The 230,686-nt window shown below is 63.5% G+C and carries 199 protein-coding genes, 1 tRNA gene, 1 other RNA gene and 5 pseudogenes (2 of these 206 only partly in view); 114 read left to right on the top strand and 92 right to left on the bottom strand.

The window, feature by feature from the left end:
• Positions 1-490 carry the final stretch of a glutamate 5-kinase gene (proB, locus tag C2L66_RS13965; RefSeq protein WP_036002504.1) on the top strand. The gene continues 629 nt to the left of window position 1, outside the view, so the window shows 490 of its 1,119 coding nt (coding positions 630-1,119); its start codon lies off the left edge, out of view; it ends in the stop codon at positions 488-490.
• A gap of 117 nt (positions 491-607) precedes the next feature.
• Here the strand turns inward: proB and C2L66_RS13960 are convergent, their stop codons facing one another.
• Entirely contained in the window at positions 608-1,192 is a 585-nt protein-coding gene (locus tag C2L66_RS13960) for a CNP1-like family protein (protein ID WP_054929031.1), read from the bottom strand.
• Between the two features lie 75 nt (positions 1,193-1,267).
• Positions 1,268-1,966, bottom strand: a complete 699-nt coding sequence (locus C2L66_RS13955) for an RNA pyrophosphohydrolase (protein ID WP_036002508.1) — start codon at positions 1,964-1,966, stop codon at positions 1,268-1,270.
• A gap of 289 nt (positions 1,967-2,255) precedes the next feature.
• Here C2L66_RS13955 and C2L66_RS13950 point away from each other — a divergent pair, with 289 nt between their 5' ends.
• On the top strand, positions 2,256-3,992 hold the full coding sequence (locus C2L66_RS13950; protein ID WP_054929030.1) for a proline--tRNA ligase: 1,737 nt from the start codon (positions 2,256-2,258) through the stop codon (positions 3,990-3,992).
• 12 nt (positions 3,993-4,004) lie between these two features.
• Entirely contained in the window at positions 4,005-4,610 is a 606-nt protein-coding gene (locus tag C2L66_RS13945; RefSeq protein ID WP_054929029.1) for a MarC family protein, read from the top strand.
• 63 nt (positions 4,611-4,673) lie between these two features.
• On the opposite strand, the gene C2L66_RS13940 is transcribed toward C2L66_RS13945, so the two are convergent.
• Both C2L66_RS13940 and ffh read right to left on the bottom strand, forming a co-directional pair.
• Positions 4,674-5,225 (bottom strand): hypoxanthine-guanine phosphoribosyltransferase, encoded by a 552-nt coding sequence (locus C2L66_RS13940; protein ID WP_036002518.1) that lies wholly within the window; start codon positions 5,223-5,225, stop codon positions 4,674-4,676.
• A gap of 153 nt (positions 5,226-5,378) precedes the next feature.
• Positions 5,379-6,746 (bottom strand): signal recognition particle protein, encoded by a 1,368-nt coding sequence (gene ffh, locus C2L66_RS13935; protein ID WP_054929028.1) that lies wholly within the window; start codon positions 6,744-6,746, stop codon positions 5,379-5,381.
• Between the two features lie 80 nt (positions 6,747-6,826).
• On the opposite strand from ffh, the gene C2L66_RS13930 reads away from it, so the two are divergent.
• The 7 genes from C2L66_RS13930 (at position 6,827) to C2L66_RS13900 (ending at position 15,056) form a co-directional block, all read left to right on the top strand.
• Positions 6,827-7,771: a cytochrome C assembly family protein gene (locus tag C2L66_RS13930; protein WP_054929027.1), complete on the top strand. Its 945-nt coding sequence runs from the start codon at positions 6,827-6,829 to the stop codon at positions 7,769-7,771.
• A 5-nt stretch (positions 7,772-7,776) separates the two neighbouring features.
• Complete coding sequence (locus C2L66_RS13925; RefSeq protein WP_054929026.1) at positions 7,777-8,112, top strand: PP0621 family protein; 336 nt, start codon at positions 7,777-7,779, stop codon at positions 8,110-8,112.
• On the top strand, positions 8,109-8,729 hold the full coding sequence (ampD, locus tag C2L66_RS13920) for a 1,6-anhydro-N-acetylmuramyl-L-alanine amidase AmpD (protein WP_054929025.1): 621 nt from the start codon (positions 8,109-8,111) through the stop codon (positions 8,727-8,729). Before C2L66_RS13925 ends, ampD begins: the two co-directional genes overlap by 4 nt.
• Positions 8,730-9,225: 496 nt before the next feature.
• Positions 9,226-12,219, top strand: a complete 2,994-nt coding sequence (locus tag C2L66_RS13915; RefSeq protein WP_060599657.1) for a ribonucleoside-diphosphate reductase subunit alpha — start codon at positions 9,226-9,228, stop codon at positions 12,217-12,219.
• Positions 12,220-12,790: 571 nt separating this feature from the next.
• Positions 12,791-14,014: a ribonucleotide-diphosphate reductase subunit beta gene (locus tag C2L66_RS13910; protein WP_054929023.1), complete on the top strand. Its 1,224-nt coding sequence runs from the start codon at positions 12,791-12,793 to the stop codon at positions 14,012-14,014.
• A gap of 79 nt (positions 14,015-14,093) precedes the next feature.
• Complete coding sequence (locus tag C2L66_RS13905; RefSeq protein WP_082433725.1) at positions 14,094-14,420, top strand: hypothetical protein; 327 nt, start codon at positions 14,094-14,096, stop codon at positions 14,418-14,420.
• 30 nt (positions 14,421-14,450) lie between these two features.
• Positions 14,451-15,056 (top strand): histone H1-like DNA-binding protein, encoded by a 606-nt coding sequence (locus C2L66_RS13900; RefSeq protein WP_036003902.1) that lies wholly within the window; start codon positions 14,451-14,453, stop codon positions 15,054-15,056.
• 896 nt (positions 15,057-15,952) lie between these two features.
• Here the strand turns inward: C2L66_RS13900 and C2L66_RS13890 are convergent.
• The 11 genes from C2L66_RS13890 to C2L66_RS13840 form a co-directional block, all read right to left on the bottom strand.
• Positions 15,953-17,092: an IS481 family transposase gene (locus C2L66_RS13890; RefSeq protein WP_060599658.1), complete on the bottom strand. Its 1,140-nt coding sequence runs from the start codon at positions 17,090-17,092 to the stop codon at positions 15,953-15,955.
• A gap of 469 nt (positions 17,093-17,561) precedes the next feature.
• Positions 17,562-18,050: an outer membrane lipoprotein gene (locus tag C2L66_RS13885; RefSeq protein WP_036002534.1), complete on the bottom strand. Its 489-nt coding sequence runs from the start codon at positions 18,048-18,050 to the stop codon at positions 17,562-17,564.
• A gap of 88 nt (positions 18,051-18,138) precedes the next feature.
• Entirely contained in the window at positions 18,139-19,083 is a 945-nt protein-coding gene (locus C2L66_RS13880) for a carbohydrate kinase family protein (RefSeq protein WP_060599659.1), read from the bottom strand.
• 108 nt (positions 19,084-19,191) lie between these two features.
• Positions 19,192-19,692 carry a thiol peroxidase gene (gene tpx / locus C2L66_RS13875; protein WP_007743647.1) on the bottom strand — a complete coding sequence of 167 codons (501 nt, stop codon included), beginning with the start codon at positions 19,690-19,692 and terminating at the stop codon, positions 19,192-19,194.
• 91 nt (positions 19,693-19,783) lie between these two features.
• Positions 19,784-21,625: a zinc-ribbon and DUF3426 domain-containing protein gene (locus tag C2L66_RS13870; protein ID WP_060599660.1), complete on the bottom strand. Its 1,842-nt coding sequence runs from the start codon at positions 21,623-21,625 to the stop codon at positions 19,784-19,786.
• A 59-nt stretch (positions 21,626-21,684) separates the two neighbouring features.
• Positions 21,685-22,587, bottom strand: coding sequence for a 50S ribosomal protein L11 methyltransferase (prmA, locus tag C2L66_RS13865; RefSeq protein WP_060599661.1), 903 nt, complete (start codon positions 22,585-22,587; stop codon positions 21,685-21,687).
• A gap of 3 nt (positions 22,588-22,590) precedes the next feature.
• The gene (gene accC / locus C2L66_RS13860) at positions 22,591-23,958 is read right to left on the bottom strand and encodes an acetyl-CoA carboxylase biotin carboxylase subunit (RefSeq protein ID WP_036002540.1); all 1,368 of its coding nucleotides are present in this window, start codon (positions 23,956-23,958) and stop codon (positions 22,591-22,593) included.
• Between the two features lie 131 nt (positions 23,959-24,089).
• Positions 24,090-24,563: an acetyl-CoA carboxylase biotin carboxyl carrier protein gene (accB, locus tag C2L66_RS13855; RefSeq protein WP_054929017.1), complete on the bottom strand. Its 474-nt coding sequence runs from the start codon at positions 24,561-24,563 to the stop codon at positions 24,090-24,092.
• 68 nt (positions 24,564-24,631) lie between these two features.
• Positions 24,632-25,096, bottom strand: coding sequence for a type II 3-dehydroquinate dehydratase (gene aroQ, locus C2L66_RS13850; protein WP_036002542.1), 465 nt, complete (start codon positions 25,094-25,096; stop codon positions 24,632-24,634).
• A 194-nt stretch (positions 25,097-25,290) separates the two neighbouring features.
• Complete coding sequence (locus C2L66_RS13845; RefSeq protein WP_054929016.1) at positions 25,291-25,836, bottom strand: TlpA family protein disulfide reductase; 546 nt, start codon at positions 25,834-25,836, stop codon at positions 25,291-25,293.
• 24 nt (positions 25,837-25,860) lie between these two features.
• Entirely contained in the window at positions 25,861-26,514 is a 654-nt protein-coding gene (locus tag C2L66_RS13840) for a hypothetical protein (protein WP_054929015.1), read from the bottom strand.
• Positions 26,515-26,739: 225 nt separating this feature from the next.
• Between C2L66_RS13840 and mpl the strand changes: the two genes are divergently transcribed.
• The 16 genes from mpl to pyrF all read left to right on the top strand — a co-directional run bounded on the left by mpl (position 26,740) and on the right by pyrF (position 44,729).
• Positions 26,740-28,149 carry a UDP-N-acetylmuramate:L-alanyl-gamma-D-glutamyl-meso-diaminopimelate ligase gene (gene mpl, locus C2L66_RS13835; protein ID WP_060599662.1) on the top strand — a complete coding sequence of 470 codons (1,410 nt, stop codon included), beginning with the start codon at positions 26,740-26,742 and terminating at the stop codon, positions 28,147-28,149.
• Positions 28,146-28,748: a YqiA/YcfP family alpha/beta fold hydrolase gene (locus C2L66_RS13830; RefSeq protein WP_060599663.1), complete on the top strand. Its 603-nt coding sequence runs from the start codon at positions 28,146-28,148 to the stop codon at positions 28,746-28,748. The genes mpl and C2L66_RS13830 overlap by 4 nt, the downstream gene beginning before the upstream one ends.
• Positions 28,749-28,892: 144 nt before the next feature.
• The gene (locus C2L66_RS13825; protein ID WP_060599664.1) at positions 28,893-30,974 is read left to right on the top strand and encodes a ribonuclease catalytic domain-containing protein; all 2,082 of its coding nucleotides are present in this window, start codon (positions 28,893-28,895) and stop codon (positions 30,972-30,974) included.
• On the top strand, positions 30,971-31,843 hold the full coding sequence (aroE, locus tag C2L66_RS13820; protein ID WP_054929011.1) for a shikimate dehydrogenase: 873 nt from the start codon (positions 30,971-30,973) through the stop codon (positions 31,841-31,843). The genes C2L66_RS13825 and aroE overlap by 4 nt, the downstream gene beginning before the upstream one ends.
• A 47-nt stretch (positions 31,844-31,890) precedes the next feature.
• A complete protein-coding gene (gene mtgA, locus C2L66_RS13815) occupies positions 31,891-32,637 on the top strand; it encodes a monofunctional biosynthetic peptidoglycan transglycosylase (protein WP_054929010.1) in 747 nt (248 codons plus the stop codon).
• A gap of 595 nt (positions 32,638-33,232) precedes the next feature.
• Positions 33,233-34,186, top strand: coding sequence for an IclR family transcriptional regulator (locus tag C2L66_RS13810; RefSeq protein ID WP_054929008.1), 954 nt, complete (start codon positions 33,233-33,235; stop codon positions 34,184-34,186).
• The gene (locus C2L66_RS13805) at positions 34,183-35,241 is read left to right on the top strand and encodes a 2-dehydro-3-deoxygalactonokinase (protein ID WP_060599665.1); all 1,059 of its coding nucleotides are present in this window, start codon (positions 34,183-34,185) and stop codon (positions 35,239-35,241) included. The genes C2L66_RS13810 and C2L66_RS13805 overlap by 4 nt, the downstream gene beginning before the upstream one ends.
• A gap of 65 nt (positions 35,242-35,306) precedes the next feature.
• Positions 35,307-35,987, top strand: coding sequence for a 2-dehydro-3-deoxy-6-phosphogalactonate aldolase (locus tag C2L66_RS13800; RefSeq protein WP_060599666.1), 681 nt, complete (start codon positions 35,307-35,309; stop codon positions 35,985-35,987).
• Complete coding sequence (locus C2L66_RS13795; protein ID WP_060599667.1) at positions 35,984-36,760, top strand: SDR family oxidoreductase; 777 nt, start codon at positions 35,984-35,986, stop codon at positions 36,758-36,760. Before C2L66_RS13800 ends, C2L66_RS13795 begins: the two co-directional genes overlap by 4 nt.
• A 177-nt stretch (positions 36,761-36,937) precedes the next feature.
• The gene (locus tag C2L66_RS13790; protein WP_054929004.1) at positions 36,938-37,936 is read left to right on the top strand and encodes an arabinose ABC transporter substrate-binding protein; all 999 of its coding nucleotides are present in this window, start codon (positions 36,938-36,940) and stop codon (positions 37,934-37,936) included.
• 180 nt (positions 37,937-38,116) lie between these two features.
• Complete coding sequence (gene araG, locus C2L66_RS13785; protein WP_060602460.1) at positions 38,117-39,631, top strand: L-arabinose ABC transporter ATP-binding protein AraG; 1,515 nt, start codon at positions 38,117-38,119, stop codon at positions 39,629-39,631.
• Between the two features lie 105 nt (positions 39,632-39,736).
• Complete coding sequence (gene araH / locus C2L66_RS13780; protein ID WP_036002564.1) at positions 39,737-40,753, top strand: L-arabinose ABC transporter permease AraH; 1,017 nt, start codon at positions 39,737-39,739, stop codon at positions 40,751-40,753.
• Between the two features lie 51 nt (positions 40,754-40,804).
• The gene (locus tag C2L66_RS13775) at positions 40,805-41,605 is read left to right on the top strand and encodes an SDR family NAD(P)-dependent oxidoreductase (protein WP_060599668.1); all 801 of its coding nucleotides are present in this window, start codon (positions 40,805-40,807) and stop codon (positions 41,603-41,605) included.
• Positions 41,602-42,528: an SMP-30/gluconolactonase/LRE family protein gene (locus C2L66_RS13770; RefSeq protein ID WP_060599669.1), complete on the top strand. Its 927-nt coding sequence runs from the start codon at positions 41,602-41,604 to the stop codon at positions 42,526-42,528. The genes C2L66_RS13775 and C2L66_RS13770 overlap by 4 nt, the downstream gene beginning before the upstream one ends.
• Before the next feature lie 183 nt (positions 42,529-42,711).
• Entirely contained in the window at positions 42,712-43,770 is a 1,059-nt protein-coding gene (locus C2L66_RS13765; RefSeq protein WP_060599670.1) for an aldose 1-epimerase, read from the top strand.
• A gap of 143 nt (positions 43,771-43,913) precedes the next feature.
• Entirely contained in the window at positions 43,914-44,729 is an 816-nt protein-coding gene (gene pyrF / locus C2L66_RS13760; protein ID WP_036002577.1) for an orotidine-5'-phosphate decarboxylase, read from the top strand.
• Between the two features lie 34 nt (positions 44,730-44,763).
• Here the strand turns inward: pyrF and C2L66_RS13755 are convergent, their stop codons facing one another.
• From C2L66_RS13755 to thiL, 4 genes are read right to left on the bottom strand one after another with little or no spacing between them, the layout of a single operon-like run.
• A complete protein-coding gene (locus tag C2L66_RS13755; RefSeq protein WP_060599671.1) occupies positions 44,764-45,273 on the bottom strand; it encodes a cupin domain-containing protein in 510 nt (169 codons plus the stop codon).
• A gap of 31 nt (positions 45,274-45,304) precedes the next feature.
• A complete protein-coding gene (locus tag C2L66_RS13750) occupies positions 45,305-45,805 on the bottom strand; it encodes a CinA family protein (protein WP_036002584.1) in 501 nt (166 codons plus the stop codon).
• Positions 45,806-45,848: 43 nt separating this feature from the next.
• On the bottom strand, positions 45,849-46,466 hold the full coding sequence (locus tag C2L66_RS13745) for a phosphatidylglycerophosphatase A family protein (protein WP_176053819.1): 618 nt from the start codon (positions 46,464-46,466) through the stop codon (positions 45,849-45,851).
• Positions 46,456-47,451, bottom strand: a complete 996-nt coding sequence (gene thiL, locus C2L66_RS13740; protein WP_060599672.1) for a thiamine-phosphate kinase — start codon at positions 47,449-47,451, stop codon at positions 46,456-46,458. The genes C2L66_RS13745 and thiL overlap by 11 nt, the downstream gene beginning before the upstream one ends.
• Before the next feature lie 250 nt (positions 47,452-47,701).
• On the opposite strand from thiL, the gene C2L66_RS13735 reads away from it, so the two are divergent.
• From C2L66_RS13735 to C2L66_RS13725, 3 genes are all read left to right on the top strand, one after another.
• On the top strand, positions 47,702-49,996 hold the full coding sequence (locus C2L66_RS13735; protein ID WP_054928997.1) for an NADP-dependent malic enzyme: 2,295 nt from the start codon (positions 47,702-47,704) through the stop codon (positions 49,994-49,996).
• A gap of 384 nt (positions 49,997-50,380) precedes the next feature.
• Positions 50,381-50,791: a ribonuclease gene (locus C2L66_RS13730; RefSeq protein WP_060599673.1), complete on the top strand. Its 411-nt coding sequence runs from the start codon at positions 50,381-50,383 to the stop codon at positions 50,789-50,791.
• A 16-nt stretch (positions 50,792-50,807) separates the two neighbouring features.
• A complete protein-coding gene (locus C2L66_RS13725; protein WP_054928995.1) occupies positions 50,808-51,368 on the top strand; it encodes a barstar family protein in 561 nt (186 codons plus the stop codon).
• 97 nt (positions 51,369-51,465) lie between these two features.
• Here C2L66_RS13725 and C2L66_RS13720 read toward each other — a convergent pair whose 3' ends face one another.
• Both C2L66_RS13720 and C2L66_RS13715 read right to left on the bottom strand, forming a co-directional pair.
• Complete coding sequence (locus C2L66_RS13720) at positions 51,466-52,206, bottom strand: 16S rRNA (uracil(1498)-N(3))-methyltransferase (RefSeq protein WP_054928994.1); 741 nt, start codon at positions 52,204-52,206, stop codon at positions 51,466-51,468.
• Positions 52,207-52,225: 19 nt separating this feature from the next.
• Entirely contained in the window at positions 52,226-52,639 is a 414-nt protein-coding gene (locus C2L66_RS13715) for a VOC family protein (protein ID WP_054928993.1), read from the bottom strand.
• A 589-nt stretch (positions 52,640-53,228) separates the two neighbouring features.
• Here C2L66_RS13715 and tkt point away from each other — a divergent pair.
• Both tkt and gap read left to right on the top strand, forming a co-directional pair.
• Complete coding sequence (gene tkt / locus C2L66_RS13710) at positions 53,229-55,247, top strand: transketolase (RefSeq protein WP_054928992.1); 2,019 nt, start codon at positions 53,229-53,231, stop codon at positions 55,245-55,247.
• A 107-nt stretch (positions 55,248-55,354) separates the two neighbouring features.
• Entirely contained in the window at positions 55,355-56,365 is a 1,011-nt protein-coding gene (gap, locus tag C2L66_RS13705; protein ID WP_036002599.1) for a type I glyceraldehyde-3-phosphate dehydrogenase, read from the top strand.
• A 901-nt stretch (positions 56,366-57,266) separates the two neighbouring features.
• On the opposite strand, the gene C2L66_RS13700 is transcribed toward gap, so the two are convergent.
• Positions 57,267-57,959: a FadR/GntR family transcriptional regulator gene (locus C2L66_RS13700; protein WP_036002602.1), complete on the bottom strand. Its 693-nt coding sequence runs from the start codon at positions 57,957-57,959 to the stop codon at positions 57,267-57,269.
• Between the two features lie 239 nt (positions 57,960-58,198).
• Between C2L66_RS13700 and C2L66_RS13695 the strand changes: the two genes are divergently transcribed.
• From C2L66_RS13695 to C2L66_RS13685, 3 genes are all read left to right on the top strand, one after another.
• Positions 58,199-59,527, top strand: coding sequence for a C4-dicarboxylate transporter DctA (locus C2L66_RS13695; protein ID WP_060599674.1), 1,329 nt, complete (start codon positions 58,199-58,201; stop codon positions 59,525-59,527).
• 91 nt (positions 59,528-59,618) lie between these two features.
• A complete protein-coding gene (gene alc, locus C2L66_RS13690) occupies positions 59,619-60,629 on the top strand; it encodes an allantoicase (protein WP_060599675.1) in 1,011 nt (336 codons plus the stop codon).
• Between the two features lie 38 nt (positions 60,630-60,667).
• Positions 60,668-61,180: an ureidoglycolate lyase gene (locus tag C2L66_RS13685; protein WP_060599676.1), complete on the top strand. Its 513-nt coding sequence runs from the start codon at positions 60,668-60,670 to the stop codon at positions 61,178-61,180.
• Positions 61,181-61,297: 117 nt separating this feature from the next.
• Here the strand turns inward: C2L66_RS13685 and fur are convergent, their stop codons facing one another.
• The gene (gene fur / locus C2L66_RS13680) at positions 61,298-61,726 is read right to left on the bottom strand and encodes a ferric iron uptake transcriptional regulator (protein WP_054928985.1); all 429 of its coding nucleotides are present in this window, start codon (positions 61,724-61,726) and stop codon (positions 61,298-61,300) included.
• Between the two features lie 111 nt (positions 61,727-61,837).
• On the opposite strand from fur, the gene C2L66_RS13675 reads away from it, so the two are divergent.
• The 13 genes and pseudogenes from C2L66_RS13675 to C2L66_RS41630 form a co-directional block, all read left to right on the top strand.
• Entirely contained in the window at positions 61,838-62,746 is a 909-nt protein-coding gene (locus C2L66_RS13675) for an outer membrane protein assembly factor BamE (protein ID WP_054928984.1), read from the top strand.
• Between the two features lie 157 nt (positions 62,747-62,903).
• The gene (gene dapB / locus C2L66_RS13670) at positions 62,904-63,701 is read left to right on the top strand and encodes a 4-hydroxy-tetrahydrodipicolinate reductase (RefSeq protein ID WP_060599677.1); all 798 of its coding nucleotides are present in this window, start codon (positions 62,904-62,906) and stop codon (positions 63,699-63,701) included.
• 62 nt (positions 63,702-63,763) lie between these two features.
• The gene (locus C2L66_RS13665) at positions 63,764-64,510 is read left to right on the top strand and encodes a MotA/TolQ/ExbB proton channel family protein (RefSeq protein WP_060599678.1); all 747 of its coding nucleotides are present in this window, start codon (positions 63,764-63,766) and stop codon (positions 64,508-64,510) included.
• Between the two features lie 69 nt (positions 64,511-64,579).
• Positions 64,580-65,050 (top strand): ExbD/TolR family protein, encoded by a 471-nt coding sequence (locus C2L66_RS13660; RefSeq protein WP_060599679.1) that lies wholly within the window; start codon positions 64,580-64,582, stop codon positions 65,048-65,050.
• A gap of 231 nt (positions 65,051-65,281) precedes the next feature.
• Complete coding sequence (gene leuS, locus C2L66_RS13655; RefSeq protein ID WP_054928990.1) at positions 65,282-67,876, top strand: leucine--tRNA ligase; 2,595 nt, start codon at positions 65,282-65,284, stop codon at positions 67,874-67,876.
• A gap of 42 nt (positions 67,877-67,918) precedes the next feature.
• Positions 67,919-68,470, top strand: a complete 552-nt coding sequence (locus C2L66_RS13650; protein WP_054928980.1) for an LPS-assembly lipoprotein LptE — start codon at positions 67,919-67,921, stop codon at positions 68,468-68,470.
• 42 nt (positions 68,471-68,512) lie between these two features.
• Complete coding sequence (holA, locus tag C2L66_RS13645) at positions 68,513-69,637, top strand: DNA polymerase III subunit delta (protein WP_060599680.1); 1,125 nt, start codon at positions 68,513-68,515, stop codon at positions 69,635-69,637.
• A 241-nt stretch (positions 69,638-69,878) separates the two neighbouring features.
• Complete coding sequence (locus tag C2L66_RS13640; RefSeq protein ID WP_060599681.1) at positions 69,879-71,150, top strand: glutamate-5-semialdehyde dehydrogenase; 1,272 nt, start codon at positions 69,879-69,881, stop codon at positions 71,148-71,150.
• A 30-nt stretch (positions 71,151-71,180) separates the two neighbouring features.
• Complete coding sequence (locus C2L66_RS13635; protein WP_098021509.1) at positions 71,181-71,603, top strand: CopD family protein; 423 nt, start codon at positions 71,181-71,183, stop codon at positions 71,601-71,603.
• A 433-nt stretch (positions 71,604-72,036) separates the two neighbouring features.
• Positions 72,037-72,187 (top strand): annotated as a pseudogene (locus C2L66_RS41640) (gamma-glutamyl-phosphate reductase); the annotation flags it as partial.
• An 8-nt stretch (positions 72,188-72,195) separates the two neighbouring features.
• A pseudogene (locus tag C2L66_RS13625) lies at positions 72,196-72,610 on the top strand (CopD family protein).
• Positions 72,611-73,514: 904 nt separating this feature from the next.
• Positions 73,515-73,826, top strand: a pseudogene (locus C2L66_RS42505) (ESPR domain-containing protein); the annotation flags it as partial.
• Positions 73,827-74,060: 234 nt separating this feature from the next.
• Positions 74,061-74,996: pseudogene (locus C2L66_RS41630) on the top strand (YadA family autotransporter adhesin); the annotation flags it as partial.
• Positions 74,997-75,221: 225 nt separating this feature from the next.
• Here C2L66_RS41630 and C2L66_RS13615 read toward each other — a convergent pair.
• Positions 75,222-76,067, bottom strand: a complete 846-nt coding sequence (locus tag C2L66_RS13615; protein ID WP_054928976.1) for a MurR/RpiR family transcriptional regulator — start codon at positions 76,065-76,067, stop codon at positions 75,222-75,224.
• Positions 76,068-76,369: 302 nt separating this feature from the next.
• On the opposite strand from C2L66_RS13615, the gene edd reads away from it, so the two are divergent.
• The 4 genes from edd (at position 76,370) to C2L66_RS13595 (ending at position 81,051) form a co-directional block, all read left to right on the top strand.
• Positions 76,370-78,268 (top strand): phosphogluconate dehydratase, encoded by a 1,899-nt coding sequence (gene edd, locus C2L66_RS13610; protein WP_054928975.1) that lies wholly within the window; start codon positions 76,370-76,372, stop codon positions 78,266-78,268.
• 19 nt (positions 78,269-78,287) lie between these two features.
• Positions 78,288-78,929, top strand: coding sequence for a bifunctional 4-hydroxy-2-oxoglutarate aldolase/2-dehydro-3-deoxy-phosphogluconate aldolase (eda, locus tag C2L66_RS13605; protein WP_054928974.1), 642 nt, complete (start codon positions 78,288-78,290; stop codon positions 78,927-78,929).
• A 255-nt stretch (positions 78,930-79,184) separates the two neighbouring features.
• Entirely contained in the window at positions 79,185-80,546 is a 1,362-nt protein-coding gene (locus C2L66_RS13600) for a GntP family permease (protein WP_060599683.1), read from the top strand.
• A 10-nt stretch (positions 80,547-80,556) separates the two neighbouring features.
• The gene (locus C2L66_RS13595) at positions 80,557-81,051 is read left to right on the top strand and encodes a gluconokinase (RefSeq protein WP_054928972.1); all 495 of its coding nucleotides are present in this window, start codon (positions 80,557-80,559) and stop codon (positions 81,049-81,051) included.
• 870 nt (positions 81,052-81,921) lie between these two features.
• On the opposite strand, the gene purB is transcribed toward C2L66_RS13595, so the two are convergent.
• Positions 81,922-83,310 (bottom strand): adenylosuccinate lyase, encoded by a 1,389-nt coding sequence (gene purB / locus C2L66_RS13590; RefSeq protein WP_060599684.1) that lies wholly within the window; start codon positions 83,308-83,310, stop codon positions 81,922-81,924.
• Positions 83,311-83,457: 147 nt separating this feature from the next.
• Here purB and C2L66_RS13585 point away from each other — a divergent pair, with 147 nt between their 5' ends.
• The 7 genes from C2L66_RS13585 (at position 83,458) to C2L66_RS13555 (ending at position 90,134) form a co-directional block, all read left to right on the top strand.
• Entirely contained in the window at positions 83,458-84,414 is a 957-nt protein-coding gene (locus C2L66_RS13585) for a LysR family transcriptional regulator (RefSeq protein ID WP_054928966.1), read from the top strand.
• A 174-nt stretch (positions 84,415-84,588) separates the two neighbouring features.
• Positions 84,589-85,881, top strand: coding sequence for a Glu/Leu/Phe/Val family dehydrogenase (locus tag C2L66_RS13580; protein ID WP_098021578.1), 1,293 nt, complete (start codon positions 84,589-84,591; stop codon positions 85,879-85,881).
• 365 nt (positions 85,882-86,246) lie between these two features.
• Positions 86,247-87,140, top strand: a complete 894-nt coding sequence (locus C2L66_RS13575) for a glutamate/aspartate ABC transporter substrate-binding protein (RefSeq protein ID WP_054928964.1) — start codon at positions 86,247-86,249, stop codon at positions 87,138-87,140.
• A 92-nt stretch (positions 87,141-87,232) separates the two neighbouring features.
• Positions 87,233-87,973, top strand: a complete 741-nt coding sequence (locus tag C2L66_RS13570; RefSeq protein ID WP_054928963.1) for an amino acid ABC transporter permease — start codon at positions 87,233-87,235, stop codon at positions 87,971-87,973.
• The gene (gltK, locus tag C2L66_RS13565; protein WP_054928962.1) at positions 87,973-88,650 is read left to right on the top strand and encodes a glutamate/aspartate ABC transporter permease GltK; all 678 of its coding nucleotides are present in this window, start codon (positions 87,973-87,975) and stop codon (positions 88,648-88,650) included. The genes C2L66_RS13570 and gltK overlap by 1 nt, the downstream gene beginning before the upstream one ends.
• Positions 88,647-89,372: an amino acid ABC transporter ATP-binding protein gene (locus tag C2L66_RS13560; RefSeq protein WP_007587434.1), complete on the top strand. Its 726-nt coding sequence runs from the start codon at positions 88,647-88,649 to the stop codon at positions 89,370-89,372. The genes gltK and C2L66_RS13560 overlap by 4 nt, the downstream gene beginning before the upstream one ends.
• Before the next feature lie 255 nt (positions 89,373-89,627).
• Entirely contained in the window at positions 89,628-90,134 is a 507-nt protein-coding gene (locus C2L66_RS13555; RefSeq protein WP_060599686.1) for a hypothetical protein, read from the top strand.
• Positions 90,135-90,184: 50 nt separating this feature from the next.
• On the opposite strand, the gene C2L66_RS13550 is transcribed toward C2L66_RS13555, so the two are convergent.
• Entirely contained in the window at positions 90,185-91,090 is a 906-nt protein-coding gene (locus C2L66_RS13550; RefSeq protein ID WP_082433721.1) for a class II glutamine amidotransferase, read from the bottom strand.
• A gap of 192 nt (positions 91,091-91,282) precedes the next feature.
• Here C2L66_RS13550 and pyrC point away from each other — a divergent pair, with 192 nt between their 5' ends.
• The 3 genes and pseudogenes from pyrC (at position 91,283) to rnpB (ending at position 93,655) form a co-directional block, all read left to right on the top strand.
• Positions 91,283-92,347, top strand: coding sequence for a dihydroorotase (gene pyrC, locus C2L66_RS13545; RefSeq protein ID WP_054928959.1), 1,065 nt, complete (start codon positions 91,283-91,285; stop codon positions 92,345-92,347).
• 15 nt (positions 92,348-92,362) lie between these two features.
• A pseudogene (locus tag C2L66_RS13540) lies at positions 92,363-93,142 on the top strand (DUF3025 domain-containing protein); the annotation flags it as partial.
• Between the two features lie 99 nt (positions 93,143-93,241).
• Positions 93,242-93,655, top strand: an RNA gene (gene rnpB / locus C2L66_RS13535) — RNase P RNA component class A.
• Between the two features lie 70 nt (positions 93,656-93,725).
• Here rnpB and C2L66_RS13530 read toward each other — a convergent pair.
• Positions 93,726-94,148, bottom strand: coding sequence for an OsmC family protein (locus tag C2L66_RS13530; RefSeq protein ID WP_054928957.1), 423 nt, complete (start codon positions 94,146-94,148; stop codon positions 93,726-93,728).
• A gap of 602 nt (positions 94,149-94,750) precedes the next feature.
• Between C2L66_RS13530 and rplM the strand changes: the two genes are divergently transcribed.
• The 3 genes from rplM (at position 94,751) to erpA (ending at position 96,211) form a co-directional block, all read left to right on the top strand.
• On the top strand, positions 94,751-95,179 hold the full coding sequence (gene rplM, locus C2L66_RS13525) for a 50S ribosomal protein L13 (RefSeq protein WP_007587440.1): 429 nt from the start codon (positions 94,751-94,753) through the stop codon (positions 95,177-95,179).
• A gap of 11 nt (positions 95,180-95,190) precedes the next feature.
• Positions 95,191-95,583, top strand: a complete 393-nt coding sequence (rpsI, locus tag C2L66_RS13520; RefSeq protein WP_042308025.1) for a 30S ribosomal protein S9 — start codon at positions 95,191-95,193, stop codon at positions 95,581-95,583.
• Positions 95,584-95,845: 262 nt separating this feature from the next.
• Positions 95,846-96,211, top strand: coding sequence for an iron-sulfur cluster insertion protein ErpA (gene erpA / locus C2L66_RS13515; RefSeq protein WP_036002677.1), 366 nt, complete (start codon positions 95,846-95,848; stop codon positions 96,209-96,211).
• Positions 96,212-96,291: 80 nt separating this feature from the next.
• Here the strand turns inward: erpA and C2L66_RS13510 are convergent, their stop codons facing one another.
• Positions 96,292-97,422: an anhydro-N-acetylmuramic acid kinase gene (locus tag C2L66_RS13510; protein WP_060599687.1), complete on the bottom strand. Its 1,131-nt coding sequence runs from the start codon at positions 97,420-97,422 to the stop codon at positions 96,292-96,294.
• Positions 97,423-97,668: 246 nt separating this feature from the next.
• Between C2L66_RS13510 and tyrS the strand changes: the two genes are divergently transcribed.
• From tyrS to C2L66_RS13495, 3 genes are read left to right on the top strand one after another with little or no spacing between them, the layout of a single operon-like run.
• Positions 97,669-98,916 carry a tyrosine--tRNA ligase gene (gene tyrS / locus C2L66_RS13505; RefSeq protein WP_036002682.1) on the top strand — a complete coding sequence of 416 codons (1,248 nt, stop codon included), beginning with the start codon at positions 97,669-97,671 and terminating at the stop codon, positions 98,914-98,916.
• A gap of 46 nt (positions 98,917-98,962) precedes the next feature.
• Positions 98,963-99,421: a D-aminoacyl-tRNA deacylase gene (gene dtd / locus C2L66_RS13500; RefSeq protein ID WP_054928955.1), complete on the top strand. Its 459-nt coding sequence runs from the start codon at positions 98,963-98,965 to the stop codon at positions 99,419-99,421.
• A gap of 24 nt (positions 99,422-99,445) precedes the next feature.
• Complete coding sequence (locus C2L66_RS13495) at positions 99,446-100,120, top strand: histidine phosphatase family protein (RefSeq protein ID WP_054928954.1); 675 nt, start codon at positions 99,446-99,448, stop codon at positions 100,118-100,120.
• Between the two features lie 42 nt (positions 100,121-100,162).
• Here C2L66_RS13495 and ruvB read toward each other — a convergent pair whose 3' ends face one another.
• Both ruvB and ruvA read right to left on the bottom strand, forming a co-directional pair.
• Entirely contained in the window at positions 100,163-101,227 is a 1,065-nt protein-coding gene (ruvB, locus tag C2L66_RS13490; RefSeq protein ID WP_054928953.1) for a Holliday junction branch migration DNA helicase RuvB, read from the bottom strand.
• A gap of 109 nt (positions 101,228-101,336) precedes the next feature.
• Positions 101,337-101,918 carry a Holliday junction branch migration protein RuvA gene (ruvA, locus tag C2L66_RS13485; RefSeq protein ID WP_012401931.1) on the bottom strand — a complete coding sequence of 194 codons (582 nt, stop codon included), beginning with the start codon at positions 101,916-101,918 and terminating at the stop codon, positions 101,337-101,339.
• A gap of 162 nt (positions 101,919-102,080) precedes the next feature.
• On the opposite strand from ruvA, the gene C2L66_RS13480 reads away from it, so the two are divergent.
• Entirely contained in the window at positions 102,081-102,713 is a 633-nt protein-coding gene (locus C2L66_RS13480; RefSeq protein WP_054928951.1) for a LysE family translocator, read from the top strand.
• Between the two features lie 12 nt (positions 102,714-102,725).
• Here the strand turns inward: C2L66_RS13480 and ruvC are convergent, their stop codons facing one another.
• From ruvC to C2L66_RS13450, 6 genes are all read right to left on the bottom strand, one after another.
• Positions 102,726-103,268: a crossover junction endodeoxyribonuclease RuvC gene (ruvC, locus tag C2L66_RS13475; RefSeq protein ID WP_054928950.1), complete on the bottom strand. Its 543-nt coding sequence runs from the start codon at positions 103,266-103,268 to the stop codon at positions 102,726-102,728.
• 117 nt (positions 103,269-103,385) lie between these two features.
• Complete coding sequence (purH, locus tag C2L66_RS13470; protein WP_060599688.1) at positions 103,386-104,951, bottom strand: bifunctional phosphoribosylaminoimidazolecarboxamide formyltransferase/IMP cyclohydrolase; 1,566 nt, start codon at positions 104,949-104,951, stop codon at positions 103,386-103,388.
• Between the two features lie 43 nt (positions 104,952-104,994).
• A complete protein-coding gene (locus C2L66_RS13465; RefSeq protein WP_007587477.1) occupies positions 104,995-105,228 on the bottom strand; it encodes a Fis family transcriptional regulator in 234 nt (77 codons plus the stop codon).
• Positions 105,225-106,289, bottom strand: coding sequence for a tRNA dihydrouridine synthase DusB (dusB, locus tag C2L66_RS13460; RefSeq protein WP_060602463.1), 1,065 nt, complete (start codon positions 106,287-106,289; stop codon positions 105,225-105,227). Before dusB ends, C2L66_RS13465 begins: the two co-directional genes overlap by 4 nt.
• Before the next feature lie 204 nt (positions 106,290-106,493).
• The gene (locus tag C2L66_RS13455; protein ID WP_060599689.1) at positions 106,494-107,711 is read right to left on the bottom strand and encodes a UbiH/UbiF/VisC/COQ6 family ubiquinone biosynthesis hydroxylase; all 1,218 of its coding nucleotides are present in this window, start codon (positions 107,709-107,711) and stop codon (positions 106,494-106,496) included.
• A gap of 21 nt (positions 107,712-107,732) precedes the next feature.
• The gene (locus C2L66_RS13450; RefSeq protein ID WP_060602466.1) at positions 107,733-109,133 is read right to left on the bottom strand and encodes an aminopeptidase P N-terminal domain-containing protein; all 1,401 of its coding nucleotides are present in this window, start codon (positions 109,131-109,133) and stop codon (positions 107,733-107,735) included.
• 381 nt (positions 109,134-109,514) lie between these two features.
• Here C2L66_RS13450 and C2L66_RS13445 point away from each other — a divergent pair, with 381 nt between their 5' ends.
• Positions 109,515-110,123 carry a glutathione S-transferase N-terminal domain-containing protein gene (locus tag C2L66_RS13445; RefSeq protein WP_060599690.1) on the top strand — a complete coding sequence of 203 codons (609 nt, stop codon included), beginning with the start codon at positions 109,515-109,517 and terminating at the stop codon, positions 110,121-110,123.
• Positions 110,124-110,139: 16 nt separating this feature from the next.
• On the opposite strand, the gene C2L66_RS40640 is transcribed toward C2L66_RS13445, so the two are convergent.
• Positions 110,140-110,388 carry a hypothetical protein gene (locus tag C2L66_RS40640; protein WP_148654554.1) on the bottom strand — a complete coding sequence of 83 codons (249 nt, stop codon included), beginning with the start codon at positions 110,386-110,388 and terminating at the stop codon, positions 110,140-110,142.
• On the opposite strand from C2L66_RS40640, the gene loiP reads away from it, so the two are divergent.
• Positions 110,387-111,142 (top strand): metalloprotease LoiP, encoded by a 756-nt coding sequence (gene loiP / locus C2L66_RS13440; protein ID WP_054928946.1) that lies wholly within the window; start codon positions 110,387-110,389, stop codon positions 111,140-111,142. The two genes, C2L66_RS40640 and loiP, sit on opposite strands and share 2 nt — an antisense overlap.
• A 237-nt stretch (positions 111,143-111,379) precedes the next feature.
• Positions 111,380-112,801, top strand: coding sequence for an IS66 family transposase (gene tnpC, locus C2L66_RS13435; RefSeq protein WP_060599691.1), 1,422 nt, complete (start codon positions 111,380-111,382; stop codon positions 112,799-112,801).
• A 740-nt stretch (positions 112,802-113,541) separates the two neighbouring features.
• Here the strand turns inward: tnpC and C2L66_RS13430 are convergent.
• From C2L66_RS13430 to C2L66_RS13420, 3 genes are all read right to left on the bottom strand, one after another.
• Positions 113,542-115,152 carry an FMN-binding glutamate synthase family protein gene (locus tag C2L66_RS13430; RefSeq protein ID WP_060599692.1) on the bottom strand — a complete coding sequence of 537 codons (1,611 nt, stop codon included), beginning with the start codon at positions 115,150-115,152 and terminating at the stop codon, positions 113,542-113,544.
• Between the two features lie 297 nt (positions 115,153-115,449).
• Entirely contained in the window at positions 115,450-116,601 is a 1,152-nt protein-coding gene (mnmA, locus tag C2L66_RS13425) for a tRNA 2-thiouridine(34) synthase MnmA (RefSeq protein WP_054928944.1), read from the bottom strand.
• 41 nt (positions 116,602-116,642) lie between these two features.
• Entirely contained in the window at positions 116,643-117,140 is a 498-nt protein-coding gene (locus tag C2L66_RS13420; RefSeq protein ID WP_060599693.1) for an NUDIX hydrolase, read from the bottom strand.
• 288 nt (positions 117,141-117,428) lie between these two features.
• Here C2L66_RS13420 and C2L66_RS13415 point away from each other — a divergent pair, with 288 nt between their 5' ends.
• The 3 genes from C2L66_RS13415 to C2L66_RS13405 are packed head-to-tail and all read left to right on the top strand — an operon-like array spanning position 117,429 to position 120,373.
• The gene (locus C2L66_RS13415) at positions 117,429-118,571 is read left to right on the top strand and encodes a Re/Si-specific NAD(P)(+) transhydrogenase subunit alpha (RefSeq protein WP_060599694.1); all 1,143 of its coding nucleotides are present in this window, start codon (positions 117,429-117,431) and stop codon (positions 118,569-118,571) included.
• A gap of 17 nt (positions 118,572-118,588) precedes the next feature.
• Positions 118,589-118,921, top strand: a complete 333-nt coding sequence (locus C2L66_RS13410) for an NAD(P) transhydrogenase subunit alpha part 2 (protein ID WP_054928941.1) — start codon at positions 118,589-118,591, stop codon at positions 118,919-118,921.
• Positions 118,922-120,373: an NAD(P)(+) transhydrogenase (Re/Si-specific) subunit beta gene (locus tag C2L66_RS13405; protein ID WP_054928940.1), complete on the top strand. Its 1,452-nt coding sequence runs from the start codon at positions 118,922-118,924 to the stop codon at positions 120,371-120,373.
• A gap of 846 nt (positions 120,374-121,219) precedes the next feature.
• On the opposite strand, the gene C2L66_RS13400 is transcribed toward C2L66_RS13405, so the two are convergent.
• The 7 genes from C2L66_RS13400 to C2L66_RS13370 form a co-directional block, all read right to left on the bottom strand.
• Positions 121,220-121,906 carry a helix-turn-helix transcriptional regulator gene (locus tag C2L66_RS13400; protein WP_054928939.1) on the bottom strand — a complete coding sequence of 229 codons (687 nt, stop codon included), beginning with the start codon at positions 121,904-121,906 and terminating at the stop codon, positions 121,220-121,222.
• A gap of 83 nt (positions 121,907-121,989) precedes the next feature.
• On the bottom strand, positions 121,990-122,373 hold the full coding sequence (locus C2L66_RS13395; protein WP_060599695.1) for a VOC family protein: 384 nt from the start codon (positions 122,371-122,373) through the stop codon (positions 121,990-121,992).
• A 179-nt stretch (positions 122,374-122,552) separates the two neighbouring features.
• Positions 122,553-123,836 carry a THUMP domain-containing class I SAM-dependent RNA methyltransferase gene (locus C2L66_RS13390; RefSeq protein ID WP_060599696.1) on the bottom strand — a complete coding sequence of 428 codons (1,284 nt, stop codon included), beginning with the start codon at positions 123,834-123,836 and terminating at the stop codon, positions 122,553-122,555.
• A 112-nt stretch (positions 123,837-123,948) separates the two neighbouring features.
• Positions 123,949-124,653 (bottom strand): PqiC family protein, encoded by a 705-nt coding sequence (locus C2L66_RS13385; RefSeq protein WP_060599697.1) that lies wholly within the window; start codon positions 124,651-124,653, stop codon positions 123,949-123,951.
• Positions 124,650-126,287 carry a PqiB family protein gene (locus tag C2L66_RS13380; RefSeq protein ID WP_054928935.1) on the bottom strand — a complete coding sequence of 546 codons (1,638 nt, stop codon included), beginning with the start codon at positions 126,285-126,287 and terminating at the stop codon, positions 124,650-124,652. The genes C2L66_RS13385 and C2L66_RS13380 overlap by 4 nt, the downstream gene beginning before the upstream one ends.
• Positions 126,284-126,958: a paraquat-inducible protein A gene (locus tag C2L66_RS13375; RefSeq protein ID WP_054928934.1), complete on the bottom strand. Its 675-nt coding sequence runs from the start codon at positions 126,956-126,958 to the stop codon at positions 126,284-126,286. The genes C2L66_RS13380 and C2L66_RS13375 overlap by 4 nt, the downstream gene beginning before the upstream one ends.
• A gap of 7 nt (positions 126,959-126,965) precedes the next feature.
• Positions 126,966-127,709 carry a paraquat-inducible protein A gene (locus C2L66_RS13370; RefSeq protein ID WP_054928933.1) on the bottom strand — a complete coding sequence of 248 codons (744 nt, stop codon included), beginning with the start codon at positions 127,707-127,709 and terminating at the stop codon, positions 126,966-126,968.
• 378 nt (positions 127,710-128,087) lie between these two features.
• Between C2L66_RS13370 and C2L66_RS13365 the strand changes: the two genes are divergently transcribed.
• From C2L66_RS13365 to C2L66_RS13345, 5 genes are all read left to right on the top strand, one after another.
• On the top strand, positions 128,088-128,660 hold the full coding sequence (locus tag C2L66_RS13365) for a cytochrome b (protein WP_009770917.1): 573 nt from the start codon (positions 128,088-128,090) through the stop codon (positions 128,658-128,660).
• Positions 128,661-128,668: 8 nt separating this feature from the next.
• Positions 128,669-129,232 (top strand): YceI family protein, encoded by a 564-nt coding sequence (locus C2L66_RS13360; protein ID WP_060599698.1) that lies wholly within the window; start codon positions 128,669-128,671, stop codon positions 129,230-129,232.
• Positions 129,233-129,272: 40 nt separating this feature from the next.
• The gene (locus C2L66_RS13355) at positions 129,273-129,842 is read left to right on the top strand and encodes a YceI family protein (protein WP_054928931.1); all 570 of its coding nucleotides are present in this window, start codon (positions 129,273-129,275) and stop codon (positions 129,840-129,842) included.
• Positions 129,843-130,683: 841 nt separating this feature from the next.
• Positions 130,684-130,896, top strand: coding sequence for a hypothetical protein (locus C2L66_RS13350; RefSeq protein WP_082670309.1), 213 nt, complete (start codon positions 130,684-130,686; stop codon positions 130,894-130,896).
• A gap of 64 nt (positions 130,897-130,960) precedes the next feature.
• A complete protein-coding gene (locus C2L66_RS13345) occupies positions 130,961-132,238 on the top strand; it encodes an MFS transporter (RefSeq protein WP_054928928.1) in 1,278 nt (425 codons plus the stop codon).
• A 103-nt stretch (positions 132,239-132,341) separates the two neighbouring features.
• On the opposite strand, the gene secF is transcribed toward C2L66_RS13345, so the two are convergent.
• The 5 genes from secF to queA all read right to left on the bottom strand — a co-directional run bounded on the left by secF (position 132,342) and on the right by queA (position 138,361).
• The gene (gene secF / locus C2L66_RS13340; protein ID WP_036002752.1) at positions 132,342-133,292 is read right to left on the bottom strand and encodes a protein translocase subunit SecF; all 951 of its coding nucleotides are present in this window, start codon (positions 133,290-133,292) and stop codon (positions 132,342-132,344) included.
• Positions 133,293-133,309: 17 nt separating this feature from the next.
• On the bottom strand, positions 133,310-135,364 hold the full coding sequence (gene secD, locus C2L66_RS13335; protein ID WP_060599699.1) for a protein translocase subunit SecD: 2,055 nt from the start codon (positions 135,362-135,364) through the stop codon (positions 133,310-133,312).
• A 121-nt stretch (positions 135,365-135,485) separates the two neighbouring features.
• Positions 135,486-135,815 carry a preprotein translocase subunit YajC gene (yajC, locus tag C2L66_RS13330; protein ID WP_054928926.1) on the bottom strand — a complete coding sequence of 110 codons (330 nt, stop codon included), beginning with the start codon at positions 135,813-135,815 and terminating at the stop codon, positions 135,486-135,488.
• Between the two features lie 189 nt (positions 135,816-136,004).
• On the bottom strand, positions 136,005-137,216 hold the full coding sequence (tgt, locus tag C2L66_RS13325) for a tRNA guanosine(34) transglycosylase Tgt (RefSeq protein ID WP_060599700.1): 1,212 nt from the start codon (positions 137,214-137,216) through the stop codon (positions 136,005-136,007).
• 83 nt (positions 137,217-137,299) lie between these two features.
• Positions 137,300-138,361, bottom strand: coding sequence for a tRNA preQ1(34) S-adenosylmethionine ribosyltransferase-isomerase QueA (gene queA, locus C2L66_RS13320; protein WP_060599701.1), 1,062 nt, complete (start codon positions 138,359-138,361; stop codon positions 137,300-137,302).
• 194 nt (positions 138,362-138,555) lie between these two features.
• On the opposite strand from queA, the gene recG reads away from it, so the two are divergent.
• From recG to ubiA, 7 genes are all read left to right on the top strand, one after another.
• On the top strand, positions 138,556-140,781 hold the full coding sequence (gene recG / locus C2L66_RS13315; RefSeq protein WP_060599702.1) for an ATP-dependent DNA helicase RecG: 2,226 nt from the start codon (positions 138,556-138,558) through the stop codon (positions 140,779-140,781).
• A gap of 125 nt (positions 140,782-140,906) precedes the next feature.
• Entirely contained in the window at positions 140,907-141,866 is a 960-nt protein-coding gene (locus C2L66_RS13310; protein WP_054928922.1) for a LysR substrate-binding domain-containing protein, read from the top strand.
• 178 nt (positions 141,867-142,044) lie between these two features.
• The gene (locus C2L66_RS42145) at positions 142,045-142,179 is read left to right on the top strand and encodes a hypothetical protein (RefSeq protein ID WP_257722138.1); all 135 of its coding nucleotides are present in this window, start codon (positions 142,045-142,047) and stop codon (positions 142,177-142,179) included.
• Between the two features lie 87 nt (positions 142,180-142,266).
• Positions 142,267-143,721 (top strand): catalase, encoded by a 1,455-nt coding sequence (locus C2L66_RS13305; RefSeq protein WP_060599703.1) that lies wholly within the window; start codon positions 142,267-142,269, stop codon positions 143,719-143,721.
• A 53-nt stretch (positions 143,722-143,774) separates the two neighbouring features.
• Positions 143,775-143,951 carry a hypothetical protein gene (locus tag C2L66_RS40635; protein WP_158512152.1) on the top strand — a complete coding sequence of 59 codons (177 nt, stop codon included), beginning with the start codon at positions 143,775-143,777 and terminating at the stop codon, positions 143,949-143,951.
• A 171-nt stretch (positions 143,952-144,122) separates the two neighbouring features.
• Positions 144,123-144,611, top strand: a complete 489-nt coding sequence (locus tag C2L66_RS13300; protein WP_007578627.1) for a Dps family protein — start codon at positions 144,123-144,125, stop codon at positions 144,609-144,611.
• Between the two features lie 178 nt (positions 144,612-144,789).
• Complete coding sequence (gene ubiA / locus C2L66_RS13295) at positions 144,790-145,653, top strand: 4-hydroxybenzoate octaprenyltransferase (protein WP_060599704.1); 864 nt, start codon at positions 144,790-144,792, stop codon at positions 145,651-145,653.
• Positions 145,654-145,723: 70 nt separating this feature from the next.
• Here the strand turns inward: ubiA and proC are convergent, their stop codons facing one another.
• The 6 genes from proC to C2L66_RS13265 form a co-directional block, all read right to left on the bottom strand.
• The gene (gene proC / locus C2L66_RS13290; RefSeq protein WP_054928919.1) at positions 145,724-146,539 is read right to left on the bottom strand and encodes a pyrroline-5-carboxylate reductase; all 816 of its coding nucleotides are present in this window, start codon (positions 146,537-146,539) and stop codon (positions 145,724-145,726) included.
• 13 nt (positions 146,540-146,552) lie between these two features.
• Positions 146,553-147,251 carry a YggS family pyridoxal phosphate-dependent enzyme gene (locus tag C2L66_RS13285; RefSeq protein ID WP_060599705.1) on the bottom strand — a complete coding sequence of 233 codons (699 nt, stop codon included), beginning with the start codon at positions 147,249-147,251 and terminating at the stop codon, positions 146,553-146,555.
• A gap of 118 nt (positions 147,252-147,369) precedes the next feature.
• Positions 147,370-148,596 carry a glycolate oxidase subunit GlcF gene (gene glcF / locus C2L66_RS13280; protein WP_054928917.1) on the bottom strand — a complete coding sequence of 409 codons (1,227 nt, stop codon included), beginning with the start codon at positions 148,594-148,596 and terminating at the stop codon, positions 147,370-147,372.
• A 7-nt stretch (positions 148,597-148,603) separates the two neighbouring features.
• Complete coding sequence (gene glcE, locus C2L66_RS13275; protein WP_060599706.1) at positions 148,604-149,692, bottom strand: glycolate oxidase subunit GlcE; 1,089 nt, start codon at positions 149,690-149,692, stop codon at positions 148,604-148,606.
• A gap of 145 nt (positions 149,693-149,837) precedes the next feature.
• On the bottom strand, positions 149,838-151,343 hold the full coding sequence (locus tag C2L66_RS13270) for an FAD-linked oxidase C-terminal domain-containing protein (protein WP_036002789.1): 1,506 nt from the start codon (positions 151,341-151,343) through the stop codon (positions 149,838-149,840).
• 72 nt (positions 151,344-151,415) lie between these two features.
• A complete protein-coding gene (locus tag C2L66_RS13265; protein WP_060602468.1) occupies positions 151,416-152,828 on the bottom strand; it encodes an FAD-binding oxidoreductase in 1,413 nt (470 codons plus the stop codon).
• A 193-nt stretch (positions 152,829-153,021) separates the two neighbouring features.
• On the opposite strand from C2L66_RS13265, the gene C2L66_RS13260 reads away from it, so the two are divergent.
• Complete coding sequence (locus C2L66_RS13260) at positions 153,022-153,600, top strand: cob(I)yrinic acid a,c-diamide adenosyltransferase (RefSeq protein WP_060602470.1); 579 nt, start codon at positions 153,022-153,024, stop codon at positions 153,598-153,600.
• A gap of 33 nt (positions 153,601-153,633) precedes the next feature.
• Here the strand turns inward: C2L66_RS13260 and C2L66_RS13255 are convergent, their stop codons facing one another.
• From C2L66_RS13255 to C2L66_RS13230, 6 genes are all read right to left on the bottom strand, one after another.
• The gene (locus C2L66_RS13255) at positions 153,634-153,969 is read right to left on the bottom strand and encodes a helix-turn-helix domain-containing protein (RefSeq protein WP_060599707.1); all 336 of its coding nucleotides are present in this window, start codon (positions 153,967-153,969) and stop codon (positions 153,634-153,636) included.
• Entirely contained in the window at positions 153,966-154,304 is a 339-nt protein-coding gene (locus tag C2L66_RS13250; protein WP_054928915.1) for a type II toxin-antitoxin system RelE/ParE family toxin, read from the bottom strand. The genes C2L66_RS13255 and C2L66_RS13250 overlap by 4 nt, the downstream gene beginning before the upstream one ends.
• Before the next feature lie 177 nt (positions 154,305-154,481).
• Positions 154,482-155,555 carry a 3-deoxy-7-phosphoheptulonate synthase AroG gene (gene aroG, locus C2L66_RS13245; RefSeq protein ID WP_054928914.1) on the bottom strand — a complete coding sequence of 358 codons (1,074 nt, stop codon included), beginning with the start codon at positions 155,553-155,555 and terminating at the stop codon, positions 154,482-154,484.
• Positions 155,556-155,940: 385 nt separating this feature from the next.
• Positions 155,941-157,407 (bottom strand): metalloprotease TldD, encoded by a 1,467-nt coding sequence (gene tldD, locus C2L66_RS13240; RefSeq protein WP_054928913.1) that lies wholly within the window; start codon positions 157,405-157,407, stop codon positions 155,941-155,943.
• A 98-nt stretch (positions 157,408-157,505) separates the two neighbouring features.
• On the bottom strand, positions 157,506-158,354 hold the full coding sequence (locus C2L66_RS13235) for a carbon-nitrogen hydrolase family protein (RefSeq protein ID WP_054928912.1): 849 nt from the start codon (positions 158,352-158,354) through the stop codon (positions 157,506-157,508).
• Positions 158,355-158,466: 112 nt separating this feature from the next.
• A complete protein-coding gene (locus C2L66_RS13230; RefSeq protein WP_060599708.1) occupies positions 158,467-162,696 on the bottom strand; it encodes a YhdP family protein in 4,230 nt (1,409 codons plus the stop codon).
• A 186-nt stretch (positions 162,697-162,882) separates the two neighbouring features.
• On the opposite strand from C2L66_RS13230, the gene glnE reads away from it, so the two are divergent.
• Positions 162,883-165,675 carry a bifunctional [glutamate--ammonia ligase]-adenylyl-L-tyrosine phosphorylase/[glutamate--ammonia-ligase] adenylyltransferase gene (gene glnE, locus C2L66_RS13225; RefSeq protein ID WP_054928910.1) on the top strand — a complete coding sequence of 931 codons (2,793 nt, stop codon included), beginning with the start codon at positions 162,883-162,885 and terminating at the stop codon, positions 165,673-165,675.
• Between the two features lie 56 nt (positions 165,676-165,731).
• On the opposite strand, the gene recN is transcribed toward glnE, so the two are convergent.
• Both recN and C2L66_RS13215 read right to left on the bottom strand, forming a co-directional pair.
• Entirely contained in the window at positions 165,732-167,399 is a 1,668-nt protein-coding gene (recN, locus tag C2L66_RS13220) for a DNA repair protein RecN (RefSeq protein ID WP_060599709.1), read from the bottom strand.
• An 87-nt stretch (positions 167,400-167,486) separates the two neighbouring features.
• Positions 167,487-168,389 carry an NAD kinase gene (locus C2L66_RS13215; RefSeq protein ID WP_054928908.1) on the bottom strand — a complete coding sequence of 301 codons (903 nt, stop codon included), beginning with the start codon at positions 168,387-168,389 and terminating at the stop codon, positions 167,487-167,489.
• A 281-nt stretch (positions 168,390-168,670) separates the two neighbouring features.
• Here C2L66_RS13215 and hrcA point away from each other — a divergent pair, with 281 nt between their 5' ends.
• From hrcA to C2L66_RS13200, 3 genes are all read left to right on the top strand, one after another.
• Positions 168,671-169,690, top strand: coding sequence for a heat-inducible transcriptional repressor HrcA (gene hrcA / locus C2L66_RS13210; RefSeq protein WP_036002823.1), 1,020 nt, complete (start codon positions 168,671-168,673; stop codon positions 169,688-169,690).
• A 149-nt stretch (positions 169,691-169,839) separates the two neighbouring features.
• Positions 169,840-170,910 (top strand): ferrochelatase, encoded by a 1,071-nt coding sequence (gene hemH, locus C2L66_RS13205; protein WP_060599710.1) that lies wholly within the window; start codon positions 169,840-169,842, stop codon positions 170,908-170,910.
• A gap of 75 nt (positions 170,911-170,985) precedes the next feature.
• A complete protein-coding gene (locus C2L66_RS13200; protein ID WP_054928906.1) occupies positions 170,986-171,393 on the top strand; it encodes an RNA-binding S4 domain-containing protein in 408 nt (135 codons plus the stop codon).
• Here the strand turns inward: C2L66_RS13200 and C2L66_RS41240 are convergent.
• Positions 171,365-171,526: a hypothetical protein gene (locus C2L66_RS41240; RefSeq protein WP_165489460.1), complete on the bottom strand. Its 162-nt coding sequence runs from the start codon at positions 171,524-171,526 to the stop codon at positions 171,365-171,367. The genes C2L66_RS13200 and C2L66_RS41240 overlap by 29 nt on opposite strands.
• Positions 171,527-171,873: 347 nt before the next feature.
• On the opposite strand from C2L66_RS41240, the gene grpE reads away from it, so the two are divergent.
• The 5 genes from grpE to pabB all read left to right on the top strand — a co-directional run bounded on the left by grpE (position 171,874) and on the right by pabB (position 178,341).
• Positions 171,874-172,476 (top strand): nucleotide exchange factor GrpE, encoded by a 603-nt coding sequence (gene grpE, locus C2L66_RS13195; RefSeq protein ID WP_060599711.1) that lies wholly within the window; start codon positions 171,874-171,876, stop codon positions 172,474-172,476.
• A 17-nt stretch (positions 172,477-172,493) separates the two neighbouring features.
• Positions 172,494-172,937 (top strand): thioredoxin family protein, encoded by a 444-nt coding sequence (locus tag C2L66_RS13190; RefSeq protein WP_054928904.1) that lies wholly within the window; start codon positions 172,494-172,496, stop codon positions 172,935-172,937.
• Positions 172,938-173,098: 161 nt separating this feature from the next.
• Positions 173,099-175,048 carry a molecular chaperone DnaK gene (dnaK, locus tag C2L66_RS13185; RefSeq protein WP_060599712.1) on the top strand — a complete coding sequence of 650 codons (1,950 nt, stop codon included), beginning with the start codon at positions 173,099-173,101 and terminating at the stop codon, positions 175,046-175,048.
• Between the two features lie 254 nt (positions 175,049-175,302).
• Positions 175,303-176,436, top strand: a complete 1,134-nt coding sequence (gene dnaJ / locus C2L66_RS13180; RefSeq protein WP_060599713.1) for a molecular chaperone DnaJ — start codon at positions 175,303-175,305, stop codon at positions 176,434-176,436.
• A 24-nt stretch (positions 176,437-176,460) separates the two neighbouring features.
• Complete coding sequence (pabB, locus tag C2L66_RS13175; RefSeq protein ID WP_060599714.1) at positions 176,461-178,341, top strand: aminodeoxychorismate synthase component I; 1,881 nt, start codon at positions 176,461-176,463, stop codon at positions 178,339-178,341.
• A gap of 36 nt (positions 178,342-178,377) precedes the next feature.
• On the opposite strand, the gene panB is transcribed toward pabB, so the two are convergent.
• The 7 genes from panB to C2L66_RS13140 are packed head-to-tail and all read right to left on the bottom strand — an operon-like array spanning position 178,378 to position 184,739.
• Positions 178,378-179,193 carry a 3-methyl-2-oxobutanoate hydroxymethyltransferase gene (panB, locus tag C2L66_RS13170; RefSeq protein ID WP_054928902.1) on the bottom strand — a complete coding sequence of 272 codons (816 nt, stop codon included), beginning with the start codon at positions 179,191-179,193 and terminating at the stop codon, positions 178,378-178,380.
• Between the two features lie 41 nt (positions 179,194-179,234).
• Entirely contained in the window at positions 179,235-179,915 is a 681-nt protein-coding gene (locus C2L66_RS13165; protein WP_036003941.1) for a deoxynucleoside kinase, read from the bottom strand.
• 11 nt (positions 179,916-179,926) lie between these two features.
• Positions 179,927-180,490, bottom strand: a complete 564-nt coding sequence (gene folK, locus C2L66_RS13160) for a 2-amino-4-hydroxy-6-hydroxymethyldihydropteridine diphosphokinase (RefSeq protein ID WP_054928901.1) — start codon at positions 180,488-180,490, stop codon at positions 179,927-179,929.
• Positions 180,491-180,538: 48 nt separating this feature from the next.
• Positions 180,539-182,161: a polynucleotide adenylyltransferase PcnB gene (gene pcnB / locus C2L66_RS13155; RefSeq protein WP_060599715.1), complete on the bottom strand. Its 1,623-nt coding sequence runs from the start codon at positions 182,159-182,161 to the stop codon at positions 180,539-180,541.
• Positions 182,158-182,844: a histidinol-phosphatase gene (locus C2L66_RS13150; protein ID WP_054928899.1), complete on the bottom strand. Its 687-nt coding sequence runs from the start codon at positions 182,842-182,844 to the stop codon at positions 182,158-182,160. Before C2L66_RS13150 ends, pcnB begins: the two co-directional genes overlap by 4 nt.
• Complete coding sequence (gene hda, locus C2L66_RS13145; RefSeq protein WP_054928898.1) at positions 182,837-183,619, bottom strand: DnaA regulatory inactivator Hda; 783 nt, start codon at positions 183,617-183,619, stop codon at positions 182,837-182,839. Before hda ends, C2L66_RS13150 begins: the two co-directional genes overlap by 8 nt.
• 43 nt (positions 183,620-183,662) lie before the next feature.
• Positions 183,663-184,739, bottom strand: coding sequence for an AI-2E family transporter (locus tag C2L66_RS13140; protein ID WP_054928897.1), 1,077 nt, complete (start codon positions 184,737-184,739; stop codon positions 183,663-183,665).
• A gap of 97 nt (positions 184,740-184,836) precedes the next feature.
• On the opposite strand from C2L66_RS13140, the gene purM reads away from it, so the two are divergent.
• Positions 184,837-185,904 carry a phosphoribosylformylglycinamidine cyclo-ligase gene (purM, locus tag C2L66_RS13135; RefSeq protein WP_060599716.1) on the top strand — a complete coding sequence of 356 codons (1,068 nt, stop codon included), beginning with the start codon at positions 184,837-184,839 and terminating at the stop codon, positions 185,902-185,904.
• A gap of 873 nt (positions 185,905-186,777) precedes the next feature.
• Here purM and miaA read toward each other — a convergent pair.
• Together miaA and mutL are read right to left on the bottom strand one after the other, a co-directional pair.
• Positions 186,778-187,728 (bottom strand): tRNA (adenosine(37)-N6)-dimethylallyltransferase MiaA, encoded by a 951-nt coding sequence (gene miaA, locus C2L66_RS13130; protein ID WP_060599717.1) that lies wholly within the window; start codon positions 187,726-187,728, stop codon positions 186,778-186,780.
• Positions 187,729-187,786: 58 nt separating this feature from the next.
• A complete protein-coding gene (mutL, locus tag C2L66_RS13125; protein WP_060599718.1) occupies positions 187,787-189,883 on the bottom strand; it encodes a DNA mismatch repair endonuclease MutL in 2,097 nt (698 codons plus the stop codon).
• 224 nt (positions 189,884-190,107) lie between these two features.
• Here mutL and C2L66_RS13120 point away from each other — a divergent pair, with 224 nt between their 5' ends.
• Positions 190,108-190,797: a DedA family protein gene (locus C2L66_RS13120; RefSeq protein WP_054928886.1), complete on the top strand. Its 690-nt coding sequence runs from the start codon at positions 190,108-190,110 to the stop codon at positions 190,795-190,797.
• Between the two features lie 84 nt (positions 190,798-190,881).
• On the opposite strand, the gene C2L66_RS13115 is transcribed toward C2L66_RS13120, so the two are convergent.
• From C2L66_RS13115 to C2L66_RS13100, 4 genes are all read right to left on the bottom strand, one after another.
• Positions 190,882-191,694, bottom strand: a complete 813-nt coding sequence (locus C2L66_RS13115; RefSeq protein ID WP_054928885.1) for a mechanosensitive ion channel family protein — start codon at positions 191,692-191,694, stop codon at positions 190,882-190,884.
• Between the two features lie 272 nt (positions 191,695-191,966).
• Positions 191,967-192,320: a hypothetical protein gene (locus tag C2L66_RS13110; RefSeq protein WP_060599719.1), complete on the bottom strand. Its 354-nt coding sequence runs from the start codon at positions 192,318-192,320 to the stop codon at positions 191,967-191,969.
• A 284-nt stretch (positions 192,321-192,604) separates the two neighbouring features.
• Positions 192,605-194,095 carry an MFS transporter gene (locus C2L66_RS13105; protein WP_060599720.1) on the bottom strand — a complete coding sequence of 497 codons (1,491 nt, stop codon included), beginning with the start codon at positions 194,093-194,095 and terminating at the stop codon, positions 192,605-192,607.
• A 147-nt stretch (positions 194,096-194,242) separates the two neighbouring features.
• A complete protein-coding gene (locus C2L66_RS13100; RefSeq protein ID WP_224100345.1) occupies positions 194,243-195,277 on the bottom strand; it encodes a GlxA family transcriptional regulator in 1,035 nt (344 codons plus the stop codon).
• A 218-nt stretch (positions 195,278-195,495) separates the two neighbouring features.
• Here C2L66_RS13100 and galU point away from each other — a divergent pair, with 218 nt between their 5' ends.
• Positions 195,496-196,428 (top strand): UTP--glucose-1-phosphate uridylyltransferase GalU, encoded by a 933-nt coding sequence (gene galU, locus C2L66_RS13095; protein WP_051454163.1) that lies wholly within the window; start codon positions 195,496-195,498, stop codon positions 196,426-196,428.
• A gap of 92 nt (positions 196,429-196,520) precedes the next feature.
• Here galU and C2L66_RS13090 read toward each other — a convergent pair whose 3' ends face one another.
• The 3 genes from C2L66_RS13090 to C2L66_RS13085 form a co-directional block, all read right to left on the bottom strand.
• The gene (locus C2L66_RS13090) at positions 196,521-196,994 is read right to left on the bottom strand and encodes a GDP-mannose mannosyl hydrolase (RefSeq protein WP_036002891.1); all 474 of its coding nucleotides are present in this window, start codon (positions 196,992-196,994) and stop codon (positions 196,521-196,523) included.
• 120 nt (positions 196,995-197,114) lie between these two features.
• The gene (locus tag C2L66_RS41235) at positions 197,115-197,255 is read right to left on the bottom strand and encodes a hypothetical protein (protein WP_167352341.1); all 141 of its coding nucleotides are present in this window, start codon (positions 197,253-197,255) and stop codon (positions 197,115-197,117) included.
• Between the two features lie 227 nt (positions 197,256-197,482).
• The gene (locus C2L66_RS13085) at positions 197,483-199,660 is read right to left on the bottom strand and encodes a glycoside hydrolase family protein (protein WP_060599721.1); all 2,178 of its coding nucleotides are present in this window, start codon (positions 199,658-199,660) and stop codon (positions 197,483-197,485) included.
• Positions 199,661-200,625: 965 nt separating this feature from the next.
• On the opposite strand from C2L66_RS13085, the gene C2L66_RS13080 reads away from it, so the two are divergent.
• From C2L66_RS13080 to C2L66_RS13040, 9 genes are all read left to right on the top strand, one after another.
• The gene (locus tag C2L66_RS13080; protein ID WP_054928878.1) at positions 200,626-201,630 is read left to right on the top strand and encodes a GlxA family transcriptional regulator; all 1,005 of its coding nucleotides are present in this window, start codon (positions 200,626-200,628) and stop codon (positions 201,628-201,630) included.
• A gap of 75 nt (positions 201,631-201,705) precedes the next feature.
• A complete protein-coding gene (locus tag C2L66_RS13075; protein WP_054928877.1) occupies positions 201,706-203,310 on the top strand; it encodes a mannose-1-phosphate guanylyltransferase/mannose-6-phosphate isomerase in 1,605 nt (534 codons plus the stop codon).
• An 80-nt stretch (positions 203,311-203,390) separates the two neighbouring features.
• Positions 203,391-204,776: an undecaprenyl-phosphate glucose phosphotransferase gene (locus tag C2L66_RS13070; RefSeq protein WP_054928876.1), complete on the top strand. Its 1,386-nt coding sequence runs from the start codon at positions 203,391-203,393 to the stop codon at positions 204,774-204,776.
• Positions 204,777-204,831: 55 nt separating this feature from the next.
• Positions 204,832-205,968: a polysaccharide biosynthesis/export family protein gene (locus C2L66_RS13065; RefSeq protein ID WP_054928875.1), complete on the top strand. Its 1,137-nt coding sequence runs from the start codon at positions 204,832-204,834 to the stop codon at positions 205,966-205,968.
• Between the two features lie 78 nt (positions 205,969-206,046).
• Positions 206,047-208,272 carry a polysaccharide biosynthesis tyrosine autokinase gene (locus tag C2L66_RS13060; protein WP_054928874.1) on the top strand — a complete coding sequence of 742 codons (2,226 nt, stop codon included), beginning with the start codon at positions 206,047-206,049 and terminating at the stop codon, positions 208,270-208,272.
• A gap of 59 nt (positions 208,273-208,331) precedes the next feature.
• A complete protein-coding gene (gmd, locus tag C2L66_RS13055) occupies positions 208,332-209,459 on the top strand; it encodes a GDP-mannose 4,6-dehydratase (protein ID WP_054928873.1) in 1,128 nt (375 codons plus the stop codon).
• Positions 209,460-209,463: 4 nt separating this feature from the next.
• Positions 209,464-210,471 carry a GDP-L-fucose synthase family protein gene (locus C2L66_RS13050; protein WP_060599722.1) on the top strand — a complete coding sequence of 336 codons (1,008 nt, stop codon included), beginning with the start codon at positions 209,464-209,466 and terminating at the stop codon, positions 210,469-210,471.
• Between the two features lie 106 nt (positions 210,472-210,577).
• Positions 210,578-211,720: a glycosyltransferase family 4 protein gene (locus C2L66_RS13045; RefSeq protein WP_060599723.1), complete on the top strand. Its 1,143-nt coding sequence runs from the start codon at positions 210,578-210,580 to the stop codon at positions 211,718-211,720.
• A gap of 117 nt (positions 211,721-211,837) precedes the next feature.
• A complete protein-coding gene (locus C2L66_RS13040) occupies positions 211,838-213,145 on the top strand; it encodes a glycosyltransferase WbuB (RefSeq protein WP_060599724.1) in 1,308 nt (435 codons plus the stop codon).
• Between the two features lie 120 nt (positions 213,146-213,265).
• Here the strand turns inward: C2L66_RS13040 and C2L66_RS13035 are convergent, their stop codons facing one another.
• Positions 213,266-213,886 carry a hypothetical protein gene (locus C2L66_RS13035; RefSeq protein WP_060599725.1) on the bottom strand — a complete coding sequence of 207 codons (621 nt, stop codon included), beginning with the start codon at positions 213,884-213,886 and terminating at the stop codon, positions 213,266-213,268.
• 284 nt (positions 213,887-214,170) lie between these two features.
• On the opposite strand from C2L66_RS13035, the gene C2L66_RS13030 reads away from it, so the two are divergent.
• Both C2L66_RS13030 and C2L66_RS13025 read left to right on the top strand, forming a co-directional pair.
• Positions 214,171-214,782, top strand: a complete 612-nt coding sequence (locus C2L66_RS13030) for a DapH/DapD/GlmU-related protein (RefSeq protein ID WP_054928895.1) — start codon at positions 214,171-214,173, stop codon at positions 214,780-214,782.
• Between the two features lie 255 nt (positions 214,783-215,037).
• Positions 215,038-216,783, top strand: coding sequence for an FAD-dependent oxidoreductase (locus C2L66_RS13025; protein WP_060599726.1), 1,746 nt, complete (start codon positions 215,038-215,040; stop codon positions 216,781-216,783).
• Between the two features lie 117 nt (positions 216,784-216,900).
• On the opposite strand, the gene C2L66_RS13020 is transcribed toward C2L66_RS13025, so the two are convergent.
• Together C2L66_RS13020 and C2L66_RS13015 are read right to left on the bottom strand one after the other, a co-directional pair.
• Positions 216,901-218,148, bottom strand: coding sequence for a glycosyltransferase (locus C2L66_RS13020; RefSeq protein ID WP_082670367.1), 1,248 nt, complete (start codon positions 218,146-218,148; stop codon positions 216,901-216,903).
• 96 nt (positions 218,149-218,244) lie between these two features.
• Entirely contained in the window at positions 218,245-219,753 is a 1,509-nt protein-coding gene (locus tag C2L66_RS13015; protein WP_060599728.1) for an O-antigen ligase family protein, read from the bottom strand.
• 396 nt (positions 219,754-220,149) lie between these two features.
• Between C2L66_RS13015 and C2L66_RS13010 the strand changes: the two genes are divergently transcribed.
• Positions 220,150-221,295, top strand: coding sequence for an acyltransferase family protein (locus tag C2L66_RS13010; RefSeq protein WP_054928865.1), 1,146 nt, complete (start codon positions 220,150-220,152; stop codon positions 221,293-221,295).
• 87 nt (positions 221,296-221,382) lie between these two features.
• Positions 221,383-222,708: an acyltransferase family protein gene (locus C2L66_RS13005; RefSeq protein ID WP_060599729.1), complete on the top strand. Its 1,326-nt coding sequence runs from the start codon at positions 221,383-221,385 to the stop codon at positions 222,706-222,708.
• Positions 222,709-222,765: 57 nt separating this feature from the next.
• Here the strand turns inward: C2L66_RS13005 and C2L66_RS13000 are convergent, their stop codons facing one another.
• Positions 222,766-224,025 carry a glycosyltransferase gene (locus tag C2L66_RS13000; protein ID WP_054928863.1) on the bottom strand — a complete coding sequence of 420 codons (1,260 nt, stop codon included), beginning with the start codon at positions 224,023-224,025 and terminating at the stop codon, positions 222,766-222,768.
• Positions 224,026-224,295: 270 nt separating this feature from the next.
• Between C2L66_RS13000 and C2L66_RS12995 the strand changes: the two genes are divergently transcribed.
• On the top strand, positions 224,296-225,543 hold the full coding sequence (locus C2L66_RS12995; RefSeq protein ID WP_054928862.1) for an oligosaccharide flippase family protein: 1,248 nt from the start codon (positions 224,296-224,298) through the stop codon (positions 225,541-225,543).
• Entirely contained in the window at positions 225,543-226,610 is a 1,068-nt protein-coding gene (locus C2L66_RS12990) for a glycosyltransferase (RefSeq protein WP_054928861.1), read from the top strand. The genes C2L66_RS12995 and C2L66_RS12990 overlap by 1 nt, the downstream gene beginning before the upstream one ends.
• A gap of 57 nt (positions 226,611-226,667) precedes the next feature.
• On the opposite strand, the gene C2L66_RS12985 is transcribed toward C2L66_RS12990, so the two are convergent.
• The 5 genes from C2L66_RS12985 to tolB all read right to left on the bottom strand — a co-directional run.
• On the bottom strand, positions 226,668-227,828 hold the full coding sequence (locus tag C2L66_RS12985; RefSeq protein WP_054928860.1) for a glycosyltransferase: 1,161 nt from the start codon (positions 227,826-227,828) through the stop codon (positions 226,668-226,670).
• A gap of 560 nt (positions 227,829-228,388) precedes the next feature.
• Positions 228,389-228,464: transfer RNA gene (locus tag C2L66_RS12980), tRNA-Lys, on the bottom strand.
• A 218-nt stretch (positions 228,465-228,682) separates the two neighbouring features.
• Complete coding sequence (gene ybgF, locus C2L66_RS12975; protein ID WP_054928859.1) at positions 228,683-229,432, bottom strand: tol-pal system protein YbgF; 750 nt, start codon at positions 229,430-229,432, stop codon at positions 228,683-228,685.
• A gap of 15 nt (positions 229,433-229,447) precedes the next feature.
• Entirely contained in the window at positions 229,448-229,957 is a 510-nt protein-coding gene (gene pal / locus C2L66_RS12970) for a peptidoglycan-associated lipoprotein Pal (RefSeq protein WP_007584951.1), read from the bottom strand.
• 19 nt (positions 229,958-229,976) lie between these two features.
• Positions 229,977-230,686, bottom strand: the 3' portion of a protein-coding gene (gene tolB / locus C2L66_RS12965; RefSeq protein ID WP_060599730.1) for a Tol-Pal system beta propeller repeat protein TolB. 583 nt of this gene lie beyond the right edge of the window; only the last 710 of its 1,293 coding nucleotides appear in the window; its start codon lies beyond the right edge, outside the window — the gene reads right to left on this strand; the stop codon is at positions 229,977-229,979.

The following is a 230,686-nucleotide window of genomic DNA, read 5'->3' as shown; positions in this document are numbered from 1 at the left end:
CTCGAGCATCGGCCGCGGCGGCATGTTGACGAAAATTCTCGCGGCGAAGCGCGCGGCGCATAGCGGCGCGAACACGGTGATCGCAAGCGGCCGTGAGGCGGACGTACTGGCCCGGCTCGCATCGGGCGAGGCGATCGGCACACAACTGATCGCGCGCACGGCTCGTATGGCTGCGCGCAAGCAGTGGATGGCCGATCATCTTCAGGTGCGCGGGCATGTCGTGATCGACGACGGCGCTGTCGAAAAGCTCACAGAAGGCGGCAAGAGTCTGCTGCCAATCGGCGTAGTCGGCGTGCAGGGCGCGTTCGCGCGCGGCGAGGTGATCGCGTGCCTGAGCCCGTCGGGGCGCGAGGTCGCGCGCGGGTTGACGAACTACAGCAGCGCGGAGACGAAGCTGATCCAGCGTCGTCCGAGCGGCGAGATTGAATCTGTGCTGGGTTACATGCTGGAGCCCGAACTCATCCATCGGGACAATCTGGTGCTGATCTAGACGCGCTCCCGTGCGCGAGGCTACAAAAAAGCCGTTCCATCGCAAGGTGGAACGGCTTTTTGTTGCGCCTGCATCGAGCCGGCCAGGCAGACGCGCGCAGATGACAGACCCGTCGTGTCAGCTTCCGCGAATCAACGTGCTGTTCACGCGCTTGTATCGGATATTGTTCAGAATCACATCCGCCTTGCCGACTGGCAACTTGCTCGAACAGAAAAAGTCCTGATACAGCGCTGCGTGATACGCGTTCAGATCGCCGTTTTCGATGCGCGACCAATCGTTTTCGACCGTGCGGTCCCAGCCGTCGTGATCGGCGTTGAGTCCCGCGTACAGCTTCCACGAGTAGTCTTCGCAGCGAATCCCTTCGTAGTTCACGTTGCGCGCGCCGCTCGGGCTCGTAATGACCACCGTGTAGCGGATCACGCCGTCGCTGTCGACCGTCAGCGATTTCCCATCGAGCGCGAACTGCAGCGGTGTGTTCTGCGAAACGTTGAACGGCAGCAGATCGCCGGGTTGCGGCATGGCCGGGAGCGTATCGACTTTCTTTTCGGTCCACGTCGACGGCCGGTCGAACAGATACTGAAAGTCGCTCTTGGGACCTTCAGACTTGGAAGCGTCAGACGGAGTGGGATTCTTGGTGCTCGAACAGCCAGCCAGCAGAACGCCCGCGGCGACGCACGCCACGGCGAAAGCAGATACTTTCAATGTGATTTCCTCGAAACGCCGGCGCAGCGTGTCTCACGCCGCACCGGCAGATGCGGCGTGGACAGCCGCTTAGCGTCAGTCGCGCAGACCCGGTGCCTGAACGGCCGCCGGATCTTCCGTCGACGAACAGTCAGACCCGATTGTCGCACGCAGCGTCGTCTCGACTACAAATGTCGTCGTGACGGTGGTCACGGACGCCGCGGACTCCATCGACGCCCCAGGCGGCGCATTCACCGACGACGCCATCCGTGGATAGCGCTGCCCGTGATGATGTCCACCTGGCCGTTCCGTGCGCGGCGCAGGACGCCGCAGGAAACGGGACAATTCCGTTAACGCCAGCTGATACACATCCCGCTTGAACTCGATCACACAGTCGAGCGGCACCCAGTACTCGTTCCAGCGCCAGGCATCGAACTCGGGGTGATCGGTCGCGCGCAAACAAATGTCGCAATCGCGTCCAACCATCCGGAGCAGGAACCAGATCTGCTTCTGGCCGCGGTAATGGCCGCGGACCTCACGCTTGATGAACTTGTCAGGCACCTCATAACGCAACCAGTCACGCGTGCGACCGATAACCTTGACGTGCTCCGGAAGCAGGCCGGTTTCTTCGTGCAATTCCCTGAACATCGCCTGCACGGGGGTCTCACCATACTTGATGCCCCCTTGCGGAAACTGCCAGGAATGTTCACGCAGACGCTTGCCCCAAAACACCTCGTTGTGAGCGTTCAAGAGGATGATGCCGACGTTCGGGCGAAAGCCTTCACGATCCAGCATACAACCACCTTCGAATCCTTTAAAATTGCTTTGATTATAAACAGATAACGGGTCCGACGCACCGCCTCGCACCAGATTGGCGCGATTGCCCGCAACAAGCCTCGTCCGTCGCCTCGAAAGCCGCTTTCCGGCGCTTTTGGCACGTCGTTGGACAAATGCCCGCGCATGCGACAATCGCTTTTCGGCCTGTTACAGCGTGCGCGGACATGATCTGGCGCTCAGGCGCGCGAACCCATCGTCTTACCCTTTCGGGCGGCCCCTTTGGTCCGCCGCTTTTGGAAAATTCTGAATGAAAGCCTCCCGATTCTTTATTGGCACCCTGAAGGAAGCGCCCGCCGACGCGGAAATCGTCAGTCACAAGCTCATGGTGCGGGCCGGGATGATCCGGCGCGTCGCTGGCGGCATCTACAACTATCTGCCAATTGGCTTGCGTTCGATCCGTAAGGTGGAAGCGATCGTGCGCGAGGAAATGAACCGTGCAGGCGGGATCGAACTGCTGATGCCGGCTGTGCAGCCGGCAGAGCTGTGGCAGGAATCGGGCCGCTGGGAAAAATATGGTCCCGAACTGCTGCGCTTCAAGGACCGCAAGCAGACCGACTTCGTGATCGGACCGACGCACGAAGAAGTCGTGACGGATATCGCGCGTAACCAGATCAAGAGCTACCGTCAGCTGCCCGTGAACTTCTATCAGATCCAGACGAAGTTCCGCGACGAAATCCGTCCGCGTTTCGGCGTGATGCGCGGCCGTGAGTTCATCATGAAGGACGCGTATTCGTTCGATAAGGACGCGGACGGCCTGAAAGAGTCGTATCGCAAGATGTACGACGCCTATGTGCGCATCTTCACGCGCCTCGGCCTCGACTTCCGCGCGGTCGCGGCGGACAACGGCTCGATCGGCGGCAGCGGCTCGCATGAATTCCACGTGATCGCCGATACGGGCGAAGACGATATCGCTTACTGCCCGACGTCGGATTTCGCATCGAACGTCGAAGCGGCTGAAGCGCTGCCGCTGATCGCCGAACGCGCTGCGCCGAAGGAAGCGTTGAAGAAGACGCCGACGCCCGGCAAGGCCAAGTGCGAAGCCGTCGCCGAATATCTGGACATTCCGCTCGAAAAGACCATCAAGTCGATCATCCTCGCCACCGAAAACGAAGGTGCCGAGCCGACCATCTGGCTGCTGATGCTGCGCGGCGACCACGACCTGAACGAGATCAAGGTCAACAAGCTGCCGGGTCTCGCCGAGTTCCGCTTCGCGACGGAAGAAGAGATTGTGGAGTGGTTCGGCACGCCGCCGGGCTACCTCGGGCCGATCAACACGAAGAAGCCGGTCAAGGTGATCGCGGACCGCACGGTCGCGAACATGAGCGACTTCGTGGTCGGCACGAACGAGGTCGATTTCCACACGACGGGCGTCAACTGGGGCCGCGATCTGCCCGAGCCGGTCGTCGCGGATATCCGCAACGTGAAGAAGGGCGACCCGTCGCCGGACGGCAAGGGCGTGATCGACATTTGCCGCGGCATCGAAGTTGGCCACGTGTTCCAGCTCGGCACCAAGTATTCGGAAGCGATGAACGCGACGTGCCTCGACGAGTCCGGCAAGCCGCAGCCGATGCAAATGGGCTGCTACGGCATCGGCGTCACGCGTATTCTCGGCGCGGCGATCGAGCAGAACTTCGACGACAAGGGCATCATCTGGCCGGAATCGATCGCGCCGTTCGAAGTCGTGCTGTGCCCGATGGGCTACGACCGCAGCGACGCCGTGCGCGAGCAGGCGGACAAGCTGCACGACGAGCTGACGGCAGCGGGCATCGACGTGATTCTCGACGATCGCGGCGAGCGTCCGGGCGTGATGTTCGCGGACTGGGAACTGATCGGCGTGCCGCACCGTCTGGTCATCGGCGATCGTGGCCTGAAGGACGGCAAGCTCGAGTACCAGGGCCGCCGCGACGCAGAAGCCACGCTGTTGCCCGTCGAAGGCGCGGCGCAGGTCGTGATCGACAAGATCAACGCAGCGCTTGCGCGCTGACGGGAGCGGACGGTGGAGTACAACTTCCTGTCCGCGACCATCCTGCTGATACTCATCACTGATCCACTCGGCAACATCCCGCTCTTCATCAACTGCCTGCGGGGTGTTGCGCCTCACCGGCGCATCCGCGTGATTCTGCGCGAAGTCGCCATCGCCTTCGTGATCCTGCTGGTCTTCATGCTGGTCGGCGACCGCTTTCTGCGGATGATGAGCCTGACGGATCTGTCATTGCGGATCGGCGGCGGCATTGTGCTGTTCCTGATCGCGCTGCGGATGATCTTTCCGCATCCCGACGGCCCGTTCGGCGCGGACACGCGGGCCGCCGAGCCGATGATCGTGCCGCTCGCGATCCCCGCGCTCGCCGGCCCGTCGGCGCTGGCGACGGTGATGCTGCTGACATCGCAGGCGCCGAGCAAGATGTTCGAGTGGATGGCGGCGCTGACGGTGACGATGATCGTCTGCGCGATCGTGCTGGTGCTCGCGGAGCGCATCCAGCAATGGCTCGGCGAGCGCACGGTGACGGCGTTCGAGCGGCTGATGGGTCTCGTGCTCGTCGCGATTTCGGTGGAGATGATGCTCGGCGGCATCCGCACTTTCGTGCATCAGCTCGACAAATAGCGGTTCAACAAAAAAGCGACCCCGGGAGGTCGCTTTTTTTTATCCACGGCGAACAGGAAAGCGTCAGGCGCCTTCCGTCAGCGCGCGGATAGTCGGCAGATTGCGCCAGTAGCCTTTCGCGTCCATCCCGCAGCCGAACACGTAACGGTCGGGCACTTCGAAACCGCAGAAATCCGGGTGCAGCGGCTTCGCCTTCTGAAGGATCTTCTCGCACAGCACGGCGCTCATGAAGCGCTTCGCGCCCATATCCATGATGCGGTCGCGGATCGCGGCCATCGTCTCGCCTTCATCGAGGATGTCGTCGAGCACGAGCACGACGCGGTCCTTCACGGAACCCGAAGGCGCGACTCGCCATTGCATCTCGGCGCTGCCCTTGATCGCGTTGCGATAGCGGGTGAGGTGGATGTAGTCGAACTCGAGCGGGAAATCGAGGTGCGGCAGCAGCATGCCTGTGAACACCGCCGCGCCGCCCATCACCGACAGCACGAGCGGAAAGTCTTCGGCCATCTCGGCGCGGATCGCGTCGGCCATGTGGCTGATGGAGGCGTTGACGTCGCTGGCCGAAACGATTTCTTCGGAGTGACTGAAAATGTGGAGAGCTTCTTCGCGATTCATGACGTCGGACGGGCGGTAACTGTATACATAGTGTGAAAGACAACGACCCTGCGCGCTACAGCATATACCCGCGTCTGGTTCGGCATACGCGCCGGGCCGTGGTGGCCGCCGCGCGCTCGCATTGGCCGGCGAGCGCACAGCGGCCGGCAAGGATCAGCGCATGCCCGGCAACATGCCCTTCATGCCGCGCATCATTTTCTGCAGATTGCCGCCCTTGAGCTTTTTCATCATCGTGCGCATCTGGTCGTACTGGTTCAGCAGGCGGTTGACTTCCTGCACCTGCACGCCCGCGCCCGCGGCAATGCGGCGCTTGCGCGTCGCCTTGATCAGATCGGGCTTCGCGCGCTCCTGCGCGGTCATCGAGTTGATGATGCCTTCCATGCGGCGCATCTGCTTTTCGGCCTGGCCCATGTCGGCATTCGACGCGGCCTGCTGGAACTGCGCGGGCAGCTTGTCCATCAGCGACGACAGACCGCCCATCTTCTTCATCTGTGAAAGCTGCGCGCGGAAATCGTTCAGATCGAAATCGCCGCCTTTCTTGACCTTGTCGGCGAGCTTTTGCGCGGCTTGAACGTCGACGCCGCGCTGCGCTTCCTCGACGAGCGCGAGAATATCGCCCATGCCGAGAATCCGGTTCGCCATGCGGTCCGGATAGAAGATTTCGAGGCCGTCGAGCTTTTCCGCCACGCCGACGAACTTGATCGGCTTGCCCGTCACGTGACGCACGGACAGCGCCGCGCCGCCGCGCGAATCGCCGTCGAGCTTGGTCAGCACGACGCCCGTGAGCGGCAGGGCGTCGTTGAAGGCTTTGGCGGTGTTCACGGCGTCCTGACCGAGCATCGCGTCGACGACGAACAGTGTTTCGGCCGGATTCAGTTCCTTATGCAGCGCGGTGATTTCGTTCATCATCGCTTCGTCGATACCGAGACGGCCGGCCGTGTCGACGAGCAGAACGTCGTGATAGTGGCGCTTCGCCCAGTCGACGGCGGCGCGCGCGATTTCGACGGGCTTCTGGTCCGGCTGCGACGGGAAGAAGTCGGCGCCGACCTGTTCGGTCACCGTCTTCAACTGCGCGATAGCGGCGGGGCGGTACACGTCGCACGACACCGTCAGTACTTTCTTCTTGTACTTCTCGCGCAACAGCTTTGCGAGCTTGCCGACCGTGGTCGTCTTACCCGCGCCCTGCAGGCCGGCCATCAGGATGACGGCGGGCGGCGTGACGGCGAGATCCAGTTCGACGGCCTTGCCTTCGTAGTCGCCGCCGATCACGGCCGTCAGCTCGCGCTGCACGACGCCGACCAGGGCCTGACCCGGCGACAGGCTGGCGATCACTTCCTCGCCGAGCGCCTTTTCCTTCACCTTCGCGATGAAGTCGCGCACGACGGGCAGCGCCACGTCCGCTTCGAGGAGTGCGAGGCGCACTTCGCGCAGCATCTCCTGGGTATTCGCCTCGGTGAGCCGGGCTTCGCCGCGCAGCGTCTTGACGACGCGCGCCATCCGTTGAGTGAGGTTGTCGAGCATGGGGGGCGATGAGCAGTGCGGCCGGCTCCGTCACCGCGCGAGACCGGCGGACTTTGGAGGGCCTGGTGTAAACTTCGAATATGGATATTGTACTGTATGCCCTCACTGCGCTCCTGTACGGCGGTCTCGCCGTCGCGGGCTGGCGCGCGCACCGGCAGGCGGCGGCCGCGCCGCTGATCGGGAGCGTGTCGCCGCTGTCTCCCGCTGCGCCGCTGCCGGCGGGCGGGCGAGGGCTGGCGGCCGCCTCCGCCGGCATGTCGATTACCACGCGCGTCGTGCTTCTCGTCGCGCTGCTCGCGCATGGCGTGCTGCTGCACACCACCATTTTCCCGCACGACGCGATGGTGTTCGGCTTCGCGTTCGCGCTGTCCGCGATGTTCTGGCTCGGCGCGGGCATCTACTGGATCGAGAGTTTCTTTTTTCCGCTCGACGGCTTGCGTCTGCTCGTGCTGCCGCTCGCGTGCATTGCGTCGCTGCTGCCGCTCGTGTTCAACGGCGTGCACGTGCTGTCGTACGCAGCCGATCCGCTGTTCAAGCTGCACTTCCTGATCGCCAACGTCGCGTATGGTCTGTTCGTGATCGCCGCGCTGCATGCGGTGCTGATGCTGCTGGTCGAGCGGCGTCTGCACGCGATGCGCGGCGGCGGCGGTCTCACGCGGCAGAGCGCCGCGAGCAACGACGGCTGGCTGTCGAGCTGGCTCGACACGCTGCCGCCGCTCCTTACGCTGGAGACGCTGCTGTTCCGCCTGATCGGCGCGGGTTTCGTGCTGCTCACGCTGACGCTGGTCTCGGGCATCCTGTTCAACGAACAATTGCTCGACCGCGCGCTGCAGCTCGATCACAAGACTGTGTTCGCGCTGCTGTCGTGGATCATGTTCGGCGCGCTGCTGACGGCGCGCAAAGTGTCGGGTTGGCGCGGCCGCGCGGCATTGCGCTGGGTGCTTGCGTCGTTCGTCGCGCTGCTGCTTGCGTATGTCGGCAGCCGTTTTGTCTTCGAGGTGCTGTTGCACCGCCCTGTGGTCTGAGTGTCATGCGACAAATTTTTCTGCTGATTCTGTTGTTCATCGTTGGCCAGTGGCTGGTGAAGGCGCTGCGTCGCGCCGACGCAGCGCGCACGTCGGCGCGCACGGGAGCGGGCGGCGACGCCGGCGCGAATGCGCGCACGGGCGCGCGCGCCAATGGTCACGCGAGCGGTACTGCGAACGGCAAGCCCGCAGGCCAGCTCGCCGAGCCGATGATCCGTTGCGCCCAATGTGGCGTGCATGCGCCGAAGAGCGATTCCGTGCTCGTCGCGGGCCAGACGTTCTGCTCGCACGATCACGCGCAGCGTTACGCCACCCGCCCGACGGGTCGCGACGCGCGATGACGGGCCACGCCACCGCGCGTTTCACCGTCGATGCAACCGGCTGGGTCAACGAAGCGCGCAAGCTGCCGTCGCCCAATTTCGAGGTGCGGCCAAATGGCGCGCGTCCAACGCTGATCGTCGTCCACAACATCAGCCTGCCGCCGAACGAATTCGGCGGTACGGGCATCACCGATCTCTTCCTCAACCGGCTCGATTGCGACGCGCATCCGTACTACGACGCGCATCTGCGCGACGTGCGGGTGTCCGCGCATTTCGTGATCCATCGCGACGGCGCGCTGGAACAGTACGTATCGTGCGACGAACGTGCGTGGCACGCGGGCGCGTCCAGCTTCTTCGGACGCGAGCGCTGCAACGACTTTTCGATCGGCATCGAGCTCGAAGGCAGCGACGCATCGCCGTTCGAAGCGGCGCAATACGCGACGCTCGCGCCGCTCGTGCAGGCGCTCGCGGCGCACTACGCGATCGAAGCGCTCGCCGGCCACTCGGACATCGCGCCGGGCCGCAAGACCGATCCCGGTCCGCACTTCGACTGGCCGCGTCTGCAGCGCGACACCGCGCTCGCCGATCAGTACTTCCCCTATCTGCATCCGTCGACGCGCGCGCCGATAACGCCGTAAGCGCGTGAATTTTTCTGCGCGGTATCCAACAGACAGCGCAAGCGCATTGTGAATGCGCGTCTCTTCCCCGACAGCTTTTTCCGACGCGGGCATCGCAAAAGTCAAGATCATCAGACCAAATAAAAGAATTTGCGATGGCGGTTCAGTACACTATACTTCGTGCCGTTAATCAGTTTTTGCACAAGATGTTGTGTTTCAGGCGGCGCCCCGCTCTATGAGCATGGCGCCGTCGGCATTACCGGCACTGAAAAACCTGATGCGGCGCAACCAGTTACGAGAACCGGTGCGTCGGCAAATTCGAAGAAAAGGCGCAGCCAAGTGATCGCGACACACACAACGTTGAAGTACGTCCCGACGGATCTGTCGCATCCGGCCTCTCTGTTGCAAGGTTCCCGCTGTTCCTCTTCTTCATCCTCATCGCATGCGTCCGGGGTGGCGCAGCGTTTGTACTAATCCGCGGTAACTCCGCACTATTCCAAGACCAGGAGCTTTGCACATGCAAACCACCGACAACGTGACGACCCGGTTCGAAGGCGCACCCGCTGGCCGCCCCGAAGCGCTCGCACAGGGCGCAGCAGCGCTCGCGCCGCAGACGAGCTACGCCGACTACAAGGTGATCCGTCGCAATGGCAGCGTGGTGTCGTTCGAGCCTTCGAAAATCGCCATCGCCGTGACGAAGGCGTTTCTGGCCGTCAACGGTGGTCAGGGCGCGGCGTCGGCACGCGTTCGCGAACTGGTCGAGCAACTCACGCAGAACGTCGTGCGCGCGCTGGTGCGCAGCCGCCCGAACGGCGGCACGTTCCATATCGAAGACATTCAGGATCAGGTCGAACTCGCGCTGATGCGCACGGGCGAGCACAACGTCGCGCGTGCTTACGTGCTGTACCGCGAGAAGCGCAGCCAGGAACGCAGCCATGAGCCGGAAGTCACGGCAGGTGCGTCGGGCCTGAACGTGACCGACAACGGCATCACGCGTCCGCTGGATATGGCAGCGCTGCGCGGCATCATCGAATCCGCCTGCGCGAATCTGGGCGACGCAGTGAGCGCCGAGCCGATCGTCACGGAAACGATCAAGAACCTGTACGACGGCGTGCCGATGAGCCAGGTCTACGACTCGGCCATCCTCGCTGCGCGCACGATGATCGAAAAGGACCCGGCCTACAGCCAGGTGACGGCTCGCATCCTGCTGCACACGATCCGCCGCGAGATCCTCGAAGAGGAAGTCACGCAAGCCGAAATGGGCGAGCGCTATGCCGAGTACTTCCCGCTCTTCATCAAGCGTGGCGTGCAGGCCGAACTGCTCGACGACAAGCTGCTGCAGTTCGACCTGAAGCGCCTGGGCGCCGCGCTCGACGCGAACCGCGACCTGCAGTTCGGCTACCTCGGCTTGCAGACGCTGTATGACCGCTACTTCCTGCACGCCGACGGCACGCGCATCGAAATGCCGCAGGCATTCTTTATGCGTGTCGCGATGGGTCTGTCGCTGAACGAGATCGACCGCGAAGCGCGCGCGATCGAGTTCTACAACGTGCTGTCGTCGTTCGACTTCATGTCGTCGACGCCGACGCTGTTCAACTCGGGCACGCGCCGCTCGCAACTGTCGTCGTGCTACCTGACGACGGTCGACGACGACCTCGACGGCATCTACGAAGCGCTGAAGGAAAACGCGCTGCTGTCGAAGTTCGCCGGCGGTCTGGGCAACGACTGGACGCGCGTGCGCGCGCTCGGCTCGCACATCAAGGGCACCAACGGCAAGTCGCAAGGCGTCGTGCCGTTCCTGAAGGTCGTCAACGACACGGCCGTCGCCGTGAACCAGGGCGGCAAGCGCAAGGGCGCGGTGTGCGCGTACCTGGAATCGTGGCACCTCGACATCGAAGAATTCCTCGAGCTGCGCAAGAACACGGGTGACGACCGTCGCCGCACGCACGACATGAACACGGCGAACTGGATTCCCGACCTGTTCATGAAGCGTGTCCACGAAGGCGGCGACTGGACGCTGTTCTCGCCGTCCACCTGCCCGGACCTGCACGACCTGTTCGGCGCCGACTTCGAGAAGGCCTACACGGCTTACGAAGAGAAAGCGGCGCGCGGCGAGATCAAGCTGTTCAAGAAGATCCCGGCGGCGCAACTGTGGCGCAAGATGCTGGGCATGCTGTTCGAAACGGGCCATCCGTGGATCACGTTCAAGGATCCGTGCAATGTGCGCTCGCCGCAGCAGCATGTCGGCGTCGTCCACTCGTCGAACCTCTGCACGGAAATCACGCTGAACACGAGCGACACTGAAATCGCCGTCTGCAACCTCGGCTCGGTGAACCTCGTCGCGCATCTGAAGGAGCAGGCCGACGGCACGGTGGCGCTCGACCACGACAAGCTGAAGCGCACGATCAGCGTCGCGATGCGCATGCTCGACAACGTGATCGACATCAACTACTACGCGGTCGCGAAGGCGCGTAACTCGAACCTGAAGCACCGTCCGGTCGGCATGGGCATCATGGGCTTCCAGGATTGCCTGCACGTGCTGCGCACGCCGTACGCCTCGCAGGAAGCCGTCGAGTTCGCCGACCGTTCGATGGAAGCCGTCTGCTACTACGCATACTGGGCGTCGACGGAACTGGCGGAAGAGCGCGGCCGTTACGCGACCTACCGCGGCTCGCTGTGGGATCGCGGCATCCTCCCGCAGGACACGCTGAAGCTGCTCGAGGAAGCGCGCGGCGGCTACATCGAAGTCGATTCGAGCGAATCGATGGACTGGGCGTCGCTGCGCTCGCGCATCGCGACGTACGGCATGCGCAACTCGAACTGCGTCGCGATCGCCCCGACGGCGACGATCTCGAACATCATCGGCGTGTCTGCATGTATCGAGCCGACGTTCCAGAACCTGTACGTGAAGTCGAACCTGTCGGGCGAATTCACGGTGGTGAACGACTACCTCGTGCGTGATCTGAAGGCGCGCGGCCTGTGGGACGAAGTGATGGTCGCCGACCTGAAGTACTTCGACGGCTCGCTGTCGCGCATCGACCGCGTGCCGGGCGACCTCCGCGCGATCTACGCGACCGCGTTCGAAGTCGATGCAACGTGGCTGGTCGAAGCGGCGTCGCGCCGTCAGAAGTGGATCGACCAGGCGCAGTCGCTCAACATCTACATGGCAGGCGCGTCAGGCAAGAAGCTCGACGAGGTCTACAAGCTCGCGTGGCTGCGCGGCCTGAAGACGACGTACTACCTCCGCACGATGGCGGCGACGCACGTCGAGAAGTCGACGGTCGCGCACGGCGCGCTGAACGCAGTGCCGTCGAGCGACGGCGGCGCGGGTGGTGCCGGCGGCGCAGCGGGCGGCTTCGGCGTCGGCGGCGGTGTGGGTTCGTCGGGTGTGACGGGCGGCTTCCAGGCATCGGCGGCGGCGGCAGTCGAGGCTGCGCCGGAAGCGGATGGTCCCGTGTGCATGATGCGTCCGGGCGATCCTGGCTTCGAAGAGTGCGAAGCCTGCCAGTAAGCGCAACGCTTCATATAGTAGTGAGTCAGCCGCCGGCGCTCGCCGGCGGTAGCAGCAGACAGGCAGCAAATCAGCAGCAAGCGATGAGCGGAGTCGGCCGAACGCACCGCTCATCGCGACACGAAGCCAGCGTGGCGCTCGTGGCAGTCGCAACAGAGAAGCACGCGACGCAACGAGGAACATCGCGTGCTACACCTCAGCGACATGTGCGAGAAAACCCTGAACGGCGCTCGCATGATGAAGGCGTAGCGCGAGCGACGAGATGCCGATGCATCGCGCGCCCAACGCGCTTCGCACGACACGCGCAACGCAAGCGAAGCAGCAACGTTTCGAGTTCGGAACAACGCAGAAGCAACGCATACGCATCACTGAAGCAACGCGCTTTCGATCGTGCATCGCGCTTCATCGACACACGTTTCGATCGAATCGCAACGCGTGACCTTCACACACCAATGAACAAAGTGTTGTATGTAGGTCGCAACGCGATTCGAAAACAGGATTTTTCATGAGCGGACCCTTTTAACGCTCGTGAAAAGATGGTACAAACCGATCTAAATTGATGGTGACATTTATGCTCAACTGGGATGACGAGATCACTGCCGTAACTCCCTCGAGTGCTTCGCAACAAAACGTGTTGCGCAACGCTGCGGGAACGGCCGTCGGTTCGCAAGTCGAAACGCGTTCCGCTCATCAAGCTCCCTCGGCTCAAAACATCTTCGCGAACGACTTCGCAGTCGCTCCGCCGGCACAGACCAACTCGCCGGCAGTCGCTTCCGAAGCGCGCGTGAATGTCGCCGACAAACGCATCATCAACGGCCAGACCGACGTCAATCAGCTGGTGCCGTTCAAGTACAAGTGGGCGTGGGAGAAGTACCTCTCCGGTTGCGCGAACCACTGGATGCCGCAAGAAATCAACATGTCGCGCGACATCGCGCTGTGGAAAGACCCGAACGGTCTGACCGAAGACGAGCGCCGCATCGTCAAGCGCAACCTCGGCTTCTTCGTGACGGCCGACTCGCTCGCCGCGAACAACATCGTCCTCGGTACGTACCGCCACATCACGGCGCCCGAATGCCGCCAGTTCCTGCTGCGCCAGGCGTTCGAAGAGGCGATCCACACGCACGCATACCAGTACATCGTCGAGTCGCTCGGTCTCGACGAGGGCGAAATCTTCAACGCGTACCATGAAGTCGCGTCGATTCGCGCCAAAGACGAATTCCTGATTCCGTTCATCCACACGCTGACCGACCCGGCCTTCAAGACGGGTACGCTCGAGGCAGACCAGAAACTCCTCAAGTCGCTGATCGTGTTCGCGTGCGTGATGGAAGGGCTGTTCTTCTACGTCGGCTTTACGCAAATCCTGGCGCTCGGCCGCCAGAACAAGATGACGGGCGCGGCGGAACAGTACCAATACATCCTGCGTGACGAGTCGATGCACTGCAACTTCGGCATCGACCTGATCAACCAGATCAAACTCGAAAACCCGCATCTTTGGACGGCTGAGTTCCGCGCGGAGATCCGCGAGATCTTCAAGGCTGCGGTCGACCTCGAATATCGCTACGCAGAAGACACGATGCCGCGCGGGGTGCTCGGCCTCAATGCGTCGATGTTCAAGAGCTATTTGCGCTTCATCTGCAACCGCCGTTGCCAGCAGATCGGTCTCGATCCGCTGTTCCCGAACGAGGAAAACCCGTTCCCGTGGATGAGCGAGATGATCGACCTGAAGAAGGAGCGCAACTTCTTCGAGACTCGGGTTATCGAATATCAGACCGGTGGCGCGCTGTCCTGGGAATAACCCAACGCGTCGCATATGTATTTGATGGGGTTGCCGCTGGCTGTGCCGCGGCAAGTTTGGTGAGGAGCATGACCGCCTGATGCAGAGCGTGCCCGGTGCGCCGTGGATTACCACGGCCTATAAAGATCACAGGCACTTTGCGAACCCTTCAGTGGGATGGGCAAACTTCCCCCCGGAAAAAGCCGTTCGCTACAGAGCGAGCGGCTCGATCAAACGATTCGCGGCGTCGAGATCCGGCGCCGACTGGACTTGGCGCGCTGTGCCCGATGGCACGGCGCGCCTTACCGTATTCATTAGCGTAAGCGCGCTGGAGCTGCGTACGCCGATGAATAGCCCGCTTCGCAGTGGCCGCCGTGAGAAGCGTCCGCGGGAAGCGGGTTTTGACGAAGGGTGTAGTTTGAACTGACTCTCATCTGAAAACCTGAAGGAGAAAATGATGGCACTCGCCAAGAAGAAACCGGCAGCCAAGAAGGCTGCAGCGAAGAAGGTCGTTGCGAAGAAGGCTGCTCCGGCGAAGAAGGCAGCGGTGAAGAAGGTTGCCGTGAAGAAGGTCGCTGCGAAGAAAGTCGCCGTGAAGAAGGTTGCAGCGAAGAAGGCTGCACCGGCGAAGAAGGCAGCTGCGAAGAAGGTCGCAACGAAGAAGGTTGCAGCGAAGAAAGTCGCCGTGAAGAAGGTTGCAGCGAAGAAGGCAGCACCGGCGAAGAAGGCTGCAGCGAAGAAGGTTGCGGCGAAGAAAGTCGCCGTGAAGAAGGTTGCTGCGAAGAAGGCAGCGCCGGCGAAGAAGGCTGCAGCGAAGAAGGCCGCTGCGAAGAAGGCGCCTGCGAAAAAGGCTGCCGCCAAAAAGGCTGCGCCTGCGAAGAAGGCTGCCGCGAAGAAGGCCGCTGCGCCTGCGAAGAAGGCTGCCCCTGCGAAGAAGGCTGTTGCGAAGAAGGCAGCACCTGCTCCGGCTGCGCCCGCTGCTTCGACGGCGCCGGCTGCTACGGTGAAGACGGCTCTGAACCCGGCTGCAGCATGGCCGTTCCCGACGGGCAGCCGTCCGTAAGAAGTGACGCACGTGAGTGCGTCGGTTGATTGAGTGGCGGTTGTTGCTCGATCAGCGTTGATCCCGTCGCCGGGTGACTGGTGGCGGGATTTTTTGTTTTTTGGTTTTGGTTTTGGTTTGTCTTCGACGATGGGTTCTGTTGTGGCTGGGGCATTTGCTGGGTTGCTCTTGCTCGCGCTTTTGCTTTCGCTGGCATCCGCGAATTGTTAGCGTGCTTCAGGCGTCGCCGTTTGGTGTTTTGGCCTGTTCGCTGGCATCCGCGCTTCGTTAGCGTGCTTCACGCGTTGCCCCTGTGCGGGGCGGCACCTACTTTTCTTTGCCGCCGCAAAGAAAAGTAGGCAAACGAAAGCGGCTCACACCGCCAGCGCTTGACGTTTGCCCACGGGCCCCCAACGTCCCCACGTTTCACACGGCAGCGCAGTTGTTCACAGTTCGTTGCCAACGCTCTGAATGAGCGCCTCACCCGCTTCATGCCCCCGCGTCATACCAAGCCGTGCCAGATAGTCCACGGCCGCCCAGGTGGCAAACTGTGTGTAGGCCCTCGGTGCTCCACACGCTTCACTCCAGACCAATAGCGCACGCGCCCCACCCGGTAAGAGCGCCAGGCCATACGACGCGACAACCTACACACAGTTTGCCACCTGGGCGGCCCATACCATTCGCTACCGCTGGCTCAAGCACGGGTATTCGAGGCGGGTGAGGCGTTGATTCGAAGCGTTGGCAACGGGCGCCAACCACGGCACTGGCGTGTGAAGGATGGGGACGTTGGGGGCCCGTGGGTAAACGTCAAGAATTGGCGGTGTGAGCCGCTTTCTTTTGCCTACTTTTCTTTGCGGCGGTGTACAGACTGGAGACATGGTTGACACATGTACAGAGACATCGCTGACACATGATAGTCAGGGTTTTGCTGCCTTCAGGTCAAGTTTTGCGACCCGCTGATGGGCGAACCAGATGTCGATCACACCGTCTTCGTCCTCGCTCGGGCGGGCGGCCACCTGCAGTCCCTTGAGTGCGATCGAGAGCTTCAGTTTCTCGCCGCGCACGCGCACCACGCCGCTTGAGTTGACCCGTAAAACCTCGTCGCCGCAGCGGTATTCGGGCTCTGGCAGCCGCCCAGGCATCCTGCGCAGGCTGCACGCGTAGCGGGTGAGCGGCACCGCCATTCCCAGTGCCTCGTGCGGACGCTCGGTGTTGTACACCTGCCGCCAGCGATCCAGTTCCCGCTGCACGTGCTCGTGCGTGGTGAACGCATGCCGCTGCAACACTTCGGCCTTCAGCGAGCGGTGAAACCGTTCATCCTTGCCGTTGGTCTGCGGGTGATACGGCCGGCTATAGCTCACATGGATGCCCAGCCGGATCAGCCAGACCGCGAGCTCGGTGAGCTGGCCCGGCGCGCTGGGCGAGCCCCATGGCGCGCCGTTGTCGGTGTTGATGCACGAAGGCAGCCCGTAGCAGCGGAACGCCCGCTCCAGCGCTTCCTGCACGACCTGCGTGGTGGTGCGCGAGCAGGCGCTCAGCACGACGTTGTAGCGCGAGTGGTCATCGATGACCGTCAATGGCGCGCAGCGTCCGCTCTCCAGGGTCGGGAAGTCACCCTTGAAGTCCATCTGCCACAGCGAGTTCGGATACTCGTGCTCGAAGCGCTGCCAGTGCTGGCGCTGGCGCGACGCCTGTTCATCGATGAGCCCGTGACGGCGCAGGATCTCAGTGATCGTGGCGGGCGCGGGAATCTGTGTTTCGCCCAGATCGCGCAGGCGCTGGGCGATCTTGCGCCCGCCCCAGCCGTGCGCCTGGCGCATTTCGAGCACCCGCGCCTCGATGGTCTGCGCTGAGCGTTTGGGACTGTGATGCGGGCGGCGGGAGCGGTCGGCCAGGCCCTTGATGCCTTCCGCCCTGTGACGGGCCAGCCACTTGTAGCCGGTCTGGCGGGTGATCGTGTATTTGCGGCACAGTTCGCTGAACGCGAGCGCCTGTGTGGCGGCCTCACGGACGAAATCTTCGCGGCGATTCATGATGTCTTTTACATCCCAGGGCATGGTTGAAAATCCGGGCGTTTGATTACCCGAAAGTGTCAACGATGTCCCTGTACACCTGTCAGCGATGTCTCCAGTCTGTACACGGCGGCAAAGAAAAGTAGGTGCCGCCCCGCACAGGGGCGACGCGTGAAGCGAGCTAACGAATCGCGGATGCCAGCGATAAGGCCAAAACACCAAACGGCGACGCGTGAAGCACGCTAACGAAGCGCAGATGCCAGCGAAAAGGCCGAAACACCAAACGGCGACGCGTGAAGCACGCTAACGAATCGCGGATGCCAGCGAAAAGGCCAAAACACCAAACCGCGACGCGTGAAGCACGCTAACGCATCGCGGATGCCAGCGCAAAGCCCAAACAAAACCCGACCGACCGCCCCCAAAAGGCAAAAAAAAACGCATGCACAGGGGAGCACATGCGTGTGAGGTTGCCGTCACAGCGCTTCCACGCCGCCGGCAGGGAAAAAAGAAAAGCTCAATGCGTGACGCGAGTCACACCACCACTCGACAACAGCCGCACCCTCTCGCCAGCGCGAAAAATCTCACCCGTCGCACTTTGCGTAATGGCGCGCATATCGCCGTTATCCAGCCGCACGGTAATCTCGACGCCATCGCGCATCGCCGTGCTGTTCTCGATCGTGTTACCTGCGACAGCGCCCGCAAGCCCGCCAACAATACCCGTCAGTATCGAACCCCGCCCGCCGCCGATCGCGCTGCCAGCCACCGCGCCAAGCGCACCGCCACCAATCGCCCCGATCCCGCTAGGCTGGCCATTGTTCGAGCTGATCTTGACCGCGCGCACGCTGTCGACAACGCCCATGCGCACCGTCTCTTCACGCTGCGCCTGCGATGACGTATAGACATCAGCAGAACTGCTGTTGTACGCACAACCCGTCATGGCGAGCGAACCCGCAATCACCGCGCCCAGTACCAGGCGACTCAACGTACGACTCGTTGTTTTCATTCCCTTGACTCCAAACGGGCTCGCTTCGAGCCCCTCAAACCCGACCGGTCAGGCGCAGCGCATGCGCAGCAGGCACGATCCGCTTGCGTCAGGCGCCGTGCGGCAGTTCGTAACCGAATGCCTGCTTGAACCGTTCGTTGATCTCCGCGCGCGAAGGCGCGTAATTCTGCGGCCCTTGATGCTCGATCTTGAGCGCGCCCATCAGGCTCGCGAGACGGCCGGTGGTCGCCCAGCCCAGATCCTTCTCGATGCCATACAGCAGGCCACCCCGGAACGCATCGCCGCAACCCGTGGGGTCCAGCACCTGCTTCGCCTTGACGGCCGGAACCTCTTCGATGCCGCCTGCATGGTGAATCTGCGCCCCGTGCTCGCCACGCGTCACGATCAGCGCATCGACGTGGCTCGCGATCTCTTCGATCGACCAGCCCGTCTTGTTGCTCACCAGCGCAGCTTCGTAATCATTGACTGCGACGTAGGTGGCAAGTTCAATCATGCGGCGCAGCGACGCGCCGTCGAAAAGCGGCAACCCTTGACCCGGATCGAAGATGAACGGAATGCCCGCCGCCGCGAACTGTTCGGAGTGCTGGATCATCCCGTCGAAGCCGTCCGGCGCGACGATGCCAAGCTTCACGCCGGGCTGGTCCGCGCGATTCAGATGCGACTGCATCATCGCGCCCGGGTGGAATGCCGTGATCTGATTGTTTTCGAGGTCGGTCGTGATCATCGCCTGCGCCGAATACGTGTCGGGCAGCACGCGCACGTGCTGTTTCGACAGGCCGAGCGCGTCGAGACGATCGATGTACAACTGCGCGTCGACGGCGCCGAGCGTCGCCATGATATGTGCGTCGCCGCCCAGCAGATGCAGCGAGTAGGCGATATTGCCCGCGCAGCCGCCAAACTCGCGGCGCATCGTCGGCACAAGGAAGCTGACGTTCAGGATGTGGACCTGTTCCGGCAGGATGTGCTCCCGAAAGCGCCCTTCGAAGGTCATGATGTTGTCGTAGGCGAGCGAGCCGCAAATCAGCGTAGCCAAGGCGAGCGTTCCTATAAGTGTCGATCGGATAAAAAAGGGTGCGACGACGTGACAGCGCCGCGCCCGGAGTGAAACGGGCGCGGCGCTGTGTCGACGCAAATATGAAGCTTACTTCAGCGCGGCGAGCGCTGCGTCGTAGTTCGGCTCGTTCTTGATTTCGCTGACGAGCTCGGCGTGCACGACCTTGTCGTTTTCGTCGACGACGACGACGGCGCGCGCCGTCAGGCCCGTCAAGGGACCGCTCGTCACGTCGACGCCGTACGCCTGCGCGAACTCATGGCCGCGGAAGGTCGATGCCGTCACGACGTTTTCGATGCCTTCCGTCGTGCAGAAGCGCGAAGCCGCGAACGGCAGATCGCCCGACACGACGATCACAGCCGTGTTGCTCAGCTTCGCGGCCGCTTCGTTGAACTTGCGCGTGGAGGTTGCGCAGGTCGGCGTGTCGAGGCTCGGAACGATGTTCAGCACCTTGCGCTTGCCCGCGAAATCGGCGAGCGTCAGCGGCTTCAGATCCTTGCCGACGAGCGAGAAGGCGGGCGCCGCCTGGCCCACGGACGGGAACGTGCCAGCGACTTCGATCGGGTTGCCACCCAGCGTGACTTGACTCATGTTGTGCTCCGAAGATTCGTCAGGGATTGACGGGATGCGCGCCCGGTTCGTGCCGGGCGCGCGGAAAACCTGCGCGCTGCAGATCTATCCGTTACGGATAGAAGATCTGCACGCGGAAATTCGAGGCGACGGCATCGCCCGTGTCGAGGCGCACGATCATCGTCTGCGTCGTGCGGGCGGGCAGGCCCGCCGCGATCGGCGTGCCGGGTTTCACATAGTCTTGCGGCCAAAGCACGCGCCGCACGGCGATGTTGTTGTTCTCGTCGAGCAGCGTCAATTCGACGGCGGGATACGCGAGCGCGAGATCGAAGCGGTTGCGCAGCGGCATCTTCAGTTCGAGCTTGTGCGGACCGTCGACCTGCCGCAGGTCCGACGGCTCGACCAGCAGACCGTCGATATCGCGCGGCGGCTCGACCTTGCAGCCGAGATGCGAGCACGCCTTCACGAACAGCGGTTGTGCATCGGGCCACGCGACCATCACCGTTTCGCGCTGCCACCAGGCGAGTTGCACGAGCAGCATGAAGCCGAGCAGGCCCGCCGCGACGCCGCCCAGAATATGCCAGACGAAGCGGCTCGATTCGGGCGCGCGTGGCTCGCGCGTGACGGCGAATGCATCGGTGTCGCTGTCGGGTGTGGCGGCGAAAGGGGCGCCATATGACTCACGCGCGGCTGCGCCGAAGCGCGGCTCGAGATCGGGTTCGACCGACGGCGCCCCGAAGAAGGGTTCGCGCTCGCGGTTGGGCGCCGCCTGCTCGCTGTGTGCAGCGTGCTCTGCGGACGGGATAACGGTGCGGTCTTCGTCCTCGAATACGGGCTTGGCGGGATCATCCCGACGCGATTCGCGCAGCGCGTCGTCGAACGGGTCGTGCAGCGGCGCTTCCTGTTCACGCTTCACTTCGTTCGCGATCTGATCGTCGCGCGTCGCTGCGGGCTCTCGGAGCGCTTCGGGTTCGCGCCACGCGTGCGGCGGCTTGTGGATTGCCGGCGCGGCTTCGTGTGCGGGCGTTGCGCCGAAGGTGGGCTCCGCTTTCTGGTGAGCTTGCGGCTCATCCCGTTCTTCGAACTTCGGTTCCGCTTGCGCTTCGACAGCGGGCGCTTCCCGTCTCGTTTCGACGGGCGCTTCGCTGTGCGGTTCGCGAGCGACCGCCTTATCGAGGTGTATCGGTTGCGATTCGGTGAGTTCGAGCGTCAGCGGCGGCTGCGCGGAGCGCGGAATCGTGACGGGATTGAACGGAATAGTCGACGCGTTGTGGCGGATGCGCCGGTCAATCGACGCGTCGGGCGCCGGCGCCCACGGGTTCCATGCCTCTGCGCGGAAGTCGGGCTTTTCTGCCGCTGACGCGGGTGGCGTTTCGCGAGCAGCGGAGGACGTCGGTTCGACCGGGGCCGCTTCGGCTTCGGCAGACGGCGCCGCTACGGGCGACGCCTGCGCGGCAGCTTCGTGTCGCGCCTCGACATCGACGTCCGGCTGCGCGGCTTGCGCAGCGGCGTGCTCAGCGTGTTGTTCGGCGTGTCGTTCGACGTGTGGTTCGGCGGACGCCAGGTCCGCGTGGGCATTGTCACTGCCGACGGACGCCTCAGCCGCGTGCGCGTCGAGCGCGTCTGCCGGCTGCGGCGTAATCGTTTCTTCCGCTCGCGTCACAACGGGCATTGCCACCGGGGCGGGCGGTGTCTCGACAGCGGGCTTTGTCTCGGGCGCCGGCGCGAGGCCGCCATTCGCGAGCGCTTCGAGCGTATGCGCCGTCACGTCGTCGATCGTCACGTGCTTCGCCTTGTCGACGCTCACGCCGCCGCTCACGTCGAACAGGCTGCTCGATGCGTCGAACACTTCTTTGCAGTGGCCACAACGCACGAGCCCACGGCGCAGCGTGAGCTGCTCCGGCTGGAGCCTGAAGACGGTTTCGCAGAAGGGACAGCGTGTCGCTAGAAGCATATCGAGCCGAAAGACCGGTTAGCCCTTAAGGGGCCGGAAGCAAACAAATATGCGTTATTCTAATTGCTTTCGCGTCGCGTACCCGCAAGGCATACCCAGCCTTCGTGTTCGCGCCACACTGCAATGTCGATCCACTGCTGATACACACGTGCTACTTCATCCGCCTGCCGCGCGAGAATGCCCGACAGCGCAATGCGTCCACCCGGCTTCACCCTAGACGACAGCATCGACGCCATCAGTTTCAGCGGGTTCGACAGAATATTCGCGACGACGATATCGAACTCGCCCGCGGGGCAATCGTCGGGCAGCCCGTAGCTGACTTCGGCGCGATTGCGCTCGCTATTGTGGCGCGCGGACTCGACCGCTTGCGGATCGATATCGATGCCGATCACGGGATTCGCGCCGCACTTCTTCGCGAGAATCGCAAGGATGCCCGAACCACAACCGTAGTCGAGCACCGATTGATCCTGCTTCACGTTCTGCTCGAGCCATTCCATGCACAGACGCGTGGTTGGATGGCTGCCCGTGCCGAACGCGAGGCCCGGATCGAGTTCCAGCACCAGCGCAGTCGGGTCGGGTGCATCGTGCCATGACGGCACGACCCAGATGCGCTCTCCAACCGGAATCGGGTCGAACTGGGATTGCGTGAGGCGCACCCAGTCCTGTTCCTCGACCTCGCGCACGCTGAACGACGGCGCATCGGCGAGGCCGAGATCATTCGCAGCGGCCGCCAGCAGCACGGCCGGTTCGTGTTCCGGCGCCAGCAACGCAATCACGCGCGAATGCGTCCACGCGGTGCGCTCCGGCGTGAGACCGGGCTCGCCGAACAGCGGCTGCTCGTCGGGTGTGTCGGCATCCGCGTCTTCGACGGACACCGACAGCGCGCCCAGTTCGAGCAGCGCATCCGACAACGCTTCCGCGTGCTCGCGCGCGAGTTCGACGACCAGTTCCCGGTAGCTCATTGCTTACGCTTCTTCCGGTGCGGCTTGCAGCTTCGCGGCCAGCCGGTTTTCGAGGTAATGGATGCTCGTGCCGCCCTCGACGAACTTCGCGTCGAGCATCAGCTCGCGATGCAGCGGAATGTTGGTCTGAATGCCTTCGACCACCATTTCCGACAACGCGATACGCATCCGCTTGATCGCCTGTTCGCGCGTCGCGCCGTAGGCGATCAGCTTGCCGATCATCGAATCATAGTTCGGCGGCACGAAATAACCGTTGTACGCATGCGAATCGACGCGAATACCGGGGCCGCCCGGCATATGCCACGACGTAAGACGACCCGGCGACGGCGTGAACTTGAACGGATCTTCCGCGTTGATACGGCATTCGATCGCATGTCCGCGGAACTGGATGTCGCGCTGGCGGATGGCGAGCTTTTCGCCTGCCGCGATGCGGATCTGTTCCTGAACGATGTCGATGCCCGTGATCAGTTCGGTGACGGGATGCTCGACCTGCACGCGCGTGTTCATTTCGATGAAGTAGAACTCGCCGTTCTCGTACAGGAATTCGAACGTGCCCGCGCCAAGGTAGCCCATCTTCTTGCACGCGTCCGCGCAGCGGTCGCCGATGCGCTCGATCAGGCGGCGCGCGATGCCCGGCGCCGGCGCTTCCTCGATCACTTTCTGGTGACGGCGCTGCATCGAGCAGTCGCGCTCGCCAAGCCACAGTGCGTTCTTGAACGAATCGGCCAGCACCTGGATTTCGATGTGCCGCGGGTTCTCCAGGTATTTCTCCATGTAGACCTGCGGATTGCCGAACGCACGGCCCGCTTCTTCGCGCGTCATGTTGACGGCATTCACGAGCGCCGCTTCCGTGTGCACGACGCGCATGCCGCGGCCACCGCCGCCGCCCGCCGCCTTGATGATCACCGGATAGCCGACCGCGCGTGCAATCTTCACGATCTCCTTCGGATCTTCGGGCAACGCGCCTTCGGAACCGGGCACGCAGGGCACGCCCGTCTTGATCATGGTCTGCTTCGCGGTGACCTTGTCGCCCATCATGCGGATCGTGTCGGGGCGCGGGCCGATGAACACGAAGCCCGATTGCTCGACGCGCTCGGCGAAGTCCGCGTTTTCGGACAGGAAACCATAGCCGGGGTGGATCGCTTCCGCGTCCGTGACTTCAGCCGCGCTGATCAGCGCGGGCATGTTCAGGTACGAGAGGTTCGACGGCGCCGGTCCGATGCAGACCGCCTCGTCGGCGAGCTTCACGTACTTGGCTTCCTTGTCGGCTTCGGAATAGACGACGACCGTCTTGACGCCGAGTTCGCGGCACGCGCGCTGGATACGGAGCGCGATTTCACCACGATTGGCAATGAGGATTTTTTCAAACATAGCGGATATTCGACTCATCAATGGGCGCCGCGGGCCCGGTTGGTTCGAAGGGCGGGCGGCTGCCTCAGAGGATCGGTGGCGCGCCCAAAGAAGGCGGGCGCGCGGATGGCGAATGACTAGAGCGCGCCGCGTCAGCCGATCACGAAGAGCGGCTGGCCGTATTCGACTGCCTGGCCGTTCTCGACGAGGATTTCCTTGATGACGCCGGCCGCATCCGATTCGATCTCGTTGAGCAGCTTCATCGCTTCGATGATGCAGATGGTCTGGCCTTCCTTGACGGTATCGCCGACCTGCACGAACGGATCGGCGCCCGGCGACGGTGCGCGGTAGAACGTGCCGACCATCGGCGACGTCACGACATGGCCTTGCGGCGCTGCGGCTGCCGGCGTCGCCGGCGCGCCGACGGCGGGTGCTTCACCGCCGTGAGCAACGGGCGCCGCGCCGGGCGCGGCGTATTGCGGCGCGAAGTTGCCAGGCTGCTGGACGTAAACCGGCGGCGCGTTCTTGACGATGCGCACCTTGCCTTCGCCCTCGGTCACTTCGAGTTCGGAGATGCCGGACTCGGAGACGAGGTCGATCAGAGTCTTCAGTTTACGTAGATCCATGGGCTTTCCCCTTCAATGCGTGAAGCGCCGGCGGTTTGCCGCCAGCGCCGAATTCGTGTTTTGGGTTGTCAGTTGCGCGACGATCCGGCCGTCCCAACGGCCAGCCGGTCGAGCACATATTCGAGTGCGTACAGATAGCCCTTCCAGCCGAGGCCGCAAATGACGCCCTCTGCCTGGTCGGAGAAATACGAGTGATGCCTGAACGGTTCTCGACGATGCACGTTCGACAGATGAATCTCGACGAACGGGATGCCGACGCCCGCCAGGGCGTCCCGGATCGCCACGCTGGTATGCGTGTACGCAGCGGGATTGATCACGATGAAATCGGTCTTCTCGGTCCGAGCGGCCTGAATGCGATCGACCAGCGCGCCTTCGTGATTGCTCTGGAAGGTGGCCAGTTCGACGCCGGCGTCCGCTGCGCGGTCGGCCAGCGCCTGATCGATCTGCGGGAGCGTCACGCGCCCATAGACCTCGGGTTCCCGGGTGCCGAGAAGGTTGAGGTTGGGGCCGTGCAGAACCAGCAGTCGCGTCATGGTCGGTTCGTTTTCCGTGGAATTGGGCGCACTTTAGCGCCGATTAGAGAAATTTGTCTAGTTTCTCGAGCGCGCCGCACGTCTCGCGCCCTTACCTGGATAACCGCAACTCGCCGAACTTCTGACATCTTATTGTGAATATCGCCCAATCTGAGGCAAAAAGTTCTCAACTAAATGTCAAAAAGTTGTCGAGATCAGAGCGCGTCGAGCGTGCGTTTCAGCTCGTCGGGTTTGATCTGGCCGAGTTTTGTCGACCGTACGACGCCTTTCGCGTCAATTACGACGGTGTAGGGCAAACCGCCTGCGTTGTTGCCGAAAGCGCGCGCTAGGTCCGCGCCGCCGAAGCCGGCGACATAGATGGGATAGTTGACGGGCACTTTTTGCAGGAAGGCCTTGATGTTCTTGTCGGAGTCCACGCCCAGCCCGACGAACTCGATGCCCTTCTTCGAGTATTCCTTGTGCAGCGCCGACAGCGACGGCATTTCCTCGACACACGGACCACACCACGACGCCCAGAAGTTGATCACGACCGGGTGTCCCTTGAAACGGGCGAGCGACTGCGGCGCGCCGTCGGCATTGGTCACTTTGGCCGCCCACAGTTGATTGACGGCATTGTTGTCGGCGGGGGCCGCATTCGCGACGCCCGCGAGGTCGTTGTTGCCGAGCAGCCAGTGGCCCGCCACCGCGCCGCCCGCTGTCGCGACGACAGCCACCGCCGCGATTGCCAGAATCCGCTTCATATAGAGAGTGTGTCTGTTAAGGGTTCAGTTCGTGGAACGCGCGGCGTCGCCTTCGTTGATCAGCGCCTGAACCGCGCGGACGTCGGCGCGGGCGGATCGTCCACGCGCGTCGGCGCGGACGGCGCCGCGCAGATCGTCGGTGCTGTAGAGCGCGAGGTGAATGCCCACGGGCTCAGCGTCGCGCCCTTCATTCGCCGGACGCCAGAGAAAGCTCAATGTTTCGACGTATCCGCGACCCGCAAAGTGGCGCGTTTCGGAAACGTCGTACTGCACGTTCGCGTTCAACAGGTAAATGGCAACTTCCTTCGGGTCGTCGCAGAAGGCTTGCAGATGAACATCGGAATGCTCACCGGCCGTCCCACCCAAAACCGCGCCTGTCAGATACGGGTTGAACGGCGCGAGCCGTTGCATCCAGTCCAGCGCGACTTCGCGCAACCGGCGCAGCACGGCTGGCTGGCTGTCGCCCTGGAACAGCGACTGATATTCGCGGATTTCTTCCTCGATCTGGTCGTTATCCGGCAGCCATTCGCCGGCGACGCGCGTTTCCCCGACGACCTGCCGCGCAGCCTTGCGCTTCGCGGTCGAGTAGTCGAGCCCGTCTTCGGCGATCATCCGCGCAGCCGCGATGGCGATTTCCTCGCGCACGCGCTGCGGATCGAAATGTGATTTGCGAACCATTCGCCAATCATACTAGAGAAAGCCTGACGGTCTTTTTACGCCGCCGCCGCATCGGCGGGCCTTGAGCGGCGCTCCGGTGGCCGCGCGGCGTGGCCCGGAAAAGCACGTCCGATCAAGAACGGGCGGGCCTGTCGGTTACAATAGGCGTCCTTCGCGCGAGGGCTTTCCGGTCCCCGGCGCATGTCATCTTTCCACGCAAAACACGCCTTGCGGCGCGACAGCTTTATGCACATTCACATCCTCGGCATCTGCGGCACGTTCATGGGTGGTCTCGCGGTTCTCGCGCGCAATGCCGGTCACACGGTGACGGGCTGCGACGCCGGTGTATATCCGCCGATGAGCACGCAGCTCGAGGCGCAAGGCATCAAGCTGATCGAAGGCTGGGGCGTCGAGCAGCTCGACCTGAAGCCTGACCTGTTCGTGGTCGGCAACGTCGTGACGCGCGGCAATCCGCTGATGGAAGAAATCCTCAATCGCGGCTTGCCGTACACGTCCGGCCCGCAGTGGCTGGGCGAGCATGTGCTGAACGGCAAATGGGTGCTGGCCGTAGCCGGAACGCACGGCAAGACCACGACCAGCTCGATGCTGACGTGGCTGCTCGAAGACGCGGGCATGAACCCGGGCTTTCTGATCGGCGGCGTGCCGCTGAATTTCGGCGTGTCGGCGCGGCTGACGGATTCGAGCTTCTTTGTGATCGAAGCCGACGAATACGACACGGCCTTTTTCGACAAGCGCTCGAAGTTCGTCCACTATCGGCCGCGCACTGCCGTCCTGAACAACCTCGAATTCGATCACGCGGACATCTTCGCGGATCTCGCCGCGATCGAAACGCAATTTCACCACCTCGTACGCACGGTGCCGGGCATTGGCCGGGTCGTGTCGAACGGCCGCGAGGCCGCGCTGGACCGTGTGCTCGCGCGCGGCTGCTGGAGCGAAGTGGAGCGCTTCGGCGTCGACGGCGGCTGGCAGGCGCTGCCCGCGGAAGATGGCGTGCCGATCGACGAGCGCTTTGCCGTCTATCACAACGGTGAGCGAGTCGGCGTGGTCGACTGGCAGGTGCAAGGGGAGCACAACCGCATGAACGCGATCGCCGCGATCGCCGCGGCGCGCCATATCGGCGTGCCGCCCGCGCAGGCCGCGAAATCGCTGTCGACATTCCGCAACGTGAAGCGGCGCATGGAAGTGCGCGGCAGCGTCGACGGCGTGACTGTGTACGACGATTTCGCGCATCACCCGACGGCCATCCAGACCACGGTTGCAGGCCTGCGCACGCGCATCGGCCGCGACAATACCCGCATCCTGGCCGTGCTCGAACCGCGCTCGAACACGATGAAGCTCGGCGTGATGAAGGCGCAATTGCCCGCTAGCCTCGTCGACGCCGATCTCGTGTTCGGCTACGGCGCGCCCACTGGCAAGGACGCACTCGGCTGGAACCTGGCCGAAGCGCTCGCGCCGATGGGCGACAAGGCGCAAGCCTTCAACGACATCGGCGCGCTCGTCAAAGCCGTCGTCGAAGCCGCGCGGCCGGGCGATCAGGTGCTGGTGATGAGCAACGGCGGCTTTGGCGGCGTGCACCAGAAGCTGCTCGACGCGCTATCGGCGCGTCCGACGGCGCAGGCGCGGGGCGTCGCGTGATTCTCTATCTGCACGGCTTCCGCTCGTCGCCCAATTCGTTCAAGGCGCGCGTGATGGCCGAGCGTCTTGCGGCGCTTGGCCGCAGCGCCGAATGGTGCTGTCCGATGCTGCCCGTGTCGCCGCTGGAGGCCGTGGCGCTCGCCGAAGAACGGGTCGCGGAGGCGAATCCGGCGCAGGTGACGGTGATCGGCAGTTCGCTGGGCGGCTACTTCGCCACGCATCTCGCCGAGAAGCATGGCTGGCGCGCCGTGCTGCTGAACCCCGCCGTCGTGCCGCAGCGCGATCTCAGTCACTATCTCGGCGAGCAGCCGCTATGGCACGGCGGCGGCAGCATCGTCGTCGAGCCGCGTCATCTTGATGAGTTGCGTGCGCTAGGCGTCTCGCGGATCACCCGCCCCGAACGCTATTATCTGTTTGCCGCCACCGGCGACGAGGTGCTCGATTACCGCGAAATGCTCGCGCACTATCCCGGCGTGCAGACCAGACTGATCGAAGGCAGCGACCACGCGATCAGCGAGTTTCCCGACTATGTCGACGACGTGCTCGCGTTTTGCGACGCCGCCGACACCGAGCCGCCCGCACCACGCGAGGCGGCATGATCCGATGATCCGCACACGCCGCGCATGCCGCCCTTGATGAAGCACGAGGCACGCGCGTTGCGGACCACCACACCGAACACGACGCCGACGCGCGAAGCAACCGCACTGCGCGCCGGCCGACGCAAGCCAGAACGAGAGTATTGAGTGAACGTTTTCTTCGAGGAATCGGGTAGTTTCAAGGCCGGCAGCGTGATGTCGCGTCAAGGCGACGCGTTTCAGGTCGAGCTGCCGGGCGGACGCCGCGCGAAAGTTCGCGCGAAAGACGTGCTGATGGAGTTCGAGAAGCCGTCGGCGGGCGAACTGATGGAACAGGCCGATGCCGCCGCGCAGGACATCGATCTGGACTTCCTGTGGGAATGCGCGCCCGAAGACGAATTTCCGTTTGCCACGCTCGGCGCCGAATACTTTGGCGAGTCGTTCGGGCCCGTGGAGCGCGCCGCGCTGATTTTGCGCATGCACGGCTCGCCCATCTATTTCCGCCGCAAGGGGCGCGGCCAGTATCAGCGCGCGCCGGAAGAGCAGCTGAAGATGGCGCTCGCGTCGCTGGAGCGCAAGCGTCAGCAGGCGCTCGTGCAGCAGGGCTACGAAGAGGAACTGAAGGCGGGCCGTCTGCCGGACGGATTCCAGAGCAAGGCGCTCGGCCTGCTGACGAAGCCCGACAAGAACTCGATCGAATACAAGGCGCTCGAAGCGGCAGCGGCGGCGCGCGGTATTTCGATGGCGCGTCTGATGCTCGAATGCGGCGGCATTCCGTCCGCGCGCGCGCTGCACGAAGCGCGCTTCCTGTCGGAATTCTTCCCGCACGGCACGGGCTTTCCGTCCGTGACGGTCGGCGCGTTGCCGGAAGATCTGCCGCAAGCGGAAGTCGAAGCGTTCTCGATCGACGACGTGACCACGACGGAAATCGACGATGCGTTCTCCGTGGAGCATCTCTCCGACGGACGCGTGCGGATCGGCATTCACATCGCGGCGCCGGCGCTGGGCATCGAACGCGGCGATGCCGTCGATGCGATCGCGCGCGGCCGTCTGTCGACCGTCTACATGCCGGGCGACAAGATCACGATGCTGCCCGATTCCGTCGTCGATAAATTCACGCTGGCCGAAGGCGGCTTGCGCCCGGCGCTGTCGCTGTACAGCATCGTGAACCGCGAGACGCAGGAAATCGTCGTGAGCGAAACGCGCGCCGAACTCGTCTACGTGAAGAGCAATCTGCGTCACAACACGCTAGACGAACTCGTCACGGAGGAAGCGCTCGCCAATGGCACGGGCGACTATCCGCACAAGGAAGACATCGCGGTGCTGTGGCCGTTTGCGCAGGCGCTGTTCGAGAAGCGCCAGCTCGCGCGCGCCGGTTTTGGCCTCAAGCGGGAAGTGCAGCGCAATACGGACTTCAACTTCTATGTCGACGGCGAGCATGTGAGCATCACGCCGCGCCGCCGCGGTTCGCCGCTCGATACGATCGTCGCCGAACTGGCGATTCTCGCGAACTCGACGTGGGGCGCGTTCCTGCACGATCACGGCGTGCCGGGCATCTATCGCTCGCAGCGCGCGTTCGGCGCGCCGACGGGACCGAAGCGCACGCGGATGCAGACGACGGCCGCGCCGCACGAAGGCCTCGGCGTGTCGCAGTACGCGTGGAGCACTTCGCCGCTGCGCCGCTATGTCGACCTCGTCAACCAGTGGCAGCTGATCGCGTGCGTCCAGCACGGCGTGACGGCGAAGCTGGCGGCGCCGTTCAAGCCGAAGGACGCCGACCTGTTCGCCGTCGTGCAAGGCTTCGACGACACCTACACCGCGTATGCCGATCATCAGCGCCGGATGGAGTATTTCTGGTGTCTGCGCTGGCTCACGCAGGAGGGCAAGAAGCAGGTGGTCGCTGCCGTCGTGAAGGGCGATCTGGTGCGTCTCGAAGAGGTGCCGCTGTTGCTGCACGTGCCGGGTCTCGGCGTGCATGCGCGCGGCACGCGGCTGATGCTCGAAGTGATGTCGGTCGATGAACTGACGGTCGAGGCATCGGTGCGGCTGTTGCACGTGCTCGACGCGCCGACCGTGACGAGCGGCGCGGAAGAAGAGGAAGAGGCCGAAGAAGAAATCATCGACGCCCGCGACGAATCCGCCGAAAGCGAAGCCGAAGCGCAAGCCGAAGCCGATACGGCAACAGCCGAGGGCAACCAGCCCGCCGACTCGAACGATTCGACGCAACACGCGACGGAGCAGGGCCAATGACGACCGACACGACCACTCGGCGCGACCGCTACGCGGTGATCGGCAATCCGATTGCGCACAGCAAGTCGCCGTTCATTCACGCGCGTTTTGCCGAACAGACGGGCGAACCCGTCGAATATGGCCGCCTGCTCGCGCCCGTCGATCAGTTCGTGCCGCATGTGCGCGCTTTCATCGCCGAGGGCGGGCGCGGCATGAACGTCACCGTGCCGTTCAAGCTCGACGCGCACGCGTTCGCGACCACGCTGTCAGCGCGCGCGGCGGCGGCGGGCGCGGTGAATACGCTGCGCTTCGAGCAGGATGGCGGCGTCTACGGCGACAACACGGACGGCTTTGGCCTCGTGCGCGACATCGAGGTGAACCTGGGCGTGTCGCTGAAAGGCGCACGCGTGTTGCTGCTCGGCGCGGGCGGCGCGGCGCGCGGCGTGGTGCTGCCGATGCTCGAACGCAAGCCGCAATCGCTCGTCATCGTGAACCGCACGGCTTCGAGGGCCGAGGCGCTGGTTGCGCAATTCGCTGGCGCGGCCCGCGACGCCGCGTGCCGTCTGACGGGCGGCAGCGCGCAGACGATCGAAACGGGCGCCTACGATGTGATCGTCAACGCGACGGCAGGCAGCCTCGACGCGTCGCTGCCCGAGTGCGACGACGGTGCGTTCGGCGCGGGCACGCTCGCCTACGACATGATGTACGGCGCGCAGCCGACCGTCTTCATGCAGCACGCCAGCAAGCTCGGCGCGCGCACGGCCGACGGCCTCGGCATGCTGGTCGAGCAGGCGGCGGAATCGTTCTTCGTGTGGCGCGGCGTGCGTCCCGACGGCGCGCCCGTGCTTGCCGCGCTGCGCGAGATGCTGCGCGCACCGCAAAGCGCGTGAGCGTTAGCGCAACTGAGCGCAAACGGCGCGCGTTCTGATTCCACGACATGGCGACGACAACGACCAAGACGAGGCGCGCGAAGGGCCAGCGGGCCGGAGCGAGTCCCGCGCGCTGGGTGATGTATGCCGGCGCGGTCTTCGTCGTCGCGTGGGTCGCCACGCAGCTTTTCTATTTCGCGCAGATCGCTGTGTGGAACTCTGTGAATCCGCAATCGACGGCATTCATGCGTTCCGATGCCTGGCGTCTTTCGCGAGATCGTCCCGATCTGTCGATCCAGCATACGTGGGTTCCCTACGATCAGATCTCACGCAATCTGAAGCGCGCGATTATCGCTTCGGAAGATGCGAACTTCGCCAACAACAACGGCTACGAGACAGACGCGATTCTCCAGGCATGGGAGAAGAACAAGGCGCGCGGCAAGATCGTCGCGGGCGGCTCCACGATCACGCAGCAACTGGCGCGAAATCTGTTCTTGTCGCGTGAAAAAAGCTATATCCGCAAGGGCCAGGAACTGATCATCACGTGGATGCTCGAGACGCTGATGGACAAGGAGCGCATCTTCGAGATCTATCTGAATTCGGTTGAATGGGGCAATGGGGTCTATGGCGCGGAAGCGGCGGCGCGTTATTACTTCAAGACGTCGGCTGCGAAGCTGACAGCGGGGCAGTCGGCACGGCTCGCCGTGATGCTGCCGAGGCCGAAATATTTCGACGAGCATCGGACTTCCGGCTATCTCACGCAGCGCGCGCGGGTGATCGCGCGCCGGATGGGCGCGGCGGAACTGCCGGACTGAGCCTCTCGCCGAGCGCAAAAAATGAAATGGCGATGATCCATGCGGATCATCGCCATTTTTGCGTCGGGTGGCTGCGAGCGGGTAACTGAACCGGTAGTTCGCGCCAACCACGAAGTTGTTGTTCGTCCAGTCCGTGTCGTACGCGTGGGACGCGTCGCGCGTCCGTTCCGAGAACATGCTTACGTTCTTCGTGAACTTGTATTCGAGGCCGAGGCCGTCGTGCAAGCGCGAGCCCGGCCAGTCGGCGGGTGCTCGGCGCTGGAGTCTTCGCGGACCTCCGCAATGAGGTTCGTCATCGATAATTCCCAAAATATGGACGCGACGTTCATATGTTGGTGAATCTCAAAAAAGCGCCCTACAATCCGGTTCAACGAGCCGAGACCGGCCAGAAACACCGCCTCGTCGCCAGCGCAAGCCGCGCGGCGCACCGAAGCGGGACGAAAATCGGAGACACCACGCCATGCCTTCCAGCACCTTGCTGCACAACCCGCTCGCGCTTACCCGCGCGAACCTTGCGCAGCTTCGAATCTCGCCCGACGCGCACCGTCACGCCGGCATTTCGCGGTAACTCACCTTTTGTCTGTTGCCAGTCGCCATGAACAAAGCGATGACCTCTCACGTCGAGTCCGAAGCGCCCGAGGCGCCTGAAGTCGAAACGCCGCGCAAGCCGGCCGCGCGTCCCGCCAACGGCGCGGTCGCGCCCACGCCGCCCGCCGACACCATCGGCCTGCCGAGCACGCTGCTCGACATCACGCCGCAGCAAGCCGGCACGCAGACGCTGCTGCGCGGCCTCGCGATCCTCGAAGCCGCCGCTGCGGGCGTGCGCGATCTGCGCACCTTCGGCGCCGCGCTCGGCACGACGCGCAGCACGACGCACCGGCTCGTCAGCAGCCTCGTCCAGGCGCGCTATCTGCGCCAGGTGCAGGGCGGCTACCTGCTCGGCCCGAAGCTGATCGAACTCGGCACGATCGCGCTCGAGCAGATGCCGCTCACGACCGTCGCGCGTCCGCATCTGGCGTCGCTGGCCGAACTGACGCACGACACGATCCACCTCGGCGTGCGTGACGGCGACGACGTGCTGTACATCGACAAGATTCCCGGTACGCGCGGCCTCGAAATGCGCTCGCGCGTCGGCCACCGGATGCCGCTCGCCTCGACGGGTATCGGCAAGGCGATGATGCTCGACCTCGGTCCCGACCAGTGGCAGTCGCTGTTCGACGCGTCGCGCCGCGCGCTCGCGGGCGTCAGCTTCAAGCCCGACAACCGGCCCGACCAGCAGACCTTCATGCAGCGCATGACGAACTACTCGGCAGGCGGCTTCACGTTCGACCTCGAAGAGAACGAAGCGTCGATCCGCTGCGTGGCCGCACCCGTGCGCGACGCGTCGGGTTCGATCGTCGCGGCGCTGTCGGTCGCAAGCACGATTCCGTACATGTCGCTCGAGCGCATGGACGAACTGATTCCCGTCGTGCAGCGCGAGGCGCGCGCGATTTCGGAAGAACTGGGCTGGCGTGTTCCGCAACCGACTACCCGCAGGATCAAACGATGACTCAGACGGGTTCGACCCTGTCCACGGAACAAGCCCAGCCGGCGCAGACGGCGGCAGCGACAGCCAATGTCACATCGGCCGCGCTGATCGCGCTCGATTGGGGCACGACGTCGCTGCGCGCCTATCTGTTCGATGCGAACGGCGCGGTGCTGGAAACGCGCGCGTCGACGGCGGGCATCATGAATCTGCCGCGCCCGGCGGCGGACGGCGGTTTCGACGCGGCGTTCGATGCCGTCGTCGGCGCGTGGCTGGACCGCGCGCCCGGGCTGCCCGTGATCGCGGCCGGCATGGTCGGCAGCGCGCAAGGCTGGAAGGAAGCGCCGTACGTGAATGCGCCCGCCAGCGCCGATGCGCTCGTCGGCGGCATCGTGCGCGTGCAGACCGCGCGCGGCGTGCCGCTGAATATCGTGCCCGGCGTGCTGCAGAACGGCGAACTGCCCAACGTGATGCGCGGCGAGGAAACGCAGATTTTCGGCGCGCTGGCCTGCGCGGGACCGTCGGCGGCGGGCAAGGGCCTGTTGATCGGCCTGCCGGGCACGCACGCGAAGTGGGTGATGGTGCGCGACGCGAAGATCGAGCGCTTCGACACGTTCATGACGGGTGAAGTCTTCGCCGCGCTATCCGAGCACACGATTCTCGGCCGCACGATGCTCACGCCCGACCAGCCCGACACCGATGCATTCCTGCGCGGCGTGCGAGTTGCGCGCGACAAGGGCCGCGCCGGCGTGCTCGCAACGATTTTCAGCACGCGCACGCTGGGCCTGACGGGCCAGCTTGCGCGCGAGCAGCAACCCGATTATCTGTCCGGCCTGCTGATCGGCCACGAACTGAGCGGCCTCGAAGCGGCGCTCGCGCAACAGCATTCGACGCTCGCCGGCAGCGCGCTGCAACTGATCGGCAACGAGGCGCTGTGTGAACGCTACCGGCTCGCGCTTGCGCAATTCGGTTGCCATCAGGCGGACCTCGTGAAGCAGGCGACCGAGCGCGGCTTGTGGCGCATCGCGGCGCAAGCGGGGCTGGTCGGCGAAGCGTCGGGCGCCGCTCAGTTGAACTGAAGCGCGACCCGAAGCGCGAGCTGAACGAGATCCGCGCCGGCGCGCAACGAACCCAAGGAACCGACATGTCACTCGATCTGAATCTGCCCGCACCGTACCAGCCGCACGCCGGCCTGATGGCCGCGTTCGAAGCGTGCCCGCTGGTCGCGATTCTGCGCGGCATCACGCCCGCCGATGCCGCCGACCACGGCCGCGCGCTGTACGAAGCGGGCTTTCGCATCATCGAAGTGCCGCTCAATTCGCCGAACCCGTTCGACAGCATTGCGGCGATCCGCCAGGCGGTGCCCGTCGACGCCATCATCGGCGCGGGCACGGTGCTGCGCGGCGAACTCGTGCACGACGTGAAGGCGGCGGGCGGCGAACTGATCGTGATGCCGCACAGCGACCCCGAAGTCGTGACGACGGCGAAGTCGCTCGCGATGGCGTGCGCGCCGGGCGTCGCGACGCCGACGGAAGCCTTTATCGCGCTGAAGAACGGCGCGGACGTGCTGAAGTTGTTCCCCGCCGAGCAGCTCGGCTGCCAGGTCGTGAAGGCGTGGCGCGCGGTGATTCACAAGGACGTGCCGCTGCTGCCCGTCGGCGGTGTGTCGCCGGACAACATGGGGCCGTTCCTGTCCGCGGGCGCGAACGGTTTCGGACTCGGCTCGGCGCTGTACAAGCCCGGCCAGCCGGCGACGACGACGGCTTCGCATGCGAAGGCGTTCATCAACGGGCTGCGCATCGCGCGCGCGGGCGTGAAGAAATGAAACGGCTGCAAGGCAAGGTCGCGCTGGTGACGGGTGCGGGACGCGGCATCGGCGCGGCGATCGCGACGGCGTTCGCGCGCGAGGGCGCCGCTGTCGTGCTCGCCGAGCTCGACATCGAAACCGCGCAGCGCACGGCCGCCGACATCGCCGCGCAAACGGGCGGCAAGACGCTCGCCGTCCAGACGGACGTCACGCAATCCGCGTCCGTGCAGCGCGCGGTGAGCGAAGGCGAAAGCGCCTTCGGCCCGATCGACGTGCTGGTGAACAACGCCGGCATCAACGTGTTTTGCGACCCGCTGACGATGACCGACGAAGACTGGCGCCGCTGCTTCGCCGTCGATCTGGACGGCGTGTGGAACGGCTGCCGCGCGGTGCTGCCGGGCATGGTCGAGCGCGGCGCGGGCAGCATCGTGAACATCGCGTCGACACACTCGTTCAAGATCATTCCGGGCTGCTTCCCGTACCCGGTCGCAAAGCACGGCGTGATCGGCCTCACGCGCGCGCTCGGCATCGAATACGCGCCGCGCAACGTGCGCGTGAATGCGATCGCGCCGGGCTACATCGAAACGCAGCTGACGCGCGACTGGTGGGACGGTCAGTCCGATCCCGCCGCCGCGCAGCAGGCGACGCTCGATCTGCAGCCGATGAAGCGCATCGGCAAGCCGGAAGAAGTCGCGATGACAGCCGTCTTTCTCGCCTCGGATGAAGCGCCCTTCATCAACGCGAGTTGCATCACGGTCGATGGCGGGCGCTCTGCGCTTTACCACGACTGAAAGACTGAACAAGCAAAGAACAAAGCAGTAGCGAAGGAACAGAAAAAGCAGCAAAGCCGCTCCGCACACGGGGCGACGGTGTGAACCGCCTGACGCGCTGGCCGCGTGTGTCGGTGGCGGTACAAGAAGACGCGGCCGATAACCTTCTCGTTACTCATTAGTCAGGAGACACGCATCATGAAACGCAGAATTTTCCTCACGCTGGCAGCAGCGGCGACGGCGGTGCTGTTCAACGCACCCGTTGCGCAAGCCGCCGACCCGGTCAAGATCGGTTTCCTCGTGAAGCAGCCGGAAGAGCCGTGGTTCCAGGACGAGTGGAAGTTCGCCGAAGCCGCTGCGAAGGAAAAGGGCTTCACGCTGGTGAAGATCGGCGCGCCTTCTGGCGAGAAGGTCATGAGCGCAATCGACAACCTCGCTGCGCAAAAGGCACAAGGCTTCGTGATCTGCACGCCGGACGTCAAGCTCGGACCGGGCATCGTCGCGAAGGCGAAGGCTGACGGCCTGAAGATGATGACGGTGGACGACCGCCTCGTCGACGGCGCAGGCAAGCCGATCGAATCGGTGCCGCACATGGGCATCTCGGCTTACAACATCGGCAAGCAGGTTGGCGAAGGCATCGCGGCTGAAATCAAGAAGCGCGGCTGGGACATGAAGGACGTCGGCGCAATCGACGTGACCTACGAACAGCTGCCGACGGCGCATGACCGCACGGCCGGCGCCACCGACGCGCTGATCGCCGCCGGTTTCCCGAAGGCCAACATCATCGCCGCGCCGCAAGCGAAGACCGACACGGAAAACGCGTTCAACGCAGCCAACATCGCGCTGACGAAGAATCCGAACTTCAAGCACTGGGTCGCCTACGGCCTGAACGACGAAGCCGTGCTCGGCGCCGTGCGCGCAGCGGAAGGCCGCGGCTTCAAGGCCGACAACATGATCGGCATCGGCATTGGCGGCTCGGACTCGGCATTGAACGAGTTCAAGAAGCCGAACCCGACTGGCTTCTTCGGCACCGTGATCATCAGCCCGAAGCGCCACGGCGAAGAGACGTCGGAACTGATGTACTCGTGGATCACGCAAGGCAAGGAACCGCCGAAGCTCACGCTGACGACGGGCATGCTCGCCACGCGCGACAACGTCGGCGAAGTGCGTGAAAAGATGGGTCTCGCATCGAAGTAAGCGCGACGCACGCGTGTGAGTGCACATGAGCGGCACTCACGCGCCGCGCGCCCCGGCCGTGATCGGCGGGGCGTGCGGCACGGAACGGTTCAGAAGCAGAGGGGCAAGCCATCGTGAACGCCGCACCGGGCTAACGGCTGCGGCATGAACGAAGGTTCAATCGAAGCAACAGGAGGCAAAGTGTCAGCGACGCTGCGTTTTGACAATATCGGCAAGGTGTTTCCAGGCGTGCGTGCGCTCGACGGCATCTCTTTCGACGTGCACGCCGGCCAGGTGCATGGCCTGATGGGCGAAAACGGCGCAGGGAAATCGACCCTGCTGAAAATTCTCGGCGGTGAATATCAGCCGGATTCCGGCCGCATGATGATCGACGGCAACGAGGTGCGGTTCGCGAATGCGGGCGCCTCGATTGGCGCGGGCATCGCGGTGATTCACCAGGAACTGCAGTACGTGCCCGATCTGACGGTCTCGGAGAACCTGCTGCTCGGCCGCCTGCCGAACACGGTCGGCTTCGTGAAGAAGGCCGACGCGAAGCGCTACGTGCGCGAGCAACTCGCGGCGATGGGCGTGGATCTCGATCCGAATGCGAAGCTGCGCAAGCTCTCCATCGCGCAACGCCAGATGGTCGAAATCTGCAAGGCGCTGATGCGCAACGCCCGCGTGATCGCGCTCGACGAGCCGACCAGTTCGCTGTCGCACCGCGAAACCGAGGTGCTGTTCAAGCTGGTGCGCAATCTGCGCGCCGACAACCGCGCGTTGATCTACATCTCGCACCGCATGGACGAGATCTATCAGCTGTGCGACGCGTGCACGATTTTCCGCGACGGCCGCAAGGTCGCGTCGCATCCGACGCTGGAAGGCGTGAGCCGCGACACGATCGTGGCCGAGATGGTCGGCCGCGAAATCTCGGACATCTACGGCTACCGGCCGCGCGAACTCGGCGAAGTGCGCTTCTCGGTGAAGAACATCGAAGGCAAACCGCTGACGGAACCGGCGAGCTTCGAGGTGCGGCGCGGCGAGATCGTCGGCTTCTTCGGGCTGGTGGGCGCGGGCCGCAGCGAACTGATGCACCTGATCTACGGCGACGATCCGAGGAAGGGCGGCGAACTGGTGCTCGACGGCAAGCCGATCAAGGTGAAGAGCGCGGGCGAAGCGATTCGCCAGGGCATCGTGCTGTGCCCGGAAGACCGCAAGGAAGAAGGCATCGTCGCGATTGCTTCCGTGGCGGAGAACATCAATATCAGCTGCCGCCGTCACTATCTGAAGGCGGGGTTGTTTCTCGATCGCAAGAAGGAAGCCGAAACGGCTGACCGCTTCATCAAGCTGCTGAAGATCAAGACGCCGAGCCGCCGTCAGAAAATCCGGTTTCTTTCGGGCGGCAACCAGCAGAAGGCGATTCTGTCGCGCTGGCTGGCCGAGCCGGATCTGCGCGTCGTGATTCTCGACGAGCCGACGCGCGGCATCGACGTCGGCGCGAAGCACGAAATCTATAACGTGATTTATGAGCTGGCCGAGCGCGGCTGCGCGATCGTGATGATCTCGTCGGAACTGCCGGAAGTGCTGGGCGTGTCCGACCGGATTCTCGTGATGCGCCAGGGGCGCATTTCGGGCGAGCTGCCGCGTAGCGCCGCCACCGAGCAATCGGTGCTGAGCCTCGCGCTGCCGAAGAGCTCGACGACGGCGCAGGCGGCCTGAACGCCCGGGCACGCCGGCTGGATGAAACGAAAGCCGCAAGACATCTGTAACTGACAGGATCTACAACAGTCCTGTAACCCGTGGGGAACGGGAGGAGTGAACCAAATGCAAGCCAGAGAAAACCTCGCGCAACAGGCCGCCAAGAGCGCCGCTGAAGCGCTGATTCCGCAAGCCAACGACAAGCAGAAGTGGTGGCAGCAGATCACGGAGTACAGCCTGATCGTGATCTTCGTCGTGATGTTCATCACGATGTCGCTGACCGTCGATCACTTCTTCTCGATCGAGAACATGCTCGGCCTCGCGCTGTCGATTTCGCAGATCGGCATGGTTGCGTGCACGATGATGTTCTGTCTCGCGTCGCGCGACTTCGACCTTTCCATCGGTTCGACGGTCGCCTTTGCCGGCGTGTTGTGCGCGATGGTGCTCAACGCGACGGGCAACACGTTCATCGCTATCGTCGCCGCTGTCGTGGCGGGTTCGGTGATCGGCTTCGTCAACGGCGCGGTGATCGCGTATCTGCGCATCAACGCGCTGATCACGACGCTCGCGACGATGGAAATCGTGCGCGGCCTCGGCTTCATCGTGTCGCATGGTCAGGCCGTGGGCGTGTCGTCGGATACGTTCATCGCGCTCGGCAGCCTGTCGATGTTCGGCGTGTCGCTGCCCATCTGGGTGACGCTGGTGTGCTTCATCGTGTTCGGCGTGATGCTGAACTCGACGGTGTACGGTCGCAACACGCTCGCTATCGGCGGCAATCCGGAGGCGTCGCGTCTCGCGGGTATCAACGTCGAACGCACGCGCGTCTATATCTTCCTGATTCAGGGCGCGGTGACGGCGCTGGCGGGTGTGATTCTCGCGTCGCGTATCACGTCGGGTCAGCCGAACGCCGCGGAAGGCTTCGAGCTGAACGTGATTTCGGCGTGCGTGCTGGGCGGCGTGTCGCTGCTCGGCGGCCGCGCGACGATTTCGGGCGTCGTGATCGGCGTGCTGATCATGGGCACCGTCGAAAACGTGATGAACCTGATGAACATCGACGCGTTCTATCAGTACCTCGTGCGCGGCGCGATCCTGCTCGCGGCGGTGCTGCTGGACCAGTTGAAGAACCGCGGCTCGCGTGACTGATTAGCGACTGATTTTTCTCTACGCTCAACGCCAGAAGAAGGAAACCGAACGATGTCGTCTCCCGCCAACGCGAACGCGCGTGAAGAACAGAGCGTCTACGCGCGCTATCCGAGCCTCGTGGATCGCACGGTGCTGATTACGGGCGGCGCGACGGGGATCGGCGCGTCGTTCGTCGAACACTTCGTCGCGCAGGGCGCGCGCGTCGCGTTCTTCGATATCGACGAGACGGCGGGCGACGCGCTCGCCGATCAACTCGGCGATTCGCGTCACAAACCGCTGTTTCTACGCGTCGATCTGACCGATATCGACGCGCTGAAAAAGGCGATCGCCGACGTGCGCGCGGCGCTCGGCCCGATCGAAGTGCTGGTGAACAATGCAGCGAACGACAAGCGCCACAAGATCGAAGACGTGACGCCCGAGTCGTTCGACGCGGGCATCGCCGTCAACATCCGTCACCAGTTCTTCGCGGCGCAGGCCGTCGCCGACGACATGAAAGCGGCGCAGCGCGGCTCGATCATCAATCTCGGCTCGATCAGCTGGATGTTGAAGAACGGTGGCTATCCCGTGTACACGCTGGCGAAGTCGTCGGTGCAGGGCCTCACCAAAGGACTCGCGCGCGATCTCGGTCACTTCGGCATTCGCGTCAATTCGCTGCTGCCGGGCTGGGTGATGACGGAAAAACAGAAGCGCCTGTGGCTCGACGACGCCGGGCGTCTCGCGATCAAGCAGGGCCAGTGCATCGACGCCGAACTGCTGCCCGAAGACCTCGCGCGGATGGCGCTCTTCCTCGCCGCCGACGACAGCCGCATGATCACCGCGCAGGAAGTCATCGTCGATGGAGGCTGGGCATGAGCGACACGATCACCAACGTTCAGGCTGCATTGCTGGTCGATTCGAAATGCGCGCTGGGCGAAGGCGCAACCTGGGACGCGCGCAGCGGCCTGTTCTACTGGACGGATATTGAAGGCGCGCGGCTCTGGCGTTACGATCCGCGCGATGGCCGCAGCACGTTCTGGCGTATGCCGGAGCGGCTGTCGACTTTCGCGTTGTGCGCCGATCCGCATTACATGCTGTTGGGTCTCGCGTCGCGGCTGGCTTTCTTCGACCTTGCGACGGGCGAGATCGAGTCCATCGTCGAAGTCGAGCCGGGCTTGAACACGCGCGTCAACGACGGCCGTTGCGATCGCCAGGGACGCTTCGTGTTCGGCACGAAGGACGAAGCGTCGCCCGTGCAGGCCATCGGCGGGTTTTACCGGCTGAATCACGATCTGACACTCGAACGTCTGGCATTGCCATCGCCCGCGATTTCGAACAGTATCGCGTTCAGCCCCGACGGCGCGACGATGTACTTCTGCGATTCGCCGACGCTCGAAATCCGCGCCTGCGATTACCGCGCGGACGGCAGCGTCGCGAACCAGCGGCTGTTCGTGAGGCTGACGGATAGCACGGGCGAGCCGGATGGCTCGACGGTCGATAGCGAAGGCGGCCTGTGGAATGCGCAGTGGGGCGGCCGGCGCGTGGTGCGCTACGACGCGAGCGGTGTGGAAACGGAGCGCGTCGACGTGCCGACCGTGCAGCCCAGCTGCGTCGCGCTGGGCGGCGCGCAACTCGGCACGCTGTATGTGACGAGCGCGCGTGTCGGGCTCGACGCCCAGGCGCTGTCAGGCGATACGCGCGCCGGCGGCGTGTATGTCGCAACGCAGGGCCGGCGCGGTTTGCCGGAGCCGGTGTTCAAGGGATCGCCTGCCGCGCTTGCGGCGAAGCGCAGCGCGTAAGGCAAGCGAACAAAAAGATTCAGGCAGTATCCGAAGCAGGTAGTCCACGCCCCGAACGCAGTTGGCTTTGGGGCGCGCAGCAAAACTCAGGAGGCGGCCGCTACGACGTGCCGCCCGCACAAGCAGCCATCTGTTCTCCGATGCGCCGATCATGCCGTCCGATGCCTCTCGTGGGAGTGTGATATGACTGTCGCGAATTCCGCTGTCCCATCTTCTCCACAATCTCGTGCGCGCCGCGCACGCCTCGCGGCCACCGTGCAGCCCGTGCTAGCCGGGCCGAGTACGTCCGCGGTGGCGGTCGGCGCGGGAAGCGCCGCCGACGTCGCCTGCGTGACGCTCGCCAATTCGCTGCTAAGGCTCGATGTGGCGCCGTCGCTGGGCGGTGGTGTCACGCGCTTCGACTTTCGCAACGAAGGCACGCTCGTGCCCGTGTTCCGGCGCTGCCGTCATGTCGATGCAGACACCGACGCGAACGATCTCGCCTGCTATTCGTTGCTGCCGTATTCGAACCGGATCGGCGGCGGGCAGTTCATGCTCGGCGAGCGCGCGATCGACGTGCCGTGCAACCGCACGGGCGAATCGCTGCCGATTCACGGCGACGGCTGGCTCGCGAACTGGACCATCGCCGCCGCCGACGCCGAAAACCTCACGCTGACGCTCGACCGCCGCGACGGCAAGCCGTACGCTTATCGCGCGACGCAGACTTACGCGCTGGACGGCTCGACGCTCGTCATCACGCTCGAAGTCGAAAACACCGGCCGCGAAGCGATGCCGTTCGGTCTTGGCGTGCATCCGTTTCTGGTGCGCGATGCTGACACGCAACTGTCGGCGGCCGCGGCGGGTTTATGGCTGTCCGGCGAAGACTGGCTGCCCGTACGCCATGTGCCCGTGCCGCCCGCGTGGCAGTTCGGCGTTGCATATCCGTTGCCGCGCTCGCTCGTCAATCATGCGTTCACCGGCTGGAGCGGCCATGCGACGGTCGTGTGGCCGAAGCGCCGCCTGTCGCTGACAATGTCGTCGAGCACCGAGTACTACATCCTCTACACGCCGCCGTCGAAAGACTTTTTCTGCTTCGAACCCGTCGATCATCCGATCAACGCGATGAACCTGCCGGGCGGTGCCACCGACAACGGCATGACGATGCTCGCGCGCGGCCAGCGGCTTGCGCGCTCGTTCAGCTTCGCGGTCGAGCGCACAGGACTGCGCGCGATGGCAGGCGGCCGCGCGGCGAAGCGCGGATAGCAAGGGCGGGCAATCAGGGCGGGTATCAAGGGCGGCTATAAAGGGCGGGCAGCGGCAGCGGGCCGATCGCGGATGCGGCCCGCAATGCGCCGCGCGAGTAAAATACGCGGCTCATCCGTTACCCGCGCGCCGCGAGATTTCCTATGTCCACATTCATCCAGACGCTCGACCACGCATGGCACACGACGAATTCGCTGCTGTGCGTCGGCCTCGATCCCGAGCCGACCAGGTTTCCCGGCGCGTACGCCAACCGTTCTGACGCGATCTTCGATTTCTGCAAGAAGATCGTCGACGCGACGGCGCCTTACGCATCGTCGTTCAAGCCGCAGATTGCCTATTTCGCCGCGCACCGCGCCGAAGAGCAGCTTGAGCAACTGATCGCGCACATCCACCTGAAGCATCCCGGCCTGCCCGTGATTCTGGATGCGAAGCGCGGCGATATCGGCAGCACGGCCGAGCAATACGCGCGCGAAGCGTTCGACCGTTATCGCGCCGACGCCGTCACGGTGAATCCGTACATGGGCTTCGATTCGATCGAGCCGTACCTGGAGCACGACGGCAAGGGCGTGATCGTGCTGTGCCGGACGTCGAATCCGGGCGGCTCGGACCTGCAGTTTCTGGAGACGGAAGGCCGTCCGCTGTATCAGACTGTCGCGCGGCTCGCGGCGGAAAAGTGGAACGCGAAGGGGCAACTGGGTCTGGTGGTCGGCGCGACGTTCCCGAAGGAAATCGAAGTGGTGCGCGGCATTGTCGGCGACATGCCGCTGCTGATTCCCGGTATCGGCGCGCAAGGCGGCGACGTCGAAGCGACGGTCCGGGCAGGGCGCACGGCAGCGGGCACGGGCATGCTGATCAACTCGTCGCGCGCGATTCTGTACGCGGGCAAGGGCGACGATTGGGTCGAAGCCGCCGCGCAGGCCGCGAAGGATACGCGCGACCGTATCAACGCGTTTCGCTAAGGCGCGGCGTTAGTGCTGCGCAGGGCGGCCCCGGTCAAGCGCGGGCCGGCCCTAACTTCGCGATCAGCGTGCGGTGCCGCGGATACTCGCGCACCAGCGCGTCGACATCCGCGATCTCGAACTCGCTGAACTCGAACCCCGGCGCGACCGTGCAGCCGACGAGCGCAACGCCCGCCACATCGTCGCACTGTGCGGCGAACCACCGGCCGGACGTGACGACGGCCTGAAACACGCAGCCGGCATCTTCAATCGCGTTGCCCAGACGATGCACCGTGAGCGAGCCGTCGTCTTCCAGCACATAGACGTTGAGCGGATCGCCCGCGTAGAAATGCCAGACTTCGTCCGACTGGATGCGGTGCCACGCGGAGTGCGCGCCGTCGCAAAGCAGGTAGTAGATCGCCGTGGAGGCGGAGCGGGAATCGGCGGAACCCTCGCGGCGGATCGCGCCGGCCGAGCGGTACGTCTCGCGAAAGAAGCCGCCTTCGGGATGCGGCTGCAAATCGAAGCGGCGAATCAGTTCGTCGCGGGCGATATGACGGGCCATGATTTCCTGCCGTAGTCGGGAATGAGGAAGCTCAACGCTCGCGTTCGTCGAGCAAGGTCAACAGCCCGCGCAATGCGTGCGTCGCCGCCTGCACGCGCACGCGCTCGCGGTCGCCCTTGAACACCAGCGTCTCGACGACGGTATGCAGCCGGTTGCTCCATCCGAAGCACACCATCCCGACCGGCTTCGTCTCCGTCCCGCCGCCGGGGCCGGCCACGCCCGTAATCGACAGCGCGACCTGCGCGCGGGAATTGCGCAACGCGCCTTCGACCATCGCCCGCGCGACCGGCTCCGACACGGCGCCGTGCTTCTCGATGAGATCGGGCGGCACGCCGATCATCTCGCTCTTGGCCTGGTTCGAGTACGTGACGAAGCCGCGCTCGAACCATCCGCTGCTGCCGGAAATATCGGTGATGGCCGTCGCGACCATGCCGCCCGTGCAGGATTCAGCCGTGGCAAGCATCAGCCGCTCGTCGCGCAGACGGTTGCCGGCGCGAATGGCGAGTTGGTGAACGACGGAATCGGTAGTCATGCTGGGCTCGGGATAAGGAAAACGCGGGAAACGCAGGAAACGATCAGACCGACATCCGCCAGAGCGCAATCACGAGCAACGTGAAGAACGCCGCGACGAGATCGTCGAACATGATGCCAAAGCCGCCTTTCAGTCTGCGGTCGAAATAACGAATGGGCGGCGGCTTCACCATGTCGAAGAAGCGGAACACGATGAACGCCCACAGCTGTCCCGTGAAGGTGGCGGGCGTCACCATCAGCAGCACCAGCCAGAACGCGACGATCTCGTCCCACACGACGGGCGACGGATCTTCAATGCCGAGCCGGTTCGCGGTGAAGCTGCAAATGCCGATGCCCGCGACAAAACCGACGACGATCAGAATGCCCCATTCGATGACGGTCAACTGCGCACTGAACGCAGCGAACGATGCCCACGCGAAGAGTGTGCCGAACGTGCCGGGCGCAATCGGCGACAGGCCGCTGCCGAAACCCAGCGACAAGATATGCAACGGATGTGACAGCATGAAGCGCGCGGTCGCGCGGCGGGGCCGCGGCGCGCGCGGCTCGCCGTTCGACGCTCCTTCAGGCTTGCCGTCGGGTGTGCCGCCGGATGGGCCGGGCTGTCCGCCTGTTGGCGCGTCGGAGAAACTGCCGGCCGGGCCAAGCGAGGATTCATTCTGCATGGAAATGATCGAAGCCTTGCAACGTCAATGTAAGTGGAGCGCCTGACGCGTCGTGCCACGAGATCGCGGGCATGGCGTCGGCCGCATCGAGCGGAGTTATTGTACCGACGCGCGTCACGGGCAAACGTGCCTGTTGACCCGCTGCAACGACTTCGGCGCGCGCGGCGGGCGGCGCGGTGAAGCACAACTCGTAGTCGTCGCCGCCCGCGATCGTGCAGCGGCGTTGGATGTCCGCGGAGAGACGGCGCAGCGCGTCCGACCGTGGTAGCGCGTCGGCGTCGACGGTCGCGTTCACGCGCGAGCGTTCGAGGATATGCATCAGGTCGCCCGCCACGCCGTCGGAAATATCCAGCGCGGCGCGCGCGATCCCGCGTAACGCCAGACCCAGCGCGACACGTGGTTCGGGCAACTCCATGGCGCGGCGGAATGTCGCAGCGTCGCTGGCATCCGCGGACCACTCGCCGCGTTGCACGCCGAGGCTCGCACGCGCGTCGCCCAGCGTACCGGATACCCAGATGTCGTCGCCGGGCTGCGCGGCGTCGCGGCGCAGCGCGCTCTGCGGCGGCACCGAGCCGAATACGGTGATGCACAGATTCAGCGGCCCGCCCGTCGTATCGCCGCCGACCAGTTCGCAGCCATGGCGCCCGGCGAGTTCGAAGAGACCGTCGCTGAACGCGGACAGCCAGTCGGCGTCGGCTTTCGGCAGCGAGAACGCGAGCGTGAACGCCTGCGGCTTTGCGCCCATCGCCGCGAGGTCCGACAGATTGACGGCGAGCGCCTTGTGACCGAGCGCCTTCGGATCGACGTCGGGAAAGAAGTGGCGGCCTTCGACCAGCATGTCCGTCGAAATGGCGAGCATCTCCCCAGCGGGCGGCGCAAGCAGCGCGCAATCGTCGCCGATGCCCAAGGCAGCGCGCTGCGGGTAGGTCGAATCCGACGCGCGGCGCGCGAAGAAGCGGTCTATCAGCGAAAACTCTGAAAGCATAAATGAGGCGTACGAGTGCGAAAGACGGCGGAAGCGGGTGAGTGGATGCGCTCAAGAAACGCTAATCGAAGCTAACACGATGCTAAAGGCGCGCATTGTAGTCGCGGCGCGGGAGCCGACAAAACGGTGTGCTTTCCTTTCACGCTGTTTCGGTCGCGGCACTTGCACCCGGATTGCAGGGTTCGACTTTTGGGATTGGCGCTACAATGCGATCGAACATCTATTCTAATCCGCACTTCCAAGTCCGCTTATGTCGACTCCCGTCAATATCAAACTCCGTGAAGCCGCACTCGATTATCACGAATTCCCGACCCCCGGGAAGATCGCGATCGCCCCGACCAAGCAGATGATCAACCAGCGCGACCTCGCGCTGGCGTACTCGCCTGGCGTTGCGTTCGCGTGCGAGGCGATCGTCGAAAACCCGCTGAATGCGGCGCGCTTCACGGCGCGCAGCAACCTGGTCGGCGTCGTGTCGAACGGCACCGCGGTGCTCGGCCTGGGCAACATCGGGCCGCTCGCGTCGAAGCCGGTCATGGAGGGCAAGGCCGTCCTGTTCAAGAAATTCGCCGGTATCGACGTGTTCGACATCGAGCTGAACGAGTCGGACCCGCACAAGCTGGTCGAGGTGATCGCGGCGCTCGAGCCGACCTTCGGCGGCATCAACCTTGAAGACATCAAGGCGCCGGACTGCTTCATCGTCGAACGCGAATGCCGCAAGCGCATGAAGATTCCCGTTTTCCACGACGACCAGCACGGCACGGCGATCGTCGTCGCGGCGGCTGTCACGAACGGGCTGAAGGTTGTCGGCAAGAGCATCAAGGAAGTGAAGCTGGTCGCGTCGGGCGCGGGCGCTGCGTCGCTGGCGTGTCTGAACCTGCTGGTCGATCTCGGCATGCCGATCGAGAACATCTACGTGACCGACCTGGCCGGTGTCGTCTACAAGGGCCGCACGGAACTGATGGACCCGGACAAGGAGCGGTTTGCTCGTGAGACGGACGCGCGCACGCTGTCGGAAGTGATGGGCGGAGCGGATGTGTTCCTTGGCCTGTCGGCGGGCGGCGTGCTCAAGCAGGACATGGTCAAGCAGATGGCCGACAAGCCGCTGATTCTCGCGCTCGCCAACCCGACGCCGGAAATCCTGCCGGAACTCGCGCTCGAAGTGCGCCCCGACGCCGTGCTCGCGACGGGCCGCACCGACTATCCGAACCAGGTCAATAACGTTCTGTGTTTCCCGTTCATCTTCCGCGGCGCGCTCGACGTCGGCGCGACGGTGATTACGAAGGAAATGGAAATTGCCGCAGTCAACGCGATCGCGGAACTGGCGCGCCAGGAACAATCCGACATCGTCGCGACGGCTTACGGCATTCAGGACCTGTCGTTCGGTCCGGAGTATCTGATTCCGAAGCCTTTCGATCCCCGCCTGATCGTTCAGATCGCGCCCGCCGTTGCGCAGGCTGCGATGGATGCCGGCGTCGCCACGCGTCCGATCGAAGACATGGAGGCGTACAAGCAGCATCTGCAGCAGTTCGTCTACCACAGCGGCACGACGATGAAGCCGATCTTCCAGCTCGCGCGTGGCGTCGAGCCGGAGAAGAAGCGCATTGTGTTCGCCGAGGGCGAGGAAGAGCGCGTGCTGCGCGCGGTGCAGATCGCCGTCGACGAAAAGCTGGCGAAGCCGATTCTGATCGGCCGTCCGGCTGTGATCGAGCAACGCATCGCGAAGTATGGCCTGCGTCTCGTCAATGGCCAGGACTATACGATCGTCAACACCGACCACGACGAACGCTACCGCGACTTCTGGCAGACCTATCACAAGATGATGTCGCGCAAGGGCTTCACGGAGCAGATGGCGAAGCTGGAAATGCGCCGCCGCACGACGCTGATCGGCTCGATGCTGGTGAAGAAGGGCCACGCCGACGGCATGATCTGCGGCACGGTCAGCACGACCCACCGCCACCTGCACTTCATCGATCAGGTGATCGGCAAGAAGGAAGGCGCGAAGGTCTACGCGGCAATGAACGCATTGGTGCTGCCGAACCGCCAGATTTTCCTCGTCGATACGCACGTGAACGTCGATCCGACGGCGGAGGAGCTGGCCGAGATCACGATCATGGCGGCGGAAGAAGTGCGGCGCTTCGGCATCGAACCGAAGATCGCGCTGCTGTCGCACTCGAACTTCGGCACGAGCAACGCGCCTTCTGCGCAGAAAATGCGCGATGTGCTGGCTATCTTGCAGGAACGTGCACCGCATCTGCAGGTGGACGGCGAAATGCACGGCGACCTGGCACTCGACGCGAACCTGCGCAAGGAAATCCTCGCGGATTCGACGCTGGAAGGCGACGCGAACCTGCTGGTGCTGCCGAATATCGACGCCGCCAACATCTCGTACAACCTGCTGAAGACGGCAGCCGGCAACAACATCGCGATCGGGCCGATCCTGCTCGGCGCGGCGCAGCCGGTGCATGTGCTGACGCCGTCGGCAACCGTTCGCCGGATCGTCAACATGACGGCGCTGCTCGTCGCCGATGTGAACGCAACGCGTTAAATCTGCGATTGTTTCGGCGCGAGCTGTTGGTTTTTAGCTCGCGCAGGCAAAAAAAGAGGCGTGCCCGCGATGGGCACGCCTTCGAGCAATGGCTGGGGATTAGCCATCCCGCAAAAAGGCAGATGCTTGACGTGAATCGGTTGTGCGAACTGTCCGGACGACGAGGCATGAACGCCGTCCAACATCTTGCCTTGAGATCACTTTATCTCAATCGGGCTAAAATCTCTGTCAAAATGTGTCATATCTGGCGTCGGCGCCCTGCCGGTTTTCGCCTGGACGACCTTTCGTCCGACTAATGAACATTGATTCCAAAAGACATTAGCGATACCCTTACGACTTTCATGGTCGTCAAACTCGTTAGTTAACAGCGGGAATCCTGGACTCATGGCACGCAAGTGGCTCCGCGACGGCGTGCTGATCGCCGCCTTGACGGTTGGCGGCCTGGTCGTTGGATCAGGCGGCTTTCCGGCGGGCGCCCTGGCCCGGGAAGCGCAGCAGGGGCAGGCGGGAGGCACGATCGCGGTGGCGCAATTGCCGCCGCAAGCCGTCAGCACATTGAACTTGATTGCAGCTGGCGGGCCTTATCCGTATGAGAAGGACGGCGTCGTATTCGGCAATCGTGAGCGGTTGCTGCCGCCGCACCGGCGCGGCTATTACCACGAATACACCGTTCCCACGCCAGGCGCCCGCGATCGCGGCGCACGGCGCATCGTCTGTGGGGGGCCGCTCAGGCGGACCGCCAATTGCTACTACTCAGACGACCACTACGCCAGTTTTAATCGCATTATTGAATGACATCGGGATAATCGGCATGAGCGACAACGTCTACGCGCACGACTCGAAAGTCGCGACGGATTTTCTCGCGGCCGGCGACGGCAATATGTTCCAGCGCGTCATGCAGATGCGCGATGCCGGCCAGGTCCGTGACGTCCAGAACGAAGCCAGTACGGGCCTTTCATCGGAAGAGGAGCGCATGAGTCTTTTCCAGACCGTACGACCGAACATCGTGCAGTCGATCCGCGCGTTCCGCGTGCAGGATCTCGCCGACGAAGCGGCTCGGCTCGGTCAGCATTTCCTCTATGCATTTGTGGGCAACGCCCAGTCGAAGCAGGAAGTGATGGAAACCATCGCGACGTCGTTCCTGTTTCCGAAGCATTTCGGCAAGAATTACGACGCGCTGTACGACTCGCTGACCGATCTCGTTCATAAGGCCGGCTCGCAACCGGGATTCGTCATCGTGCTCGAAGCGCTGCCGATCGCGATCAAATTCGACAAGGAAGCACGTGAAACGCTGCTCGACGTGTTCCGCGAGGCCGCAGAGTTCTGGGCGGAGCGCAAGGTGGCGTTCCGGGTGTTTTACTCGTTTGCCTGAGTGTTTGATCTGAAAATAAGAAAGGCCCGCCAATTGGCGGGCCTTTTGCATTCAGGTGATGGCTTTCTTCGGAGGAAGGCGCCGCGAGACGCGCCGCTTACCAGCCGCCCCAGCGTGCGGCCAGCGCGGACAGCACGGCGATCCCGGCTGTCTCGGTGCGCAGCACGCGCGGGCCGAGACCGACGGACGTAAAACCGTGGCTCGCCGCCGCCGCTTCTTCGGCAGCGGAGAAGCCGCCTTCCGGGCCGACCAGGATCAGCGCGCGGACGGTCGGCGGCTCGCTGGGCAAGGCGGAGAACGGCACGCTCGCGCGCGGCGACAGCAGCAGGCGCAACTCGCCGTCGGCGGGTTGCTTCGGCATCGAGCCGAGCCACGTGGCGAGTTCGCGTGTCGGCATCACTTCCGGCAGGCGGTTGCGCCCGCATTGCTCGCACGACGCCTGCACGATCCGCTGCCAATGAACCTGCCTGCGTTGCGCGCGCTCGCCGGACAGTCGCACGACGCTGCGCGTGGTCGTGAGCGGCACGAATTCGGACGCGCCGAGTTCGGTCGCTTTTTCGATCAGCCAGTCCATCTTGTCGCTGCCGGCGATACCCTGTGCGAGCGTCAACCGATAGGGCGGCTCAGCCTCGACGTCGCGGAACGGGCCGATCCGCACGATGGTTCCGTGCCGGTCCATATCGACGATTTCGGCGCTGTACTCGCCGCCGGCGCCGTTGAACAGGCTCACGGTGTCGCCTGGTTGCAGACGCAGGACACGTACGTGCCGATTGACTTCATCCGGCAGGGAAACGATGTCGTCGGTTTTGAACGGGGTGCCGACGAAGAAGCGAGGCATAAGGAAAGTTCTCATTCATTCAAGACAGGTGGCAGGCTAACGCCCAGCGGTAACCGTCGAGATCTTCGATCTGGGCAAAACGATCGCCCCAGAACTGATCTTGCGGTTCGCTCAGCGACCTGGCGCCGGCCGCAATGGCCCGAGCATAGACCGTGTCGACGTCGTCGACATAAAGGTAAAACGATTGGGGTGCCGTCGTGGCCGCGCTTTTCGGGGTTTTCGCCGTCGAGCCGAACGCGCCTTCCGGGGCGAACATGACGATTAATTGATCCTGATACGTCATCTCGACATGCATGACGGCGCCATCGTCGTGCACGCTGTCCCGGACCCGGAAACCGAACGCCGCTTCGAAGAACGCGATCGAGGTGCGCGCATCGCGGACGGTCAGATACGGCGTCAGCCATGGCACTCCGGCGGGGCGTGAGGCAGTCATCGAACTCTCCTGAACCAGTGGGTCGTCATGCCATCGCCTTCGCTACCAGGGTTGCCTCGCGGCGGCCAGTGCCGAAGAAGCGATGAATTTTGCAGCACTCTCAAACCTAACGCTCTAAGAATCGGCTTAGTTTATCGCTGGATACGCGACGAACGGCGAATAATGAACCGCGCGGCGATATTTCCAGCGTCAGGCGCATCCGGATTTTCGCAGGATCGTGCTTGCTTTGCGGAATCGTAAATCGCGACAACACACGGAAGGATCTAGACAGGGCCGAAAAAGTTCTGGAGATTGCGCGCCGTCAAGCGCGCGGCGAACAGGCCGCAGATCGAGGCCGCATGACGCAGCGACGGCCTGCGCAGCGTGCGCCGGCCGGGTGCCCATGCGCGCTGGATCGCTCCGAAACGCCCGTCCTATGGCCGAAGACGCGGCCGGCTATCTGTTAGAATATTCCGCTTCGCAGCCCTGTCCGTTTGCTCTGCCTGCCCCGCGTCTCCCGGCGCCGCACCGTGCGCCGAAGCAGACTGGCCGCCGGGCTTCCGGACCATCAACGGCGCCTCCGCTTTTTGGACCATTCTCCGGACTCGACATGACGACCTCGTCTCCCGCACCCACCTCCCTGATGGCCAACGCGATCCGCGCGCTCGCCATGGATGCCGTTCAACAAGCGAACTCCGGTCACCCCGGCATGCCCATGGGCATGGCCGAGATCGGTGTTGCGCTGTGGTCGCGACACCTGCGTCACAACCCGAAAAACCCGCATTGGTCCGATCGCGACCGCTTCGTGCTGTCGAACGGTCACGGCTCGATGCTGCTGTACTCGCTGCTGCATCTGACGGGCTACGACCTGCCGATGGAAGAGCTGAAGAACTTCCGTCAAATGCACTCGAAGACGCCGGGCCACCCCGAGTACGGCATCACGCCGGGCGTCGAGACGACCACGGGCCCGCTCGGCCAGGGCCTCGCGAACTCGGTCGGCATGGCGCTCGCCGAGTCGCTGCTCGCGAACGAATTCAACAAGCCTGACGCGAAGATCGTCGATCACCACACGTATGTGTTCCTCGGCGACGGCTGCCTGATGGAAGGCATCTCGCACGAAGCCTGCTCGCTCGCGGGCGTGCTGAAGCTGAACAAGCTGATCGCGTTTTACGACGACAATGGCATTTCGATCGACGGTGAAGTGGTTCACTGGTTCCACGACGACACGCCGAAGCGCTTCGAGGCATACGGCTGGAACGTGATTCCGGGCGTGGTCGGTCACGACGTCGACGCCGTCGACGCCGCGATCCAGAAGGCGAAGCAGTCGGACAAGCCGACGCTGATCTGCTGCAAGACCGTGATCGGTGAAGGCTCGCCGAACAAGGCGGGCACGCACGACGTGCACGGCGCGGCGCTGGGCGAAAAGGAAGTCGCGGCCGTGCGCGAGAAGCTCGGCTGGCACTATCCGCCGTTCGTGATTCCGCCGGAAGTCTACGCAGCGTGGGACGCGACGGAGAAGGGCGCGAAAATCGAAGGCGAATGGAACGACGCGTTCGCTGCATACCGCGCCAAGTACCCGCAGGAAGCTGCCGATTTCGAGCGCCGCATGGCGAACAAGCTTCCCGCCGACTGGGCGGAGAAGGCACAGGCGATCATCGCTGGCGCGAACGAGCGCGCTGAAACCATCGCGACCCGCAAGGCGTCGCAGCAGGCTATCGAAGGCCTCGCGGCCGTGCTGCCGGAACTGGTCGGCGGCTCGGCTGACCTGACGGGCTCGAACCTGACCAACTGGAAGGCGGCGAAGTACGTGCGCGTCGGCGAGAACGGCGCGGCGGGTAACTACGTCAACTACGGCGTGCGCGAATTCGGCATGAGCGCGGCCATCAATGGTCTCGCGGTGCATGGCGGCCACAAGGCGTTCGGCGGCACGTTCCTGACCTTCTCGGACTACAGCCGCAACGCGCTGCGCGTCGCCGCACTGATGAAGTCGCCGTCCATCTTCGTGTTCACGCACGACTCGATCGGCCTCGGCGAAGACGGCCCGACGCACCAGTCCATCGAACACGTCGCGAGCCTGCGCCTGATTCCGCACATGCAGGTATGGCGCCCGGCGGATACCGTCGAAACGGCGGTTGCGTGGACGCAGGCCATCGAGCATCAAGGTCCGTCGAGCCTGATCTTCAGCCGCCAGAACCTCGCATTCAACCCGCGCACGGATGCTCAGATCGCGAACATCGCGAAGGGCGGCTATGTGCTGAAGGACTGGAACGAGGACATTCCGGCGCGCAAGATCATCCTGATCGCGACGGGCTCGGAAGTCGAACTGGCGATGAAGTCGGTCGAAGCGCTGGCGCGCGAAGGCATTGCGGCACGTGTCGTGTCGATGCCGTCCACCACCACGTTCGACAAGCAGGACGCCGAATACCGCGAGCGCGTGCTGCCGCACGGCGTGCGCCGCGTCGCAATCGAAGCGGGCGTGACGGACTTCTGGCGTAAGTATGTCGGTCTGGAGGGCGGCGTCGTCGGGATTGACGTGTTCGGCGAATCCGCGCCGGCCGGCGTGCTGTTCAAATATTTCGGCTTCACCGTCGAGAAGGTTGTCGAGACGGCCAAGGCCGCACTCGGCTAATTGCGCGCCGCGTCATGCGCGCTGCGTTCCGGCGGCGCGCGTGACGGCTGGTCGTGCATCAGCCGAAGCATCACGGAAGAATTTTTTCAGCCATCAGGAGATAGAACATGACGATTCGCGTCGCAATCAACGGCTATGGCCGGATCGGCCGCAATACGCTGCGCGCCTTCTATGAAAACGGCAAGAAGCACGATCTCGAGATCGTCGCGATCAACGACCTCGGCGACGCCAAGACCAATGCGCACCTGACGCAGTACGACACGGCGCATGGCAAGTTCCCGGGCGAAGTGACCGTCGACGGCGAGAACCTGATCGTCAACGGCGACAAGATCCGCGTGCTGGCCAACCGCAATCCGGCTGAACTGCCGTGGGGCGAGCTGGGCGTCGACGTCGTGCTGGAATGCACGGGTTTCTTCACGACAAAGGAAAAGGCGAGCGCGCACATCAAGGGTGGCGCGAAGAAGGTGATCATTTCGGCGCCGGGCGGCAAGGACGTCGACGCGACGATCGTGTATGGCGTGAACCACAACGTGCTGAAGGCGTCGGACACGGTCATCTCGAACGCATCGTGCACGACGAACTGCCTCGCGCCGCTCGTCAAGCCGCTGAACGACAAGATCGGTCTGGAAACGGGTCTGATGACCACGATCCACGCGTACACGAACGACCAGGTGCTGACCGACGTGTATCACGAAGACCTGCGCCGCGCGCGTTCGGCCACGCATAGCCAGATCCCGACGAAGACGGGTGCTGCATCGGCGGTCGGTCTCGTGCTGCCGGAACTGAACGGCAAGCTGGATGGTTACGCGATCCGTGTTCCGACTATCAATGTGTCGATCGTCGATCTGTCGTTCATCGCCAAGCGCGATACGACTGTCGATGAAGTGAACGCAATCATGAAGGAAGCGTCGGAAGGCGCGCTGAAGGGCATCCTCGGGTATAACTCGGCGCCGCTGGTTTCGATCGACTTCAACCATAACCCGGCGTCGTCGACCTTCGATGCGACGCTGACCAAGGTGTCGGGCCGTCTGGTGAAGGTGTCGAGCTGGTATGACAATGAGTGGGGTTTCTCGAACCGCATGTTGGATACGGCGGTTGCACTCGCTAACGCGAAGTAAGTTTTTTTTCGCTGTTCAGCGGGAAGAGGCCGTCCTTTGGGCGGCTTTTTCTTTTTGGGTTTTGGTCTCGGTGCGGTTGGTTTGGTTTGGTTTGGTTTTCTGGACCTTGCGCTGGTATCCGCGATTTGCTTTTGCTTTCGCTTTCGCTGGCATCCGCGAATTGTTAGCGCGCTCCACGCGTCGTCCCTGTGCGGGGCGGCACCTACTTTTCTTTGCCGCCGCAAAGAAAAGTAGGCAAAAGAAAGCGGCTCACACCGCCAGCGCTAATTCTTGCCTGAGGGCCCCCACAGGTTCTTACGCTTCACACGGCAACCACGTGACCCACGTCCGTTGCCAGCGCTCTGAATGAGCGCCTCACCCACTTCACGCACCTGCGCTTCAGCACGCCGCGCCAGACCGTCCACGGCCGCCCAGGTGGCAAACTGTGTGTAGGCCCTCGGTGCTCCACACGCTTCACTCCAGACCGATTGCGCACGCGCCCCACCCGGTAAGAGCGCCAAGCCATACGACGCGACAACCTACACACAGTTTGCCACCTGGGCGGCATATGCCATTCGCTGCCGCTGGCTCATGTACGGGTGTTTGACGTGGGTGAGGCGTTGATTCGAAGCGTTGGCAACGGGCGCCAACCACGGCACTGGCGTGTGAAGGATGGGGACGTTGGGGGCCCGTGGGTAAACGTCAAGAATTGGCGGTGTGAGCCGCTTTCTTTTGCCTACTTTTCTTTGCGGCGGCAAAGAAAAGTAGGTGCCGCCCCGCACAGGGGCGACGCGTGAAGCGAGATAACGAATCGCGGATGCCAGCGAAAGCAAAGGCAAAACGCGGATGCCACCGCAAAGACCCAAAAAACCAAACCGCCCGCACCGCGACCAACCCCAACCCCAACCCCAAAACCAAAAACTCAAACCTGCGGCGTAGGAAAATAAACCCCCGCTCGTTGCGCCGCATTCGCAATATGCTTCTCGATAGCGAGCCCAGCCGCATGCGGATCACGCGCCTTCAGCGCGTCCAGAATCGCGCGATGCTCATGATAAGTAGACAGCACAAGCTCACGCCGATAGAACGGCATACGCTGACTTTCCTTCATGATGTCGGCACTACTCCGCAAGATCGACTCGATAGCGGCATTGCCCGCAATATTGACGATCCGCATATGAAAATCGAAGTCCAACTGCGCGGCGTCATCAAGCTCGCCATTGGTCAGCGCCGTGTGCAGCGAAGCAATATTGTCCTCAAACCATTCGACATCGTCATCGCCGATAGCCAGCGCTGCCATGCGCGCGACAAAACCCTCCAGCGCGAACCGCATCTGATAAGTATCCGGCAACGATGATTGATCCGCGAAACGCCACGGATGCGCCGACGAAGCCTTCGTCGACTGTACATACACACCTTTGCCCGGACGGATAGTCAACAGCCCGAGCGCTTCGAGCGTCGATAACGCCTCGCGCAGCGACGCACGGCTGATGTCCATTTCTTCCGACAATTGCCGCTGCGCCGGCAGCAAACTGCCGACAGGATAAACGCCACCCTCGATCCTCTCGCGAATCGTCGAGATGGCGGAGTCGGTAACAGTATGCGGCACGTTTTTCATGATGTCGGCGGCGGCTCGGTGCGGTCTGACCAGCATTGTAGAACGGCTTTCGGCATTGCGCGCAAACCTTCACCTACACGCAAGTTCCGGGCGAGAAGGCCGGTCAGACCAGACCGGGTAAACACCCTCCCAACAATCCTTGACCTCACTATATCGGCTTCCTACTATTCGCCATAACAGTACTGGTCGGACCAGTATGAACAGATGTTCAAGACCCAACTCGTGACCGGGAGAAAGCCGTGTTGAAGTTTTTCAATTCGCTGTTTGGCCGGGTGGTGATCGCTCTCGTGGCGGGCATCGTGATCGGAGCGCTATTTCCGCATTTCGCGCAGTCGCTGCGTCCATTGGGCGACGGCTTTCTGAAGCTGATCAAGATGGTGATCGGGCCGATCGTGTTCTGCGTGGTCGTCAGCGGCATGGCGCACGCAGGCGATCTGAAGAAAGTGGGGCGCGTCGGCCTGAAGGCCGTCGTCTATTTCGAAATCATGACGACGATCGCGCTCGTGATCGGCGCGGTGCTCGCGTATGTGACGCGGCCCGGCGTCGGCATGAATATCGATCTGCATACGCTCGACGCCGGCTCGCTCGCCAGCTACACCGAGCACGCGAAGAGCCTGAAAGACACGGCAGGCTTCCTGCTGAAGATCATCCCCGACACCGCGATCGACGCGTTCGCGAAGGGCGACATCCTGCAGATTCTCGTGTTCTCCGTGCTGGTTGGCTCCGCGCTGTCGCTGCTCGGGCCGCGCGCGCAACGCGTCAACGATCTGATCGACGAACTCGCACAGGTGTTCTTCCGCGTGATGAGCTTCATCATCAAGCTCGCGCCGCTCGGCGTGCTGGGCGCGATCGCGTTCACGACGGGCACGTATGGCGTCGAATCGCTGAAGCAGCTCGGCATGCTCGTCGTCGTGTTCTACGCGAGCTGCATCGTGTTCGTCGCAGTCGTGCTGGGTGTCGTGATGCGTCTGGCCGGCTTCAGCGTATTCAAGCTGATCCGCTATCTGCGCGAAGAACTGTCGATCGTGCTCGGCACCGCTTCGTCGGATGCCGTGCTGCCGCAGATCATGCGCAAGCTCGAATGGATGGGCGTGAAGGATTCGACCGTCGGTCTCGTGATTCCGACCGGCTACTCGTTCAACCTCGACGGCTTCTCGATCTATCTGACGCTCGCGGTGATCTTCATCGCACAGGCGACCAACACACCGCTGTCTATGCACGACCTGATCGTCGTCGTACTGGTGTCGCTGGTGACGTCGAAGGGCGCACACGGCATCCCCGGCTCGGCGATCGTGATTCTCGCCGCGACGCTCTCGGCGATTCCCGCGATTCCCGTGCTCGGCCTCGTGCTGATCCTGCCCGTCGACTGGTTTGTCGGCATCGCCCGCGCGCTGACGAACCTGATCGGCAACTGCGTCGCGACCGTCGTCGTCGCCGTGTGGGAAAACGATATCGACAAGGCGCGCGCCCGCCGGGTGCTGAACCTCGACAGCGACTACCGCTTCGTCCCCGCCACTACCGATCGCGACGACAACGCGAGCCACGCGAACCCGGCGCACGCCGTCTGACCACGCTTTCCGCCATCTGACCGACCACTCATGGCAAACGCGGCGGACTCACGGTCCGCCGCCTCTCCTCTCACTCGACACTGAACCGATCATGGCCAATCCGATTCTCGATCCGAACGCACCCGCTTTCACGCGCCGCTACATGAATCTCGCCGACCCGCGCCTGGGCGCGAAGGCGCTGTTTGCCAGCGACGAATTCTTCGCCCCGAAAGAGCGGATGCTCGACCCGCAGCCCGCCGTGTTCATCCCCGGCAAGTACGACGATCACGGCAAATGGATGGACGGCTGGGAAACGCGCCGCAAGCGCACGACGGGCCACGACTACTGCGTGGTGCGGCTCGCGCGGCCGGGCATTGTGCATGGCGTCGATCTCGATACGAGCCACTTCACGGGCAATTTCCCGCCTGCGGCCTCGATCGAAGCCTGCTATTCGACCGACGACGTTCCCGCCGACAACGCCGACTGGCAAACCGTCGTCCCCGCGACCACGCTGCAAGGCAATCAGCATCACTACGTCGCAGTGAGCGATACGCGCGCGTTCACGCATCTGCGCGTGAATCTGTATCCGGACGGCGGGCTTGCGCGCCTGCGCGTCTATGGGCAACCGAAGCGCGACTGGGAGCGCGTCGAGCGCGGCAGCCTGCTCGATCTTGCCGCTGTCGAAAACGGCGCGTATCTGGTCGCCGCAAACAACCAGCATTTCGGGCCGGCCTCGCAGATGCTGATGCCGGGGCGCGGCGTGAACATGGGCGATGGCTGGGAAACGCGTCGCCGCCGCGAGCCGGGCAACGACTGGGCGATCGTCGCGCTCGCGCGGCCGGGCGTGATCCGCAAGGTCGAAGTGGACACGGCGCACTTCAAGGGCAATTTCCCCGATCGTTGCTCGCTGCAGGCGGCGTCCGTAACGGGCGGCACTGACGATTCGCTCGTCACGCAAGCGATGTTCTGGCCGGTTCTGTTGCCCGAACAGAAGCTGCAGATGGACAACGTGCATACGTTCAGCGCCGAACTCGCCGCGCTCGGGCCGGTGACGCACGTGCGGTTCAACATTTACCCGGACGGCGGCGTATCGCGCTTGCGCCTGTGGGGCGAACTCGAATAACCCGCGCTGAACGGCAGAGAAGATCGACGGAGACGGCCATGAACACACTGCGTATCGAGCGCCTGACACGAGATGCGTTCGCGCCATTCGGCGACGTGATCGAGCTGGACGGCGCGCGCCACTACCCGATCAACGAAGGCACCACCGAGCGTTATCACGACCTCGCGAAAGTCGACGTGAACACGCACGGCGGCCGTCCGCTGATCAATGTGTTTCGTGCGCAGCCGCGCGCATGGCCGATCGAAATCGCGATGATGGAGCGGCATCCGCTCGGCAGCCAGGCGTTCGTGCCGCTGTCGGACGCGCCTTATCTGATCGTCGTCGCCCCGGCCGGCGATCTCGATCCAGCGAAGCTAAGAGCGTTCTCGACGCGTGGCTGGCAGGGCGTCAATTACGCGAGAGGCGTCTGGCATCATCCGCTGCTCGCGTTGGAGCGCGTGAGCGATTTTCTGGTCGTCGATCGTGGCGGCGACGGGCCGAATTGCGACGAAGCGGCGCTGCCGCAAACGTGGTGTCTGGAGCGCGAATCGTTCGAAATAGCGGACGTTTGAGGGTTGGGTAAGCAGAGGAAAGCAAAAGGCCCGGTCGAAGAATTCGACCGGGCCTTTCTGCGTCTTACTGGCAAATCCTGCCCGGGCCGCGCCCCGCGAACTGCCCGGAAACCCGCGTCAGTGCTTGCGATGCGGGCATTTGTCCTTGGTGCACACGCCATACAGTGCGAGCGCGTGTTCCTGCAGCTTGAAGCCGCGTTCTTTCGCGATTGCCTGCTGGCGGTTTTCGATTTCAGGGTCGAAAAACTCTTCAACCAACCCGCAATCGATACACACCAGATGGTCGTGGTGCGTTCCTTCGTTCAGCTCAAATACCGCTTTACCCGACTCGAAGTTGCTGCGTGACAGCAGGCCTGCCTGCTCGAACTGCGTGAGCACGCGGTACACCGTGGCGAGCCCGATATCCAGCTCTTCATGCAGGAGGCTGCGATAGACATCTTCGGCGGTCAGATGGCGTACCGGGCTGTGCTGAAAGATTTCCAGAATCTTGAGGCGCGGTAGGGTCGCCTTGAGTCCGATATTCTTCAGATCGGTTGGATTGGTCATGGCAAGGGATCCCTAGAGTACAATGCAGGGTTCTAATGGTAATGTGAATTGCTGTTCAGGTCATCTTACACGGAAACACGCGCGGCTCGCGTAGCCCGCACGGTGAGGGAAATGATTCCAAAAGCTCTATTGATCAACCGGGGGAGCCGCGTACGGCGTACCTTGATCGTCGCGGCGGCGGTGGCGGTTCTTGCTGGATGTTCCACGTATGACAGCCTGACTCAGCGTGTTGCCCAAAGCATCACGCCGTACCGCATTACCGTGGTTCAAGGTAACTTCGTATCGAAGGAAGCGGCTGCGCAAATGCAGGTTGGCATGTCGCGCGCCCAGGTCCGGCAGGTACTCGGCACGCCGCTTCTTTCCGACATGTTCCACGCGGACCGCTGGGACTACGTCTTCTATTTCAAGCGCGGCTCGACGGCAGTCGTCCAGCAGCGCGATTTCATCGTGATGTTCACGGGTGATCGCGTCGCGAGCTGGTCGGGCGGCGAAGATCTGCCGTCCAACCTCGAACTGCTCGCCGAAATCGACGGCGATCGCACGGGCAAGAAGGTGAAGGCTGCGCCTGTCGTCGCGAGCGCGACGGCCGAGGCGAGCGGTGCGGCTGCAGCGGCCGCGCCTGCGCCCGTTGCGGTGCCCGATACCGTGCGCTCGGCCACCTCCGACGCAGCGCAAGCCGGCAGTCTGCCAGCCGTCGACGCGAACGCGCAGGCCGCTCAGGCAGCGAACCGTCTGACCAACGCGGTGCAATCGCCCGCGCCGGGCACGACGCCTTCGGTGCGCGCGAACACGCCGCCGTCTAACGGTGGCGTGCCACAGAATTCAACGGAGCCGGGTCAGCCGCAGTTCCGCTTCACGCGTCCGCCGCCTCCGCAGATGCAAGGCGTGCCGAGCGACAACCCTGTTGGCCCGACCGGCCCGACTGGCCCGGAAAGCAACAACGGCCAGTCGAAAGACGCACCCGCGAAGTCGTCGCAATCTTCCTCGCAATCGGCAACGGGCACGGGAACGGGCGGCTGATTCCGTTGTCCGTAACATGACGGGCGGCGTGTCCGTCCGTCATGCGTCTTGCCGCGATGCCGCTTCGCTGTGAGACGCAGCCCGCTTCGTTTCTTTTGTCGCCTCTCGGCGCGCTGCCTGTCGGCGCGATGTTCAGGCGCTGTTAGCAGGACTACCCATGAAAATTGCCATCGCCGGCGCGTCGGGCCGCATGGGCCGGATGCTCATCGAAACCGTCCTCAACGATCCTGACGTCACGCTGTCGGGCGCGCTCGACCGCACAGGCGCGCCGCAACTGGGCCAGGACGCCGGCGCGTTTCTCGGCAAGCAGACGGGTGTGCTGATGTCGGACGATATCGACGCCGTGCTCGCGCAATCCGACTATCTGATCGACTTCACGCGCCCCGAGGGCACGCTCGCGCACATCGACGCCGCGCTGCGCACGAACACGAAACTCGTGATCGGCACGACGGGTTTCGACGACGCGCAAAAAGCGCAGATTCGCGCCGCGTCGGAAAAGATCGGCATCGTGTTCGCATCGAACTTCAGCGTTGGCGTGAACGTGACAATGAAGCTGCTCGAATTCGCTGCGCCTCATTTCTCGCAGGGCTACGACATCGAAATCATCGAGGCGCATCATCGTCACAAGGTCGACGCGCCGTCCGGCACGGCGCTGACGATGGGCGAAGTGATCGCCGGCGCGCTCGGCCGCAAGCTCGAAGACTGCGCGGTCTACGCACGCGAAGGCGTGACGGGCGAACGCGATCCGTCCACCATCGGTTTCTCGGCGATTCGCGGCGGTGATATCGTCGGCGACCATACGGTGCTGTTCGCGGGCATCGGCGAGCGCATCGAAATCACGCACAAGTCGGCGAGCCGCCTGTCGTACGCGCAAGGCGCGGTGCGCGCGGTGCGTTTCCTCGAAGGCCACCCGAGCGGCCTGTTCGACATGCAGGACGTGCTCGGCTTGCGCTAGACACCGCGTGAGCGTGTTCTCATCCGCCAAGGCGCCGTAGCCGAGGCGACCAAAGAGTTCCGATGGCAGACACCGGCATCATCCATTACCTGCAAACCAGCGACGCCATCACGCATGGCGTCGCGTACGTGTTGCTGGCGATGTCGATTGCGAGCTGGTGTTTCCTGATCGTCAAAAGCTGGATTCTCAGCCGCGCGAAGCGGCAAGGGCCGCGCGCCATTGCGCGGTTCTGGCAGGCGCCCACGCTGTCCGACGGCGTCTCGGCACTGCGTCTCGCGGATCGCGAGCACATCTTTTCTCCGTTGGCGGAAGCGGCGCTGCAGGCGTCGGAAGTCGAGACGCCGGGCGTGCTGCTCGCGCGCGTCGAGCGCAGCGAACGCGTGCTGCGCGCGCTGCGTCAGGCGCTGCACCGCTCGCAGCGGCGGCTCGAGTTCGGGCAGGTGCTGCTGGCGTCGGTGGGCAGCACGGCGCCGTTCGTCGGCTTGCTGGGCACCGTGTGGGGCATTTATCACGCGCTCGGCAGCATCGCGCAAAGCGGGCAGGCGATGATCGAGAACGTCGCAGGTCCAGTCGGCGAGGCGCTCATCATGACGGCGTTCGGCCTCGTCGTCGCGATTCCCGCCGTGCTTGCCTACAACGTGCTCGGGCGGATGGTGCGGCAGTTGTCGGAGGAACTCGACGGCTTCGCGCACGATCTGCACGCGTACGTCTGCGCGCCCACGGGCGACGCATCCGACAACGCGCGCGGCGGCGCGCACAGCGACACGCTGGGCCGCGGCGAGCGGGCGCCCGCGCGGACGCAGGCGTAGCGCGAAAGGCTCGGGCGCCGGGGCAACTCGCATCGGCACGTATCGAACAGGAAGAACGAGGCACGACACATGGCATTCGGCGGACTCGACAGGCACAAGACGTCCGCGCCGATGGCGGACATCAACATGACGCCGCTGATCGACGTGATGCTGGTGCTGCTCGTTATTTTCATCATCACGGCGCCGCTGTTCACGCACGCGATCCGGCTCGATCTGCCGCGCGTCGCGGCCGCCGAGGCGCGCGAGACGCCGCAGACCATCACGCTGTCGATCGACGCCGCAGGCAAGCTCTACTGGAACGACAAGCCCATCACGCTCGACCAGATGCGCGCGCAGTTCAACGACGCGGGCAAGCAGAAGGAACAGCCGGAAATTCACCTTCGCGCCGAGCGCTCGACGCGCTACGAAGTGATCGCGCAGGTGATGGGCGCGGCGCAGCAGGCGGGTCTGGAGCGGATCGGTTTCGTGACCGAGCCGCCGGCGGGCGACACCAAAGCCGGCCAGCCGACGCCTCCCGCCGCCGCACCGGCTGCGCAATAAGCGGAAGCCAGTCGCGCCGGCAAGCCGCCCGCTTTCACCCCGCATCACGCCGAATCGGCGCGCAAAACGCATCGCCTACGCTCAATCGCGCGCGGCGTGAACCCGGCCGAACGGTATAATCAGCCCTTTCCCCTTGACGAGAGGGGAATCGACAAGACATTCATCACGCAGAGCACCGTGCCGGTGCCGAAGCACCCGAACAGCGGCACCGAACAGCGATCCCATCACACCATGCACGAAAAATACGTTCCCTCCGACGTCGAATCCGCCGCGCAAGGACAATGGCGCGCCACCGACGCGTACAAAACGACGGAAAAGGCCGACAAGCCGAAGTTCTATTGCGTTTCGATGCTGCCGTATCCGTCGGGCAAGCTGCACATGGGGCACGTACGCAACTACACGATCAACGACGTGATGTACCGCTATCTGCGGATGAACGGCTACAACACGCTGATGCCGATGGGCTGGGACGCGTTCGGCATGCCTGCCGAAAACGCGGCGATGGCCAACAACGTGCCGCCCGCAAAGTGGACGTACGACAACATCGCGTACATGAAGAAGCAGATGCAGTCTATGGGTCTCGCCATCGACTGGTCGCGCGAAGTCGCCACCTGCAGCCCGGACTACTACAAGTGGAACCAGTGGATCTTCCTGAAGATGCTGGAAAAGGGCATCGCGTACAAGAAGACGGGCACGGTGAACTGGGACCCCGTCGATCAGACCGTGCTCGCAAACGAGCAGGTGATCGACGGCCGCGGCTGGCGCTCGGGCGCGCTCGTCGAGAAGCGCGAAATCCCCATGTACTACATGCGCATCACGCAATACGCGGATGAACTGCTGAACGATCTCGAAGGGCTCGGCTGGCCCGAGCGCGTGAAGATCATGCAGCAGAACTGGATCGGCAAGAGCTTCGGCGTGAATTTCGGCTTCCCGTACGAACTGGACGGCGAAAAGAAGCTGCTGCGCGTGTTCACGACGCGCGCCGACACGATCATGGGCGTCACCTTCTGCGCGGTCGCCGCGGAGCATCCGCTGGCAACGCGCCTCGCGCAGGGCCGGCCGGAACTGCAGGCGTTCATCGACGAATGCAAGCACGGCGGCGTCGCCGAAGCCGACATGGCGACGATGGAAAAGAAAGGCATGGCCACGGGCTTTTTCGTCACGCATCCGCTGACGCAGGAAAAGATCGAGGTGTGGATCGGCAACTACGTGCTGATGAGCTACGGCGAAGGCGCCGTGATGGGCGTGCCCGCGCACGACGAGCGCGACTTCGCGTTCGTGAAGAAGTACGGCATTCCCGTCAAGCAGGTGGTCGCGGTCGAAGGCCAGACGTTCTCGACGGATGCGTGGCAGGAATGGTACGGCGACAAGGAAAACGGCGTTCTGGTCAACAGCGGCAAATACGACGGGCTCAAGTACGCGGAAGCCGTCGACGCAATCGCGGCTGATCTGAAGGCGCTCGGCCTCGGCGACAAGCAGGTCACGTGGCGTCTGCGCGACTGGGGCATCTCGCGCCAGCGCTACTGGGGCACGCCGATCCCGATCATCCACTGCCCGTCGTGCGGCGACGTGCCCGTGCCCGAGAAGGATCTGCCCGTCGTGCTGCCGGAAGACCTCGTGCCGGACGGCACGGGCAACCCGCTCGCGAAGTCGGAAGCGTTCCTGAACTGCACGTGCCCGACCTGCGGCGCGGCTGCGAAGCGCGAAACCGACACGATGGATACCTTCGTCGATTCGTCCTGGTACTTCTATCGCTACGCGGCGCCGGATGCGAAGACGATGGTGGACGAGCGCACCGATTACTGGATGCCGATGGACCAGTACATCGGCGGCATCGAGCACGCCATTCTTCACCTGCTGTACTCGCGTTTCTGGGCGAAGGTCTGCCGCGACCTGGGCATCGTCAAGTTCGGCGAGCCGGCGAAGAACCTGCTCACGCAGGGCATGGTGCTCAACGAAACCTACTACCGCGAAAACGAAGCGGGCAAGAAGACCTGGTACAACCCGGCCGACGTCACCGTCACGCACGACGACAAGGGCCGCCCGGTCGGCGCGACGCTCAACGCCGATGGCCAGCCCGTCGTGCTGGGCGGCGTCGAGAAGATGTCGAAGTCGAAGAACAACGGCGTCGATCCGCAGGTGCTGATCGACCAGTACGGCGCGGATACCGCGCGTCTGTTCACGATGTTCGCGGCTCCCCCGGAGCAGCAGCTCGAATGGTCGGGTGCGGGTGTGGAGGGCGCGAGCCGCTTCCTGCGTCGCGTGTGGGCGTTCGGCCAGGCGAATGAAGCGGCGCTGTCGCAGCCCGGTGCATTCGACGCCGCAAAGCTCACCGATACCGAGAAGACGCTGCGCCGCGAAATCTACAGCGTGCTGAAACAGGCGGACTTCGACTATCAGCGTCTGCAGTACAACACGGTCGTGTCGGCGGCGATGAAGATGCTCAACGCGGTCGAAGGTGCGAAGGGCGCGGGCGCTGCCGTGCTGCGCGAAACCTACGGCGTGCTGCTGCGCGTGCTGTACCCGGTCGTGCCGCACCTCACGTTCCAGTTGTGGCAAGAGCTCGGTTACGAAGCCGAGTTCGGCACGCTGCTCGACGCGCCGTGGCCGAAGGTCGACGAAAAGGCGCTGGAGCAAAGCGAGATCGAACTCGTGCTGCAGGTGAACGGCAAGGTGCGCGGCGCCGTGACGGTCGCGAAGGACGCGTCGCGCGAAGCGATCGAAGCCGTTGCGCTCGCGCACGAGATGTTCGCGAAGTTCAGCGAGGGCAAGCCGGCGAAGAAAGTGATCGTCGTGCCGGGCCGCCTCGTGAACGTCGTCGTCTGATGCGTGCATCGATTGCGCTTTAACTGCGAACCAGGAGCTCATGTGACTCGCAGATCGTTTTTGACTCTGGCGTGTAGCGCGGCGCTGCTGTCCGCGTGCGGCTTCCAGTTGCGCGGGCAGCAGGACTATGCGTTCAAGCGGCTCGCCATCACGGGCGCGTCGGCGCCCGTCTCCGCGCGTCTCACGCGCATGGTGCAGGGCGGCAGCGACACTGTCATCGTCAATTCGCCCGCCAACGCGGACGCCATCCTGTCGATTTCCGAAGGCCGCGGCAACAGCGTGTTGACGCTGAACTCGCTGGGCGTGGTCGAGGAATACGCGCTCGACTACTGGCTGAACTATACGGTGCGCGGCGCCGACGGCACGTTGCTGATTCCGCCGAGCGCGATCCATCTGAATCGCGCAATGACGTATAGCGACCAGTTCTCGCAAGCGAAGGCGTCGGAAGCCGACATTCTTTACGCAGACATGCAGAACGACGCCGTCGATCAGCTGATGCGCCGTCTTGCCGTCGTGCGCTCGCTGCATCCGGCGCCGGGCCAGGAAGTGCCGGGCGTCAATCCGCGCGCGCCGCTGCCGCCGCCGCCGCTTTGATCCGCAGCATCGACCTGCTTTCACTCTCGTTCATCCGTCGCCATGCAACTGCGTCTTGACGCGCTCGAAGCGCATCTCGCGAAAGGTCCCGCCGGTCTGTACGTCGTGTACGGCGACGAGCATCTGCTCGCGCAGGAAGCGTGCGACCGCATCCGCGCGACGGCGCGCGCGAACGGCTTTACCGACCGCACGGTGTTCACGGTGGAACGCGGCTTCGACTGGAGTTCGCTGCTCGGCGCGAGCCAGTCGATGTCGCTGTTCGGCGACCGCCAACTGGTCGAATTGCGCATTCCGACGGGCAAGCCCGGCAAGGAAGGCGCTGACGCGCTGAAGACGTTGGCCGCGTCGGCGAATCCCGATGTGCTGACGCTCATCACGTTGCCGCGCCTCGATGCGGCGACGCAGAAGGCCGCGTGGTTCACCGCGCTGGCCGATGCAGGCGTCGCGCTGAAGATCGATCCCGTCGAGCGCGCGCAACTGCCGGGTTGGGTCGGGCAGCGTCTTGCGCAGCAAGGGCAACGCGTTGCGGCTGGCGAAGAGGGCAAGCGCGCGCTGCAGTTCATTGCGGAACGCGTCGAAGGAAATCTGCTTGCTGCGCATCAGGAAATCCAGAAGCTCGGGCTGCTGTATCCGTCGGGTGCGCTGTCGTTCGAACAGGTTCATGACGCCGTGCTCAACGTCGCGCGCTACGACGTGTTCAAGCTCAACGAAGCGATGCTTGCGGGCGACGTCGGCCGTCTGTCGCGGATGATCGACGGCCTGAAGGGCGAAGGCGAAGCGGCCGTGCTCGTGTTGTGGGCCGTCGTCGAAGAAATTCGCACGCTGCTGCGCATCAAGCGCGGTGTCGAGGCGGGCAAGCCGCTGCCGATGCTGCTGCGCGAAAACCGCGTGTGGGGGCCGCGCGAGCGGCTCGTCGGGCCTGCGTTGTCGCGTGTCACCGAGGCTTCGCTGGAAAAAGCGCTGGCGCTGGCGGCAAAGCTCGATCGGCAGGTGAAAGGGTTGTCGGGCGGCACGCCGGGCAATCACCGCAATGATCCGCCGCCTGATCCGTGGGCCGGACTGTTCGAACTCGCGATGACCGTTGCCGGCGCATCGGCTTCTCCCGTGCGTGGCGCGCCGACGCGGCCAGCGCCAGCGCGACCGGCGCCAATGCGCCGACCGTCGTAGGCTGTCGCACGCCTGACGGATCTGATCGCTGTAGCGCCTGCCGTATTCAGTCAGACACAGCGAAGCCGCAGATCCATCATATAAGCCGCGCGGCAGCCCTTCCCCAGCCCGTGACACGGCGCCGCTCGCCCGAGCAGACAACGGTCACACGTCATACAATCGGCGGATCGTTCCGCTTACAGAAATTGTTAGCCGCGCTTCAGAGGAAACTGAGGCGGAGACCGGCACAACGGGAATCATCATGGATATCGACCAATACATGACCGACCTCGGCCGCCGCGCGCGTCACGCATCGCGTGCGATGGCGCGGGCGTCGACGGCGGCGAAGAACGCCGCGCTCGAAGCCGTCGCGGTTGCGATCGAACGCGAAACGGATGCGCTGAAGGCAGCCAACGCACGCGATCTGGCGCGCGCCCGCGACAAAGGTCACGATGCCGCGTTCATCGATCGCCTGACGCTGTCGGACAAGGCGCTGAAGACGATGGTCGAGGGCTTGCGGCAGGTGGCCACGCTGCCCGATCCGATCGGCGAGATCAGCGGCCTGAAGTATCGGCCGAGCGGCATTCAGGTTGGTCAGATGCGCGTGCCGTTGGGCGTGATCGGCATCATCTACGAGTCGCGGCCGAATGTGACCATTGATGCGGCGGCGCTGTGTCTCAAGTCCGGCAACGCGACCATTCTGCGCGGCGGCTCGGAAGCGCTCGAATGCAACACGGCGCTGGCGAAGCTGATCGGCGAAGGGCTCGAAAAAGCGGGCTTGCCGCAGGACGCGGTGCAGGTCGTCGCGACGTCCGATCGCGCGGCAGTCGGCAAACTCATCACGATGACCCAATACGTCGACGTGATCGTGCCGCGCGGCGGCAAGAGCCTGATCGCGCGCCTGATGGAAGAAGCGCGCGTGCCGATGATCAAGCACCTCGATGGCATTTGTCACGTGTATGTCGACGATCGCGCGGACATCGCGAAGGCACTGACCGTGTGCGACAACGCGAAGACGCATCGCTACGGCACGTGCAACACGATGGAAACGCTGCTGGTCGCGCGCGGCATCGCGGCGGAAGTGCTGCCGGCGCTCGGCAAGCTGTATCGCGGCAAGGACGTGGAACTGCGCGTCGATCCCGCGGCGCGCAAGGTGCTGGAAGCGGCGGGTGTCGCTCCGCTCGTCGATGCAACGGAAGAAGACTGGCGCACCGAATATCTCGCGCCCGTGCTGGCGATCAAGCTCGTGGATGGCGTCGACGAAGCGATCGAGCACATCAACGAATACGGCTCGCACCACACGGACGCGATCGTCACCGAAGACCACGACCGCGCGATGCGCTTCCTGCGCGAAGTGGATTCGGCGAGCGTGATGGTCAACGCATCGACGCGCTTTGCCGACGGTTTCGAGTTTGGTCTCGGCGCGGAGATCGGCATCTCGAACGACAAGTTGCATGCCCGCGGGCCGGTCGGGCTGGAAGGGTTGACGTCGATGAAGTACGTCGTGCTGGGGCACGGCGAAGGCCGTCAATAATTTCGAACACCGAAACAAATACAAGGATTGATGCCGATGTTGTGGATCAAGACGTTTCACATCGTTCTGGTGGCTTCATGGTTCGCGGGGCTTTTTTATCTGCCGCGAATCTACGTGAATCTCGCGATGGAGACCGATCCGAACGCGGTGAAGCGTCTGCTGATCATGGCGCGCAAACTGTTTCGCTTCATGACTTTCATTGCGGTGCCGGCGCTGGCGTGCGGGCTGTGGCTGTGGCTTTACGTCGGCATTGGCAGTGGACAGGGCTGGATTCACGCGAAGGTCGGCGTGGTGGTGCTGCTGATCATCTATCACGCATACTGCGGCGTGCTGCTGCGGACGTTCGAGCGCGGTGAGAACAGGCGCTCGCACAAGTGGTATCGGATGTTCAATGAACTTCCCGTGCTGGGGATGCTGGCGGCGGTGGCGCTCGTCGTGATCAAGCCTTTCTGACGCAAGCATTACGCCGTGCGTATTCATGCGAAGTCGAACCGTTGTCAGTTGTAGTTCATGCTGAACGTTGCCGCGCCCTTTACCGCACCGGGATCGAGCGTCTGGTCTGTCTGAATGTATCGAATCTGTAGCGGTATCGCTGTCAATCCTGAGAGCGTCCCTACCGACGTCTGATTGGTTTGCGCTGTACTGCTGTTTGTGAATACATAGTTGGCTGGCCCAAACGGCGATTGCATTCAGACGTACTATCCGCGGAACTCAACCGACGTACGCGAGCCCTTAGTTTGACAAGGGCAACACCGTACGGCCTTTTCGGACCCCGTTGCCTTTATAAAACGGAGCCTTGAGCTTTTGCATGCAGTGAAAGCACAGGTGGTTCGCATCTGAGCGCGACATCAAAAGAGCGCTTCTGCCGCGAGGGCACGTCGACCGGTCCGCGGCGCTGTGCCTTAAATCCGGTAATGCGACGTTTTTGCGTGGCGGATCGGTCGGAAGCGCTCGAATGCAACTCGGCGCTGACCAGGCTGATTGGCGAACGGCTCGAAAAAACTGGCTTGCCGCAGGAAGCGGTGCAAGTGGTCGAGAAGGATTGATGCCGATGTTGCGAATGAAGACGTTTCACATCGTTCTGGTGGCTGCGTGGTTCGCGGGGCTTTTTTGTCTGGCGCGAATCTACGTGATCTCGCGATGGAGATCGTGCCGAACGCGGTGAAGCGTCTGCTGATCATGGCGCGCAAGCTGTTTCGCTTCATAACGGTCATTGCGGCGCTGACGTGCGGGTTGTGGCTGTGGCTTTACGTCGGCATTGGCAGTGGGCACGGCTGGATTCGCGCGAAGTCCGGCGTGGTCGCGCTGCTGGTCATTTACCACGCGTACTGCGGCGTGCTGCTGCGGACGGTTGAGCGCGGTGAGAAAGGCGCTCGCAAAAGTGGTTTCGGATGTTCAACGAACTCCTCGTGCTGGGGATGCTGACGGCTGTGGCGTTGGTGTTGCTGAAGCCGTTCTGAGATGGATTAAAGCAGTTGGGTAGTGCGGGCTTGATGCTTTTCAACGTAAGGGCGATTTGTCGACATCGACAAATCGCCCTTTTTCATTCGCGTCTCACCGTCCGCTTTTCCGCGAGAAAAGCGTCCTTTCGACTGTCGCCTGCGAGCGTGGGCCGACGCGATCCCCACGCGGGAGGGCAGTTGGCTCTGCACTGACGCAATGTGTCGACGGCGGATGTGCATAACAAAGAGGCGCAAACGCGCCTCGTCGCTTCAAGAGGGGCATGTTCGGGGGAGCCGCCGCATGCATGACTTGATAAGGCATTCAGTCTAAATCGAAGTGGTTCGTCAATTCTCTAACGTTTGAACGCGTTGCTTACCCATTTGAGTCCGCACGCTGCGTCGCTGGAAATCCCGCTGCGGTCGAAAATATCGCGTGCAATGCGGAGTGGATCGACCTTATTCCGATGATTGCGCGCATTTCCCCATATTCCGGAGTCGACGGCTTTAATCGAAGAATTGAAAGACTCTATTCAAGAAAATTAAAAAATAGGACAAGTCTTAATTAATCTGATTTTCCGCCTTCTTCAGCCGGCTATCCCGGCTCGATCTCGGAAGCAGTCTGCGGACGTGCCGCAGATACGTCTTTTACCGACCATTCATCTTGCAGACCGGGGTTTCTCTTGAGAGAGCCTGATTTAGTCTCGGGCATTTACCGTGTGGCTCGCGTCGTTTAGGAAGTGTCCTATTCAATGCCAATTTCGCGATCTCTATATTTTCGACATTGCTGCAACTTTTATTGAGATGGTCGGAGAAATTCAGCATTTGGCCTCCTCATTTTCGCTGCTCGCTGACGTCGAACTGACTTCATTAAAGCGATAGCGCAACGCTGAACAATGTCATTGCAATTTGAATAGGCGAGATTGTGAATAAGTCATACAAAACAGTATGGAATGAAAGCACCGGTACCTACGTCGCGGCACCGGAAGTCGCGAAGAGCCGTGGGAAAAAGAGTCGTTCGACGAAAGCGCTCGCGGCAGCCATCGTTGCCGCTGGAACGGGCGCCGTCACATCAATGAGTGCGCACGCGGGAGCGCTTGATGGAGGTACGGTTGTAGGGGCTTCCCAAAGTGTCGCAATCGGCAATGGCTCATATGCGAGCAGTGGGACCGATGGCAGTGGTGGGTACCTTGGTAGTAACACCGCGTCCGTCGCAATCGGATACCTCGCTACCGCGTCGAATCAACGTTCTACAGCGGTCGGCACCCTGGCACAGGCGACTGGAATTAACGATACCGTTTTCGGCTTCGGCGCCTCCGCCGGCGGAAACGACAATACGCTCATCGGCGCGCACGCAAAAAGCACTGTCACATGGGGAACGGCTGTCGGATCGGACTCTCAGGTCGCTTATTTCGGTGCCGCGCTTGGTGTCAGTTCGGTTGCGTCGGGTGACTTTTCTGCGGCAGTGGGCGCTGCTGCGAACGCGACTGGCGCCTCGTCTTCGGCGTTAGGTTACGGATCAAGTGCGGTTACCTCGAATTCGGTTGCGCTGGGTGCAGGGTCTGTAGCGAAGTCGGGGACGCTGTTTTTAGGGGGGTTCCAGCCAGTTGGCGGCACGGCGATCTCGGCGGCGACGGCAGCGGGTGAAGTGTCGGTGGGCGCGGCAGGCGCAGAGCGCCGCATCACGAACGTGGCAGCGGGCCTCACAGCGACGGACGCGGTGAACGTGAGCCAGCTGATGTCGGAAGATGCGAAGGTCAACAACATTTCGATCAACCTGAGCAGCCTGTCGAACACCGTGAACAACATCAACACGGGGACGGGTGGTGGCATCAAGTACTTCCACGCGAACTCGATGCTGGCGGACTCGGTAGCAGCGGGCACTGACTCGGTGGCGATCGGTGGTGCGGCGAGCGCAGCAACGGCGAACTCGGTAGCACTGGGCGCGAACTCGGTGGCGAACTCGGGGACGCTGTTTTTAGGGGGGTTCCAGCCAGTTGGCGGCACGGCGATCTCGGCGGCGACGGCAGCGGGTGAAGTGTCGGTGGGCGCGGCAGGCGCAGAGCGCCGCATCACGAACGTGGCAGCGGGCCGCACAGCGACGGACGCGGTGAACGTGAGCCAGCTGATGTCGGAAGATGCGAAGGTCAACAACATTTCGAACAACCTGAGCAGCCTGTCGAACACCGTGAACAACATCAACACGGGGACGGCGCTGACGATGATCCCCGACGTCGATCAGGGCAAGACGATCGCGGTCGGTGTCGGTGCCGGTTCGTACCACGGCTATCAGGCCACTGCGCTGGGTGCTTCGGCACGCATCACGCAGAACATCAAGGTCAAGCTCGGTGCCGGTATCAGCGGCCAGGGCACGACGGTCGGTGTCGGCGCTTCGTACCAGTGGTAATCGGGAAGTAAGTGCAAGGGCGGTGCAGTAACGGCCGCCTGAGCGCAGTCTTCACCAGCAGTACGCTTCAAAACGAAACGGGCTCCTTCAGGAGCCCGTTTTGCATTTGTACGTCCGCTTCGCGTTCGTCGCGTTTCGGCTGTTGCATGCATGCCGTGGCTGCTGGATCGCGATAGCGGGATCATCAATGCAGCAGCGCTGCATGCTCCCATCAACGCCGCCGGTCTACTCCTGCGGCCCGATCCGCCGCCTCGCAATCAGATCCTTCGCACCAGCCAGTTTTTCCGCCAGCTCCGGCCCGCGCTGCAACGCCACGCCGACAGCCAGAATGTCACCGATCGCGAGGTGCGACGTGCGCGACGTCATCGGAGAAAAGATGTCGGTGTCTTCGTCTACGTTCGCAAACAGCCCGATCGACGCGAGCCGCGCAAGCGGCGAATTTCCATGTGTCAAGGCAATCACCTTCGCGCCCGCGGCGAGCGCGGATTTCGCCGCGTCGATGATGTCGCGCGTGCGGCCCGTATTCGAGATCGCGACGACGACATCGCCTTCGCCCAGCAACGCCGCCGACATCAGAAACGTATGTGGGTCCGAGTACGCGACGCTCGGCATGCCGAGCCGGAAGAATTTGTGCTGCATGTCGAGCGCGGCAATGCCCGAGCCGCCCGCGCCGTAGAACTCGATGCGCTTTGCGTGCGCGAGCAGTTCGATCGCCGCCGCGACGCTGTCGGTCGACAGATTGTTGCGCACCTGGATCAACGCGCCGATGGTCCGGTCGAGCACCTTCGCCGCTACGCCGGGTGTCGGCTCGTCGGGGCGCACGTCGCGATACACGGCGGGCACTTCCGTTGCTATCCCTTGCGCAAGGCGGATCTTGAACTCGCGGAAGCCGGAGAAGCCGAGCGCGTGACAGAAGCGCGCGATGGTCGGCTGGCTCACGCCCGCGCGCGCCGCGACCTCGGTCATCGACAGGTCGAGTACTTCGCGCGGCGCTTCGATCACGTAGTCGGCGAGCTTGCGCTCGGAAGGGCGCATCTGGTCGCGCATCGCTTCCACCTGGGACAGCATCATCGGGAATCTCGCACTATGCTGAAGAATGCGTGGACTATAGCTGATAGATGAACCAAGTACAAAAACTACAAGAACGCCGTAGGTAATTACCCTTATGTGTTGGTGGATATCCCTGAAAGCGCCAATGCATAAAGGTTAGAGGCGGATTTACCGCAAACGCCGATTCAGCAACTGCCACATTGTGTGCGTGTAGTTTTTCTACTAATATCCCGGTTGTCGGCTTTCCAGGCCGTTTCCCGCGATACCAATCTGGCGTACAGCGCTCAAGCCAAGGCGCGCAGGCCAGCGACGAAGGAGCATCGATGGTTTCCCCGCATTCGCAACTGATGAAAGTCACGAAGCGCGTGATCGAGCGCAGCAAGCCGACGCGCCACGCGTACCTGTCACGCATCGACCAGGCGCAGGGTAAATTCCCGGCGCGCGGCGCGTTGTCCTGCGCGAACCTCGCGCACGGCTTCGCCGGCATGGAGGGCAACGACAAGCTCGTCATCAAGCAGATCCGGCAGCCGAACATCGGCATCGTCTCGTCGTACAACGAGATGCTCTCGGCGCATGCGCCGTACAAGGATTTCCCCGACATCATCAAGGCCGCCGCGCGTGAAAACGGCGGCGTCGCGCAATTCGCGGGCGGCGTCCCGGCGATGTGCGACGGCATCACGCAAGGCAACGCGGGCATGGAGCTGTCGCTGTTCTCGCGCGAAGTGATCGCGATGAGCACAGCGGTTGCACTCACGCACAACATGTTCGACGCGGCACTGTGCCTCGGCGTGTGCGACAAGATCGTGCCGGGCCTGTTGATCGGTGCGCTGCAATTCGGCCATCTGCCGACCATCTTCGTGCCTGCCGGCCCGATGACGAGCGGCCTTTCGAACGACGACAAGGCCAAAGTGCGCCAGGAATTCGCGACGGGCAAATGCGGCCGCAACGAGCTGCTCGAATCCGAGGCCGCCGCGTATCACAGCCACGGCACCTGCACGTTCTACGGCACGGCCAACAGCAATCAGATGCTGATGGAAATCATGGGCCTGCATCTGCCGGGCTCGGCGTTCGTCCATCCGCATACGCCGCTGCGCGACGCGCTGACCGCGCAGGCCGCGCGACGCGTGCTCGACCTGACGGTGGATCGCGGCCACTACATGCCGATCGGTCACGTGATCGACGAGAAGGCGATCATCAACGGCATCGTCGGTTTGCTCGCGACGGGCGGCTCGACCAATCACACGCTGCACCTCGTCGCGATTGCGCGCGCGGCGGGCATCATCATCGACTGGGACGACTTCGACACGCTGTCGGCAACGGTGCCGCTGCTCGCGAAGGTCTATCCGAACGGCAAGGCCGACGTGAACCACTTCCACGCGGCGGGCGGCATGGCGTTTCTGATCCGCAATCTGCTCGAAGGCGGCCTGCTGCATGACGACGTGAACACGGTCGTCGGCAAAGGCCTTTCGCGCTACGCGGAAGAGCCGAAACTGCTCGACGGCAAGCTGACGTGGGTGCCGGCCGCCGCTGAAAGCCACGACACGGCTGTGCTGCGTGCCATCGGCGATCCGTTCCAGCCGGACGGCGGCTTGCGTCTGATGCAAGGCAAGCTCGGCCGCGGTGTGATCAAGATTTCGGCCGTTGCGAAGCAGCATCGGACAGTGAAGGCGCCCGCCATCGTGTTCGATTCGCAGGAAGCCGTGCAGGAAGCCTTCGATAACGGCGAGCTGAAGCGCGACTTCATCGCTGTCGTGCGCTTCCAGGGCGCGCGGGCAAACGGCATGCCCGAGCTGCATCGTTTGACGCCGCTGCTCGGCGTGTTGCAGGATCAGGGTTTCCATGTCGCACTCGTCACGGACGGCCGCATGTCGGGTGCATCGGGCAAGGTGCCCGCCGTGATTCACGTATCGCCCGAAGCGCTGCTGCAAGGGCCGCTCGGCAAGGTGCGAACGGGCGACACGCTCGTGATCGACGCCGAAGCGGGCGTGCTCGACATCGAAATCGACGACGCAGAATGGGCCGCACGTCCGATTGCCGTGTCGCAGCATCAGGCGGAAAACGAAGTGGGCTTTGGCCGTGAGCTGTTCGGTGTGTTCCGTGCGGCGGCGGCGCCGGCTGAGCTGGGCGCGTCGGTGTTCGGGCCGCTCGTCGGCGAAGCGCCGCACGCAACTGGAACGGCAAACGCCGTGGCGAGCGAAGCCAGCCACGCAATGCAGAAATAAAGCGAAAAGGAGTCTGAAGATGACGTCGAAAACAGTCAGCGAAATCGTGCGCCTGGGTCCCGTGATCCCGGTCCTCGCATTCGATACCGTCGAACAGGGCGAACACGTTTCGCGCGCGCTGCACGCAGGCGGCGTGAAGGTGCTGGAAATCACGCTGCGCACGCCCGCTGGCATCGGGGCGATCGAGCGCGCGAGCCAGCTTGCCGAAGACATCGTCGTTGGCGTCGGCACGATCACGAGGCCCGAACATTGCGCGCAGGCGAAAAAGGCGGGCGCGCAGTTCGGCGTGTCGCCGGGACTCACGAAAGACATGCACAAGGCCGCTCAGGACGCCGGTTTGCCGCTTTTGCCCGGCGTCATGACGCCGAGCGACATCATCGTCGCACTTGAACTCGGCTATGAAATCGTCAAGTTCTTCCCGGCGCAACAGGCGGGCGGCGTACCGATGCTGCAAGCCTTCCACGGCCCGTTCCCGACGTTGAAGTTCTGCCCGACGGGCGGCATCACGGCGGAAACCGCGCCGAACTTCCTCGCGCTGCCGAACGTAGTGTGCGTGGGCGGTTCGTGGCTGACGCCGAAGGCGGCGCTCGCTGCGCAGAACTGGGACGAAGTCACGCGTCTCGCGCGCGCTGCGAGCGAACTGGCAGCACCTGCACACTGATGCGCAGCATAGTGTTTTGAACAAGCGTGTAACTGGCTGCTGTAACGAGCCTCGCCGCTTCAGCCCCTGACGGGCTGCAGCGGCGAGGTTTTTTTTGATTTTGCGCGGGTTTATTCCACGCGCCACCGACGTCAACAAACAGTAAAATTCAGCGTCCGCGAAAGTGCTCGCTCAGAAGGCACTTTCTGCATCCGGAAGCGGGCGAGGTGCAGCAGCACTTTGCAATTCAAACCAACAAAGCAAAGGAGGAGCTTCATGGAAGCTGTCCACGGCAGCATGCTGCTGATCTACGCCGTGATCGCCATTGCGGTGCTGATCCTGATGATCACGCGCTTCAAGGTGTATCCGTTCCTCGTCCTCATCATCGTGTCGTTGCTGCTGGGTCTTGCCGTCGGCATGCCGGCGGGCACGATCGTGAAGTCGTTCGAAACGGGCAACGGCAACACGCTGGGTCACATCGCGATCGTCGTTGGTCTCGGCACGATGCTCGGCAAGATGATGGCCGAATCGGGCGGTGCCGAGCGCATCGCCACCACGCTAATCAACTGGTTCGGTGAAAAGAACATTCACTGGGCGATGATGTTCGTTGCGATCATCGTCGGCTTGCCTGTGTTCTTCGAAGTCGGCTTCGTGCTGCTGATTCCCATCGCGTTCAACGTCGCGAAGCGCACGGGCAAATCGCTGCTGCTGATCGGCCTGCCGATGGTCGCGGGTCTGTCCGTCGTGCACGGCCTGATTCCGCCGCACCCGGCTGCGCTGCTCGCGGTGCAGGCGTATCACGCGGACATCGGCCGTACGATCGCGTACGGGCTGCTCGTCGGCGTGCCGACGGCGATTGTCGCTGGTCCGTTGTTCGCGCTGCTGATCCACCGTCATATCAAGCTTGCGGAAAACAATCCGCTCGCCGCGCAGTTCGTCGATACCGAACATCAGACGGGCTCGCGCGAGCTGCCGGGTTTTGGTATCACGCTGTTCACGATTCTTCTGCCGGTGATCCTGATGCTGATCGGCAGTTGGGCCGATCTCGTGTTTGCGCCGAAGACGACGCCGAACGATCTGCTGAAGTTCATCGGCACGTCTGACGTTGCGCTGCTGATTGCCGTCCTCGTCAGCTTCTGGACGTTTGGCGCGAGCCGCGGCTTCAACCGCGAGCAGATCCAGAAGTTCTGCGGCGAATGTCTTGCGCCGATCGCGGGCATTACGCTGATCGTCGGCGCGGGCGGTGGTTTTGGTCGCGTGCTGATGGATAGCGGCATCTCGAAGCAGATTGTCGAAACGGCGACGTCTGCGCATTTGTCGCCGTTGCTGCTTGGCTGGTTCGTCGCCGCGCTGATCCGTCTCGCGACGGGTTCGGCGACGGTTGCGATGACGACGGCGTGCGGCATCGTCGCGCCGATCGCGCAGGCGAGCGGCGTGCAGGTGAAGCCGGAACTGCTGGTGCTTGCGACGGGTTCGGGCTCGCTGATTTTCTCGCACGTCAACGACGGCGGTTTTTGGCTGATCAAGGAGTATTTCGGAATGACGGTGGGGCAGACGTTCAAGACGTGGTCGCTCTGCGAAACCATCATTTCGCTGATGGGCTTGGGTTTGACCTTCGCGTTGGCGGCGGTCCTGTAAGGAGTTTCAGATGATTTTGATCGCGATGGGCGTGTCGGGCGCCGGCAAGACCCGTATTGGCGAAATGCTGGCGGAGCGGCTGAAGTGCAGCTTCACGGATGGCGACGCGTTTCATAGCGCTGCCAACAAGGAGAAGATGCACAACGGCATTCCGCTGACGGATGAAGATCGCTGGCCGTGGCTCAGGACGATTCGCGCGGCGATCGAGGAGAAGCAGGCGGCGCATGAGGATGCGGTTTTTACTTGTTCTTCGCTGAAGCGTTCTTATCGCGATGTTTTGCGCGCGGGCGATAAGGATGTTTGCTTTGTCTATCTCAAGGGCTCGCGGGAAGTGCTGCAGGAGCGTTTGCAGACGCGTACTGGGCATTTCTTTGATCCTTCGTTGCTGCAGAGCCAGCTCGATACGCTGGAAGAGCCCGGGGATGATGAGGCTATTACTGTGAGTATTGAACTGACGCCCGAGCAGATTGTTGAGGAGACGCTCAGTAAGTTGCGCGCCAGGTAGGGTTTGGAGTAGCGGTTGATTGATGGCCCGGTGGCGGTGGTTGGATTCGCTGCCCGGGCCGTTTTTGTTTGTGGTGGTGGGGAGGGCGTGGCGCAGGTTTTGGTTCTGGTTTGCTCGTGTTTTCGCTGGCATCCGCGATGCGTTACCTCGCTTCACGCGTCGCCCCTGTGCGGGGCGGCACCTACTTTTCTTTGCCGCCGCAAAGAAAAGTAGGCAAAAGAAAGCGGCTCACACCGCCAGCCCTTGTTCTTGTCCACGGGCCCCCAACGTCCCCATCCTTCACACGGCAACGCCCTGGTTCGTGTGCGTTGCCAACGCGCTGAATGAGCGCCTCACCCACTTCAAACACCCGTACATGAGCCAGCGGCAGCGAATGGTATGTGCCGCCCAGGTGGCAAACTGTGTGTAGGTTGTCGCGTCGTATAGCGTGGCGCTCGTACCGCGTGGGACGCGTGCGCTATCGGTCTGGAGTGAAGCGTGTGGAGCACCGAGGGCCGACACACAGTTTGCCACCTTGGCGGCGGCGGACTGTCTGGCGCGGCATGCTCAAACACGGGTGTGTGAAGCGGGTGAGGCGCTCATTCAGAGCGCTGGCAACGAGCACGGGCCACGCGGTTGCCGTGTGAAGCGTAAGAACCTTTGGGGGCCCTCAGGCAAGAAGAAATGTTGGCGGTGTGAGCCGCTTTCTTTTGCCTACTTTTCTTTGCGGCGGCAAAGAAAAGTAGGTGCCGCCCCGCACAGGGGCGACGCGTGAAGCACGCTAACGAATCGCGGATGCCAGCGCAAGCGCAAGCGCAAGCGCAAAGCAAAGCAAACCAAATTGAAAGCCTGCGAACAGCAAAACCAAACGCCGCCGCAGGCAATAAACCGTTACTTGATCCGCTTGGCCAACTCAGCAGCCTTACCGACATAAGACCCAGGCGTCATGGCAAGCAGACGCTCCTTAGCATCGGCGGGAATGGCAAGACCATTAATAAAAGTCTGCAACGCATCCCGCGTGATGCCCTTCCCCCGCGTCAACTCCTTCAACTGCTCATACGGATTCTCGATACCATACCGACGCATAACAGTCTGCACAGGCTCAGCCAGCACTTCCCAGGTCGCATCGAGATCATCGTTCAGCCGCTGCGGATTCACCTCAAGCTTATCCAAGCCACGATTAAGCGCGTCATAAGCCAGCAACGCATACCCAAACGCAACACCAATATTGCGCAACACCGTCGAATCGGTCAGATCCCGCTGCCAACGCGAAACCGGCAGCTTATCTGCCAGATGCCGCAGCGTGGCATTCGCCAGCCCGAGGTTCCCTTCCGAGTTTTCGAAATCGATCGGATTGACCTTGTGCGGCATCGTCGACGAGCCGATTTCACCCGCCTTCGTCCGCTGCTTGAAATAGCCAAGCGAGATATAACCCCACACATCGCGGTCGAGGTCGAGCAAGATCGTGTTCGCGCGCGCGACGGCATCGAACAGTTCAGCCATGTAATCGTGCGGCTCGATCTGGATCGTGTACGGGTTGAACGTCAGGTTCAGACGCTGTTCGACGACTTCCTTCGAAAACGCTTCCCAGTCGAACTCCGGATACGCGGACAGATGCGCATTGAAGTTGCCGACCGCGCCGTTCATCTTGCCGAGCAGTTCGACCTTCGCGATCCGGTCGATCGCACGCGACAGACGCGCGGCAACGTTCGCCATTTCCTTGCCGAGCGTGGTCGGGCTGGCGGGCTGGCCGTGCGTGCGCGAGAGCATCGGCTGATCGGCCTGCGCATGCGCCAGCGCGACGAGGCGTTGATGCACGGCGCGCAGCGCCGGCAGGATCACGTGTTCGCGCGCGCCGGCGAGCATCAGGCCGTGCGACGTGTTGTTGATGTCTTCCGACGTGCACGCGAAGTGGATGAACTCGCTCGCGCGTTCCAGTTCCGGCTGACCCTTCACCGATTCCTTCAGCCAGTACTCGACAGCCTTCACGTCGTGATTCGTCACGCGCTCGATGTCCTTGATGCGCGCGGCGTCATGCGCGGTGAAGCGTTCGACGAGTTGCAGCAGGAATTGCTCCGACGCTTCCGAGAAGCGCGGCACTTCCGCGAAACCGGCGTGCGACAACGCGATCAGCCAGTGAATTTCCACCTTCACGCGATGGCGCATGAACGCGGCTTCCGAAAGCCAGTCGCGCAGGGCTTCGGTTTTCGATGCGTAACGGCCGTCGAGCGGGGACAGGGCGGTCAGCGCGAAGAGAGTGTCGGGGCGGGTGTCGGACATGATGGGAGGGGCAGAAACCGTGAAGAGTCGGTGACAGATACAAGCGGGGAGAACCGCGAATTTTACCACTTTAGGACATCAGCCCCGGCGCACGGCCCGGCGCCGCTAGAATGCAGGCTTTCCGTTACTGGTGGAGCGCTGGTCCGTATGGAACTGAAATGGCTCGAAGACTTCGTGTCGCTGGCGGAAACGCGCAGTTTCAGCCGCTCGGCGGAATTGCGGCACGTCACGCAGCCCGCGTTTTCGCGGCGCATCCAGGCGCTCGAAGCGTGGCTCGGCACGGAATTGATCGACCGTTCGGTTTACCCGACGCGCCTCACGGCAGCGGGCCAGGTCTTCTACGAGCAGGCGCTCGCGATGCTGTCGCAGTTCCACGAGGCGCGCACGCTGTTGCGCGGCCATACGGCGACGCCCGCCGCGACGATCGAATTCGCGGTGCCGCATACGCTGTCGCTCACGTACTTCCCGCGCTGGCTGCAGCGCATCGAGGCGCAGCTCGGCCCGATCCATACGCGGCTGCGCGCGCTGAACGTGCACGACGCGGTGTTGTCGCTGGTCGAAGGCGGCTGCGATCTGGTGATGGGCTATCACCATCCGAGCCACCCGGTCGCGCTCGATCCCGCGCGCTACGACATGCTGACGCTCGGCATCGAAGCGATCAGCCCGTTTTCCGCGCCCGGCAAGGGCGGCCGACCGCGCTACACGTTGCCCGGCACGTCGGACGCGCCAACACCCTATCTCTCGTACACGCCGAATGCCTATCTGGGGCGCATGACAGAGGTGATCTTTGCGACGGCGCCCGGCCGCCTCTACCTCGATCGCGTGTATGAAACGGACATGGCCGAAGGACTGAAGGCGATGGCGCTCGCCGGACACGGCGTCGCGTTCCTGCCGCACAGCGCCGTCGAAGACGCCGTCGCCGATGGCCGTCTGATCCGGCTCGACCGCGCGTCGCGCGGCGTCGCGCAAGGTCAGCTCACCCTGACGATGGAAATCCGCCTCTACCGCGACAAACTCGCCGCGCAGACCGACGACGCGCGCCAGCAACTCGTGCGCGCGTTGTGGGACGTCGTGAGTACGGAACTCGCGCAAGCGTCGAAGTAGTCGCCGGCAAACAAGAGTGCATTGCAGGACGCGCAAATAACGGCTTTGCGACACGCATTTGCGCTTTCCCCAGCGTTATGCAAGAAAAACATAATGGGATGACCAAACGGCATTGGACCCCTTCAGCGCTTTTTTTCGACAATGGCGTCACCCGATAAAAACGCTGGAGCGTTCATGTCTACCGCGGCAAATCTGCAGTCCATCCCGTCCTACCTTCATGCCGACGATCTCGGCCCCTGGGGCAACTACCTCCGTCAGGTCGATCGCGTCGCGCCGTATCTCGGCCCGTTGTCGCGCTGGCTGGAAACGCTCAAGCGGCCGAAGCGCATTCTCGTCGTCGACGTGCCCATCGAACTCGATAACGGCACCGTCGCGCACTTCGAAGGCTATCGCGTGCAGCACAACGTGTCGCGCGGTCCGGGCAAGGGCGGCGTGCGTTATCACCAGGACGTGACGTTGTCGGAAGTGATGGCGCTGTCGGCATGGATGTCGGTGAAGAACGCGGCCGTGAACGTGCCGTACGGCGGTGCGAAGGGCGGTATCCGCGTCGATCCGCGCAAGCTCTCGCGTGGTGAACTGGAGCGCATGACGCGCCGCTACACCAGCGAAATCGGCATCATCATCGGACCGAACACCGACATCCCCGCGCCGGACGTGAACACCAATGAGCAGATCATGGCGTGGATGATGGACACGTACTCGATGAACCAGGGCCAAACGGCCACGGGCGTCGTGACGGGCAAGCCGATCACGCTCGGCGGCTCCCTCGGCCGTCGTGAAGCGACAGGCCGCGGCGTGTTCGTCGTCGGTTGCGAAGCGGCGCGCCGCATCGGCATGGATATCGAAGGCGCGCGCATCGCCGTGCAGGGCTTCGGCAACGTCGGCGGCATCGCGGCGCGTCTGTATCAGGAAGCAGGCGCGAAGGTCGTCGCCGTGCAGGATCACACGGGCACGCTGTACAAGGCATCGGGCATCGACGCCGTTGCGCTGCTCGAGCACGTCGCGAAGCACGGCGGCGTCGGCGGTTACGCCGAAGCCGACACGATCGCGAACGAAGACTTCTGGACGGTCGAATCGGACATCCTGATCCCGGCTGCGCTGGAAAACCAGATCACCGAGAAGAACGCGGGCAAAATTCGTACGAAGATCGTGGTAGAAGGCGCGAACGGTCCGACCACAACGGCCGCCGACGACATCCTGCACGACAAGGGCATCCTCGTGATCCCCGACGTCGTCGCGAATGCGGGCGGGGTGACGGTGTCGTACTTCGAGTGGGTGCAGGATTTCTCGAGCTTCTTCTGGACGGAAGACGAGATCAACGAGCGCCTCGAACGCGTGATGCGCGAAGCGTTCGCGGCCGTGTGGCAGGTGGCGAGCGAGCAGAAGGTGTCGGTGCGCACGGCGGCGTTCATCGTTGCTTGCAAACGCATCCTTCAGGCGCGCGAAATGCGCGGTCTGTATCCCTGATACAGCGCGGCCGTCGGGCAATACACGGCCGCAGACATGACGGACCTGGCGCCCGGCCGGCAGGCGGGCGCCACGCAACAACGCTTCGCGAGCGCGAATCGACGGACTCGCGCAGAATACCGGGCGGACGGCATCTTCGGGTGCCGTCCGCTTTTGTGCAGTTGAAGTTGCACCCGAACCGGCAAAAACGACGCATCCGATCACGTTTGCATCGCTCCGGTGAAGGCGCTGTAAGCCAATACTGGCGCCGCACCGCGCAAATTGGTGGCTTTATGCAACACTGCGCGCGGAACATGGTTAACAACCATACTTTCAGAATAATTACTGAGATACACTGGCGCCGGTTCTTGCCAAGGAGATCACAAATGAAGGTTAAAAAAGCTGCGCTGCTTCTCGCGACTCTGGGATTGTTCACGGTAGGCGCGCAAGCGCAGGACGCCGGCACGCTGAAGAAGATCAAGGACACGGGCGTTATTTCGCTGGGCCACCGCGAATCGTCGATTCCGTTTTCGTACTACGACGACAAGCAGAACGTGGTCGGCTACTCGCAGGAATTCGCGCTGAAGGTCGTGGATGCCGTCAAGCAGAAGCTGAACATGCCGGACCTGAAGGTCAAGCTGACGCCGATCACGTCGCAAAACCGTATTCCGCTGGTGCAGAACGGCACCGTCGACCTCGAATGCGGCTCGACCACGAACAATGCTGAACGTCAGCAACAGGTCGCGTTCTCGAACACGATTTTCGTGATCGGCACGCGCCTGATGACGAAGAAAGATTCCGGCGTCAAGGACTGGGCGGACCTGAAGGGCAAGACCGTCGTCACGACGGCTGGCACCACGTCCGAGCGCCTGCTTCGCAAGATGAACCAGGACAAGAACATGGGCATGAACATCATCAGCGCGAAGGACCACGGCGAGTCGTTCCTGACGCTGTCCACGGGCCGCGCTGCCGCGTTCATGATGGACGACGCACTGCTCGCCGGCGAGCGCGCCAAGTCGAACACGCCGAACGATTTCATCATCGTCGGCGCGCCGCAATCGCATGAAGCTTACGGCTGCATGCTGCGCAAGAACGATCCGGAGTTCAAGAAGGTCGTCGACGACGCGATCGCCAAGGTCGAAACGTCGGGCGAAGCGGACAAGATCTACAAGAAGTGGTTCGAATCGCCGATCCCGCCGAAGGGCCTCAACCTGGCCTTCCCGGAAAGCGACGATATCAAGGCGCTGTACAAGGCGCCGAACGACAAGGCAATCGACTAACCCTCGAACAACCGTTAGCTGAACAGTCAACGTGTTGAACAGAACGGAAGGGGCAAGCGCTTCTTCCGTTTCTTTTTGTTGGAGTCTTCGTCATGTCATACCACTGGAACTGGGGCATTCTGCTGAGTCCGGTTTCCACCGGCGAGCCGACCACCTATCTCGGCTGGCTGCTGTCCGGTCTCTGGGTGACGGTCACCGTTTCGCTGTGCGCGTGGGTGATCGCGCTGATCGTCGGGTCGTTCTTCGGCGTGCTGCGCACGGTCCAGAACCCGCGCCTCGCGGCGATCGGCACCGTCTACGTCGCCATCTTCCGTAACATTCCGCTGATCGTTCAGTTCTTCATCTGGTATCTGGTGATACCCGAGCTGCTGCCCGTTTCGATCGGCACATGGTTCAAGCAGCTGCCGCCTGGCGCGCAGTTCTTCTCGTCGTCGATCATCTGTCTCGGGCTGTTCACCGCCGCGCGTGTGTGCGAGCAGGTCCGCTCGGGCATCAACGCGCTGCCGCGCGGCCAGCGCGGCGCGGGCTTTGCGCTTGGCTTCACGCAATGGCAGACGTATCGTTACGTGCTCTTGCCCGTCGCGTACCGGATCATCGTGCCGCCGCTCACGTCGGAGTTCCTGAACATCTTCAAGAACTCTGCCGTTGCATCGACCATCGGTCTGCTGGATCTGTCCGCTCAGGCGCGCCAGCTCGTCGACTACACGGCGCAGACCTATGAGTCGTTCATCGCCGTCACGGTCGCGTACCTGCTCATCAACCTGATTGTGATGACGCTGATGCGCATCGTCGAAGCCAAGAGCCGGTTGCCTGGCTATATCGGAGGCAAGTGATGCATCATTTCGACTGGAGCGGTATTCCGGGCGCACTGCCGACGCTGTGGACGGGCGCCGTCGTCACGTTCAAGATCACGATTCTCGCGATCGTGGTCGGCATCGTGTGGGGCACGGTGCTCGCGATCATGCGGCTGTCGTCGTTCAAGCCGTTCGAGTGGTTCGCGAAGATCTACGTGACGCTTTTCCGCTCGATCCCCCTCGTGATGGTTCTGCTGTGGTTCTTCCTGATCGTGCCGCAGTTGCTGCAGAACGTGCTGGGCCTTTCCGCCGACATCGACATCCGGCTCGCGTCGGCGATGGTCGCGTTCTCGCTGTTCGAAGCTGCGTACTACTCGGAAATCATCCGCGCGGGCATTCAGGCGGTGCCGCGCGGCCAGGTGAACGCATCGTACGCGCTCGGCATGAGCTACGCGCAGGCGATGCGCCTCGTCGTGCTGCCGCAGGCGTTCCGCGCGATGGTGCCGCTGTTGCTCACGCAAGCCATCGTGCTGTTTCAGGATACGTCGCTCGTCTACGTGATCAGCCTCGCCGACTTCTTCCGCACGGCCACGAATATTGGCGACCGTGACGGCACGAACGTCGAAATGGTACTGTTCGCGGGTGCGTGTTACTTCGTGGTGTGCGTGGTCGCGTCGAGCCTCGTCAAAAGTCTTCAGAAAAAGGTCGCAAGATGATCTCTATCAAGAATGTGTCGAAGTGGTACGGTCAGTTCCAGGTGCTGACCGACTGCACGACGGAAGTGAAAAAGGGCGAAGTGGTCGTCGTGTGCGGCCCGTCGGGTTCGGGTAAATCGACGCTGATCAAGACGGTCAACGGGCTCGAGCCGTTTCAGAAAGGCGAAATCGTGATCAACGGCCAGTCGCTCACCGACAAGAAGACAAACCTGTCGAAGCTGCGTTCGAAGGTCGGCATGGTGTTTCAACACTTCGAGTTGTTCCCGCATCTGTCGATCACCGAAAACCTGACGCTCGCGCAGATCAAGGTGCTCGGCCGCTCGAAGGACGAAGCGACTGCGAAGGGCCTCAAGCTGCTCGATCGCGTCGGCTTGCGCGCGCACGCGGACAAGTATCCTGGGCAGTTGTCGGGCGGTCAGCAGCAGCGTGTGGCGATTGCGCGGGCGCTGTCGATGGACCCGATTGCGATGCTGTTCGACGAACCCACTTCCGCGCTTGATCCTGAAATGATCAACGAAGTGCTCGACGTGATGGTCGAACTTGCGCAGGAAGGCATGACCATGATGTGCGTGACGCACGAAATGGGTTTCGCGAAGAAGGTCGCGCATCGCGTGATTTTCATGGACAAGGGCCTCATCGTCGAAGACGACCGCAAGGAAGACTTTTTTGCGAATCCGAAATCGGATCGCGCGAAGGATTTCCTCGCAAAGATCCTGCATTAAAAGCAGGCTGTAGAAGCAAAAAAGCCGCTCCATCAGGGCGGCTTTTTTTTATCTCTCTTTTTATTTATTCTTTCGTGCGGCTTTCGAAAAATAGAACGATATATAAAATTAGGAGTATTGCTTATTAAGGATGCGTGTTAATCGGAATCGTCTCATGTAACTTGTGGTGGCATGCGCATAAGCTTCCCGGCGAAACGTGATGAGGTGAGCGGGGTGCGTCGCACTCATTCGTTTTCGATCGACAAGAGACAATCCATGAAAGTGTTTTTGATGAGCGACCTGGTCGTTCACGAGTTAGTGTCAATGCAGCTGGAAGGCAAATGGCTGACCGCTGCGCAGTTCGCGGAGTCGGCGCAGATGTGGATTTCTCGTCATGGGCAAAAAAATCAGTTATCCAGAAGAATGCTCGAAGTCTTTCAACACGAGGCGGAGCAAATCGCCGGGCGTCTGATGAACGACGCGATAGCTGACGGATCGGATTCGCGTCTGAAAGCTCTCCTGCTGGCTATTCCTGCCGTCAACTACGCAGATCCGCTGAGTGCGAGCGCACTTGCCGCAAGCCTCGAGGTCTGTCGCAGGAAGCTGTGCGATTGCTGTTCCCATCGCCTTGAACCCGGCAATCCACAGAAAGTGCACGAAACGGAACGCTGGCGTTGTCATCCCGCGCTGCGCCAGTTCTTGTGTGGAAGCGCTGCGGCGCACGAGACAGAAGGCGGCGTCAGCGCGGGTGAAGACGGTCTTGCAGCGAGCGCACGCCAGTAGCGACACCGCCCGCGAGCGACGGGACTAGCGCGAAGGCGGCTATCGGGCGATCAGGATTCGTACGCGGCGGCGTCGTCGGATTCGAGATCGAGAACAGACGCGACGGGCAGCATGCTCGCAGAAGCGCTGCGATCACAGGCGGGATTGCGCGCCTTCTCCAGCACGGCCGGCGGCACGGGCACGTTGGCGCGCGCGATCACTTCGCCGTGCTGGAACATCAGTAGATCGCCCGGCTCGAAAGCGGTCCATATTTCGTTGTCGGTCAACGGCTGCGTGGCGATCACGGCGACGCGGTCTTCGGGCGTCGTATACTTGGCGAAATCGATCGATACGTCCGCGTCGACCAGATGCGCGGTCGAAAACGGCCAGCTGCGCACAAGGTAATGAAGATGCGTCGAGCAGTGCGCAAACAACGCCTGGCCATTCGACATCAGAAAATTGAACACGCCGAACTGGGTGATTTCGCGGGTCAACGTTTCCAGCGCGGCGAACAGTTCGTTCAGCGGCGGTTGCGAACCAGGAAACGCCTTGCGCAACCCTTGCAGCAGCGCGCAGAACGCCAGCTCGCTATCGGTGCTGCCGACGGGCTGGTACACGCCCGACAGCACCGGGCTGTAATTCTGCAGATCACCGTTGTGCGCGAAGATCCAGTGGCGTCCCCACAACTCCCGCATGAACGGATGGCAGTTCTCGAGCACGATATGCCCTTGCGTCGCCTTGCGGATATGCGCGATCGTGTTCTTCGACTTGATCGGGTAGCGCTTGACCATCTCGGCGATGGGCGAGGTGGCCGACGACTGATGATCGATGAACAGGCGACAGGCCTTGTCTTCGAAGAAGGCGATGCCCCAGCCGTCGGAGTGGTGGTCGGTGACGCCGCCGCGCGCCGCGAAGCCGGTGAACGAGAACGTGACGTCCGTGGGCGCGGCGCAATTCATTCCGAGTAGTTGGCACATGATGCGGAAGACAAGCCTTTCTAACGGGGTATGAGCCCGCATGGGCCGACCCGTTACAATGATGATTTTCCAAGCATATCACCGAGCCAGAAACGGCAAAAAGCAAAATTGACGGGTGTTTTGGCTGCATTTGTGGATTAGCCTCGTCAGTTATGCAATCTGCCGCTTGCTCGACGCTCGTGAGTCCCCGCCATGACCGCATCTACCGCTGCTTCCGTCGATACCCTCACGCTCGCCCGTCCCGATGACTGGCATCTGCACGTCCGCGACGGCGCGATGCTTGCCGCCGTCCTGCCGCACACCGCGCGCCAGTTCGGCCGCGCGATCATCATGCCGAACCTGAAACCGCCCGTCACGACGACCGAGATGGCGCGCGCCTACCGCGAGCGGATCGTCGCGGCGATCCCGGCCGGCGTGAAGTTCGAGCCGCTGATGACGCTGTATCTGACCGACAACACGCCGCCCGAAGAGATCCGCCGCGCCCGCGAAAGCGGTTTCGTGCATGGCGTGAAGCTGTATCCGGCGGGCGCGACGACGAATTCGGACGCAGGCGTCAGCGACATCCGCAAATGCGCGAAAACGCTCGAGATGATGCAGGAAACGGGCATGCCGCTGCTCATTCACGGCGAAGTGACGGATTCCTCGATCGATCTTTTCGATCGCGAGAAAGTGTTCATCGACCGCGTGATGACGCCGCTGCGCCGCGATTTCCCGGCGCTGAAGGTCGTGTTCGAGCACATCACCACCAAGGACGCCGCCGATTATGTCCGTGACGCGGGCGCGCCGCCCGAACTGCTGGGCGCGACGATCACTGCGCATCATCTGCTGTACAACCGCAACGCGATTTTCCAGGGCGGCATCCGTCCGCATTATTACTGCTTGCCTGTGTTGAAGCGCGAGACGCACCGTGTGGCGCTCGTCGAGGCGGCCACGTCGGGCAATCCACGCTTTTTCCTCGGCACGGACAGCGCGCCGCATCCGAAGGGCCTGAAGGAACATGCGTGCGGCTGCGCGGGCTGCTATACAGCGCTGCATGCACTCGAGCTGTACGCCGAAGCGTTCGACAAGGCGGGCGCGCTCGACAAGCTCGAAGGCTTCGCGAGCTTCCATGGCGCCGATTTCTACCGCCTGCCGCGCAGCGAGGAGAAGGTCACGCTGCGCCGGGAAGAATGGACGCTGCCTGCCGAAGTCGCGGCAGGCGATACGCCCGTCGTGCCGTTGCGCGGCGGCGAGACGATCGGCTGGAAGCTCGTTTGAGCGCTTGCTGAGCGAATGTCGCGCAATATCGGCTCCGCGGGCGGCGTGTTGAAACGCGCTGCAACGGGCTTCGCGGATATCGACTGGTCGATGCCGTGGTTCGCGCAGGTCGCGACGCGCGGCGTGCGCTGGCAACAGGCTGCGCTGCGCAGTGCGGCGGATCAGTTGCGCGAGATGAACGCGGATGCCGCGTCCGCCGTCGTCACAACGGGACGCGGAAAGCAGCTCGCCTTTATCCCGCAGGACGCATTGCCGCCCGGCACCGCGTACGAAGCGCATATTGCCGCATCAGGCTGCGTGCCGACACGCCACAATCTGCATGATTTCTTCAACGCGCTGATGTGGTTTCAGTTTCCGCGTATCAAGGCGGCGCTGAGCGCGCGCGGGTCGGCGGCTGTCGATGTTCTCGGCATCGGCCCGACGCGCGGCGGCACGCGCGACGCACTCACACTGTTCGACGAGAACGCCGTGCTGTTCGCGTGTGCGGACGCGTCGGTATCGGCCGCACTGCGCTCGTTCGACTGGAAAACGCTGTTCGTCGACCGGCGAGCGGCGTGGGGCGAGCGCTGCGAGGTGCGCTGCTTCGGGCACGCGCTGCTGGAAAAACTCGTTACGCCCTATAAGGCGTGTACCGCACACGCGTGGATCGTCGAGGTGCCGTCTGCCTATTTCTCATGGCCCCGTATTTCGCGCGACGCGTTTCTGGACGAAACCATCGCCCGCACGCTGCTCGATACGCCGAGCTTCAGCGCCCGGATGTTCGCGCCGCTACCCGTGCTGGGCATTCCCGACTGGTGGGCAGCGAACGACGCGCCGTCTTTCTACGACGATGCCTCTGTGTTTCGCAGCGGGCGGCGGTCTCGCGGAACGCCAGATGTTAAAATGTCCATCAGCAAAGCAGGCCAGGCAGTCGCGGCCTCGGCGGTTTCGGCCGGCGAGGGCGAGGAAAGTCCGGACTCCACAGGGCAGGGTGATGGCTAACGGCCATCCGTGGTGACACGCGGAACAGGGCAACAGAAAGCAAACCGCCGATGGCCCGGCGCAAGCCGGGATCAGGTAAGGGTGAAACGGTGCGGTAAGAGCGCACCGCGGCTGCTGCGAGGCAGACCGGCACGGTAACCTCCACCCGGAGCAATTCCAAGTAGGCTGGCTAGCATCTTCGAGATGCAGGGCGGGGCCCCCGTCACGTCAGCGGGTAGGAAGCTTGAGCGCGTCAGCAATGGCGCGCCTAGAGGAATGACTGCCACGCGTGGCGCGCTTTCGGGCGCGTTGCGTGCACAAAATCCGGCTTATCGGCCTGCTTTGCCGCTCAAATGACAAATGCCGGCGTCCCAATGGGACGCCGGCATTTTTTGCATTCGCTTCGCGTCAGGCGGCGTTAGCCCGCAACGATATCGAACGAATGCGTGAGCTCGGCCGTTTTCGCGATCATGATCGACGCTGAGCAATATTTGTCGTGCGACAGATTGATCGCGCGTTCCACCGTCGACGGATTCAGGTTCTTGCCCGTCACCGTGAAATGGAAATGGACCTTCGTGAATACCTTCGGGTCCTCGCTCGCGCGCTCGGCTTTCAGCGTCACCGAGCAGCCGCTGATTTCCTGACGGCTCTTTTTCAGGATCATCACGACGTCGTACGCCGTGCAGCCGCCCGTGCCGAGCAGCACCATTTCCATCGGACGCGGCGCCAGATTGCGGCCGCCGCCTTCAGGCGCGCCGTCCATCGCGACGAGGTGGCCGCTGCCCGTTTCGGCGGCGAACGCCATGCCATCCTGACCCATCCAGCTGACTTTGCATTCCATTCCTGTACTCCGCTCACATGCTTGAATTCGAGATGCGCATTGTAGCCCGACGGATGATGGCTCGCCCGGGGCGACACCGGCGGCCGGTTATGCGGATTGTGCCTCGTGTGCTGCGCTGCGGCATGTTCCGCGCATAAGGGATAGCACGGACGATTTTAGGTGCGAACCTCTAGGGCGACTCCAGTGGTTGTCCTGTCCACGCACGCTAAGCCATTGTTCTCGAAAGAGTTAGCCGGGATCGAGGAAGCGGCAAGATGCTTTTCGTATAATGAAATTAGATTTCACATTGCAAATGTTCTTGCGTTGCACAAGCAGCAGCCATATAATCAGTTCATTGGTTGTCGCAGTTCGACAATCTCCGCATGTCTCCTCCACCCTCCTCCAAAGGTGGATTAAGCCCGAACCGCTAGTTCGGGCTTTTTTTCGTCCTCAGCTTTCCGTTGTTCGGGCGCTTTGACTACTAAGCGCAAATTCCTTTATAATTCAGGGCTTTTCCGCAGTCGCGCCCGCGGAGGAAGAACCAGGGAGAGCCTGCACGCGCCTCGAAGCGCACATACAAGCAGGAAAAAACACAGGGCGCAGCACTATTTTTTGGATCGATCATGAAGACGTTTTCCGCAAAAGCCCATGAGGTTACGCGCGAATGGTACGTGATTGACGCGACGGATAAGGTTCTCGGGCGTGTCGCCAGCGAAGTGGCACACCGTCTTCGCGGCAAGCACAAGCCTGAATTCACTCCGCACGTCGACACCGGTGATTTCATCATCGTTATCAACGCCGGCAAGCTGAAGGTCACGGGTAACAAGACCACGGACAAGAAGTACTATCGCCACTCGGGCTACCCGGGCGGTATCTATGAGACGACGTTCGGCAAGATGCAAGAACGCTTCCCGGGCCGCGCGCTCGAGAAAGCGGTCAAAGGCATGCTGCCGAAGGGCCCGCTCGGCTACGCGATGATCAAGAAGCTGAAGGTCTACGCCGAAGCAACGCATCCGCATTCGGCACAACAGCCGAAGGCGCTCGAGATCTAAGGGGAGCCCACATGATCGGTAACTGGAATTACGGTACGGGCCGCCGCAAGAGCGCCGTTGCTCGTGTCTTCATCAAGGCAGGCAAGGGCGAGATCGTCGTCAACGGCAAGCCCATCGCTGACTACTTCTCGCGCGAAACGTCGCTGATGATCGTGCGTCAGCCGCTGGAACTCACGAACCACGCTGCCACGTTCGACATCAAGGTCAACGTGACGGGCGGCGGTGAAACGGGTCAAGCCGGTGCAGTTCGCCACGGCATCACCCGCGCGCTGATGGACTACGACGCAACGCTGAAGCCGGCACTGTCGAACGCAGGCTTCGTGACGCGTGACGCACGTGAAGTCGAGCGTAAGAAGGTCGGTTTCCACAAGGCACGTCGCCGCAAGCAGTTCTCGAAGCGTTAATCGTTTCGGGCTGGCTCTGTTTCAGGCAGGGCTTGCTGCAGAAAGCCGCCAACGCATCTGCGAAGGCGGCTTTTTTATTTGTCGTGCTGCATTGTCGATCCGTATGTGGACATCGCTGACAGGTGTACGAGGACATCGTAGACACCTTTCGTGGCGGCGGGAGTCAGCCGGTCTGCATAAGAACCTATTGATTTCATGGGCTTCAGCACGATATCGGGAACAGCAATACAATAGCGTGTAGAAGCTATTTTGGAGAGTTCGCATGGACGCAGTGACCGACACCCCCGTGACCGAGATGCCGGCACCGTTCGTCTTCACCGACGCAGCGGCTGGCAAGGTCAAGGAACTGATCGAAGAAGAAGGCAACCCTGAGCTGAAACTGCGCGTGTTCGTGCAGGGTGGTGGCTGCTCGGGCTTCCAGTACGGCTTCACGTTCGACGAAGCCATCAACGAAGACGACACGGTGATGAACAAAAGCGGCGTCCAGCTGCTGATCGATTCGATGAGCTACCAGTATCTGGTTGGCGCAGAGATCGACTACAAGGACGACATCAACGGCGCACAGTTCGTCATCAAGAACCCGAATGCTACGACCACCTGCGGTTGCGGCTCGTCGTTCTCGGTGTAAGCGCGGCTTTTTCGCTTAAGTTGCAGCAAAAACGGGGCTTCGGCCCCGTTTTTATTTCCACGCGAAGCTCGCATGCCGTATTAGCGCGGATAAATCGCGCCAAGCACGCGCTCGTCCGCCGCGCCCGTCACCGAGGGCAAATTCCCCGGTTCGCGTGCAACGCAACGCATGGCCAGCCACGCAAACGCCAGCGGTTCCACCTGATGCGGCGGCACGCCGAGCGCTTCCGTCGTCATGACGGGCACGCCGCTGCAGCCGCTTTCGGCGAGGGCGCCCTGCAGTGCTTTCATGATCTCCGGGTTGCGTGCGCCGCCGCCGCACACGTAAACCGCCTTGCAATCGGGCGCATGGCGCTCGACCTCGCGCGCGACGGTGACGGCTGTCAGCGCGACCAACGTCGCCTGGACGTCGGCGGGGCTGAGGTTGGTGAATTCCTGCAACCGGGCGTCGAGCCATTCAGGGTTGAACAGGTCGCGGCCCGTGCTTTTCGGCGGCTGCGCCTCGAAAAACGGCTCATCGAGCAAAGCGTTCAGCAACGGACGATGCACCTGGCCCGACGCCGCAAACTGGCCGTTCTCGTCGAATGGCTTGTTCAGATGCCTGTGCGCCCATTCGTCGAGCAGCGCGTTAGCGGGACCGCAATCGAAGCCGCGCACCGCGCCGTTCGCCGAGAGGATCGTGATGTTACTGATTCCGCCGAGATTGCAGACCACGCGCGTCTCGTTCTTCGCGCCGAAAACCGTCGCATGGAAGGCCGGCACGAGGGGCGCGCCCTGGCCGCCCGCCGCGACGTCGCGGCTGCGGAAATCGGCGATCACGTCGATGTGCATCATTTCGGCCAGCAGCGCCGGATTGTTGATCTGCTTCGTGTAGCCCTTTTCCGGCCGATGCCGCACCGTTTGCCCGTGCACGCCGATCGCGCGGACATCCGCGGCCGACAGGTTGCCCGAGCGCAGCAACTCGTGGCAGCACACCGTATAGCGCGCGGCCAGCGCGTTCGCCGCGAGCGCCTCTCGCTCGATTTCGTTGTCGCCTGGTTGCTGGAGGGCGAATAGCGCGTCGCGTAGACCCTCGGAGAAGCCCACGAACGCCTGCGACCGCACGACGGGCGCCTTGCCTTTCGCAAATTCGACCGCGATGCCGTCCACGCCGTCCATGCTCGTACCTGACATCAACCCGAAATACACGCCGTCTGCCGTGTCTTTGGCCACGCTTCGCTCCTCTGATCGTCGTTCGTCGCGCCTCGTGATGCTTTTGGCGCCTCGTTGACGACGATTGTCGCTCATCGGCACGCCGCGAAACAATGGACGAAACGAGCAGCGCGAGCGCGCACGATGGCTCGCAATCGCCGTGCGCGTCCTACGCGGCTGCGCGTTGGCGCGCGTTTCACGTGAGATCAGGGCGCAATGCGCCTCAACTATGGGACAATCTCCCTTTTTGCGATCTCCCGTTCCAGCATGAGCACCGAGTCCACCGCCAAGCCCAATTCCGCGTACCCGATCACCGACGAAGTCCGCCACGCGCTCGAAGTCACGAAGCGTGGCGTCGACGAACTGCTGATCGAAGAGGAGTTCGCGCAAAAGCTCGCGAAGAGCGCGGCCACGGGCACGCCGCTGCGCATCAAGCTCGGTCTCGATCCGACGGCGCCCGACATCCACATCGGCCACACCGTCGTGCTGAACAAGATGCGCCAGTTGCAGGATCTCGGCCACACGGTGATCTTCCTGATTGGCGATTTCACGTCGCTGATCGGCGACCCGTCCGGCCGCAACGCAACGCGCCCGCCGCTCACGCGCGAGCAGATCGAATCGAATGCGAAGACGTATTTCGAGCAGGCCGCGCTGGTGCTCGACCGCGAGAAGACGGAAATCCGCTACAACAGCGAATGGTCGATGCCCCTTGGCGCCGACGGCATGATCAAGCTCGCGTCCCGCTACACCGTCGCGCGCATTCTGGAGCGAGAAGACTTCACGAAGCGTTTCCAGGGTGGCGTGCCCATCTCGATCCACGAATTCCTGTATCCGCTGATGCAGGGCTACGATTCCGTCGCGCTGAACGCCGACCTCGAACTCGGCGGCACGGACCAGAAGTTCAATCTGCTGGTCGGCCGCGAACTGCAAAAGCAGTACGGCCAGGAACAGCAGTGCATTCTGACGATGCCGCTGCTCGAAGGGCTGGATGGCGTCGAGAAAATGTCGAAGTCGAAGGGCAACTACGTCGGCATCAGCGAGAAGCCGAACGACATGTTCGGCAAGTTGATGAGCATCTCCGACGTGCTGATGTGGCGCTACTTCGAACTGCTGTCCTTCCGTCCGATGGCCGAGATCGAGGGCTTTAAGCGTGAAATCGAAGGCGGCCGCAATCCGCGCGATTTCAAGGTGATGCTCGCGCAGGAAATCGTTGCGCGCTTCCACTCGCAGCCCGACGCCGAGCGCGCGCTGGAAGACTTCAACCACCGCGCGAAGGGCGGCGTGCCGGACGATATCCCGTCTGTGACGCTCGCGGGCGCGCCGCTCGCAATCGGACAACTGCTGAAGCAGGCAGGTCTCGTGCCGTCGACGAGCGAAGCGCTGCGCAACATCGAGCAGGGCGGCGTGAAGATCGACGGCGCGACTGTGTCGGACAAGGGCCTGAAGATCGAAGCCGGCGAGTTCGTCGTACAGGTCGGCAAGCGCCGTTTTGCGCGTGTCACGCTGACGGCATGATGTTCGCCTGCGAGCGTTTGCAAGCGACGCGGCCGAAGGGCGCCGCATGATCGCGCTGATTCAACGCGTGCGGCGCGCGGAAGTGCGCGTCGCCGACCGTGTGACAGGCGCGATCGACGCGGGGCTGCTCGCGCTGGTCTGCGCCGAGCGCGGCGACACCGATGCCGCCGCCGACAAACTGCTCGCCAAAATGCTCGGCTACCGCGTGTTCAGCGACGCCGCGGGCAAGATGAATCTTCCTGTGCAGAATATCGACGGCGCGGGGCGCGCGGGCGGCTTGCTGCTCGTCTCGCAGTTCACCCTGGCCGCCGATACCAACAGCGGCCTGCGCCCGAGCTTCACGCCCGCCGCACCGCCCGACGAGGGCAAGCGCCTGTTCGACTACTTCGTGGCCGCCGCGCGCACGAAGCATCCCATCGTCGAAACGGGCGAATTCGGCGCGGACATGCAGGTCTCGCTTGTCAACGACGGCCCGGTAACGTTCTGGTTGCAGACGCGCGCATAACCGTTGTTTTCCCGCTCCGAACCCATGGCAACACAAGTCCTCTTCATCCGACACGGCGAGACCGACTGGAACCGCATCAAGCGGATTCAAGGACACATCGATATTCCGCTCGCGACGAGCGGCGTCGGCCAGGCGCGACGTCTCGCCGAACGCTTCGCGCGCGAGGCGAGAGAAGGCGCACGGCTCGATGCGATCTATTCGAGCGACCTCATGCGCGCGCAGCAAACGGCGCAACCGTTTGCCGACGTGCTCGGGCTGCCGCTGAACCTCAGCAAGGGCTTGCGCGAGCGTAACTACGGCGCGTTCCAGGGGCACGACAGCGACGAAATCTCGCTGCGCTTCCCCGACGAATACGTGCAGTGGCAGACGCGCGATCCGGGCTTTTCGCCGCCCGAGGGCGAATCGCAACGCGTGTTCTATCATCGCGTGCTGCATGCCGTCGAACCCGTCGTCGCCGCGCATCCGAACGGACGAATCGCCGTCGTTGCGCATGGTGGTGTGCTGGACTGCGTGTATCGCTTTGCGAATGGTTTGCCGCTGGATGCGCCGCGCAACTACGCGTTGCTGAACACGAGCGTGAACGTCGTCGAATTCGAAGACGGACGCGCGAAGGTCGTGTCATGGGCCGATGTCGCGCATCTCGACGGTCACGCGGAAGACGACAGCTTCAAGAAAAAAACGCCCGAAGCCGGGCGTTGAGTCTGATGACGCGGCAGCGCCGCGTTCCCCTCCAGGCGCTGCTCAGCTCGGCTCCGAATCCCACAGATTGCGCACGGGGCTCGCTGTGTCCGGTGCGGCCAGGCCGAAGTGCCGATACGTCATCAGTGTGGCGACACGTCCGCGTGGCGTGCGCTGCAAGAAGCCCTGCTGGATCAGATAGGGTTCGAGCACGTCTTCGATGGTGTCGCGCTCTTCACCGATCGCTGCCGCCAGATTGTCGACGCCGACGGGTCCGCCATCGAACTTGTGCAGGATCGCTTCGAGCAGCTTGCGGTCCATGAGATCGAAACCGACGGGATCGACGTCGAGCATTTTCAGCGCGGCATCCGCGACCTGCGCGGTGATATTGCCATCCGCCTTCACTTCGGCGAAGTCACGCACGCGGCGCAGCAGCCGGTTCGCGATACGCGGCGTGCCGCGCGAGCGCCTGGCGATTTCCAGTGCGCCGTCAGGATGAATCTGAGCGCCCAGCAGCGACGCCGAGCGGCTCACGATACGCGCCAGTTCTTCGGCGTTATAAAACTCCAGCCGCGCGACGATGCCGAAGCGGTCGCGCAACGGGTTGGTCAGCATACCTGCGCGCGTGGTCGCGCCGACCAGCGTGAACGGCTGCAGATCGAGCTTCACGCTGCGCGCGGCCGGACCTTCGCCGATCATGATGTCGATCTGATAGTCCTCCAGCGCCGGGTACAGGATTTCCTCGACGACGGGCGACAGCCGGTGAATCTCGTCGATGAAGAGCACGTCGTTGGCTTCGAGATTGGTCAGCAGCGCAGCGAGATCGCCCGCGCGTTCGAGCACGGGGCCAGACGTTTGCCGCATGTTGACGCCCATCTCGCGCGCGATGATATGCGCGAGCGTGGTCTTGCCGAGACCGGGCGGCCCGAACAGCAGCACGTGATCAAGTGATTCGGAGCGGCGTTTGGCCGCTTCGATGAAGATTTCCAGCTGGCCGCGCACCTTTTCCTGGCCGACATATTCGTCGAGCTGGCGCGGGCGCAACGCGCGCTCGAACGCTTCTTCGTTCGGCGACACGGGCGTGGCGGCGATGATGCGTTCGGCGGCGAGTTTGTCGTGTTCGATCATGCGGGCATTGTACCGCGCACGGCCCGTTCGAATACCTGGCCGGATGGCCAGGGTGCGCGTACGACGGCCGCGTGCGAAGCTTCATGCACGCCGCTCGTCGAAAGCGCGGTCAGGCCTTCGACAGCGCCTTCAGCGCGAGCTTGATGCCTTCGGAAACGCCCGTGCCCGCCGGCACGTTCTTGATGGCAGCCAGGCCTTCTTTTTCGGAGTATCCCAATGCCAGCAACGCATTCAGGATGTCGGACGCGTGATCGGACTGCGACGCCGCGCCCGCCATCGCGCCAAGATCGGCGCCGAGCTTGCCCTTCAGTTCGAGCAGGAGCCGCTCCGCCGTCTTCTTGCCGATGCCCGGCACGCGCGTAAGGCGCGCGGCGTCCTGCATCGTCACCGTCTGCGACAGTTCCTGCACGCTCATGCCGGACAGCACGGCAAGCGCCATGCGCGCGCCGATGCCCGTGATCTTTAACAACTCGCGAAACGTCGAACGCTCTTGCGGCGTCAGAAAGCCGTACAGCAGGTGGGCGTCCTCGCGCACGATCATCTGCGTGAGGAGCACGACTTTCTCGCCGGTGCCGGGCAGGTTGTAGAAGGTGCTCATCGGCACATCGACTTCATAGCCGACGCCGTTGCAATCGATCAGAAGGTGAGGCGGATTCTTTTCCAGCAGGACGCCGGCGATGCGACCGATCATGGCGGGTTCTATCGAGAGAGAAAGCGCGAGTGTAGCGCAGCGTAGCGGGCTTTCGTGCGCCGCTTCTGACGAAGCAGGGGAGCGGCCGATTGACCCAGCCGCCTCTGGTTCTTAAACTGAGATCCCTTTTGGACGTGCGTAACAAACCAAAAGGGGTCTTCGATGCTCAGTCTCACCACGCTCGCGCTGTTCTCAGGCGCGTGTCTCGCGCTTACCGCCACGCCCGGTCCCGATATGTTGCTGATTGCCTCACGCAGCGTGAGTCAGGGAAGGGCCGCGGGTTTTGCGTCGCTCGCCGGGATTCTGGTCGGCACGTATTGCCATGCGCTTGCCGCCGCGTTCGGCCTGTCACAGCTCTTTCTCGCCGCCCCGATGGCCTACGACGTCGTGCGCTTCACGGGCGCGGCCTATCTGCTCTTTCTCGCGTGGAAGACGTTTCGCTCGGAGGGCACCATGCTGGCGCCCGATGCGTCGATGCGCCGTTATCCCGTCGGCAGAATTTTCAGGCAAGGGTTGTTCACGAACCTGCTCAATCCAAAGGTTGCGCTGTTCGTGCTGGCATTGTTCCCGCAGTTCGTGAAACCCGAGGCGGGCTCGGTCGCCGTGCAGATCATGCTGCTTGCCACCGTGCTCAATGTGATCGGCTTCTTCGTGAATGGCAGCGTGATTCTGCTTGCCAGCCGGCTGAGCCGGAAACTGACCGGCGGCAAGCGCCCTTCGCGCTGGCCGCAGTATTTGCTCGGCTCGGTGTTCGCAGGGCTGGCATGCCGGCTGGCACTGGCGGGGCAGCGCTGACGCTAAGGGCGTCTAGCCGATCAGCCGCCCGCGCCGTACCCGCAAGCCTTTCTTCGCGAGCGCCGGCGCGATGCCGCCCAGTGTGCTCAACGTGCCGCCGCCGTGCGCGTGGCAGATCGCCATGCCGAGCGCATCGGCGGCGTCGGTGGACGGGATGCCCGACAGGCACAACAGCCGCACGACCATCTGCTGCATCTGTTCCTTGGTAGCGCGCCCGTAGCCGACCACGGCCTGCTTCAACTGCAACGCGGTGTACTCGGCAACCGGTACGCCGCCCGCGACCAGCCCGCAAATCGCGGCGCCGCGCGCCTGGCCCAGCAGCAGCGTCGATTGCGGATTGACGTTCACGAACACCTTTTCGATTGCGGACTGGTCCGGCGCATGTTGGCGGATCAGCGTGGAGATGCCCTCGAAAATGGTGCCCAGGCGTGTCGGCAGATCGGCATCGGCGGTCTTGATGACGCCGCTCGTCACGTAAGTCAGCTGGTGGCCGGACTGATCGATCACGCCGAAACCGGTGACGCGCAAGCCTGGGTCGATGCCGAGAATTCTCATAGGTGCCGTGCTTATTCAGTGCCTGCGATACTACAACGGCACAACGTCAAACGCGAAATGCAAAACGGCCCGGCAGTCGCAACCGCCGGGCCGTTTCAGAAGAAGCAGGTTAGCCGATCAGTGGCGGAAGTGGCGCACGCCCGTCACGACCATCGCGATGTTGTGCTCGTCGGCGGCGGCGATTACTTCGTCGTCGCGCATCGAGCCGCCGGGCTGGATCACGCAGGTCGCGCCCGCGTTGACGACCACGTCGAGACCGTCGCGGAACGGGAAGAACGCGTCCGACGCCACAGCCGTGCCCGACAGCGTCAGGCCCGCGTTCTGCGCCTTGATGCTCGCGATGCGCGCCGAATCCACGCGGCTCATCTGGCCCGCGCCGACGCCCATCGTCATGCCGTTCGCGCAGAATACGATCGCGTTCGACTTCACGAACTTCGCGACGCGCCATGCGAACAGCAGGTCGTCCATCTCCTTCGGCGTCGGATGGCGCTTCGTGACGACGCGCAGCTCGTGCGGCTGCACGTTCTTCGCATCGAGCGATTGCACGAGCAGACCGCCGCCCACGCGCTTCAGATCGAATGCGTTATGGCCATCGCCCAGTGCGATTTCGAGCAGACGCACGTTCTGCTTGGCCGCGAACACCTGCTTGGCCGCGTCGCTGAACGACGGCGCGATCAGCACTTCGACGAACTGCTTCGCAACAGCCTGCGCCGCCGTCTCATCCACTTCGCGATTGAATGCGATGATGCCGCCGAATGCCGAGGTCGGGTCAGTCTGGAACGCCTTCGAATACGCTTCGTGCGGGTTCGCGCCGACGGCCACGCCGCACGGGTTTGCGTGCTTGATGATGACGCATGCAGGCGCGTCGAACGTCTTCACGCATTCCCACGCCGCGTCCGAATCGGCGATGTTGTTGTACGACAGTTCCTTGCCCTGCAACTGGCGATAGTTCGCGAGCGCGCCGGCCGGCACCGCGATGTCGCGATAGAACGCGGCGCTCTGATGCGGGTTCTCGCCGTAGCGCAGGTCCTGCACCTTGTCGAACGCCATGTTCAACGTGGCCGGGTAGGTGTTGCGATCGCGGTGCTGCAGTTCTTCCGTGAGGCTCGTCAGGTAGTTCGTGATCGCGCCGTCGTACTGCGCGGTGTGCGCGAACACCTTGGTCGCCAGGCGGAAGTTGGTCTTGTAGCCGACCGTGTTGCCGTTCGCGCGCATTTCTTCGAGCACGGCCGCGTAGTCAGCCGGGTCGACCACGACGGTCACGTCGCGATGATTCTTCGCTGCCGAACGCAGCATGGTCGGGCCGCCGATATCGATGTTCTCGATCGCGTCTTCCAGCGAGCATTCTTCCTTCGAGATCGTCTGCACGAACGGGTACAGGTTCACGACGAGCAGGTCGATGGTCGGGATGTCGTGCTTTTCGAGCGCCGCCATATGCTCGGGCAGATCGCGGCGGGCGAGGATGCCGCCGTGTACCTTCGGGTGCAGCGTCTTCACGCGCCCATCCAGCATTTCCGGAAAGCCCGTGTAGTCGGCCACTTCGGTAACGGGAAGGCCGGCGTCCGCGAGAAGTTTCGCGGTGCCGCCCGTCGACAGGATCTTGACGCCGAGGTCGGACAGCGATTTCGCGAAATCGACGATGCCGGACTTGTCGGAAACGGAGATGAGCGCTTGCTTGATCATGATGAGAACAAAAGCCGATGAAAGGCGTGGCAGGGCGCCGAAACTACAGCAGGCCGTGCTGTTGCAGTTTCTTGCGCAGCGTATTGCGGTTGATGCCGAGATACTCGGCTGCCAGCGACTGATTGCCGCCGGCCTGCTCGAGCACCACCTCGAGCAACGGTTTTTCTACGCACGAAATCACCATGTCGTAGACGTCGTGCGGATTGGAGCCGTCGAGATCCTGGAAGTACATCCCCAGGCTATCGCGGACACATTGTTCGATATTGTGCTTGCTCATGCTGCTAGTCGGTCGGTTTGGTCCTGCTCACCGTTGTTGTTGACTTCGTTGTCGACGTACACGAGGCGGTCCGAAATCGCCTTTTGCGCGTCGAAGAATTCATTGACGGCGAGCAGTTGTTCGCGCGTCGTGTCCAGCGTATTCATACGATGGCGGAACACGTTGGCGCCAGAAAGGCCGCGAGTGTACCAGCCGATGTGCTTGCGCGCAGTGCGAACGCCCGTAAATTCGCCGTAGAACGCGTAGTGATCTTCCAGGTGCTCGTTCATCACCTGCTGGATCTCGTCGATGCGCGGCGCTTCCATCAGCTCGCCCGTCAGCAGGAAATGTTCGATCTCGCGAAACAGCCACGGCCGCCCCTGTGCCGCGCGGCCGATCATGATCGCGTCCGCGCCCGTCGCCGCAAGGACTTCACGTGCCTTGTGCGGCGACGTAATGTCGCCGTTCGCCACCACGGGAATGTTCACCGAGGCCTTCACAGCGGCAATCGTTTCGTACTCCGCTTCGCCGTGATACAGGTCGGCGCGGGTGCGGCCATGCACCGTCAGCATCGAAATGCCGGCGTTTTCGGCCAGACGCGCGATGGTCAACGCATTCTTGTTGTCACGGTCCCAGCCGGTGCGGATTTTCAGCGTGACGGGCACGGCATCGGGCCCGACGCCCACGGCATTCACCACGGCTTCGACGATCCGCTGCACGAGCGGCTCATTCTGCAAAAGCGCCGAACCGGCCGCGACGTTGCAGACCTTCTTGGCCGGGCAGCCCATGTTGATGTCGATGATCTGCGCGCCGTTCGCGACGTTGTAGCGCGCGGCCTCGGCCATCATCTGCGGGTCGGCGCCCGCGATCTGCACCGCGATCGGCTCGACCTCGCCCGTGTGATTGGCGCGGCGCATCGTCTTTTCGCTCTTCCACAACTGCGCGTTCGACGCCACCATCTCCGACACCGCATAGCCCGCACCCATGCGCTTGCAGAGCTGGCGGAACGGCCGGTCGGTGACGCCTGCCATCGGGGCGACGAACAGGTTGTTACGCAGAGTGTGGGAGCCGAGAGTGGGCATGGCGAACATCGGCGGCGAGCGTAGGGTGCGCCAGGATCATGAAAATCGCGCACCGCACATACCGCAAAATACGAGGGAAAACCGCTATTTTAGCGTTAACACGCTGACCCAGATCGAACCGCGTCTGAGGTAACTCATTAAATCTTCTATGAAAGTGGCCGCGCTCATAGAACGGCGGCCACTTTGACGCGATGTCGCGACGCGCTAGCGGCGTTGGCCGAACATCATCTGGCGCGCGAGCGCGGTCTTGACGGGCGGCACGAATTCCAGCGCGGTGAGGGCGAGACCGCGCAGCGCCGCGAGCGGCGGAAAGTCGATCGTGAAGAGACGCGCAAGTGTGTCGGTTGCGCCAATCGTCATACGGCGGTCGAGCGCGCGGCGCTGCGCGAACGCGATCAGCGCGGTACGCGTCGCGCCGTAATGCGAGAGCGCGTCGGCGAGCGCGTGCGCGTCCCGCAAGCCGAGATTCAGCCCCTGGCCGGCGACGGGGTGCAGCGTCTGCGCCGCATTGCCGATTGCGACGACGTTGCCCTTGACGAGCGTATCGACGGTATTCAGCCCGAGCGGGAACGCCGCGCGTCCCTTGATCTGCACGAAACGGCCCATCCGGTCGCCGAACTCGGCACCGAGTTCGCGCAGAAACGCTTCGTCCGGCAATTGCGCGCGGCGCGCCGCTTGCTCCGGCGCGCAGCACCAGACCAGCGCGTAGTCAGCGCCGCGCACGCCGCCCGTCGGCAGCAGCGCAATCGGACCTTGCGGCGTGAAGCGCTCCCACGCGACATGCGGCTGCGGCGACGACAGCGTCACAGTGCCGACCAGCGCGGTTTGCCCGTAGTCGCGCGTTTCGCCCGAACCCGCCTGCTGTTCGCCGAACAGGCCGCCTTCGGCGTTCACCAGAATGCGCGTGCGCAGCGTGCGCGTGACGTGCGCGCTTTCGATGGGCAGCAGCACGCCGTCGTCTTCGAGTTGCTGCGGCGCCTGCGCTTTCGTCGATTTGAACCAGTGGACGGGCGTCGAGCGCACGGTCCCGGCGAGCGCGTGGACGATCGACCCATAACGCAGCACGTAGCCGAGCGCGGGCAGGCCGTGCTCCGAGTGATCGATCAGCGTGCGCCCGAAATGGCCGCGCTGCGAGACGTGAATGCGCTGGATCGCGGTCGCATCGGACGGCCAGGCGAGCGGCTCGAGAATCATCCGGCTGCCGTGCGATACAGCGATCGCGCGCGGATCGGCAACCGAATCTTCCGGCTCGCGCGCGTCGATCAGTGCCACGCTCAGCTTTTGCGTCGCGCTGCGCCGCGCGAGCCAAGCCGCGAGGGCAAGACCGACCGGCCCCGCGCCGACGATCGTCACGTCGTAGTCGTAGGGCGGGTCGCTCGACGGGAGGGCGGGCGCGTTGGCCGCCTGGTGGACTTCGCTCATCTTCTTGTCTGTTCCTTGCGCTCAGGCCGCGCCGGCCTTCTGCGCGGGTTGCGCGTGCTGCATCAGCGCTTCGATTTCGTCTGCGTCGACGGGTACGTCGCGCGTGATCAGCTCGCAGCCGGTGGCTGTGACGATCGCGTCGTCCTCGATGCGGATGCCGATGTTCCAGTACTTTTCGGGTACGTCATCAGCGGCGCGGATATAAAGGCCCGGCTCGATGGTCAGCGTCATGCCGGGCTTCAGCGTGCGCCAGGGCAGCGCGCCGGTTTCGTCGGCGGGCGCGCCGCGCTCGCGATAGTCGCCCACGTCGTGGACGTCCATGCCGAGCCAATGCCCCGTGCGATGCATGTAGAAACGCGCATACGCTCGCTCGTCGACCACCTCGTCGACGCCCGCGAACAGATCGCGACTGAGAATGCCCGTGTCGAGCAGTCCTTGCGCGAGCACGCGCACGGCGGCCTGATGCGGCGCGTCGAAGGTCGCGCCCGGTTTGGTCGCGTCGATCGCAGCCTGCTGTGCCGCCAGTACGATGTCGTAGAGCTCGCGCTGCGCGGGCGTGAAGCGGCCGCTTGCGGGGAAGGTGCGCGTGATGTCGGAGGCGTAGCCGTCGAGCTCGCACGCGGCGTCGATCAGGATCAGATCGCCGTCCTGCGCGGCTGCGTTGCCGGCCGGGTAATGCAGCACGCACGCGTTCGCGCCCGCGGCCACGATCGAGCCATACGCCGGCGCCTGCGCGCCGTGCTTGCGGAACGTGTACAGCAGTTCGGCTTCGAGTTCGTATTCGCGCACGCCGGGGCGGCATGCTGCCATCGCCTGCCGGTGCGCCTGCGCGGAGATCGCGGCGGCGCGGCGCATGATCGCGAGTTCGTGGTCGTCCTTCACGAGGCGCATTTCGTCGAGCAGCGGCATCAGATCATGCACCGCCGACGGCGCGAGCACGCCGCTTCTGCCTTGCATGCGCACCGCGTCGAGCCACTGGCGCACCTTGCCGTCGAACTGTTCGGATGCGCCGAGCGCGTAGTGCAGCGCCGGCTTGTCGGCGATGATGCGCGGCAACTGCGTGTCGATCTCTTCGAAGGCGAAGGCCGCGTCGAAGCCGAAGGCTTCGCGCGCGCCTTCGGGGCCGAAGCGGAAGCCTTCCCACGTCTCGCGCTCCGCGTTCTTCGCGCGGCAGAACAGGATCGCCGCAGGCTCGTCCTGCTTCGCGCTCGCGTCGAGCACGAGCATCGCTTCCGGTTCGGTGAAGCCCGTCAGATAGTAGAAATAGCTGTCGTGCCGGTACGGATAATCGGCGTCGCGGTTGCGCAGCACTTCGGGCGCGGTCGGGACGATTGCGACGCCGCCGCCCGTGACGCGCAGCGCATCGAGTACGCGCGCGCGGCGCTGACGGTAGATATCGGTTGCCGGAGTCAGATCGGTCATGAGTGCGGTCGGCGGTTCATCGTGCGTGGTGGAGGGCGGCGCCGCGGGCAAGGCCGGTCGCCGCGCGGCAATGTTGCGATTGTATCGCCCAACGGGAAACGCTTCCGGGTCGCCCGTGGCCGCGCGCGGCGGGCAATCCGGCGGCGCATGGAATCGCCTGACGCGGGTCGGGATACACGCGGGGCGCTTCGGCGAACGCGTCGTGCGACGCCTTGGCTATCAGGCCAGGTAGACGGCCCCGCGCCTGCCCGGCATTGTTGCAATCTGTCAACAACCCGGCGCGCCGGCGGGGCGAAGCGCGGCGCGCAGCGCACGGAAAAGCTTCCGGCGCCCGCCGGCGCACTTATACTTTCGCCCAATTTCAATCCAAGGCAGGATGTAATGAAACTCATCGGTTCGCTGTCGAGCCCATTTGTCCGCAAGGCGCGGATCGTGCTCGCCGAAAAGAAAATCGACTACAAGCTCGAACTCGAAAACGTCTGGGCCGACGACACGGCCATCCACGAGTACAACCCGATCGGCAAGGTGCCGTGTCTCGTGATGGAAGACGGCGCGGCCGTGTTCGATTCGCGCGTCATCTGCGAGTACGTCGACACGCTGTCGCCCGTGTGCAAGCTCGTGCCGCAGTCGGGCCGCGAGCGGGTCGAAGTGCGCTGCTGGGAAGCGCTGGCGGACGGCATCATGGACGCCGCCGTGCTGATCCGCCTCGAAGGCGTGCTGCGTGAAGAAGCGCATCGCAGCGAATCGTGGGTCGCGCGTCAACGTCACAAGATCGACGACGGCCTGATCGCGATGGCGCAAGGTCTTGCCGCGAAAGCCTGGTGCGCGGGCAATCACTACACGCTCGCCGACGTGGCCGTCGGCTGTGCGCTGGGCTATCTGGACTTCCGCATGCCGCAACTCGACTGGCGCGAGCAGCATCCGAATCTCGACAAGCACCATCAGAAGCTGTCGCAGCGTCAGTCGTTCATCGACACCGTTTTGACCTGATCCGCGCCTGCCCGATTCACCGCGCATCGACGCGCTGTTCGAGCGTCGCTTCGGCAGGATGAAGAGTTAGCGAAGCTTTCATTTTCCGCGAAAATACCTTTCGATATGTTAAAAAAGCGCTTGCCTGTCGCGGGCGCTTTTTCTTTGGGCGTCCGTCCGGATGAAACCGCTGCGGCGTGTTCGTTCGCGTTTGTTTGCGGTATCCGGCGGGGCGCTCGTGCTCTCGCACGACTATCCATAACATCATCACAGGGACGTTCGTCATGAAAACGATCCGCGTTGCTCTTGCTGCTGCCGCGTGTGCTGTGCTTGCCGCCTGTTCGGGGATGAGCCTTGATCCCAACACCCTTGTTCAGTCCGGCACGCAGGCCGTGCAGGCTGCATCGCTGACGGACACCGACGTGCGCACGCTGTCCGACAAGTCGTGCGCGCAGCTTGACGCGGAAAACAAGATTGCGCCGGCGAGCAGCCCGTACACGAAGCGCCTGAACAAGATCGCGGCGCAGCTCGGCGACAACATCAATGGCGTGCCCGTCAACTACAAGGTTTACCTCACGAAGGACGTCAACGCGTGGGCGATGGCGAACGGCTGCGTGCGCGTCTATAGCGGCCTGATGGACATGATGACGGACGACGAGGTGCGCGGCGTCGTCGGTCACGAGATGGGTCACGTTGCGCTTGGTCACACGAAGAAGGCGATGCAGGTGGCGTATGCGACGTCGGCGCTGCGGTCGGTGGCATCGTCGACGGGCGGCGTTACGGCCGCGATCTCGTCGTCGCAGCTTGGGGATTTTTCCGAGAAGCTGATTAATGCGCAGTTCTCGCAATCGCAGGAAACGGCGGCGGACGATTATTCGTTCGATATCCAGAAGAAGAAAGGGCAGGACCCGGCTGGGCTCGTCACTGCGTTCAATAAGCTGGCCAAGCTTGATGGCGGGAAGTCGAGTATGTTGAGTTCGCATCCGGCGTCGGCGGCGCGAGCGCAGCATATTGAGCAGCGGATCGCTGCGAATAAGTAGGGTTTTTTTGCGGCGCGGGCTTCGGGGCGGTGTGGTTGGTTTTGCGCTGGCATCCGCGATTTGCCTTTGCTTTCGGTGGCGTCCGTGATTTGCTTTCGCTTTCGCTTTCGCTGGCATCCGCGATGCGTTAGCGCGCTTCAGGCGTCGCCCCTGTGCGGGGCGGCACCTACTTTTCTTTGCCGCCGCGTAACTATTCAGCGCTTGTAAACTGCTACCAGGATGTGCATAGTGAGGGGCATGACGAAGATGCCCGACATCAAGGAGCTGACACCGGAGCAGAAGGACGCACTTATCATTGATCTGGTGAGGCGTCTGAACGAGCTCGAGGCAAAGCTTGAGAAGGACAGTCATAACTCCAGCAAGCCGCCGTCAAGCGATGGTCCGAAGCGCAAGCCAAAGTCATTGCGTAACACGAGCGACGCCAGGCCGGGCGCCCAACCGGGGCACAAAGGCAAGACGCTCAAACGCGTCGCGCAAGCCGATCACATCGAGATTCACCCGGTGGCGCGGGTATGCGATAAATGTGGCAACCGCATCGCGGCAGCCAGCGTGGCCGTGTTGCCCGAAGGCCGCCAGGTGATTGATCTGCCGCCCACGCGCTTTGAGGTGACTGAACATCGCGTGCAGATCGCACAGTGCCGCTGCTGCGGCAAGCAGCATTCGGGGGCATTTCCCAAGGGCGTGAGCCAGGCGGTTCAGTACGGCCCCCAGATTCGCGCCGCAGCCGTCTATCTGACGCAATACCAGCAGTTGCCGGTTGCGCGCACCGCCCAGGCGCTGGAAGACCTGTTCGGTTTGCATGTGAGTACGGGAACCGTCCAGCACAGTATTGATCAGGCCGCGCAGTTACTGGCGCCGTGCGTTGATCAGATCCAGCAGGCGCTACGCGGGCAACCCGTCGTGCATTTCGATGAGAGCTGCATGCGCGTGGGGCGTGAGTCCCACTGGCTGCATGTCGCCTCGACGCACGCGTTGAGCTGGTATGGCGCGCACAGCAAGCGCGGCAGTCAGGCGCTGGACAGCTTCGGCATTCTCCCCGGCTTTACGGGAGTCGCGGTCCATGACGGCTGGCGGCCGTATGCCGGCTATGAGTGTGAGCATGCGCTGTGCAATGCCCATCATCTGCGTGAACTGGTGTTCGTCCTGGAGTCCACGCAGCAACCCTGGGCACAGCAGATGATTGACCTGCTTCGCCAGGCAAAGCGCGAGGTCGAACTCAGTCGGGCTTCAGGAAACAACATGCTGAGCCCGGCGCGCCAACGCTATTACACACGGCGCAGCCGCGCCCTGATCGCCCGGGCGCGCAAGCTCAATCCACAGCAGGCGCGTGAGCCCTTGCGCCAGGAACGTCGCGGCAGGATCAGGCAAAGCTTTGCCTGCAACCTGCTCACACGGCTTCACAAGTATGCCGATGAGGTGTGGCGCTTCATTGCCGATCACCGCGTACCGTTCGACAACAATCAGGCCGAACGCGATATCCGCATGCCCAAACTCAAACAGAAGATTTCCGGGTGCTTCCGCTCGGAATCGGGCATGGAGGCGTTCTGCACGATCCGCTCCTACCTTGCCACCTTACGCAAGCAGAACCGTTCGCTGATCAACGCGCTGGCGTTAGGCTTTGCCGGATTCGTCGTTTCACCTCTGGTTACCGCTGAATAGTTACGCCGCCGCAAAGAAAAGTAGGCAAAAGAAAGCGGCTCACACCGCCAATTCTTGACGTTTGCCCACGGGCCCCCAACGGCCCCATCCTTCACACGCCAGCGCCCGCGGTTGCTGCCCGTTGCCAACGCTTCGAATGAACGCCTCACCCGCTTCAATTACCCGCACTCGTGCAGTCGGCAGCGAATGGTATGTGCCGCCCAGGTGGCAAACTGTGTGTAGGTTGTCGCGTCGTATAGGGTAGCGCTCTTACAGGGTGGAACGCATGCGCTATCGGTCTGGAGTGAAGCGTGTGGAGTGCCGAGGGCCTACACACAGTTTGCCACCTGGGCGGCGGAGGACTGTCTGGCGCGGCGTGTTGTGACGCGGGAGCGTGAAGCGGGTGAGGCGCAGGGAGAGAGCGTTGGCAACGCAGGTGAACAGGTGCGTTGCCGTGCGAAGGGCGGGGCCGTTGGGGGCCCGTGGGCAGAAGTCAAGCGCTGGCGGTGTGAGCCGCTTTCTTTTGCCTACTTTTCTTTGCGGCGGCAAAGAAAAGTAGGTGCCGCCCCGCACAGGGGCGACGTGTGAAGTGCGATAACAATTCGCGGATGCCAGCGAAAGCAAAGGCAAACCGCGGATGCCAGCAAAAACACAGGGCAAACAACCCAGCATCGCACACGACCAAAAGCAAGCCCCGCTCAGGGGCAAGCAACACTAGCAAACCAGAACCGCATCACGGATGCCCGCCAAAACCCCCAGCGTCACGCAACACCCACCTCGAGTTCCGGCGCAAACGAATCACTCCGCGCCACGGGCCACCATTTCTCATACAACGTATACCGATACTGCCCAACCAGCAGATCACCCGGTTCAAGATACTTCAGCAAATCCGACATCAGCCGCACTTCATACGACGACACCCGCCGCACGATATGATGCGCCCGCAGATCCGCCGGATGGCGCAAACCCGCGGCCTGGATGATCTCCTGCAGCGCATGCAGCGTGTTGTGATGGAAGTTGAACACGCGGTCCGATTTGTCGGTGACGATCAGCGCGCGCTGGCGCACCGGGTCCTGCGTCGCGACACCCGTCGGGCAGCGGCCCGTATGACACGTCTGCGCCTGAATACACCCCACCGCGAACATGAAGCCGCGCGCCGCGTTCACCCAGTCGGCGCCGATCGCCAGCGTCTTCGCGATATCGAAAGCCGTGATCATCTTGCCGCTCGCGCCAATGCGGATCTTGTCGCGCAGCCCGATACCGACCAGCGTGTTGTGCACGAGCAGCAGCCCTTCTTGCAGCGGCACGCCGATGTGATCGGTGAATTCGAGCGGCGCCGCGCCCGTCCCGCCTTCCGCGCCGTCCACGACGATAAAGTCCGGCAAAATGCCCGTTTCCAGCATCGCCTTGGCGATACCGAAGAATTCCCACGGATGCCCGATGCACAGCTTGAAGCCCGTCGGCTTGCCGCCCGACAGGTTGCGCAGACGCTCGACGAATTCGAGCAGCTCACGCGGTGTCGAGAATTCCGAATGCGTGGCGGGCGAGATGCAGTCGCGGCCCATCGGCACGCCGCGCGTTTCGGAAATTTCCGGTGTGATCTTTGCGGCGGGCAGCACGCCGCCGTGACCTGGCTTCGCGCCTTGCGACAGCTTCACCTCGATCATCTTCACTTGCGGCTCGCTCGCCTGCTTCGCAAACTTGTCGGCGTTGAACGTGCCGTCGTCGTTGCGGCAGCCGAAGTAGCCCGACGCTATTTCCCAGATGATGTCGCCGCCATGCTCGCGGTGATACTTCGACATCGAGCCTTCTCCCGTGTCGTGCGCGAAGTTGCCTTTCTTCGCGCCGAGGTTCAGCGCCAGAATCGCGTTCGCGGACAGCGAGCCGAAGCTCATCGCGGAGATGTTGAAGATCGACATCGAATACGGCTGCGCGCGGTTCGCCCCGACGACGACGCGAAAGTCGTGGCCGTCGAGCCTGGTCGGCACGAGCGAATGGCTGATGAATTCATGGCCCGTCGCCTTCACGTCGATTTCGGTGCCGTAGGGCCGGCTGTCCACTTCGTTCTTCGCGCGCTGATAAACGATGCTGCGCTGCGCGCGCGAGAAGGGCTTTTCTTCCGTGTCGTCTTCGACGAAATACTGGCGGATCTCCGGCCGGATGAACTCGAACAGGAAACGGAAGTGGCCCCACAGCGGATAGTTGCGCAGGATCGCGTGGCGCTCCTGCGTCAGATCGTAAGCGCCGAGCACGACCAGCAGCACAGGCACGATGACCCACAGCCATGCGATGTGACCGGTTGCCGCGAGCGCAGCGCAGGCCGCGAGCAGCAGGATGGCACCCCACATCGCCAGATAACGTCGAGAAAACATGACAACTCCATTGCGGTGAATTCATCGCAGCGGAAGCATCCGGCGCAGCGGGCGTCGGCGTCTTCTCGTGAAAACAGCGGACGTCCGTGGGGATGGATCGCGCTGCGAAACGGTACAGCGGGTTGTTCTTGCCCAGTTAACGGCGCGTTCCACGGAACATGAAGCGAATCGTCAGCGCGCTGAAACGCGGGCGGCAGGACAACCGTCGCCCGGAAGATACAACGAAGCGGGAATCGGTGCAGCGATGTCGGCGGGAAAGGCTTGCGGAACGTGTCCGCGAGCCTTTCCTGGCAAGGCTCAGCGTGCCGTCAGCAGCGCCGCTTTCTGAGGCTGGCGGACGACCGGCTGCGCGGTGGCCGCGTGCTCGATGATGCCGCCGCCAAGGCACACGTCGCCATCGTAGAGCACGGCCGATTGCCCCGGCGTGACAGCCCACTGAGCGTCGGCGAAATGAAGGGAAAAGAGCGCGTTCGGGTCGGCGCCATCGGCAGCGCCGAACGTGCATGCCGCATCGGCCTGGCGATAACGCGTCTTCGCCGCGCACGCGTGGCCTTCCTCGGGCGCGTGGCCCGCGACCCAGCTCGTATTGCCCGCCGTCAGCGTATGGCTCAGCAGCCACGGGTGATCGTGGCCCTGCGCGACATACAGCGTGTTCGACGCGATGTCCTTGCCCGCGACGAACCACGGCTCGCCACTGCCTTCCTTGCTGCCGCCAAGGCCGATGCCCTTGCGCTGCCCGAACGTATAAAACGCGAGGCCGATGTGCTCGCCGACCGTCTTGCCCTCGGTGGTTTTCATCGGGCCGGGTTTGGTGGGCAGATAGCGGTTCAGGAAGTCGCGGAAGGGCCGTTCGCCGATAAAGCAGATGCCCGTCGAGTCTTTCTTCTTCGCGTTCGGCAGGCCGATCTGTTCGGCGATTTCGCGCACTTTGGTTTTGGGGATTTCGCCGAGCGGAAACAGCGTCTTCGACAGCTGCGCCTGATTCAGGCGATGCAGGAAGTACGACTGGTCCTTCGTGTGGTCGAACGCCTTGAGCAGCTCGAAACGCCCGTCGATCTCCCGCACGCGCGCGTAGTGGCCCGTCGCGATGGTCTCCGCGCCGAGCGACATCGCGTGATCGAGGAAGGCCTTGAACTTGATCTCTGCATTGCACAGCACGTCCGGGTTCGGCGTGCGGCCGGCCGAATACTCGCGCAGGAATTCGGCGAATACGCGGTCCTTGTATTCGGCCGCGAAGTTCACCGCTTCGACGTCGATGCCGATCAGGTCCGCGACCGACACGACGTCGATCCAGTCCTGACGCGTCGAACAGTATTCGCTGTCGTCGTCGTCTTCCCAGTTCTTCATGAACAGGCCGACCACGTCGTAACCCTGTTCCTTTAGCAGCCATGCCGTCACGGACGAATCGACGCCGCCCGACATGCCTACCACCACTTTCTGTTTGCTCATGTGAATCTGCCTGACTGCTCTTGTGTGCCGAAGCACGCGTTCTATCGGGAGGGCCCGACCGAATGCGTTTGCACGAAGTCGAGCGGGAAACGCCGGCCTGCGAGGTAATCGTCGATACATTGCATCACGAGCGGCGTGCGATGCCGCTCGGGGCATGCGCGCAATTCGTCCGCGCTCATCCAGACGGTGCGGACGATATCGGGATCGAGCGCGCGGGCCTCGGGAGGTTCGCCGTGCGTCGAGCCGCAATACGTGAAGCGCAGATACGTGACGCCATCCTGCGGGCCGTCGACGGTGTCGGGCCGGCTGAAATGCGTCATGTAGACGCCGACCAGCGCCGCGGGAACGAATGACTGCGCCGTCTCTTCGAGCGTTTCGCGGACGACGGCTTGCGTCAACGTCTCGCCCGCTTCCAGATGTCCGGCGGGCTGGTTCAGCCGCAGCCCGGCGGGCGTATGTTCTTCGACCAGCAGGAAACGCCCATCGCGTTCGACGACGGCCGCGACCGTGACATGCGGAGCCCAGGTTTCCGGTTTCATGGGACGCCATTTTACCGTTTATGGCCCGGGCTTGCCGGTGCCCGCGAAGATCGGCGGCTCTCCGCCTAGCACATAACGATGCAAAAGGCACGGAAAGACACAAGGATCGTGTTCCTGAATACCGGGATCGTTACCAATTTCGATCCGCCCCTGGACTTCGGTTAAAGTGGACATCGTGGCTGAAGCCCCAGCCGTGCGTAGCCGTTGCACTTGCCTTTTGCATTGCCGGCGTTGCCCTTCGTCGGCGATTCCAGATTTTCATAACAGGATGGTCGAGGAGGATTCACGATGCACATCGGAGTGCCAGCCGAGACGCGGCCGTACGAAACACGCGTCGCCGCGACGCCCGAGACGGTCAAGAAGTACGTGTCGCAGGGCCACAGGGTTACCGTACAGAGCGGCGCAGGAACGGCCGCGAGCTATCTGGACGACGCGTACGCAGCTGCGGGCGCAGAACTCGTCGATGCGCCAGTCGCATTCGGCGCAGACATCGTTCTCAAGGTTCAAAGCCCCACCGATTCAGAACTCCCGCTTCTTAAACGAGGCGCGGTGCTGGTCGGCATGCTGGAGCCGTTTAATGTCGAGAACGCATCAAAGCTTGCAGCCGCAGGAATAACTGCGTTCGCGCTCGAAGCCGCGCCGCGTACGACACGTGCGCAAAGCCTCGACGTACTGTCGTCTCAAGCCAACATTGCGGGCTACAAAGCGGTGTTGCTCGCCGCCGATCTTTACCCGCGCTTCATGCCGATGCTGATGACCGCGGCGGGCACCGTGAAAGCGGCGCGCGTGCTGATTCTTGGCGCGGGCGTAGCCGGCTTGCAGGCGATCGCGACTGCGAAGCGCCTTGGCGCCGTGATTGAAGCGTCGGACGTGCGTCCTGCCGTGAAGGAGCAGATCGAGTCGCTTGGCGGCAAATTCCTCGACGTGCCTTACGAAACCGATGAGGAACGCGAAGCGGCCGAAGGCGTCGGCGGTTACGCGCGGCCGATGCCGCCATCGTGGCTTGCGCGCCAGTCCGCGCTGGTTCACGAACGGGCGAAGCAGGCCGACATCGTGATCTCCACCGCGCTGATTCCCGGCCGTGCCGCGCCGACCCTGATCTCCGTCGAAACCGTGCAGGCGATGAAACCGGGCACGGTGCTCGTCGACCTCGCAGCGGGACGCGGCCCCGAGTATGAAGGGCAGCGCGGCGGCAACTGTCCGCTGACGGAGGCCGACAAGGTCGTCGTCAAACATGGCGTGACGATCGCGGGGTACACGAATCTCGCGTCGATGGTCGCGTCGGACGCCTCGGCACTGTACGCACGCAATCTGCTCGACTTCATGAAGCTGATCGTCACGAAGGAAGGCACGCTCAATATCGATCTCGCGGACGACATCGTCGCGGCCACGCTGGTGGCGCGCGACGGCGAAGTCACGCGCAAGGCGTAAGAAATAGGAGACTGGTGATGGAAGTCATCAACCATACCGTGATCAACCTGATCATTTTCGTGCTGGCGATCTACGTCGGCTACCACGTCGTCTGGAACGTGACGCCGGCGCTGCATACGCCGCTGATGGCCGTGACCAACGCGATTTCGGCCATTGTGATTGTCGGCGCGATGCTCGCGGCGGGCCTCACGGTCGGCGGCACGGGCAAGTTCTTCGGCACGATTGCCGTGGCGCTTGCGGCGGTGAACGTGTTCGGCGGGTTCCTCGTCACGAGGCGAATGCTGGAGATGTTCAAGAAGAAGGAGCCGAAGAAGATCGCGGCTCCTGGCGGTTCGAAGGAGGGTGCGTAAATGAGCCTCAACGTCGTTACGCTCCTTTATCTGATCGCCTCCGTCTGCTTCATCCAGGCGCTCAAAGGGCTGTCCAATCCGAAGACGGCGCGAACGGGCAACGTGTTCGGCATGGTCGGCATGGCGATCGCCATTCTGACGACTGTCGCGTTGATCTCGAAGCAGGCTGCGCTCCTTGGCTCGAACCTCGCGCTTGGGCTGTCGCTGGTGTTCGTCGCGCTGGTGGTCGGCGGCGCGATTGGCGCATTCGTCGCCGCGCGCGTCGAGATGACGAAGATGCCTGAACTCGTCGCGGCGATGCACTCGCTGATCGGTATGGCGGCTGTGTGTATTGCCTATGCCGTGGTGTCGGAGCCGGCTGCGTTCGGCCTCGGCGCCGAGGAAGGCATCCCGGGCTTCCTGCCGTATGGCAACCGGATCGAACTGTTTATCGGCACCTTCGTTGGCGCGATTACGTTTAGCGGTTCGGTGATCGCGTTCGGCAAGCTGTCGGGCAAGTACAAGTTCCGGCTGTTCCAGGGCGCGCCTGTCGTCTATGCGGGCCAGCATCTGATCAACCTGCTGCTCGCGCTCGCGATGATCGGCTTCGGCGTGATCTTCTTCCTCACGCAAGCGTGGCTGCCGTTCATCATCATGACGTTGATCGCGTTTGCGCTGGGTGTGCTGATCATCATCCCGATTGGCGGCGCGGACATGCCCGTGGTCGTGTCGATGCTGAACTCGTACTCCGGCTGGGCGGCGGCGGGCATCGGCTTTTCGCTGAACAACGCGATGCTGATCATTGCCGGGTCGCTGGTGGGTTCGTCGGGTGCGATTCTGTCGTACATCATGTGCAAGGCGATGAACCGCTCGTTCTTCAATGTGATTCTGGGCGGCTTCGGCGGTGAGGCCGGCGCGGCGACGGCGGGCGGGTCGGCGGAACAGCGGCCTGTCAAGTCGGGGTCGGCGGAAGATGCGTCGTTCATGCTCGGCAATGCCGAAACCGTTGTGATCGTGCCGGGTTATGGGCTGGCCGTTGCGCGCGCTCAACATGCGCTGAAGGAGCTGACCGATCTATTGATCGAAAAGGGCGTGGATGTGAAGTATGCGATTCACCCTGTTGCTGGGCGTATGCCTGGGCATATGAACGTGCTGCTGGCGGAAGCTGAAGTGCCGTATGAGATTGTCCATGAAATGGAGGACATCAATGGCGAGTTCGGCCAGGTCGATGTGGTGCTTGTGCTTGGTGCGAATGACGTTGTTAATCCTGCTGCCAAGACCGATCCCAAGTCGCCGATTGCGGGTATGCCGATTATTGAGGCCTATAAGGCCCGGACTGTTATCGTGAATAAACGCTCGATGGCGGCGGGGTATGCGGGGCTCGATAATGATCTCTTCTATATGGATAAGACCATGATGGTGTTTGGCGATGCCAAGAAGGTGATTGAGGATATGGTCAAGTCTGTCGATTGAGGTTGGAGTGACGCGGAGGCGCTTTGGTTTTTTTTTGCGCCTTCGCGGCGCGGGCGGTTTTTTTGCTTTTGCGCTAGGAACCGCGGTTTGCTTTTGCTTTGCGCTGGCATCCGCGAATTGTTAGCTTGCTTCAGGCGTCGCCCCTGTGCGGGGCGGCACCTACTTTTCTTTGCCGCCGCAAAGAAAAGTAGGCAAAAGAAAGCGGCTCACACCGCCAGCGCTAATTCTTGCCTGAGGGCCCCCAAAGGTTCTTACGCTTCACACGGCAACCACGTGACCCACATCCGTTGCCAGCGCTCTGAATGAGCGCCTCACCCGCTTCACGCACCTGCGCTTCAGCACGCCGCGCCAGACAGTCCACCGCCGCCCAGGTGGCAAACTGTGTGTAGGCCGTAGTGCCTCGCACGCCTCACTTCGAACCGATAGCGCGCGCGTCCCACCCGGTAGGAGCGCTACCCTATACGACGCGACAACCTACACACAGTTTGCCACCTGGGCGGCATATACGATTCGCTGCCGCTTGCCCGGCTACGGGTATTTGAAGCGGGTGAGGCGTTGATTCGGAGCGTTGGCAATGGGCAGCAACTGGGGCGCTGGCGTGTGAAGGGTGGGGACGTTGAGGGCCCGTGGACAAACGTCAAGAATTGGCGGTGTGAGCCGCTTTCTTTTGCCTACTTTTCTTTGCGGCGGCAAAGAAAAGTAGGTGCCGCCCCGCACAGGGGCGACGCGTGAAGCGAGCTAGCGCATCGCGGATGCCAGCGCAAAGCCATAACGCGGATGCGAGCGCAGAACCAAACCAAACCCAAACCCAAACCCAAACCCAAACCGCCCGCGCCGCCCAGGCGCTCACCGGGCCTTCACCCCAATACTCCGCATAAAATCCGCCAACCTCCTCCCCTCGACATCGGGAAACGGCTCCAGCACGTCCAGCTGTCCAATATTCGCCAGCGCGAAGTGTCGAAAATCCTCCCGCAACTCGCACCAAGCGCCGAGCGTAAACCTGGCTCCCCAATAGGCGAGTGCAAGCGGCCACACCCGCCGCTGTGTCGCGGCGCCATGCTTGTCCTGATACGCAAAGCTAACAACACGCCGCGAGTCAATCGCGCGATGCAGCGTATCGACAATCACCGACACACTCCCATCAACATGAAACGACGGCGCAAAGAACGCCAGCCTGTCTATAGTGGCCCGCTTGTCAGCGGGCATGGCCGAAGCGATCTTCGCCAGCGCGCCGCGCGCACCCGCCGCCATACTCTCGCCACCCCATGACTCAAGCATCCGCGCGCCGGCAGCGAGCGCCATCAGCTCTTCAGCGGTGAACGTGAGCGGCGGCAAACTCGCGCTGCGGCTCAAGCGATAACCAATGCCCGGTTCCCCTTCGATCGGCACGCCCGACAGCTGCAAATCCTGCACATCGCGATAAACGGTGCGCAGCGACACATGCAGCCAATCGGCCAGCTGCTGCGCGGTCGTGAGCCGCCGGCCGCGCAGCAGTTCGGCGATCTGGAACAGGCGGTCGGCGCGACGCGTCATCGTGGGGGTCTCCCGGAAATAGACGGGGAATCTCCCGCGATAATAGCGCCGCACGACTCGCTCCCGCCGCGTTGCGCGTCACTTCACGCGTTGGTCTTCGAATGCAGGCCGATGCGGTTGCCTTCGGTGTCGGTGAAAAAGCCAATCCAGCCGATTTCGTGCGGCAACTGCACGGCGGGGCCCTCGACCTTGCCGCCCGCGCGCTTCACGCGCTCGAGCGTCGCGTCGACGGTCGGACGCGCGTTCAGATACACGAGCGAACCGGTTTGCGATGGTTCGAGCGTCGGGCTCTGCACGATGCAGCCGCCCGTCGACGGCTCGTCATAACTGAAGACGGCCATCGGCATGCCGAAATCCTCGCGGCGTAGTGTCGTATCGAGCGCGGCCTCGTAGAAGCGCACGGCGCGTTCGAAATCGACGGAAGGAATCTCGAACCAGGCGATAGCGCGATTGATTGATGCTGACATGACGTTCTCCTGTTGTTGGCGGTGTGCCGCATATCGCCGGATGGCGTAGGAGAAGTGTGCGGGCGGGCTACTGACAGCGTTCTGTCAGTAGCGTTGCGGAGGGCATCAGAAACACAGACAACAAAAAAGCGGGCATCAAGCCCGCTTTTCTTGCAACCGGCAATCGAAGAACTCGCCGCTTATTCCTTCGGCCCATCCGCCGCCGGCCTTTGCCTGACGCTGCCCGCAATCAGATCAAAGCGGAACAGCCGGCATTCGAGCGCGCCGTTGAACAGCGGCGTCTTCGCCGATTCCCGCAACCGCAATTGCCCCGGCAGCTTCCGGTCCGACGTCAGCACGAACGCGTGCCACCCGGTAAAGCGCTTCTTCAGCGCATCGCCAAACGACTGGAAGAACTCCGTCATGTCGGGCGCCGCTTCGCTCTCCGCACGGCGAAAGCCGCCTTCTTCGCGGCCGGTGTTGCGAATCTCGCCGCGCGGACCGCGCCCGCGCACCTCGATCCGCTCGCCGTAAGGCGGATTCGCAACGAGAATGCCCGCTTCGCTCGAAGGCGGCATCATGTTGCGCGCATCGAGCTGCTTCAACGGCAGCGCCGGGAAACCAGCGCGTTCGAAGTTGGCTCGCGCCTTCTCGAGCATATTGTCGGAAATATCGCTGCCGAAGATCAGCAGATCGCCACGGCCAGCACGCGCCGCGCGCTTCGCCTCCTGCGCGGCGACTTTCAGCGTCTGCCATGCCGACACGTCGTACTGCTTGAATTTCTCGAAGCCGAAGCGCCGCTCGACGCCCGGCGCAATGCTCAGCGCGACTTGTGCCGCTTCCGCGAGGAACGTGCCGCTGCCGCACATCGGGTCATACAGCGGCGTGCCGGGCGTCCAGCCCGTCAGGCGCAGGATGCCCGCCGCGAGGTTCTCGCGCAGCGGCGCCGCGCCCTTGTCCAGTCGCCAGCCGCGCTTGAAGAGCGGTTCGCCGGAAGTGTCGAGGTAGAGCGTGCAGTCGGTGGCCGTCAGGAACGCGAACACGCGCACGTCGGGCGCGCCTGTGTCGATGCTCGGACGCGCGCCCGTCTTGTCGCGCAGACGGTCGCAGATGGCGTCCTTCACGCGCAGCGTCGCGAATTCGAGGCTGCGCAGCGGCGACTTGATCGCGGTGACGTCGACGCGCAGCGTCTCGTTCGCCGAGAACCACTGCTCCCAGCGCTGCTCGAGCGCGAGGCCGTAAATGTCCTGTTCGTTGCGATACGGACGATGCGCGATCTTCAGCAGCACACGGCTCGCGATCCGCGAATGCAGATTGGCGGCCATGCCGGCTGCCCAGCCGCCCTTGAAGTGCACGCCGCCGGGCACCTGTGCGCCCGCCGCGAACGGCGCGCCGCCCAGATGACGTGCGGCGATCTCGGCGAGTTCGGCGGCGAGCGCGGCTTCGAGGCCGCGCGGGCAGGGGATGAAAAATTCGAAGGACATGGAGATTGCCGTAAGGCGTGGATTAAGGCGACATTGTACGCGGTCGCCTTGCCGTGCCTTGCGGCGAGTATCGCGCGCGGGCGCGATGCGCTACCCGCGCGGCCCGCGCCCGTCAGCCCTTCGTTGCCGTATTCGAGGCTGACGGCGCGGTTGACGGGGCAGCGGACGGCCCGGAGGTCGAGGCCGGACACGCCACAGTCGCGCCGCGCGCCGGTGCCGACGCGAGGTTGCGCACAGCGGCGGCGATTTCTGTCGCAATCTGCTGGACCGCGCGCCGATGTCCTTCTGCAAGCGCATCGTAGCCGCCCGAAACCGGCTCGCTGACCACGCTGCGGCAGGTCAGCACGGCCTGCGTGCGCACGGCGCGCACGCTCCACACGGCATCTATCTGCGCGCGCGAGCCGGGCCACGACTCGAAGCGCTGCACGTTCACGCTGATGCGATAGACGGGCACGCGGTCCGGATACGGCGAGCCGTACACGTCGATCGTGCCCAGCTGCTGCGTCAGCGAACTGGACAACGCGCGGCGGATCTCGTCGCCCGGCAGCGACGCCCAGCGCTCCTGTTCGAGCACCTGCACCTGGGTCGGCCCGGTCTGCACGACAAACTGGTTTTTCGCCACTTGCGGCGGCACGTCGACGGGCGGCACTTCGATCAGAAACGCCGGGTTGCTCGCGGTGCGCACGGCATCCGGCGACGGGCCGCTCGCGGAGAGCGTGTAGAAATGGCTGGCCGGCGACGAACACGCGGCGAGCGCGGCAAGCAGGGCAGAAAGCGCGGCGGCGCGCATCGTTCGGGGGACGCGTGCAAACGTCATGGCTTGTCTCCTGATTTACCGCGCAGCAACGATTCGGGATGGCGTTCGAGATAGTCCGATAGCGCATTGAGCGACTGCAGCGTGCGCGTCAGTTCCTGCAGCGCCTGATGTACGTCGGATTGCAGCGGCGAGTCCTGCTGCAGCGTCGCCTCCGCCGAGCTGAACGTCTGCTTCGCAGCGGTGAGCGCGTCGCGCGTCTGCGGCAGCACTTCCTTGTCGAGTTGCGTGAACAGGTGGTCGGCGTTCTTCAGGGCGGCGTTCAGGTTGTTGCCGATCTGGTCGAACGGCACCTGATCGAGTTTCTTCGCGATATCGGCGATCTGCAGTTGCAGTTCGTCGAGCGAGTTCGGGATCGTCGGCAGTTCGATCGGGTCGCGCGTGATATCCACGGTTGCCTTGGGCGCCTTGGGGAACAGGTCGATCGCCACGTACAACTGGCCCGTCAGCAGGTTGCCCGTGCGCAACTGGCCGCGCAGGCCGTGATTGACGAGCGCGAGCAGCATTTTCTGGCTGGCGTCCGTGCCGGATTCGGGCACGGGCTGGCCGCGCGAGCGGCGGCGCAGGCGGTCAGGATAGAGATCCATCGTGACGGGCATGTTGAAGTTCTTCGTCTGCGGATCGTATTCGACGCCGATGTTCGTCACCTGGCCGAGCACGATGCCGCGGAAATCGACAGGCGCGCCGACGGACAGCCCGCGCAGCGACTGGTTGAAGTTCATCACGACGCGCACCGGCTCGCCGTCGGGCTCGCGCATCGCGTCGGCTTCGTCGGAGCCGAGGCGGAACGTCATGTTGTTCGGCGCCTGCACGCCGACCGCCTGGCCGGGCGGCGACTGGAACGCCAGCCCGCCGACGATCACCGTGGCCAGCGACTGCGTGTTCAGCTTGAAGCCGCCCGAATCGAGCCGCACGTCGACGCCGCTCGCATGCCACCAGCGCGAGTTCGAGCCGACATACTGGTCGAACGGCGCGCTGACGAATACCTGCACGGTGACGCCCGTGCCGTCCTTGTCGAGCGAGAAACCCGTCACCTGGCCGACCTGCACGCGCCGGTAGAACACGGGCGAGCCGATATCGATCGAGCCGAGCGATTCGCCGCGCAGCGTGAACTGATGACCCTTCTGGTCGACGGTGACGGCGGGCGGCGATTCGAGGCCGACGAACTGCGTCTGCGTTTCCGTCGAGCGTCCGCCGTCCACGCCGATGTACGCGCCCGACAGCAGCGTGCCGAGCCCCGACACGCCGCTCGCGCCGATACGCGGGCGCACGACCCAGAAGCGGCTGTCCTTCACCGCGAAGTCTTCGGCTTCCTTCGTCAACTGCACTTCCACGTTCACGCGCGAGTGATTCTTCGCGAGCTTGATGGTCTTCACGAAGCCGATGTCGACGTCCTTGTACTTGACCTTCGTCTTGCCGGGCTCGAGTCCTTCCGCGCTGATGAAGCTGATGTTGATGGTCGGTCCTTTTTCGAGCACCGACTTCACGACCAGCCCGACGCCGATCAGCGCCGCGATCAGCGGAATCACCCAGACGAGCGAAGGCAGCCAACCCCGTTTCGTGACGATCTCGGGCTCGGGCACGGGGTCGTTCTTCGGCGGGCCGGAAGGTGGCGTCGGCGCTTGAGGGCTATTCATGTTTCGGGTCCTGAGGTTTTACGGCTTTTCGGCTTGTTTGCGGCGGCGTCGCCATGGTCGTTGTCCACGTCGTCCCAGATCAGGCGTGGATCGAATTGCATCGAGGCGATCATCGTCAGAATCACGACCGAGCCGAACGCGAGCGCGCCCGGTCCGGCCGTGATGACGGCGAGCGACTTGAAGCGCACCAGCGCGACTGTCAGCGTGATGACGAAGATATCGAGCATCGACCAGCGCCCGATGCGCTCGACGATCCGGTAGAGCTTGGTGCGTTCGAGCGGCCGCCAGCGCGAGTGGCGTTGCGCGGTGATGGTCAGCAGCGCGAGCACCGTGAGCTTGAGCATCGGCACGAGAATGCTCGCGACGAACACGATGATCGCCAGCGGCCAGTCGCCCGAGGTCCAGAAGTAGACGACGCCGCTCATGATCGTGTCGTCCTCCGCGCCCAGCAGCGAGGCCGTGTGCATCACGGGCAGCAGGTTCGCGGGAATGTAGAGCACGGCGGCGGCGATCAGCAGCGCCCAGGTGCGCATCAGGCTGTCGGGGTTGCGACGGTGCAGGATCGCCCCACAGCGCGTGCAGCGTTGATCCTTGACGCGCGCGCGGGGCTGCACGCGCGAGCACGCGTGACAGGCGACCAGACCGGCGCGCGAGGCCGTGATGTATTTCATCGGCCCGTCATCCCCGGTGCGGTGCGGGCGAATCATCGACATCGGGTGCGCCTGCCGCACGATCGTTGCGATCGTCGGGATTGCCGCCATCCGTGTCGTTGCGCGCCGCGTCCTCGCGTGCGTGGCGTTCACGCCGCGCCTGCAACACGCCGAGACTTTCGGCAACGTCCCACAGCGTGCGCGGGTCGAACGTGACGACCACGACGAACATCAGTGTGAGCGCGCCGAACGCGAACATCGCGGCTTCCGGAATCACCCGCGCGAGGCTCACCATCTTCACGATGGTCACCAGCACGCCGAGCATGAACACTTCTATCATGCCCCACGGGCGCACGAACTGAATCGCGCGCAGCACCTGGTTGAAAAGCGGCGGCACATAGCCCGCGCGGATCGGCAGCAGCAGATAGAGTAGTGCGAGCAGTTCGGTGAGGGGAAACAGCGTGGTCGAGCAGAACACCATGATCGCGACGATCTGCATGTTTTCGTCCCACAGCGCGACGATGGCGCCGAGCAGACTCGTCTGCGACGTGATGCCGTTGGTCTCCAGTTCGACGATGGGGAAGCCCTGTGCGATCAGGAAGGTGATCAGCGCGGCGACCGTCATCGCCGTGATGCCGTCCAGCCGGCCCGATGCACTCCAGTACAGCATCGCGCCGCACCGCTGGCAGCGCGCAATCCGCCCGCGTCCAAGGCGCGGCTTCTGGAACAGCGCGTCGCATTCGTGACAGGCAATCAGGTGGTCATGTTCCATGCAGGCAATCGGGAGGCGATGTTGTTGTCGCGGTTGCGGTCGATGTCTTACAGATTGTTGCCGCGCAAGTGACTCGCATGTCACGGCCAGGGGCAATAGTATCAAAGCTCATCGCAGTGAGGCCTTACAGGTGGGTGCTCGCGGCGATCACAGCGTGTGCGGCGTTCGGCGGCTGGTTGTAGGCTTTGTCCGACAGATGCGGCACGCATCGGTAAAAGCGGGGGTAGCAAGTTCCGCACCGCGCGCAATGGTGTCAGCCAGTTACCGCCGCTTGCGGTACGATGAGCGCCGCGCAGACCGTTGGCGCCGATGCTGGACGCGAGCGGAATAATGGCATCGCCCGGGTCGTTTAACTTTCATGTTGGCGTCGGATCCGTCATGGCACATACCTCTTCGTTTCATTCGTTCTCCGCGCGCGGTTCGTCATATACGTCGACGGCCATCGCGCTGCACTGGCTGATCGCGCTGCTGATCGTCTGCGGATTCGCCCTCGGCTGGGTGATGACGGACATTCCCGGTTTCACGCCGACCAAGCTCAAATACTTTTCGTGGCACAAATGGATCGGCGTGACCGTGTTCGCGCTGGTCATCATCCGCATTCTGTGGCGCGCGACGCATGCCACCCCGCCGATGCCCTCGCACATGCCCAAATGGCAGCGCGGCATTGCGCATCTCACGCACTTCCTGCTGTACGTGCTGATGGTCGTGATTCCTGTGTCGGGCTATCTGTACAGCTCCGCGGCGAACGTGCCCGTCGTCTATCTCGGGCTCGTGCCGCTGCCGCGCCTGATCGCGCCCGATCCGCATCTGAAGGAAGTGTTGAAGTCCGTTCACATCACGCTCAACTACACGCTGCTCGTGCTGGTCGTTCTGCATGTGCTGGCGGCGCTCAAGCATCAGATTCTCGATCGCGACGGCCTGTTGTCGCGCATGATCCCTTTCCTCAAATAAGGACAAACATGAAGGTCTCGTTCTACCGCTACATGCTCGCCGCATTTGCGGCGGCGTCGCTGGGCGCGTCGGGCGGCGCGTTCGCGCAGGTCGACATGGGCAAAAGCACGGTCACGGCGATCTCGAAGCAGATGAACGTGCCTGTCGAAGGCAAGTTCAACAAGTTCACGGCGCAGATCGCGTTCGATCCGTCGAAACCGGCGGCTGGCAGCGCGCAAGTCACGGTCGACACATCGAGCTACGATCTCGGCGACGAAAGTTATAACGAGCAGGTGCGCGGCAAGGAGTGGTTCGATTCGAAAACCTTCCCGACGGCCACTTTTGTCTCGAGCGCGATTGCGCCCGCGGGCAGCAACCAGTTCAAGGTGACGGGCAAGCTGACGATGAAGGGCAAGTCGCAGACGGTCGTCGTGCCTGTCACGGTGACGAAGCAGGGCGCTGCGCAGGTGTATGACGGCGCGGTGACCGTCAAGCGGTCGCAGTTCGACATCGGCACGGGCGAATGGAAGGACACGTCAGTGGTCGCAGACGACGTGACGATCAAGTTTCACATCGTCGCGGCAGGCAAGTGAACCGTAGCATGCAGACAGAAAGGAGAATGAATTGAAAACGATGCTCTTGGTTATGGCTGGCGCGCTGGCGTCGTCGGTGGCGGCAGGCGCGTTTGCTGCCGATACTTATCAGCTCGATCCGACGCACACCTATCCGAGCTTTGAGTCCGACCACATGGGTGGGGTGTCGACGTGGCGTGGCAAGTTCACGAAAAGTTCGGGCACGGTGACGCTCGATCGTGCTGCGAAGACGGGCACGGTGGATGTCACGGTGGATACGTCTTCGATCCAGACGGGGAATACGAAGCTTGACGAGCATCTGCGGTCGGGCGATTTTTTCGATGTGGCGAAGTATCCGACGGCGACTTTCAAAGGGACGGCGATCAAGTTTGATGGCGACACGCCTGTTGGGGTTGATGGTCAGTTCACACTGAAGGGTGTCACGAAGCCGCTGAATCTGAAGATCGAATCGTTCAAATGTATTCAGCATCCTGTGCTGAAGCGCGAGGTGTGCGGTGTCGAGGCGACGGGGGAGTTCAATCGCGCGGACTATGGGATGGATTTTGGTACTAAATATGGATTTAGCATGAAGACGGTGCTGCATATTCAGGCTGAAGGGATCAAGCAGTAGGCGCCTTGGCGGCGCGGTTTGGTTTTGGTTTTGGTTTTTGGTCTGTCTGCGACGCTGGGTGGTTTGCTAGTGATTTCGCTGGGATCCGCGACTTGTTAGCGTGCTTCACGCGTCGCCGTTTGGTGTTTTGGTCTTTGCGCTGGCATCCGTGGTTTGCCTTTGCTTTCGCTGGCATCCGCCGTTTGCCTTTTCGCTGGCATCCGCGTGACGTTATCTAGCTTCAGGCGTCGCCCCTGTGCGGGGCGGCACCTACTTTTCTTTGCCGCCGCAAAGAAAAGTAGGCAAAAGAAAGCGGCTCACACCGCCAGCCCGTGTTCTTACCCACGGGCCCCCAACGGCCCCGCCCTTCGCACGGCAACGCACCTGTTCACCTGCGTTGCCAACGCTCTCTCCCTGCGCCTCACCCGCTTCACACTCCCGCGTCACAACACGCCGCGCCAGACAGTCCTCCGCCGCCCAGGTGGCAAACTATGTGTCGGCCCGTGGTGCTCCACATGCTTCACTCCAGACCGATAGCGCATGCGTTCCACCCTGTAAGAGCGCTACCCTATACGACGCGACAACCTACACACAGTTTGCCACCTGGGCGGCGCAAACCATTCGCTGCCGTCGGCCCGAGTACGGGTATTCGAACCGGGTGAGGCGGCTGTTCGAAGCGTTGGCAACGGGCAGTTGCCGGGGCGCTGCCGTTTGGAGGATGGGGACGTTGGGGGCCCGTGGGTAAGAACAGGTGCTGGCGGTGTGAGCCGCTTTCTTTTGCCTACTTTTCTTTGCGGCGGCAAAGAAAAGTAGGTGCCGCCCCGCACAGGGGCGACGCGTGAAGCGAGCTAACGCATCGCGGATGCCAGCGAAAGCAAAAGGCAAAACCAAACCAAACCAAACCAAACCAAACCAAACCAAACCAAACCAAACCAAACCAAACCAAACCAAACCAAACCAAACCAAACCAAACCAAACCCCTGGCACTTCTCCCCCTCGTGCAGACTTAATTTTTCCGGTACATATTGAACAACCACGCCGGATCGGTTGTGCGCGCATCGAACCGGCAAAATGAAAGGACCGGGCGTCCCACGCCAATCACCACGACAACGACTATCGCGCGCACCTGGAGATCCACAATGAGTTCAACACTAGCCGCGAGCACCGCGCAAACCCGCCCCGACACATGGCGCACGGTGGTCGCCGCGTCGATCGGCAACGCCCTGGAATGGTTCGACCTCGTCGTCTATGGCTTCTTCGCCGTCGTCATTTCAAAGCTGTTCTTTCCAGCCGGCAACGACACCGTCTCGCTACTGCTAACGCTCGGCACATTCGGTGTGTCATTCTTCATGCGGCCGCTGGGAGCGATCGTGCTCGGCGCCTACGCCGACCGGGCAGGGCGCAAGGCCGCGCTCACGCTCTCGATCCTGCTGATGATGATCGGCACGCTGATCATCGCCGTGCTGCCGACGTATCAGTCGATCGGACTCGCAGCCCCGCTGATTCTCGTCGTCGCGCGGTTGATGCAAGGCTTCTCGGCGGGCGGCGAATTCGGCAGCGCAACCGCCTTTCTTGCCGAACATGTGCCGGGGCGGCGCGGCTATTTCGCCAGCTGGCAGATCGCGAGCCAGGGCCTGACGACGCTGCTCGCCGCACTGTTCGGCATGGTCCTGACAGGCGGGTTGTCGCCGGAACAGATGGCGTCCTGGGGCTGGCGCGTACCGTTCTTCTTCGGCCTGCTGATCGGGCCCGTCGCGTGGTACATCCGCACGAAGCTCGACGAAACCCCCGAGTTCCTCGCCGCCGAAACCACCACCACGCCGATTCGCGATACCTTCGCGAGCCAGAAACTGCGGCTGTTCATCGGCATGGGTATCGTCGTGCTCGGCACGGTATCGACGTATCTCGTGCTGTTCATGCCGACTTTCGCGATCAAGCAGCTGGGTCTCGCGCCATCGGTGGCATTCGCGGCGATTGCGCTGGTGGGCGTGATCCAGCTGGTGTGCTCGCCGGTCGTCGGGCATCTGTCCGACCGTCACGGGCGCGTGCGCATCATGCTCGTGCCCGCCGTGTTGCTGTTCGTGCTGATCTGTCCGGCGTTCAGCTATCTCGTCGCGCATCCGACCTTCGGCACGCTGATCGCCATGCAGATCGTGTTCGGCTTCCTGATGACCGCTTACTTCGGCTCGCTGCCGGGACTGCTGTCGGAAATCTTCCCGGTCCAGACGCGCACGACGGGCATGTCGCTCGCCTATAACATCGCGGTGACGATTTTCGGCGGTTTCGGGCCGTTCATCATCGCGTGGCTGATCCAGGCGACGGGCTCGAAAGTCGCGCCGAGCTTCTATCTGATGTTCGCCGCCGTGTTGAGCGTGATCGCGCTGATCGCGGCGCGTCGCAAGTTGGGCTTCCGGTGAATCGGGTTACGCGTTAGCGCAGGCGCTGTAAACGACAAAGGCCGGTTCATCATCGAACCGGCCTTTGTTTTTACCTTGCTTCCGAAGTATCAGACGCTTTCAATCAAACCTGCGCGCCTGCGTTCGGATCATTCGGATCGTGGCGTTCCTTCTTGTCCTTGATCAGGTCTTCACGCTTGACGCCCAACCACATGGCGAGCGCCGCCGCGACGAACACCGACGAGTAGATACCGAACAGAATGCCAACCGTCAGCGCCAGTGCGAAGTAGTGCAGCGTCGGGCCGCCGAACAGGAACATCGACAGCACCATCATCTGCGTACAGCCGTGCGTGATGATCGTACGCGACATCGTGCTCGTGATGGCGTGGTTGATGACTTCGATCACGCTCATCTTGCGTTCGCGGCGGAAGGTTTCGCGAATCCGGTCGAAGATAACCACGGATTCGTTCACCGAATAGCCCAGCACGGCAAGCACGGCAGCCAGCACCGACAGCGAGAACTCCCACTGGAAGAACGCGAAGAAGCCGAGAATGATCACGACGTCGTGCAAGTTTGCGATCACACCGGCGACCGCGTACTTCCACTCGAAGCGGAACGACAGATAGATCACGATGCCCGCGACCACGCACGCGAGCGCGAGCAGGCCGTCGGTGGCGAGCTCCTTGCCGACCTGCGGGCCGACGAACTCGACACGCTGCAGCTTCGCGTTCGAATCCTGGCCTGTCAGCGCGGCCATCACCTGATCGCTCTGTTGCGCCGAGCTCAGGCCTTGCTTCAACGGCAGACGGATCAGCACGTCGCGCGAGGTGCCGAAGTTCTGCACCTGAGCGTCGGCGTAGCCGATTTTGGTCAGTGTGTCGCGCACGGGTTCGAGCGGCACGGCGCCCGGATACTGCACTTCGATGACCGTGCCGCCCGTGAATTCAACGGACAGATGCAGCCCGCGATGCAGCAGGAAAAACACGGCGGCGATGAACGTCAGCAGCGAGATCGCGTTGAAGATCAACGCGCGCTGCATGAAGGGAATGTCTTTGCGGATGCGGAAAAATTCCATGTTCTCTTCTCCGGGACTCAGCGGGATGAACCCGGTTTGTTCGTGCCACCCGGCGCATTGCGGTTGCGCAGCGTCGGCTTGGCAGCCTGGGCTTTCGCGGCGCCGGCGGGCGCCTTGGCCTTCGGCTTCGCCTTGGGCGCCGTTGCCGCGGCGATCGCGCGAGCCGTGTCGGTCTGCGTGTCCGCGTTGTCGAGATATGCCGTTGCGCCCTCGGCGGCAGCGGGCTTCCACACCTGGCCGATCGCAAGCGTTTGCAGCTTTTTCTTGCCGCCGTACCAGAGGTTCACGAGACCGCGCGAGAAGAACACGGCCGAGAACATCGACGTCATGATGCCGATACAGTGCACGACGGCAAAGCCGCGCACGGGACCTGAGCCGAACGCGAGCAGCGCGAGACCGGCGATCAGCGTCGTCACGTTCGAGTCGAGAATCGTCGCCCACGCATGCGCGTAGCCGCTCTGGATGGCCAGTTGCGGCGGCGCGCCGTTGCGCAGCTCTTCACGCACGCGCTCGTTGATCAGCACGTTTGCGTCGATCGCCATACCGAGCGCGAGCGCGATAGCGGCGATGCCCGGCAATGTCAGCGTGGCCTGCAGCATCGACAGAATCGCGATCAGCAGCAGCAGGTTCACCGACAGCGCGATCATCGAGATCAGGCCGAACAGCATGTAGTACGCGATCATGAACACGGCGATTGCCGCGAATCCCCACACCACCGAGTGGAAGCCCTTCTTGATGTTGTCGGCGCCGAGGCTTGGCCCGATGGTGCGTTCTTCGATGATGTCCATCGGCGCGGCGAGCGAGCCGGCGCGCAGCAGCAGCGCGAGATCGGTTGCGGCTTGCGGCGTGGGCTGGCCCGTGATCTGGAAACGATCGCCCAGTTCCGACTGGATCGTCGCGACCGTCAGCACTTCGCCCTTGCCCTTTTCGAACAGCACCATCGCCATCGGCTTGCCGATGTTGTCGCGCGAGACGCTGCGCACCGCGCGGCCGCCCGCCGAGTCGAGACGGATGTTGACGGACGGACGCTGATGTTCGTCGAAGCCCGCCGACGCGTCGATGATGCGGTCGCCCGTGAAGATCACGGCCTTGCGCAGCAGCACGGGCGCGGCGTTGCCTTGCGTGAAGAGTTCGTCGCCTGCCGGAACCGGGTCGTTCGGATTCGGATGCAGGCCGTTCGGATCGGCAAGACGCGCTTCGAGCGTCGCCGTGCGGCCGATGATGTCCTTCGCCTTCGCCGTGTCCTGCACGCCCGGCAGTTCGACGACGATGCGGTCGGAACCTTGCTGCTGGATCACCGGCTCGGCCACGCCGAGTTCGTTGACGCGGTTGTGCAGCGTCGTGATGTTCTGCTTGAGCGCTGCGTCCTCGACCGTTTTCTGCACGGCCGGCGTGAACGTGCCCACCGCCTGGAAGCCGCCCGCCGGGTTCGGCTGGGTCGCCCACTGGAGTTCGGAGACGCCTGTCACCAGTTGCTTGCGGGCGTTTTCCGCGACGTCCTGGTCTGCGAAGTTGATGACCACCGACTGACCGACGCGGTTCACGCCGCCATCGCGGATGCCCTTGTCGCGCAGCAGCGTGCGCGCATCCGATGCGTCCGAATCCAGCTTCTTGTTCAGCGCGCCTGCCATGTCGACCTGCAGCAGGAAGTGCACGCCGCCGCGCAGATCGAGACCGAGGTACATGGGCAGTGCGTGCAGCGCGGTCAGCCAGCGCGGCGACGCACTCTGCAGATTCAGCGCGACGATGTACTGCGGATCGCTCGGGTCGCTATTGAGCGCCTTTTGCAGCAGATCCTTCACGCGCAGCTGGGTGTCGGTGTCTTTCAGACGCACGCGGATGTTCGCGTTCGTCGCGGAGTTGTCGAACGTGACGTCGTCCGGCTTGATCTGGCTGGAGGCGAGCGCGCCTTCGACCTGCGACAGCGTGGTCGAATCGAGCTTCACCGTTGCCTTGCCGCTCGACACCTGCACCGCCGGCGCTTCGCCGAAGAAATTGGGCAGCGTGTACACGAGGCCGATGACGAGCGCCACCAGCATCACGACATACTTCCAGAGGGGATAACGATTCATGGGGTGGTCCAACGGGAGGTTGGCTTGAAAGCGATGCGTCCGGCGATGAGCGCGGCGAGCAGAACCATGCGCGGTTTGCTTCGATCGACGCGAGGCCGCGCCGGACGCGAGAGAGCAGGCCTTACAGCGACTTCAGGGTGCCCTTCGGCAGAATGGTCGTCACCGACGACTTCTGCACCGTGATTTCCGTACCTTCTGCGATTTCGACGCCAACGTAGGCTTCGCCGACCTTGGTCACCTTGCCGACGATGCCGCCGTTCGTCACCACTTCATCGCCCTTCGCCATCGCGGCGAGCATGTTGCGGTGTTCCTTCTGGCGCTTCATTTGCGGGCGAATCATGATGAAATACAGCACCGCGAACATCAGAATCAGCGGCAGGAAGCTCATCAGGCTCGATTCGGCGCCACCTGCTGCACTGCCTTGCGCGAAGGCATCGGTAATGAACGACACGTTGGTCTCTCCGTTATAACAATCAAAAAAATCAGCCGGTTATTCTACCACTGGCCATTTACGGGACGGCACCCGGAACGGGTTTTCCTGACGGCTTGTCAAGGGGCTTTGCCGATATTCCGAAAGTTAATTGTAATGTCTGACGCGCTATGTGGGAGAACGGTTTTTACGCGCCGCCCGATGCCGCGTTTAACCCTGCTCCGTTCCGCGCGCCCGGTTTTCGTGAAACACCTTTCTGAACGCGTCGAACATCTGGGCGTCGATGGCGTCGCGCATTTCCTGCATCAGTTCGAGGTAGTAGTGCAGGTTGTGGATCGTGTTCAGTTGCGCGCCGAGAATCTCGCCGACGCGATGCAGATGGTGCAGATAGCCGCGCGTGAAGTTGCGGCACGTGTAGCAGCCGCATTGCTCGTCGAGCGGACGCAGCGAGTTCTTGTGCGTGGCGTTGCGGATCTTGATGTCGCCGAAACGCGTGAAGAGCCAGCCGTTGCGCGCGTTGCGGGTCGGCATCACGCAGTCGAACATGTCGACGCCCGCTGAAACGCCCGCCACGAGGTCTTCCGGCGTGCCGACGCCCATCAGGTAGTGCGGCTTGTCGGCGGGCAGCTTCGGGCCGATATGGTTCAGCACGCGCATCATGTCTTCCTTCGGCTCGCCGACGGACAACCCGCCGATCGCGAGGCCGTGAAAGCCGATTTCCGCCAGCCCCGCGAGCGATTCGTCGCGCAGGTCTTCGAACATGCCGCCCTGAACGATGCCGAACAGCGCGTTCGGATTGCCGAGCCGGTTGAATTCGTCGATCGAGCGTTTTGCCCAGCGCATCGACATGCGCATCGAATCGGCGGCGTCCTGGTGCGACGTGGGCACGCCGTTGGTCGCGTAGGGCGTGCATTCATCGAACTGCATCACGACGTCCGAGTTCAGCACCTTCTGGATCTGCATCGACACTTCCGGCGACAGGAACAGCTTGTCGCCGTTGATCGGCGACGCGAACGTCACGCCGTCTTCCGTGATCTTGCGCAGGTCGCCGAGCGAAAACACCTGGAAGCCGCCGGAATCCGTGAGAATCGGCCGCTTCCAGCCCATGAAGCCGTGCAGGCCGCCGTGCGCCGCGATCGTTTCCAGTCCGGGGCGCAGCCACAGATGGAAAGTGTTGCCGAGGATGATCTGCGCGCGGATTTCTTCGAGCTCGCGCGGCTGGATCGCCTTGACGGTGCCGTACGTGCCGACGGGCATGAAGATCGGCGTTTCGATTACGCCGTGGTTCAGCGTCAGACGGCCGCGGCGCGCCTGGCCATCGGTCTTGAGCAGCTCGAATTTGAGGCCGTTGTCGGGGCGAACGTGATCGCCAAGGTAGGCGCCGTGATCGGCGCTTGCAGCGTTGTTATGACCGTCGGTCATCTTCTGGTACTCCCGTGCAACCGAAAAACAGTCCGGCGCAATTGAAGAACGCCGCCGGAAGGTGTCCGGCGGCGGTTGATGGATTATGCGTTAAGCGCGTCGTCGTTGCGCGTAAGCAGCATTGCGTCGCCGTAGCTGAAAAACCGGTATCGCTCGTCGATGGCATGCCGGTACGCCGCGCGGATCGTGTCGATGCCCGCAAACGCCGACACCAGCATCAGCAGCGTCGACTTCGGCAGGTGGAAATTCGTCACCAGCCGGTCGACCACGCGGAACCGATAGCCCGGCGTGATGAAGATATCCGTCTCGGCGCTCGTCGCGGCGAGCGGCTGGCCAGCGGCGTCGGCGTCGCGCGCGGCGGCTTCCAGCGCGCGCATCGACGTCGTGCCGACCGCGATCACGCGGTTGCCGCGCGCCTTCGTCGCCGCGATCCTGTCGACCAGCGACTGCGGCAACTGATACCACTCGCTATGCATCTTGTGCTCGGCGATATTCTCGACGCGCACCGGCTGGAACGTGCCCGCGCCGACGTGCAGCGTGAGCGTCGCGCGCTCGACGCCCTTCGCGTCGAGGCGCGCAAAGATCGAATCGTCGAAATGCAGGCCGGCCGTCGGCGCCGCGACCGCGCCCGGATTTTGGGCGTAGACCGTCTGGTAGCGCGTTTCATCGAACGCGTCGGGGTCGTGCTCGATATACGGCGGCAACGGCAGGCGGCCGAACTGCTCGATCAGCGTCAGGCAGTCGTCGGGGAAGTGCAGCGTGTAGAACGGCTCGACGCGTTCGCCGACGGTGACGTCGAAGGCGTCGGCGAGGCGCAGCACGGTGCCCGCGCCCGGGCTTTTGCTCGCGCGGATCTGCGCGAGCGCGGTGCGCTCGCCCGTCAGCCGCTCGATCAGCACTTCGATCTTGCCGCCACTGGCCTTCTGGCCGATGAAGCGCGCCTTCAGAACCTTGGTATCGTTGAAGACGAGCAGATCGCCGGACTCGATGCAGTCGGGCAGGTCGGCAAAACGGCGATCGGCGAGCGTCGCGGGCGAAGTTTGCCCGTTCACTTCGAGCAGGCGGCTCGCGCTGCGCTGGGGCAACGCGACTTGCGCAATCAACTCGGGCGGCAGGTCGAAATCGAAATCGGAAAGCGTGAACATGCGGACTGGCTTGATGCGGTACTTGACGGGATTGCCCCCGGACGAACGCGCGGCTGATTCAACAGCGTCTACGACAGCGCCCGTCGAGCGGCTATGATTGCGGGACATTGCCGCAGCGGTCCTGCGTGCGCGCATCACTCACGCGCACTGGCCGTAAAACTTCTGAAGCCGATATTGTACTTGCGAAGCGACTCATGCCTTTGTCCGACACCCGTTCACCTGCCGAAACCGACGACGCCAGCGCCCCGAAGAAGCGCCGCGCCGCGCGGAGCAAGGCGGATGCGGACGTGACCCAGGCGCCCGGCGCGCCTGCTGCGGAAGGCGCGAAAAAGCCTGCCGCCGCGAAAAAGCCCACGCTCGCCAAAACGGCCGACAAACTCGCCAAGCTGGGCCTCACGCGCGATATCGATCTGGTGCTGCATCTGCCCTTGCGCTACGAGGACGAGACCTCGCTGACGCCGATCGGCGAGTTGCTGCCGGGCGGCATCGCGCAGACGGAAGGCGTGGTGTACGACAACGAGATCGCGTACCGGCCGCGTCGTCAGTTGCTGGTGAAGATGCGCGACGACGCGGGCGACGAACTGATCCTGCGTTTCCTCAATTTCTACGGCTCGCAGGTCAAGCAGATGTCGATCGGCGTGCGCCTGCGCGTGCGCGGCGACGTGCGCGGCGGCTTCTTCGGCATGGAGATGGTGCATCCGGCCGTGCGCGTCGTCGATGAAGACACGCCGCTGCCGCAGGCGCTCACGCCCGTCTATCCGAGCACGGCGGGCGTCTCGCAGGCGTATCTGCGCAAGGCGATCGACAATGCGCTGGCGCGCACGTCGCTGCCCGAATTGCTGCCGGAACCTGTCGAGCGGCAATATCTGCGGCCGCTGGATGTTCCGCAACTGATGGACGCCGTGCGCACGCTGCATCATCCGGATTCGCATTCGGACGAGACGGCGCTGATCGACGGCACGCATCCCGCGTGGACGCGCATCAAGTTCGAGGAACTGCTCGCGCAGCAACTGTCGCTCAAGCGCGCGCACGAGGAGCGCCGCACGCGCGCCGCGCCCGCCATGCCGCGCCGCGAGCCGACCGATGAGGCGTCGCTGGTGACGCGTTTATTGAAGACCCTGCCGTTCGCGCTGACCAACGCCCAGCAGCGCGTGTGCGCGGAAATCGCGCAGGACCTGACGCAGCCGCATCCGATGCAGCGCCTGTTGCAAGGCGATGTCGGCAGCGGCAAGACGGTCGTCGCGGCGCTGGCCGCCGCGCAGGCCATCGACGCCGGTTATCAGGCCGCGATGATGGCGCCGACCGAAATCCTTGCCGAGCAGCATGCGCGCAAATTGCGCGGCTGGCTGGAGCCGCTCGGCGTATCGGTCGCGTGGCTCGCGGGCAGTCTGAAGACCAAGGAAAAGCGCAGCGCGATCGAAGCAGCCGCGCTGGGCACCGCGCAACTCGTGATCGGCACCCACGCGATCATTCAGGACGCGGTCGAATTCGCGCGCCTGGGCCTCGTGATCGTCGACGAACAGCATCGCTTCGGCGTCGAGCAACGGCTCGCGCTGCGCGCGAAGGCGCACAATGCCGCGGACGGCGCGCGCGATTTCCAGCCGCACCAGTTGATGATGTCGGCGACGCCGATTCCGCGCACGCTCGCGATGACTTACTACGCGGACCTCGACGTGTCGACGATCGACGAACTGCCGCCCGGCCGCACGCCGATCCTGACCAAGCTCGTCTCCGACGCGCGGCGCGAAGAAGTGATCGGCCGCGTGCGCGAGGCGGCGCTCACCGGCCGCCAGGTGTACTGGGTGTGTCCGCTGATCGAGGAAAGCGAGACGCTGCAATTGCAGACGGCCGTCGAAACTTACGAGACGCTGGTCGCCGCGCTGCCGGAACTGAAGGTCGGGCTGGTGCACGGGCGCCTCACGCCCGCCGAGAAAGCCACCGTGATGGACGCGTTCAGCCGCAACGAAGTGCAGTTGCTGGTCGCGACGACGGTGATCGAAGTGGGCGTCGACGTGCCGAATGCGTCGCTGATGGTGATCGAGCACGCGGAGCGCTTCGGCCTCGCGCAGTTGCACCAGTTGCGCGGGCGAGTGGGGCGCGGCAGCGCGGCATCCGTATGCGTGCTGCTGTACACCGGGCCGCTGTCGATGACAGCCCGCGCGCGGCTGCAGACCATGCGCGAAACCACCGACGGCTTCGAAATCGCCCGACGCGATCTCGAAATTCGCGGGCCGGGCGAGTTTCTCGGCGCGCGGCAGTCGGGCGCTGCGATGCTGCGCTTCGCCGATCTGGAAAACGACGGCTGGCTGATCGAGCCGGCGCGCGAAGCGGCTGCGACCTTGCTCCAGCAGTATCCGAACGTCGTGACGCAGCATCTTTTGCGCTGGCTGAACACGCGCGAACAGTATCTGAAAGCGTGATGAAGGGTGCGGCCGGAAGCGCTTGCGCGCCGCACAACGGCTGACTCCGGCTAGAAGGTTGGCGAATTGGCCCTATAGGTGTATAACAGAAACCTATCGAATCTATCGCCCTGATTGGTCCCCCAATGACCCTCACCGAACTGAAATATATCGTCGCGGTGGCGCGCGAGCGCCACTTCGGCCGCGCTGCAGAAGCGTGTTTTGTGAGCCAGCCGACGTTATCCGTCGCAATCAAGAAGCTCGAAGACGAGCTGAACGTGCAGATTTTCGAGCGCGGCACGAGCGAAGTCAGCGTCACGCCGATCGGCGAACAGATCGTCACGCAGGCGCAACGCGTGCTCGAACAGACCCTCGCCATCAAGGAAATCGCCAAGCAGGGCAAGGACCCGCTGGTCGGGCCGCTGCGCCTCGGCGTCATCTACACGATTGGACCGTACCTGCTGCCCACGCTGGTCAAGCAGATGATCAAGCGCGTCCCGCAGATGCCGCTGATGCTGCAGGAAAACTACACGCTCAAGCTGATCGAACTGCTCAAGCAAGGCGAGATCGACGTCGCGATCATGGCGCTGCCGTTTCCCGAAACGGGCCTGATGCTGCGCCCGCTGTACGACGAGCCGTTCGTCGTCGCGCTGCCGTCGGGTCACGCGTGGGAGTCGCGCAACAAGATCGACCCGAGCGATCTCAAGCAGGAAACCATGCTGCTGCTCGGCAGCGGGCATTGCTTCCGCGATCACGTGCTCGGCGTGTGCCCCGAACTGATGCGCTTCTCGCAGAACGCGGACGGCATCCAGAAGACCTTCGAAGGGTCGTCGCTGGAAACGATCCGGCATATGGTCGCGAGCGGCGTGGGCATTACCGTGCTGCCGCGCATGTCGGTGCACGAGGTGAAGCCGCACGCGGGCGGTGTCGATTCCGGGCTGCTCAGCTACGTGCCGTTCGATGAGCCGGTGCCGGACCGCCGCGTCGTGCTGGCGTGGCGCAAGAGTTTCACGCGGATGCCCGCCATCGACGCGATCTGCGACGCCATTTCGGCCTGCGATCTGCCGGGCGTGAAGAAGCTCGATTTACCCGCCGCAGTCAACTGAGTTACTGCCTTTGCGGCGACGCACGGGCAGCCGATGCTGCCGCTGCGTCGCCCGCCGCCTTCTGCATGAGGCGGCACCTATCGAATATATAAAATTAATCAAATCGCTGTTTTCGATAGTTTTCAATAAGATCTCCTCCATGGGTCGCAGCGACCTGCCACTACAAACGGAGGAAATCATGCAGCCATCCACGTCATCGCTGTTCAAGTCTGTTTCCCCATCGCCGCAGCAAGCGGCATCGAGCGGCAGCAACACGCCGGGCTTCAGGACCATCGCGTTCTCGCTGCTCGTCGATCGCGCACTGTCCGCCTGATCGCGCGCCCCACGTTTATTTCCCATTCGAAGTCGCCAGAACCGAATCAGCAGGACCGCATTCCTAAGGATCACCCGGAGAATAACTATGTCTGAACGCAACCTCACCACCGCCTCGGGCGCACCCGTTGCCGATAACCAGAACTCGCTGACGGCTGGCCCGCGCGGCCCCGTCGCGCTGCAGGACGTGTGGCTGATCGAAAAGCTCGCGCACTTCGACCGTGAAGTTATTCCCGAGCGCCGCGTTCACGCGAAGGGCTCGGGTGCGTTCGGCACGTTCAAGGTGACACACGACATCTCGCGCTACACGAAGGCGAAGGTGTTCGCACAAGTCGGCAAGGAAACGCCGCTGTTCATGCGCTTTTCGACGGTGGCGGGCGAGCGTGGCGCCGCCGACGCCGAGCGCGACGTGCGCGGCTTCTCGATCAAGTTCTACACGGAAGAGGGCAACTGGGACGTGGTGGGCAACAACACGCCCGTGTTCTTCATCCGCGATCCGTTGAAGTTTCCGGATTTCATCCACACGCAAAAGCGCGATCCGTACACGAACATGCGCAGCGCGACGAACGCGTGGGACTTCTTTTCGTATCATCCGGAGTCGTTGCATCAGGTGACGATCCTCATGAGCGATCGCGGCATTCCGAAGAATTATCGGCAGATGCACGGCTTCGGCTCGCACACGTACTCGTTCATCAACGCGGACAACGAGCGCTTCTGGGTGAAGTTCCACTTCAAGTCGATGCAGGGCGTCGAGAACTACACCGACCAGGAGGCCGCGCAAGTGGTCGCGCGCGATCGTGAAAGCGGGCAGCGTGACCTGGTCGGATCGATCGACGAGGGCAACTTCCCCAAGTGGCGCTTTCAGATCCAGGTGATGCCGGAAGCGGACGCAGCGCAGTACCGCTACAACCCGTTCGATGTTACGAAGGTGTGGCCGCACAAGGATTACCCGCTGATCGACGTCGGCGTGATCGAACTGAACCGCAACGCGCAGAACTACTTCTCGGATGTCGAGCAGGCGGCGTTCACGCCGGCGAATGTGGTGCCGGGCATCGGCTTCTCGCCGGACCGTCTGTTGCAAGGGCGTCTGTTCTCGTACGGCGACACGCAACGCTATCGCCTTGGCGTGAATCACCATCTGATTCCCGTCAACGCGTCACGTGCGCCGAACGTGCGCTCGTTCCATCGCGACGGCGGCATGCGTGTGGACGGCAATCTTGGCGGCAACGTGAACTACGAGCCGAACCGTTTCGGCGACTTCGCGCAGGACCGTAACGCGATCGAGCCGCCGCTCGCGGCAGGCAATGTCGATCACTACAACCATCGTGAGGACGACGACTACTACAGCCAGCCAGCCGCGCTGTTCCGGATTTTCGACGACGCGCAGCGTGCACGCCTGTTTAGCAACATCGCGCGGGCCATCGAAGGCGTGCCCGCCGATATCGTCGCGCGGCAGGTCGAGCACTTCCGCAAGATCGACCCGGCGTACGCGGACGGCGTGATTGCCGCAATCGAGGCGCTCGCGCAAGCGAACGCGAAGTAACGCTTCACGTCGTGGACGATGGCAATGGGCTGTCGTCCACAGGGAGAAAGATCATGGTTCAGATGGTGATGAATGCAGTCGGTTTTCAGCCAGCCAACGCTAGCGACACGCGAAGCGGCGCGCAACAGGTGAACGGCCCGGTGCTGTTCCAGAAGCTCGTGGGTTTCGCGATCCTCGCAAGCGGCTATGTGACGATCGTCGCAAGTCTGGTCCACGCAGTGCACGGATGACGAATCGCGCATGGCCGTGCGAGGGCTGGAAGGCATGAGCGGCGCGGTGTTGGGTCTCGCGAATGGTTGTCGGTTCTACGATAAACTGGCGGGCGTTCGAGCGTTGAACGATTGCACACGCGCAGTTCCGGGCATGCAGACCGGTTCGTATCACTCTTAAAAGGAGTCATCATGGCCAAGAAAGAAGCCGTACAGCACGTCAATATTGGTATCAGCGACAAGGATCGCAAGAAAATCGCAGAAGGTCTCTCGCGCCTTCTCGCCGACACTTACACGCTTTATCTGAAGACGCACAACTTCCATTGGAACGTCACGGGTCCGATGTTCAACACGCTGCATCTGATGTTCGAAACGCAGTACACGGAACTGGCCTTGGCTGTCGATCTGATCGCCGAGCGTATCCGCGCGCTGGGCGTCGCGGCGCCGGGCAGCTACAAGGAGTTCGCGAAGCTGTCGTCGATCGCTGAAGCGGACGGCGTGCCCGCCGCGGAAGACATGATCCGCCAGTTGGTGGAAGGCCAGGAATCGGTGGTGCGCACCGCGCGCGCGATCTTCCCGGTGACGGACGCGGCTCACGACGAGCCGACGGCCGACCTGCTGACGCAACGCATGCAGACGCACGAAAAGAACGCGTGGATGCTGCGTTCGATGCTGGCGTAACGCTATCGCGGCGTAGCGCAGGCGCTGGTTCGAAGCGCTTGCCGCCGCGCCGCAGAATGTGACAAGCAAAGCCCGGCGGGTCAGAGCCCGACGGGCTTTTGTTTTGTGCCTGCGTGTTCGAACGGGGCGGTCGCGCGCGCTGCTCTAAAATACGGGAATCGTATCTTCGCGCACCGCCATGTTCGCCCGACTCCCGCTCTTTCTGCGCCTTGTCCGCATGGACAAGCCGATCGGCAGCCTGCTGCTGCTGTGGCCGACCCTCAACGCGTTGTGGATCGCGTCGGACGGTCATCCGTCGCCGTCCTTGCTGGTGATCTTCGCGCTCGGCACGATACTGATGCGCTCGGCCGGCTGCGCGATCAACGACTACGCGGATCGCGACTTCGATCGCTACGTGAAGCGCACTGAGAACCGGCCGATCACCTCAGGCAAGATCAAGGCATGGGAAGCCGTGGCGCTGGCAGCGGGGCTTTCGCTGATCGCGTTCCTGTTGATCCTGCCGCTCAATGCGCTGACGAAGGAATTGTCGGTGGCCGCGCTGTTCGTCGCGGGCACGTATCCGTTCACGAAGCGCTTCTTTGCGATTCCACAGGCGTATCTGGGCATCGCGTTCGGCTTCGGCATTCCGATGGCGTTCGCCGCCATCCAGAACCAGGTGCCGCTGCTCGCGTGGGTGATGCTGGTTGCGAACGTGTTCTGGTCGGTCGCGTACGACACCGAATACGCGATGGTGGATCGCGACGACGACATCAAGATCGGCATCCGCACGTCTGCACTGACGTTCGGCCGCCTCGACGTGCTCGCGATCATGCTCTGCTACGCGGCGACGCTCGGTATCTACGTCGGCATCGGCGTTGCACTCGGCTTCGGCGTGCTGTACTGGATCGGTCTTGCCGCGGCGGCGGGTTGTGCCGTCTATCACTACACGCTGATCAAGAACCGTGAACGCATGCCGTGCTTCGCGGCGTTCCGGCACAACAACTGGCTCGGCGGCGCGCTGTTCGCGGGCATTGCCGCGCATTACGCGGCAAAGGCGTTCTAGACGTTTTTGTCCAGCGTGACGAGCGCGCGCATTGCCGCTTCGTCACGCCGTGCCACAGAGGCAAGCGACTTCACTGCTTGCCGAATTCCTCGCCCATTTCGCGCGCGCGCGCGTCCGCAGCCAGTGCGCCGCGTACGATTGCATCCTTCACGCCCTGCGCGTCGAACGCAGCGAGCGCGGCGGCCGTCGTGCCGCCCTTCGACGTTACCCGCTCGCGCAGCACGCTGGCCGGCTCGCCCGACTGCGCGGCGAGTTGCGCCGCGCCCGTGAACGTCGCGACGGCCAGCGCGCGGCCTTGCTCTTCGTCCATGCCGAGCTGGCGCGCTGCTTCCTGCATCGCCTCGATGAAATAGAACACGTAGGCGGGGCCGCTGCCGGAGATCGCGGTGACGGCGTCGATCTTTGCTTCGTCGTCGAACCACACCGTTTGGCCGACCGCGCCGAGCACCTGCGAGGCCAGTTCGCGTCCCGCCGCATCGACGCCTTCCATCGCGACCAGTCCGGTCACGCCCATGCCGATCAGGGCGGGCGTGTTCGGCATGGTGCGCACGAGACGGGCGTGCCCGCCGAGCCAGCGCCCGAGGTCCGCGCCGCGAATGCCCGCGACGATGCTGATGACGAGTTGCGAAGCCGACAGGTGCGGCGCAAGCGCAGCGGCGACGTCTTTGACGATCTGCGGCTTCACGGCGAGCACGATGGCATCGAACGATTGCAGCGATGCGTCCACCGACGCGCTCGTGCCGATGTCGAATTGCTGCTCGCTGCGCTTGCGCGCGTCTTCGTTCGGATCGATTGCGCGGATATCCGACGGCGTAACGCCACGCTTGATCAGACCGCCGATGAGTGCAGCGGCCATGTTGCCGCCGCCGATGAAGGCAATTTTCATGATGTTCAGAAGTTCAGTGAGAGTAATCGCGGGCGCCGAAGATCGCGGTGCCGATGCGCACGATGGTCGCGCCTTCGAGCACGGCAGCTTCGAGATCGCCTGACATGCCCATCGACAGCGTGTCGAGTTCGAGACCTTCCGCGCGCAGTTTGTCGAACAGCTCGCGCAACGCCCGATGCGGCACGCGTTGCTGCTCGACGTCGCCCGCCGGTTCGGGAATCGCCATCAGGCCGCGCAGCCGCAGCCGGGGCAGCGCGGCGATCTGGCGTGCGACCTCGATGGCTTGGTCCGGCAGCACGCCGCTCTTCGATGCCTCGCCGCTGATGTTCACCTGCAAGCACACATTGAGCGGCGGCAGCGCATCGGGCCGCTGCTCCGACAAACGCTGCGCGATTTTCAGCCGGTCGACGGAATGCACCCAGTCGAAGTTTTCGGCGACGGGACGCGTCTTGTTCGATTGCAGCGGGCCGATGAAATGCCAAACGAGCGATGCGCGCAGATCGGACAGCGCCTCGATTTTCGTCAGCGCTTCTTGCACGTAGTTTTCACCGAACGCGCGCTGACCCGCGGCATGCGCGGCGCGAACGTCTTCAGCGGGGAACGTCTTGGAGACGGCCAGCAGCGCAACGGAACGCGGATCGCGGCCCGCGACCTGCGCGGCGAGGGCGATGCGCTGATGCACGGCGTCGAGATTGTGAGCGAGAGCGGGCATGAAACGTTGAGTACCGGTTCAAGGGGCGACGTATCGAATTATACGGACGCCGCCCGCACGTCACGACCTGGCCGAACGGCCAGGTTGCGCGCAATCCGTCCGTCACCGATGCTGTCGATCAGGACGCGAGCATGTGCTCGACGAGTTCGACCCAATGCACGACAGGCGTGGAGGTGCCGCTTTGCAGATGCGCAATGCAACCCACATTCGCAGACACGATGATCTGTGGCTCCTGTGCCTTCAGCTTTTCCAGCTTCTGGTTGCGCAATGCGTACGAAAGCGCGGGCTGCGTGAGCGAATAGGTACCAGCGGAGCCGCAACACAGATGGCTGTCGGCGGGCAGCCTGACGTCGATGCCGAGCGCGCTCAGCAGGTGCTCGACCTTGCCGCGGATCTGCTGGCCATGTTGCAGCGTGCAGGGCGGGTGATACGCAACCGTATGAATGGCGCGGCGGCGCGTAAGCGGCGTCAGCGCTTCTTCGAAGTCCGGCAGGATTTCACTGATGTCGCGTGTCAGTTCAACAATGCGTTTCGCCTTTTCCGCATAGACGGCGTCGTTGCGCATCAGGTGCGCGTATTCCTTGACCGTCGCGCCGCAGCCGGACGCATTCATCACGATCGCTTCAGCGCCTTGTTCGACATACGGCCACCACGCGTCGATGTTCTGCCGTACGTCGTCGAGCGCCTCGTCGTTGTAGCCGAGGTGCAGGCGGATCGCGCCGCAACAGCCCGCTTCCGGTGCAATCACGGTCTGAATGCCGAGCGCGTCCAGCACGCGCGCCGTCGCAATGTTGACGTTCGGCATCATCGAAGGCTGCACGCAGCCCGCCAGCATCAACATCTTGCGCGGATGCGTGGCCGTCGGCCATTCGAGCTGGCGTTGCCGTTGCGGCACCTTGTCGCGGAGTTTCTTCGGCAGCAACGGACGGAAGTGCTGGCCAAGCCGCATCGCGGGCGTGAACAGCGTGCTGTTCGGCACGAAGCTCGCCAGCATCCGGCGCATCAGGCGCTGGCCGAACGGGCGGGGCACTTTCTCTTCGGTGAGCTTGCGGCCTATCTCGACCAGCTTCCCGTATTGCACGCCGGAAGGGCAGGTCGATTCGCAGTTGCGGCAGGTCAGGCAGCGGTCCAGATGCAGCTGCGTGCTGCGCGTGACGGGCGTGCCTTCCACCATCTGCTTGATCAGATAGATGCGCCCGCGCGGACCGTCAAGCTCGTCGCCAAGCAGCTGATAGGTCGGGCAGGTGGCCGTGCAAAAGCCGCAATGCACGCATTTACGCAGGATGGCGTCGGCTTCTTCACCGTCCGGCGTGTTGCGCATGAAGTCGGCGAGATTGGTTTGCATCAGGCGCTCAGAAGTCGGAGTACAACCGGCCGCGGTTGAAGATGCGGGCCGGGTCGAAGGCAGCTTTCAGGCCGCGATGGATTTTCATCAGCGGTGCGGGCAGCGGCGTGAACACGCCTGCGCCGCGGTCGTAGCCGAGGCCGGTGCGGAAGATCGTCGCATGGCCGCCCGCCTGTTTCGCGCTGATGCGCACGGTCTGCGCGTCAGCGTCGGTGATCCACCAGCGTTGCGCGCCGCCCCATTCCATCAGTTGCGCTCCGGGCAGCTGCAGCGGCTCGGTGATGGTCGGCAGGGCGAGGCGCCAGAGCGCGGACTTCGGCGCGATCGCCGCGAAAAACGGATCGGTCTGTTCGCGCAGGCCTGCCCAGAAGCGTTCGGCCTCGACGGCGTCGACCACTTCGCCGCCCAGCGACGTGCGCGCCGACTTGACGGCCGCCTCTGCGCCACCCAGCCGCACGGCGAGCGTGCCGTGTCGCCACGCGCTGCCCGTGATGGGAAGCGGGCGGCCGCCCCATTCGTTGAGCTTGCGGACGGCATCGGTGCCGTTCATGTCGAACTTGAGCGTCGCTTCGGCCTTCGGGCGCGGCAGCACCTTGACGGACAATTCGAGAATCAGCCCGAGCGTTCCTAGAGAGCCTGCCATCAGACGCGACACGTCGTAACCGGCCACGTTTTTCACGACCTGCCCGCCGAACGTCAGCACCTGGCCCTGGCCGTTCATGACGACGGCGCCGAGCACGAAGTCGCGCGCCGCGCCCGCTGAATGACGGCGCGGACCGGCGATGCCAGCCGCGATGCAGCCGCCAAGCGTGGCTTGGGGGCCGAAGTGAGGCGGCTCGAAAGCGAGCATCTGGTCGTGTTCGGCAAGCGCCGCTTCGATTTCGAGGAGCGGCGTGCCGGCGCGCGCGGTGATGACCAGCTCGGCCGGATCGTAGGCGATGATGCCGCGATGCGCGCGCGTGTCGAGGACCTCACCCTGCAATGACTGGCCGTACCAGTCCTTCGTGCCACCGCCACGGATGCGAATCGGCTGCTGCGCGGCCGTCGCCGTGCGAACCCGTTCCGACCACGCGGCGACGATGTCGTCCTCTTTCATGGTGCGTTGCTTCGTTGTAGTGCTTTCGATTGTACCGAGGCAAGCCGCGCTCGCAACCCGGTTCGGACCCGTATGAAACGGACTGCTGCGCTTATGCGTTATGTCGGTTGATCGGCGTGCATGGTCGGGCCGTGCAAGAAAGTGCTCAAAAACGAGGCAGGTCGGGGTGGGGCAGCAAGCCCCCGCGCACATGCATCTTGCCGTACTCGGCACAGCGGGCGCGCGTCGGGATACCCTTGTCGGGGTTGAGCAGGCAGGCGGGATCGAAGGCGCGCTTGACTGCATGGAACGCATCGCGTTCTTCCGGCGAAAACTGCACGCACATCGAATTGATTTTCTCGATGCCCACGCCATGTTCGCCCGTCACCGTGCCACCCAGCTCGACGCATGTTTCGAGAATGTCGCAGCCGAACGCCTCGGCGCGGTGCCACTCGTCGAGATCGTTGCCGTTGAACAGGATCAGCGGATGCATGTTGCCGTCGCCCGCATGGAACACGTTGATACAGCGCAGGTTGTACTTCTTTTCCATCGCTTCGATGCGCGCGAGCAGCGGCCCGATGCTGCGGCGCGGCACGGTGCCGTCCATGCAGTAGTAGTCGGGCGAAATGCGGCCGGCAGCCGGGAATGCATTTTTGCGGCCCGACCAGAAGCGCAGCCGCTCAGCTTCCGTGCGCGAAATCTGGATGCGTGTTGCGCCATGCTCGCGCAATACGGCCGTCATCCGGACGATTTCCTCGCTGACTTCCTCGGGCGTGCCGTCCGATTCACACAGCAGAATGGCGGCTGCGTCGAGGTCGTAGCCCGCCTGCACGAATTCCTCGACGGCGCGCGTGGCCGGCTTGTCCATCATCTCGAGACCGGCGGGGATGATGCCTGCGGCGACGATGCCCGCGACGGCATCGCCGCCTTTCACGACGTCGTCGAAACTCGCCATGATGACCTGCGCGGCCTGCGGCTTGGGAATCAGCTTGACCGTGACTTCCGTGACGATCGCGAACATGCCTTCGCTGCCGATCACGACAGCGAGCAGATCGAGACCCGGCGCGTCCGGGCTGAGCGAGCCGAACTCGACGATTTCGCCTTCCATCGTGACGGCACGCACGCGCATGACGTTATGCACGGTCAGTCCGTACTTCAGGCAGTGCACGCCGCCGGAGTTTTCGGCGACGTTGCCGCCGATCGTGCAGGCGATCTGCGACGAAGGGTCGGGCGCATAGTAGAGCCCATAAGGCGCGGCTGCTTCCGAGATCGACAGGTTGCGTACGCCCGGCTGCACGGTTGCCGTGCGGGCGTACGGATCGACTTCGATGATCTTGCGAAAGCGCGCGAGCGACACGACGACGCCATGCCGAATCGGCATTGCGCCGCCCGACAGGCTCGTGCCCGCGCCGCGCGGCACGATCGGCACATTCAGCCTGTGGCAGATCTGCACGATGCGCTGCACCTGCGATTCCGTTTCGGGCAACGCGACGGCCAGTGGCAGGCGCCGGTACGCGGCCAGACCGTCGCACTCGTACGCAACCGTGTCTTCCTCGCGATACAAAAGGCAATGCGTAGGGAGTACGGCCATCAAGGCCTGCACGACTTCGCGCTGACGTTGCGCGAGCATCTCGGGCGACAGTTCGGGGGACAGCTCGCCGGGTGCGTTCATGGAATGTCTCCTCCATCGACGGCCGCGCGCGCACCGTTGCGCTGCGCAGCCTGCTTTACGGTTACGCCCGGCCTAGGCCCACGTAAAGATCTTGCCCGGATTCATCAGGTTGCGCGGGTCGAGCGAATGCTTGATCGAGCGCATCACGTCCACGGCGACGGGGCCATGTTCTTCGACCAGAAAACCCATCTTGTGCAAACCCACGCCATGTTCGCCCGTGCAGGTGCCATCCATGCGCAGCGCGCGCTGTACGATGCGATGATTCAGGCGCTCCGCTTCCTCCAGCTCTTCCGGCTTGTTCGGGTCGATCAGCATGGCGACGTGGAAATTGCCGTCGCCGACGTGTCCGACGATCGGGCAAGGCAGCGGCGACGCCTTCAAATCCTCTTCCGTTTCGACCACGCATTCGGCAAGCCGCGAGATGGGCACGCAAACGTCGGTGGTGACGGCGCGGCTGCCGGGCTTGAGTTGCAGCATCGCAAAGTACGCGTTGTGACGCGCGTTCCACAGACGGCTGCGGTCTTCCGGGCGCGTCGCCCACTCGAAGCCTTCGCCGCTGTTCTGCGCGGCGATCTCCTGCACCAGCTCGGCCTGTTCCTTCACGCCGGCCTGCGTGCCGTGAAATTCGAAGAACAGCGTGGGCGCTTCGCGCAGCGTCAGGTTCGAATGACGGTTGATCGAGCGGATGGCGAGGGAATCGACGAACTCGACGCGCGCGATCGGCACGCCGAGCTGGATGGTTTCGATCACGGCGCGCACGGCGTCGCCCATCGAGGGGAACGTGCAGACAGCCGCCGATACCGCTTCGGGCTGCGGATACAGGCGCACGGTGATTTCGGTGATGACGCCGAGCGTGCCCTCCGAGCCGACGAACAGGCGCGTGAGGTCATAGCCCGCCGACGACTTGCGCGCGCGCGTGCCCGTCTGGGTCACGCGGCCGTCCGCGAGCACGACGGTCAGGCCCAGTACGTTTTCCCGCATCGTGCCGTAGCGCACGGCATTGGTGCCGGACGCGCGCGTCGCCGACATCCCGCCGATGCTCGCATCGGCGCCGGGGTCGATCGGGAAGAACAGGCCCGTGTCGCGCAACGCTTCATTCAACTGTTTGCGCGAAATGCCGGGCTCGACGGTGACGGTCAGGTCTTCCGCGTTGATCGACAGTACGCGGTTCATGCCCGAAAGATCGATCGACACGCCGCCTTGCACCGCGAGCAGATGGCCTTCGAGCGACGAACCGTTGCCATACGGAATGATGGGCACGTCGTATTCACCGCACAGCTTGACGATGCGCTGCACGTCTTCGGTGCTGTGCGCGAACACGACGGCGTCGGGCAGTTGCGGATCGAACGGCGACTCGTCGCGGCCGTGATGGGTTCGGACGGCTTCGGACGTGGATACGCGTTCGCCGAATGCCGCCTTGAGGGCAGTAAGAAGTTCAGGAGGAAAGGGGCGGCGCACGGTGGCGGGCGGCACGGGATGGTTCACCTGCGTCTCCTGTTGGCGAATATTCTGATGGTTGATGCCCATTTTACGCCCATCGACCGTTGGCGCGGCGTCATGCTTGCAGCGGGGCGGCAAGGGTTTAGCCCCATCATCCTTATAATGGACGGAAGCTTGACCGCGTGCTGCGATATATCCGCACGGACGCATCGCGGAACATTATGAGGACATGGACATCATGGGCAACCGCTTGAGCAAGATCGCGACGCGCACGGGCGACGACGGCACCACAGGTCTTGGCGACGGCAAGCGTGTGCGCAAGGACGACGCACGCATTGCCGCAATCGGCGACGTCGACGAGTTGAACTCGAACATCGGCGTGCTGCTGTGCGAAAGCTTGCCCGACGATGTCCGCGCCGCCCTCACGTCGATCCAGCACGATCTGTTCGATCTGGGCGGCGAGCTATGCATTCCGGGCCATTCGATGATTGCCGATGCCCATCTCGCGCAACTCGATGCGTGGCTAGCCCAATACAACGCGACGCTGCCGCCGCTCAAGGAGTTCATTTTGCCGGCAGGCACGCGCGCCGCTTCGCTTGCGCACGTGTGCCGCACGGTTTGCCGGCGCGCGGAACGCGCGATCGTCGCGCTCGGCGCTGTCGAGACGATCAACGATGCGCCGCGCCGGTATGTGAACCGGCTGTCCGATCTGCTGTTCGTGCTGGCACGTGTGCTGAACCGTGCGGACGGCGGCAGCGACGTGCTATGGCGGCATGACCGCAGCGCGAACAAGCCGGACACGCAGCGCGGCGAATAGCGGTTCGGCGCGTAAGGACGCGAGCCCGGCCGCTCAGCCGACCGCGAGCGTCACCGGCTTACCGATACGGCTCATCATTTCGACGAGCGTATCAATAGTGAATTTGGCCGTCTTCTTGTTGACGACATCCGACACGCGCGGCCGCGAGACCATGAGGATTTCCGCAGCTTCAGACTGCTTCAGATGATGCTGCTCGATCCACGTGGACAGCTCGGCCATCAATTGCTCCTTGAGCAGCCGCGTGTCGTTGATCTGCTTCTGCGACGCGGCTTGCAGGCGCTTCGCTTCTTCTGCGGGGAAGCCGAGTTCGAGAAACAGATTCGCGCCCGGTTTTGTTACGTGACGGACCTTGGTGTCGATGGTCTTCATACTTTCCTCACATTGGCCACGGCGCGGTAGCGCGCCTCGGCGATTTCCCTGTCATGCCGGCTGGTAGCCTGCGTCTTCTTGTTGAAGCAGTGCAGCACATAAACGGCTTCGACAAACTTGGCGACGTACATCACGCGAAAAGCGCCTTGCTGTTCGGTGACGCGAATTTCGCGCGTGCCCGCGCCGACGATATCAAACGGCTTCCAGTTGTCCGGATCGAGCCCCGCCTGCACCTTGGCGAGCTGAAAGCCAGCCTGGCGGCGCGATTCATCCGGGAACGCGAGCAGATCGTTGTAGCTGGAGCCGACCCAACGAATCTCTTTTTCCAGCTCCATGAGTTCCTTTCGTGTATAAAATTTTATACCGAAATTCTCCGGCGTTCAATACAGGCGAACACCGGAACGAGATTTGAAGGTACCGAAAGGGAGGGGGGAATTCGATTCGGCCGAATGGCCAAAAAAAAAGCCCGGCATGAGCCGGGCGCGATGTGCAGAACAGGGAGGCGTGGTGTTTCAGTTGCCGCTGCCGCGTGCGATACGCCGCTGCTTGACGGCATCCGCGAGACCTTCCAGCACGCCGATGCTGTCGTCCCAGCCGATACACGCATCCGTGACGCTCTGGCCGTAAGTCAGCTCGCAGCCTTCCTGCAGGTCCTGACGGCCCGCGACGAGATGCGATTCGACCATCACGCCGACGATGCGCTCGTCGCCCGCCGCGATCTGGCGGCCGATATCCGCGCACACGGGAATCTGGTTCTCGTGCTTCTTCGAACTGTTTGCGTGGCTTGCATCGATCATCAGGCGCGCTGCAAGGCCGGCCTTGCCGATGTCGCTGCACGCGGCGTTCACGCTGTCGGCGTCGTAGTTGGTCGTCTTGCCGCCGCGCAGGATGATGTGGCAGTCCTCATTGCCTGCCGTCGAGACGATCGCCGAGTGGCCACCCTTGGTCACCGACAGGAAATGGTGCGGCTGCGATGCCGCCTTGATCGCGTCGACGGCGATCTTCACGTTGCCGTCGGTGCCGTTCTTGAAGCCGACGGGGCACGACAGGCCCGACGCGAGTTCACGATGCACCTGGGACTCCGTCGTGCGCGCGCCGATCGCGCCCCACGAGATCAGATCGGCGATGTACTGCGGGCTGATCATGTCGAGGTATTCGGTGCCGGCGGGCAGACCCAGTTCGTTGATCTTCATCAGCAGCTCGCGCGCGGTGCGCAGGCCGTCGTTGATCTTGAAGCTGTTGTCCATGTACGGGTCGTTGATGAGGCCCTTCCAGCCCACTGTCGTGCGCGGCTTCTCGAAGTACACGCGCATCACGATTTCCAGTTCGCCAGCGAAGCGCTTGCGCTGCTCGATCAGGCGGCCCGCGTATTCCATCGCGGCTTTCGGATCGTGAATCGAGCACGGCCCGATGATGACGATCAGACGGTCGTCCATGCCGTGCAGGATTCGATGCATCGACTGGCGCGCATTGAAGATCAGGTCCGACACCTTCTCGTCGCACGGGAATTCGCGGATCAGGTGGGCGGGCGGCGTCAGTTCTTTCAATTCGCGAATGCGGACATCGTCGGTATTGTGCGGGGGCATGGGGTTCTCCTCGTTCGTTCAGTAGCGCGGTTCGAGCGGTCAGCGATTCAACGACGGCGCCGCAACGAACAGATCAGCAGGCTAAAAAGGTCAAAGTCAAAATTGTTAGGGACGAAAAAAAACCGCCAGACTCGCTGGCGGTTTTTTCGGGAATTTCAGGTGCCTATGTACGTTCACACCCCTCTCGATCCGCCAGCGGTCTGAGATGCCCAAAAAAAGTAAAAATAAAACTTGGCGGACATGGCGAAAAAGGGATGGCTCGTCAAAAAGGTTGATTGGCTTTATAACCCGAGGTTTGCTTGGTTGGCAAGCTACGGGTGCCAAAAATGCGGGAAATCCGCACGCTTTGCCATCTTGATGCGCTGAACGTGCGGGAAATCCAAAATCACACCGTGCCGCCGACCGTCATCTTGTCGATGCGCAGCGTAGGCTGACCGACGCCGACGGGCACGCTCTGGCCTTCCTTGCCGCAAACGCCGACGCCCGTATCCAGCGACATGTCGTTGCCGATCATGCTCACAAACTTGAGCGACTCCGGGCCGCTGCCGATCAGCGTCGCGCCTTTGACGGGATACGTGATCTTGCCGTTTTCGATCATGTACGCCTCGGACGCCGAGAACACAAACTTGCCGTTCGTGATGTCAACCTGCCCGCCGCCAAAGTTCACCGCATACAGACCGTTTTTGACGGACGCGATGATTTCCTGCGGGTCCTTGTCGCCGTTGAGCATGTACGTATTGGTCATGCGCGGCATCGGCAGCGCGGCGTACGATTCTCGACGCGCGTTGCCCGTCACGGGCATTTTCATGAGGCGCGCGTTCAGCGTGTCCTGGATATAGCCCTTCAGGATGCCGTCTTCGATCAGCGTCGTGCACTGCGTCGGGTTGCCTTCGTCGTCGATGTTGAGCGACCCGCGGCGGTTCGGCAGCGTGCCGTCGTCGACCACCGTCACGCCCTTCGCCGCAACCTGCTCGCCGATGCGCCCCGCGAACGCCGACGAGCCCTTGCGGTTGAAGTCGCCTTCCAGACCGTGGCCGATCGCTTCGTGCAGCAGCACGCCGGGCCAGCCCGGTCCGAGCACGACCGTCATCGCGCCGGCAGGGGCGGGACGCGCGTCGAGGTTCACCAAAGCCGCGTGCACGGCGTCGTCGACGTACTTCGACAGCAGTTCGTCCGTGAAATAGCCATAGTCGTAGCGCCCGCCGCCGCCGCCGCTGCCGATCTCGCGGCGGCCGTTCTGTTCGGCGATCACCGTTACCGACACGCGCACGAGCGGACGGATGTCCGCGGCCAGCGCACCGTCGCTGCGCGCAACCAGCACGACGTCGTATTCGCCCGCGAGGCCCGCCATCACCTGCGTGATGCGCGGATCGCGGCCGCGCGCCATCTGTTCGATGCGTTCGAGCAGCTTGACCTTCGCGGTGGCATCGAGCGAATGCAGCGGATCGGACGGCAGATACAGATCGCGCCCTGACACGCCCGTCAGCGTCGATGCCGCCTTGATCTTCTGCTTGCCGCCGCCCGCTTTCGCGATCGCGCGGGTGGCGATCGCGGCCTGGCGGATCGCTTCGGGCGACAGGTCGTCCGAATACGCGAACGCCGTGCGGTCTCCCGACACGGCGCGCACGCCGACGCCCTGGTCGATGCTGAAGCTGCCCGATTTGACGATGCCTTCCTCGAGACTCCACGCTTCGCTGCGCGTGGCCTGGAAATAGAGGTCCGCGTAGTCGACGCGATGCGTGAAGATTTCGGCGAGGGTGCGCGTCAGCACGGCTTCGTCGAGGCCGTACGGCGTGAGGAGCACGTCTTTGGCAGTCGCGAGATTACGGATGCTGGGTTCGATGATGTTCATGCGAAGTTCGCTCGATTCAGGGTATTCGGTGGGTGCATGCCAGTCAGATGGGTGACGTCGGCAGCACTTTCAATGCGTGCGGTTCATGTCAAACGTAATCAGCCGAGCACGCGGTGACGCCAGGCCGGCAGACTCTGCCGGACTTCGTCGATACGTGAGCGCTCGATATTGCCCGCGACGACGCCCGCGCCTTCGTCGCGCACGTCGATGATTTCGCCCCACGGGTCGATCAGCATGGTGTGGCCCCAGGTGCGTCGGCCGTTCTCATGCTTGCCGCCCTGCGCGGCAGCGAGCACGTAGCACTGGTTCTCGACGGCCCGCGCGCGCAGCAGCGTTTCCCAGTGCGCGCGGCCCGTCGTGTACGTGAAGGCGGACGGCACGACGATCAGCGCGCAGTCGCCCATGCGCCGGTACAGCTCCGGAAAGCGTAGATCGTAGCAGACCGACAGGCCCACGCGCCCGAACGGCGCGTCGAACGTGCGGACGGTGTCGCCGGGGCGGATCGTGCGGGCCTCGTCGAACGATTCCTCGCCTTTCTCGAAGTTGAACAGGTGAATCTTGTCGTAGCGCGCGGCTTCGTTGCCCTGTGGATCGAACACGAGCGTCGTGTTCAGCACGCGCGTTTCTTCGGGCGCCGTCAGAGGCAGCGTGCCGCCGATCACCCAGACCTTGTGCCGGCGCGCGGCGTCGGCGAGAAAGCGCTGGATCGGGCCGTCGCCATAGGGCTCGCGCACGGTGAGCTTGTCGGTATCCTTGTAGCCCATGAAGCAGAAGTACTCGGGCAGCAGGACGAGCTGCGCGCCGTCGGCGGCGGCTAGCGCGATCAGGCGATCGGCATCGGCGAGATTGCGGTCGCGCTCCGGCGTGCTCACCATCTGCAGCGCGGCGACGCGGAAAGGATCAGCGTGGGAAAAGGACTTCGCGGACTGCGTGTTCAGGTCGCTCATAGGCGTTCGAAAGACTCCTGCAATGGGCAGTACGGACAGCGGACGCCAGCGTTCGCGGCCGACGCACAGGGCGCGCCGGACATCGCCAGGGCCAGGAACCGCGCTTAGGCCCTCAGTTCGGCGTCGCGATGGCGGCCGGCGCGTTCATATTACCGCTATCTCCATGGACCCGCTCGACGTGCGGTTTGGCCCATGAACCCGTGATCGAGTAATCGCGCGCGAATGCGTGTTCGATCGAGTGCGACAACGCAATGTCACCGACCAGCGCGGCAAGGCCGAGCAGCGGATTGATGATGGCCGCCGCGACGACGCCCGCCCCCGCGCTGACGGTCGGGACGATATGCACGCTCAGGTTCTGAGTTTCGGTCGTCATATCGACGGTGCCTTTCATTTCGGCGCGCGCGGGCGCCGTCACCAGTTCGAAGTTGTTCGTCGAGCCGATGCCGTTCACGACCTGCGCGGTGCCCGTCACATGCTCGAACGGCAGTCCTTCGCCGATCACGTCGCGGAAATTCATCGACGCATAGCGCGCGAGGCTTTGCAGGCTCAGCACGCCGAGCAGCTTCGCGACGCCCGGATCGACCTTGAGAATCTGCCCGTGCCGCAGATCGACGGCGAGATTGCCGTTGAGCGTCGGATAGTCGGGCTTGGTCGGGCCGCCGCGCCAGCCGAGCTTGCCCGTCAGCGACCCTTCGCCCGCCTTCAGCGTGCGCGGCAGGCCGGCGCGTTCGAGCAGCAGCCCCGCGTCCTTGATGTCCAGTTTGAAATCGAGCTCGGTGCTCCGTTCGGCGTCGTCGTCCTGGTTCGGGCCGTAATTGCGGCCCGTGCGCCAGTTCGCCGTCGCGTTCAGCACGGCGGCCGGGTTGGTGATCGCGAGCGAGTCGAGCTGCCAGACGGGCGTGCCGTTGTCCTCGAAGTTGTGCGCATTGACTTCCAGCTTGCCGATGTTGCGCTCGCGCACGATCAGCTCGTTGACGACGAGATCGATCGACGGGATGTTTTGCGCGGGCTGGTTGATCGCGGGGCCGAGCAGATCGTTCTCGGTCGCCGACGGAATCACGAGCCGCGCGAGCCGCGCCTGTAGTGTGCCCGGCGATCCCGGCTTCGCGCCCGGCAACCACGACACGTGGCCCGAGACCTGATTGGACGCGATATTCGCCTGCCACTGGCGGTCGTCATGCGACGCGCCGACCACCACGCTTTCCCAGTGACGCTTGAGCAGCGTCAGCGTGCCGATGTGGATCGCGAAGCGGTTTGGCATGAACTGCGCGGCCGTCGCGCTGGGCGGCACGGGCGCGACGCCTTCATTGGCCTTGCGCATCTGCAGGAAGAGGGCGCGCCACGCGTCGGCGTCGAGCGCGTCGATGTCCACGGCGGCGATCACGCCTTCCGACGGCAACTCCGCCGTCCGGTTCACGCCGACCGCGCCGCGCACGACTTCGGGCGGCTGGCCCGGCGCGCGGCGCAGCAGATAGGTCGCCGCGATCGGGCCGAAGGTCAGATCGGCGCGTTGCAGCCCGTTGCTGGTCGCGCTGTCGTTGCCGCCAGTGTTTCCGGATGTCGGCCGGAACGTGAAATCGAGCGGCATCGGCGTGCCGACCGGCTTGTTGAACGGCGCGGGGAAATTGAGCGCGAGCCCGGTGAGGTCCGAGTGGACGGCGACGTCGGGCAACTGGCCCTTCGCGCCGCGTACCTTGATGTCATAGGGCGCATTGCCGTTCATCCGCGTCAGCACCTGCGCGGGCAGGCCGCGCAGGTTCAGGCCGCGCGCGGCATCGACGGCGAGTTGGCCGGACAGATTGAGGGCATAGGTGCCGTTGTCGTTCAGCCCGCCTTTCGCGCGCACCTCGCCGCCCATGAACTGCCCCGTCAGCCCGTCGACCTGCGCGGTGCGCTCGGTGAAGCGCACTTTGCCGCGCAGTTGCGACAGCGGCGGGACGTTGTCTACGGCAAGCCGGTCGTTCTCGAACGCGAGCGAGCCTTCCACCGCGACACGCACTTTCGGCGGCGGGACGCCCGGCGGCGTGGGCGGGTTGCGCGGCACGGTCAGCTTGAGCGCGAGCGCGGCCGGGCCATCGGCATGAATCTTTTCCGTCTCGTGTTTCGCCATCCCGCCGAGCGCGCTGTTATTCACGTAGTCGAGCATGTCGGCGAGCGGCCCGTGCCCGTCGCCCGTGATGACGAGGCTCGATGCGCGGTTGCCGAGGTCGTCGATCTTGCCCGTCACCTTGCGCATGGCGACGCCCTTGTAATGCGCGCGGTCGACGTCGAAGCGCAACAATTTCTCTTTCAGCTGGAAGGTGCCGTCGATGCCGTCCAGCGCGGGCCACACATTCGGCGCGCCGTTCTTCAGCGTGCGCGGCGGATACGGCGACGGATCGAAGCGGCCGCCCTTGAACGGCGCGACGATTCTGAACACGCCCGCGCTCGGGTCGCGCGAGTAGGGGAATTTCTCAAGGTTGCCGTGAATTTCGATCGTGCCGCCGCGTGACACACCCGCCTGCAAGCCGTGGGTCAGATAGACACGCAGTTTTTCGCTGATGCTGGTCGGCAGATAGCGCGTGATGCGCGTGACCTGCGCACGCTCGAAGTCGGCCTTCAGGTCGAGCGAGCCGCGCCCGCTGCCGACGTTCGAGTAGCTTGCCGTCGCCTTTGCAGCCGTATCGGCATTCGACACCTTCAGTTCCGACACATCGACCTTGAATGCCTTGTGCCGCTGCCCCGGCTCGATCGCGGACGCGATCGTCCACGTGCCTTTGCCGCTCAGATGGTCGAACGTGAGGCGCGGGTCGTCGAACACGCCGGGCAGCGTGAGGGCCGCGTTGGCGGTATCGATGGCAATCGAGCCGTGCTTTTCGTCGGCGTCGACGGAGCCCCACAGATTCTCGACGCCCGGAACACCCGCGCGCGGGTGGTTCCTCGCGGTCAGCCCCGGCGGCGGCTCCTGCGCGGCGACGCTGATGCCCTGCAGGTCGCCCTTGAAGCGATACCGCACGATGGGTTCCGCGCCCGGCTCGTGATGCTCGGAGGCGGCCTCGCCCGAATCGGGCTTGCCGCGCTCGACCTCGATCGTGTAATTCGCGACCAGCCCGCGCGGGTTGAAGCGCACGAGGTTGTTCAGCAGGCGCCTGGGCAGCGGCAGCGCACGGCTGAATTCCGCGAGCACGCCGAGATCGACGCGATCGCCCGAAATGCTGATCAGCTGGCCGTGCTGGACGCTCGGCATCCGGTAGCGGCTCGACAGCGTGTGCAGCGCGAGGATGCGCGCAACGGGCGTGCCGTCGTCGAGCGGCGGCTGGCCGAGTTCGGCGCGCAGGTTGTTCAGGTCGAGGGTCCAGTCGTCGCCGTCGTGCGCGACAGCCCACGAAAAGCTCGCGACAGGCACGTCGAGCTTCGGCTGCGTCGGCTTCACGCGCAGCGCGATGTTGGTGCCCGACAGTTCTCCCGAGGCCGAGCGCACGCGGCCCTGCGTGAATTGCAGCCAGATCGCGTTGTCGACGCGGCCCGCGTAGGTTTCGATCGGGAAGTCCATGTAGCGGGCGAGCGTCGGCAGATCGACGGGGCCTGCCGATATGTAGGCTTCGCCCGTCCAGTTGATCGGCTTGCCCATCGCCGCGAGGCGCGCGTGCCGGAAGTGCGCGCGAAAGTCGAGCGGGCCGAACAGCAGCTTGCCATTGGGCGGCGCCTGCAGCGCGAGCCGGTGATCGTAGCCGTCGCTGAGGATCGCGAGGCGGATGTCATGCAGCGCGATCTCGGGCGCGTCGCGGCGCGCGTCATGCCAGCGCAGCGTGCCGCCGCGCAGGATCATCGCTTCCTGGCGCAGCAGCCACGTGCTGAAGGTGTCGTTGCCGGAATGCGTGGTCGGCACCATCACGCCCGCCACGGTCAGCGAGCCGTCCGTCTCGCGCTCGATCAGCAGATCCGGCTTGTCGACGATCACGCTCGACAGGATCGGCGCGAACTTCCAGACGGATGACCACGACACCGTTGCGCTCGCATGCGGAATGTTCAGCGCGACTTTGCCGTCGCGGTCGGTGATGGTGATGTCGGTGACTTCGAGGCCGGGCTGGAAGCCCGTCCAGTGCGGCGCGATCTTGCCGATCCTGAGCTGGGCGTGAATTCTTTCCGAGACAGCGGCCTCGATTTTCGGCCGGAACGAATCCGCGTGCGGCAGCACGATGTAGCGCAGGCCGAGAATGGCCAGCACGACAACGAAATACAGGAGCAGCGCGATGCCAAGCACGACCCGCAGCGTGTGTCGCAGCACTGCGTGATCGTGCCCGCCTACGGGCTTGACGCGTCCAGCTTCGTGCGGGTCGGCGGATGAGTTTCGCTCGGACATGCTGCGACGGGGTAGGCGTATGTTAGTTTTGCGGTCTAACCACGAAATGTATCACACGGGCCAACGGCCACGGACTTAAGGTACGGCCAGTGTGGACAAGGCCACACGGGGTGTCGGCAGCTCGAGCGAGCTCCGGCTGCGACGGCCCGAGGCAGGAACCCAAGCAACCAGCGAGCCAGACCTTTGATGACCGAACCATCCCTGTTGAGTTCCAGCTATTCGCATTACGCGTCGCGTGCGTACGCGGCGCACGACGGTCTCGCGTCGCGCGTCGCGGCGCTGGCGGCGGCGCCCATCAGCCGTGAGCGGATCGACGGGCGTCTCGACGCGCTGACGGACGCTCTGCGCGCGACGCCCGATGCGCCACTTTCCGAAGACGCGCTGAAAAAGGCGCTGCGCCAGCTCCGCGCGGAAGTGTTCTGCGCCGTGATGGAGCGCGACCTGTCCGGCGCGGCCGACGTGGCCGAAGTGACGGGCACGATGACCGATCTCGCCGAAGCGACGGTCCAGCGCGCGATGGCCGTGGTCAGCGCCGATCTCGAAGCGCTCTACGGCGAGCCGCGGGGCTCGCAGGGCGAGCGGCTGTCGCTGGGCGTGGTCGGCATGGGCAAGCTGGGCGGGCGCGAGTTGAATGTATCGTCGGATATCGATCTGATCTTCGTCTATGAGGACGACGGCGAGACGACGGGCGGCCAGCGCTCGCCCATCGCCACTCAGGACTTCTTCACACGCCTCGGCAAACGGCTGATCGCCGCGCTCGCCGAGGTGACGGCGGACGGCTATGTGTTTCGCGTCGACATGCGGCTGCGGCCGAACGGCGACTCGGGGCCGCTCGTGTGCAGCCTCGGCATGCTCGAAGAGTATTTCTACGTGCAGGGCCGCGAGTGGGAGCGCTACGCGTGGATCAAGGGCCGGCTCGTGTCCGAGCATGCGAGCGATTCGGCGCGCCGGCTGTCGAAGCAGCTCGACGCGATCGTGAAGCCGTTCATCTACCGGCGCTACCTGGACTTCGGCGTGATCAGCGCGATTCGCTCGCTGCATCTGCAGATTCGCCAGGAGGCGCAGCGGCGCGCGTCGATGCGCCCCGACAAGGCCGACGACATCAAGCTCGGCCGCGGCGGCATTCGCGAGATCGAGTTCAGCGCGCAGGTGTTCCAGTTGATACGCGGCGGCCAGGACGCGGGCTTTCGCGTGCGCCCGACGCTCGTCGTGCTGCGCCACGCGGCGGCGCGCGGTCTCATTTCGCCCGGCGTGTGCGCGGATCTGACGGGCGCGTATCTCTTTCTGCGTGCCCTCGAGCACCGTCTGCAATACAGAAACGATGCGCAAACCCACGCGATGCCCGTCGATCCCGTCGAACGCGCGCATCTCGCGCAGGCGATGGGTTTCGACGATTACGCGTCGCTGATGACGAAGCTCGAAGCGCACCGCGAACTGGTCGAGCAGCAGTTCGACCAGATATTCGCCGACAAGGTGAGCGGGCAAGGCGGTTGCGGCGCGCGCGAAGACGGCGCGGCCGTGTGGGTGTGGAGCAGCGCGCTCGCCGACGACAGCGCCGACGAGGCGCTCGCGGCGCGGCTCGTCGAACTCGGCATCGAACACCCCACCGAGTTGCTCGCGCGCCTGAAGGCCGTGTGGCAGTCGTCGCGCTATGCGGGTCTCGCGGAGCGCAGCCGCCAGCGCTTCGACATCGTCGCGCAGCGCGCGCTCGAGGCTGCCAACACGCTGGAACCGGCCGAGCGGCGCGGCGATATTCTGGTGCGGCTGTTCGATCTGCTCGAAGCCATCGGGCGGCGCGGCGCCTATCTTGCGCTGCTGACTGAATATCCGCAGGCGCTGCACCGCGTGCTGTCGGTGCTGGGCGCGTCGCGCTGGGCGGCAGGCTATCTGATCCGCCACCCGCAATTGCTCGACGAACTGCTCGACGACGAAGCGATGGCGAGCCCGTTCGACTGGCCGGAGTTCAAGCGCACGCTGCGCACGCGGCTCGCGGCCGCCGACGGCGTCGAGCAGCAGATGGATTTGCTGCGTCATGCGCATCAGGCCGAAGTGTTCCGCATCCTGCTGATCGATCTGGCCGGCAAGCTGAGCGTCGAGCATGTCAGCGACCGTTTGTCGGAACTCGCGGATGCCGTGCTCGACGTGACCATCGAGGCCGTCTGGAACCAGTTGGCCAAGCGCCATCGGGAGGTGCCGCGCTTTGCGATCATCGCGTACGGCAAGCTGGGCGGAAAGGAGCTTGGCTACGCGTCGGACCTCGACCTGATCTTTCTGTACGACGATCCGGACGACAACGCATCCGACATCTACGCAACCTTCACGCGCCGGCTGATCACGTGGCTCACCACGGCGACGGGTGCGGGCACGCTGTTCGACGTCGACTTGCGGTTGCGCCCGAACGGCGAATCGGGCCTGCTCGTGACCGATCTCGACGCGTTCCGCCGCTATCAGCTGCGCGAGGGCGATGCCGCCAACACGGCGTGGGTCTGGGAACACCAGGCGCTGACGCGTGCCCGCTATTGCGCGGGAGACCCCGCTGTCGGCGCGCAGTTCGAGGCGATCCGCGAACAGGTGCTGACCACGCCGCGCGACGCCGCGACGCTTGCCGCCGAGATCGTCGACATGCGGCGGCGCGTCGAGGATGGCCATCCGAACCGGACCGAACTGTTCGATCTGAAGCACGATCGCGGCGGCATGGTCGACATCGAGTTCGCCGTGCAGTACTGGGTGCTGCTGCATGCGGCGCGCGATCCCGAGCTGATCCGCAATACCGGCAATATCGCGCTGCTGCGCGAGGTGTCGCGCTTCGGCCTGATGAGCGGCGAGGAAGCCGACACCGTGGGCGCGGCGTACCGGACCTACCGGAAGCTGCAGCACAAGCTGCGGCTCGACGGCATGGAGAAGGCGCGCGTCGAGCCGCACACGGTCGAGAACGAACGCGAGGCCGTACTGCGGCTGTGGCGGCGGGTGTTTGGCTGACGCTGCGCAGCGGCGCGGGCGTTGAAGCCCGCGCCGTGCCATGACTGGCGGGCGCTTTACGCCGTGGTGAGCATTTCCTTGGCGTGCTTGCGCGTGGTGGCCGTGATTTCCAGGCCGCCCAGCATGCGCGCGACTTCCTCGATACGGCTCGACTTGTCCAGCGACGTCACCGTGCTGACCGTGCCGTTCTTGCCCTTGCTGCTCTTTGCGACCTGGAAGTGATGATCGCCGCGCGCCGCGACCTGCGGCAGGTGCGTCACGCACAGCACCTGGCGCTGCTCGCCGAGCTGATGCAACAGGCGCCCGACCACTTCCGCGACACCGCCGCCGATCCCCGTGTCCACTTCGTCGAAAATCAGCGTCGGCGTCGGGCTGGCCGCGCTTGCGATCACCGAGAGCGCGAGACTGATACGCGCCAGTTCGCCGCCAGAGGCCACCTTCGCCAGCGGCCGCAACGGCACGCCCGCGTGGCCGGCGACGCGGAATTCGACCTGCTCCATGCCATGCGCGCCGCCGTCGGGCAGCGGCACCAGCGCGACTTCGAAGCTGCCGCCTGCCATCGACAGTTCCTGCATGCCCGTCGTCACTGCGGCGCCCAGCGCCTTCGCGGCCTTCGCGCGGGCCTTCGACAGCACCTTGGCGTCGGCGAGATACGCGTCTTTCGCCTTCGCTTCGGCGGCGCGCAGCGCGTCGAGGTCGGCGGCGGCGTCGAGTTTCGCGAGTTGCGCGCGGCGCTCTTCGTGTTCCTGGGGCAATGTTTCTGGTTGCAGCCGGAATTTGCGGGCCGCCGAGTGCAGCGCGTCCAGGCGCTTCTCGACCTGGGCGAGCCTGTCGGGATCGAGTTCCAGCCGCTGCGCGTAGTGGCTCAGGGAATACGCCGCTTCCTGTAACTGGATTTCGGCGGGTTCGAGCGCGGCGAGGGCGTCGTTCAGCGCCGGATCGATCTCGGCGAGATCGCGCACCTTCGAGATGACGGACGACAAATGACCGAGCATCGCCTCGTCCGATTCGGACAGCGCCGACAGCGCACCTTGCACACCGTCGATCAGATTCGCCGAATGCGACAGCCGCCGGTGCTCGACGTTGACTTCTTCCCACTCGCCGGGCTGCGGCGAGAGCTTGTCGAGTTCCGCGAGCTGCCATGCCAGACGCTCGCGTTCGAGTTGCAGTTCGCGATCCTTGCTCTGCGCGGTCTCGACGGCCTGCGCCGCGTCGCGCCAGCTACGCCATGCGCGGGTGACGGCGGCCTTCGTGTCGAGCAGCCCGGCATGCGTGTCGAACAGTTCGCGCTGCGCGTCGGGCCGCATCAGCAGTTGATGCGCGTGCTGGCCGTGAATATCGACGAGCATTTCGCCGACTTCGCGCAGTTGCGTGAGCGTCGCCGCCGTGCCGTTGATGAACGCGCGCGAGCGGCCGTTGCCGTCCACCACGCGGCGCAGCATCACCGTGTTGCCGTGCTCCGTCTCGCTGGCGGAGAGGGCCTGTTCGTCGAGCCACGCGTCGACGAGCGGATGCGTGTCGAATTCGGCCGTGATGTCCGCGCGCGCCTCGCCGTTGCGCACGACGCTCGCGTCGGCGCGTGCGCCGAGCGCCAGCGCCAGCGCGTCGATGAGAATGGATTTGCCGGCACCCGTTTCGCCGGAAAAGACTGTGAAGCCGCTGTCGAATTCAAGGTCGAGCGCGGCGACGATGACGAAGTCGCGTATCGAGAGGTGGCGGAGCATGGCTCGTCTGTGTGGCGTGGCTGGCGTGAGTTGGTGTGGTGTGTTTTCGTTACGCTCGGACTTGCAGCAGGCCGCGCTGGCAGATATTCAGTCGCGTGGATCGTCTTCGTGCGACGGATATTCGTTCCAGTGCAGCTTCTTGCGCAGCGTCGCGTAATAGCTGTAGCCGACAGGATGCAGGAAAGGCACGGTATGGCGCGAGCGGCGCACGTCGATCGTGTCGTTCAGTTCCAGCGCGGTGAACGACTGCATGTCGAAGTTCACGTTGACGTCGCGGCCCGAGATGATCTGGATGCTGACCTTGGAGTCGTCCGGGATCACGATAGGGCGGTTCGACAACGCATGCGGAGCGATCGGCACGAGCACGAGGCCCTGCAGCTGCGGGTGCAGAATCGGCCCTTGCGACGAGAGCGCATAAGCCGTCGAGCCCGTCGGCGTCGCGACGATCAGCCCGTCCGAGCGCTGGTTGTACATGAAGCGGCCATCCACGGAGACGCGCAGTTCCGCCATACCCGAAAAGCCCGAGCGGTTCACGACGACGTCGTTGAATGCGAGCGCGTGGTAGATGGGCTGGCCGTCGCGCATGATCCTCGATTCGAGCAGCGTGCGCTCTTCGCGCTCGAAGGTGCCCGACAGCATCTGCGGGATAATCTCGCGCATGTCGGTGAACGGGATGTCGGTGATGAAGCCGAGCCGCCCGTGGTTGATGCCGATCAGGGGCGTCCGGTATGGCGCCAGCTGGCGGCCGATGCCGAGCATCGTGCCGTCGCCGCCAAGCACGATGGCAACGTCCGCGCGCGCGCCGATCTCCGCCGGACGCAGCGCAGGCCATTGCGTCACGCCGATTTCCTGGGCGGTTTCCGCCTCGAACACGACGTCGAGACCGAGCTTGCCGATGCACGCGGCGAGCGCGGTCAGCGGTTCCCCGATGCCCGGCGTATTGCTGCGCCCGATGAGCGCGACGGTCTTGAACTGGCTATTAGCTTGCATGCCGGCATTACACCATAGGTGGGACCTGAAAAGAACCGTGGAACGCGGCGGCACGCCCGTGGGGGCTGACGCGCGACGGCCGCGCGATGCCGGCCAGCCTTCGCCGGATTATCGTTAGAATGGTGAAGTCCTCATGACAGACGTGACGACTGTCCGGACTCATGCGATGTGGCTTCAGCGTGGGCGGGGTGCCGCGCAGGGCGCGCAAGGCTGTCGAGCCGCCGCGCCTCGTGCCGCCGCGCGCTCGCCGCCATCCGGTGGTTACGCTAAAATTTTTCGCCATGCTAGATCCTCGAGCACAAACCCTTCTGAAAACGCTGATCGAGCGGTATATCGCCGAAGGTCAGCCGGTCGGCTCGCGCACGCTTTCGCGGTACTCGGGGCTCGAACTCAGCCCGGCGACGATCCGCAACGTGATGTCCGATCTCGAGGAACTGGGGCTCGTCATCAGTCCGCATACGTCGGCGGGACGCATTCCGACGCCGCGCGGCTACCGGCTTTTTGTCGACACCATGCTCACCGTCGAGTCGGCCGCCGACGAAGACGCCGTGATGCGCGCAGTGAAGACCACGCTGCAGCCGGGCGAGCCGCAGAAAGTGGTCGCGGCCGCCGCGAGCGTGCTGTCCAACCTGTCGCAGTTCGCGGGCGTGATCCTGACGCCGCGCCGCAGCCATGTGTTCAAGCAGATCGAATTTCTGCGCCTGTCCGACAAGCGCATCCTGCTGATCATCGTGACGCCGGAAGGCGACGTGCAGAACCGCATCATGGCGACGCAGCGCGATTTCTCGCCGTCGCAGCTCACGGAAGCCTCCAATTACATCAACGCGCACTTCGCGGGCCTGTCGTTCGACGAGGTGCGCCTGCGTCTGCGCGAGGAAATCGACGAACTGCGCGGCGACATGACCACGCTGATGCACGCGGCCGTCACCGCGAGCACGGACGTCACGGATACGGGCGAAACCGTGCTGATTTCCGGCGAGCGCAATCTGCTCGAAGTGGCCGACCTTTCGTCGGACATGGCGCGGCTGCGCAAGCTGTTCGATGTATTCGATCAAAAGACGAGTCTCCTTCAGTTGCTCGACGTGTCGAGCCACGCGCAAGGCGTGCAGATTTTCATTGGCGGCGAGTCGAACCTCGTCCCGATCGAGGAAATGAGCGTGGTGACCGCGCCGTACGAGGTGAACGGCAAGATTGTCGGCACGCTCGGCGTGATCGGCCCGACGCGCATGGCCTACAACCGCGTGATTCCCATTGTCGACATCACCGCGCGACTGCTTTCGATGACGCTCAGCCAGGGGTAGCGCCGAGTCCGGCATGGTGTTCATCATGCGCGGCGTTTTTCGCCGTGCCAATTGGCCGAACGGCCAGGTATCGGCGGCAGACCGCCCCGCTATAATGGGCTTCCCGATTCATTACGTGCCGCGCGCCTGCACGGCTCTTTTTCTTGCCTATGCGCTTCGACCTCGAGCGGCCCTCGCAGAATGCTGCGGCACATCGTGTCGCCGTGTTGCTGATCAACCTCGGAACGCCCGATGCGCCGACGCCTCGCGCCGTGCGGCGCTATCTCGCGCAGTTTCTGTCCGATCCGCGCGTGGTCGAGATCCCGTCGTTCGTGTGGCAAATCATCCTGCGGCTGCTGATCCTGCCGTTTCGCGGCATCGCCTCGGCGAAGAAGTACGCCGCCGTCTGGATGCCTGAAGGCTCGCCGTTGCGCGTGCATACGGAAAAGCAGGTCGAAGGGCTGCGGCATCTGCTGCACGTGAACGACTACACGGTGATCGTCGACTATGCGATGCGTTACGGCACGCCCGGCATTCCCGCCATGCTCAACCAGCTGAAGCTGGCGGGCGCCGAACGCATCCTGCTGATGCCGATGTATCCGCAGTATTCGTCGTCGACCACGGCCACGGCTTTCGACGACGCATTCGCTGCGCTCAAGCGGATGCGCAACCAGCCGGAGATCCGCACCGTGCGCCAGTACGCGGATCATCCCGCCTATATCTCGGCGCTCGCGGCGCAGGTGAACCATTACTGGCATGTACACGGCCGCCCGGACTTCGCGGCGGGCGACAAGCTGGTACTGAGTTTCCACGGCGTACCCAAGCGCACGCTCGACCTGGGCGATCCGTATCACGAGCAATGTCAGCAGACGGCGTCGTTGCTGATGCACGCGCTCGGGCTCACAACTGTGGAGTGCCGCGTGACGTTCCAGTCGCGCTTCGGTAAGGCCGAATGGCTACAGCCCTACACGGCGCCGACGCTCAAGGAACTGGGCGCGGCGGGCGTGCATCGCGCGGACGTGTTCTGTCCGGGCTTTACGGCGGATTGCCTGGAGACTATCGAGGAAATCGGCATGGAAGTGCGTGACGAATTCGTGCACGCGGGCGGGAAAGTTTTTCACGCCATTCCTTGCCTGAACGCATCGCCTGCGTGGATCGCGGCGCTCGGCGAGATCGTCGCGCAGCACCTGCAAGGCTGGCCGGTGCAGGTGAGCGCGCCGCAAAGCGCGTCTGTTGCCTGAACTTTTCCGCGTCCGGCATGCAATCTGCATTCGTGTATCGGCTCATGGCGTCTGGAAACGCCTGAAGAAGGACTGATGAACTACAAGATTTCCACCGAACCGGGCGCTCGCTTGCGCATCGACAAATGGTTGTGGGCGGCGCGCTTCTTCAAGACGCGTTCGCTGGCAACCGATGCCGTCGAGAAAGGCCGGGTGCGGATCGGCGGCGCAAGTGTGAAGCCGGCCAAGGATGTGCGGGTCGGCGATCTGGTCGAGATCGAGATCGAACGGATCGTGTGGCAGATCCAGGTGCTCGGCGTGTGCGACGTGCGCGGACCAGCGAGCGTCGCGCAGACGCTTTACGTGGAAACCGAAGAGGGAAAGCAGAAGCGGCAGCAGGAAAACGAGCGGCGCAAGACCTATCGCGAGCCGGCCGCCGAATTGCACGGGCGGCCGACCAAGCGCGACAGACGCGTCATCGACAAATTTTCGCGTGAGGGTTGAACAGCTGTTCCATCGTCGCATGAACGCCACCATATTCAGTGGTGTGCTCGTTGACGACGCCGGACATGCAGATGGTCGTGGTGCCTGCGATAAGTACCAATGCGACCACCGATATAGCGAAGGTCAGTTTCACGGTACTCCCCCATGGAGATTGCAAGCGGAAACGGGCGATTCAGCTGGTAGTAAGCCGTACGTCAGATTAGGGTTAACGTGCCTTTTCGGACGCCTGAGTTGAGTTTAGGACACTCGCGCAGTGCGCTCAATCTCAATATGATGCCGCGCTCGCCATGCTTGTTACGCCAGATTTCCGGGCCCCTGCAAGGTGCAAAAAGCATCCGCGGGAGCCTTGAAATACGGCGTGCGCACCCTTACCTGCACCGTTGATGCGCGGCCGGCATGTTGTATTGGCACAACGCTCATCGAGCGAGTCCCGTTAAACTGCCGCCGTTTTTTGGCCATATCTATTTGAATTTCAGCGACATGGAAAACACGCAAGAGAATCCGACGAGCCAGAATCCCACGCCCGCCGACGAAGCCGCGCGCCAGGCCGCAGAGGCCGCATCGGGCGAGCCGCAGGCTCAGGCGCAACAGCCGGACGTAGCTGCCGGCGAACCGCAAGCCGAAACGTCCGGCGTCGAAGCCGCATTGGCCGAAACGCAGGCGAAGCTGGCTGAAATGCAGGAAAACTTCCTGCGCGCGAAAGCGGAGACGGAAAACGTGCGCCGCCGCGGTCAGGAAGACGTCGCGAAGGCACACAAGTTCGCCATCGAGAGCTTTGCCGAACATCTGCTGCCCGTCGTCGACAGCCTCGAAGCTGCCGTCGCGCACTCGTCCGACGATCTCGTGAAGGTCCGCGAGGGCGTCGAGTTGACGCTGCGCCAGCTGACGGGCGCGCTGGAGAAGGGCAAGGTCGTTGCTTTGAATCCCGTTGGCGAGAAGTTCGATCCGCATCGCCATCAGGCCATTTCGATGGTCCCGGCCGACCAGGAGCCGAACACCGTGGTCGCCGTGCTGCAAAAAGGCTATGTGATCGCCGACCGCGTGCTGCGTCCGGCGCTGGTCACGGTCGCGGCGCCGAAGTAAGCGGTCTTCGCGCTGTCATGGCCGGCATTCCTGTCGACGGCACCGCATTCGCGGCCTTCGACATGCAGGCGCTTAGCGCCGATACCTTCGACGCCGGCATCCAGTCGGCGGGCGACGATCTGGCCGTGGTGTTCTTCTGGGGGCTGGACTGCTTCAACTGCGAAATCGCCAAGAAGGCAATGCTCTCGCAGCCGGACGCGATCCGTGCGCTCGGCCTGCGCTGGTTTCACAGCAATGTCTATGAGCATCGCGAGCTGGGGCGGCGCTTCCTGCTGCATGGCGTGCCGTCATGGTTCTTTTTTCACCGTGGCAAGCGCCTCGGAAGGGCGACGGGCTGGCATGGACTGGCGCAATTCGAAGCGGCCGTGGCCGCGGCTCGTGCGAAAATCCGCCCGGCCGTCGCAGGGGCAACCGGTGCAGACGCACCCGTCGCAGGGGCGGCGGGCTCAATCGACGGATAAACCGATTGGAAAAATTTAATGACCGCATTGGATTAGGGGTCTTGAAAACGGTGCGGCTGCACTTATGTTGAGTGCAGGATGAATTTCAGGGCGGGACGCCCGGTGGCCGGATCGGCCAGCCAGCAATGCCCGCAGCGATCAAAGTCAGGAGATTAGTAAAAATGGGCAAAATCATCGGCATCGACCTCGGCACCACCAATTCGTGCGTGGCGCTGATGGAAGGCAATCAGGTCAAGGTGATCGAGAACTCGGAAGGTGCGCGCACCACGCCGTCGATCATCGCTTATATGGACGACAACGAAGTCCTCGTCGGCGCGCCCGCCAAGCGTCAATCGGTCACCAACCCGAAGAACACGCTGTACGCGGTCAAGCGCCTGATCGGCCGCCGCTTCGAAGAAAAAGAAGTGCAGAAGGACATCGGCCTGATGCCCTACAAGATCGTCAAGCACGACAACGGCGACGCTTGGGTCGAAGCGCACGGTCAAAAGCTGGCGCCGTCGCAGATCTCCGCTGAAGTGCTGCGCAAGATGAAGAAAACGGCCGAAGACTATCTCGGCGAGACGGTCACGGAAGCCGTCATCACGGTCCCGGCGTACTTCAACGACAGCCAGCGTCAGGCAACCAAAGACGCGGGCCGCATCGCCGGTCTGGACGTGAAGCGGATCATCAACGAACCGACGGCTGCTGCGCTCGCCTTCGGTCTGGACAAGGCTGAAAAGGGCGACCGCAAGATCGCGGTGTTCGACCTGGGCGGCGGCACGTTCGACATTTCGATCATCGAAATCGCGGACGTCGACGGCGAAATGCAGTTCGAAGTGCTGTCGACGAACGGCGACACGTTCCTCGGCGGTGAAGACTTCGACCAGCGCATCATCGACTACATCATCGGCGAGTTCAAGAAAGAGCAAGGCGTCGATCTGTCGAAGGACGTGCTCGCGCTGCAACGCCTGAAGGAAGCGGCTGAAAAGGCGAAGATCGAGCTGTCGTCGGGTCAGCAGACGGAAATCAACCTGCCGTATATCACGGCGGACGCATCGGGTCCGAAGCACTTGAACCTGAAGATCACGCGCGCCAAGCTGGAAGCGCTGGTCGAAGACCTGATCGAGCGCACCATCGAACCGTGCCGCGTCGCGATCAAGGATGCAGGCGTGAAGGTCGGTGAAATCGACGACGTGATTCTCGTCGGCGGCCAGACGCGTATGCCGAAGGTGCAGGAAAAGGTGAAGGAGTTCTTCGGCAAGGACCCGCGCCGTGACGTGAACCCGGACGAAGCCGTTGCTGTCGGCGCAGCTATTCAAGGTCAGGTGCTGTCGGGCGACCGCAAGGACGTGCTGCTGCTGGACGTGACGCCGCTGTCGCTGGGCATTGAAACGCTCGGCGGCGTGATGACGAAGATGATCAACAAGAACACCACGATCCCGACGAAGCACGCTCAGGTGTATTCGACGGCGGACGACAACCAGTCGGCCGTGACGATCAAGGTGTTCCAGGGCGAGCGCGAAATGGCGGCGGGCAACAAGCTGCTGGGCGAGTTCAACCTCGAAGGCATTCCTCCCGCACCGCGCGGCGTGCCGCAGATCGAAGTGAGCTTCGACATCGACGCGAACGGCATTCTGCACGTCGGCGCGAAGGACAAGGCGACGGGCAAGGAAAACCGCATCACGATCAAGGCGAACTCGGGTCTGTCCGAAGCTGAAATCGAAAAGATGGTGAAGGACGCGGAAGCGAACGCGGAAGAAGATCACAAGCTGCGTGAACTGGCCGACGCCCGCAACCAGGGCGATGCGCTGGTGCATAGCACGAAGAAGGCGCTCACCGAGTACGGCGACAAGCTGGACGCGGGCGAGAAGGAAAAGATCGAAGCCGCGCTGAAGGACCTCGAGGAAACGCTGAAGAGCGGCTCGAGCGACAAGGCTGCGATCGAAGCCAAGATCGAGACGGTTGCGACTGCGTCGCAGAAGCTCGGCGAAAAGATGTACGCCGACATGCAGGCGCAAGGTGCAGCGGGCGCGGCAGGTGCGGGCGCAGCCGGTGCGGAAGCAGCGGCGGGCCAAAGCCAGCAGGCCGACGACGTCGTCGACGCCGAGTTCAAGGAAGTGAAGAAGGACTAAGCCGGGTTGCTATCCGACCGCAAGGCTGCGCATGTCATCCATGCGCAGCCCGGCTGCAAAGGGTTGAGCGCCTGCACGGCGTCTGAACCGATCACGCGCCTGGCGAGCCCTTCGGCTCTCCGGGCACATTTGTTTTATGGAGGGCGCGGCTTTTGACCCGTAATTGTGGTCGAAGCCAGAGCCTTACGAGTCGCGAGACTCCAGCATTCAAGAGGAGCCGCCGCGCCGCATTGCGCGGATGGCGTTGAACCGATATGGCGAAACGGGATTACTACGAGATTCTGGGCGTTGCAAAGAACGCGAGCGACGACGAAATCAAGAAGGCTTATCGCAAGCTCGCGATGAAGCACCACCCTGACCGCAATCCGGGCAACAAGGATGCGGAAGAGCATTTCAAAGAGGTGAAGGAAGCCTACGAAATGTTGTCGGACTCGCAAAAGCGTGCAGCGTACGACCAGTACGGCCACGCTGGCGTCGATCCGAACATGGCGGGTGCGGGCGCCCAAGGTTTCGGCGGTTTTGCCGACGCATTCGGCGATATCTTCGGCGACATCTTCGGCCAGGCAGCGGCGGGTGGGCGCAGCGGCCGCGGTGGTCCGCAGGTGTATCGCGGCGCGGATCTGCGCTACAGCATGGAAATCACGCTCGAGCAGGCCGCGCACGGCTACGACACGCAGATCCGCGTGCCGAGCTGGGTGTCGTGCGAAATCTGTCACGGCTCCGGCGCGAAGCCGGGCACGAAGCCGGAAACCTGCCCGACCTGTAACGGCTCCGGCGCGGTGCGGATGTCGCAAGGTTTCTTCAGCATCCAGCAGACGTGTCCGAAGTGCCACGGCACGGGCACCTACATTCCCGAGCCTTGCACGCACTGCCACGGCGCGGGCAAGACCAAGGAAACCAAGACGCTGGAAGTGAAGATTCCGGCGGGCATCGACGACGGTATGCGCATCCGTTCGGCGGGCAACGGCGAGCCGGGCATCAACGGTGGTCCGTCGGGCGATCTGTACGTCGAGATTCACATCAAGGCGCATGCCGTGTTCGAGCGCGACGGCGACGATCTGCATTGCCAGATGCCGATTCCGTTCACGAAGGCGGCGCTGGGCGGCGAGATCGAAGTGCCGACGCTTGCCGGCCGCGCCAGCTTCACGGTGCCGGAGGGCACGCAGTCGGGCAAGACGTTCCGGCTGCGCGGCAAGGGCATCAAGGGTTTGCGTTCGAGCATCGCGGGCGATCTGTACGTGCATGTTCAGGTGGAAACGCCCGTCAAGCTCACGGATGCGCAGCGCGACCTGCTGCAGCAGTTCGAGAAGTCGCTCGTGGAAGGCGGCGCGCGTCACAGCCCGCAGAGCAAGAGCTGGTTCGACCGCGTCAAGAGCTTTTTCGATTAACGCGCTCTGAAGTTGGCGGCATGCATGGCGGCTCAGGAAACAGCGGCTCACGAAGGAAGCTCCGTGTTCGCGTTGCTGGACGACTGCGATTCGACTGCGAGTCGCCGTTCGAGCCGGCTGTACACGGGGTTTCGTCGCGAGCACGTTTGTACTGACCGCGCGCAGCTGGATGCCGTCTGCGAGGCGGCTGCGGCCGATATCGACAGCGGGCTGTTCGCCGTCGTGCTGGCCGATTACGAATTTGGACAGGCGTTACAGCAGAAGACGCAGCGTGCCGGTGGCACGCTGCGTTTTTTATTGTTCGACACGTGCAGGAAGATGTCGCGCGACGAGGTCGACACATGGCTCGCGCTTCGCGACAGCGCGGCCGTCGAGCCTTCCGTGGCAGGCATCGGCGGGGTTCATGCGAGCGTCGACAAAGCGCAGTTCACGCAGGCCATCAGCGCGATTCACGACGCGCTGCGTGCCGGCGACTCCTATCAGATCAACTACACCTACCGGCTGTACTTCGACGTGTTCGGCACGCCCGCCGCGTTGTTCCGGCGGCTGCGCGCGCGGCAGTCGGTTCATTACGGCGCGCTGATCGCGTTGCCCGACGACCGATGGATCGTATCGTGCTCGCCGGAACTGTTCGTCGAGAAGAAGGGCGCTTTGCTGCGCACGCGGCCAATGAAGGGCACTGCGCCGCGTTCGACGGACGCGCAGCAGGACCGCGCGGCCGCCGAGTTCCTTGCGAGCGACCCGAAGAACCGCGCGGAAAACGTGATGATCGTCGATCTGCTGCGCAACGATCTGTCACGGATCGCGGAAACCGGCACGGTGAAAACGCCCGCGCTGTTTTCGATCGAACCGTATCAGTCGCTGTGGCAGATGACGTCGACCGTGACGGCGACCTTGCAGGCGCGCACGACGTTTGCCGAGGTGCTGCGTGCGCTCTTTCCGTGCGGCTCCATCACGGGCGCACCCAAGCACAAGACCATGCAGTTGATCGAGCAGCTCGAATCCACCCCGCGCGGGCTGTACACGGGCGCAATCGGCTGGCTCGACGCGCATGCGGATCTCGGCGAGACAGTCGGCAAGCAGTGTGGCGATTTCTGTCTGTCGGTGGCGATCCGCACGCTGACGCTTGGCGCCGTCGCACCCGACGGAGCACGGCACGGCGAAATGGGCATTGGCGCGGGCATCGTGCTCGATAGCGTGGCGCAAGACGAATACGCGGAGTGCAAATTGAAAGCACGTTTCCTGACGGACGCCGACCCGGGTTTTCAACTGTTCGAAACGATGTATGCGACGCTCGAAGGCGGCGTGCGACATCTCGATCGGCATTTCGCGCGGCTTGAACATAGCGCCCGGTGGCTGGGCTTCGCATTCGACGAAGACAGGCTGCGCGCGCAACTCGTCGCGCAATGCGCGGCGCTGCGCAACGCCGCGCCGCACCGGATGCGGCTGACGCTGGACAAGGCTGGCGCGGCGGAAATCACCTGTGCGCCGCTCGTGCCGTTGACGGAAGAAGTGGTCGGCGTGCTGCTCGGTCCCGATCACGGTTTCACGACGATGCAGGCAGCCGATCCGCTGCTGTTGCACAAGACGACGCGTCGCGCGGAATACGATCGCGGCTGGCGCGAAGCCGAATCGCACGATGCGTTCGACACGTTGTTCTTCAACGAACGCGGCGAACTGACCGAGGGCGGTCGATCAAACGTTTTCGTGAAGCTGGATGGACGCTGGTGGACGCCGCCGTTGTCGTCGGGCGTGTTGCCGGGCGTGATGCGTGGTGTGCTGCTGGACGATCCCGACATGCAGGCCGGAGAACGGGTGCTGACCCGGGAAGATGTGTCGAATGCGCAAGCGCTGATGCTCTGTAATGCGCTACGCGGTGTGTTGCCGGCGCGGATTATTGCTTGAATGGTTGAGCCGGCAACACAGCAGGAACACGCTTAATCAGAACGTGTGCTCAGGCCCCGGGAACGTACGTTCCTTGACGGCCCGCACATACGCCTCGACGGCTGCGAGAATGCTCGGCTGTCCCTGCATGAAATCTTTCACGAAACGCGGACGCTTGCCTGGGAAAATGCCGAGCATGTCGTGCAGCACCAGCACCTGACCCGAGCACTCGACGCCCGCGCCAATGCCGATCGTCGGGATGCGCAACTGCTTCGTGACTTCGGCGGCGAGCAGCGTCGGCATCGCTTCCATCACCAGCAGTTGCGCGCCCGCGTCCTGCATCGCGCGCGAATCGCGCAGCAACTGGGCCGCGCCCGCTTCCGTCTTGCCTTGCACCTTGAAGCCGCCGAACGCGTGCACCGATTGCGGCGTGAGCCCGACGTGACCGCACACGGGCACCGAGCGCTCGACCAGAAAGCGCACCGTGTCCGCGAGCCACTCGCCGCCTTCGAGCTTCACCATCTGCGCGCCTGACTGCATCAGCTTGACGGCATTCGTGAATGCATCGGCGGGCGTGCCGTAGGTGCCGAACGGCATGTCGGCGACGATCAGCGCGGAGGGCTTCGCACGCGCGACACAGGCCGTGTGATACGCGATTTCGTCGATCGTGACGGGTAGCGTCGTGCTCTGGCCTTGCAGCACGTTACCGAGCGAATCGCCGATCAGCAGCGAATCGACACCCGCGCGGTCGAGCAGCGCCGCGAAGCTTGCGTCGTAGCACGTGAGCATCACGATCTTGTCACCCGCTTCACGCATCGCCTGGAGCTTCGGGACGGTGACGGCGCTGCGGCTCGTCTCCTGCAAATAGGTCATGGGTGATCCATTGGGATGCGGCTACACGCTACAGCCAGACGCTATAGCATGCCGCCTTTGACAAAGAATTCCTTGCGCCCGCGCATCGCTTCGATGCGTTCGACGAGCAATGCAAGGTCCGCGTCGGATTCGAGCGGATTCAGGTGTTCGGCGCTGACCGTGAGAACGGGCGCGCCGTCGTAGTGATAGAAGAAGTCGTTGTACGCGTCGCACAGCGAGCGCAGGTACGCGTCCGAAATCTGCAGTTCCATTGGCACCGCGCGCTTTTGAATGCGCGAGAACAGCACTTCGGGACTGGCCTGCAGATAGATGATCAGATCCGGCGACGGACCGGGCACATCGAGCTTCGCCGCGAGCGCGCGATACAGCGGGTACTCGTCGTCCTGTAACGTCAGGCGCGCGAAGATGTCGTTCTTCTGCGTCATGAAATCGGTGATGAGCGGCGTGCCCGCCGTGCGCAGCGCGCTGATGTCCTGCACCTGCTGCGCGCGCTGCAGCGCGAAGCTCAGTTGCGCGGGCAGCGCATAGCGCGACGTGTCGCGATAGAAGCGCTCGAGAAACGGATTGTCCTGCGGGCGTTCAAGCAGTTCGTGCATCGACCAGCGTTGCGCGAGCCGGCGCGCGAGCGACGTCTTGCCGACACCGATCGGTCCTTCGATCGTCAGATAGCCGTGCGGCGGACGCAGGTCGGGCGCCGTGACGGTGAGCGGCGGGGCGGACATCGGCAGGGAGTTCATGGGCAGCCGCCCTTGGGCATATCGGTGCTGGCGTCTTGCGTGCGGATCGCCTCGGCCGTGTTGGGCGCGAGGCACTGGCACGGGGATTTCATCTTTTCGATACGCTGCCCGGCGACGGCAGCCAGAAACGCATCGGCGCGGCCGCGTTGCGGGATGATCAGCGCGGGCTCGATTTCGACGAGCGGCACGAGCACGAACGCGCGCTCCGTCATGCGCGGATGCGGCACGATCAGATCGGGTTCGTCGATCGCGTGTTCGCCGTAAAGCAGGATGTCGATATCGATCGTACGCGGCGCGTTGCGAAAGGGGCGCTCACGGCCGAAGTGATGCTCGATCTTGTGACACAGCGCGAGCAGATGGCGAACGGGCAACGTAGTGTCGAGCTTGACGACGAGATTCAGATAATCGTCGCCGCTCGCATCGATCGGGGCGGTTCGATAAAGGCTCGATTTCGCGAGCACGGTGATGGTGTGCTGTTGTGCCAGGCACACCACCGCGTCTTTCAGGGTCTGGCGCGCATCCCCGAGATTCGCGCCGAGGCCGAGATAGGCAACCGTCATGGCATCAGTTCCTGCAACTTGCGTTCGACGGCGCGCGCCGGAAATGCGTCAGTCGTCATGCGGGCCGTCGTGGCTCGCATCGTCTGTTGCGCGGTTTCCTGAAGCCGTGCCGCCCTCCATTCCGTCGCCCTGTTTGCTGCGGTTTCGGCTGTTGCTGCTACGCCGCCGTCGTTTTCTGGGCGCCCGGTCCTTCCCGCCTTGCGCAAGCAGTGCTTCGCGCGCGGCGATGTCTCCTTCGATGAACTCCGTCCACCACGAACCGACCGACTCATCCAGTTCGCCCGATTCGCAGCGCAACAGGAGGAAATCATACCCCGCTCTAAATCTTTGGTGTTCCAGCAACTTCAGCGCGCTGCGGCCCGAGCGCTTTTCCAGTCGATGCTGCAGGCCCCAGATCTCGCGCATGTCCGACGAGAAACGTTTGTGAATGGCGAGCTTCTCGGTCTGCATGTCGAGCACGTCGTCCATCGCGCGATGCAGCGCGGGCACCGGGAACTCGCCGTTCGCCTCGTACTGCTGCCAGCGTTGCTGCATGTCGTGCCACAGCAGCGTGGCGAACAGGAAGCCCGGCGAAACCGGCTTGCCGGCGCGTACGCGCGCGTCGGTGTTGTTCAGCGCGAGCGTGATGAACTTCTCGCCGTGCGGCTGTTCGAGCACGACGTCGAGCAGCGGCAACAGCCCATGATGCAGCCCTTCCTTGCGCAGACGCTGCAGGCACGCGAGCGCGTGGCCCGACAGCAGCAGCTTGAGCATCTCGTCGAACAGCCGCGCGGCGGGCACGTTGTTGATGAGATCGGCGAGTTCGGTGATGGGCGCGCGGGTGGCTTCGTCGATATCGAAATCGAGCTTCGCGGCGAAGCGCACGACGCGCAGCATACGCACCGGGTCTTCGCGATAGCGCGTTGCCGGGTCGCCGATCATGCGCAGCAGGCGTGCGCGCACATCGGCCATGCCGTTGTGATAGTCGAGCACGGTTTGCGTCGCGGGATCGTAATACATCGCGTTGACGGTGAAGTCGCGGCGCGTGGCGTCTTCGTGCTGCTCGCCCCAGACGTTGTCGCGCAGCACGCGGCCGCTTGCATCGACGGCATGCGTGCGACGGTCCAGTTCGTCGCGCTTCAGGCGGCGCGGCGGCGGGGCGTCGGCGTCAGCGGGCGGGGCGTCCACGAGCGCACGGAAGGTCGATGTCTCGATGATTTCCTGGCCGAACTGCACGTGCACGATCTGAAAGCGCCGCCCGATGATGCGCGCGCGGCGGAACAGCTTTTGCACCTGTTCGGGCGTGGCGTCCGTCGCGACGTCGAAGTCCTTCGGCGCGATGCCGAGCAGCAGATCGCGCACGGCGCCGCCCACGATGAACGCGCGAAAGCCCGCCTGTTGCAGGCCTTCCGTCACGCGGATCGCGTTGCGCGAAATCAGCGACGGGTCGATGCCGTGAATCTCCGACGAGATGATGACGGGCGCGTCCGGCTCGGGTACGGCGGCTGGGGCCGGCTTGCGGCGCGTCCCGCCTTTCGACGATGCTGCGCCTTTCGATGACGTACGGGCTGCGCGGCTGGAGTGCGCGCGCTCTTCCGGGACGGCGTAGTCGTCTGCTTCTGCGGGCGGCGCGACTTCGTCAGCGGGCTCTGCGTCCTGTCCGAACAGCTTGCGAATGAGTTTCTTGATCACGAGGGTTGAAAGAGTTCGAGGATGCGCCAGCCATGCTTTTCGGCATGTGCGCGTAGCGTGTCGTCCGGGTTGGTCGCGATCGGGTCGGTGACCTTTTCGAGCAGCGGGATGTCGTTATGCGAATCGCTGTAGAAATAGCTGCGTTCGAAGTCCGACCATGTTTTACCGATCGACGCGAGCCATTCTTCCGTCCGCACGATCTTGCCTTCACGGTAGCTCGGCGTGCCTTTCGGGTAGCCGGTGTAGTCCGATGCGGGGTGACCGTCGACCGTCTCCACTTCGCACGCGATCAGCTTCTCGACGCCGAACACTTCGGCGATCGGCGCGGTGATGAATTCGTTGGTCGCGGTGACCATGCAGCACAGGTCGCCCGCGTCGCGATGCTTGCGCACCAGTTCCATCGCGGCGGGCACGATGGCGGGTTTGATGACCTCATGCATGTACTGGTCGTGCCACGTTTTGAGCTGCGAGCGCGGGTATTTCGCCAGCGGCGTCAGCATCGCGACCAGATAGGCATGAATGTCGAGCTTGCCGGCCCTGTAGTCGGCAAAGAAGCGATCGTTTTCACGCGCAAAACTTTCGGCTTCGACGATGCCGAGTTTCACCATGAAGCGGCCCCATTCGTGGTCGCTGTCGGTGGGGATGAGCGTGTGATCGAGGTCGAAGAGAGCGAGGTTAGCCATGGGGGACTATTTTACTTGAAGCGGATGATGAGGCCTGGGCAGCCGCGCGACGAGGCGCGTCGACCGTGCCGCTCGCAGTGCTGGCGCCGTCGGGCGACGCGAGCATGGTGCGCAAAAGCGGCAGCGTGACGGCGCGCTTCTGCTCGAGCGAAAAGCGGTCGAGCGCATCGAGCAATGCCATCAGACTTGGCATGTCGCGGCGGAAATGGGTCAGCAGGTAGGCGGGCACGTCGTCGGCGAGATTGATGCCGCGCTCGCGCGCCGCGCGCTTCAGAACGGCCGCCTTGCCGTCGTCGGCGAGCGGCGCGACATGGAACACGAGGCCCCAGCCGAGCCGCGTGCGCAGGTCTTCACGCACGTCGAGGCCCATCGGCGCGGCGTTGCCCGCGGCGACGAGCGCGCTGGTCGGATGGGCGCGCACTTCGTTGAACAGGTTGAACATCGCGATCTGCTGCGCGCCGGACAGGCGGTCACAGTCGTCGATTGCATACAGCGCGACGGCGGGGTCGAACGCGAAAGCCGCGAGACTGCTTTGCGGGCCGGCATAGCGCGCGTGGCCCGGCGGTGCTTCATGCACGAGCGCCTCCAGCAGATGCGTGCGCCCGCTACCCGTCTCGCCCCAGACGTAGAACGTGCGGTCCGCGACCGGGCCGGCCGAGAGCGCCGCGTCCAGCTCGCGCAGGCGCGTGACCAGCTCGGCGTTGGCGCCGGCGAAGAAGTTGTCGAATGTCGATGGCGGCGGGGTGCCGAGATCGAGCGTCAATTGGCGCGACACAATAAATAAGCCGTTAGTGACCGATATGCAAACCGATAAGCGATCAGTTCTTGTAAAGCGAACTGGACAGATAGCTCTGCCGCAACTCGCGGAACGCGACAGACAGTATCGCGCTGACGGGCAGCGCGAGCAGCACGCCGAAAAAACCGAACAACTGGCCGAACGCAAGCAGCGCGAAGATTACCGCGAGCGGATGCAGGCCGATCCGTTCGCCGACCAGCCGCGGCGTCAGGAAGAAACTTTCGAGTATCTGGCCGACGCCGTAGATCACCGCGACGGCGCCGAACCCGTACCAGTCGCCGAATTGCAGCAGGGCGGCGAGGAGCGCGAGCGCGAGGCCTGTCGCGAAGCCGATATACGGAATGAACACGGCGAGCCCCGTGAAGATGCCGACGGGCAGCGCGATCTCGAACCCGGCGACATACAGCGCGGCCGCATAGAACACAGCGAGCACGCCCATCACGAGCAACTGGCCGCGCAGGTACTGCGACAGCATGTGATCCATGTCGCGCGCGAGATGAATGGTCTTCGAAAAAAAGCGTCGCGGGACGAAGCCGCGCAGGCGCGCGAGCATCGCATTCCAGTCGTACAGCAGATAGAACAGCACGAGCGGCACCATCACGACGTTGCCGACCACCGTGAGCATCACGTTCGAGCTGGTGCGGATCGAGGTCCACGCATACAGCACGACCGTCTGCGCGCTGCCTTCGAGCTGGCCCATCACCACGTCGCGGATGCTCGCGAAATCGAGCGGATCGATGATGCCCAGCAACGCCAGCTTGGGCTGCAGCCAGCCATGCAGATGCGAGAAGAACGACGGCACCTGCTGCTTGAGTTGCGGCACTTCCTTCTGGATGACGCCGAGCACCAGCAGCCCCAGCAGCGTGACGATCAAGGCGAAGAACAGGATCATCAGCAGTGCGGCGATGCCGCGCGGGACGTGCCGGCGGGTCATCCACGCGACGCCCGGCTGCAGGATATACGCGAGGATCGCGCCGAGCAGGAACGGCGTGAGCACGGGACTCAACAGCCAGAGCAGAATGCCGACGGCGAGCGCAATGGCAAGCCAGATAAAGGCGCGGCGCTGATACGGCGTGAGGATCGGACTGTTTTGCTGCAAAGCGGGTTTCCCAGGCGTCGTGTCGGCGTCTCAAATTCCAGCCGTGCGGCCGGCATCGGGTAAAATCGCATTTTACCGACCTTCGAGCTCTCCCCCCATGAATCAACCGAAATCCGCCCCGAATTCCCCTGATTCGGCCCAAGGTTTGTCGTATCGCGACGCGGGCGTGGACATCGACGCGGGCGACGCCCTGGTCGACGCGATCAAGCCCTTTGCCAAGAAGACGCTGCGCGACGGCGTGCTGGGCGGCATTGGTGGGTTCGGCGCACTGTTCGAGGTGCCGAAGAAGTACAAGGAGCCGGTGCTCGTATCGGGCACGGACGGCGTCGGCACGAAGCTGAAGCTGGCGTTCCAGCTGAACAAGCATGACACAGTTGGCCAGGATCTCGTCGCGATGAGCGTCAACGACATTCTGGTGCAGGGTGCCGAGCCGCTGTTTTTCCTCGACTACTTTGCGTGCGGCAAGCTGGATGTCGGCACGGCCGCGACGGTCGTGAAGGGCATCGCGCAGGGCTGCGAGCTGGCTGGTTGCGCGCTGATCGGCGGCGAAACGGCCGAAATGCCGGGCATGTATCCGGATGGCGAGTACGACCTGGCGGGTTTTGCGGTCGGCGCGGTGGAAAAGAGCAAGATCATCGACGGCAGCAAGATCGTGCCGGGCGATGTGGTGCTGGGCCTTGCGTCGAGCGGTATTCATTCGAATGGTTTTTCGCTGGTGCGGAAGGTCATTGAGCGCGCCCAGCCGGATCTGAATGCCGATTTCGACGGGCGTTCGCTTGCTGATGCGCTGATGGCGCCGACGCATATTTATGTGAAGCCTTTGCTGGCGTTGATGCAGCAGCTTGAAGTGAAGGGCATGGCGCATATCACGGGCGGCGGGCTCGTGGAGAATATTCCGCGCGTGCTCAGGGAAGGCCTGACGGCCGAGCTGGATCATCGTGCGTGGCCGCTGCCGCCGCTGTTCGCCTGGCTGCAGAAGCATGGCGGGGTGGCTGATGCGGAGATGCATCGAGTGTTCAATTGCGGGATCGGGATGGCGGTTATTGTTTCTGCCGCTGACGCGGATACGGCGACGGGGTTGCTTTCCGCTGCTGGCGAGCAGGTCTGGAAGATCGGGGTCGTGCGTGATAGCAAGGAAGGCGAGGCGCAGACTGTAGTGGTTTGAGTTGCCTTCCAGGCAGGGTTTATGAAGCCGTCCGGCGGGTGTTGGGCGGCTTTTTTGTTTTGTTGTTTTTTGCTTTTGGTTGGGTGTTGTAGGTCTTGGTTGATTTTGCACTGGATCCGGGGGCGGTGTTTTGCTGTGCTAGCGGTGCGGTTCTTTTTTGGGGGGCTTTGCGCTGGCATCCGCGAATTGTTAGCTTGCTTCAGGCGTCGCCCCTGTGCGGGGCGGCACCTACTTTTCTTTGCCGCCGCAAAGAAAAGTAGGCAAAAGAAAGCGGCTCACACCGCCAGCGCTTGACGTTTGCCCACGGGCCCCCAACGTCCCCACGCTTCACGCGGCAACGCCCTTATTCGTGCGCGTTGCCAACTCGCTGAATCAACGCCTCACCCACTTCAAATACCCGTACCCGGTCAAGCGGCAGCGGACGGTATATGCCGCCCAGGTGGCAAACTGTATGTAGGTTGTCGCGTTGTATGAGATAGCGCTCCTACCGGGTGGGACGCGTGCGCTATCGGTCCGGAGTGGTGCGCGTATGGCGCGAAAGCCGACACACAGTTTGCCACCTGGGCGGCGGCGGACTGTCTGGCGCGGCGTGCTGAAACGCAGGTGCGTGAAGCGGGTGAGGCGTTGATTCGAAGCGTTGGAAACGAGCACCAGCCACGGTACTGGCGTGTGAAGCGTAGGGCCGTTGGGGGCCCGTGGGCAAACGTCAAGAATTGGCGGTGTGAGCCGCTTTCTTTTGCCTACTTTTCTTTGCGGCGGCAAAGAAAAGTAGGTGCCGCCCCGCACAGGGGCGACGCGTGAAGCGAGCTAACGTAGAGCGGATGCCAGCGCAAAGCCAAAGCAAACCACCCCGCTTGGCAGACGAAAAAAAATTCAGCCAACGACTCGCTCAATAGCCTGCAAGGCAAGCAAAGTAGCATCAACAGCACAACAATCCACCACAACCCGCTCCGACATCCCCCGCAGCCACGTAAGCTGCCTCTTACACAACTGCCGCGTCGCGAAGACGCCCCTATCCCGCATGGTGTCGTAATCGGTCTCACCATCGAGATACTCCCAGGCCTGCCTATACCCGACACACCGCATGGAAGGCAACCCCGGATGCAAATCCCCGCGCGCGCGCAGCCGCTTCACCTCATCGACAAACCCACCCGCCAGCATCGCATCGAACCGCGCCGCAATGCGCGCATGCAACACACTCCGGTCAGACGGTTCCAGCGCAATCGGAACGAATCGATAAAGCCGTGCGGCATCATCATCGCGCGCGGGCGCGGCCAGCAAGGCCGACATCGGCTGCCCCGTCAGCATGAACACTTCGAGTGCGCGCTGGATGCGCTGCGAATCGTTCGGCGCGAGGCGCGCAGCCGTCACGGCATCGACAGCCGCGAGGCGCGCATGCAGCGCCGGCCACCCGTCGCGCGCGGCGTCCGCGTCGAGCGTCGCACGCACGTCGGGATCGGCGGCGGGCAGGTCGTTCAGACCCTGCGTCAACGCCTTGTAGTACAGCATCGTGCCGCCAACCAGCAGCGGCACATTGCCGCGCGCAACAATCTCGCCGACAAGACGCAATGCGTCGGCGCGGAAATCGGCGGCTGAGTAAGCGTCAACGGGATCGACGATGTCGATCAGATGGTGAGGCGCGACGGCGCGTTCCTCCGCCGACGGCTTCGCCGTGCCGATATCCATCTCGCGATACACCAGCGCCGAATCGACGCTGATGATCTCGACAGGCGCGCGCGCCGCGAACGCCAGGGCGGCCGCCGTCTTGCCGGACGCGGTCGGGCCGAGCAGGCAGGCGATCGGTTGGGGTGCGTGCTGCGTCATGAAAGGCGTGATGGCAGGCGTGATGACAAATGTAAGCGGAAGTGCAAAACGGCCCCGCTCACTGTCCGCGCATGAACAGCCGGTCCAGATCGGCAAGCGTCAACTGAAACCACGTCGGCCGCCCATGATTGCACTGATCCGCGCGCTCGGTCGCTTCCATCTGGCGCAGCAGCGCATTCATTTCGTCGAGCGTGAGGCGCCGGTTCGCGCGCACCGCGTGATGGCAGGCGAGCGTGCCGAGCAACTCATGCTGGCGCTCGGTCAGCACGCGCGAGCCGCCGTACGCGTGCAGATCGGACAGCACCGCGCGCGCCAGCGCCTGCAAATCGGCATCCTTCAGCAACGCGGGGACGGCGCGAATCGCGATGCTCGTCGGCGACAGCACGGCCAGATCGAAGCCGAGCGCATCGAGCGTCTCGCGCTCCTCTTCGACGACGCCGATCTCGACCCCGTCAGCCGGCATCGAAACGGGAATCAGCAAAGGCTGCACGGCGATCGCGCGGTCCACGAGCGCGTTTTTGAACTGCTCGTACAGAATCCGCTCGTGCGCCGCGTGCATGTCGACGATCACCAGTCCGCGCGCGTTCTGCGCAAGCACGTAGATGCCGTGGATCTGGCCAAGCGCAAAGCCGAGCGGCTGTTCGTCGTTCGCGTCGAAGCTTTGCGGTGCGATGGCCGACTGAGGCGCCAAACCCGTGAAACCCGCAAAACCCGCAGACGCACCGTCATTCCCGACGGAATCCGCCGCGTCGCGCAGTTCGAAAGAAGTCGTGCCTTGCGGCGTGCCCGCGCCCGTGTCCTTGCGGCCAAACAACGCGTCGTAGAGCGCGAGCGGCTGCGCGACGGGCAGAGTGCCTTGCGTCATGCGCGCCTGGCGCAGCCAGGTGTTGCCCGGCTGTGAACTGCCGCCATCGCTGACGCGGAAACCGCCGCCGAGCGGCGTCGAGCCAAATGAACCGGACGTCGCGGACGTTGCTGGTGCTGCAGGCGTCGGAAAAGGCATCGGCTCGATGCGAGCAGCGTGCCCGCCGGACGTCGTTTCCGGCGATGCGCCCGCGTGCCGCGCGAGCGAGCGCTGCACGGCATGGAACACGAACTGGTGAATCGAACGCGAATCGCGAAAGCGCACTTCGATCTTCGACGGATGCACGTTCACGTCGACGGCCTCGGGCGGCAGATCGAGGAACAGCACATACGACGGATAACGGTCGCCGTGCAGCACATCTTCATAGGCGGCGCGCACGGCGTGCGTGAGCAGCTTGTCGCGCACGAAGCGGCCGTTGACGAAGAAATACTGTTGGTCGGCGCGTCCGCGGCTCGCGGTCGGCAGACCGGCGCAGCCGTAAACGGCCAGCGGTCCCGCCGACTCGTCGAGCGGCAGATGCGCGGTCGCGAACGTCTCGCCGAGAATCTTCGCGACGCGCGTGGCGGGATCGCTGGCGTTCCAATGTTCGACGGCGCGGCCGTTATGCAGCACCGAAATCGCGACGTCGGGCCGCGCAAGCGCCGCGCGCCGGATCATTTCCAGGCAATGTCCCAGCTCGGTCTGTTCGCTCTTGAGGAATTTGCGGCGCGCTGGCGTGTTGAAGTACAGCTCGCGCACTTCGATCGTCGTGCCGCGCGTGCCCGCCGCGGGCGACAGCGCGCCCGTCTGCGCGTCGATGCGCGTCGCGTGCGAATCGCTCTCGGTGCGGCTCGTGATGTGCATATCCGACACCGACGCGATCGACGCCAGCGCTTCGCCGCGAAACCCGAGCGTTGCGACGGCTTCGAGCTCGGCGAGCGAGCGGATTTTGCTGGTCGCGTGACGCATCAGCGCGAGCGCGAGCTCGCTTTCGGGAATGCCGCAGCCGTCGTCGGTGATCGAGATGCGCTTGACGCCGCCTTCGTCGAGCAGGATGCGCAGCGTCTTCGCGCCCGCATCGAGCGCATTTTCGAGCAATTCCTTCACCACCGACGCCGGCCGTTCGACCACTTCGCCCGCGGCGATCTGGCTGATCAGCTGGTCGGGCAACGGCTGGATCGCGCGCAGCGGACGAGGCGTGACGGCGGCTTCGGTTGCGCTCGCGTCGCGGCTGGACGCGGGAGCCGGCGCGTCATCTGCGTCGACGGGCGCGTCGGCACGCGTTTCGGAGGATTCGGGGATTGCGGACATGGCGAAATTATAGCGATTCGTCGCAGATCGTCTGAACGCGCAGACAACGGACGACATTTTTTAAGGTCGTCATGGCACTTTCGGTATCATGGCGCGGTCAATTTCCTGCCTCGGGATGCTTCGTCACTGCCGTGACCTGCACGAGGCGCGCCATACGGGACCGCGCCGCCGAGACGGGCCGCCGTCCCCGTCATGCCAGCCATCTGCTTTTAAAAGGACGACCTTTGGACACGCTGCTGCAATTCGTCAATCTTGTCCTGCACATCGACAAGTTTCTGGGAGTCTTCATCCATCAGTACGGCGCGTGGGTCTACGCGGTACTGTTCCTCATCGTGTTCTGCGAAACGGGCCTCGTCGTGTTGCCGTTCCTGCCGGGCGACTCGCTGCTGTTCATCGGCGGCGCGTTCTGCGCGACGGGCGAAATGAACATCGAGCTGCTGATCGTGCTGCTGCTGGTGGCGGCCATACTCGGCAACACAGTGAACTACATGATTGGCCGTGCAATCGGGCCGAAGGTGTTCGAGTCGCACATACCCGTGCTCGAACGGTTCCTCGATCGCGAGGCGCTGCGCAAGACACACAACTTCTACGAGCGCCACGGCGGCAAGACCATCGTGCTCGCGCGTTTCATTCCCGTCGTGCGGACCTTTGCGCCGTTCGTCGCGGGCGCGTCGCAGATGAGCGTCAAGCGGTTCCAGATCTTCAACGTCGCGGGCGCGCTGTTCTGGGTGCTGCTTCTGACGCTGCTCGGTTTCTTCTTCGGCAATATTCCGTTCATCCGCCAGTATCTGAATGTGATCGTGCTGGTCGGCATCGGCGCCGCCATCGTGCCCGTCGCGCTCGGCGCGTTGTGGAAGATCATGCGCAGCAAGCGTCAGCCGGAGCGCTCGGCCGGTAACAACACCGGGCAATGACGAAGGCGAGCAGCAGGCATCCCCACGCGATGCCTGCTGCGCACAAGACCCGATCGGTCAGCCCGATTAATCGCAACGGCAACGCTAAGACGCCACACGGCGCACGACAGGCGTTTCCGGCGTCGGATAGCCCGCTTCGCGGAAGGTATCGACGATCGCGCGATTCGTGTCGAAATACACCTGCCAGTAGTTGTCGTTGTGCGTGTAAGGCCGCACGCATAGCAGCGGACCTTCGGGCGTGAACGACAGCACTTCGATATCAGGCGGCGGACTCTCGGACACATTCGGAATCTTCGTGATGGCGGCCCGCAACCGGTTCGCCGCATCGATGGGATCGACGCCGTTCGCGACCTTCGCGGTCAGCTCGACACGCCGCACCGGCTGCGCGCTGAAGTTCGAGATGACGCCCGAGAAGATCGTGTTGTTGCCGACGATGGTCAGCACGTTGTCGGGCGTGATGATCGTCGTGCCGAACAGGCCGAGTTCCTGAACCGTGCCCGTCACGCCGCCCGCCGTCACGAAATCGCCGACCTTGAACGGTCGCAGCACCTGCATGAAGACGCCCGCCGCGAAATGCGCGAGCAGACCGCCCCACGCGGTGCCGATCGCGAGACCGAGGCCCGCGAGCAGCGCGGCGAACGAGGTGGTCTGCACGCCGAACACCTGCAAGATCGCGAGGATCAGGATCAGGTTCAGAAGCCCACCGAGAATCGAGCCAAGGTAGTGCGCGAGCGTCGGATCGACCTTGCTGTTGCGCGCGAGCACCTTGCGCAGCAGGCCGATGACGAGCCCGATGACCCATCGCCCGACGATCCACAGAACGATTGCACCGAGTACCTCGGTCCCGAAGTCGATGCCTCGGGTCATCAGAAAGACGCGTACGGCTTCGATATCCACGATTCCCTCGCTTGAGTCGGTTCGTATGACTGACTGCGTGCGTGCGACTGCGCAGTGGACGCGAGGCGGACCAGCAGGGCGGACGCCGCGTCCATCGCTTGTGCTACACGACGTTGTTATCCGTACGGCGAACGGCTTGAGCGGGCAGGTTGCCCGATATGCGAGAAACGGCGGCGCTGTTGCCGCCGCTTGCAATCATCGACTGTTATAGGCGATGGCGCGGCCGTGAGCAAGAGATATTCCCGGGTGGGAACGGCCTGCGCCCGTCGCCGTCAATTGGCGGAAGGCGACGTGCGGATCACGGTGTGCGCACCGGCGCGCCCGGCTGCCTTGCGGCTGCGCATGCGCGACAGGCCGATGGCGATGCCGCTGGCCGTCGCGTACGCGGCAAGGCGCGGAATGAACGCTTGCATGGTGCTGAACTTGCCATAGCGCGCCTGCGAATCGGCGAACACCAGAAAGGTCAACGCGGCATCGAACAGCAGCGCTATCGCGACGAACACCACGAACACCAGATAGCCGTCCACTTTCGCATCGGGCCTCATCCAGTTGATCACGCAACATGCCGTCAGCAGCGCGGCGAGGATGATCAGGTTCGAAATCAGATCGAGCAGGAAATTGACCATGACCTTGAGATGAAAACGTTCTTTTACGAATGCCCGCTCGCAAGGTGACGTCGATGTGCGTTCACCACGTGGGCATGGCGGCGCGATCATTGCACGTCTTTCCATCTCGATAAATGCAAATATCTGGACTCCAGAACAAGGCGTTGGCGACGCACGACACGCGATGCGTTTTCTCAACGTTTGCGCCGCCAAACGTAAAAAAAGGTCTCCGGTTGCCCGGAGACCCTTAGTGGTTTGACGACGACAGCGAATCTCCCGCTGTCCCGCCCGGCGTCGGAAGCGCGCTACTGCCCGAGCGACGCGGCCGGCGCGAAGTCTTCCGCGTCGACGTCGTAGCCCGACGGCTCCCAACGAATTGCGAGCAACGCAATCAGGCCGCACAGCGGCGCGACGGCGATGATCCAGAACACGCGCGTATGCAGCGCGGCGGCGAGCACGGGGAACAGGAACAGCGAGACGGTCGAGCTCGCGCGCATCAGCGTCTGATTGAAGCCGACGCCGACGCCGCGCAGCGAAGTCGGATAGCTCAGCGAAGCGAACGTCATGCTGTGCGAGCCCGGACCGAACCCCTGGCCGAACAGGAACAGCGCGAGCATCGCGATCGCGGTGGCAACCTGCGCGCTGCCCGCCGGTTTGCCGACGACGGCCAGACCGACCAGCGCGACCAGCTGGCACGCATAGCCGAGCACCGTCATGTTCCATGCGCCGAACTTCGGCACCGTGCGCACCGCGATGATGCCGCCGACGAACGCGAACGCGAGATTGAGCACGAGCGACGCGAGGATCGTGGTGAGCATCGACTGCGCGAGGAAGCTCGAGATGATCACCGGCAAGCCGAACGCGACCGCGTTATACGCGAACGACGACGCGATCGCGATGACCGTCGCGAGCACCGTGCGCTTCAGATAGACGCCTTTGAGCAGCGTGCCGTAGTTTCTCCACGACGCCGTGCGCACATGGCTCTGTTTCGCGTTGGCCGCGGCGTCTTGCGCGACTTCCGCATCGATGCCGTACGAGCGCTTGAGAATCTGCGCGGCGCCGTTCAGGTCGCCCTGATTCGCTGCCCACACGGGCGACTCGCTGATATAGCGGCTGCGGATCAGGATGATGACAATGGCGGGCGCGGCGCCAAAGCCGAGAATCAGACGCCATAGCAGCGGCTGATGGCTCTCCGGCAAGGTCGCATAGAACGCCAGCACGAGCAGATACGACACGCTGATGGCGGCATACCAGACGGGGCACCACATCGCGACGCGCGAGGCCTTGTTGCCTTTGCCTTGCAGCCGCGAGAACTCGGCGAGAAACGCCATAGCAACGGGCAGGTCGATACCGACGCCGAGGCCCATCACGAAACGCGCACCGCCGAGCACCCATGCGTTCGGCGCGAACGCGCAGGCGAGCGCGGCGATCACGAAGAAGAACATGTCGGCCATGAACACGCGATAGCGGCCGATGCGGTCGGTCAGAAAGCCGCCGAGAAACGCGCCGACGATCGCGCCGAACGTGATCGCCGAAGCGACGAAGCCGGTGCCGGCAGGCGTCAGCGAGAATTCGCGCGCGACGTCCTTGAGGCCGAAGGCGAGGGCGCCGAGATCGTAGGCATCGAGAAACACGCCGCCGAGCGCGATCGCGACGACGATGCGCGCGTCGCTGCCAATGGCGGCGCCCTGGTTGACGAGTGCCGAGACATCGGCGGCGGAACGGATGACAGGCTTGTTGTGCGCGCGGGAAGATGCTTGCGCGACGCCTGTTTCGGGCGCGAGAACGGTGGACATGCGGCTGGGCGCAAAACGCGCAAAAGGGCGAATCCTAAGGGCGCCTGGCCGCTGCCACCAACGTTATTTTTGTTATTAGCTCATGCCCGCGTTGATGCGCAACGCATCGTCCCAAATACGGGAATGGTGACCGGCGCGCGGCCGGGATCAGCTCTTCGACACGCTGTGCCGATGTGCCGCGCGATAGTCGGTCGGAGAAATGGACAGGCGCTTGCGGAAGATCTTCGCGAGTCCGTCGCCGCTGCGCACGCCGCAGCGCCGTGCGATCCCGTCGATCGACATGTCGGTCTCCGTCAGCAGCAGGCAGCTCGCGTCGAGCCGCGCGCGCAGCAGGTATTCCGACGGCGTGAGCCCCACCTGCGCCTTGAAGCGCCGCAGGAAATTGCGCTCGCTCATCTTCGCGACTTCGGCGGCTTCCGCCACGGAGATGTGACGCGTGTAGTTCTCGCGGATCCAGTGCGCGGCCGTCGTGATCTTGCGGGTGATGCCCTTTTTTTCGTCGTCGTCGAGAATCGCATCGAGGCGCCGCGACGTGCCCGACAGCGCGCGCTCGGACACGAGGCGTGCGATCGGCGTGCCGTGATCGCGTTTGATGACCGTGAGCGCCGCCGCGATCGAACGCACGGGCGCGTCGACGTCGATCGAGGCGCCGGGTTCGATGTGCCATTGCGTGTCGTTCACGACGGGGGCGGCGGGTTGGCCGGAGTCGTCGGTTGGGCCCGACATGCTGCGCCAGCCGCGCCGCTCGAAAGCGAGATCGGCGGCCGCCAGCACGCCGAGGCCTTCGTCGAGCGCCTTGACGACGCGGATTTTCGGCGCGATCGCGCGGAGGCGCCGGATGAGACGCTCGTTCGCCTTCGCGCGCGACGCGCCCGGGCCGCCGACGATGAACAGCGTATCGAAGCCGTTCAGCAGCGGTCCATTGAGGCTCTCCGTCCACACGCGCAGCGAACAGCTGCTGACGACGCTGCCGCCCATTTCGGACAGCATGACGATCGAATAGGAGGGTTCGATGCTGGCACCCTCGGGGCCGGATTGATCGGCCTGTGCTTCGTTGGCGAGTCGGAATGCGTCAGCGAGCAGACACACGTCGCTCAGCGGAAATCGTTCAAAAACGAGAATGCCGATACGTTTGACCATGTGCCCGACATTGACGACTGCGCTCGACGAGGTTGAATCCATCCATCGACTCACCGCGTGCTCATATCGCATCGTCTGTCTCCAGTGCCGAGGACGGCGAAAGAATGAAGGTCTGCGTGCCTTGGGTCCATCATAGGCCCAGGTTTTTAAGCACTGGCGGTTTGAGTCGGAAAATACCGAGAAGTTGGCAGATCGGCTCGATATTCGCGGAATACGCTGGCGTATCGATGCTTATCAAACCACTCAAAAGAGGCGCGAGCATGCTTAGCATACGCAAGGCGGTGTTTCCCGTGGCCGGACTCGGCACCCGATTCCTCCCCGCGACGAAGGCGAGCCCGAAAGAAATGCTGCCCGTCGTCGACAAACCGCTGATCCAGTACGCGGTCGAAGAGGCGATCGCGGCGGGCATCACCGAGATGATCTTTGTCACGGGGCGCAGCAAGCGCGCAATCGAAGACCATTTCGACAAGTCCTACGAGGTCGAGTGCGAACTGCTCGCGCGCGGCAAGCTCGCTTTGCTGGAACTGGTGCAGAACATCAAGCCGAGCCACGTCGAATGCTGCTATGTGCGCCAGCCGGAGCCGCTCGGGCTCGGCCACGCGGTGCTGTGCGCGGAAAAACTGGTCGGCGACGAGCCGTTCGCCGTAATGCTCGCCGACGACCTGCTCGACGGCGAGCCGCCCGTTCTGTCGCAGATGGTGAGCCTGTTCAATCACTATCACTGCTCGATTGTCGGTGTCGAGGAGATCGGCAAGCAGGAATCGCGCTCGTATGGCGTGATCGACGGCAAGCGCTGGGACGATCGGCTCTTCAAGATGTCGGGCATCGTCGAAAAGCCCGCGCCGGAGGACGCGCCGTCGAATCTCGGCGTCGTGGGCCGCTACGTGCTGATGCCCGCGATCTTCGATCACCTGCGCCGCCAGCGAGCCGGTGCGGGCGGCGAGATCCAGCTCACGGATGCCATCCAGTCGCTGCTCGGCTCGGAACAGGCGCTCGCGTACCAGTACCACGGCAAGCGCTTCGACTGCGGCAGCAAGCTCGGCTACCTGAAGGCGACGGTCGAGTTCGCGTTGCGCCATCCCGAGGTGAAAGATGCGTTCGATGCCTATTTGCGCGGCCGTATGCAAGGCGAACCCGGCGCGAACGGCGAGGGCGCGCAGGAAGAGCTGGCCGAACTGTTGAGCCGGGTCTGATTCCGGCGCGCGCAAGCGGCGTGGCGGCGCGAACTACCGCGCCGCTTTCATGGTGAAAAGACATGGCCCGCCGGCGAACGTTGCCGGCGGACTCAGCGGAAATACGCCTTGGTGTTTTCGTGCACGTCGTCGCGCGCGAGCAGCGCTTCGGGCGTGAGCCAGATATAGCGGCTGTGCTGGTCGAAGCGCCCGACAGACGCCGTGTTCTCGAGCGTCAGGAAGTACGCGATCACGACGTAGTGCGTCGTGATCTTCTCCGCGCCCGCGAAGTTGTCTTTATAAAGGTGTTCGAACAGACCGCCGAAACGCGCGGCCGCGCGCTCCATGCCGGAGATGCCGAGTTCCGCGTCGACGATGCGCGTGAACGCCGCGTCGAGCCTTTCGTTCTTGCAGATGCGCCCGCCCGGCACGAACCAGGTGCCGAGCGCGGGGCGATTGCGCCGATGCCCGACGAGCACTCGCCCCGCGTAGTCGGACACGATCAGGTCGATCGACACGAGCGGTGTCATCTTGACGACCTGGAGAAAATCGCCTGCTTCGAGATAATCGGCACACGTGGCGGCCATGTCTCTCTCTCGTCATGTAGTCTTGTTTAATGGATGCAGCGAAACGGCATGCAGCACGATGCCGCGTCACACGCTTCGCACGTGTGACGGGCGGCCGGCGTGCTCGGCCGGCTTGCCTGTCTATTGATCGTGATCGCTGGCGAACAGCCGCGACGCGGTACCGAACAGAAGGGCGATGGCAACGGCGACGCCCACGCTAAGCAGCAGCCAGGACGCCAGCATTGCGACCACCATCACCATGATCCAGCCCAAACCGGTCATTCCACCGCTCCGTCGTCATGGCCTCGATGGTTTGCGCTACGTGACGCGCGCATTTCGCGCGGCTTGCAGCATTGCACAGAGTCTAGACGCAGCAATAAAACGCGGTTCTGTCGTCTGACGCCTAAATGCCGTCTTGTATGGCCAAAGTGAAATGGGGCGCGTGGGCGTGGGTTATGCGCCGTTTTGTGCACGCTTTCGTCACGGCGCGATCAAGGCGATGACGATGGTCATGGCGCGACATAACCCGCAGGCGTCGTGACGTTGGCCTTCATCACCGCCGCATTCGACGACACCACATACACGGGCGTCTCCGTCAGCGCGAGCGACACGTAACCATCTTCGTACGGCACGCTCGCCGGATTGCCCATCATGTCGAACACCGTGACCTTGCCCGTCGTGCCCGGTGCATCGACCTGAAGACGCCACGCAACGCCCGCCGTCGGATCGAAGTGAGTCGACTTGTTCCACCTGGCGTTGTCGTGCGTCCAGGCGGCCGTGACGATCTTGCCGTTGTTCAGGCGCTGAAATGCGTACGCGTAGACGCCTGCGGGCGTGCGCTTGACGGGCCCGAGCGTAGCCGTGCCGTCGATCAGCCGCGTCATCGCGACAATCGCGGAGGCGGCCGGCTTCGGGCTGACCGTGCTCGGACCGAAGGCGCCCTTCGGATGTTCGAGGTCGAAGAACACGCCGTAGCCCGGCGTCGCAGCGGGCGAGTCGTTCGAATAGAAGATGTAGGTCATGTCGGCGCCTTCGCCGAGCAGGATCAGATGCGTGCGCGCGACGACGGCGCCTTGCGCGTACAGCACATCGTTGGGCGGATAGCGCGGGCCGTACTCTTCGCCGACGTCGTAGCTGATCCCCGTCTCCGTTGCGAACAGCTTCGCACCTGGCTTGTACTGTTCCGTCATCACGCGTCGCAGGGCGCGCATCGCGTTCGGCAGCGCGTACTGCGCCTGTTGCGGATTGCTGTCGTTCATCAGGCGCTCGGGCGGATGCGACGGGCTGTTGCCGCCCGGATCGTAGTAGCCGTGAATGGCGATTCCGTCGAGATACCTGGGCAGACCGAGCGGCGCGAGACGCTTGAGCCATTCGATATTGCCAACCACCGATCCAAACGTGGGGCCCATCACGACAGCGTTCGGGTCGGTCGCATGAATGCCTTCATGCACGGACTTATATAGTTGGACGAAATTCGCATCGGTGTCGCGCCAGGGTAGGCCGCCTGCCAGATCGGGCTCCCATGTCACCTGATAGTAGTTGCTCGATTGGGTCGGAAAGACCGTGCTGCGCACGCGGCTCGATTCAGTACCGACGCGCTGCATGTATTCGCGCAGCGCGTCCGTCGACTTCGGCAGATAGCTATGCGTCTGCTTGCCCGTGGGACTTGCCCAACCAGGAAAGCCATCGAGCTGGATCAGCCGCAGCAGGTCGCCTTTGCGGAAGAACGGCGCGAGTTGTCGCGTGGCGGGATTGAAGGTGTCCGCGCGATCCGGTTCTTCCTTGTACCAGTTGCGGTTGTCGTTGACCCAGGTGAGGCCCAGCCGCGTATACAGCGGACGATAGCCGTCGCCGTCGCAGCAGCGCTGGCCCGGTCCGACGAACGCGCCGCCCTGGCCGCCGAAGCGATGCAGGTCCGCGTGCGCGTAATGCACGGGCGGCACGCTCGCCGACACATCGGGCAGCACGCCGAAGGTCGCGATGCCGAGCGGGCGCGTGCCGCGCGCCGCCAATTGCCCATGCGCCTTCTCCAGCGATGCCGACACTGCGAAGTATCCCGCTAGCGAAGACTCGCAATTCAAGGTCACCTGACGCGCGCCTTGCGCGACGCCATACGTACCGCTTGCCTGCACGGTGCCCCATGCGTCGCGGACTTTCCACGCGAGCTTGTCGTCGCGCGGCGCGCGTGTCGTGATGACAATCTGGAACGAACGGTCGAGCGGAAAGAGGCGCGTGCCGTCGCTTCCCGGCGTGTCCGCGTCGATGAGATCGCCCTGTGCGTTCGCCGCCGCCACGTCGGACGATTTGTTACAACGGAGTCCTTGAGAATCGTTCGCACGAGGCGGCGCTTTCATCGGCCATCCGTTGTCGTCGGACGTGTCGTTGGTGGATGCAGTTTTGGCTTTGGCGGAAGCGGAAGGGCTGGCTGCATCTGGTGCGCCCGCGATCCAGCATTGCTTGAGCTCGCCAGGCGCGGGGTCGCCGAATACTCCGTTGTCGCAAGGCGTGCCGTTCGTCAGCGACTTGACCGTATTGTGCGACTCGCTGCCGTAACGGACGTCGCGCGTGCCGCTGAAACTGCACCTGCCGCGCTCGTCCGCGCAATGTGTCCAGTTAGCAGGAGCCTGCTCGTTATCGGCCGATGCATTGTCACAGCCGCTCGCTATCGCAACGGATACGAGTAGCATGGCCGCTCGCAAGCTGAACGAAGCATTGCGTGAAAGATGCGGTGGAAAATCCAATGCGCATCTCTTACCGATACTGTTATCGCCATCAGTCATTCTTCCCCCAAACGGTATTGATGACCGGTTACGCGCATATCGAGCGACCCAGATTACACCGGTGAGTTAGCAGGAATTGGACGTTTCCTAGTGCATGGGCGCAACTTCACTGGCGGATCGATGCGAATGTTGCGTCGTCGCGACGCTTGTTCGTGGCGAGATTCGACTAATGCAGCAAAGTCACGCCGCATAAGGGCCGCAACGCCGGAAGGCGGTGTGCGCGTGTCCGAATGAACCTGAATGGCTCGCCAAAACCGCGGTTTGACTGCACCTGGTTAGCGCCATTGCGCCTCGCACTGGGGCCCAATGTTTCGCGTTTGAAACATTAATTGATTTATTTATGGCGCCACTCAAAAAGGAATAGAAGAAATTATTTGGCGTGGCATTTCCGTTCTTATAATTCCTAATTCGTGCCCTTGTGCGCGCAATTTCATCATATCAATAAGGCCGTCATTTCATATTAGCAAACTGGCAATTGACTGGGAATGAGGATAACCAGGTATGCGTTCGGGTAAGTATTGCGGCAGTTAAATGTAAAACCGAAAAAATTGCTGTTTTATTGGTATGAAGAAAATGTAATTGCAACAATTTGTAAGGCTTTGTGTCAAGCCTGGCGGTGCTTTCGGGCGTAGGCGGGGTTCGTCGTATGAAATGGCGAATTAGCAGTGGAATACGGGCCCGTAATAATCGGTTTATCTGATTGTTAAATGCGGGCTGAAAGCCGGTTAGCATCCAACGGACCGAATACGCCAATACATCGTCAGTTTCAGTCAGTAGCTGCCGGGATTGTTTTTTTAATGCGTATGATGCACTGCACATCGCATGCATTTATCTAGTTCTTTCCACGCCGGAATGGTCAAGGGGGAAGAGTCATGGCGTATGCAAGTCTGGAATCTCCAATGGTTGGCTGGGTGCGAGCGCCTGAGCGCAGCGCGCACTATGCAGCCGCTACACGCCACATTGCAATTCTGCTTTTCGACGGCTGTTCTCTTCTTGGCGCAGGCATCGTCGCGGAAGTTTTTCACGCTGCTAACGAACTGTCTTCATCCGCCAGTCACAGCTGGACGTATGACGTGAGTTTCCTCTCGGCTGCAGGCGGAAACATTACCTGCTCGTCGTCGATTCGCGTCTGGACGGATGGACTCGACGCACGTCATTACATGGGCTTCGATGCATTGTTCGTCGCGGGCGGCAAGGGTGCGCGTACCGCGGCCCGCGACGAAAGGCTCATTGCCTGGCTGCGGCGCGTGCATGCGAACACCAGCACCGTGCGTCCAATCGGCGAAGGACGCTCGTTGCTCGAAGCGGCGTGCATCAACGGCATTCAGCAGCAGCGCGACTTCGGCAGCTACAACGTGCGCGAAGAACGCGATGAACGTAACGGCAGCGAAGCGAACGATCGTCTCGAGTCGATGAAGAGCGCGCTGATGCTGATCAAGCGCGATCTGGGCATCGACGTCGCGCGCAACGTCGCCGAACGCCTGATGCCCGACGCCGGCGACAGCCTGATGTCGCTGTTGGGCGACAGCACGGGCAAGAGTCCCGCGGACAAGGTGCGCGCCGCGGCGCGCTGGTTACAGGAGAATTGTCAGCGCTCGATTTCGATCGCGGACGCGGCCCAGGTGGCCGCGATGAGCGAACGCAATTTCCTGCGTCGCTTCAAGATGGAAGTGGGCGTCACGCCGTCCGACTACCTGTTGCACGCACGGCTCGCGATTACCTGCAGCCTGTTGACCGATTCCGAACTGCCTGTCGACAAGATCGCGCGGCGCACGGGAATGGGCAACGGCGATCGCCTCGCCAAGATCTTCCGCAAGCGGATGAAAGTCTCGCCGACGGAATACCGGATGAAGACCCGGCGCGAGGCCGGCATCTAGCCACCGGCCAAGATCCGAAGTGTGTTCCAGGTCCTCACGCCAGGCGTTAAGTGGCAGATATTAAGGAATCCAAATATGTTGATCGACCAGAACAATCCGACCAATGCGGCGACAACCGCCGGCGCGCTGCCAGCGTGCACGCAGATCGTGCCGGTGATCCTGGCGGGCGGATCGGGCACGCGCCTGTGGCCGATGTCGCGTGAAAACTTTCCGAAGCAGCTGATCGGAGTCGTCGGTTCGGAGTCGCTGTTGCAGGACACCGTGCATCGGATGGAAGGCTTCCCGGCTGGCTGGACCGTATCGAATTCGCCCATCGTCGTGTGCGGCGAGGAGCATCGCTTCGTGATCGCCGAGCAGCTGACGTGCAACGCCTGCACGCCGCGTCTCGTGGTCGAGCCCGCGCGGCGCGACACGGCCCCGGCGCTCACGCTGGCGGCAGCGCTCGCCTGCGCGAACGGCGACGATGCGATTCTCGTCGTGATGCCGTCCGATCATGCGATCGCCGATGTGCCCGCATTGCAGCGCGCGCTGGAAGTTGCCGCGCGCCATGCGCAGCGCGGCTCGATCGCGACGCTCGGCGTGCCGCCGCGCGCGCCGGAAACTGGCTTTGGTTATATCCGCGTCGGCCGGAAGCTGGATGACGAGGCGCGCGAGATCGACGGCTTCGTCGAAAAGCCCGCCGCCGAACTCGCGAAGCAATACCTGGCGCAAGGCACGTACTGGTGGAACAGCGGCATCTTCATCGTGCGCGCGAGCGTGTGGCTCGCGACGCTGCAATCGTTGCAGCCCGACATGCACGCGGCGTGTCTCGCGTCGTTCGTACAAGGGCACACGGACGGCACCACGTTCCGCCCGGCGGCGGACGCGTTCACGCGCTCGCCCGCCGATTCGATCGACTACGCGGTGATGGAGCGCCTGAATGCGACGGTGGGCTGGACCTCGGCGGGCGTGGTCGTGCCGCTCGACGCGGGCTGGTCCGATCTCGGTTCGTGGGACGCCGTATGGGCCGCGCAGCCGAAGGACGAGAACGGCAACGTCGGGCGCGGCCGCGTGATGTTCGAAGGCGCCGTATCGAGCTATGCGCACTCGGACGGACGGCTCGTCGCGTGTGTCGGCACGACCAATGTGGTGGTCGTCGAAACGGCGGACGCCGTGCTCGTCGCCGACCGTTCGCGCGTGCAGGACGTGAAGGGGCTGGTCGCGCGCATCAAGGCGCAGAAAGCGCCCGAGGCCGACGCGCATCGCAAGGTGCGCCGCCCGTGGGGCTTCTACGACTCGATCGATCACGGCGACCGCTTCCAGGTGAAGCGCATCGTCGTGACGCCGGGCGCGAAGCTGTCGCTGCAACTGCACCACCACCGCGCCGAACACTGGATCGTCGTGCGCGGCACGGCGCTCGTCACGCGCGGCGACGAGCAGTTCCTGCTGAGCGAAAACGAATCGACCTACATTCCGCTCGGCGTGCGCCACAGGCTGGAGAACCCGGGCAAGGTGCCGCTCGAAATCATCGAGGTGCAGTCGGGCTCGTATCTCGGCGAAGACGACATCGTGCGCTTCGACGACACGTACGGCCGCTGCGAACAGGCGCAAGACCAGAAGCCGTTGCAGGGCGCAGGGCCGCTTCAGGTCCAGAACCAGAGTCAGGGCACGGGGCAGGGCCCGACTCACGCCGCCAGTTAGGCGCGCGGCGGCGTGATGGGCAACACCCCACGCAACACCCGGAGAGCAGGTAACGAACGACGAATGGCAGGGTGACCGATATGCGGGACTTACAGGACTTTTTCGCGCGGGTTGCGGACGTGGCGCTGATTCTTCTAGGCGCCATCGTCGCATCGCAGATCCGCTTCGACGAATTTTCACAGCGCGGCTTCTACGACGCGTTCGTTCTCTTTTCCGCGGCTTTTGCGCTGGCAATGTTCCCGGCGTTCGGCGTCTACGTGTCCTGGCGCGGCCGCTCGAAGCTCGCACTGGCCGGGCAGGTGGCACTCGCGTGGCTCGTCGTGCAAGGCTGCGCGCTCGCGCTGATGTATTCGCTGCACCGGATCGACATCGTGTCGCGCCTCTGGTTCGCGTACTGGACGGCGATGGCGGGCGGCCTGCTGATTGCGTGGCGGCTGATCGCGCATGCCGTGCTGGCCCGTGCGCGGCGCCTCGGCTGGAATCTGCATCAGGTGGCGATCGTCGGCAGCGGCGGCCATTGCGACCAGATCCTGCGTCGCGTCGAATCGCAGCCGGCCACGGGCTTTCGCGCCACGGCCGTCCTGAACACGCACCCCGAAGAATCGCCGCTCACCAACCCGCGCGTGACCTGCTTCGATTCGCAGGCGGCGTTCGCCGACTACGTACGCGCCAACGACGTCCACGAACTATGGCTCGCGCTGTCGCTCACCGACGAGCGCACGATCTTTCGCCTCGTCACCGAGTTTCGCAACGACCTCGTGAACATCCGCTTCATGCCGGACGTGCGCAGCCTCGCGCTGTTCGACACCAGTAGCGTGATCGAGCTGCTCGGCGTGCCCGCGATCAACCTCGTCGCGTCGCCGCTGTCGTCGCGCGCGCTGTTCAAGAAGGACCTGTTCGACCGCGTGTTCGCCGCGGCCGCCATCATCGGACTCGCGCCGCTGCTGATCGCGATTGCGATTGCCGTGAAGGTGTCGTCGCCCGGCCCGGTGTTCTTCCGGCAGAAGCGCAAGGGCGCCGACGGCCGCGTCTTCAAGATCTACAAGTTCCGCTCGATGCGCGTGCACACCGAGGAAGCCGGCAAGGTCAGCCAGGCGACCAAGGGCGATCCGCGCATCACCCGGGTCGGTGCGTTCCTGCGCCGCACGAGTCTCGACGAGCTGCCGCAGTTCTTCAACGTGCTGCGCGGCGACATGTCCGTGGTCGGGCCACGCCCGCACGCACTCGAACACGACGATCTGTATCAGAAGGTCGTGGCCGGCTACATCCATCGTTACCGGATCAAGCCGGGTATCACAGGCTGGGCGCAAATCAACGGCTTTCGCGGCGAAACCGATCGCATCGAAAAGATGGAGCGGCGGGTCGCGCATGACCTGTATTACCTGGGGCATTGGACGTTCTGGCTCGATATGCGGATTATCGGCGCCACGATCGTCAAAGGCTTCATTCATACCAACGCGTATTGAGACGGGGAGCAAGCCAATGAAAAAGGACCAAGCTCCCGTGTTAGGAGGAACTGCCATGAACCGCATTCGAACAGGCGTGTACGCGCCGTTAGTGCTGTCGATGACGTTGCTGCTTTCCGCCTGCGGTCTCGCACCCGGACAACGGATGATCACGCCTGCCGCGCTACCGGATACGGGCGGTGAGTACAGCACCGAGGCCGAGCAGCAGATCCAGATTCCCATCACCGATATCAATCTGTCGCTTGTGCGGAAGATGAAAGGCCAGACGACCGATCTGAGCCAGCAGACGGTCGGTCTCTTCAGCAACAAGCCGCCCGTCTACAAGATCGGTCCCGGTGACGTGTTGCAGATCACCGTCTGGGATCACCCCGAGCTGGCCGCCGCGCTCGGACAGCCGCAGGCATCGGGCAACAAGAACGATCCGGGGCTCGGCTTTCTCGTCGATGCCGACGGCAACATCCAGTTCCCGTATGCGGGCACGCTGCATGTGGGCGGCAAGGACGCGTCGACGGTGCAGAAAGAGCTGTATAAAAAGTTGAGCGTGGTCTATTCGAAGCCTGAAGTGACCGTGCGCGTTTCGTCATTCCGCTCGTCGCAGGTGTATGTGGACGGCGAAGTGCATGCGCCCGGGCCCGCGCAGATCAACGACATCCCCATGTCGCTGACGGAAGCGATCAACCGCACGGGAGGCTTCACGCCGAACGCGGACCAGGGGCGCCTCGAACTCGTGCGCAACGGCGTGACCTACGACCTGAACATGCCCGACCTGATCAAGCGCGGCCGCGCGCCAACCTCGATCTATCTGCAACCGGGCGACATGCTGCGCGTGCCGGCACGCGAAGAGAACGGCATCTATCTGATGGGCGAAGTGAACAAGCCCGCCACGATTCTGCCGATGCGCGACGGCAAGCTCTCGTTGTCGGAGGCGCTGTCGCAGGCGGGCAGCTTCAACCCGAACACGGCCGACGCAAAGCAGACCTTCGTCATCCGCAATTCGACGAGCGACAAGCCGGAGATCTATCACCTCGACACGACCTCGCCCGTTTCGATGCTGCTCGCGAACCAGTTCGAGCTGCAGCCGAAGGATGTCGTCTATGTCGACAACAACAGCCTCGTGCGCTTTAACCGTGTGTTGACGCTGCTGCTGCCGGCAATCAACGCCGGTGTGACGGCCGCGTTGCTCGCGAAGTAAGCGGCAGGTCTGCGGATGCAGTAACGGGGTGAAGCATGCAGCGCTTTCGACACTGTCGGTTTTTGATGGATCAAGCAAATGGCTATCAACTTTGACAATCGTTATACGGATGTCAGTTCGGACGAGATGCATCTGACGGATTACCTGCAGGCCATCGTCGCGAACTGGCGCTCCATTCTGATGATCACGCTGGCCATCACGGCGCTGGGCACCGCGTATGCATTTATCGCGACGCCCGTCTATCGTGCGGACGTGCTGTTTCATGTGGTCGACAAGGCCGATAACAACAACAAGCAGGACGGCCTGCAACCGCTGACGGGCATGTTCGACACGAAGCCGTCGACGGCGGCCGAGATCGAGTTGATGAAGTCGCGGCTCGTGACCGAGGAGACCGTCAAGTCGCTGCACCTCGACATCGCCGCGCGGCCGCACACCTTGCCTTTCGTCGGCGGACTGCTCGCGCCGCTGATGAACGGCAAGTGGGGCATCAAGCTGCCGCCGGCGCTGCAGTTGCCGAGTTACGCGTGGGGCAACGAGAGCATCAAGGTGTCGCGCTTCGACACGGCGAAGGACATGTACGACAAGGACTTCACGTTGATCGCCGGCCAGAATGGCGACTTCGTGCTGAACAATCCCGACGGCGTCGCGATTCTCGAAGGACGCGTCGGCGAGAACGTCGTGCGCGAAACGCCGGCTGGACCGATTACGCTGCGCGTCGATGAAATGACGGGTGCGCCGGGCACGCGTTACGACCTGACGCGCGGGTCGACGCTGACCACCGTCGAGCGGCTGCAGAAGGCGATGGATATCGGCGAATCGACGCTGCAGTCGGGCGTGATCCGCGCGAGCCTCGAAGGTCACGATCCGAAGCTCACGGCCGACATCATGAACAGCATGGCGCGCGAGTTCATCCGCCAGGACGTTGAAAGCCGTTCGACGGAAGCCGAGCACATGCTGGCGTTCCTCGACCAGCAGTTGCCGCAGCTGCGCAAGGAACTCGATGCCGCCGAGCAGCGTTACAACACGTTCCGCAACCAGCACGGCACTGTCGATCTGAGCGAAGAAAGCCGGCTGCTGCTGCAGCAGATCGTCGATAACAAGACCAAACTGGTCGACCTGCAAACGCAGCGCGCGGAAATGTCGCAACGCTTTACCGCGAATCACCCGGCCGTCGCCGCACTGGACGCGCAAATCGCCGCGCTGCAAGGCAATCTCGGGAAGATGGGCAAGAGCGTGCAAACGCTGCCCGACACCGAGCAGACAGCGTTGCGCCTGTTGCGCGACGTGCACGTCGATACCGAGCTGTACACGAACCTGCTCAACAGCGCGCAGCAACTGCGCATCGCGAAGGCGGGCCAGGTGGGCGACGTACGCATCGTCGACTTTGCCGAGGCGGCCGACGACCCTGTGCGTCCGAAACGCGTGCTGGTGATTCTGATCAGCTTCGGCGCGGGTCTCTTTATCGCCATCGTGTTCGCGTTCGTGCGCAAGACGCTGTATGGCGGGGTCGAACGTCCGGACGAGCTCGAAGCCGCGCTGGGCGTGCCCGTGTTCGCGGTGGTGCCGCGCAGCGAGCAGCAGCTGCGCCTGCAGCAGGACGTCATGATGCGCCGCCGCGGCTTGCACGTGCTCGCCGAACAGGCGCCGCAGGATATCGCCGTGGAAGGGGTGCGCAATCTGCGCACGTCGCTGCAGCTCTCCGTCGACGACAAGCAGAACAACGTCGTGATGCTGACGGGCTCACGTCCGGATGCAGGCAAGTCGTTCCTGTCGGTGAACCTGTCGGCGCTCGTCGCCTCGACGGCCAAGCGCACGCTCGTGATCGACGGCGACATGCGGCGCGGCGACGTGCACTCGCACTTCGGTCTGCAGCATCAGCCGGGTCTTTCTGACGTGCTGCGCGGCGGCGACCTGCAATCGTCGATCCAGCGCGACGTCTTGCCGGGCCTCGACGTGCTCACCAAGGGCTCGCTGCCCTCGCATCCTTCGGAGCTGCTGATGAGCAAGCGTTTCGAAACGATGCTCGACGAGCTGAAGAAGCAGTACGACTTCATCATTATCGATACACCACCCGTGCTCGCCGTCACCGATTCGACTGTGATCGGCAAGCACGTGGGGACAACTTTGCTGGTGATTCGCCACGGTCGCCATCCAGTCGGCGAGCTCGCGGAAACCGCGAAGCGCCTGCGCAATGGCGGCGTGGATTTGCAGGGGGTGCTGTTGACCGACGTGCCGCAGGCGGGCGCTTTCATCGGCTCGGGTTATCGCGGCGGCTATTACGGTTACGAGAGTATCGCAGGCTAAACGCACGGGATCGGAGCGAGGCGCCGATGCGCCGGCTCAGTTCCACCTAGGAGAATACGATGACTCGAAAGGTTGCCTTGATTACGGGCATTACCGGCCAGGACGGCTCATACCTGGCCGAGCTGCTGATCGACAAGGGCTACGAGGTGCATGGCATCAAGCGTCGCTCGTCGTTGTTCAACACCGACCGGATCGACCACCTTTACCGCGATGTGCACGACCCGGACCAGCGCCTGCAACTGCATCACGGCGACCTGACGGATTCGACGAGCCTCACGCGCATCATCCAGCGCGTCAAGCCCGACGAAGTCTATAACCTCGCGGCGCAGAGCCATGTCGCCGTGTCGTTCGAAGAGCCGGAATACACGGCCAATGCCGACGGCCTCGGCACGCTGCGTCTGCTCGAAGCGATCCGCATCTGCGGCTTCGAGAAGAAAACGCGCTTCTATCAGGCATCGACGTCGGAACTGTATGGTCTCGTGCAGGAAGTGCCGCAGCGCGAGACCACGCCGTTCTATCCGCGCAGCCCGTATGCCGTCGCGAAGCTGTTCGCGTACTGGACCACGGTCAATTACCGCGAGGCGTATGGCATCTACGCGTGCAACGGCATTCTGTTCAACCACGAGTCGCCCGTGCGCGGCGAAACCTTCGTCACGCGCAAGATCACGCGCGCCATCGCGCGCATCGCGGTCGGCCTGCAGGAAGAGCTTTACCTCGGCAATCTGTCGGCGCTGCGCGACTGGGGCCATGCGCGCGATTACGTCGAGATGCAATGGATGATGCTGCAGCAGGAAGCACCCGAAGACTTCGTGATCGCGACGGGCGTCCAGTACAGCGTGCGCGAGTTCGTGCAGCGCGCGGCGGCGGAGCTCGGCATCACGGTGCGCTTTGAAGGCGAGGGCGTGCATGAAGTGGGCATCGTCGAACATGTCGAGCGCCGCAATCGCAGCGAAATGCGCGTGCAGCCGGGCGACGTGATCGTGCGCGTCGATCCGCGCTACTTCCGTCCGACGGAAGTGGAGACGCTGCTCGGCGACCCGTCGAAGGCGCATCAGAAGCTGGGCTGGCAGCCGACCACCTCGTTCGAGACGCTCGTGAAGGAAATGGTGGTGTCGGACTACCAGATCGCGCGGCGCGATGCGCTCGTCACGCTGGCCGGTTTCAAGGCGCTGGAACATCACGAGTGACGCCATGGACAAGAACGCACGCATCTTCGTCGCAGGGCATCGCGGGATGGTCGGCTCGGCGCTCGTGCGCAAGCTCGAGGCGAGCGGCTATCGCAACCTCGTCACGCGCACGCATGCCGAACTCGACCTGACCGACCAGGCGGCCGTCAACCGCTTCTTCGAGAGCGAGCAGATCGACGTCGTGCTGCTCGCGGCGGCGCGCGTCGGCGGCATTCTGGCGAACTCGACGCAGCCCGGCGAGTTTCTCTACGAGAACCTCGTGATCGAGACCAACGTGATTCACGCGGCGTATCGCGCGAACGTCGACCGGCTGGTGTTCTTCGGCTCGTCATGCATCTATCCGAAGCTGTGTCCGCAGCCGATCCGCGAATCGTATCTGCTGACCTCGGAACTGGAGCCGACCAACGACGCGTATGCGATCGCGAAGATCGCAGGTCTCAAGCTGTGCGACGCGTACAACCGCGAGTACGGCACGCGCTATGTCGCGCTGATGCCGACCAACCTCTACGGTCCGAACGACAACTACGACCTGAAGAACAGCCACGTGCTGCCCGCGCTGATCCGCAAGGCGCACGAGGCGCGCCTGCACGGCGACAAATCGCTGACCGTATGGGGCAGCGGCACGCCGCGCCGCGAGTTCCTGCATGTCGACGATCTGGCCGCAGCGACGCTCTTCGTGCTCGAGCACGATGTGAACACGGGCGTGTTCAACGTCGGCGTCGGCGAGGACCTGAGCATTCGCGAACTCGCGCAGACGATCTGCGACGTCGTGGGTTTCGAAGGCCAGTTGCAGTTCGATGCGAGCAAGCCGGACGGCACGCCGCGCAAGCTGCTCGACGTGTCGCAGCTGGCGCAGATGGGCTGGCGCGCGAGCATTGGCCTCGCGGACGGGATCGCGAATACGTATCGCGAATTCGCCGCGAAGTATGAGGAGAAGTACGGAGACAAGTTCGTAGAGAAGCAAGGGGAAAGATACGCTGCGCCTTCGTTCGCGATGGCCGCGCGTGCCTGATGAGCCGCTCCTGGTGACGGACGTTGCCCGGGACCGGGATAAGGGCGACGTCCGTTCTTTTTTGCTGGGAGAAACGACAGTTTCGATCGAATAAGGACCGTAAGAAATGAGTGCGTCAGTCACGATCTTTCATAACGTTGTGTGGTCACGGCACAAGGGCGCCGTGTTCTCCGCGTTGCACAGCATCTCGGCATCGGGCGCGATCCGCTACTCGATGGTGCAGATCGCGGACACGGAACATGATCGAATCGGCTTTTCGGACGTCGACTATTCGTTTCATCGCTATCCGATGCACAAGCTTTTCGACGGCTGCTACGAGGACGTGCCGCGCTGGCAACTGACGAAGCGTCTTGTCTGGGAAGTGCTGAAGGCGAAGTCGGACCTGATCGTGCTGCCTGGCTATCACCGCCCCGAGTACTGGGCGATGCTCGCCGCGTGCGTGGTGACGGGCAAGCGCCGTGCCGTGTTCTGCGATTCGACGGCGCGCGATCGCCCGAAACGTCTGTTGACGTCGGTTCCGAAGCGTGTGTTCTTCGCGCTCTGCGACGGCTACTTCGGTTTCGGCGAGCGCAGCCGCGACTATCTGATGTCGCTCGGCGCGAAGCGCGAGAAGATTTTCATTCCGTGTCAGGCGGCCGCGCTGCCCGTCACGTTCTCGCCCGAGCGCGCACTCGCCGAGCGCATGCAGTACCGGGCGGGCAATGCGCCCGTGTTTCTGTTCGTCGGGCGGCTGTCCGAAGAGAAAGGCATCACGACGCTGATCGACGCGTTTGCGGGAATCGCGAAGCGTCTGCCCGATCCGCAGTTGCGTATCGTCGGCACGGGGCCGCTCGAACGAGACTTGCGCAAGCGCGTCGCCGAGCTGGGCCTGAACCGCTCGATCACGTTCGTCGGCAGCTTGCAGGACGAACCGCTCTCGCGCGAATACTACGGCGCGACGTGCCTCGTGCTGCCGAGCCGCAGCGAACCGTGGGGCCTCGTCGTCAACGAGGCGCTGGCGCATGGCTGCCCGGTGGTCGTCAGCGAGAGCTGCGGCTGCGTGCCCGAACTCGTGCACGAAGGCGTGAGCGGCTACGCGTTCACGGCGGGCGACGGCGCGGGGCTGCAGCGCACGCTGCTGAAGGCAACGGAGGCATTCGCCGACGCGCAGGCATCGGCGCAACGCTGCATGGACGTGATCCGGCGTTTCGACCCGCCGTCAGCGGCGGCCAATATCGCGCGCGGCTGCGCATTGATGCTGGGGAGTTGAGAGCGAAGCAACGCGCGGCCCCGGCGTGAGCGTGCCGGGCCGCGTCGGGAGTGCCGAACGGGGAGGGCGTAGCGCTGTGCGCTGCCGCATGACGGACAGTCGTCGTGGAAGTCAAACATGAAGATCCTGATCTATGGTCTCAATTTCGCGCCTGAGCTTTCGGGCGCAGGCAAGTACACCGCCGAAATGGCGCAGATGCTGGCCGACTGCGGCCACGAAGTGCGCGTCGTGTGCGCGCCCCCGTACTATCCGGACTGGAAGGTCGCGAACGGCTACTCCATGTGGCGCTATCGACGCGACATCATCCGCGGCGTGCGCATCTGGCGCGCGCCGTTATGGGTCCCGCCAAAGCCCAGCGGCCTGAAGCGGATGCTGCATCTCGCTTCGTTCGCGCTGTCGTCGCTGCCGCTGCTTGCGAGGCAAATCGCCTGGCGCCCTGGCGCCGTGATGCTGATCGCCCCCACGATGGCCTGTGCGCCGGGCGCGCTGGCGCTCGCGCGCGTGACGGGCGCGAAGGCGTGGCTGCATGTCCAGGACTACGAAGTCGATGCCGCCTTCGATCTCGGCCTGCTGAAAAGCACACGCGCCGCGCGCATCGCATACGGGATCGAGCGGTTCGTCCTGAAGCGTTTCGACGTTGTGTCGTCGATCACGAACCAGATGGTCGAGCGAGCGGTCAACAAGGGCGTCGACGCGGCCAAAACGGAGTTTCTGCCGAACTGGGTCGACACGCGCGACATCTTTCCGCTTGGCCGCGTGAGCGAATACCGCGAGACGCTCGGCATTCCGGCGGCCAATACGGTCGTGCTGTACTCGGGCAACATGGGCGCGAAACAGGGTCTCGAGACGCTTGCCGACGCGGCCCGCGCGCTGGCCGCGCGAGACGACATCACCTTCGTGTTCTGCGGCAACGGCGCGGCGCGGGACGATCTCTTCAAGCGTTGCGAGGGTTTGCCTAACTGCCGGTTCCTGCCGTTGCAACCGGCCTCGTCGCTGAACGAGCTGTTGAACGTCGCCGATATCCACGTGTTGCCCCAGCGCGGCGATGCCGCCGATCTCGTGATGCCGTCGAAGCTGACGGGCATGCTCGCGAGCGGCGGCGCGGTGATCGCGATGGCGCGCCCCGGAACGGCGCTCTATGAAGCCGTCGCGAACAACGGCATGATCGTGCCGCCCGAGGACACCGGCGAACTCGCCGACGCCATCGCGGAGCTCGCCGGCGACGGCGCGCGCCGCGCGGCCATTGGCGCGGCGGGCCGGCGTTACGCGGAGACGATGCTGTCGCCGCTTTCCTCGCTGCTCACGCTCGATACCCGCCTCGCGCTGCTGACGGGCGAGGCGGTCCCAGGCCCGAAGCCGGCGGCGGCGCCCATGACGAACGGGCCCATCTTGCCGGCGCACGTCGAGAAGTCGGAAGTGGAGTGACGCGCGTCAACTGCGCGGAGATGGATCAAAGGCCGCATACGAACCGCTCTCAGCGGTTTGCATGCGGCCTTCGGTTTTTGGGGCGTCGGGCTGATTGCCGGTGGTTCGCGTCGTGCCTGATTACCAGGGCGATTTGAATACTTCCCGTCCCGAGCGCTCGCTATACGGGCTGCTGTACACCGTGGTGCCGCCGCCCGCGTTGGCGGCATTCACGGCTGCGGCGCGTTGTGCCGCGACACCCGCCACGCCGCCGTTATCGGCTGCGCCGCCTGCTGCCGCGCCCCGCGCGGGACGCCGGATCGCGCCTCCAGCCGCAGGCGCCGCGCCACCACCTGCGGAGGAGGGGCCGCCCATCGCCTGCGTGTTCGGTTTGGCAACGCGCATGCGCTCGCTGTTGAGCAGTGCGTCGCGTTGCGAGTCGGGCGTCGCGCCGCCGGGGTCGTAGCCGCCGAGCGACGTCGACGGACCGCCGAGCAGGCGCTGCGCGTCGTCCTGCGTGCGCTGCGCAGCGGTCTTGCGGGCCGGCGCGCCATTGCCATTGGCATTGGCATTGCCGTTGCCCTTGGGCGCGGCGGCATTCTGGCCGTTGCCTTGCGCCGGGTTGTCCTGCGCATGCGCGTGCGGCATGGACGCGAGCGCCGACGCCAGCACGGCGGCGAGCAGCAGCGCGCGCGAGCGCAGTCCGACGCGCAACGGGTGCACGCGCGCCGGGCGTTGCCGCGAGCGAAGATGAGCAGCCATTGTCGTCGTCCTCCTGCAAACGTCATGAAGCCATGCTGCCATGGTGATACGGACACTCTGCTTCGATCCGCCAAAACTCCGCACGGCGCGGACAGCGGCCGTCCATCGGCGCGCATGGGCCAGATAATCGATCAGGACAAGGCGCGCCGTGCGGATACAAGGGCCGAAGTGCTGGACGGACTTCGAGGCGCGTTCATCGACGGGAGAAAACCATGGATAACTCGATCACCTCCGCGATGGAACGATCCGCGGACAGTCGGGGCGCGGGCAGCCGGGCAGCGAGCATGAACGACCCGCATGCCGCGCCGCACACGCCGCCCTCTGCATCAGGCCGCGTGATCGACCTGAGCCTGGCGGGCAAGGGCAATTACGTCGCGTCGCGCGGCTTTCTGATCGAGCTGATCTGGTTCTTCATCGAGGCGTGTGTGATCAACAACAAGCTGTTGCCCGTGTCGTCGGTGCGCGTGGCGCTGCTGCGGCTGTTCGGCGCGAAGATCGGCGCGAACTGCCGTTTCGTGCATCCCGTGCGGGTGAAGGCGCCATGGAATCTCACCGTGGGCGACAACTGCTGGTTCGGCGTCGACGTGTGGCTCTACAACCAGGCGCCGATCCACATCGGCTCGAATGTCTGCATATCGCAAGGCAGCTTTCTCAGCGCGGGCTCGCATGAGATGCGAACAAACATGGATTTGCGCGTCGCGCCCATCGTCGTCGAGGATGGCGCGTGGATCTCGTCGAAGTGCGTCGTGCAGATGGGCGTGACGATCGGCCGCTCGGCGGTCGTGACTCCGCTATCCGTCGTGCACCGCTCGCTCGACGCGGAAGGCGTGTATGGCGGCAATCCTTGCCGCTTTATTCGCAAGCGCTTCGACGCGGATGTGGGACGCCCCTCGTAACTGGCACAGGATGCATGGTTCTGTCTGCCGGAAGCGCGAAGTTGGCGGATAGACTGCCTTACGCGGAGCCATCATCCTACGTAAGCACTGGCTGGCGCGGGAATGCAGTATGCGTGCGCAGCGCCCCGCTCGTGCAAACCCACAGGGCGTTGACGCATGAGGAGCCTGGCTCGCGTGCGCGGCGGGGGGCCAGAACGGACGAAGCTGGACGCGGCCGTACAAGGTACGAACAGAACACAAGCTGGGGAGCAGGGGATGTTTATCGATACCCGCAGTGTCGAGCAGGGCGTCGCTGTGTCGACGACGGTATGCATCATCGGGGCAGGTGTCGCGGGTATCACACTCGCGATGGAACTGGAACGCGCCGGCATCGACTGCTGCGTGCTCGAAAGCGGCGGCTACAAGGCCGACGACGAAACGCGCGATCTTTATCGCGGCGAGAACGTCGGCATTCCGTACACCTTCGCGGACGGGTGCCGCAGCCGCTACCTGGGCGGCAGCAGCAATTGCTGGGGTGGCTGGTGCCGTCCGCTCGATCCATGGGACTTCGACAAGAAGGATTGGGTCGCGCATAGCGGCTGGCCGTTCGGTCTCGAGGAACTCGCGCCGTACTATCTGCGCACGCATGCGCTGCTCAAGCTCGGCCCGCACAATTTCGATCCGGCGTGGTGGGAGCAGCAGATCAACCGGCACGACGTGCGCCGCTATCCGATGATGTCGGGCAACGTGCGCGACACCATTTCGCAGTTCAGCCCGCCCGTGCGTTTCGGCAAGGTGTATCGCGAGGTATTGCGGCGCTCGGACCGCGTGCGGGTGTTTCTGTATGCGAACGTCGTGAACATCGATACGGATGCGCAGGCGTCCGAAGTCACCGGCGTCGATGTCGCGACGCTCACGGGCAAGCGCATTCGCGTGAATGCCAAGGTCTTCGTGCTGGCGACGGGCGGCATCGAAAACGCGCGGCTGCTGCTGGCGTCGAACAAGGTGCAGGCAGCGGGACTCGGCAACGGACACGATCTGGTGGGCCGCTTCTTCATGGACCATCCGCGCCTGATGACGGGCACGGTCAAGTTCACGAAGGAGTGGTCGCGCAACAAGCTGTACGACATCAAGTATCACTATCAGAACGCCGCCGTTGCGGCGCACGGCACGCATATCTCGTCGCAGTTCGCATTGACGCACGACGTCATCAAGCGCGAGAAGCTGCTCAATTCGCGCGTCTGGTTCTTCTCGCGTTTCTTCGGCGAAGGCAGTGCGGGATCGGAGGCGTTGATCCGCTGCCGCGAGGCGCTGCATCGCAAGGAACAGCCGGGCCGCGTCGCGCGCGACGATTATTTGACGATGGCCGCGCATCCCGTCGATACCGTCGGCTTCGGTCTCACGCGTCTGCTGCAGTTGCGCGCGCTGATCTCGGACGTGAAGCTGCAGGCGATCGTCGAAGCGGAGCCGAACCGCGACAGCCGCGTCACGCTGTCGGACCGCAAGGATGCGCTGGGCCTGCCGCGCGTGAGAGTCGACTGGCGGCTCACGGAGCTGGTGCAGCGCACGTTCGACCGCACGTTCCAGCTGCTCGCCGACGAACTGAAGATGATGGGCGTCGCCGAAGTCGAACTCGACGAGCCGCTGCAGGGCCGTGCGTCGTTGCCGGCGAAGCTCGAAGGCACATGGCATCACATGGGCACGACGCGGATGCACGATTCGCCGCGCGAAGGCGTGGTGGATCGCGACTGCAAGATGCATGGCGTGAGCAATCTGTACGTCGCAGGAAGCTCGGTGTTTCCGACGGTCGGCGCAAACTTCCCGACAATCACCATTTCAGCGCTCGCGTTGCGGCTGGGCGAGCATCTCGCGCAGCGGCTGGGCAAGCCCGATACGGCGACGGTTCTGCCCATCGGCGACGCGGCGGGGAGCCTGCGGTTTGGCGTGTCGAATGCCGAATTGGGCAAGCTGCCGATCGCCGCGCAGTCGCTGGTGCGGGCGGGGGGGAATGAGGCGATGTGAGCGCTTCGATACCCGCGACAACGCACACGTAACGATAAAAATCCCGCGATTCGCATCGCGGGATTTTTCATTGGCGCCTTCGCAACGTCTGGCAATGTGCGAAAGCGCAAGGCACGCTCAATTCACCGACGGCTCCCTCTGCGCCGGCACTTTCCTCGGCATCGCACCAGGCGTATTCTGCGGCGACTGCTGATCGGCGGCGCGAGGTGCGGCGGCAGGTTGCGGTAGCAGCAGCGCAGTCAACGAATCGATCATGCTCTCGATGCCGAAGCGCGCCTCGAATGTCCGGCGCGCCTGTTCGCGCATGTTTCCCTTCGCGGCGGCATCGAGCGAATGCCAGTTCAGCAGATTGCGCTGCGTGCCGTTGATCGTGTCGCTCGATACGAAGCCCGCGTGGTCGTTCTCCACTTCGCGCCATACCCCGACCTTGTCCGACAGCAGCACGGGCAGGCCGCACGCCAACGCTTCCGCCACGGCCACGCCGAAGTTCTCCTGATGCGACGGCAGCGCGAATACATCGCTCGCGTAGAAGGCGCCCCATTTCAGATCGCCCTGCAGCATGCCCGGCCACGCGATCCGCTCCTCGATCCCGCAAGAGCGCGCGAGCGCCTGCAACGGCCGCTGCCAGCCCGTCGCGTCGGGACCCGCAATCACCAGATGCGCCTCGGGGTCGCGCTGCGCGTGGTCGGCAAATGCGTGAATCAGCAGATCGCAGCCCTTCTTTTCGTGGATGCGCCCGAGAAACAGCACGATCCGCTTGCCGCGCAGGGCCGGATACGTGCTCAGGAACGCTTCGCGCAACGCCTGTGCATGCGGCGGCGGCGGGTTGGTGCCGAACGGCACGACGCGTTCGTTCGCGCGATACAGCCAGAACGACTGCCGCGCCAGCAGCCGCTCTTCTTCCGTCGTGAAGATCACGGCGGCCGCGTCGCGCAGCACGCGATATTCTGCCCACGGCCAGTAAGCCCACTTCTTCAGATGCTTGAGCGGGTAAGTGCGCTTGAAATACGGGTCGAGCATGCCGTGCGTGTACACGTAGTACGGCACCTTCGACGCGCGCAGCGCCCGCCATGCGCCGAAGCCATGGTATTGCCACAGTCCATGCACGATCACGGCATCGAAGCGCTGCGCCTCGCGGCTGAGCCACGGCACGAAATCGGCCGTGAAGCCGTAGTAGTTTCGTCCCGGACCGAGCGCATGCACGGGCAACGGGAAGTCGCGCACATGCGGCGCATCGACAGCATCGAGCGACGCGACCTCGACCTCGTGACCCAGCGACGCCATCGCGACGCCGCTCTGTCGTACACCCTCAGTCGGCCCGCCTGCCCGCGGGTCGACTGTCGAAAGTAGATGAAGAATTTTCATTGGCGAATACACGGCGTAGTGCGAAAAGGACCGGCGCAGCCGGGCGATGAAGCGCGAGGCAATCCGCGTGATGCACGACATGCGCCGCAGCGCACGTCACGCGGACGCCGGCATGCCTCGCTGACGCAGATCGCGCGTGCGGTCTGCGTCGTACGGTTCTGACCCTGTTGCGTCTTTCAGCGCGCCTCGCGCGGCGGCCGACGCGAACGGCGCGGGGCGGGGCGGCTGGGCGGGCGGTCGGGTCGGCGGTTTCTGCGCGACGGCTGTCGCGCGTGCCGACGGCGGCGGCCCCACCGGCGCCACTTTCAGGCGCGTCTTCGCGTCCAGCTGCCGATGCAAACGGCAATACGTCGCGACCGTCAAACCGAGGGCGACGCCGAATACGAGCCCCGAGAAACGCGGGCCGAGCGGATTGCCGCCGATCGACTGGGCCGGCAGCGCGGCGAGCAGCAGGATCGAGCGGCCGAACACGGGCAAAAGCGGCGCACCGGGGCTTTTCGCGCGCCATCGCCGGTAGGCGAGCGCGCAGTGCCCCAGCGTCACCAGTACCGCGAGCGGCAGCGCGAGGCCGAACAGCAGGCCGCCCGCGAACAGTTGATAGATCCAGAAGTTGTGGCCCGCCGCCCATTCGCGGATCGCGTAGAAGTCCTTTTCGCTAATCTGGCCCGCGAGATCGGGCAGATATTGCGGCGAATAGCGGTAGTAATGGCCGTACCCCTCGCCAAGCAGCAGCGATTGCGTCGACGACGTGACCTGGTCGAACTGGTCCTTGATTTCGGCAAGACGCGTGATCGTCGTCGGGTCTTTGCCCGTCTGCGTATTGGAGGCGGCCGTGAAGCGCTGCATCCAGTGTTCGCTGACGGACGGCATGCTCAGTACGGCGAGCGCGCCCATCGCGCCGAGCAGGACGCTCACGATAAACGCGCGTATGGCCGAGCGCACCAGATAACGCAGTGACGGCGCGCTCATCCACGCAGCCATCATGAACAGCAGCACTGTGCCGACTAGCAGGCTGCGCGTCACGCTCAGCAGCTCGACTAGCACCGTGCCGAGAAACACCGCGAGCATGAACGGCGAAAAGCGCCGCGCCAGCACGAACTCGTGCAGCAGCACGCCTTGCAGCCCGAGCAGCGTCACCGAGACGATACGAAAGCGCACGTCGGCGATGCCGCCCATGCCGCCGCCCGTCGCAATGCCGAAGACGAACGTAAAGACCAGACAGATCAGGTTCGCCCAGAACAGGGCCTTTTCCATCTGCCCGATGCGGTTCTCATGCCACGGATGGCACGCCATCGCATAGCCGAGCAGAAACAGCAGAAACGGCAACACGACGCGCAGATAGTTGCCGAAATCGTTGCCTTGGACGAGTTGCGAGATCAGGCTGCCGGGCACGCTCAGCGCGAGGCAAAGCGTGACGAAGCGGCGCAACGGCGACGCATCGCGAAAACGCGGCGCGATGAAAATCAGCGCGAGCGCGGCTGCGAAAGTCGGCGCGACGAGCAGGATCTGCGCGGCGTGGCCCGAGTCCGCGTCCGGTGCCTTGTAGTCGAGCGCGAGCGGGCACAAGCACATCCAGATCCACAACGTAGCGTACTTGTTGCGCATCGACGATTCTCCCTCTCCCGGTGCGATATGTTCATCGTGGCAGGGCGGCGCACGCCACTGTTCAGTCTGAATATAAATGGAGCGCCTTGTGCGAAGTCCGGAGCAGGCGTAATACGCCTGGGTTCTGGCGGGGTCAAACGATGCGCCAGAAACGTCTGGTAGGACGGTTCCGTGCGCGCGGCCAGGCTGTCCGATAAGGGCAGCAACTTGGCGTACGGGCGCGCGGCCGAGCAAGCAACATGGTTGGAATATCGTGCGCAAAGTGCCAGTTCAAGCATGCGTGGATCGCATCGAACGCGCCGGGCACTGAAGGCACGGATGGTTACGAAAGGCAGTGGCTCTCCGCGTGGCGGCTCACAAACAAAGACCAGCAAACGACGTCGAAGGGGAACAGGCATGAAGCTATTCGGCAGCGCGCAATCGATGATGCGGGGCAGGTCGGTCGAGCTCGACTTCGTGCGCGGCATCGCGATCATCGCGGTAATGGGCTACCACTTTCATGTGAATCAGACAGGCAGCGCGCTGATCTCGATCATCGAGTATCCGCTCAAGAGCTTCGGCCGAGAGGGCGTGAATCTGTTTTTCACGCTGAGCGGCTTTCTGGTTGGCGGGCTGTTGCTGCGGCAATACGCGGAGACAGGTCACATCGACGCGCGCCGCTTTATCGTGCGGCGGATGTTCAAGATCTGGCCTGCTTACTACGTGCTGATCCTGTTTCATTCGATTGCCGGCCGCCATCCGCTGGACACGTTCCTGTGGCAGAACCTGACGCACCTGCAGAACTACTTTGGCACGTCGATCGCGCAGACGTGGAGCCTCGCCGTCGAAGAGCACTTCTATCTGTTCCTGCCCGCCGTGCTGCTACTGTTCGCGCGCTGGAAGATGCGCGCCGGATCGATCGTCAGCGTGCTCGGCGGGATCTGCGTGATCGTGCTGATCGCGCGTTGCCTCGAAGTCGCGGGCGGCGATTTGCAGGCCGCGTTCTTCTATACGCAGTACCGGATCGACAGTCTGCTGTACGGCGTGATTCTCGCCGCGATCTACTGGATGAAGCCCGATATCTATCAAGGCATCGCGAAGCGCACGGGCTGGCTGCTGGCCATGGTGGCCGTGCTGGTCGCATGGCTCGTGCTCGCGACGAAGCATGAGCCGCTCGATGAAAGCATCGGCTACACGATTCAGGCAATCGGCTTTTGCGCGTTCATCGTGCTGATGCTCGAACACTCGGGCAAGGTGCGCGATTCGCGCGTATATCGCGCGGTGGCGTGGCTCGGTGTGTACTCGTACGGCATTTACCTGTGGCATTCGCTTGCGCTCGCGCCCGGCGACATCGTGATCCGCAAGGCGACGGCGCTCGGGTTGCCGCCCGCCGCGATCTGGTTCGTCGCACTGGCCGCCCAGGCTGCTGTCGCGATCATCGCGGGCTACGTGATGACGCGCGCTGTCGAGTACCCGTTCCTGCGGCTGCGCAATGCGCTGTTTCCGGCCAGGCGCAACGCATCGGTGCGCGAGGAAATGCCCGTCGGCGGGCAGCTGTCCTGATTCCGGCCCATTCATCGCAGCAGCGTGCTGCACGCGTCGCGTGCGCGCAGGCGAGCGAAGCATCCGGCTCGCAAGGGGAGGATTTGCGTGAGCTTCACAGGAACGCTGACATGGCTTGACCGCATCGGCAGCCGCTGCGTGGAGCGGACCCGCGCGCGCGCGCCGGGGGCTGCGCATCCGGCCGCGCACGCAGCCCCGGTCGCCACGGCAGCGAACGCGTCCGTCTGCAAGGCCGCGTCGCACGATGAAGCTCGCGTCGCCGCGCTCGACGCCGGCCGCGCGTTCGCCATCGTCGGCGTGATTGTCGTGCATCTCGCGCTTTTCATGCCCGCGCTGCCTGCGTGGCTGCAAGCCGTGTCGGATATGGGGCAATACGGCGTGCAGCTGTTCTTCGTCATCAGCGCCGTCACGATCATGCTGACGCTCGAAGAAGAAACCAGGCGCTTCGGCGACGACCGCTCGCTGATCGCGCGGCGCTTCTACATCAAGCGCTTCTTTCGCATCGCGCCGCTTTACTACGTCGCGATTGCTGTGTATTCGCTCGGCAATCATCTGGCGGGACGCTTCGATACGCAGGTCACGGCGCCGCATGGCGTGGCCGATGTCGTCGCGAATCTCGTCTTTATCCACGCCTGGGTGCCCGGCGCCGTCAATACGGTGGTGCCGGGCGGCTGGTCGATCGGCGTGGAGATGTGCTTCTATCTGTTCGCGCCGCTCATCTTCATCGCCACGCGCACGCGGCGCGGCTTGTGGCGCGCCTCGCTCGCGCTGCTGGTGATCAGCGCCGTCGCGCTGACCGCGGGCGCCTGCGCCGACGACGTCTGCACCGTCGAAAACAACTCGTTCCTTTACTACTGGCCGCCGACGCAACTGCCGTGCTTCGTCATCGGCCTGATGCTCGCGCGCTATGGCAAGCGGCTTCTGTTGCGCGACGGCGTGAAGCTGTCGATGTTCGGCATCGCGTGCACGCTCGCCGCCTGCGCGGTCCTGCTCGCGCTGCTGTACGTGACGGGTTCGGGACTTGGTCTTGCGCACTGGCTCGCGCCGACGGTCGCCGCGTGCGCGGCGGCCGCGTTGCTGCTGCTGCTCGCGCAACTGCCGCGCCGATATCCGGGCGCGCGAATCGTCGCCGCGTTCGGGCAAAACAGCTACGGGTTGTACATCTGGAGCTTCGTCGTGATTCTGGTCGTGCGCGTTGCGTTGAAGACACCGCTCGATGCACTCGACCATCGCGTGCCCGTGCTCGGTTTCATGATTGCCGCCGTGTTCGCGTGTGGCGCGAGCTATGTGGCCGCGCGGATCAGCGCGGCGCGCATCGAGCGGCCTTGCGCGCAATGGGCGCGTCAGGTGCTGCTGCCGCGCGTCGCGCGCGCGAAACGGATCGAGCGGGTGAGCAGCGAAACATCGGATTGAGCCGTGCGCCCGTACGCAGGCTGACGAACGGGATCGCCGCTGAAATTGCGCGCCGTATCAGACGCGCGTTTCGATGGCGGCCGTGATCGTCTGGCGCAGCGTTTCCTTGAATTGACCGAGCGTGTTGCGTGCGAGCAGATGATCGAGGGGACGTTGGTGCCTGTCGCCACGCTGCCATTGCGCGGCGACTTCGCCGAGCGCGTGCGTGATCGACGCCGCCGACAGGTCGTCGAGACACGGCCCGAGTTGGCCGCCGCGGCAGAACCAACCGATCAGGCCGTCACTCGTCGCGATCACGGGCTTGTCGAAGCGATACGCCTGCACGAGCACCCCGCTCATCCCGTAGTGGCCCTTGTAGCCGAGCCAGACGACGTCGCATGCGGAGAACAGGTCGCGCTCCATCTCGTTCGAAATGAACTGATCGAGGATCACAGGGGCGGGTTTCAGGATGGGTATGAACGCGCGCATGAAGCCGCGCACTTCCGGGTCCTGTTCGCCGGCGAGCAGGAGCGTCGGCGCGTCTTTCATGCCCGCCAGCGCTTCGGCGAGCTCGCAGATGCCCTTGCGTTCGCTGATCGAGCCGTAGACGAGCAGATAGCGGCCAGCGGGATCGAGCCCAAGACGCTCGCGCGCGACGAGAGGGTCTTCGGCCTTCGCATCGGGGAAGGGATCGGCGACGTATTCGACGGATGCGCCATGCTTCGGCGTCGCGCGGCCGACCCATTCGGGCAATGTCGGATCGATCGACAGCAGCGCGCGCAGGCCTCTCGTATGCACCGCGCGGCGAAACAGCAGCGACTTCAGCGTATTGACGAGCGGCCGCCCCGGCGTGCGCACGCCGACTTTGCGGTGATGGAACGTTGCGCGCATCGTGATCGCGATCCACGGCGTCTTGCCGAACGGCGAGCCGAGCAGCGGCAGCGCGTGAAAGAAGTAATCGACATACGGCACGACGACGAGACGCACGCGCTCCGCACGCTTGACCGAGTCGTAGGCGAGTTTGAAATACGCATGAAACCGAGCGTAGCTGAAGCGTTTCAGGCCGCGGCTGTGACGCCGGCTTTCCGTGTCGACGAAGGCGATTTGCAGGTCTTCGCGCCTTGCCGACATGATCTCGCGCGCGAGCCGATGATCTTCGTTCGAGTTCTCGGTGACGACGAGCACGGGATAGCCGGCCTCGAGGCAGGCCTGCGCGATCCACTCGACATAGCGCCACCGGTGCCCGGTGAAATTGGGCTCGATGATGACGACATAGCCGAGTCTCGCAGCATCTGCGATGGGGGCTTCAACGGACACGAGATGGGTTGCGCGTTCCATGGCGATTTAAGGAGCAGCCTTGCGCTCACCTTAGCATTACGTCTTCGGCGCGAACCGACATTTTCGCCAATTGTTTGGCGACAACGGACAGTCAGAGGGGGAGGGTTGCCGAATCTGACTGGCAGATGGCGTCCGTGAGCGGGTGCGGCGGGTTACCTTGAGGGACGGCGTGCGTGAGCTGTCGGACAGGTTGTGTCCGCGGCGCGCATGGTATGCCCGACGGGTTGAGGGCGGTGAGGCGCTAACTCTGATCGACACTGGAGAAAAACATTGCGGACGATGAGGCTACCGGCGTTTTCGTTCAGGGCAGGCCTGGGTTCGAGCGCGGCGACATGGGTGCTGTTGCAGCAGGTGTTGATGCGCGGGCTCGTTGCCGTCAAGTTTCTTGCGATCGGCCGCATTCTCGGGCCGGAGGCGATCGGCAGCGTGAGCGTCGCGCTGCTCGCCGTCGCGATTGCGGAAGCCATGTCGGATACGGGCCTGTCGCAGGCCGTCATCCAGGGGCAGGCCGCGCCGACACGCGATGAACTCGGCGCTGTCTGGACCACGCTGGCGACACGCGGCGTGGTGATCGGCGCGGCCCTCGTCGCGATCGCGCCGCTGATGAACAACCAGTTCCATCTCGGCGGCGCGCTGCTGCTGTTGCAACTCGCCGCGTTGTTGCCGCTGTTGCGCGGCATCGCATCGCCCGCCTATTACGTCGTGCAGCGCGAGCGGCGCTTCCAGCACGTCGCGATCATCGAGGTTTCGGCGGCGTTCGTCGACTGCTGTTGCGGGCTGGCGCTCGCGCTGGCGGGCGCGGGTGCGTACTCGGTGCTGCTCGGGATGATCGTCGGCGAGTCGCTGAAGACGTCCCTCACGTGGATCACGATGAAGCCGCGTCCGCCTATCCGCCTGCGCTGGTCGGGTATCGGTCATTACATTGGCTTTAGCCGCTGGATCTGGGCGGGCAGCGTCGTCAATCTGGTCCTCAACCAGTTCGACAAGGTGGTGGTCGGCAAGCTGCTCGGCCCCGCGCAGCTCGGCGCGTATCAGATGTCGTCGCGGCTCGCGCAGATGCTGCTCGCGGATGCCGCGATCGCGATGTCGCAATACCTGTTTCCGACCTTCGCCGCCCGCCATCGCGCCGATCCGCATGCCGCCGCGCGGCTCTTCAGACGCTATATCGGCGTGATCGCGCTGGGGCTGGTGGTGGTCGTGATCGTGCTGCGGCTCGCGGCGCACTGGCTTTTCGCGCTGATACTCGGCCCGGCCTGGCTGCCCGCCGTGCCGCTCTTCAAGATCTTCGTGATCAACATGGCGATCGGCGCGCTCATCGCGGTGCTGGTGTCGTATCTGCGGGCCGTCGGCGATGCGAAGGCGACGACGCAGGCGTCGGTGATCCAGGTGTTCGTGCTGCTCGCCTGCGTGCCGCCGGCGACGCATTACTGGGGCGTCACGGGTATCGCCTGGGCGATGACGCTCGGCCTGAGTTCGGCGGCTGCCTGGATGACCTATCGCACCGCGAGGGTGATGTGATGCGGATACTTCATCTCGTGCTGGAGCCGCGTCTGTCGGGCGCGGAAGTGCTGGCGAAGGATCTCGCGATCCATCAGCAGCGCGACGGCAGCGTGGTCGGCGTGACGGCGCTGTTGCCCGAGCGGCCCGACTTCGCGCCGTTCACACGCGAGCTGGCGAGCCACGGCGTCGAGTGCGTGTTCCCGGCGAAGCGCCCGAGCCTGCCCGGCAAGCTGATGCATCTGGCGGGCGTGCTGCGGCGCTTTCGGCCCGACGTCGTGTTCGCGCATGCGACGATCCCCGCGTTCTATGCGCGCGCGCTGCCGAGCAAGGTGCCCGTCATCTACGTGATGCATTCCGCCGTCAACGATTTCGAGCGCAAGCTGTTTCGCAATGTCGAGCGCGTGCTGTCGTCGCGGGCGCGGGCGGTGATCGGCGTCTCGCCCGCGAACTTGCGGGACTATACGGACTGCGTCGGCTCGCATCCGCTGTTGACGATGATCCCGAACGGCGTCGACATGTCACGTTTTGCATTCGACGACCGGCCAGGCCGGGGCGATGCGCCGCCGCAGATCGTGCAGATCGGCCGGTACACGTCCGTGAAGAACCAGCTGCAGACGGTGCATGCGTTTCGCGAGGTCGCGGCGCAGGTGACGGATGTGCGGCTGCAGTTGTACGGCGTGGTCGAAGACCCGGCTTATCTGGCCGCGATCGAGGATCTGGTGAAGAAGCTCGGGCTCGAAGGCCGGGTGCGTGTGGATGGTCCGCATACGGACGTGAGCGGCGTACTGCGTGCGTCGAACGTGTTCGCGATGCCGTCGCGCTCGGAAGGGCACAGCATTGCGTTTCTGGAGGCGCTGGCGTCGGGGATTCCCGTCGTCGCGAGTACGATCGCGCCGTTCCAGTTCGCGAAGACGCTGCCTTGCGTGCAACTCGTCGATACCGATGACACGGCCGCCTACGCCGCCGCGCTGCTGGGGGCCCTGGCGCAGCCCAAGGTGCCCAGGTCGCTGGCGGGCTTGACGCTGCAGGATACGGCGCAGCGCTATCTGGCCGTGGCGCAGCAGGTGATCGGCGCGCGGGCTTAGGTTGGCTTGCCAGGAACGCGAGATGAAAAGGTGCCGAGGGCTTTGTTCAAGGCCCAGTCAAGGCTTCAGCGACGCGCGAACGATCTCGGCCAGCTTTCTTCCGAGGGTCGGCGAATTCAGCTGCTGATACTTCGAGTAGGCGGCGGCGCCCGCCGCGCGCATCATTTCGGGCGACATCGTCCACACCCGCCGCAGCGTGTCAGCGAGCGCATCGACGCCGCCTTCACGCGGATAGAAGAACCCCGTGCTGCCTTCTTCGACATAGCCCGGCTCGGGGCCCATATGTCGCGGTAGCTCGTCGTGAACGAGCGGCGGCAGGCTCAACCCGAACATGTGGACCACGCTCAGGCCCGCCGCCCCCGGATAGCAGCCGATGCGGCAAAGCCGGCTGATCGCCGCGATGCGGCTTTCGTCGAATACCGGTCCGTACCAGATGACGTAGTCGCGGTCGCCGTACACGCGCTTGAGCTGCGCGCTGTGCTTGCCGCCGCCGACCAGGTGCAGCGTGATCTGATGATCCTCGCTGCGCAGACGGCCGACGGCCTCGATCAGCGCGCCGACGTTCGAGTCGTCGCGCAGCCGTCCAAGAAACAGGATGCCCGTCTCCTTGCCCGACTTTTCGGCGGGATCGACGGTGTGTTCGACAGTCAGCGAGTTATCGGCCACGATCAGTTTCCCTGAAGGACAACCGACGCTTTCCAGCGAACGCTTGGACGCGTCGGTGTAGCAGATGTACTGCGTCGACAGCGCGACGGCGATCCGGTAGCACAGCGCGCGGATCATGCCGACGTCTTCCTCATGCCGGTACAGGCCCTGACCATGGATCAGGACGGGAATGCGCATCGCGCGACCGGCCATCAGCGCGAGCCAGAGCGACAGATAGCGGATGTCCGCGAACATCAGCACGGCAGCGGGGCGCTCGCGCACGATTCTTCCGACGACTTCCCGCTGCATGTTGATGCCGGGCGAAAAGAAGTGGCTGATCTGCGTTTCGACGAACTCCTCGCAGGCGGGGTTCTCCCGCAAAAAGCCGTTCGATTCCATCCCGGCCGAACTGGCAAAAAGCTTGACCGAAAAGAGCCGGTTCAACGATTCGACGACCTCCATCCGGTAGTGCGCGATCAGCGGCTGCACGTAGAACACGGTCCGCTTGTCAGCGGCCGCCGTGCTTTTTCCCAGCGACGCAGTACTCCAATCCGTAAGCAGTTTGTCGGTCACCGGATCAACCCTTTTCAGGTTAGAGATGCGCTGATGATTGAAGGTCGGTTGGATTATGCAGTAGACAATTCGCTTACGCAGATTAATTGGCTGAAATTGACTACGGAGAAGGGTTTATTGTCGGGAAAATACTATTCTTTTTGAATTTCGATTGGGATATGGCTGAAACGGTGCGTGCAGGTTATCGCGGTGCATGCGTCTGGTGCAGGCCAGGCAAGGGTTTGACGTGGGAATTGAGGTGTTGGGTATGTCGCAACGGGCGGTTTAAAACATATTGTTTGGCGGCGACATTAGGATTTAATTAGCCTTTTTATTGGCTGTAAATGACGCTCTGCATTTGAATCTATCCCGTAATTTTGGCGTAGTCTTAATGGGATGAAATTCGCAGTGGGTAATTTTTTCGTGCGGAATGACGCGGCTGGCAGGTAGCTGGCAGGGCGAATGCGTTGACCGGACGCGTTGACGGCGGGGCGCTGAATGGCGGGCGGCAGTCGATTGGCATGACAAAACGGCCGCGGGAAAAGAAAAGGGCCTAGCCGAAGCTAAGCCCTTAAATCTTTTGGTAGGCCGTACGGGATTCGAACCTGTGACCAACGGATTAAAAGTCCGCTGCTCTACCAGCTGAGCTAACGACCCAAAAGAGAAGCGGAATTATATCGGCCGAGCCAAAACGTGTCAACCGACGCGGGCCAGCCAACGAGCGATCCACCCAAAAAGAAAAGCCCGGAACGGTGAAGTCCCGGGCTTTCCGGCGAGAGGCGCGCGTATCGGTTATCAAGCGTCGACACTGCGCGTTTTACTGCATTCAGCACACCGACATGGCAGACGCCCGGCTCATGCCGGACGCACAAACATCACTTGATCTGCGAAAGCTTGCTTTGCGCCGATTGCGCGACATCCGAGCCGCCGTACTGCGCGACGATCTGTTCGAGCGTCTTCTTCGCGGCGGCCTTCTGACCTTGTTCGAGCTGGTTGTTCGCGATGGCCAGCAGTGCTTCCGGCGCCCGCGGATGCTGCGGATACTTCTGCACGACGCCTTGCCACACGGCCGTCGAGCCCTTGTAGTCACGCAGCGCATAGAGCGCGTTGCCGAGCCAGTACTGCGCCGTGGGCTGATACGGGCTCTGCGGGTACTTCGCGATAAAGCTGCGGAACGAGTTCGCCGCGTTCTTGAAGTCGCCGCTGCGGAACTGCTGCGAAGCCGCGTTGAACGCGTCCGTTTCACCCGGCTGCACGGAGCCCTCGACGCCATCGACCGTCTGCTGCTGCGGCTCGAACTTCTTCAGACGACCGTCGAGGTCGGTGTAGTAGTCCTTCTGCTGCTTCTGCAACGTGCCGACCTGGTTGGCGAGGTCCTCGTTCTGCCCGCGCAGCGTCGCGACCTGCTGGTTCAGCTGGTCGAGACGGTTGGACTGATCGAGGATCGTGCGTTGAGCCGCTGACAACTGGCTCGACAGACTCTCGGTCTTGGTGCGTAGATCGAGAATCGCCTGGCGAGCCTGATCGTCGTCGAACATGCCTGCATGCGCGGGCAAGGCCATCACGGCCGTTCCCGCGACGCAGGCGGCTGCGGCCATGCGCAGCCAGGAGAAACGGGGCGTCATACGGCTTGTCACCTATTACTGTTGATAGACGAGGTCCGCGCGGCGGTTTTGCGCCCACGATGCTTCGTCATGACCCGTAGCTTGCGGTTTTTCCTTGCCGAGGCTCACAGCTTCCATTTCCGAATCCGGAACGCCCAGCAGCGACAGCGAACGGCGAACAGCTTCAGCACGCTTCTGGCCGAGTGCCAGGTTGTATTCGCTCGTGCCGCGCTCGTCGGTGTTGCCCTGGATCAGGACGTGACGTTGCGGATGGCTCTTCAGATACTGTGCGTGTTGCTGCAGCAGCGGCTGGTAGTCGTCCTTGACCGAGTAGCTGTCGAAGTCGAAATAGATGCTGCGCTTGGCCAGCGGGCTATTCGGATCGTTCAACGGATCGACGTTCACCGTGGCGACATCGTTCGGATTAGGCTGCGCGCCCGTCGCGCCACCCTTGTTGGCGTTTTCGTCGAGCTTGACGCCCGAATGACATGCAGCCAGTGCACCGACCATACCTACGGCAAACGCGATACGAAGTTTGGACATCATGCTTCACTCTCCTTGTGTGTTATTGCATAAACGGGCCCCAGGAAGGCTCGCGTACGCTGCCTCCCTGAACGGACAGGACCTGCCGCGTCCGACCATCGGTCGATACTGCGGCCAACACGCCACGGCCGTTCACCTGAGTGGCGTAAAGAATGTACTGACCATTCGCCGCGAAGCTTGGCGATTCGTCATGTGTGGTGTCGGTGAGCGCCGTCGCGACGCCCGACTGCAGATCCTGGATATACAGCTTGAAGCCCCCGCCCGTGCGCGAGATGTATGCGAGCTGCTTGCCGTCCGGGCTCACGCGCGGACTCGTATTGTAGTTGCCCGTGAAGGTCACGCGCTGCGCGCCGCCTGCGGACTCGCCGCCGGCCGGCATCTTGTAGATCTGCGGCTGACCGCCACGGTCGCTGGTGAAGTAGATCGACTGGCCGTCAGGAGAGTAGGACGGCTCGGTGTCGATCGCGCTGCCTTGCGTGAGGCGGCGCAGGCCGCTGCCGTCGGCATTGACGGCGAAAATCTGCGTGTTGCCGGTGCGCGACAGCGCGACCGCGAGCGTGCGGCCATCGGGCGACCATGCGGGCGCGCTGTTGTTGCCCTTCTGGTCAGACACGACGACGCGGCGGCCGGTGGGCAGATCGTGGATGTAGACGATCGGCTTCTTCTTTTCGAACGATACATACGCGACCTTCGTGCCGTCCGGCGACCATGCCGGCGAGATGATCGGCTCGG

Source organism: Paraburkholderia caribensis (assembly GCF_002902945.1).
In the GTDB taxonomy this organism is placed as follows: domain Bacteria; phylum Pseudomonadota; class Gammaproteobacteria; order Burkholderiales; family Burkholderiaceae; genus Paraburkholderia; species Paraburkholderia caribensis.
The sequence above is the reverse complement of the archived record's forward strand: the minus strand, read 5'-3'. Positions and strand labels throughout refer to the sequence as shown.

Excerpts from the sequence above, each read along its gene's own strand:
- C2L66_RS13450 (WP_060602466.1), bottom strand. The coding sequence starts at position 109,133 with ATGACCGATCTGACTCCGGCAACCGATATCTACCGTCAGCGCCGCGCG.
- gmd (WP_054928873.1), top strand. The coding sequence starts at position 208,332 with ATGACTCGAAAGGTTGCCTTGATTACGGGCATTACCGGCCAGGACGGC.
- C2L66_RS13400 (WP_054928939.1), bottom strand. The coding sequence starts at position 121,906 with ATGACGCGTCGCGCCGACCGCCTGTTCCAGATCGCCGAACTGCTGCGC.
- C2L66_RS13600 (WP_060599683.1), top strand. The coding sequence starts at position 79,185 with ATGGAAGCTGTCCACGGCAGCATGCTGCTGATCTACGCCGTGATCGCC.
- C2L66_RS13110 (WP_060599719.1), bottom strand. The coding sequence starts at position 192,320 with ATGGTCAATTTCCTGCTCGATCTGATTTCGAACCTGATCATCCTCGCC.
- ubiA (WP_060599704.1), top strand. The coding sequence starts at position 144,790 with ATGTTCGCCCGACTCCCGCTCTTTCTGCGCCTTGTCCGCATGGACAAG.
- fur (WP_054928985.1), bottom strand. The coding sequence starts at position 61,726 with ATGACCAATCCAACCGATCTGAAGAATATCGGACTCAAGGCGACCCTA.
- purM (WP_060599716.1), top strand. The coding sequence starts at position 184,837 with ATGAATCAACCGAAATCCGCCCCGAATTCCCCTGATTCGGCCCAAGGT.
- C2L66_RS13580 (WP_098021578.1), top strand. The coding sequence starts at position 84,589 with ATGTCTACCGCGGCAAATCTGCAGTCCATCCCGTCCTACCTTCATGCC.
- ruvB (WP_054928953.1), bottom strand. The coding sequence starts at position 101,227 with ATGATCGAACACGACAAACTCGCCGCCGAACGCATCATCGCCGCCACG.
- aroE (WP_054929011.1), top strand. The coding sequence starts at position 30,971 with ATGACGACCGACACGACCACTCGGCGCGACCGCTACGCGGTGATCGGC.
- C2L66_RS13430 (WP_060599692.1), bottom strand. The coding sequence starts at position 115,152 with ATGTTTTCTCGACGTTATCTGGCGATGTGGGGTGCCATCCTGCTGCTC.
- aroG (WP_054928914.1), bottom strand. The coding sequence starts at position 155,555 with ATGCCCCCGCACAATACCGACGATGTCCGCATTCGCGAATTGAAAGAA.
- tyrS (WP_036002682.1), top strand. The coding sequence starts at position 97,669 with ATGAGCACCGAGTCCACCGCCAAGCCCAATTCCGCGTACCCGATCACC.
- araH (WP_036002564.1), top strand. The coding sequence starts at position 39,737 with ATGCAAGCCAGAGAAAACCTCGCGCAACAGGCCGCCAAGAGCGCCGCT.
- ruvA (WP_012401931.1), bottom strand. The coding sequence starts at position 101,918 with ATGATCGGTCGCATCGCCGGCGTCCTGCTGGAAAAGAATCCGCCTCAC.
- folK (WP_054928901.1), bottom strand. The coding sequence starts at position 180,490 with ATGACGGTTGCCTATCTCGGCCTCGGCGCGAATCTCGGGGATGCGCGC.
- C2L66_RS13720 (WP_054928994.1), bottom strand. The coding sequence starts at position 52,206 with ATGCCTCGCTTCTTCGTCGGCACCCCGTTCAAAACCGACGACATCGTT.
- C2L66_RS13905 (WP_082433725.1), top strand. The coding sequence starts at position 14,094 with ATGCAGAGCGTGCCCGGTGCGCCGTGGATTACCACGGCCTATAAAGAT.
- dtd (WP_054928955.1), top strand. The coding sequence starts at position 98,963 with ATGATCGCGCTGATTCAACGCGTGCGGCGCGCGGAAGTGCGCGTCGCC.
- C2L66_RS13715 (WP_054928993.1), bottom strand. The coding sequence starts at position 52,639 with ATGACTGCCTCACGCCCCGCCGGAGTGCCATGGCTGACGCCGTATCTG.
- recN (WP_060599709.1), bottom strand. The coding sequence starts at position 167,399 with ATGCTCCGCCACCTCTCGATACGCGACTTCGTCATCGTCGCCGCGCTC.
- C2L66_RS13795 (WP_060599667.1), top strand. The coding sequence starts at position 35,984 with ATGAAACGGCTGCAAGGCAAGGTCGCGCTGGTGACGGGTGCGGGACGC.
- C2L66_RS13575 (WP_054928964.1), top strand. The coding sequence starts at position 86,247 with ATGAAGGTTAAAAAAGCTGCGCTGCTTCTCGCGACTCTGGGATTGTTC.
- pyrC (WP_054928959.1), top strand. The coding sequence starts at position 91,283 with ATGACCGCATCTACCGCTGCTTCCGTCGATACCCTCACGCTCGCCCGT.
- glcE (WP_060599706.1), bottom strand. The coding sequence starts at position 149,692 with ATGAAAGAGGACGACATCGTCGCCGCGTGGTCGGAACGGGTTCGCACG.
- C2L66_RS13700 (WP_036002602.1), bottom strand. The coding sequence starts at position 57,959 with ATGAAAAACGTGCCGCATACTGTTACCGACTCCGCCATCTCGACGATT.
- C2L66_RS13395 (WP_060599695.1), bottom strand. The coding sequence starts at position 122,373 with ATGTCAGCATCAATCAATCGCGCTATCGCCTGGTTCGAGATTCCTTCC.
- pyrF (WP_036002577.1), top strand. The coding sequence starts at position 43,914 with ATGTCCACATTCATCCAGACGCTCGACCACGCATGGCACACGACGAAT.
- hemH (WP_060599710.1), top strand. The coding sequence starts at position 169,840 with ATGCGCTTCGACCTCGAGCGGCCCTCGCAGAATGCTGCGGCACATCGT.
- C2L66_RS13030 (WP_054928895.1), top strand. The coding sequence starts at position 214,171 with ATGAACGACCCGCATGCCGCGCCGCACACGCCGCCCTCTGCATCAGGC.
- rplM (WP_007587440.1), top strand. The coding sequence starts at position 94,751 with ATGAAGACGTTTTCCGCAAAAGCCCATGAGGTTACGCGCGAATGGTAC.
- C2L66_RS13870 (WP_060599660.1), bottom strand. The coding sequence starts at position 21,625 with ATGCTTCTAGCGACACGCTGTCCCTTCTGCGAAACCGTCTTCAGGCTC.
- C2L66_RS13270 (WP_036002789.1), bottom strand. The coding sequence starts at position 151,343 with ATGAACGCACCCGGCGAGCTGTCCCCCGAACTGTCGCCCGAGATGCTC.
- C2L66_RS12990 (WP_054928861.1), top strand. The coding sequence starts at position 225,543 with ATGCGGATACTTCATCTCGTGCTGGAGCCGCGTCTGTCGGGCGCGGAA.
- C2L66_RS13300 (WP_007578627.1), top strand. The coding sequence starts at position 144,123 with ATGGCCAAGAAAGAAGCCGTACAGCACGTCAATATTGGTATCAGCGAC.
- ffh (WP_054929028.1), bottom strand. The coding sequence starts at position 6,746 with ATGCTCGACAACCTCACTCAACGGATGGCGCGCGTCGTCAAGACGCTG.
- edd (WP_054928975.1), top strand. The coding sequence starts at position 76,370 with ATGGTTTCCCCGCATTCGCAACTGATGAAAGTCACGAAGCGCGTGATC.
- C2L66_RS13100 (WP_224100345.1), bottom strand. The coding sequence starts at position 195,277 with ATGGATTCAACCTCGTCGAGCGCAGTCGTCAATGTCGGGCACATGGTC.
- C2L66_RS13090 (WP_036002891.1), bottom strand. The coding sequence starts at position 196,994 with ATGGCCGCCACGTGTGCCGATTATCTCGAAGCAGGCGATTTTCTCCAG.
- dnaK (WP_060599712.1), top strand. The coding sequence starts at position 173,099 with ATGGGCAAAATCATCGGCATCGACCTCGGCACCACCAATTCGTGCGTG.
- C2L66_RS13380 (WP_054928935.1), bottom strand. The coding sequence starts at position 126,287 with ATGAATAGCCCTCAAGCGCCGACGCCACCTTCCGGCCCGCCGAAGAAC.
- mutL (WP_060599718.1), bottom strand. The coding sequence starts at position 189,883 with ATGTCCGCAATCCCCGAATCCTCCGAAACGCGTGCCGACGCGCCCGTC.
- C2L66_RS13495 (WP_054928954.1), top strand. The coding sequence starts at position 99,446 with ATGGCAACACAAGTCCTCTTCATCCGACACGGCGAGACCGACTGGAAC.
- C2L66_RS13560 (WP_007587434.1), top strand. The coding sequence starts at position 88,647 with ATGATCTCTATCAAGAATGTGTCGAAGTGGTACGGTCAGTTCCAGGTG.
- mtgA (WP_054929010.1), top strand. The coding sequence starts at position 31,891 with ATGGCGACGACAACGACCAAGACGAGGCGCGCGAAGGGCCAGCGGGCC.
- hrcA (WP_036002823.1), top strand. The coding sequence starts at position 168,671 with ATGCTAGATCCTCGAGCACAAACCCTTCTGAAAACGCTGATCGAGCGG.
- C2L66_RS13305 (WP_060599703.1), top strand. The coding sequence starts at position 142,267 with ATGTCTGAACGCAACCTCACCACCGCCTCGGGCGCACCCGTTGCCGAT.
- C2L66_RS13800 (WP_060599666.1), top strand. The coding sequence starts at position 35,307 with ATGTCACTCGATCTGAATCTGCCCGCACCGTACCAGCCGCACGCCGGC.
- C2L66_RS13360 (WP_060599698.1), top strand. The coding sequence starts at position 128,669 with ATGAAGGTCTCGTTCTACCGCTACATGCTCGCCGCATTTGCGGCGGCG.
- grpE (WP_060599711.1), top strand. The coding sequence starts at position 171,874 with ATGGAAAACACGCAAGAGAATCCGACGAGCCAGAATCCCACGCCCGCC.
- glcF (WP_054928917.1), bottom strand. The coding sequence starts at position 148,596 with ATGCAAACCAATCTCGCCGACTTCATGCGCAACACGCCGGACGGTGAA.
- pabB (WP_060599714.1), top strand. The coding sequence starts at position 176,461 with ATGGCGGCTCAGGAAACAGCGGCTCACGAAGGAAGCTCCGTGTTCGCG.
- C2L66_RS13015 (WP_060599728.1), bottom strand. The coding sequence starts at position 219,753 with ATGCGCAACAAGTACGCTACGTTGTGGATCTGGATGTGCTTGTGCCCG.
- C2L66_RS13465 (WP_007587477.1), bottom strand. The coding sequence starts at position 105,228 with ATGAGCAAGCACAATATCGAACAATGTGTCCGCGATAGCCTGGGGATG.
- C2L66_RS13595 (WP_054928972.1), top strand. The coding sequence starts at position 80,557 with ATGATTTTGATCGCGATGGGCGTGTCGGGCGCCGGCAAGACCCGTATT.
- miaA (WP_060599717.1), bottom strand. The coding sequence starts at position 187,728 with ATGACGCAGCACGCACCCCAACCGATCGCCTGCCTGCTCGGCCCGACC.
- ruvC (WP_054928950.1), bottom strand. The coding sequence starts at position 103,268 with ATGAGAATTCTCGGCATCGACCCAGGCTTGCGCGTCACCGGTTTCGGC.
- C2L66_RS13675 (WP_054928984.1), top strand. The coding sequence starts at position 61,838 with ATGATTCCAAAAGCTCTATTGATCAACCGGGGGAGCCGCGTACGGCGT.
- prmA (WP_060599661.1), bottom strand. The coding sequence starts at position 22,587 with ATGAGCTACCGGGAACTGGTCGTCGAACTCGCGCGCGAGCACGCGGAA.
- C2L66_RS13640 (WP_060599681.1), top strand. The coding sequence starts at position 69,879 with ATGGATATCGACCAATACATGACCGACCTCGGCCGCCGCGCGCGTCAC.
- C2L66_RS13045 (WP_060599723.1), top strand. The coding sequence starts at position 210,578 with ATGAGTGCGTCAGTCACGATCTTTCATAACGTTGTGTGGTCACGGCAC.
- C2L66_RS13660 (WP_060599679.1), top strand. The coding sequence starts at position 64,580 with ATGGCATTCGGCGGACTCGACAGGCACAAGACGTCCGCGCCGATGGCG.
- secF (WP_036002752.1), bottom strand. The coding sequence starts at position 133,292 with ATGGAATTTTTCCGCATCCGCAAAGACATTCCCTTCATGCAGCGCGCG.
- C2L66_RS13025 (WP_060599726.1), top strand. The coding sequence starts at position 215,038 with ATGTTTATCGATACCCGCAGTGTCGAGCAGGGCGTCGCTGTGTCGACG.
- recG (WP_060599702.1), top strand. The coding sequence starts at position 138,556 with ATGCCTTTGTCCGACACCCGTTCACCTGCCGAAACCGACGACGCCAGC.
- C2L66_RS13405 (WP_054928940.1), top strand. The coding sequence starts at position 118,922 with ATGAGCCTCAACGTCGTTACGCTCCTTTATCTGATCGCCTCCGTCTGC.
- C2L66_RS13730 (WP_060599673.1), top strand. The coding sequence starts at position 50,381 with ATGGCACGCAAGTGGCTCCGCGACGGCGTGCTGATCGCCGCCTTGACG.
- erpA (WP_036002677.1), top strand. The coding sequence starts at position 95,846 with ATGGACGCAGTGACCGACACCCCCGTGACCGAGATGCCGGCACCGTTC.
- C2L66_RS13445 (WP_060599690.1), top strand. The coding sequence starts at position 109,515 with ATGAAACTCATCGGTTCGCTGTCGAGCCCATTTGTCCGCAAGGCGCGG.
- C2L66_RS13355 (WP_054928931.1), top strand. The coding sequence starts at position 129,273 with ATGCTCTTGGTTATGGCTGGCGCGCTGGCGTCGTCGGTGGCGGCAGGC.
- C2L66_RS13415 (WP_060599694.1), top strand. The coding sequence starts at position 117,429 with ATGCACATCGGAGTGCCAGCCGAGACGCGGCCGTACGAAACACGCGTC.
- C2L66_RS13365 (WP_009770917.1), top strand. The coding sequence starts at position 128,088 with ATGGCACATACCTCTTCGTTTCATTCGTTCTCCGCGCGCGGTTCGTCA.
- C2L66_RS13165 (WP_036003941.1), bottom strand. The coding sequence starts at position 179,915 with ATGTCCGCCCCGCCGCTCACCGTCACGGCGCCCGACCTGCGTCCGCCG.
- C2L66_RS13080 (WP_054928878.1), top strand. The coding sequence starts at position 200,626 with ATGGCGTATGCAAGTCTGGAATCTCCAATGGTTGGCTGGGTGCGAGCG.
- C2L66_RS13900 (WP_036003902.1), top strand. The coding sequence starts at position 14,451 with ATGGCACTCGCCAAGAAGAAACCGGCAGCCAAGAAGGCTGCAGCGAAG.
- C2L66_RS13585 (WP_054928966.1), top strand. The coding sequence starts at position 83,458 with ATGGAACTGAAATGGCTCGAAGACTTCGTGTCGCTGGCGGAAACGCGC.
- loiP (WP_054928946.1), top strand. The coding sequence starts at position 110,387 with ATGAAAACGATCCGCGTTGCTCTTGCTGCTGCCGCGTGTGCTGTGCTT.
- C2L66_RS13375 (WP_054928934.1), bottom strand. The coding sequence starts at position 126,958 with ATGAAATACATCACGGCCTCGCGCGCCGGTCTGGTCGCCTGTCACGCG.
- C2L66_RS13890 (WP_060599658.1), bottom strand. The coding sequence starts at position 17,092 with ATGCCCTGGGATGTAAAAGACATCATGAATCGCCGCGAAGATTTCGTC.
- C2L66_RS13665 (WP_060599678.1), top strand. The coding sequence starts at position 63,764 with ATGGCAGACACCGGCATCATCCATTACCTGCAAACCAGCGACGCCATC.
- C2L66_RS13930 (WP_054929027.1), top strand. The coding sequence starts at position 6,827 with ATGGATATTGTACTGTATGCCCTCACTGCGCTCCTGTACGGCGGTCTC.
- C2L66_RS13845 (WP_054929016.1), bottom strand. The coding sequence starts at position 25,836 with ATGAAGCGGATTCTGGCAATCGCGGCGGTGGCTGTCGTCGCGACAGCG.
- C2L66_RS13385 (WP_060599697.1), bottom strand. The coding sequence starts at position 124,653 with ATGACGTTTGCACGCGTCCCCCGAACGATGCGCGCCGCCGCGCTTTCT.
- C2L66_RS13310 (WP_054928922.1), top strand. The coding sequence starts at position 140,907 with ATGACCCTCACCGAACTGAAATATATCGTCGCGGTGGCGCGCGAGCGC.
- tnpC (WP_060599691.1), top strand. The coding sequence starts at position 111,380 with ATGACGAAGATGCCCGACATCAAGGAGCTGACACCGGAGCAGAAGGAC.
- C2L66_RS13410 (WP_054928941.1), top strand. The coding sequence starts at position 118,589 with ATGGAAGTCATCAACCATACCGTGATCAACCTGATCATTTTCGTGCTG.
- C2L66_RS13950 (WP_054929030.1), top strand. The coding sequence starts at position 2,256 with ATGAAAGCCTCCCGATTCTTTATTGGCACCCTGAAGGAAGCGCCCGCC.
- C2L66_RS13735 (WP_054928997.1), top strand. The coding sequence starts at position 47,702 with ATGTCGACTCCCGTCAATATCAAACTCCGTGAAGCCGCACTCGATTAT.
- tkt (WP_054928992.1), top strand. The coding sequence starts at position 53,229 with ATGACGACCTCGTCTCCCGCACCCACCTCCCTGATGGCCAACGCGATC.
- dapB (WP_060599677.1), top strand. The coding sequence starts at position 62,904 with ATGAAAATTGCCATCGCCGGCGCGTCGGGCCGCATGGGCCGGATGCTC.
- tldD (WP_054928913.1), bottom strand. The coding sequence starts at position 157,407 with ATGAACATCATCGAACCCAGCATCCGTAATCTCGCGACTGCCAAAGAC.
- C2L66_RS40635 (WP_158512152.1), top strand. The coding sequence starts at position 143,775 with ATGGTTCAGATGGTGATGAATGCAGTCGGTTTTCAGCCAGCCAACGCT.
- galU (WP_051454163.1), top strand. The coding sequence starts at position 195,496 with ATGCTTAGCATACGCAAGGCGGTGTTTCCCGTGGCCGGACTCGGCACC.
- proC (WP_054928919.1), bottom strand. The coding sequence starts at position 146,539 with ATGAAAATTGCCTTCATCGGCGGCGGCAACATGGCCGCTGCACTCATC.
- tgt (WP_060599700.1), bottom strand. The coding sequence starts at position 137,216 with ATGACCGACGGTCATAACAACGCTGCAAGCGCCGATCACGGCGCCTAC.
- gap (WP_036002599.1), top strand. The coding sequence starts at position 55,355 with ATGACGATTCGCGTCGCAATCAACGGCTATGGCCGGATCGGCCGCAAT.
- C2L66_RS13810 (WP_054929008.1), top strand. The coding sequence starts at position 33,233 with ATGAACAAAGCGATGACCTCTCACGTCGAGTCCGAAGCGCCCGAGGCG.
- C2L66_RS13105 (WP_060599720.1), bottom strand. The coding sequence starts at position 194,095 with ATGTCCACCGTTCTCGCGCCCGAAACAGGCGTCGCGCAAGCATCTTCC.
- C2L66_RS13755 (WP_060599671.1), bottom strand. The coding sequence starts at position 45,273 with ATGGCCCGTCATATCGCCCGCGACGAACTGATTCGCCGCTTCGATTTG.
- C2L66_RS13790 (WP_054929004.1), top strand. The coding sequence starts at position 36,938 with ATGAAACGCAGAATTTTCCTCACGCTGGCAGCAGCGGCGACGGCGGTG.
- C2L66_RS13765 (WP_060599670.1), top strand. The coding sequence starts at position 42,712 with ATGACTGTCGCGAATTCCGCTGTCCCATCTTCTCCACAATCTCGTGCG.
- C2L66_RS13085 (WP_060599721.1), bottom strand. The coding sequence starts at position 199,660 with ATGCTACTCGTATCCGTTGCGATAGCGAGCGGCTGTGACAATGCATCG.
- purH (WP_060599688.1), bottom strand. The coding sequence starts at position 104,951 with ATGATCAAGCAAGCGCTCATCTCCGTTTCCGACAAGTCCGGCATCGTC.
- C2L66_RS13070 (WP_054928876.1), top strand. The coding sequence starts at position 203,391 with ATGCGGGACTTACAGGACTTTTTCGCGCGGGTTGCGGACGTGGCGCTG.
- C2L66_RS13200 (WP_054928906.1), top strand. The coding sequence starts at position 170,986 with ATGAACTACAAGATTTCCACCGAACCGGGCGCTCGCTTGCGCATCGAC.
- eda (WP_054928974.1), top strand. The coding sequence starts at position 78,288 with ATGACGTCGAAAACAGTCAGCGAAATCGTGCGCCTGGGTCCCGTGATC.
- C2L66_RS13805 (WP_060599665.1), top strand. The coding sequence starts at position 34,183 with ATGACTCAGACGGGTTCGACCCTGTCCACGGAACAAGCCCAGCCGGCG.
- dnaJ (WP_060599713.1), top strand. The coding sequence starts at position 175,303 with ATGGCGAAACGGGATTACTACGAGATTCTGGGCGTTGCAAAGAACGCG.
- tpx (WP_007743647.1), bottom strand. The coding sequence starts at position 19,692 with ATGAGTCAAGTCACGCTGGGTGGCAACCCGATCGAAGTCGCTGGCACG.
- C2L66_RS13530 (WP_054928957.1), bottom strand. The coding sequence starts at position 94,148 with ATGGAATGCAAAGTCAGCTGGATGGGTCAGGATGGCATGGCGTTCGCC.
- C2L66_RS42145 (WP_257722138.1), top strand. The coding sequence starts at position 142,045 with ATGCAGCCATCCACGTCATCGCTGTTCAAGTCTGTTTCCCCATCGCCG.
- ampD (WP_054929025.1), top strand. The coding sequence starts at position 8,109 with ATGACGGGCCACGCCACCGCGCGTTTCACCGTCGATGCAACCGGCTGG.
- dusB (WP_060602463.1), bottom strand. The coding sequence starts at position 106,289 with ATGCCCACTCTCGGCTCCCACACTCTGCGTAACAACCTGTTCGTCGCC.
- aroQ (WP_036002542.1), bottom strand. The coding sequence starts at position 25,096 with ATGACGCGACTGCTGGTTCTGCACGGCCCCAACCTCAACCTTCTCGGC.
- C2L66_RS13260 (WP_060602470.1), top strand. The coding sequence starts at position 153,022 with ATGGGCAACCGCTTGAGCAAGATCGCGACGCGCACGGGCGACGACGGC.
- C2L66_RS13230 (WP_060599708.1), bottom strand. The coding sequence starts at position 162,696 with ATGTCCGAGCGAAACTCATCCGCCGACCCGCACGAAGCTGGACGCGTC.
- C2L66_RS41235 (WP_167352341.1), bottom strand. The coding sequence starts at position 197,255 with ATGACCGGTTTGGGCTGGATCATGGTGATGGTGGTCGCAATGCTGGCG.
- C2L66_RS13345 (WP_054928928.1), top strand. The coding sequence starts at position 130,961 with ATGAGTTCAACACTAGCCGCGAGCACCGCGCAAACCCGCCCCGACACA.
- C2L66_RS13570 (WP_054928963.1), top strand. The coding sequence starts at position 87,233 with ATGTCATACCACTGGAACTGGGGCATTCTGCTGAGTCCGGTTTCCACC.
- C2L66_RS13750 (WP_036002584.1), bottom strand. The coding sequence starts at position 45,805 with ATGACTACCGATTCCGTCGTTCACCAACTCGCCATTCGCGCCGGCAAC.
- C2L66_RS13065 (WP_054928875.1), top strand. The coding sequence starts at position 204,832 with ATGAACCGCATTCGAACAGGCGTGTACGCGCCGTTAGTGCTGTCGATG.
- C2L66_RS13000 (WP_054928863.1), bottom strand. The coding sequence starts at position 224,025 with ATGGAACGCGCAACCCATCTCGTGTCCGTTGAAGCCCCCATCGCAGAT.
- rpsI (WP_042308025.1), top strand. The coding sequence starts at position 95,191 with ATGATCGGTAACTGGAATTACGGTACGGGCCGCCGCAAGAGCGCCGTT.
- C2L66_RS13150 (WP_054928899.1), bottom strand. The coding sequence starts at position 182,844 with ATGGCTAACCTCGCTCTCTTCGACCTCGATCACACGCTCATCCCCACC.
- C2L66_RS13250 (WP_054928915.1), bottom strand. The coding sequence starts at position 154,304 with ATGGAGCTGGAAAAAGAGATTCGTTGGGTCGGCTCCAGCTACAACGAT.
- C2L66_RS13010 (WP_054928865.1), top strand. The coding sequence starts at position 220,150 with ATGAAGCTATTCGGCAGCGCGCAATCGATGATGCGGGGCAGGTCGGTC.
- C2L66_RS13190 (WP_054928904.1), top strand. The coding sequence starts at position 172,494 with ATGGCCGGCATTCCTGTCGACGGCACCGCATTCGCGGCCTTCGACATG.
- queA (WP_060599701.1), bottom strand. The coding sequence starts at position 138,361 with ATGTTCACGCTTTCCGATTTCGATTTCGACCTGCCGCCCGAGTTGATT.
- C2L66_RS13480 (WP_054928951.1), top strand. The coding sequence starts at position 102,081 with ATGCTCAGTCTCACCACGCTCGCGCTGTTCTCAGGCGCGTGTCTCGCG.
- secD (WP_060599699.1), bottom strand. The coding sequence starts at position 135,364 with ATGAATCGTTATCCCCTCTGGAAGTATGTCGTGATGCTGGTGGCGCTC.
- C2L66_RS13060 (WP_054928874.1), top strand. The coding sequence starts at position 206,047 with ATGGCTATCAACTTTGACAATCGTTATACGGATGTCAGTTCGGACGAG.
- C2L66_RS13390 (WP_060599696.1), bottom strand. The coding sequence starts at position 123,836 with ATGTCCTTCGAATTTTTCATCCCCTGCCCGCGCGGCCTCGAAGCCGCG.
- C2L66_RS13035 (WP_060599725.1), bottom strand. The coding sequence starts at position 213,886 with ATGGCTGCTCATCTTCGCTCGCGGCAACGCCCGGCGCGCGTGCACCCG.
- C2L66_RS13615 (WP_054928976.1), bottom strand. The coding sequence starts at position 76,067 with ATGATGCTGTCCCAGGTGGAAGCGATGCGCGACCAGATGCGCCCTTCC.
- panB (WP_054928902.1), bottom strand. The coding sequence starts at position 179,193 with ATGACCTATTTGCAGGAGACGAGCCGCAGCGCCGTCACCGTCCCGAAG.
- C2L66_RS13285 (WP_060599705.1), bottom strand. The coding sequence starts at position 147,251 with ATGCCCGCTCTCGCTCACAATCTCGACGCCGTGCATCAGCGCATCGCC.
- C2L66_RS13555 (WP_060599686.1), top strand. The coding sequence starts at position 89,628 with ATGAAAGTGTTTTTGATGAGCGACCTGGTCGTTCACGAGTTAGTGTCA.
- C2L66_RS13350 (WP_082670309.1), top strand. The coding sequence starts at position 130,684 with ATGCCAGCGAAAGCAAAAGGCAAAACCAAACCAAACCAAACCAAACCA.
- C2L66_RS13235 (WP_054928912.1), bottom strand. The coding sequence starts at position 158,354 with ATGAGCGACCTGAACACGCAGTCCGCGAAGTCCTTTTCCCACGCTGAT.
- C2L66_RS13370 (WP_054928933.1), bottom strand. The coding sequence starts at position 127,709 with ATGGAACATGACCACCTGATTGCCTGTCACGAATGCGACGCGCTGTTC.
- C2L66_RS13020 (WP_082670367.1), bottom strand. The coding sequence starts at position 218,148 with ATGAAAATTCTTCATCTACTTTCGACAGTCGACCCGCGGGCAGGCGGG.
- C2L66_RS13455 (WP_060599689.1), bottom strand. The coding sequence starts at position 107,711 with ATGAGCGAAGTCCACCAGGCGGCCAACGCGCCCGCCCTCCCGTCGAGC.
- purB (WP_060599684.1), bottom strand. The coding sequence starts at position 83,310 with ATGTCCGACACCCGCCCCGACACTCTCTTCGCGCTGACCGCCCTGTCC.
- C2L66_RS13925 (WP_054929026.1), top strand. The coding sequence starts at position 7,777 with ATGCGACAAATTTTTCTGCTGATTCTGTTGTTCATCGTTGGCCAGTGG.
- C2L66_RS13775 (WP_060599668.1), top strand. The coding sequence starts at position 40,805 with ATGTCGTCTCCCGCCAACGCGAACGCGCGTGAAGAACAGAGCGTCTAC.
- pal (WP_007584951.1), bottom strand. The coding sequence starts at position 229,957 with ATGATGTCCAAACTTCGTATCGCGTTTGCCGTAGGTATGGTCGGTGCA.
- C2L66_RS13940 (WP_036002518.1), bottom strand. The coding sequence starts at position 5,225 with ATGAATCGCGAAGAAGCTCTCCACATTTTCAGTCACTCCGAAGAAATC.
- leuS (WP_054928990.1), top strand. The coding sequence starts at position 65,282 with ATGCACGAAAAATACGTTCCCTCCGACGTCGAATCCGCCGCGCAAGGA.
- mpl (WP_060599662.1), top strand. The coding sequence starts at position 26,740 with ATGCACATTCACATCCTCGGCATCTGCGGCACGTTCATGGGTGGTCTC.
- accC (WP_036002540.1), bottom strand. The coding sequence starts at position 23,958 with ATGTTTGAAAAAATCCTCATTGCCAATCGTGGTGAAATCGCGCTCCGT.
- alc (WP_060599675.1), top strand. The coding sequence starts at position 59,619 with ATGGCCAATCCGATTCTCGATCCGAACGCACCCGCTTTCACGCGCCGC.
- C2L66_RS40640 (WP_148654554.1), bottom strand. The coding sequence starts at position 110,388 with ATGACGAACGTCCCTGTGATGATGTTATGGATAGTCGTGCGAGAGCAC.
- C2L66_RS13915 (WP_060599657.1), top strand. The coding sequence starts at position 9,226 with ATGCAAACCACCGACAACGTGACGACCCGGTTCGAAGGCGCACCCGCT.
- C2L66_RS13215 (WP_054928908.1), bottom strand. The coding sequence starts at position 168,389 with ATGCAAGCTAATAGCCAGTTCAAGACCGTCGCGCTCATCGGGCGCAGC.
- C2L66_RS13255 (WP_060599707.1), bottom strand. The coding sequence starts at position 153,969 with ATGAAGACCATCGACACCAAGGTCCGTCACGTAACAAAACCGGGCGCG.
- accB (WP_054929017.1), bottom strand. The coding sequence starts at position 24,563 with ATGGATCTACGTAAACTGAAGACTCTGATCGACCTCGTCTCCGAGTCC.
- gltK (WP_054928962.1), top strand. The coding sequence starts at position 87,973 with ATGCATCATTTCGACTGGAGCGGTATTCCGGGCGCACTGCCGACGCTG.
- C2L66_RS13635 (WP_098021509.1), top strand. The coding sequence starts at position 71,181 with ATGCCGATGTTGTGGATCAAGACGTTTCACATCGTTCTGGTGGCTTCA.
- glnE (WP_054928910.1), top strand. The coding sequence starts at position 162,883 with ATGACCGAACCATCCCTGTTGAGTTCCAGCTATTCGCATTACGCGTCG.
- holA (WP_060599680.1), top strand. The coding sequence starts at position 68,513 with ATGCAACTGCGTCTTGACGCGCTCGAAGCGCATCTCGCGAAAGGTCCC.
- C2L66_RS13685 (WP_060599676.1), top strand. The coding sequence starts at position 60,668 with ATGAACACACTGCGTATCGAGCGCCTGACACGAGATGCGTTCGCGCCA.
- C2L66_RS13725 (WP_054928995.1), top strand. The coding sequence starts at position 50,808 with ATGAGCGACAACGTCTACGCGCACGACTCGAAAGTCGCGACGGATTTT.
- C2L66_RS13550 (WP_082433721.1), bottom strand. The coding sequence starts at position 91,090 with ATGTGCCAACTACTCGGAATGAATTGCGCCGCGCCCACGGACGTCACG.
- C2L66_RS13840 (WP_054929015.1), bottom strand. The coding sequence starts at position 26,514 with ATGGTTCGCAAATCACATTTCGATCCGCAGCGCGTGCGCGAGGAAATC.
- mnmA (WP_054928944.1), bottom strand. The coding sequence starts at position 116,601 with ATGAGCAAACAGAAAGTGGTGGTAGGCATGTCGGGCGGCGTCGATTCG.
- C2L66_RS13050 (WP_060599722.1), top strand. The coding sequence starts at position 209,464 with ATGGACAAGAACGCACGCATCTTCGTCGCAGGGCATCGCGGGATGGTC.
- C2L66_RS13910 (WP_054929023.1), top strand. The coding sequence starts at position 12,791 with ATGCTCAACTGGGATGACGAGATCACTGCCGTAACTCCCTCGAGTGCT.
- C2L66_RS13075 (WP_054928877.1), top strand. The coding sequence starts at position 201,706 with ATGTTGATCGACCAGAACAATCCGACCAATGCGGCGACAACCGCCGGC.
- C2L66_RS13040 (WP_060599724.1), top strand. The coding sequence starts at position 211,838 with ATGAAGATCCTGATCTATGGTCTCAATTTCGCGCCTGAGCTTTCGGGC.
- ybgF (WP_054928859.1), bottom strand. The coding sequence starts at position 229,432 with ATGACGCCCCGTTTCTCCTGGCTGCGCATGGCCGCAGCCGCCTGCGTC.
- C2L66_RS13745 (WP_176053819.1), bottom strand. The coding sequence starts at position 46,466 with ATGCAGAATGAATCCTCGCTTGGCCCGGCCGGCAGTTTCTCCGACGCG.
- C2L66_RS13885 (WP_036002534.1), bottom strand. The coding sequence starts at position 18,050 with ATGAAAACAACGAGTCGTACGTTGAGTCGCCTGGTACTGGGCGCGGTG.
- C2L66_RS13955 (WP_036002508.1), bottom strand. The coding sequence starts at position 1,966 with ATGCTGGATCGTGAAGGCTTTCGCCCGAACGTCGGCATCATCCTCTTG.
- thiL (WP_060599672.1), bottom strand. The coding sequence starts at position 47,451 with ATGCTTTCAGAGTTTTCGCTGATAGACCGCTTCTTCGCGCGCCGCGCG.
- C2L66_RS13420 (WP_060599693.1), bottom strand. The coding sequence starts at position 117,140 with ATGAAACCGGAAACCTGGGCTCCGCATGTCACGGTCGCGGCCGTCGTC.
- C2L66_RS13770 (WP_060599669.1), top strand. The coding sequence starts at position 41,602 with ATGAGCGACACGATCACCAACGTTCAGGCTGCATTGCTGGTCGATTCG.